Raw genomic sequence first — 229699 nt, forward strand, 5'->3', positions numbered from 1 at the left:
GCTGCTCGCGCAACGCCTGCTGTGCGGCGGCGATGGACTTCGCCCGGCCGATCGCGATAGGCGCGATGGCACCGGGAAACAGCACCATTTCGCGCACGGGGATGATGATCAGTGCGTCTTCGGGAATCTTCACGCCAGGACCGTTTTGGGAATTCGTCGGTTCGTTGTTCATCTGTTCATTGGCCATGATCGACCTCAGGATTTGGCGAGGCGCAGTGCGACGCAGCCGTCCATGACGAAGCGGCTGATGGCATAGCGGCCAAGGGGCAACGCGATGCGGCGCTCAAAACGCCCCTGCGGCAGCTCGAGCCGGTGGATGCGGGCGTTGCGAAGCTCCGGCGGCAGCGTGCGCTGGCCGGAGATGATGAGCACGCCGTCCTGGATTACCGTCTCGACATTGTCAGGATTGACGCCGGGAAGCGCGACCAGGATCAGGAGCTCGTGCTCGGTCTCGAGCACGTCGATCGGCGGCTCCCAGCAGGCCTCCTGGCGGCCGAACTGCTGCCGCATGCGCTCGCCGCGGGTCAGCTGGTCCAGGGCCTCGGACAGCATCCAGTCGAAGGGATTTTTCGGTTGCATGGCAAAAACTCGGGGGAGGCGCTGCGGTTGGAAAACGGGGATATGGGGATGGTTCCCCGGAATTCCAGCATCGCGCGGATGGAGCATGCCTGGCCCTCGAAGCAGCGGAGGCCCTTGCGGTCAGACGTATCGACGCCGCGAAAGATATTCCGCGGCGTCGATGGCAATGATTGGGCGAGATGCGCGGGATCAGGCGGCCTCGCGGTACTCGGCCTCCGCTTCGAGGTTGATCACCGAAGTGGCGAGCTCCGACAGCGTGTGGTCGGTCGCCTCCTCCTCGTCCAGCGTATCCTGAAGCAGCCTTGCCGCCTCGGGCATGCCGAGCTCCTCGGCCCAGGTGCGCAGCGTGCCGTAGCGAGAAATCTCGTAATGCTCGACGGCCTGCGCCGCGGCGAGCAGTCCGGCGTCGAGAGCGGGAGCGTTCTTGAAGTCCTTCATGATCTCGGCGCCCTCGTCGGTGATGCCGTTGATCGCCTCGCACGGCTTGCCGCGCGCCGGCTTGTCCAGCATTCTGAAGATCTGTTCGAGCCGTTTGACCTGGCCCTGCGTCTCCCGCAGATGCTTGTTGAAGGCGGCCGCAAGGTCCTTGGAATGCGCGGCCTTGGCCATCTTGGGCAGCGTCTTGATGATCTTGTTCTCGGCGAAATAGATGTCCTTCAACGTTTCCAGAAACAGATCACTCAGCATCTTGGGCGCCTGACGCGGACGGCGCGATGCGGTCTTTTTCTTGGATGCGCGTTTCTTTGCTTTCTTAGCCATAAATCCTCCTCATGAGGTGACACGGGAAGGCACGCCCTTCCTCAATCCACACGCGATCAAGAGCCAACGTTTGCAAATGTTCCTCGCGAAGGCCCTCGCGAGCCGCTAGGGGCCGGCCGTTCACGGCCGCCGAGACGTCCCCCGATGCTCGATTTCGCCCTGTCCGCCTTCGTCTGGCAGGCGGCGCCGGCTATGGGGCCAAGTTGCGATCATCGTTGTGGTGGTGCTCTCGGTCTGCCTCGTCGGCACGCTTTGTTTCGTCTCGGCTCACCTGATCGCGCGGACGCTGGGGCGCACCGGGAATGCCGTGCTGTCGCGGGGTCATGCTGCTTGCGGCCTATTCGGTGCAGTTCGTGATCCTCGGGATCGCGGCGGTTCGGGCCAGCTTGTGATAGGCTGCGCGAACTTTTAATCCATTGATTTTACAATCAATTTCTCGGGTTTGCGGGCCTGCCGGCAAGCCGGCGCCCGAACCGGTCCGCTTTCGCTTGCGCTGCCATATTGCTTTGACGTACTTCGGGTCTAACAAACGCCCGTCGCAACAAGGCCGAGGTAAAATCGAGATGTCGATCACAGCGGACGAGCTCGACAAGAGACAGGCCATCATCGACGCCTGCCGCCGCATGAACGCGCTCGGCATCAACCAGGGCACCTCAGGCAACATCAGCGTGCGTTTCGGCGAGGGGCTCCTGATCACGCCCACCAGCCTGCCCTACGACGCCATGACGCCGGACCAGATCGTGTTCATGGCGATGGACGGCTCGCACGCCCCCGATCAGAAACCGTCCAGCGAGTGGCGCTTCCATCTCGACATCCTGAAGGCGCGCGCCGACGTCGACGCCGTCGTCCACGCTCATCCGACCTATTGCACCATCCTGGCGATCATGGGCATGGAGATTCCGCCGGTGCACTACATGATCGCAGCCGCCGGCGGCGACAGCATCCGCTGCGCGCCCTATGCCACTTTCGGGACAGTGGAACTGTCCCGGCATGCGGTGCACGCGCTGGAGGGCCGGCTCGCCTGCCTGCTCGACCATCACGGCATGATCGCGCTCGGCAAGACGCTCGACAAGGCGATGTGGCTTGCCGTCGAGGTCGAGACGCTGGCCCGGCAATACCACGGCTGCCTGCAGATCGGCAAACCGCCGCTGCTCTCGAGCGCCGAGATCGAGCGGGTCCGCCAGCGCATGGCCGGCTACGGCCTGTCGGAAGGGTAGGGCGGACAGACGGTGTTTGCGCGGATCAGATATTTCGTCGACCGCAAGGGGACCAACCGCACCATGGTTCGGCTGCGCGCCCTCCTGCGCAGCAACGAGTTCTATCTGATCCCGCTGGCGCTCGTGATCGGTACGCTGGCCGGCGCGATCGTGACGCTGATGGCCGAGATCGCGCAGATCGCCCATGTCGTGATCTACGGCATCCCGATCGACGTGCGCCTCTCGGCCAACGCCTATGTCAGTCCCTGGGCGGCGATGATCGCGCCCGCGCTGGGGGGCCTCGTGCTCGGCGTGATGGAATGGTGGCGGCGACGGCTGAAGCTGTCGAGCGCCGTCGACCCGATCGAGGCCAATGCGCTGCGCGGCGGCAATCTGTCGATGCGCGACAGCGTGGTGGTGTCGAGCCAGACCCTGATCTCGAACGGCTGCGGCGCCTCCGTCGGTCTCGAGGCCGGTTACACCCAGATCGGCTCGGGCATCGCCTCGCTGTTCGGGAAGTTCTTCAACCTCCGCCGCAACGACCTCCGCCTCATCGTCGGCTGCGGCGCGGCGGCGGCGATCGCGGCGGCCTTCGGCGCGCCGATCACCGGCGCGTTCTACGCCTGCGAGCTGATCGTCGGCGTCTATTCGGTCGGCAGCGCCGCGCCGATCCTGGCGGCATCGCTGGCCGGCGCGCTCACGGCGCAGTGGCTCGGCGGCGCGCCGTACTCCCTCGAAATTCCCAAGGTCAGCGCCGTCGGCGTCGAGCAATATCTGGCGCTGATCGGGCTCGCTCTCGTCACCAGCGGCGTCGGCATCGCCGTGATGCGCTCGTCCTCGATGTTCGAGCGCCTGTTCAAATGGCTGCCGGTATGGCTGCGCCCGGTCATCGGTGGCCTCATGGTCGGCAGCTTCGCCCTGGTCACGCCGCAGGTGCTCGCGGCTGGCCACGGCGCCATGGTGCTCGATCTCTTTCACGACATGACGATCGGCCTGGTCGCGACCATCATCGCGCTGAAGGTGACGGCCTGCCTGATCTCGCTGGCCTCAGGCTTCCGCGGCGGCCTGTTTTTCGCCTCGCTGTTCGTCGGCAGCCTGATCGGGAAGTTCTTCGCCGCGGTGCTGCTCCTGATCAGCCCGAACTTCGTGATCGATCCGCTGGTGGCGATGCTGACCGGCATGGCCACGCTCGGCGTCGCCATCGTCGGGGGTCCGCTGACGATGTCGTTCCTCGTGCTCGAGATGACCCGCAATGTCGACGTCACCGCGGTGGTGCTCGCCGGCTGCATCGTCACCTCGATCTGCGTCCGCTTCATGTTCGGCCATTCCTTCTCGACCTGGCGCCTGCATCTGCGCGGCGAAACCATCCGCAGCGCCAACGACGTCGGCTGGCTGCGCAACCTCACCGTCGAGCGCCTGATGCGCTCGGACGTCGGCAAGGTGCCGTCGAGCACCACGATCGCGGCGACACGGCGGGAATTCGCGCTGGGGTCACGGCCCGGCATCGTCATCGTCAACAATGCTGACGAATATGTCGGTCTCGTCCTGCTGCCCGATCTGTTCTCCAGCGACCTCGACACCATCGCCGACGACATCCAGGTCATCGAGCTCGCGCGTCTGACGGACATCGTGCTGATCCCGGAAATGAACGTGAAGAGCGCGATGGCCGTGTTCGACGAAGCTGAGGCCGAAATGCTGGCGGTGGTCGATTCCACCGACAGCCGCAAGGTGGTCGGCTTCCTGACCGAGACCTTTGCCCGCCGCCGCTATGTCGAGGAAATCGACAAGGCCACGCGCGGCGTGCTGGGGGCGCTGTCTTGAGACGGCCCTGGGCAAGTTGACGCGGACACGCCAAGCGGACTTGATGCGACGGGCTACCATCCATAATGACGGCTGCCGTAGCTGGCTGCGAGGGCGGTGCCCTGTGTCGCCTCCGTCAACGCCTGCCGGGAAAAATATTCCACTTCACCGAAATTCGGAAATGGCTTCTGTGTTGCCCATCCCGGCTCATCCTTGAGGGGCGATCGTACGTCGTCACGAATTGCGGGCCGGGGATGCGGTGGACGCGGCAGCGTCGGCACGAGGGGTGCGGGCAGGGCCGGTAGTCCCTGTGAGCGTCCGTCGGCGGAGAGCCTTCGCTTCGTTCCGCTCGCAATGCCGACGACAGTGCCGGCCAAATATTCGGCAACCGCGCCTCGAACGCGCCGGTGGACTTGCCCGCTCCAATCCGGTTGAATGGGCTAACCGAGTTTCAGGCGCGACAACGATGTCGAAATATCTGCTGATCCTGCTTTTGATCGCCGCGCCGGCTGCGGCGCAGGTGAAACCCGCTGCCAAAACCTCGGCCGTGCGTCCCGACCCCTGCGCTCCGATCGGGCGCACCGCGGACGGCAAGCTGGTCTATTCCATGAAATGCGAGAACCTGCCGGCCCCGCCGCCGGCCCCGGCACAGGCGGAACTAAAGGAGGCTCCCGCACCGGCGGCCGCCCCCGAGCCGGAGACGCAGCGGAGCGGTATATTCGGCTGGTCTTACGACCGCAGGTAATGAGTTCTGCGCCACTTGCGCGAAGCCCGCCGGAATGCTCTTTGCTTGCGAGCTCCCGCGGGGGCATGCCCCCGTTCCTGAGAAGATGAGATGAGCAAACTCGTTATCCGCGCCGGCGATTTCACGTTCGACGCCCGCTTCGAAGAGCAGGCGGCGCCCAAGACCGTTGCCGCGTTCCGCAAGGCGCTGCCGTTCGAGAGCCACATCATCCATGTGCGCTGGAGCGGCGAAGGCGTCTGGATGCCGCTCGGCGATCTCGACTTCGGCGTTGGCTATGAGAACCACACCAGCTATCCCGCGCCGGGCCAGATCATCCTCTATCCCGGCGGCATCAGCGAAACCGAGATCCTGCTCGCCTATGGCGGTGTCCGCTTCGCAAGCAGGATGGGCCAACTCGCCGGCAACCATTTCATCACGGTGACCTCCGGCCTGGAGAATCTGGTGACGTTGGGCAAGAGCGTGTTGTGGAATGGCGCGCTACCGATTCGTTTCGAGGAAGTCTGAGTGACCGATACAAGCTACCCCCGCGATCTTCGCGGCTACGGCCGTAATCCACCCCACCCGCAATGGCCCGGTAACGCGCGCGTTGCGGTGCAGTTCGTCGTCAATTTCGAGGAAGGCGGCGAGAACAACATCTTGCACGGCGACAGCGCCTCGGAAGCGTTCCTGTCGGACGTGCTGGGCGCGCAGCCGTGGCCGGGCCAGCGTCACGCCAATGTCGAATCCATGTTCGAATATGGCTCGCGCGCCGGCTTCTGGCGGCTGTGGCGGATGTTCGGCGAGCGCAAATGGCCGGCCACCGTGTTCGGTGTCGCCACCGCGCTGAAGCGCAATCCGGAGATCGTCGCAGCGATGAAAGAATCCGGCTGGGACATCGCGAGCCACGGCCTGAAATGGATCGAGCACAAGGACATGACGGAAGCGCAGGAGCGCGCCGAGATTGCCGAGTCGATCCGAGTCCATACCGAGGCCACCGGCTCGCGCCCGCTCGGCTGGTACACCGGGCGCTCCTCGATCAATACCAACAGGCTGTTGATGGAGGAGGGCAGCTTCCTCTATCTCTGCGATTCCTATGCCGACGATCTGCCCTATTGGGTCAAGGGTGCGAAGGGCAAGCAGCTCATCATTCCCTATACGTTGGACGCCAATGACATGCGGTTCATCAATCCGCAGGGCTTTGCCGAAGGCGAGCAGTTCTACACCTATCTGAAGGACGCCTTCGACGTGCTCTATGCCGAAGGGGAGACCGCGCCGAAGATGATGTCGGTGGGCTTGCACTGCCGCCTCGCCGGCAGGCCGGGCCGCGCCGCGGGCCTGATCCGCTTCCTCGACTACGTCGGCAAGCACGAGCGGGTCTGGGTGCCGACGCGGTTGGAGATCGCGCAGCATTGGCACGACAAGCACGCGCATCTTGCCACCGATGCATTCGAGATCGGGTGAGAGCGAGATGTCGCAGATCCGGCTCGCCGAGCTGAACGCCGCAAGTCGGGCGGATTTCGTCGCCGCCCTCGCCAATGTCGTCGAATATTCGCCTTGGATTGCGGCGCAGCTCGCGGCGCAGCGGCCGTTTGCCGGTATCAACCAGCTGCATGCCGCGCTGATGGCGGCGATCCAGGCTGCCGAACCTGACGTGCAGCTGGACCTGATCCGGGCGCATCCCGATCTCGCCAACAAGACGCAGCGCGCAGCGGGCCTGACGGCGGAATCGACCGACGAGCAGAACAGCGCGGGCCTCGATCGCCTGTCGGAGGCCGAATATTCGGCGTTCGAGCGCGTCAATAATGCCTACCGCGACAAGTTCGGCATCCCCTATATCGTTTGCGTGCGGCGTCACACCAAGGATTCCATTCTGCGCGATTTCGAGACGCGCTTGCGCAATATTGCCAAGACCGAGATGCGTCGCGCGATCGAGGAGATCGGCCGCATCTCGGCGCTGCGGCTCGATCAGCTCGTCATCGCCGACGACCACTTGAAAGTGCACGGCCGGCTCTCGACCCATGTGCTGGACAATCACGCCGGCAAGCCCGCGCTCGGGATTGCCGTCGAGTTGGTCGAGCTCGCCGCGCTCGGCGAGAGCCGCGTCATCGCGCGCGCGGTCACCAACGCGGATGGCCGCACCGACCAGCCCCTGATCGGCGGGCGTCCGCTGCCGATCGGCCGCTATGAGCTCCGCTTCAGCCTCGCCAAGTACTACGCCGAGCGTAACGTGCAGCTCCCCGATCCGCCCTTCCTCGACGAGATCCCGCTGCGGTTCGCGATCAGCGAACCCGAGGGACACTACCACGTGCCGCTGCTGGTCACGCCGTGGAGCTATTCGACCTATCGCGGGAGCTGATCGCCGAACTTGTCGTGCAGCGCCGGAAACAGCCGATCCGGCTTGAACGGCGGCGCGGTGAAGCGGATGCCGGTGGCATCCGTGATCGCGTTGCCGAGCGCGGCGGCCACGGGGTTATACGGGCTCTCGCTCATCGACTTGGCGCCCAACGGTCCGATCGTGTCCGAGGTCTCGGCGAACAACACTTCCGTGCGCGGCACGTCCGCGAAGGACGGCAGATGGTAGTCTCGGAATTTGGGATTGGCGACGCGGCCTTCTGCGTCGACCACCATCTCCTCATAGAGGGCCGCCCCGAGGGCTTGAGCAACGCCGCCCTCCACCTGACCACGACACTGCATGGGATTGGCAACAACGCCGGCATCGGCGGCCTGCACGCTCTTGAGAATCCTGAGCTCGCCGGTGCCGGTGTTCACGGCGACGCGAAAGCCATGCACGTTGAAGCCGACGGAACGTGGCGTTCCCGCGGAATTGCCCTGCGCCGCGAGCGGACGACCGGCCTCGCGCGCGAGCTTCGCCAGCTCGGCAAACGACATTCGCCGCGCGCCGCTGACGACGAATTCGGCTTCGAGCGTGCAGCTCGCGGCATCGCAGAGCCACGCGCCGGCGGCCGCCGCCTTCAACTCTTCCGCAAGCTGCATGGCCGCGGCCTGGGTCGCCTTGCCGGCCACGAACGTGCCGGTGCTGCCGTAAGCGCCGGTGTCGTGGCCGCCATGGGCAGTGTCGGACTGGCGCAGGCGGATCCTGTCGACGGTGGTCGCCAGCACGGTCGCAGCGATCTGCCGGTGCACGGTGCTGGTGCCGTTGCCGAACTCGGCGGTGCCGACGGTGAGATCGAAGCCGCCGTCGTCGTTGAGCGCGACCGTCGCATCGGCGATGTGCCCGGCGGGCGGCACGGTGTCGATCATGCTCAGCGCAATGCCATCGCCGGTCAGCCATTCCGGCGACAATTCGGGCTGCTGCGTATCCGCCTGCATCGCGCGCTCGACGAGGTCGATGCACTGGTCGAGACCGTAGGAACCATAGAGCACATCGTGATCGTCGGACGCCGGTGGCGACAGCATGGGATCGCCGGGCCTGACGATATTGCGGCGGCGCATGTCATAGGGGCTGATGCCGAGCTGCTTCGCCAGTTCGTCGATGGCGGCCTCGACCGCGATCAGGGCTTGCGGCAGGCCATAGCCGCGAAACGCGCCTGCGGGCACCGTGTTGGTGTAGACGGCGAAGCCGTCGACGCGCTTGTTCGGGCAATTATAGACGGCGATGGATTCGGCCACCGCGTGGAACATCACGGAGGGGCCGTGATTGCCGTAGGCGCCCGTGTTGGAGAGCACGTCGAGCTGCAATGCCGTGAGCTTCCCGTCGGCATTGGCGCCGGCCTGGATGTGGACCCGCATCGGATGTCGCGTCGAGGTCGCGATGAACTGCTCCTCGCGCGTGAGCTCGAGCTTGACGGGACGCCGGGTCTTCAGCGCCGCCAGCGCCAGGATATCCTCGACGAACATCTCCTGCTTGCCGCCAAAACCACCGCCGACGCGCTCGCAGAACACGCGGACCTTGTCCAAGGGAAGCTCAAAGATGTTCGAGAGCGCGCGCCGGGTCAGGAACGGGACCTGTGTCGAGGTGCGGACGTTGAGCACGCCAGCGTCGTCGAGCCAGGCAAGTCCGCCATGGGTCTCCAGCGCCGCATGCTGTACGCGGTGGCTGTGGAAGGTCGCATCGAAGGTGACGGCGGATGCAGACAGCGCCGAAGCGACGTCGCCAAACTCGCCATGTATCTCCGCGACGAGATTGCGCCGCGCATCGGCGACGCGGTTCGCGCTGGTTCTGTCAGGATGGACGAGCGGCGCGCCCGGCATCACCGCCTGCTCCGGATCGATCAACGCGGGCAAGATCTCGTAGACGACCTTCAGCAGGCGGCAGGCCTCCTCGGCGGCGCCTTCGCTGTCAGCGACGACAGCCGCGACCTTCTGGCCGACGAAGCGGACGACATCGTCGAGGATGCGGGTGTCCTCGGGGTCCATCCAGTCCTTCTCGTGCCGCGCCGTCGAGAACAGCACCGCAGGCGCATCTTCATGCGTCAGGATGGCGTGCACGCCTGCTACAGCCATCGCCGCGGATCTGTCGATCGAAACGATCCTGGCGTGCGCGTGCGGCGAGCGCAGCAGCTTGATATGCAGAAGGTCGCCGATCGCAGTGTCGAACGTATAGCGCGCAGTGCCGCGGACGATTTCGGGGCCCGCGGGCGCGGGCAGGCTGCGGCCGAACGCGTCGCCGGCTTCGACGCGCTCCGCGATGTTGGTCTTGCCCTGGATCGCGTCCTCGATCGAACGATAGCCGGTGCAGCGACAGATGTTGCCCTTCAGCGCGGCGCCGAGATCGGTGCGCTGGGCCTGGTTCAGCGCGGCACAGGTGAGGATCATGCCGGCGGTGCAGAAGCCGCATTGGAAGCCCTGCGCCTCGAGGAAGGCCCGCTGCATCGGGTGCGCACCGTCGTCGCCACCGAGACCTTCGATCGTGGTGATGGCGCGTCCCTCCGCACGAAACGCGGGGATCAGGCAGCTATGCACGGGCTCGCCGTCGATCAGCACGGTGCAGGCCCCGCAATCGCCGGCGTCGCAGCCCTTCTTCACCCCGAAATGGCCGAGTTCGCGCAAAAACGTGCGCAGGCATTGGCCGGCGCGCGGCGCTTGCGGGAATGTCGTGCCGTTGATCTCGAAGCTCATGGCGGCGTTGATCCCAGGAGCTCGGCACGGATCTCCTCGGCGAGCCGCAGCGTCATGTGCTTGCGCCAGAGCGGCTTGCCATGAATGTCGGTATGATAGAGATCGTCGGTGATCTCCGCCGAGATCGCGGCGCGAAGCGCGCTGGCATCGGTCGACCCAGGAAACGAGATCTGGATCGGGCGGACGGTCGACGCGGTTACGGTCAGCTTCAGCGCGCCCTTGCTGTCGAGGCTTCCGATCAGAAGGGCCGCGGAGCGGCCGGCCGGCGCCAGCGAGATCTGGCGAAAGGCGGAGCGGCGCTTCAGCGCTGCGATCGGAACATCGATTTGTCGCAGCAGGTCGCCCGCCGACAGGCGATTGCGCTGATTGCCCGTGACGAACTCGGCGACCGGAATCCGCTGCTCGCCGCCGCTGGCCTTCCAGATGGTGCAGACGCCATCGAGCGCCGTGGTGAGCGAGATCATCGGCCCTGCTGGCAGCGACATGCAGAGATTGCCGCCGACCGTCGCCGTCTTCCAGATCTTGAAGGAGGCGAGAAAGGCGCGGCAGCATTGGCCGATCAGCGGGGCCGCGAGCCACTCTGCCGGGCAAGCGAGCGCATCGAGTTGCGAGATCGTGCAGGTGGCGGCGATGCTGAGGTGGCTGCTCGTGATCGCCAGCGCCGGCCATTTCAGATCGGTGAGATCGACGAGCCGCGTGAGGTGGGTCTGCGGTTCCGAGAACAACCAGGTGCCGCCGGCGAGCCAGGCATCACCCGGCGTCCAAATGGGCAGTTCGGTGCGCGTTTGCGGATGGGAGACCGCTGTGATGGTATTCAAGTCCATGGCCGCGATAATGCCTGCGCCGGTGATTTGACTGAAGGGAAAGTCTTGCAAGACCAGCGCCAAGTGGCAACAAGAAGTGGCACAACAGCTCGCGGTAATCGCGCTCTCGGGCTGGCCCCTGCGTTGCAGGCGCCTCAGCGAATGTCAGGAGAAGCAGGCGCATGAGTGACCCAAAGCCGATCTGGATCAGGGATCCCCTGGCGATCCTCGCCGATGGTGCAGGGCGCGGGATCGTCGTGAGGGATGGCCGTATCGTTGAACTCGTGCCCACAGGCGGCACGCCTGCAACCGCAGACGTCACCGTGTTCGATGCGGGCGGACACGTCGTGCTGCCGGGTCTCATCAACACCCACCATCATTTTTACCAGACGCTGACGCGGGCGCTGCCGGCGGCGATGGACCGCGAGCTGTTTCCCTGGCTTCAGGCGCTCTATCCGGTGTGGGCCAAGCTGACGCCCGAATCGCTGGAGCTGGGCGTGACCGTCGCGATGTCGGAGCTGCTGCTCTCGGGCTGCACCACGACGACAGATCATCACTATGTCTTCCCGGTGGGACTCGAAGAGTCCGTCGATATCGAGGTCGGCGTCGCAAAGCGGCTTGGCATGCGGGTGCTGCTGACGCGCGGCTCGATGAACCTGTCGCAGCGCGACGGCGGCCTGCCGCCTGACAGCGTCGTGCAGGACGAGGACACCATCCTCTTCGACAGTGCTCGCGTGGTGGCGAAGCACCACCAGCGCGGCCCGGATGCGATGGTGCAGATTGCGCTCGCCCCTTGCTCGCCGTTCTCGGTGACGACGTCGCTGATGCGCGCCACCGCCGCTCTCGCCGACAAGCTCGATGTCCGGCTGCACACCCATCTCGCCGAGACCGAGGACGAGACCAGATTCTGCCAGCAGATGTACGGCTGCCGCCCGCTCGACTATCTCGAACAATGCGGCTGGCTCAATGCGCGGACCTGGCTTGCCCACGGCATCTTTTTCAACGCTGGGGAGATGAAGCGGCTCGGCAAAGCCAGGACCACCATCAGCCATTGCGCGTGCAGCAATCAGCTGCTGGCCTCCGGCTGCTGCCCGGTGTGCGAGATGGAAGAGGCTGGCGTCGGCATTGGCATCGGTGTCGACGGCTCGGCCTCCAATGACGGATCGAACCTGATTCAGGAGGTGCGCGCCGCCTTCCTGCTGCAGCGGGCCCGCTATGGCGTGAGCAAGGTCAGCCACAAGGATGCGCTGCGCTGGGCCACCAAGGGCTCGGCGGCTTGCGTCGGCCGTCCGGAACTCGGCGAGATCGCGATTGGCAAGGCGGCCGACCTGGCGCTGTTCAAGCTCGACGAGCTGCGCTTCTCCGGTCATGGCGATCCCCTGGCCGCACTGGTGTTGTGCGGGGCGCATCGCGCCGATCGGGTGATGGTGGCGGGGAAATGGGCCGTGATCGACGGCGCGCTTCCGGGACTGGACGTCGCGGATCTGATCCGCCGGCATAGCGCCGCGGCGCGCTCGATGCAGGCGGGATAGTCTAGGAAAATAGTAGGAGGGGGCGACCACAAGTGCCGGGTGCTTCTGACCACCCCCTCCGAACCTCCTCCGGGAGGAGCAGGTCATCTGGTGAAAGCAAGAAGCGTGCTACTTGCCCGGAAGCTTGTCGTCGATGCCCTTGACGTAGAAGTTCATGCCGAGGATCTGGCCGTCGGCGAGATTGGCGCCGCCCTTGCACTCGATCTCCTTGCCATCTTGCCCAACTACGCGGGCACTTGAACGGATGCAGAGTGCCGGCAGTGATGGCCGCCTGGGCATCCTCGGCGATCTTTTTCACGTCGTCAGGCATGTTGGTATAGGGGGCCATCGCGAACATGTGGCTGTCGAGGCCGCCCCAGGTGTCCTCGGACTTCCACGTGCCGTCGAGCTCGGCCTTGACGCGTTCGATATAATAGGGACCCCAGGTGTCGAGGATCGACGTCAGCTGCGTCTTGGGCCCGAACTTGATCATCTCCGAGTCCTGACCGAAAGCGAGCTTGCCGCGCTCGCTGGCGATCTGCATGGCGGCCGGCGAATCCGTGTGCTGCATGATCACGTCGGCGCCCTGGTCGATGAGCGCCTTGGCGGCGTCGGCCTCCTTGCCCGGGTCGAACCAGGTGTTGGCCCAGATGATCTTGACCTTGATGTTCGGGTTGATGGTCTGCGCCGCGATCATCGTCGCGTTGATGCCGGAGACGACCTCCGGAATCGGGAATGAGCCGATATAGCCCAGCACGCCCGATTTCGACATCTTGGCCGCGATCAGGCCTTGAATGTAGCGGCCCTGATACCATTTCGACGAATACGTCGACATGTTCTTGTCGCGCTTGTAGCCGGTCGCGTGCTCGAAATGCACGTTCGGGTATTTTTTGGCGACCTTCAGTGTCGGGTCCATGTAGCCGAACGAGGTCGTGAAGATCAGCTTGTTGCCGGCACGGACGAGCTGCTCGATGGCGCGTTCGGCGTCGGGACCTTCGGGGACGTTTTCGAGATAGGTGGTCTCGATCTTGTCGCCCAGCTCCTTCACCAGCGCCTGGCGGGCCAGCTCATGCTGGTAGGTCCAGCCGAGGTCGCCGATCGGGCCAAGGTAAATGAATCCGACTTTCAGCTTGTCGGCGGCGGACGCTGCGCTGAGGCTTCCGGCAAGCAGAAGGCCGGCAGCGAGCGCAAGAAGTGATTTCCTCATCATCAATCTCCAAGCATCAGGGGAAAGCTACAATCCGCAACATGCGCGCCCCATCGCGCACGCTGCGAAAACGAAATCAGCGGTCAGGCACGAACACGGTGCCGAGCGCGGCCGGGGCGGTCGAGCCGCCGGTGCGCGCACGGGAGAGCAGGACCAGCACGATGACGGTCGCGAGGTACGGCAGCGCCGACATGAATTGCGAGGGAATGCCGACGCCAAAACCTTGCGCATGCAGTTGCAGGATCGTCACCGCGCCGAACAGATAGGCGCCGACCACGAGGCGGCCCGGCCGCCAGGACGCGAACACGACCAGTGCCAGCGCGATCCAGCCGCGGCCGGCGGTCATGCCCGGAATGAAGAACGGTGTGTAGGCGAGCGGCAGATAAGCGCCAGCCAGCCCGGCGCAGGCGCCACCGAACATCACGGCGAAGGTGCGAATGCGCAGCACGCGATAGCCGAGCGCATGTGCGGAGACGTGGTTGTCGCCGCAGGCGCGAAGGATCAATCCCGCGCGTGTTCGATACAGGAACCACCAGGCGCCGATGATGAGCGCGATGGAGAAATAGACGAAGCCGTCTTCGCCGAACAGCACATGGCCGATCAGCGGAATCTCGGTGAGGCCGGGAATGTTGAGATGCTCCGCCGGCGAGATGCGTTCGCCGACGAAGCCTGCGCCAATCAGTCCGGACAGTCCGACGCCGAAGATCGTGAGTGCGAGCCCGGTCGCGACCTGGTTGACGGCAAGCCCGAGCGCCATCAGCGCGAAGATCAGCGACATCAGTATTCCGGCGACGATGCCGAACAGCGCGCCGATGAAAATTGATCCGGTGAGCCACGCGCCACCAAAGCCGCAGGCGGCGCCGACGATCATCATGCCCTCGACGCCGAGGTTGAGCACGCCTGAGCGCTCGGTCACGAGCTCGCCGGTTGCCGCGATCAGGAGCGGCGTCGATGCGGCGAGCACCGACAGGATGATGGCTTCAACCAGCTCCACGGGCCACCTGATGGTTCGGGAAGACGAGCTTGAAGCGGTAGAGGATAAGGGAATCGCAGGCGAGCACGTAGAACAGCAAAATGCCCTGGAATACCTTGGTGACGTCCAGCGGAATCTTCATTGCGATCTGCGCCTGCTCACCGCCGATAAAGGTCAGTGCGAGAAAAAGGCCTGCAATTAATATTCCAAGCGGATTCAACCGGCCGAGGAAGGCGACGATGATCGCGGTGAAACCGTAGCCCGGCGAGATGCCCGGCTGGAGATGTCCGACCGGGCCCGCGACCTCGATGATGCCGGCAAGGCCGGCCAGCGCGCCCGATACCGCGAAGGTCAGGATGACCAGCTGGTTGGCATTGAAGCCGCCGAACCGCGCGGCGCGCGGGGCGGCGCCCACCACGCGTATCTCGAAGCCCTTGATGGTGCGCCCGAGCAGGATCGCGGCCGCGGCGACCACCAGCAGCGCGATGATCGCGCCGAGGTGCAGTCGGCCCCCCTCGATCAGCACCGGCACCGTTGCGACCGGATCGAAATCGGCCGTGGTCGGGAAGTTGAAGCCGTTCGGATCGCGCCAGGGACCGCGGACGAGATAGTCCAGCAGAAGGTCGGCGACATAGACCAGCATCAGGCTGGTCAGGATCTCGCTGGCGCCGAACTTCACCTTGCAGACCGCCGGGATCAGCGCATAGAGCGCGCCTGCGGCAGCCGCGAGCACGAGCATCACAGGTAGAACCCAGGCGCCGGCGTCGGTGCCTTGAGTCTTCACCGCAATCCAGCTTCCGGCAACCGCTCCGATCAGGAATTGGCCTTCCGCGCCGATGTTCCAGGCGTTCGCGAGATAGCAGAGCGACAGTCCGATCGCGATCATCACCAGCGGCGTCGCCTTCACCGCGATCTCCTGGAGCGAATAGCCGTCGGTCAAGGGCGCGACGAAATAGGCCTGCAACGCCAGCAGCGGATTCTTGCCGAGGATCGCGAACAGGATGGTCATGGTCACGATCGTCAGGCCGATCGCTATCAACGGCGAGACCAGCGCGATCGTGTTGGAGCGCTCAGTGCGCTTCTCAAGCACCAAGTGCATGCGCGGCCTCCCTCGGCTCGAGGCTGCTGCCGCCCATGAGCAGGCCGAGCTTCTCGCGCGTCGCTTCGCTTGCCGCGAGCGGAGCCGATAGCCGGCCGTGGAACATCACGGCGATGCGGTCGGCGATCTCGGCGAGCTCGTCGAGATCCTGGCTGGTCACCAGCACCGCGGCGCCTGCGGTCGCGAGATCAAGCAGGGCCTGGCGGATGACGGCGGCAGCACCGGCATCGACGCCCCAGGTGGGCTGGCTGACCACCAGCACGGCCGGACTGCGCAGGATCTCGCGGCCGACGATGAATTTTTGCAGATTACCGCCGGAGAGGGATGCCGCTTCCGGATCGCGCTTGGCCTTGCGAACGTCAAACGTCTCGGTCGCCTTGTCCACGGTCTGCAGCGTCGCTGCCGTGTCGATGAAGCCGTGATGGACCATGCCGCTGGCGGCGTGGCCGGTGAGCAGCGCGTTCTCGGACAGCTTCATGCGGGGCGCGGTGCCGTGGCCGAGCCGCTCTTCGGGCACGAAGGCGGCACCGAGTTTGCGGCGCTTGGTGATCGAGAGGTGGCCGGCGGCGATCCCTTCGATCACCACCGTGCCGGGATCGTTCGACAGCCGCTCACCGGACAGTGCTGCGAACAATTCATCCTGGCCGTTACCGGCGACGCCGGCGATGCCGAGGATCTCGCCGCCCTTCAGCTCGAACGAGATATGCTCGAGCCGAACCCCGTGTGCCTGGTCGGGCGGGAGCGAGAGGTCGTTCACGACCAGCCGCGGGATCGTGGTCTGACGGCCGGCGGCCGCCTTCACTTCCCTGATCTCGCCGCCGACCATCATGCGTGCGAGCGAGGCGGCGGTCTCGCGCTTGGGATTGCAGGTCTGGATCTTCCTACCGCCACGCAGGATCGTCGCGGTGTCGCAGAGCCGCTTCACCTCTTCGAGCTTGTGGCTGATGTAGAGGATGGCGCGGCCTTCGGCCTTGAGGCGCTCCAGCACGACGAAGAGCTGGTCGGCCTCCTGCGGCGTCAGTACCGCGGTGGGCTCGTCCAGGATCAGGAATTTCGGGTCCTGCATCAGCGCCCGGACGATCTCGATACGCTGGCGCTCGCCGACCGACAGTTGCCAGACCTGGCGCTTGGGATCGAGCGGCAGGCCGTAGGTCTTCGACACCTGCTCAAGCCGCGCCGACATGTCCCTGAAGGATTCGCTGCCGTCGAGGCCGAGCGCAACATTCTCCGCGACGGTGAGATTGTCGAACAGCGAGAAGTGCTGGAACACCATGCCGATGCCGCGGCTGCGTGCCTCCGAGGGGCCGGACAGCACGATTCGTTCGCCCCGCCAGCGGATCTCCCCGGCAGAGGGCTGGATCAGCCCATAGATCGCCTTCACCAACGTCGATTTGCCGGCCCCGTTCTCGCCCAGCAGCGCATGGATTTCGTTCGGCCAGACGTCGATGTCGATCGAATCGTTGGCGAGGAAGTCTCCATACCGCTTGGTGAGCCCGACCGTCGTGAGCAACGGGGACTCGCCGGAATGCGGGCCGTTAGGGGTCGGATCTAACATTCGCTGATACGCTGGCATGGGACGAATTGCCTCAATAGTGGGCTAGTTTAAACCGCCGCGTAAGGTGTGAAAAAGCGTCATCCCTTGCTTAACGCTTCGGCACGGCCGGTAGCCGCGAGTCGCGGTCGTCGTCGGACCAAAATTCCTTCCTGGTGACGGGCCGGAGACCGTTGCGGCGTAGCCTGCAGGCGAGGCCTGTTGCAAATTTGTGACGGTTTAGAGCAAATCGGAACCCACTGGGCAGGCTTGACGTGATGTTGAGCAAGATCGCGCCAGCTTGCGTATGCAAGGCGGGTTCTCCACGACAGCCGTTGCCAGCATTGGCATTTGCGTCGCTCGGTCGGGATAAAACGCAAACGAAATCAACCGGGAATGTTTGGCATTGCGTTGCCGATCCTGCGCGGCATCGACACGCAAGAACCCTGAGATTCCCGCGCTGAATCGTCACTCATTGCCGAAACATGCGGCATGCCTTGAAAAAAGTTGAGGCTTCTCACTCCGGGACATCGGCGCAAGTGTCGCACCCAAGGGACGTTGATTTTTACGTGTCCAAACTTGGGGGTATTCAGGATGTCGTTTCGTTTCAAGGCAATGGCAGCAACGGTGCTGTCACTTGCTACGCTGGCCAACGGTGGCTGGGCTCTCGCGGCGGATTTGCCGGTCAAGGCCGCCAAGAAAGCGCCTGACCTTCCGTTCTTCCTGGTGATCGACGACCGCGTGTCGTTCTCCTGGATGCCGAAGGGCACCGACCCCGGCATGTGGAGCACCCGCCCGGATGGCAGCATCAACGGCACCACCGCAAAACAGGTCTATTCCTTCACCCATTTCGATGCCTGGGCCTACGGCACCAACTTCTTCACGATCTCGATGTTCAAGTCGGGTCATAATGATCCCGCCTCGCCCTGCACCGCACCGGGCGTGACGATCACCGGCGGCGCCGCCGACTGCGCTGGCGCGACCGAGATCTACGGCCTGTTCCGCTCGACCTTTGGCTGGAATGAGTTGTTCAACACCAAGACCTTCACCGCGGGCCCACTGCACAACGTCTCGTTTGAAGTCGGGATGGACGCCAATACCGAGAACAACTTCCTGGCGCCCGCCAAGCGCGACGTCGTCGCCGGTCTGCAGTTCGCCTTCGACCTTCCGTACAAGGGCTACATCGACGTCGCGCCCTTGGTGTACTGGGAGTTCCTGAATCACAACGCGTTCACGCAATGCGGATTGTTCGGTGCGGGTGTTGCCGGCGTGACCTGTAATTCGGATGGCAATGTCAGCTATCGTCCGACCTGGGCGGTCGAAATCAACTACTACATGGACCTCGGCTTCCTGCCGCCGAACATGCAGTTCTGGTCGATCAGCGGGCGCGCCGGCTGGTACGGCCCGAAGGGCGATTCGAACGGTCTTCCCGCGCTCTCGGGCATCGGCCGGTTCTCAACCGCCTCCAAGACCGAGCTGAACAGCGAGCCGATCCGTCTGACGTTCGACGCGTCGAAGGCCGCCTGGGGTGACAAGTACTCGCACTTCGTCGACCTCTGGGTCGCCTACCGCTACTGGCAGAACAAGTTCGGCCTCGACCACAACGCCATGGCTGGTGTCTGCACCGTCGCCGCGACCGGCCAGAGCACCAACAGCTGCACCGAGTCCACGGTCTATGGCGGCGTCACCGTGAAGTTCTGATCGAGCCGACACTTCAGGATCGAGTGGCGCCGCGCAGGGATGCGTGGCGCCATTCGTGTTCGGGAGAGCCGCCGCCGGGAGGGGCGTGCCCACCACTTTTACTCCCATTGCACGAGACGGTGTGGCCGGTACGAGAACGCCTTGGCCGACCTAAACGCCACGCGCTCGTGTCGACCGGCCTCGACTTCAACCGCGCGCTGCGAAGCTTGCGCGGCTTGTGTCGGGTTGTCTTCATCGAGCCGATACGGCGCTTGGCAGCATAGCCCGAGGGCAACGTAGCCGTAGGATGGGTTGAGCCCTTGCGAAACCCATCGCTACTCTATCTCCGCTCTCCGTAGTCGCAGTCATCATCCGACAAATCGCCCGCTCAATCGGTCGGATAATTGCCCAGCTCCACGTGACGATGAAACGACGACGCAGCCCAGTCGCACACCCGGTCGACGAGCCCATGCTTGACGGGGTTGACGTGAACGTAATCGACATGCCGCACGAAATCGTTTTCGTCGCGAATGGTGTGCTCACAATATCTGCGTTGCCAGATGCCGCGTTCACCCTTGGCCGAGCGGCTTTGGGATATCCGTTCGTTTGACGGCAGGCGGCGTGAGAAAGCGGACTTGATCAACCGCCAACGCATGGCAAAATCGGCGTCACCTTCGGGCAGCGTCCAGACGGTGTGAAGGTGATCGGGCAAGATCACGATTGCCTCGATCGTGAATGGATGACGCCGGTGCGTCTCCCGAAACGCCGCACGCAGCAACTCGACATGTTCCGTCAGCAACGATAGCTTTCGCTCCGCCAGATTGGCGGTGAAGAAAAAGCATCCACCCTGAACGAAGTTGCGGCGGTACGCGGTCATGGCGCGACGTTACCACGAAACAAGTGCGATGGGTTTCGCAAGGGCTCAACCCATCCTACGGGCTGGACTGCACCCTGATATTGGACTTTACCACAGCGCCAGTCGGGACGTTGAGAGTCAGGGTCAACGTCTGATTTGATATGGGCGAGTTGGAGTAATCCGTAGTCGTCGTCGCCCAAACGAAATCATCCCCGGTTTGCGTGAACGCCACCCATTGCCCCGAACCATTCGTCTTCATCGAGCCGATACGGCGCTTGGCAGCATAGCCCGAGGGCAACGTAGCCGTAGGATGGGTTGAGCCCTTGCGAAACCCATCGCTACTCTATCTCCGCTCTCCGTAGCCCGTAGGATGGGTTGAGCCCTTGCGATACCCATCGCTACTCTATCTCCGCTCTCCGTAGTCGCGGACATCATCCGAGAAATCGCCCGCCCAATCGGCCGGATAATTGCCAAGCTCCACGTGACGATGAAACGACGACGCAGCCCAGTCGCACACCCGGTCGACGAGCCCATGCTTGACGGGGTTGATGTGAACGTAATCGACATGCCGCACGAAATCGTTTTCGTCGCGAATGGTGTGCTCCCAATATCTGCGTTGCCAGATGCCGCGTTCACCCTTGGCCGAGCGGCTTTGGGATATCCGTTCGATTGACGGCAGGCGGCGTGAGAAAGCGGACTTGATCAACTGCCAGCGCGTCGCGAAATCGGCGTCACCTTCGGGCAGCGTCCAGACGGTGTGAAGGTGATCGGGCAAGATCACGATTGCCTCGATCGTGAATGGATGACGCCGGTGCGTCTCCCGAAACGCCGCACGCAGCAACTCGACATGTTCCGTCAGCAACGATAGCTTTCGCTCCGCCAGATTGGCGGTGAAGAAAAAGCATCCACCCTGAACGAAGTTACGACGGTACGCGGTCATGGCGCGACGTTACCACGAAACAAGCGCGATGGGTTTCGCAAGGGCTCAACCCATCCTACGGGCTGAAATGAGATCGTGATGAATCCGGCCTTACTGGTCAAGGCGGCTTTGGCCTATTTCAGTTTGGCGCTTTCGCTATACTGGACTTGGCGTTTCTTCAAAATCAGCTACCCGCATCTTATCACGTCTGATGCATATTCGATCGGTGTTTACGGACGTGTGGGTTTGGCGTCCTGGGCGCTTTGTATTATTTGTCTGACAATGTGCTATTTCAGTGTCGGCGCTATCGCGAGTCCGATGTCAAGGCTGCTCATCGTGGCAGTGGTCGGGGCGGTATGGGGAGCAATTTTGTTTGTCAATTTGTACTTTGGATGGCTGGGAATAACGGGGTACTCGGGATCGTTGTTCTGGTAGCAGCGTGGGCGCCGGGGCGGAACCGGCCCACGCCAATTTCGTAGGATGGGTTGAGCCCTTGCGAAACCCATCGCTACTCTATCTCCGCTCTCCGTAGTCGCGGACATCATCCGAGAAATCGCCCGCCCAATCGGCCGGATAATTGCCCAGCTCCACGTGACGATGAAACGACGACGCGGCCCAGTCGCGCACCCGGTCGACGAGCCCATGCTTGACGGGGTTGATGTGAACGTAATCGACGTGCCGCACGAAATCGTTTTCGTCGCGAATGGTGTGCTCCCAATATCTGCGTTGCCAGATGCCGCGTTCACCCTTGGCCGAGCGGCTTTGGGATATCCGTTCGATTGACGGCAGGCGGCGTGAGAAAGCGGACTTGATCAACTGCCAGCGCGTCGCGAAATCGGCGTCACAGCATCCACCCGGAACGAAGTTGCGACGGTACGCGGTCATGGCGCGACGTTACCACGAAACAGGTGCGATGGGTTTCGCAAGGGCTCAACCCATCCTACGGGCATCGCCTTCGGCGACTGGCTAGCCGCGTTTTCAAATGTGCGATCATGGCATCATGCCACTGTTTTGCCCGACGCATCAAGCGATATTCGAAAAATACGAAGAAATTCCGCAGCGGCCTCGTGCCGGCGAGCTGTCGCGCTTCTACTGTGTATGGGGTTGTTTTCGATTTTTTGGAGAACCTACTTCGCCCACACGCCGTCGTGCAGCGCCGCGGCCTCGTCTTCGAGCAACGGCCCCACCACTTCGGTCGGCCGTTGGCCACTGGCAAAGACATCGCGGCAGGGCAGGTCGAGCGTCGGGTTCTCCGGATGATTGCCGGTGATGCCGCGCAGGCGGTGCTCGCCGAGGCCGTAGACCACGCGGCCGATGCCGGCCCAGTAGATAGCGCCCGAACACATCGCGCAGGGTTCGGCGGAGGAATAGAGTGAGGCTGATGCCAGCACCTCGCGCCTCAGCGTGCGGCAGGCTTGGGTTGCCGCGAGGCGCTCGGCATGTGCTGTGCCGTCATGGTCAGGCATGTACCCGTTCTCGGCTTCGATCAGCACCTTGCCGTCGGCATCGACGACGATGCAGCCGAATGGATGATTGCCGTGGGTGAAGGAGCGGCGGGCGACCGCGAAGGACAGACGCAGGAAGTGTTCGTCGCTCACGCCGTCCATGGCGCCTCCGCTCTCAGTGTCCCGCCATGTGCCGCCCGACCTCGGTGAGATCGGCTTCGCTGGTACGGGCTTCATACACGAATTCACCGTGGAACATCACCACCAGTCGATCAGACAGCTCAAGCAATTCGTCGAGATCCTCGCTGACGAGCAAGACTGCGGCGCCGCGGTTGCGTGCGGCCATGACTTCTGCGTGGATCTGCGCCACGGCTGCGAAGTCGAGGCCGAAGCAGGGATTGGCCGCGATCAGGACCTCGACGTCACCAGCGAGTTCGCGTGCGAGCACGGCGCGCTGGACGTTGCCGCCCGAAAGTGCCGAGATCGGCGTGTCCGGCGTGCGGGTCTTGATCTTGTACTGGCCGATCTTCTTCCTGGCATCGTCGCGAAAGGCGCCACGGTTGAGCCACCAGCCGCCGCTGGCAAAGGGCGCGCGGTCGAACTCGCGGAAGGCGATGTTGTCGGCAACGCTCATGCCGCCGACGCAGGCGTTCTTCAGCGGCTCCTCCGGCAGCAGCGACATCTTGTGACGCCGCATCTCCTCGCGGCTGGCGTGATAGGGATCGCCGGCGACGCGGATTTCGCCGCCCTCCGCCTCGCGCTGGCCGGCCAAGACCTCGACGAGCTGGCGCTGGCCGTTTCCGGAGACGCCGGCGATGCCGACGATCTCACCGGCGCGCACGGTGAGTGTAACGTCATGCACAGCAATCGCGCCGGCATCATCGAGTGCGCGGAGCTTCTCCAGCGCCAGCCTGACCGTCCCCGTTTCGCCGGTCCGCGGCGGCTGGACCGTCAGCTCCTCGGCGCCGATCATGGTGCGCGCCATCGCATCGGGCGTGAGCTCGGAGACCTTGCCGGCACCGGCGAGCTTGCCGCGGCGCAGGATCGTCACCTCATCGGCGAACGCCATGACCTCGCGGAACTTGTGCGTGATCATCAGGATGGTCAGCTCGCCCTTGACGACCATGTCGCGGAGCATGCCGAGCACCTCGTCGGCCTCTGCTGGCGTCAGCACCGAGGTCGGCTCGTCCAGGATCAGGAAGCGGCGCTTCAGATAGAGCTGCTTGAGGATCTCGCATTTCTGCCGTTCGCCAGCGGAGATGTCGGAGACCTTTGCCGAGAGCGGCACCTTGAAAGGCATGCGCGCCAGGAAAGCCTCGAGCTCCTTCATCTCCTTTGGCCAGTTCACCACGGCCGGCACGTGGTCGCGCGCCAGCACGAGGTTTTCGGCAACGGTCATGGCCGGCACCAGCGTGAAATGCTGGTAGACCATGCCGAGGCCAAGCGCGTGGGCGTCCTTCGGATTGGTGATGGCCTGCTCGCGGCCGCCGACGAGAATGTCGCCCTTGGTCGCGTGATAGTAGCCCATGATGCATTTAACCAGCGTCGATTTGCCGGCCCCGTTTTCGCCGAGCAGCGCGTGGAACGACCCTGGTCGTACCTTCAGCTCGACATTGTCGAGCGCCAGGAAGTCACCGAAGCGCATGGTCATGGCGACGGCGTCGACACCGAAGGCGCCCGAGGGCGGAGGCTGCTCGCCGATGATCACGAAATCGCTCCGATGAAAGCGTCCGACGTCGAGACCGCGCCGAACACGCCGCCCTGCATCTTGATCATCTTGAGTGCATGATCGTGGTTGCTCTTGTCGGTCGCGCCGCAACAATCGTGCAGCAGCACGCATTCGAAGCCGCGATCGTTGGCCTCGCGCATGGTGGTGTGGACGCAGACGTCGGTGGTGATGCCTGTGAGAACGATGTTCTCGATGCCTCGCACGCGCAGAATCAATTCGAGATCGGTCGCGCAGAACGAGCCCTTGCCGGGCTTGTCGATGATGGGCTCGCCCGGCAGAGGCGCGAGCTCCTCGATGATGTCCCAGCCGGGCTCGCCGCGCACCAGGATGCGGCCGCAGGGGCCGGGATCGCCGATGCCGGCGCCGATCTGGCGGGAGCGCCAGCGCTTGTTGGCGGGAAGATCAGAGAGATCCGGGCGATGACCTTCGCGGGTATGGATGATGTGAAAGCCTTGGGCGCGCATGACCGCGAGCAGCTTCTTGATCGGCTCGATCGGCGCCCGCGTCAACGAGAGATCATAGCCCATCTTGTCGACATAGCCGCCAATGCCGCAGAAGTCCGTCTGCATGTCGATGATGACGAGCGCGGTGTTCTGCGGGCGGAGATCGCCGTTGTAGGGCCAGGCATAAGGCTCGGACTTGATGGTGCGCTCGGGCATGATGGGCTCTCTAGCGGGTGATCGACAGTTCGGCCGGGGCTCCGGTCAGCGTGCGTTTCGGCGAGCAGGTGATGATCATGATCGCCAGCGTCAGGACGTAAGGAGCCGCGTTGAAGAGGTGATAGCCTGAAGTCACGCCGACGGATTGCAGCGCCGGCCCGAGTGCTGCGGCGCCACCGAAGGCGAGCGAAGCCCACAGGCAGAGCAGCGGATCCCAGCGGGCGAAGATCACGAGCGCCACGGCGGTGATGCCTTGGCCCGATGACAGGCCCTCGTTCCAGCTGCCGGGATAGAACAACGACAGGAACGAGCCGCCGATGCCGGCAAGGAAGCCGCCGACCATCGTCGCACGCAGGCGGATCAGGAGAACGGAGTGGCCCATCGCGCGCGCCGCATCCGAACTTTCGCCGGCGGTCCGGATCAGCAGGCCCCAGCGCGTGATGCGGAAGGCCCAATAGAGGGTGGGTGCGAGCGCGACACCGATCAGGAACAGGACGTTCACGCGCAGGGCGGCGCGGACTTGCGGGATGTCGCTCCACCAGCCGAAATCGATGGCGGGCAGGCGTGGCGCGGTGGGCTCTATCAGCGGCTTGCCGAGATAGAACGCAAGGCCTGTGCCGAACAGCATCAACGCGATGCCGACCGCGACGTCGTTGACGCGCGGCAACGAGCAGATGCCGGCATGTAGCGCGCCCAGCAGTGCACCCGTGATGCCGGCGGCGAGCACGCCGAGCCAAGGCGATCCCGTGAGATAGGAAATGCCATAGGCGCTCATCGCGCCCATCACAAGCGTGCCTTCCAGGCCAAGATTGATGCGACCCGAGCGCTCGGTGATGCATTCGCCAAGGCTGACGAACAGGAAGGGCGTGGAAACGCGAATGGCGCCGCCGAGCACGGCGAGGGGGACAGTCCAGAGTCCGATCGATCCATCTGCCATCTCAGGACTTTCCCTTCAGGAAACCGATGCGGCCGTAGAGCGCGTCGCTGGCGAGCACGAAGACGAAGATGATGCCCTGCAGCACCAGCCCGGAGGCATCGGGCAGCCCGAGGCGGCGCTGCAGCAGGCCGCCGCTGGCGCTGATACCGCCGAGCAGGATGGCGACGGGAATGATGGCGAGCGGATTTTGCCGCGCCAGGAAAGCAACGAGGATGCCAGTGAAGCCGTAGCCCGCCGCAAGATTGGCGTTGGTGCGGCCCTGCACGGCGGCGACCTCGACCATGCCGGCAAGCCCGGCGGCGCCACCTGCGAGGAAGCAGATGGTCAGGATCAGCTTGCTGACGCCGAGGCCGACGATCTTGGCAGCGCGGATGTTGCCGCCGGCAACCCGCGCGGCGAAGCCGAACACGGTGTGATAGATCAGGATGTAGGCGGCGACCGCGGCGCCGAGGCCGAACACCAGGCCCCAATGCACGTCGGTGCCGGGAATGGAGCCGATCATGTTGGCGGCGCCGATCTCGCGGGTCGACGGTTTGTTGAGGCTGGCGGGATCCCGCATCATGCCTTCGACGAGATGATTCAGGATTGCGAGCGCGATGTAGACGAGCAGCAGGCTCGAGATCGTCTCGTTGACGCCGCGATATTGCCGCAGCGCGCCAGCGAGCGTGATCCACAACCCGCCACCGATGACGCCGGCAATGACCATGGCGATCTGCACGACAAGCGGCGGCATGCCCTGAAGCAACAGTGCGGCGCTCGTTGCCGACAACGCGCCGATCAGCAGCGCGCCTTCGCCACCGATGATGACCATGCCGAGCTGCGCCGGCAGCGCGGTGCAAAGCGCGGTCAGGATGAGGGGTGCCGCACGCGTCAGCGTGTTCTGCCACGAGAACCAGGTGCCGAACGCGCCGTAGTACATGTAGAAATAGAGGTCGAGCGGATTCTTGCCGAACAGCATGACGAAGATGCCGAAGATCGCAAGTGCGGCGGCGACCGCCGCGCCCGGGATCAGGACATACTCGATTGTGCCGCCGTGACGCTGGAGAAAGCCGGGGTCTGCGGTCGGGGCAATTTCCCCGACCGCATCGGCCGAATCCGCCGCCTCTGTCGTCACGAAGTCGCTCCGATCACGCCTTCGACGAGATAGTCCATCTTTTCGAGCTCGGGATCCTTCTGGCCGCGATCGGTGCCGGCCGCAATGACCGTTTTGCCCTTGTTGTCGACCAGCCCGCCCTTGAAGATCGCGTAGCCTTCGGCCGAGAGGAATTTTGCCTTGATCTCGTCGGCGTGCTTGCGCGCCTCGGCGGAGACGGCTTCGCCATAGGGCGAGGTCTTGACGATCTCCTCCTTGAGGCCGCCGCGGTAGAAGTTCGGGATGCTCTCGCCGGCGGCGATCATCTTCACGAACTTCGGGTAGAGCGCTTCCCAGTTCCACTCGGCACCCGTGAGATAGGCCTTCGGCGCGAGTGGCGACTGATCGACATGATAGCCGCACACCATGGCGCCGCGGCGCGCCGCGTTCTCGACCATGGTCTTCGGACCGTCGACATGGCAGGTGAGGACATCCACCCCCTGATCGATCAGGCTGTTGGTGGCTTCGGCTTCCTTGACTGGCATGGACCAGTCACCGGTGAAAATCACCTGCGTGGTAGCTTTGGGATTGGCGAGCTTCGCGCCGAGCGCGAAGGCGTTGATGTTGCGCAACACCTGCGGGATCGGCTTGGCCGCGACGAATCCGAGCTTGCCGGTCTTCGAGGTGTAGCCTGCAACGATGCCCGAGATGTACTGGGCTTCGTCGATATAACCGAAATAGCTGCCGGCGTTCTTCGGGTCCTTGTCGGTCCAGAGGCCGCCGCAGTGCTCGAAGTGAAGCTTCGGGTACTTGGCCGCCATCTTGACGATGTGTGGATTGTAGTAACCGAACGAGGTCGGGAAGAGCAGGCTCGCGCCGTCGAGATTGATCATGGACTCGATCGTCTTCTCGACCGCGTCAGTCTCCGGCACCTTCTCTTCCTCGACGACCTTGAGGCCGGGAATCTTCTTCAGCGCCGCCGCCCCCTGCGCATGTGCCTGGTTGTAACCGTAGTCGTCACGCGAGCCGACATAGATGAAGCCGATGGTGGTCTCGGCCGCGAAGGCCGGGCGGGCGCCCGCCGCTGCGCCGAGGGTGAGGGCCGCGCCCGCCTGCAATACATGACGTCGTGAAATCCTGCCAAAATCCATTGTTTGCTCCCCTTGGCGGCTGAACCGCCTCAATCTCGCGGCTGCGCCGGTCTGGCGGAGCCCGGGATAGGATGTCGCAAGCTTCATGCCAGAGAGGAAAGAAGCGCCACTTTCGTATAAGCTATTGAAATACAATACATATATGAAGTGTTTGAATCTTGGTCACAAATGGTATTGATCGAAAATTAGGCGAAATATCTGCGTTGTATGCAATCGAGTTGGGCAGGCCTGTCCGGTGCTGCGCCGTGTCATCGGGGTGAGACATGAATCAATCATGTTCGCGTATCAGCGGCCGGCCGGCGGCGGGATCACGAGCTACCCGGCCCATGGAGCAGCGATATTGCCTTGCGGTCACATCGCGGAAATCGGTTTTACCAGGGCGCAGCCGCGACCTTCATGGCCAATGCCCTTCAGGCGGTTAATTTTCTCGGTGATCGGTTCCTGAGACAGTCGCATCACTCATCGTCAGCGATCGAGGACCTCTACCGGCATTCGATGGACAGCGCCTTTTCGGTGACCGAGGCGTTCCTCGTTACGGGCGCACCGCATGCCTCCGCCTATTACCCGCGCGACTTCGCCTGGTTCTATCCTGATGTCCTCGACGCCGAGACCATCATGAATGCACAGGACGCGGTGCGCCGGGCTCGTCTGCTCGAAAAGAGCGTGCGCTTGCTGCTGGAGGCGGTCCGCGCCGGCGTCGTCACGACCACCATCGTTCCGGCGGGGCAGGACCGGTATCTCGGCGTGAACTATTTCTCGCCTCCTTCGGATACGCTGCTCGGCATTCTTGCCGGTCTCCAGCAGATGCTCTCGGCCGAGGAGCGGGCATCGCCCTATCCGGCAATGTCGCATTGCGCGAGTGCGGGGCGTCTGCTGCTGGCCGAATACGGCGGCGATTTGAAGCGCGCGGTCCTGAAGCTGGCAAGCGAGCTCGAGCCTTTCGACGCCGACGGCATCAGATGCTTGCTCTGCGATGCCAGGGGGCCTCGCTCCGCGGCAACGGACACCCGCGCCGAGCGCCGGCGTTTCGTCACCAATGCCTGCGTTTACACGACCTTCGTGTGGGGCGTGCAGCTTGGCCTCGTCGATGAGAACGAGTTGAAGCGGCTGCTCGGTCGCGACCTCGCGGAGTACAAGAAAGGGCTGCTCAGCCTATTCGGCAAGGACGGTTATGTCAGGCATTCGCTGGATGGTCCGATAGGCACGCCGGCGTCCCTGGTCGCGCTGGATTTCGTCGGCGTGCATCGCGGCTTCTGGGATATGAACGATGCACGCGAGCGCGCGCTGTTTGCGGCCACGACCGATCTGATCATCGCCGAACCGCGCTTCCGCATCCCCAGCACGTTCCACTTCCTGATGTCGGCCGACAATCCGCGGAACAAGATGATCCACAGGATTGCGGCGCCAGCCTACCAGGGTCGCTCGTCCTGGCCGACATTCAACGTCGAGTTCGCGGATCGCATGATGGACTTCGACGAGTTCTCGGAAAGCAATACATACCGCGCCTGCGCGCAAGCAATCTTGAAGGACATTCGCACCTCGACCGAGGTCCATGGTGGATATCAGGAGCTGATCTCCGAGCAGGGACTGAAATATCGCACGTGGGCCTATAAGGGCGCCGTGGCACATTCCTGGTTTCCGCGCTTCCTGTCGGTTTGGAAGAGGGCGTACGGAACGCCGCTCCTCCAGTGGAATGACTGATCCACGGGCACTATCCCGCGGTCACGTCCACCAGTTCTCCGCCCTCGAGAACCTTGGCGGCCTTGGCGCGGTCGAGGTCACCTTCCCAGGCCGCCACGACGACCGTCGCCACGCAATTGCCGATGAGGTTGCCGACTGCGCGAGCCATGCCGATGAACCAGTCGACCGACAGCACCAGCACGAGTCCGATCGCGGGAATGCTCGGCACCGCGTTCAGCGTCGCAGCCAGGATCACGATCGCCGAGCCCGGCACGCCGTGCGCGCCCTTTGACGTGATCAGGGAGACGCCCAGCACCAGCAGGAGATCGCCGAACGACAGCGGCGTGTTGGTGGCCTGCGCGATGAAGACCACCGCGAGCGTGAGATAAATCGAGAAGGCATCGAGGTTGAAGGAATAGCCGGTCGGAATGACGAGGCCGACCACGGAATCCTTGACCCCCATCCGCTCCAGCTTCTTCATGATCTGCGGCAGCACCGCGTCGGAAGAGGCGGTCGCGAGCACGATCGTCAGCTCTTCGCGCAGGTAGGCGAGAAACTTGAGAATGTTGATTCCTGCAAGCGCCATCACGCCGCCGAGCACGCCCAGCACGAAGATACCGACCGAGACGTAAAACAGCATCACCAGCGAGACGAGCTGCTTCAGCGAGCCGACGCCGTATTTGCCGACGGTATAGGCCACCGCGCCGAGCACGCCGAGTGGGGCCACCCGAACGACGAGGCCCATGACACGGAACAGCACGGTGGACGCCGCATCGATGATCGAGGTGACGAGCGCGCCCTTCTCGCCGCCGACCAGCGCGAGGCCGACGCCGAACAGCACGGCGAAGAACAGCACCTGGAGCACGTCGTTGCGCGACAGCGCATCAAACGAGGTGGACGGGATGACGTTGAGCAGGAACGCGCCGATGCCTGCGCCCTGCAGCTTGTGGGCATTGTCAGCGTAGGTATTGAGCGCCTTGGCATCGAGCGTCGAAGGATCGATGTTCATGCCATGGCCGGGACCGAAAGCGTAGGCCAGGATGAGTCCGAGCAGGAGCGCGACTGTGGTCATCGCCTCGAAATAGACCAGTGCCTTGACGCCGACCCGGCCGACCTTCTTGAGGTCGCCGGCGCCGGCAATGCCGTGAACGACGACGCAGAACACGATCGGGGCCACGATCATCGAGATCAGCTTCAGGAAGGCATCGCTGAGGATCTTGAGGCTGATGGCGAAGTCCGGGGCGACCACACCAAGGATGATCCCCAGGATCAGCGCCACCAGCACCTGGACGAACAGCGAGGCGTAAAGCGGCTTGGGCTCGGCGGCCGGGGCCGCGGCAATGGTCGACATGATAACTCCCCGTTGTGACGACGTGCTGATGACCAAAGCTAGCAACTACCGTGCCAGATTATCGCGGTTTTGGAGGGGCCGGACGCTTTTTTCCACCGCCTGAGGTCCAGTCCGAACGATTGAGGGATTGGGCCAACATCATTTTCAGGAGCGGGCCACAGTCGGCCCGTGCGAGGATCGCCAACCGCCGCAGCCCCTTGTTACGGCGCGGCCTGCCTCAAGTCTCGGCTTGACCCTTAATCTGCGCGATGTCAGCTTTATGACATGAGTACAGCAAAGCGACAGATCGCCAGCCTTCGCGACGAATATGCCGAGATGACGCGGCAGCGCATCGTTGCGGCGTTTGTCGAAACTCTGGAGGATGAAGCGGCCGCCGACATCTCCATGGCGGCGGTGGCCAAGCGTGCGAAGGTGGCCGAGCGAACCATTTACCGGCACTTCAAGACCCGCGCGGAGCTGTTCGCGGCGGCCGGCGAATGGATCGAGGACAACGTCTTCAGCTACATTCCCTTCACCTCGCCCGACGAACTGCCCGATATATTCCGCAAGCTGTGCAAGCGGTTCGATCGCCATCCGCATCTCGCGCGCGCCATTGCGATGACGCGGGCGGGTCGCCGGGTGCGCGCCGGCTTCAGGCGGCACCTGATTGACCAGCATCGCAAGGCGATGGCGCCGCTGGTGCAACATCTTCCCGCAAAGGACGCCCGCCAAGCCGAGGCGCTCGCGTCCTATCTCAACAACGTGCTTGCCTGGAACGCGATGCGCGAGGATTTCGGCATGACGAGCAGCGAGATCGCCGATGCCATCGAGTGGGCCCTCGTGACTCTCCTGAAGGATGTCCGCCAACGCGATGGCGCTGCCGCGCGTGGCGGCAAGACCGGAAAGCCGTCGCGGAAGCGGACTGTGGGTCGCGAAAATGCCGGCATAGAACGAGGCAGACAATGAATGCGATACCCGACGATCTCCTGATCAACGCGCCCGACGAGGTTCGGATTCGCCAGGACCTGGTGCTGACGGCGCTCGGTCGCCGTCCGGCCGATCGCGCCTTGCGGGTGGGTAAGTTACTCGACGTGCACAGCCGCACCTGGAGCGAGAACCAGGAAATCGTCTTCAAGGGCCGGCGTATCGCGTGGGTCGGGCCGGCGGGAAGCTATCCCGGCGAGGTCCGCGAGCGAGTGCATCGGCCGGATGTTGCGGCCGTACCCGGCTTCGGCGAGGTACACAAGCATATCGAGAGTTCGCATCTGACGCCGGAATGGGAGGCGGCGCTGGTGCTGCCGCATGGCAATACCTGGACCTGCGAGGCGAGCCACGAATTCTCCAACGTCAACGGTGCACGCAATCTCGAATTCTGGTTCGAGGCACGCCGACGCGGCTCGCCGCTCAAGATATTTCCTCAGCCCGGCTCCGCGGTACCGCCGACGGCTTACGAATGGGGTGGCGGCTGGTATGGCCGCGACGAGCAGGCGCGCTTCATGCGCGAGAGCCTGATGGTCACCGGACTCGACGAAGTCATGGACTGGCCGGCCGTTTGGAATCCAGATAATCCCTCCTACAAGCGGCTCTGGGGCATGATCGAGGCGACGTTCGCGGCGCGCGGCGTCGTCGAGGGACACGCGTCAGGCTTGCGGGATCTGCCCTCCATCAACGCCTTCGCCGCGGCCGGGCTCGCCTCCGACCATGAAGTGCAGACGCCGGAGGAGACTTGGGACAAGCTCACGCGCGGCTTGTTCGTCGAGCTGCGCGTCTACGCCATGGACGAGATCGTCAAATGGCTGCTCGAGAAGGGTTTGCAAGACTGGTCGCAGATCGCGTTCACCACGGATGATCGCAGTGCCAGCCATACGCTGGAGCTCGGCGCCAGCGATCACAATGCGCGGGTAGCGATCGAGGCCGGCCTTGCGCCGGAAATCGCGATCCAGTGCCTCACCATCAATCCGGCGCGGCACATGCGGCTCACGCCCTTCGTCGGCAGTCTGGCGCCGGGGCGCTTCGGGGACGTCGTGCTGTTGTCGGATGTTGCCAAGCTCGAGATTGCTGAGGTGTGGGCCGACGGTGCGCAAGTCGCCGACGGCGGGCGTTATCTCGCCGAAGTGCCTAAGATCGAATGGCCAGACTGGGCGACCAACACGGTCAACATCAAGCGCACGATCCAGCCCGAAGATTTCGAGCTGCGGGCGGAGCCCGGGCGGACCACGATGAAGGCCGCGGTGATCCGCCCCTTCCATTGGCATCCTGAGTTCTACACGCTCGAACTGCCGGTGCGCGACGGAGCCGTGCAGCGCGATGAGAGCGAGGCCATCACGAAATTTGCCATCGTCGACCGCTTTTCCGGCGACGGGCGCGTCGCAAAGATGTTTTGGCGGGGATGCGGACCGCGCACGCCGGAAACGGCGCTCGCCTGCTCGGTGGCGCATGACAAGCACAACATCTGGGTGGTCGGTTCGTCCGACGCGGCGATGGCAAAGGCGGTGAACGCCCTGATCGAGCTTCAGGGTGGATGGGCGCTGGTGCGTGAGGGCGAGCTCGTCACCGTGCGCTTCGAGGTCGGCGGGCTGATGACCTGTCGTTCGGCGCAAGCGCTCGATGCCGAGATGCAGGGGCTTTACGCCGAAGGCCGCAAGGTCGACTGGATGTACGAGCCGACATACCGGCCGCGCTGGTATCCGGGATTCCCGGAGCGGCTGATGTTTGCAACGCTGACCTGCGCGCCCTGGAGCTGGGTGCTGGTGGCGCCATGCGAGCAGGCGCCGCTCGGCTTCGTCAACGTGCAGACCGGCGAAACCCACCCGGTGGTCTGGTAGGGGAGGACTGGGATGAACGAGATGACGAAGGCGGAGCCCGCTTCCGCAGAGCCGGCGCCGGTCCCCGTTGCAGGGCTGCTCGATCGGGCCTTTCGTCTCACCGAGCGCGGCACGAGCATCGGCCGCGAGGTGATGGCCGGAGCAACGACCTTCGCGGCGATGGCCTATATCATCGCCGTGAATCCCGCGATCATGTCCAATGCCGGGATGGATCGTGCCGATCTCGTCAGCGCCACGGCGCTGGCTGCGATCTTCGGCTCGGTGATGATGGGGCTTTGGGCCAATCTGCCGCTCGCGGTTGCGCCCGCGATGGGTTCGAACGTCATCTTTACCTATGTCATCGTCAAGCAGATGGGCATGCCCTGGCAGGGCGCGCTCGCCATGGTTGCCTTCACCGGCGTGCTGTTCCTGATCCTCAGCCTGTCGAAGCTGCGCGAGAAGGTCGCGAAGGATGTGCCGGAAGCGCTGAAGATCGGCATCCAGGCGGCGGTCGGGACTCTCATCGTCTTCATTGCGCTGCGCGGGGCCGGATTCGTCGTTCAGAACCCGTCGACCTATATTGCGATGGGATCGCTGCGCAGTCCGCCGGTGCTGCTGACGCTGTTCGGCCTCCTGCTCACGCCGGTGCTGGTGGTTCGCCGGGTGCCGGCGGCGCTGATCCTGTCGATCGTGTTGCTGACCGTGATCGGCTTCTTCGTTCCGGGCGCCAACGGCAAGATGGTGACGTCGATGCCATCGGCCTTGCTGTCCTGGCCACGCTGGCCGGCCAGCACTTTCATGGCGCTCGACGTCGGCTATCTTTTCAGCCATTTCGTCGTGGCGCTGCCGCTGCTGTTCTATTTCCTGTGTGCCGAATTCTTTTCGACGCTGGGCACGCTGATCGGCGTCACCGGCGCTGCCAATTTGCGCAAGCCCGACGGCTCGATCCCGAATGCCACCGCTGCGTTTGCGACCGATGCGACGGCATCTATCGTCGGTCCGTTGTTCGGCACGTCGGTGGTGACGGCCTATATCGAGTCGATCACCGGCGTGCAGGCCGGCGGCCGCACCGGCTTGACGTCGCTGACCGTTGCGGGGTTCTTCTTCCTCGCGCTGTTCTTCTGGCCGATCTTCGTCATTGTCCCGGCGCAAGCGACCGCGCCTGCGCTGGTGCTCGTTGGCGTGCTGATGATGCAGGGTCTCGCTCGCATCGACATGAGCGAACTCGGCAACGCGATTCCGATCGTGCTGACGCTGCTGGTCACCGTGCTGACCAACAACCTCATCAACGGAATGGCGTTGGGCACTCTCAGCTACATTGCCCTGGAAGTCACGGTCGGCCGGCGGTCAAAGATCCCAGCGATGGTGTGGGGACTGGGCGTCGTGTTCATCGCTTACGCGATCGTGACAGCCCAGATTTTCTGACGCGCGCGCTACGCTGCCAGATCCAGCAATCTACACGATCCGCGCACCAGAACCTTCCGGCCGGTGTCGGTTATCGCAGGTCCGCCGTCGCTGAACATAACAAGGCCGAGCCTGACGAGACCTTCGAGCAGATGACCCTTCGAGAGGCGACCGTTCGGCACCGGGCTGCGAAGCGTCTTCAGGGCTTCCCACTGGTCCGGTGAAAGGTCGAAATCGAAATCGGTGTTCATGTTGCCTCGATCGACAGTACCGTTCGCGCGCCCCTGTTAGCGGCGCTGCATGAAGACCATGCGACGACAATGAGTCGGGAATTCGATGCGCTGCTTGGAAACTCTCTTCACGAATTGCCGCTCGTCGTTGCGTCACAATGGTTAAGATCGTTTGGGCGCAAAGATCATCCCGCTCACTGATCACGAATTGATGATTTCTATTTGATGTTGCGTTGCGACAGCTGCAGGTGCAGGGGAAGCGTTACTGCCTCATTCTGCGACGCGATATGCTCAGAAGCCGAGGAATCGAAACAGCGCGCTCGATGAATTTCCCATCACTTCGCGACTGCAACGCCGGACCCGCGGAACTTCTGACGTCCGCGGACAGGCCTACCGGTAAATCGCAACGATGTCGGAGACGGCTCGCTCCAGCTGCTGAGCAGTGGCGCATTGCCGCACCACGCTGCAAAATGTCGCGTAACGCGGCATCTCGGAATCGCCAAAGCCCCAGGCAAGCCGTCCTTCGGGATTGAGCCAGACCAGCCGCTTCGAGCGTTCGGAGACGCGGCGCAAGATGTCGGCGCGCGGATCGAGATTGTTGCTGCGGGCATCGCCGAGCACGATCACCGTGGTCTGCGGCGTCAGCGTGCTCATGAAGTCCTTCTCGAAATCGACCAGTGACGAGCCGTAATCGGACGACCCGAAGCCGACTTTGGACATGATCTCGGCCATCGCTTCTTCCGGCGACTTCTTCTGCAGGATGTCGCTGACCTCGATCAGGTGGGAGGAGAATGCGAAGGAACGGACGTCGTCCACCACCTCGTGCAGCGAGTGGATCAGGAGCAGGAAGAAGTCCGAGACCTGCGCAACCGAGCCGGAGACGTCGCACAGCGCCACGATCTTCGGCCGCTCGCGGTGCTTGCGCTTCCATGCGGTGAGAAAGGGGACACCGCCCCAGGCAGCGTTGCGGCGAAGTGTGCGGCGGACGTCGAGATGTCCACGGCGTTGGCGCTTGCGCGGTTTCGAATAGCGCTCGCGCAGGCGACGCGCGATCTGGCGGATGAGAGCCCGCATTTCCGCGACCTGGCGCCGCTCGATGCGGGCCAGAGGCGCATTGCGCAGGATCTCGTTGCGGAGGTTTTCGGCCTCTTCGCGAGCATAGAGCGCAAGCCCTTGCGAGACGGTGTCGCGGACGGCCTCGCGCAGGGCGTCCAGTGCCGCGCGCAAGCGCTCGGCGAGTGCCGGGTTGCTTGCGGTCAACTCGTCGAGATCGTCGCGCAGGCGCTGAAGGCCCATCGCGTCGAGGATGCGGCTGGAGAAGATGCCGCGTTGGGTGGAGTAACGGATGTCGGAGAGTGAGGCTGCACCGGACGCGCTGGCGATCGCGGCAGAGATCGCATTGCGATCCTGCGACAGCAGCATCCGTGCGAGAGGACCTAATTCTTCGGGAGGCTGACCTTCGGCCGCTTCGCCGGTCGAACTCGATGAGGACGATTGATCGGAGTCCTGTGAGGCTTCGTCATCGTCGTTGGCTCCGGCTTGATCCTGAGGCGGCTCGGGTTGACTGAAGAACAGATCGAAACAGTCGCCGAGCGCGAGCTTCTCGTCCTGCGACTTGGCGAGCGTCAGAAGCAGCGCGTCGCGCAAAATGGCGCGGTCGGTGAGGCCGACCTGCGCCACTGCGCGCATCGCATCGATGCTTTCCGCGGGCGAGACATGGACGCCGGCGCCCCGCGCCGCCCGAAAGAAACGATGAAGATTTTCGCGCATCGGCGTCAACCGAAGACGTTGGACCGTGCCGCCTTGGCAATGAAGGTCGTAATCTGCGGCGACGCAGCCTCGATGTCGGCCTCGTACTTCAGGAGCACGTTGAGCGTGTCCTTGACGATCTCGGTATCAAGCTCGGACGCCTGAAGCAGCACCAGCACGCGCGCCCAGTCGATCGTCTCGCTGACCGAGGGCAGCTTCTTCAGGTCGAGCGAGCGGATCTCGTGGATGAAGCCCACCATCTGCCGGCGCAGCGTCCGGGAGATGCCGGGGACGCGGCTTTCAACGATGCGCTCTTCGAGCCGCTGCTCGGGGAAGCCGATATGCAGGTGCAGGCAGCGTCGCTTCAGGGCGTCGCCGAGATCGCGCTCGCTGTTGGAGGTGAGGATCACGGTCGGTGGCGTCATCGCCGAGACCGTGCCGAGCTCCGGGATCGTGACCTGGAAGTCCGAGAGGATTTCCAGCAGCAGCGACTCGAATTCGGCATCCGACTTGTCGATCTCGTCGATCAGCAGCACGCAGCCGCCCGGCTGCTCCAGCGCCTGCAGCAGCGGCCGCGGCTCGACGAATTCCTTGGAGAAGAACACGTCGCCGAAATCATGGAGCTGGTCGAGGGCAGCGTGCAGCGTTTGCGCGCCGCCGAGGACTTCGCCGAGCTTGTCCTTGAGGATCTGGGTGTAGAGCAGCTGTTTGGCGTATTTCCACTCGTAGAGCGCCTTGGCCTCGTCGAGGCCTTCGTAGCATTGCAGGCGGATCATCTTCTTGCCGCGCCAGGCCGCGATCGCCTTGGCAAGCTCGGTCTTGCCGACGCCCGCAGGGCCCTCGACAAGGATCGGCTTCTCGATCTGTTGCGACAAATAGACGGCGGTCGCGATCTGCCGGCTCGCGATATAGCCCTGCGCGGCGAGGCCGCTCTCCACTGCCTCGATCGCGGTCGAGGCCTTCTGTTCAGCCACGAAAGGGCGCTCCCAAAGGTCTTGCTTGAAGCTTGTTCTGCCTGCGTTCCCGGCAAAGAACAAGCCTCGTCTGGGACGGGCCTGATCCGCGCTGATGGCCACTTATTCCGTTCAGCGCAAATACTTGATGAGCGGCTGACGCCGCGATCAGTGTCGCAGCTGCCCCGGCTTGCGAATGGTCTGCCTGACCTCGGCGCCGCAATCGGCGCATTCATAGACGAAGTCGATCTTGGCCAGGCTCCAGTGCGGTTCGACCCCACGCACATGCATCGGCAGGAACCCGATGCACGTCGGACAAATCACAGGCGCGATTTCGATATCCTGACGATGCTGTACATAAGCTGGCATCTCGGCTCTCCTTCGCAGGCGACCACCAATCCCCGCGCAAAGGGTACTGCCGGTCGCCGCAGGACCGTCATCAACTCTTCCGAACAGAGGCGGAACGGCGCGGGTTTGTCGGTAGCTGTGACATTCTTGTTACGTCTTCTATACTGTAACGGGGCGGACGAAATGCCTATTTCACCGGCCGATCCGGTTTTCGGACCATCACATCACAACGATAAGGGAGCACGCCCATGACCCATGCCATTCGCTTTCACAAAACCGGCGGTCCGGACGTTCTGGTTTGGGAGGAGGTCAATGTCGGCAAGCCGGGACCAGGCGAGGCGCGCATTCGCCATACCGCTGTTGGCCTCAACTTCGTCGACATCTACAACCGCTCGGGCGTGTATCCGGCCCAATTGCCGAGTGGGCTCGGCAGCGAGGCCGCGGGCGTTGTCGAAGAAGTCGGGCCAGGCGTCACTGATCTGAAGCCGGGTGACCGTGTCGCATACGGCGCTTCGCCGCTTGGCGCCTATTCCGAGGCGCGGCTGATCCCTGCCGATCGGCTTCTGAAGCTGCCTGACGGGGTCGACGACATGACCGCGGCTGCAATGATGCTGAAGGGGCTGACCACGCAGTACCTGATCCGGCAGACCTATCGTGTGAAGGCTGGCGACACCATTCTGCTGCATGCCGCGGCGGGCGGCGTTGGCCTGATCCTGAGCCAATGGGCCAAGCATCTCGGCGCAACCGTGATCGGTACCGTCGGCAGCGATGAGAAGGCCAAGCTCGCCAAGGCGCATGGTTGCGATCACGTCATCATTTATTCGCGCGAGGATTTCGTGAAGCGCGTCGACGAGATCACTGGCGGCAAGAAGGTGCCGGTGGTGTATGATTCCGTCGGCAAGGACACGTTCCTGAGGTCGCTGGACTGCCTCGCGCCGCTCGGCGTCGCCGCGCTGTTCGGTGCGTCTTCCGGTGCGGTCGAGCCGCTCAATCTTCGGCCTGCTCGCGCAGAAGGGTTCGCTTTACGTCACCCGGCCGACGCTGTTCACCTACGCCGCCAAGCGCGAGAACCTGGTCGCGATGGCGAACGAGCTGTTCGATGTCGTGAAATCCGGCGCGGTCAAGATCGAGGTGCACCAGACCTATCCGCTGAAGGACGCCGCCAAGGCGCATGCCGATCTCGCCGCGCGCAAGACCACGGGATCGACCGTTCTCACGGTGTGATTTCGGGTGGAGCAGTGGCGCAGGTGGCCTGGGCGCGCGTCATATTTTGTCGTGCCTGTGCAGGTCGCGGACGTGATCGAGACGGTTCGCCTGGAGATCGATATCCTCAGGCGGAATTTCGGGGACGGCGGCCTCAGCCAGAATGGCTTCGGTCACGTCCTCGACGGAATCCCCCGCGATTTCGTGGACGAACGAGATGTTCTGGTATTCGCCGGAGCTGACTCGGGAGATGACTTCGCGCCTGGTGATTTCAGGGTCGACAATCGCCTCGCGACCGCGGCGCCCGTAATCGATCATCACGACGAAATACTGCATCAAACGATCCTGCCGCGCCCCGATGATCGGTGCGCGGCAGGAGTATTTCCGAAAAAAAGAATTAAGTCAAGGTGGATTTCCAAAAATCGGAAATCGCGCCTTACCGGCCTTTCTTGCGCGGGCGGGCGGACTTGGCGCGCAGCCGCTCGAGTTGGCCCTTCGGCATCGAGAGGCAGATCTCTCCGACCCAGTCGAGCTTGACGCCGACGATCGGCTTGGCGTTGAAGCTGGTGAGGTTGACGACGGAAGGTGATTTGCCCCGCTCGATGGTCTTGAGATAGCGCTCGCCGGTCTTGAGCCGGACCACGGCCTCTTCGCCGTAGAAGCTGGACAGCGGATGACGCTGGTCCTTGTAGACCACGATCACGTCGCCGCTTTCATATTTGGGCAGCATCGAATCGCCGACGATCTCGAATGCGACGGTTTCTTCCATGATCGGGAAGGGCAGCGTGACGTCCCCGAGCCCCTCCGGCGGAACCTGCTCGACGTCAGGCTCGATGACGGCGCCGGCGCCGACGCGGCCCATGATCGGCGCGAGGTTGAGCTCCAGATATTCCATGATCGGAATGATTTCCGAGGCCTTCACCAGGCGTTCGCCACCAAGGATTTCCGACACTGCTCCAGGACGCACGCCCATCGCCGCGGCCAGCCCGCCCTTGCTCTTGCCCGTCTTTTCCAGGCCCCGCTCGATCATTGCAGCGTCCAACATGATGTTTCCCTCGATTGCCGTGGCACGTGGCTCTTGTAATCCGAAATTCGGAATTGATGCAATTATGAATATCAGAATTCCGGCTTGACTTTGTATTCGGAATAACGGAATGTATGTGTCCGCCGCCGGATCGAACGGTCGGGGCGCATCACAGGACAGCAGCATGGAACCGGGCTATTGGCCGTCGGAGCATTCCGACGCGCTTCGAGACTATTTTTTCAAGGGGTGGTCGTATGCGGAGATCGGAAGGAAGATTAACGCAAGGTTTGGAACGGTTTACACGCGCAATGCGGTGGCCGGCCGGGCCAGGCGGCTGGGGCTCGGGCTCGCAGCGCCCGAACGGGTGATGAGTCCGTCGATCGTGCCGTCCTTGTCGGGCGAGCCCTCCCAGGTCGCGCCGTATCGTGCCGCGTCAGCCAGCCTGAACCTGCCGCCGCCGTCGGCATTGAAGCCGGTCAATCCGGTCAAATTGCGCTGTGTTGGTATCCGGCCGCGCCTGATCGCGCTGGTCGAGCTCGAGCAAGGCGACTGCCGCTATCCCTATGGGGGTGACAGGGAGGGAGAGGAGATCCGTTTCTGCGGCCATCCGCGTCAGCCTGGTTCGGGCTACTGCGCGCCGCATGCTCACCTGACTCGCGGTCCTGGAGCAACGTCCGGCTGTACGGCCGGTGCCGTCGTACTGAGGCTGGTTTCCGCCGCCTGACCGGCACCGCCGTCCCGTCTCATGTCAATTCGAAAGGAGCTTCCGAGTGACACGTGCCAAACGCAATATGTCCTACAAGTTGACCGGACTTCACGACCGGCGGTCGCGCGATCTGCCGTTCAACGCCGAGGTCGTGGAGATCGAGGTCGATAATCCACTGGCACTGGATAGGGACGAGAAGATCCTGGTGATGCGGTCGATCAGGAACGATCCGCTCGGCCGGCTGCACTCGCACCACCAGATCGACGAGGCGCAATATCGGGGTGGTCGGGCCTATCAGAACGACTGGGAGAGGGCGGAGCGAGGCCCACAGGCCATGGATCCGACCCGCGAATATGTCGACGGCGCACGCCTCCGCGAGCCCATGAGCGACAGCCAGCGCCAGGCTGTGCTGCGGCTGAATCGGATCGAGCACGAGCTCGGCACCGACGGTGCGGCTCTGGTGCACGACGTGCTGGTGCACGGCCTGACCATGGACCAGATCGGGCAGCGGCGCGCGGTCCGCACCCAGCGCTGGAACGACTATTTCGCCCGGCGATTTCGCGAATGCCTCGATCGGCTGGCGCTCGTCTACGGCTTCGCGACCGACACAACAGCCCGGCGCGGTTGAGCGAAAGTGCCGGCGGCTTTCGCCGCCGGCACTTGGCCTCGCGGCTCCGCTTCCGACACTCTCGGCACAGGGCGCATGGGCGCAGGAGACCAAAATGAATCTGGGCAAGATCGTCACCGTTAATGATGAGATCATCATCGGCTTGTCGCGACAGCGAAATCTCCGGTCCGGTCCATTTGCCTGCGTGAAGCCGCAATACAAGGTGACCGACTACGCTCCCGACATGGTTTTTCAGGACGCGTGCGACGAGCACGCTGAAGAAGGTCCAGCCCCTGTGTTTGCCAGTTTCCGAGCATGCCGGAAGCAACCCGAAACGTTGGTCGAATTGACAGCGATCGGGGCCATGTGGTGACTGATGCTGCTTCTTGACGCAGGTGGGTGACGACGACGCCCTATGCCTGTCATTCGGAATTGCCGTGGCGCGGTGTCGGCGAAGCATCGCTAAGTGGCTTGCACGATGAGTTGTTTCTTGTCATGGTTGCAACTTCTCGGGTCGAGCCGAGTCTGTCGAAATCTGCAGCTCGGCGTGATGGTCTGCTGAGATGGCCCTACCGAGAGTCGGTCGTCGCAATGGCGTTCGGTGACGGCATTTGGTCCTTTAGGGCTGCTGATGTACAACCCGAAGGGCCGATCCTGTCATAGGTGCGAGATGAAAAACCTCAATTTCGCGGCTGAACTGCATCTCAAGCTCGGCGCCCCCGCGACCGGTACGGTCGAGAGTCTCCGCCTGCTGCGCGCCTTTCTCAAGCTCGCTCCCCGCCAGCGTTTCGAGGTGATCAGGCTTGTCGAAGACCTCGTCACTGACGAAACGCTCCCCGAACATCCCGTGTCCTAGCAGGACCGAAAGCGCCCCGACGTTCCGCTTTGTCCATCTTCCGGACCGGGTAGACCGCCAAGCTGCAGCCCTGGCGCGCGACTGACCGCTGGAATGCGGTGCCACAAATGTGATAATCAGTCAGGAAAAAGAGGGAGGAGTGCGACCATGATCGAACCGAAGCTCGAAGTTCCCGCTGAACTGCGCGACCTGGCCGAGAAAACCATCGACCAGGCTGAGAAGGCATTCGGGATGTTTTTCGATGCCGCCACCAAGTCGATGACCTCCGTTCCGGGAGCGGGGGCAGACGTCTCCAAGCAGGCGCTCGCCTTTACTGAGCAGAACATGAAGGCAGCGTTCGAGCACGCTCGCAAGCTGGTTCACGCAACCGACCTTCAGGAGGCGATGCGGATCCAGTCCGAGTTCCTGCGCAGCCAATTTACCAATGCCGGCGATCACATGCGCCAGATGACCGGCAACTTCATGCAGCCGGGCAAGGGCAAGTCCTGATCTGGCGCGTCGCTCATGCTGATCCCTTGTCGGTTCAACCGGCAGGGATTTGCATTTTCGGAGCTCGTTCGCTCGGGCGCAAAGCTTCTTGGTCAGTAGTCGCCGGGATTCATGATCATCGGCGCGGTCGTATCGGCCGGAGCGAGTGCGCTGCTGGCGCTGTCGCGCAGGAAACGGTCAAGTGTCGCCTGAATCTTCTCCTTGACCGAGTCGGGTCCACGATCGCTCATCTCGGTGTGTTGCGCACCGGTGTGGATGATGTCGATACCACGCGCCTTCGCCTCTTCGGGCGTCGGCAGCACACCGGGATCGGTCACGAAGTGCGGATCCTTGGAGCGGAACGACAGAATCTTCATGTGGTCGTTGAGGACGAACGGCACCCTGAGATTATCGAGCGTAATGACCTTCGACACGAGCTCGGGATGCTGCCGGGCGACATACATGGAGACATCGCCGCCGTTGGAATGACCGACCAGCGTGATGTGGTCGTAATCGGCGTTTTGTTGCCGCCCCTTCAGCGTGTTCAGCACGAATAGGATGTTGGCCTCGCAACGCATATAGACCTCGCGCCGGCCGACATATGGCTGGCCGACGTGGGTCATTAAGGGGGGGTCGCTCGGCAGATCCTGCTGGATGCTGGCGACGAGATAGCCACGCGATGCCAGAACATTGGCGAGGAAGGAATATTCGGTCGCCTTGACCGTGTTGCCATTGCTGATGATGGCTACTGGAAGTTTCCAGAGGCCGAGATTGGCCTTCGTCTCATAGTCGCGGCGCACCGCGATATCCACCGAGATCGGCCGCTGACGCGAGGCGTCGAACAACGACAGCGTCTCGTGCCGGATCGCGAGCTTGCTGACGACGACATATTCGCCGGCTGCAAGGACGCAGAGAAAAGCCAGAATTCCAAAAACCCTCTTCATGGTTCCGTCTCAATCACTTTTGACTGAACATGGCTATTGGAAACGGCCCGATCGAGCGATCGTGAGCACCTCACAGGATTAAATTTAGGCAAGTCTCCGAGTGTGGCCCCAAAAGGGCCGCGTCGCGATCCCGCGGGGCTAGAGACAGCCGTTTCGTTCAGGGCGCAGCCGGAACGCGCTCGACAGGGTGAACAGGAAGCGAGGGCTGCGGCGCTCATTGTCCGGCGCCCGATAGCTCAAGGGCACGGCCACGCCAAAATCTGCCTGGAGATCGTGGGACAGAAACAACCGCACGCCGGCACCGGCCGATGTCAGCGAGAGGCCGTCGCTCAGCCGGTAACCGTCGTTCCAGACCGCACCGGCATCGCCGAAGGCGTAGAGCTGGTAGCCGCTCCAGTAACGGAAATTGAGGTTCTGGTCGAAGCGGAGTTCGAAGGAGCCGGCAAGCCCGTTGTCGCCACTGATCTCGGCCGCACCATAACCGCGGCCGAATGCTGCGCCGCCGAGATAGAATTGCTGCGAGGTGAACAGTGGCCGTGACGCGGTCTGGCTCGCTGCAGACAGCTTGAGCGACCAGGTGTCGGTCAGTGACTGGTAGCGAGTGAACCAGAAGTTCAGCACCGAGAAATTCGAGGAGGCGCCGTCGCGCGACAACAGATCATCGTCGAAATGCGAGGCACCGAAGACGTCGAGGCCCTGGCGAAAGGTCATCGTCGCAAAGTTGGTGCCGCCGAGGCCGTCCTGGAGCCGATAGTCGGCGGTGAGGCTCGCGGCCCTGATATGGTCATTGTACCAGGGCCCGTACAGATCGTGCTCCGATACATTGCTGAAGGTCGTGGCCGCAGTCAGGGTCAACGTGGAAGATCGCGATTGTAGCGGGACGACGCTGGCGCGCAGCTCGAACGCTTCGGTCGTGGTGATGTCGCTGGCGAGCCGACGCACATCGCCGGGCCTGACCGCGCTGTACAGCACTGATCCGCCGAGCCGTACGCCGTCGACGCCGACTGGAGCATCATAGGACAGCCGCGAGAAGCCGAGCTCGCGCGGGTCGTTGGCGACCGTCGACAGATTGACCGCGAGGGTGTCCCCCGGCGTTAGATAGGAGTTGAACGCGCCGGTCGCATAGGTCTGCCACGGGCCAACCGACGATGAGCCGAGATTGTCGAGCCCGAACGAGGTGAAGACGTGCCAGGACTTCAAACAGACGGTGAGGCGGAAACGGCCGGTCGCGCCGCCGATCTCCTCCAGCGCGGTATCGGTGATCCGGACTCCCGGCCAGCCGTTGATGAGGTAGAGCTGACGTTCGAGTGTTGCCAGGCGCGACGGCTGCTCTGCCAGGATCGGCCCGAGCATCGGCCTGATACCGAATTGCTCGGCGCCATCGCCTTTCAGTTCGGTCTCTACAATGGCGCCTTCGATGATTTGGATCCGGACACGGCCGTCTGCGATATCCTGCGCCGGCACGATTGCTCGGCTCAGATGGAAGCCCTGGGCACGGTAGAGATCGCTGATCGCGCCGGCAATCGCGACAAGGTCGGCCTGCGAGACGCTTTTGCCGAGATAAGGCTGGTAGGCCGCGGCGATGCGATCGGGGGAGATGGCGTGGGCGCCGCTGATATTGATTCCGCGCAGCACAAATTGCGCCTTGCTGTCCCCCGCGGCATTGGATTGGCCGGCCGAAGGGAGCTTCAGCGGGGGCCGGCTCAGGGATTCCCGCTCGCTTTGGTTTTCAAAATATTTCTCCGGCTGCCGCGGATCGAAGCCCGGGGCATGCGCCTGCTGCGCGAAACTCTGCGGAACTCCCGCGAAGATCGATGCCGCCAGCACCAGCGCGGTGAGGAGATGGCGCTTCTCAATGCGCGCAACGAACAGTTCTCCGTAGTTTGACGGAGGAGTGCCGATGAGCCGGTAAGACTTCGTTAGCTGCATGATTTTTCATATTTTTTTATGGTCAATGAATCGTTAATGCGACCGCTCTGCTGACCGTTTCCGGCTAAGTCTATGTTGAATGATTTCGGATACGCCTCGCGGCTGGCTGTCATGCGGACCGAGGATCATCATGCTGGGTAGAGTTGGAATGCGGTGTGCCCTAATCGCCGCGTTGATCATGGGAGCCGCGTCCGGTGCATCCGCTGCGGATGACGGCGTCTGGTCGGTCAGCAAGTCATCGGGGGAGGTCTGGCTTTCCACCAGTGGCGCCCAACAGGTCTCGTTAAACCAGGAAGAAACGCTGAAGCCGGGCGACACCATCCGAACCGGGCGGAACGGGCGCGTGCTGCTGGTTCGCGGCGAGGAGACGATTTTGATCTCGCCCAACTCGGTGGTCGGGGTGCCGGCCGAGAAGAAGGAGGGTCTTTCGACCACTATCATCCAGCAGGCGGGGTCGATCCTGCTCGAGGTCGAGAAGCGTAACGTCAAGCATTTCGAGGTCGAGACGCCCTATCTCGCCGCCGTGGTCAAGGGAACCCATTTCAGCGTTACAGTAGGCGCAGGCAGCACCAAGGTCGGCGTGCTCCGTGGTCAGGTCGAGGTCTCCGATTTCAAGACCGGGCAGATTGCCCAGGTCATGCCGGGCCAGGTCGCCACCGCCTTCGAGCACGGCAAGCCTGGTCTCAGCCTGAGAGGCTCCGGCACGCTCAATCCGATCGAGCAAGGCAAGCCGCGTGCCTCGACGATCGAACGCGTCCCAGTGCCGAAGTCAGGCCTGTCGGCGCCGCGCAACGCCGGGAATGGTGGTGCGATCCGCGCTCTCGGCACGGCCGACAAGAGCACCAAGGTGGCTGGCGCGCCGATGCACTCGCATCAGACAGCCAGCGCTCACGCGCCCAAGATCGGCGCCGTGCACATCTCGGGCTCGCTCGGTGAGGTCAAGCTGAACTTCCACAAGGTCACGCACGGGCTCGCCCACAACACCATCGCACCAGGACAGGTGCGAAATGCAAACGCCAGCACCGACACGGTGTGGAGCGGTAGCAAGTCGAGCACGACGACCACTGCCACCAACAGTTCCGCGATCACGGCGGTCACTGTCAGCGGCAGTGGCTCGAGTGCCGGCGCTGCGTCGACGTCGTCAAGTACAGGAGCAAGCAATGTTGCGACCAGCGCCGGTTCGAGCGCCGACGCGGCCGCCGGACCGTCGGATGGCAACGGCAATTCCGGCACCAGGAATGACAACAGCAAAACCGACGGTGATGACAGGGGCGATCAAGGCAAAGGTCACGGCGGCGCCACCGGTAACGGCAAAGGCAACAACGGTAACGGCAATGGGAATGGTGGTGGTAACGGCAACGGGAATGGGAACGGGAACGGCCATCACCACTGAGGCGATTTCCTAGAAGACGAGGGGGCGCGCCCGTTGATGCGGGTGTGTGGGGAGGATCGGGTGAAACGCTATCGGCCGCATATCCTTGTCGTGATCGCTCTGGCGGTCGTGCTGTCCACCGGGTGGCATGGCCCGCTTCGCAACGTGCTCACGGATCTCCGTTTCGCCTGGCAGTCGCGTTCCGCGACCGGCAAGGTCGTCGTGGTCGCTATCGACGCCCCTTCGATCGATCAGATCGGCGTATGGCCCTGGCCACGCAGTCTGCACGCCGATCTCCTGCACCGGCTTGAGGCCGCCGGAGTGCAGGAGGTGGCTTTCGACATCGATTTCAGCACACCGTCTGATCCGGTTGCCGATGAAGCCTTCCTCACCGCGCTTCGCGAGGTGGGCGGCTCGACGATCCTGCCCTCGTTCAAGCAGCCGACGCCAAATGGTGGCGCGGCTCACATCAATCGTCCCCTGAAGCCGTTCGGCAACCAGTCGTGGCCGGCCGTCGTCAATGTCGCGGTTGAATCCGATGGGCTCGTTCGCCGCTATCCCGTCGGAGAGAAACTCGGCGATGCGCAGATTCCGTCGATGGCGGTGGTTTTGGCCGGACAGGACGCCAATCGACGGCCGCCTTTTCTGATCGACTTCAGCATCCGGGCGGCTTCGATTCCCGTCGTTTCCTATGTCGACGTGTTACGCGGCGATGCCGCAGCGCTCGACAAACTGCAGGACAAGAAGGTCATTGTTGGTGCCACGGCACTCGAACTGGGCGACCGCTTCAGCGTTCCGAACGGCCGCATCCTCGCCGGACCCGTTCTGCAGGCGATGGCAGCGGAATCTGTCCTTCAGAACCGGATGCTGGGCTGGACGTCCGATGCCGGCACGATTCTGAGTCTCGGCCTGATCTGCCTCATCATGTTGTATACTTGGCGCCGTGTCGCACCGGGGGCTCGCGTTGCGATCCTGGTCGCAGCGGGAGCAGGCATCGAACTCGCAGCCGTCCTTGTCCAGGAACGCTGGCCGGTTGTCGTTGATACGTCGCTGTTCCACATCGCGATCGTCGCCTATCTGGCGGCGATCGCGCTGGACGAGATCGACTTCCGCAGCCTGCTGGGGCGCATCGCCGAAAGCCGCTTTCACCGCATCGCGATGTCGCTGGGCGACGGTCTGGTCTGCACCGACGAAGATCATCGGATCACGGTCTGGAATCCCGGCGCGAGCGCGATCTTCGGCTATATGCCGACCGAGATGATCGGGCGCCCGTTTGAAACGCTTTGCGCGATCGCGGCCGATGGCGGCGGCAAGACTTTCGCCATGCGCGATGCAGCGCGCCAGGCCCTGTTGGTTCCCGGCGGGGCCGTCGTCGTCGAGTTCGAGGGCCGACGCAAGAATGGCGAAACTTTCCCCGTCGAGGCGAGCCTCTCGGGCTGGCAGGGAACGGACGGCTTCCAGTATGGCGCGATCATGCGGGACATTTCCGTGCGCAAGCGCGCGGCCGAGCGCGTCAGATATCTGGCCGAATATGACGCGCTGACGGGGCTCGCCAACCGCAACACGTTGCACGCGGGACTCATCGGTCTGATCGCTGCTGCGGACGGGCCTTCGGAGGTCGCGTTGCTCGTGCTCGGGCTCGATGGCTTTCAGCAGATCAACGACATGCTTGGACACGCGGCCGGCGACCTCGTGCTGCGCGCGGTGGCTGAGCGCCTGCGGACCCAAGCCGATAGCAAGGCACTCGTCGCCCGGCTCGGCGGCGACGAGTTTGCAATTGCGCTGGATTGCGCCGGTCTCGGTGAACCGATTGCTTCGTTGGCCGAGCGGATTGCGCGCGCGTTCGAGGCTCCGCTCGCAACGGGTACGCGCCAGCATCGGGTTAGGATCAGCATGGGTGTCGCCGTCTATCCCGACGGTGGACAAAGCGCGGACGATCTCCTCAGCAACGGCCATCTTGCGCTGAGCAAGGCCAAGCTGACGCGACGCGGCGGCCATGTGATCTTCGAGAGCGCGATCAGGCAGGAGCTGGAAAGCCGGCTGACGCTGGAGAGCGAACTGGCGCTTGCCGCAGACCGGGGCGAGTTCGAGCTGTTCTACCAGCCCCAGGTTCGCCTGGTCGATGGCGGCCTGGTCGGAGCCGAAGCGCTGATCCGCTGGCGGCATCCGGCGCGTGGCTACGTCTCGCCCGGCGAGTTCATGCCGGTCGTCAATACCTCGGCACTGTCCGAGCGGATCGCGAACTGGGTGATGGAGACCGCGGCCCGGCAGGCGCGCGCGTGGGAATTGTCGGGCAATGCTGTCCGCGTCGCCATCAATCTCTCGCCCTCGCAGCTCCAATCAGGCGAGCTCGCGCATTCGGTTGCGCAGTTGCTGAAAACGACGGGGCTCAGCCCGTCGCTGCTCGAGATCGAAGTCACCGAGGACATCCTGCTGCACGACGAGGATCGGGTCCTCGACATGTTCAAGCGTATCCAGCAGCTCGGTGTCCGCATTCTGTTCGATGATTTCGGAACGGGCTATGCAAGCCTGAGCTATCTGAAGAAGTTTCCGCTCGACGGCCTCAAGATCGACCGCTCCTTCGTGCTCGACCTGCTTTCGGATTCCGACGATGCTGCGATCGTCGGCTCGACCATCGGTCTCAGCAAGCAGCTTGGCCTGACGGTGGTTGCCGAAGGCATCGAGAATCGCGCGACGGCCGACTTCCTGGTCAGTATGGGCTGCGAGGAAGGGCAGGGCTATTTCTTCGGCCGTCCGATGCCTGCCGAGGCGTTCGGAAAGCAGTTCCTGGCGGCTGAGCCTGAAGCTGTCAGCGCGGCCTGAGCTGGCTCGATCGTCAGCGCCGGCGCGCAACCGCCACGCCGAAGAGGAACGCGACGAAGAGGCTGGCCAGGGGGGCTTCGCGCGTGATCGCCGCGACTGTGGCGAGCGGCCGGCCCGGCTTTCGTGCTTCATCAATGGCGTAAGTGAGGCGATCGACGGCGGCACGCAACCCACCGGCGACCTCGCCGAAGGTACGGGACACCTCGGTCGCTGCATCGATGGCGCGCTCGGCCATGCCGGGCTCGGGATTAGGCTGCGGTATGTCCATGCTCAAGCTCGCGACCTCCAGACCCGACGACGCAATTGAGGCCGGCACCTTTGGCTATCCGCGCGTGCGCTCGTTTTGAACAGCGGGCCCGAAGGCCTTTGGCTATCCGCGACATGCGCCGTCTTGAACGGCGGGTACCGGCCTTGGGGAGAAAATGCGGCGCGCGGGAATTTGTTCCGGCACCCCGTGAAACGGCGGGTGCGAATCTCTGTTACGCTGGTGCAGCCTTGCTGATCTCAGGAGATTGCCGTGACCGATCGAACCATCACGGATCGAGCCCGGCGCATCGCATTGCTGGGCGCGCCGATCGATATGGGCGCTTCGCAGCGCGGTACCCTGATGGGCCCTGCGGCGCTGCGGACCGCCGGCCTCGCAACAGTGCTCGAAAGCTTGGATTTCGAAGTCGTCGACTTCGGCGATCTCTCAATAGCCGAAGTCGGGGATCTCACCGACAGGCCGCCGCAGCAGGCCAATCATTACCGCGAAATCCAGCGCTGGACCCGCGTACTCAGTCGGCGCGGCTATGAGGTCGCGCAAACCGGTGCCCTGCCGATCTTCCTTGGCGGCGATCACACGTTGTCCATGGGGTCCGTCAATGCGATGTCGCGCCATTGGCAGGAGCGCGGCCGCGACCTGTTCGTGCTCTGGCTCGACGCGCATGCCGATTACAACACGCCGGAGACGACGATCACGGCCAATATGCACGGCATGTCGGCCGCGTTCCTTTGTGGCGAGGCCGGTCTCGATGGCCTGTTGGGAGATGTTCCACGCGCCTCGATCGATCCGGACAGGCTCGATCTGTTCGGCGCGCGCTCAATCGACAAGCTCGAGAAGGAGTTGATGCGCGCGCGTCGGATCAGGGTCGTCGACATGCGCCAGATCGACGAGTTCGGCGTCGCTGTGCTGATCCGGCGCGTTATCGAGCGCGTCAAAGCAAGCAACGGCGTGCTGCATGTCAGCTTCGACGTCGATTTTCTCGACCCGTGCGTCGCGCCGGGCGTCGGCACCACGGTACCCGGAGGGGCGACCTATCGGGAGGCACATCTGGTCATGGAGTTGCTGCACGATTCCGGCGTGGTGGGATCGGTCGACATCGTCGAGCTCAATCCGTTCCTGGATGAGCGCGGCCGCACCGCGCGCGCCGTCGTCGAACTGATCGGCAGCCTGTTCGGTCAGCAGATCACCGATCGGCCCACGCCCAGCAACGCGATCGCGCCGGGCGAGTGACGCAACTCATCGTGCGTTGCAAGAAATGGAGGAGGCCGGCCTGAAGCCAGAGGCCCGCATTGGCCGGGAACTCGCTTGAGCCGGAGCGGAACTCGCGGGCCGCGGTTGAATTAACTCACGAGAGGAAAAATAGGGGTTATTCGATGAGGACCGACCGCTTCGCGAACTCCATCTCCTCAGCGCTTCGCCACCCCGGCGTGATCGCGTTGGTTGTGGCCGGCCTGACGATTGCTGCGATGCTGGTCGTCGATCACGGTCCCTGGAGCCGAGCCAAGACACAGCCGGCCCATGTCGCAATGTATGCGACCACTGGCGAGGCCGCCCGAGCGGCGGGCGCCAAGGTGCTTCCGACCGACCCAAAATCTCCGATTGAGCCGGAGCGGCCCGGGCCAAAGACGTCTCCGACGGTCAATCCGGTGACGCCCTAACGTTGAGCTCTTGCGGCCGCAGCTGAGGAAGCCGTTGCCGCCTTTGGCGGATGGCGCTTTCTCGACCGGTCAGATACCGCCATAACCACCTGTCGTCATGAAGTCTAGCCCATCACGGACGAGCCGAGCATGGCGAGGACGGCCAGCGCCATCAGCGCGGTGCCGAGCCATCCCAGCACGACGAGCCACGACCGCGCCTTGAAACGCCCCATGATCGCCTTGTTCGAGACGATGAGCATCATCATCGCCATGATCGGGACGGCCACGATACCGTTGAGAACGGCGCTCCACACCAGCATGTGAATCGAGTCGATTCCCGTGAAACCGAGACAGAAGCCGATCACGGTCGCGGCTGCGATGATGGTGTAGAAGCCGACCGCCTTCTCTGGCTTTGCTTCCAGCGTCGCGCGCCAGCCAAAGATTTCAGCAACGCCATAAGCCGCCGAGCCCGCCAGCACCGGGATCGCCAAAAGACCCGTGCCGATGATGCCGAGCGCGAACAGCGCGAAAGTGAAATCGCCGGCGAGCGGCCGTAGCGCCTCGGCCGCTTCGGTCGCGGAGTTGATGTTGGTGACGCCGTTTGCGTTCAGCACCGAGGCCGTGGTCAGGATGATGAAGAACGCGATGCAATTCGACAGCAGCATGCCAACGGAGGTGTCGGCCCTGATGCGTGCGATTTCGGGATCGCCGCCGCTCGGCAGATCGCGCAACGGCTTGTCGCGCTGGCCCTGATTCATCTCCTCGACCTCCTGGGAAGCCTGCCAGAAGAACAGATAGGGGCTGATCGTGGTGCCGAGCACTGCGACGACCATCATGAAATAGTCGCTGTTGACCGTCGCCTTCGGCCATACTGTGGCCAGCAGCGCCGTACCCCAGGGGATGTTCACCGTGAAGGCGGTGGCGACATAGGCGAACAGCGCCAACGTTAGGAATTTCAGCACCGGCGAGTAGCGGCGATAGGGCACGAACACCTGGAGCAGGGTCGAGCCTGCCGCGAAGATCAGCGCGTGCTCGTGGTTGAGCCCGCCGATGACCAGCGAGAGCGCTTCGGCCATCGCAGCGATGTCGGCGGCGATATTGAAGGTGTTGGCCACGACGAGCAGCGTCACGAGCCCCATCACGATCCAGCGCGGGGCGAGCTGCAGGACGTTGGCGGCTAGCCCCTTGCCCGTGACCCGGCCGATCCGCGCGCTGACGAGCTGGATCGCGATCATGAACGGCAGAGTCAGAAATACCGTCCAGAGCAGCCCGTAGCCGAATTGCGCGCCCGCTTGCGAATAGGTGGCGATGCCCGACGGGTCGTCGTCGGCGGCGCCCGTGATCAGGCCGGGTCCGAGCCGCTGCAGCAGCATCGGTGCCGACTTTGTCGGTGCGACGACGCTGTCGCTTTTGGAAGCTGGACGTTTGGACCGGTTCGACAGGGCTCACCTTCCGGAATTGCGAATTCAGCTATCAATCGCGATCGTAGCCGCAAAGTTCCATCGTCGCACGGCTTACGAGACGGAGCGTTGCGTGATTCCCTTGCTAGCACGTTGAGACTTTGGGGGGTACGAGCCTTGCCCCGCTTCCGCATGGACATGAGCGAGGTGTTCGTTCGCTGAACGACCCGCTCAGGACGATGGCGACAAATGCAGATAGCGGCCGTCGAACTGGGCGAGCTCCTGGAGCTTGTATTCGTTGAGTATCTTCACGGTGCCGCGCTGAAGCTCCAGAACGCCGTCGATGCGCAGCTCGCGCAGGATGCGGTTGGTATGAACGCTGGTCACGCCCATGGCTTCGCCGAACTGCTCTTGCGTCAGCGGAGCTTCAAACGTGTTGTCGATCACACGGCCGATCAGGCGCAGCCGCTCGCGCAACTCCACGATCAGATGGGCAAGCCGGTTGTAGGTCGAGCGCTGGCCGACATTGACGATCCACTCCCGGGATACAGCGGCATCCACCAGCGTGTCGCGCCAGAACATATCGCCGACACCAGGCTGCTGGCGGATGAGGTCGTTGAGCGCCCTGTTGGCCATGAAGGCCAACGTGCAGTCGGACAGCGCGATCAGGTCATGGTCGGCGGTCGCGAAATGCAGGTTTTGCAGATTGGGCAGATCGCCGGGAATGTGGATCGACAGGATCTGGCGCCTGCCGTCTGCGATCGTCTTGGAGCGAACGCAGAAGCCGTCCACGATCAGGCAACATTCGCTCGGCTGCTCGCCGTCGCGCAGCACGGTCTGGTTTTCGCGAAAGTTGCGGAGTGTGAACGGCAGCGCCGCGAGAGCTCGGAGGTCCCGGTCATCGGCACCGGTCGTCGTCTTCAGGCGCTGGAACAGCGGCGCCCAGATCATGTCGCTTGTCACGTCTCTCATTCCCCCACGCGCCTTAACGCGTGAGGCCAAAAAGCACAGACGCCGGCTCGCTGCGGACAACAAAGGTTAAGTGACGCGCGCCCGGCTTCTCTACATTGTGGATGATGGGTTAGCGAATGAGTCAAATACAACAAATGTTAAGTGACGCGGGTCTCGATAGGCCGCCGTTCGCTTTCGGAACCGCCGGTGGCCAGTGACGTTCTTTTGGGAGGAGGACGTCGGGATGGACCATCTGACGAAGCGCGAACAGCCGGACCGCAGCAAGATCAACATGCACGAGGCCTGGGAGGTCAAGTACTGGAGCCATGCACTCGGCGTCTCCAGGGAAGAGCTGCAACGGGCTGTCGACAAGGTCGGCAATTCAGCGGCGGCCGTCCGCAAGGAGCTGGCGCTGTGAGCCGGCCGGCGCGATCTACTTGATGCTGACGAACATGCCCCAGGCGGCCGCGAGCGCGGCGCCGGTGAAGACCACCAGCGGCCTGTCGCAGAACGCCCCGCCGTAGCTGCAGACGTCAGCGCCGAACGAACCAAGTTCGTGGCGGCCTGCCGAATAGAACAATCCCGAAAGTGCAAGCAACACGCCGGCGACGTAGTACATCGGCTCCCTCCTGAGCACGGACATGTGCCAGCGTGACGCGAACAGATTTCCTTCCGCCGAATCCGGCCGCGTGCATTCGATTAAAGCTTGACCCATCGGGAAAATGCAGGTCCTGCACCAGCGACGAAGCCGTTTTGAAACACGGCTGAAACCAGATCGTCCTGAACTCCGCCGGTGCTGGCCCCGACCAACTGAGCGAAAAGGAGATCACGATGATCCAGATTGGTTCGAAGGAAGAAGTCGCGTTGCTGCTCGCGCTGTTCGGGACGCATGCCCAGCCGGTCAGGAAGCCCAGGCCGAAGCCGCAGCAAGGCTGAGATGCGAAGCCATGCCGGGTCTGGCCGATAGCCTGAGCTTTTTGCGTTTGCTGATTGCCAGGGGTGACCCGAAAGGCATTCCGCTGGCCATGGGCACGATCGACGACTATCTCGCGATGGCACCGGCCAGCGCACGCAGACGCGGTCTGCGCGTGCTGCAGCAGGATGCGATCGAGCTGCATGTCACGTCGGTCGGCGTGCAGCGCTCATTCGCCGAGACTGTGGACGCCTATATCGAGCGGAAGCTGGCGGAGGAGTGAGGCCTTCGGGTTTCCTGCTTCGGCTCCATCCTGAAGATCTGGCATCTCTCTTGCTGCATGATGTCTCCATACCGGCCCGGCCAGTCGGGCCGTTTCAGATTGAGGCGACCACATGCAAGCAACGTCCCGTTTCGAAGCGACCGCGTCCCTGCAGCTCCACGCTCTAATCTCCGACCTGCGCTGGCGGGTTCGGATGCTCGAGGGCGACATTGCCGAGGAGGAGCGCAACGCAGGGACGACCGATCCCGGCAGTCCGACCTATTCCATGCTTGCCCAGGCGTTACGTGCCCGCCGCGACAATTTGCGGACCTCGATCGCCCTGCTGGAGGCGCGGATCGAGCGGACGACGGGGCTGCAGCGAGCCGCCTAGCGGAGAGCTCCGTGTTCCCGGATCCTGCGTCCTGGGTCCTGTGCCAAGGTTCTTCGCCTGAAGCGATCCTTTCAGCAAGCCGATCTTGCGGCTGAGTTGCCAGACCTCGACCCCGCCGCGGCGCGCAAACCGCCGCGCATAAGCGAGCGCGGATGTATCGGACGGAGCCTCGAACGCCTCCGCGTTGCGGAAGAGGCCGTCTTCGCCGACCAGACAGGCACGATATTGCGCGCTCATGTCGGTGTCCTCAGGCCGGGCGAATGCAGCCAGGCATCGATCTGCATGGCCGTCTCGTCTTGCCGCGCGCGGCGCAACAGCGTCTCGCGGCGGCGTCCCGGCGCAAGCGTGCGGGCTTCCTCGCGCAATTGCGCCGCTTCTTCTGCTAGCCTCTCGTGAAGTGTCTTGGTTTGCTTGAAACGACGCCGCTTCAACATGGCGCTGCTCCCAAGTTCGAGGAAGACGGAGCGCGACCGGACGCTCTTATCACCGATGAACGTAAGTGGCCTTGTGGTGATGGTTAACTGTACGGCGCGTACTGAAGAGGAGTCCGTATCATTTGATAAATGGCCAAAAAGAATCCGTGATGATTGGATGGTGCAGTTTCGGCGTTTTGAGCCGCTTACTCATGCCGCGCCTTTGCGGGTCTAAAGTTCACTATTGAACAAAGGCAGCGTCGGGTCGTTTGCTCGGCCGAGGCTCTGCCAGTAGGAGCCGGCGGGTGAGAGACCGAGCGTGCTCCCGCCGGCCAAGCCAGCAGCATCGCCATACGGTCGCTCTCCGATCCGCCGCGTCCACAACGAGGCGTCCGCAATCTCGGCGCAGGACGCCCGATCCATTTCCGAGTGAAGCTGGCGAGGGGCCGCAGCGCTGACCGCAAGCGGTGCCGCTTGCGCCTTTTAGGAACTTCCGCTTTCCGGCCGGACTTTGTTACGCGGCCGGTCTGCCGCCGATTGACCGGTCTGGAATGGCGGCTCCGGCGCCCAAGCCCCCCGTCAGCGCCGGGGCCGTCCTCCGTCGCGCAACGAGCTACGAGATGCGCGGCAGCGCTAATCGTCGCGGGAGAGATCGCCGGGCTTGGTCGGAATGCCGATGGTGCCGCCATCGCCGTGAACGAGATCGCGGTTCTTGTCGTCCGTCTTCGGTGCATCTTCGATCACAGCCTCTCGGGTATCGCGGGTCTTGTCGATGCGCGGCTCCGGAGTGTGTCGCGAAATTGGCGATGTTGTCGAACCGATCTTCGATGTCATGGCCGATCCTCCTGATCGACCAACGCGCGCGTGCGCCCGATCGTTCGTTTGACACGTCGGGCAAAACACGGGCATGATGGCACCATAGAGAGACTTTGGTTTAGCCCGCGCGGAGGGATCCGTAGCGGGCTTTTTCGTTCTCGAATGGAGTTGCTCATCTCCCGTGTGGATTGCCGGCAGGTCGTCAGCGGAGCTTGCACAATGAACTTCCTGGTTCGCTCCCGCTCCAGCGGTTCGCAAAAGCCTAAGTGTCCGAAATTACGACCTAGACAATGTTCCCGTTTTGTTCTACATCAGTTCCCTCAACCTGTGAGCGAGCCTCGATCGACGTTGGCCCGTTCGCTCTTGGGAGGCGACGATGAGGAATTCATTTCTTGCTTTTGTATTGCTGGAACGTCCTGCAGCGCCTGTCATGGCGGCGCTCGCCGCTGCGCTTCGCACCCGGCACCCTGAGCTGGCCGCGGGGATCCATCCAAGCGATGCGGGTATCCGCCAGGATTCGGCGGGTGCGTCTGTCCTCCGCTGTGGCGATCAACTCATTACGGTGAAGTCGATGCCGACGCCCATTCCAGGGGATCCCGGGCTATGGTCGCGCGCAACTACGGCCTGGCCGGAGGCGAGCACAGTCGCGGCGCGGCACAGCGGTCATTTGATGGTCTCGGTGCTCGGACAAAACCAACAATTGTTGCCCACGGCTCGCCTGATGACCGCTGCTGTTGGTGCCTTGATAGCGACGATGCCGGAATGCTGCGCTGTGGTCTGGGATGGCAAGGCTGCACGACCTGCTGATCTTTGGCTGCATCTTTCCATGCAATCCTATGCACCGTCCCCTGTCTATCCGTTCCAGCTCTGGGTCGATGTTCTGCCTTTCCGCTCGCAGAAAGGCATTGGCTCAGTGACGATGGGACTGACCGCTTTTGCCGGCCGTGAGGTTGAGTTCGAGACGTCCAGGCGGGCGTTAGGGGCCTTGATCGAAAAGGTGGCGGGCCTTGTTGTCTATCTCATCGAACACGGACAAGTGCTCAGAGACGGCGACACATTCGGGGGCGATGCGAAGGAGCGTATCGTCGTTCGTTACAAGAATTCCGATCGGTTCAATGGCATGCCCGTGTTTCACTGTACCGATGGCTCGTTGGAGTAGTGCCACACGGGATGCCCATGCATCCTCTATCGAGAAGCGTTTGCGCAAGCCAAAGCCGAAAAAATTCTATCACGTCGGGCCCGACTTCAGGTTTCAGACGACGCCAGGATGGCAGATGGAAAATATCCCTGTTCACGAGCGCAAAGCCTGTGTCGATCGTTCGTCGATTGGTTGACAGATAGTTCGCTATCGAGACTCTTTCTCGAAATCAACACAAGAGAGCAGCTGCCGGTTTGCGGCAGAGCGGAGCGCTGACGCCATGCCGTCGGCTTAAGAGGCGACGTCGCAAACACGTGATCGCAGAGTGGCGATATCCGCGGCACGGCTGCATCTGCATGCCGTGCGCGAATTTAGCGGTCAGCTCTTGGCCCGCCGTTTCACCAATCACGGCCAGTCGGCGCATTCGCGGATGAACCGAGCTATCTCATTCCGCCGCCGATCTGGGGATCGGAAGCCTCAGCCAATCCGCGAGATGCTGCAGCAGAATGGTTCTCCCGCCGGATACAGCCGCTCCGTCGCCGGGATTGAAGCTCGGCTGCGATTTTGAGTTGGCGCAACGCGTTTGACACGTCGGGCAAAACACTGGCATGATGGCATCATCGAGAGAGTTTGGTTCAGCCCGCACGGAGCAATCCGGAGCGGTTTTTTTCATGGTATTGCGCTGGCCGCGAGATTGCAGCGCGTGCTATTGCAATTCGAGGTTTGACACGTCGGGCAAAACACCGGCATAATGGCATCATCGAAACGAGTTTATGAGGCCCGCGCGGAAAGCATCCGTTGCGGGCTTTTTCGTTTCGATTTCGAGATCGGACGGCGTGCCGCGCATCGCGGCCTCGCCCTCGTTGAAACGCGTTCATGGAGCGCCGATCAGCGCGCCGCCGTCCGAACCGGTTATTGGCCGTGCACGCGCGAACGTGCCGGCCCGCGGCGCGAGCCTTTGCTTGCGCCGCCGCGGTCCCCGCAAGACGGGGATAAGGTTCGCGCCGAAACGATCGCGCCTCGTGCCGCGATCTGCCGCACTCTTGTTTTCTCGTGTTCGTCTTGGAGAAACGATGACGGTCTATCTGATATCGCTCGCGCTTGCGGGGCTGGTCGCAATTGTCGTGTGGGAGATTTCTGCTTGAGTGACGGTCTTGAATACGAGCCAAAAATCGCGGACGTTTACCGGCCTGTCGCGAAGAAGCCATCGAAGGCGCGAACGCTGACCGAGATCCGGTCGATCGCGCGCAGTCACACCAGGACGGCGGTCAACGTGCTCGTCGGCATCATGCGCAGCAGCGATGCGACTCCGGCCGCCCGCGTCTCCGCCGCCAACGCGATCCTCGATCGCGGCTGGGGCAAGGTGGCGCAGCCGATCGCGAATGGTGAAGACGGCGTGCTCGAGTTGATCCACCGGATCGAACGCATCATCGTGCATCCGGAGAGTGCCGGTGTCAGTGAGACTGACGCCGATACTTGAGCCGTCAGAAAGCTCGATTGAGAATCCGCTCGATTGATCGTTTGACACGTCGGGCAAAACAGCGGCATAATGGCATCATCGAAACATGCAGGTTCAACCCGCGCCGGGCAAACGGTCGCGGGTTTTTCATTTCGGTGATGCTTCCAGGACCTTACTTGTTCCTGGTCTGCTTGCTGGCCTTGCGCTGCGCAGCATAGGCGCGCTGAACCTGGTCGCTGCAATAGGACAGCTTTCGGCCATCGCCGGTGAAATGTCCGTTGTTGATGATCCAGAGTATGACGGTCTTGTCGTCGATCTTCTTGAACATCAGGTTCTCGAGGCGAATGCGGTCAGCATCAGCGCCAACATCGCATGATTCAGAATCCTGAAGACCGGTAACATTCTCACACGAGTCTCCCGTGTCGATCAGATCGAGTGGGAACGGCCTCCTTCATCAGATCCTCCACACCAATGCCCGGCATGTGAAGATCGGCGACCCAGTGGCCGCAGGCCAGCTCATCGGGACCATGGGGAATACAGGCGTCTTTCGCCGCGATGGGAAGCCGGGGGATGCACATGTTCACTATCAAATCAAGGATACTGATGGACGTCTCATGGATCCAAGCGCCTTTGCCGATGCGTTGGGGCCATTCGATCCGAATCCGGCATCGCCAGCTCATGTCCCAGAGCATCGCCGATGCTTGCGGGATGCCCGCGTGGTCCCTGCAGCGGCTCCGGAAGATGTACGGATACTGACGAGAGTGCCTGCCGGAAGCCCGAACAAAACGCGGTTTCTCCTGATCTGGGCCAGGCTGCGGCACGCCGAACAACGAAGACTGGTCCGCGATATGGCGCAGGCGCACCGGCCTGCCCCGGGGCGAGAGCGAGCGCATCCATTGTCGATCCTCAAAATTCCCACCGCCAAGATATTCGAGTCACTGCTCAAGCCCGCACGCTACAAGGGCGTCTACGGTGGGCGTGGCTCGGGCAAATCGCATTTCTTCGGCGAGCTCATGGTCGAGACCTGCCAGGCCGAGCGCGGCACGCTCGCGGTCTGCATCCGCGAGGCGCAGCGGACGCTGGCGCAATCGTCGAAGCGGCTGATCGAGGGCAAGATCGCGAGCCTCGGTCTTGGTCATGGTTTCAAGCTGTTCAGCGACAAGATCGAGACACCAGGCGACGGGCTGATCATCTTTCGCGGACTTCAGGTCTTGCAGCGGCATTGGGGAAGGGGACTTCAGCTGAGGTTGATGCGGGCCGTCGAAGCACGGGGCCGTCGCATCGGATGGGACAGTATCGTTTCGGATACAACGGACAATCGTTTCTCTGCGAACAACTTCATCAAGGCGGGTTACCGTCTCTTTGAACCTGAGATGCCCTGGGCTTGGTCCCATACGCTCTATTGGCAAAGGTCGCTTCGCTGAGTCGGGTTTCCGTGATGCGGAACGGGGCCTTGCACCGTCAAATTGCACAGCGCCTATATAGCCGGCCCTGTTCACCTGGAATGCCCTTTTGGGTTTGAAACGTCGTGGCTGAAGCACTTGCGCAGTCGGCTCAGCCGGGCTTTAAGTGCGCTAGCAGGAAATTCGGCGGGCACAAGCCGATGTAAGGGAGCGCCAAGGATGTCCACCAAGCCTCAATTGCCGGAACGTCCGTTGCGGGCGGCGGGAAAGCCAACTGCACTTGATGGTCTGCTAGTCATTGATTTCACGCGCGTGGTCGCGGGCCCCGCCTGCACGCAAACGCTCGCCGATTTCGGTGCGCGCGTCATCAAGATCGAAAACCCTGAGGGTGGCGACGACACGCGTGCTTATGAGCATGCCGAGATCGGCGGGGAGAGCGCGGCCTATCTCAGCCTGAATCGCAACAAAAATGGCATTGCGCTGGATCTCTCGGTGCCGGAGGCGCGCGAGGTCGCGCTGGATCTGATCCGCAAGGCGGATGTGGTGGTGGAAAATTTTTCCAGCGGGGTCATGAAGAAGTTCGGCCTCGACTACGAGGCTGTCGCTCCGCTCAACCCGCGGCTGATTTATTGCTCGATTTCGGCTTACGGACGTACCGGACCGTTCGCTTCACGCCCAGGTTTTGATCCCATCACGCAAGCCGAGAGCGGCTTCATGTCGCTCAACGGATTTGCGGATGGTCCGGCGGTTCGCACTGGACCGCCTGTTGTCGACATGGCGACGGGCATGTCCGCCTGCAATGCCATTCTGCTGGCGCTGCTGGCGCGGGATCGACTCGGCCGCGGCCAGCATGTGGAGGTCGCGTTGTTCGACGTCGCCATGGGCATGACTGGCTTCTACGGAATGGCCTATCTGATCAACGGTGAGAATCCCGGCCGGTTTGGCAATTCGCCGAGCGGGTCTCCGACAGTCGGCGTCTACGAAGCCTCCAACGGTCCGCTTTACATGGCTTGCGCCAATGACCGGTTGTATCGCCGGCTGGTCGTGGAGGTGCTGAACCGCCCGGATCTCATCAACAATCCGCAATTCGCTACGCGGAAGGCGCGCTCCGAGAACAAGGAGTTGCTGCGCACTGCCATCGCGGAAGTGTTCGCGAGCGACACACTCGAGAACTGGATGGCGAAGATGAAGCTGGCCAATATTCCGGTTGGCTATCTCCGGACCGTGGAGGAGGGATTCAATGCGCCCGAGGCGCGCGAGCGCGCGCGCCTGAGCCGGATCCCGCATCGCACGGCGCAGTGGGTGCCGAATATCGAGCCGCCGATCAGCATGAGCCTCACAGCGGCAGTTGATCCCGTGGCCGCGCCGCTGTTAGGTGAGCATACCGAGGGCGTTATGCGCGAGACGCTTGGTTACGATGCCGACCGGATTGCCACTTTGACCCAAAAAGGGGCATTTGGCCTGCGCAAGGCCGCGACGTCGGACTGAGCACTGCGCCAGCTTGATTTGAAGTGGTTCCCGCCGCATAAATGCATGAGAGCGAGGGACGCGAATGGTGCCTGGTCAAGACCCGAGCATGGGGCAGTCGGTAGAGGCCGGCGAAAGAGCCTATGTAACGATGATTGCCAAGGCCCGCTCGCTCGTGCCGCAATTGCGTGAACGCGCAGCTCGCACCGAGGAGCTGCGGCATCTGCCACCGGAAACCGAACAGGACCTGCATGATGCCGGCCTGTTCCGGATGCTTCAGCCGCAGCGCGTCGGCGGCGCCGAGCTCGACTATGTCGCCCTGATCGATTGCGCGGAGTTGCTCGGACAAGCCGATGCATCGGTGGCCTGGAACCTTGCCAATCTGGCAAGCCATCATTGGATGCTCGGCATGTTCGAAGAACGTGCACAGGATCTGGTCTGGGGCAAGACCCCGGACGTGCTGATCGCGTCATCGTTCATTTTCCCCGCCGGCCGCGCCAGCAAGGTTGCGGGCGGATACCGGCTGCGCGGAAGCTGGCCGTTCTCGTCGGGCGTCGGGTCTTGCGCGTGGAACATGCTCGCAAGCGTCGTCGCATCCGACGACGAGGCCGATGGCATCGAATATCGCATCTTTTTGTTGCCGAAGGCCGACTACAAGATACTCGATACCTGGAACGTCGCGGGACTGCGCGGGACCGGGTCGTCGGATGTCGAAGTCAGGGATGCCTTTGTACCCGATTATATGACGGTCGCGGTGGGGGACCTTGCGGGAGGTCCGACGCCCGGAAGCAAGGTGAACCCCAGTCCGCTGTATGCGCTGCCGGTGTTCTCGTTGTTTCCTTATGTTCTTTCCGGCGTCGCGCTCGGGAATGCACAGGCGTGTCTGGACGATTATGCGGAGGTCGCGCGTCGCCGCATTTCGACGTACAACCGCGCCAAGCTGAGCGATTTCCAGAGTACGCAAATCAAGATCGCCGAAGCTTCCGCCAAGATCGATGCTGCGCGCCTCATCATGCGCTCGGCCTGCACCGAGGCGATGGAGAACGCACGGCGCAGCCACACGCCCGATATGGTCACCAAAACCAGATATCGCCGTGACGGGGCGTTCTCGGTCAATCTGTGTACGGACGCCGTCTCGATGCTGTTTGCCGCGAGCGGGGCGCGCGGCCTGTTCACGACGGGGGGGTTGCAGCGGCAATTTCGCGATGCGCATGCGATCAATTCGCACCTCGCATTCAATTTCGATGCGGCTGGAACCAATTATGGACGCGTGGTCCTCGGCCTGCCGTCCGAGAATCTCACCTTGTGAGGCCGGCCGATGAATGATCTGCCGAAGCAGCCGGCCGCTCCTGATCCAGCCAACGAGTTCGCGAGCGACAACTCGCAGATTGATCCACGTGATTTTCGCAACGCTCTCGGCACTTACGGAACTGGGGTAACGATCATCACGGCTACGGCTTCCGATGGAAAGCCGTATGGCATCACCTGCAATTCATTCGCCTCGGTCTCCTTGAACCCCCCGTTGGTTCTCTGGAGCCTCGGAGTTTACTCATCGAGCCTGACCGTTTTCCAGAATGCCACCCACTTCACGGTCCACGTGCTGGACACCTCGCAGCAGGCGCTGGCGAACAAATTCGCAAAATCGTCCGAAGACAAGTTTGCCGGCGTGGAGTGGGCGCCTGGCCTCGGCAATGCGCCGGTGCTTGCAGAGAGTGTGGCGAGTTTTCAGTGCAGATCCGTCAATCGCTATTACGGCGGCGATCACGTGATCTTTCTCGGTGCGGTCGAGGCCTATGCCTATAGCGCGAAAGAGCCGCTGCTGTTTGCGCGGGGGACGTATGGCCGGTTTCTGGCCGACGATGAACGCAAGAAGTCTCCTTAAGAGCGTTCAGCGGTCTGTGGCGGAGAGCTTGTAGATTTCCAGAGCGTCCGCGTCCGGGCCGCGTGCAGCCTTGGCCAGCCTGAAGATCTGGCCCGCGAGGGTCGCCATCGGCACCGGCGTTGATGTCGCCTGGGCCACATCGGCGACCGTATCGAGGTCCTTGAGCATTGTCGCTATGTGCCCGAGCGGCGGCGAGTGGATGCCCTGGACCATGCGCGGCACGAAGAGCTGAAGCGGGATCGAATCCGCAAAGCCGCCGGCGAGCGCCTCGGGCAGACGGCTTGCTTCAATTCCAGCGTTCGAGGCGAGGCGCGTTGCCTCCGCAAGGACAGCCATTGCGCATCCGACGATCACCTGATTGCAGAGTTTGGTGGTCTGGCCAGCCCCAGTCGGACCCATGTGGGTGAACCTACGTGCCATAGCCAGCACGTAAGGCCGCACTTTCTCGATATCGTCAGCCGCTCCGCCAGCCATGATGGCGAGCGTGCCTTCTTCTGCCCCCTTGGTGCCGCCGGACACCGGTGCATCGATCAAGCCGGCGCCGTTCGCCGCTTTCAATCGCGCTGCGAGCTCGCGCGCAGCATCCGGATGGATCGATGAGAAGTCGACCACGAGCTTGCCTGCGCCCGGAGCTGCTGCAAGACCCTCCGGCCCGAAGATAACCGCTTCGACGGCGGCTGCATCTGTCACGCACATAAAGACGATATCGGAGTTCGCCAGCAGGTCGCGAGGTGTGCCGGCGCGCTTGGCACCTGCGGCGACGAGGGGAGCGACTTTACCCTCCGAGCGGTTCCAGACACTGACGTCATGGCCGGCCTTGAGCAGGCGTCGGGTCATGGGCGTCCCCATCAGTCCAAGGCCGAGATAGCCAAGCCTCTCGACGCCTTGCGGGTTTGCCCTGCTCTCATCAGCCACAGGTTGCCTCCTTCTGTCGCAGCGCAACGGTGCGCGAGCGCCGCCGCAACATCATAACGCATCTGGCAGCGAAACCGGACCGGTATGCATGGCTTGCCTGACTGTTTGAACCATGAAACATTTGGGGTTGGTCGGGTTTGGGTGGCGTCGATTGGCGCCGGAGCAGCGGAGTGGGCACGATGCGGGCAGTTTCGAAGTGGATCCTGGCAACCGGGGCTGTGGCGGCCATGATCGCGGTCGCAAGCCCCTCACGCGCGCAGCAGACGATCCGCGTGGGCTGGACCATCCCGGCCGAGGAATCCAAATACTGGATGATGCGCCGGCCTGCCGAATTTCCCGATATCGGCAAGACGTACAACATCGAGTGGACCCAGTTTCAAGGTACTGCGCCGATGACGCAGGCATTAGCGGCCGGCGCACTAGATTGCGCGACGCAGGCGCCGCTGTCGCTTGCCAACGGTGTGGTCGGTGGCAACCTCAAGGCTTACATCGTGGCGCAGCACGTCTTCGAGAAGCCCGGCGGTTTCTCGGTCTATTGGGCGGTCAAGGACGACTCGCCGATCAAGACGATCGCCGATCTCAAGGGCAAGACGGTTGGCATTTCGGTGATCGGCGGCGGCACGCAGGGTCCATTCAATCTGCTCTTGAAGCAGAACGGCGTCGATCCCGCCAAGGACATAAAGCTGGTCGAAGTCGGTTTTGCCGTCTCTGAGGATGCGCTGCGCCAGGGGCGGGTCGATGCGGTTAACATGAACCAGCCGTTTGCGGCACGCGCGGAGGCGAAGGGCGGCATCAGAAAACTGTTCTCGCTGTCGCAGGCGATGCCGAACATCGTGCACATTCTGGAAGCCTGTCGTGCCGATTTCGTCGACAAGAACCCGGACCTGGTCAAGGCCTATGTCCGCGACATCACGTCGGGCATGAAGAAGGCACTCGCAAACCGCGAAGAGACCCTGAAGGTGGTGTCCGAGGTGCTGAAGGCGCCCGTTCCGGTGCTCGATACCTATCTGCTCAAGGACAATGATTTCGGTCGCGATCCCGGTGCGGCGCCGAATTTCCCTGCAATCCAGAAGATGCTCGATATCTATGCGGACACGGGGATGCTGCCGAAGCTGGACGTGGCCCAGTTCAAGCATCCGACAATCGTCGCACCGCTGCAATAGCGACGGACGGTTTCCCGGATCAATGAGGTCGCAAATGTCCCCGCAGCGGGACATTGCATGAAGATGATGCAGGCATGAAGAAGCTGCGATCACGAATCACAACTGACGGCCTCGACCGGGCCCCCCATCGCGCTTTCATGCGCGCGATGGGCCTGGACGACGCGGCGATCGCCAAGCCGATGGTGGGCATCGTCAGCATGAAGGGCGAACAGACGCCCTGCAACATGACCCATGATTTCCAGGTGGCTGCCGCCAAGCTCGGTATAGAGGAAGCCGGCGGAACGCCCCGGGAGTTCTCGACTGTTTCGGTGTCCGACGGCATCAGCATGAATCATGAGGGGATGAAGTTTTCCCTGTTTTCGCGTGAGCTGATCGCCGACTCCATCGAGGCCGTCGTTCATGGTCTCGCCTATGATGCGCTGATCGGGTACGGCGGATGCGACAAGACGCTCCCGGGCGTGATGATGGGCATGGTTCGCTGCAACGTGCCTTCCATCTTCATCTATGGCGGGAGCTCGCTGCCCGGCCGCGTGGACGGACGGACGCTGACCGTTCTCGATTCCTACGAGGCCGTCGGCAGCTTCATGACCGGAGAGATCGACGCGGCGACGCTTGAGCGGATCGAGCGCGCCTGCTTGCCGACCGTGGGTGCCTGCGCCGGCCAATTCACCGCGAACACGATGGGGATGGTATCGGAAGCGATGGGACTGACGATTGCCAACGTCTCGATGGTGCCCGGAGTCTATGCCGAGCGCGCGCAGATCTCGCGCCGAGCCGGGCGTCTGATCATTGAGATGCTCGAGCGAGGCGGGCCGCTGCCGCGCGACATCGTGACTCGGAAATCCCTGGAAAACGGCGCGGCGATCGTTGCCGCGACGGGCGGATCGACGAATGCCGCACTGCATCTGCCGGCGATCGCGAACGAGGCGGGCATTGCATTCACGATCGATGATGTCGGCCAAGTCTTTGCAAGGACGCCGCTGATCGGGAACCTGCGGCCGGGCGGGAAGTACACGGCCAAGGATGTCTACGACATCGGTGGCGCTGCCGTTGTGATCCGCGAGTTGATCCAAAGCGACCATATCGATGGCGGCTGCCTGACCATCACCGGCCGTACGCTCGCCGAAGAATATGGCGCGGCCAATGCGCCCGATGGTGAAGTGGTTTATGCCGCCCGCGCGCCGATCATGCCCGATGGGGGTGTTGCTGTGCTGAAGGGCAATCTCTGTCCCGACGGCGCGGTCATCAAGGTTGCGGGTTTGAAGAGCCTGCTTTTCGAGGGGGTGGCGAGAGTCTTCGAGGATGAGGAGGCCTGTGTGGCGGCTGTTCGGGACCGCAGCTACAAGGCCGGCGAAGTGCTGGTGATCCGCAATGAAGGGCCGGTCGGTGGTCCCGGCATGCGTGAGATGCTCGGCGTCACCGCGCTCATTTACGGTCAAGGCATGGGTGAGAAGGTTGCCCTCATCACTGACGGCCGGTTTTCGGGCGCCACCCGCGGTATGTGTATCGGCTACGTATCCCCGGAAGCATTTGTCGGCGGTCCGCTGGCGCTCGTTCGCGACGGCGACAGAATCCGGATCGATGCTTGCCGGTCGCCGCATGGACCTGCTGATCAATGAGCAGGAACTCGCTGGACGCCGACGCGATTGGAAGCAACGGCCGCCGCGTCATCGTGCAGGTGCGCTCGCAAAGTATGCGCGCCTGGTCGGCCAGGCACCCGGCGGAGCAGTCACGCACGAGGGGCCGGCCCAGTGGCCGTGGTTCGATTGAGCGTTGCGCGCGTGAGTGAAGCGAGAGGCGGGATGAAGATAATGCCTTCGAGCGGATGGGTGAGACCGGCGACATCACAAAAGCCGGCTTCTGCGATCCTCGAGATCGACCGCGTCTCGCAGGTTTTCCAGACCTCGGCGCGGAAGGAGCATTTGGCACTATCGGAGATCTCCTTGACGATCGAGGAGGGCGCGTTCGTTTCCATTCTCGGTCCGTCCGGCTGCGGTAAGTCGACATTGCTTTACATCGTCGGTGGCTTTGTCAGTCCAACCAGAGGCGCGGCAAGGATGAAGGGACAGGCGATCACGGGCCCTGGTCCGGATCGAGGCCCGGTATTCCAGGAGTTCGCGCTGTTTCCGTGGAAGACCGTGCTCGGCAACGTCATGTATGGCCCGCGCCAGCGAGGCGTGCGAGCCACCGAAGCGGAAGCGGAGAGCCGCGCGCTGATCGAGATGGTCGGCCTCAAGGGTTATGAGAACTTCTATCCGAAGGAGCTGTCGGGGGGCATGAAGCAGCGCGTCGCCCTGGCCCGGACGCTCGCCTACCATCCCGAAGTCTTGTTGATGGACGAGCCGTTCGGTGCACTCGATGCTCACACCCGGACGCGTCTCCAGAACGATCTCTTGAACATCTGGGAGCGTGACCGCAAGACGGTCCTGTTCGTCACCCATTCGGTCGATGAAGCCGTCTTCCTTTCAGACAAGGTCGTGATGATGTCGAACTCTCCCGGCCGTATCAGGGAGGTCATCGATATCGACCTGCCGCGACCGCGGCGCCGCAACGAGCTTTTGCTCGATCCGGGCTACCAGAAATACGTCGTCGACATCGAGCGCATGTTCGACGAAAGCGACGAAGCCGGGTCGCCCGTATGATCTCGCCGGCTGCCCTGGTGAAGCGAACTGCTCCCGTGCTGGCCTGCATCGGATTGCTGGCAATTTGGCAGGTTGCATCGCTTGCGCTGAAGAGCGACAGCTTTCCAACTGCGACCGATGCGCTCCGCGCAATCCCGGATATCCTTGGGGACAAGGAATCTTTGATCAACGTCGTCGCTTCGCTCCGTCGCATGACGGTCGGGTTCGGTATAGCGGTGCTGGTCTCGATTCCGCTGGGCTTGTTGATGGGGCGTAGCCGCGCGGTTGCGGCCTTCTTCAACCCTCTTCTGATGGTGATCTATCCGGTGCCAAAAGCGGCGCTGATGCCGATCATCATGCTATGGCTCGGTGTCGGTGACATCACAAAGACGCTGGTGATCTTCCTGGGCGTCAGTCTTCCCGTGATCTATCACAGTTTCGAGGGCGCCAAAGCCGTCGAAGAGAAGATGCTATGGTCGGGCGCGGCGATGGGACTCTCGCCCCTGCAACGCCTCATCAGGATCGTGCTGCCTGCGGCGCTTCCGGAGATCCTGACCGGTTGCCGCACTGGCTTGGTGCTGGCGCTCATCACCATGATCACCAGCGAGATGATCGCACGCCAATCAGGAGCAGGGAACATCCTGTTCAATGCGCTTGATATGGGCCAATACGACACGGTCTACGCGATGATTATCATCGTCGGTGCGATGGGCATCTGCCTCGATGCGGTTTTTGAACGCGTCCGCGCGAGGCTCGTGCGCTGGTCCGAGCCTCAGTTCGACATGCCGATGAGCTTCTCATGATGCCCCGTTATCTCTCAGCAAACGTCATCTTTGGGCTTGCGCCGATCGTGCTGGTGATTGCGCTGTGGCAAGGCTTGGTGTCGTTCGGTGTCGCGCCGATGGTTTTGCTGCCTCCGCCGGGCCTCGTCTTCAGCCGGCTGCTGCAGCAGCTCGTGACATGGACGTTTCAGGAGGAAATCGTAGCCACGCTGATCCGGCTGTTTGCCGGTTTTGCAATCGCAGTCATCGTTGGTGTCAGCATCGGCCTTGCGGCCGCGGCCAGTCCCGTAATCAATGCGGTGGTCCGGCCGATCGTGCGTGTGCTGGCACCATTACCGAAGGTCGCGCTCTATCCGGCACTGCTGCTGTTGCTTGGATTCGGCCACGGATCGAAGATCACGCTGGTGGCCGCGGACGCGCTCTTTCCCATTTTGTTATCCACTTATTACGGGGCCTCGACGGTGGAGCAAAAGCTGGTCTGGTCTGCCATGGCGGCGGGAACGCCGCGCTATGAGATCCTGTTCAAGGTCGTATTGCCGGCGGCGATGCCGTCGATCCTGACCGGTTGCCGGATTGGCCTTGTCATTTCCTGCATCGTGGTGTTTCTGGCCGAGATGATCACGTCGACGGACGGGTTGGGACATGCGCTGGTAACAGCGGCTCGGACCTTCCAGGCCGTCGACATGTTCGTGCCGCTGATTGCGATCTCGCTGCTGGGGTTGATTCTGAATGGCCTGTTGGGCGCCGTGCGGTCGTACCTGCTACGAGGTTTCCCCGACGCGTGACCTGAAAAAAACCAGAAGACCAGGAGTGAATCATGCTGGCTGATCGCATCGAGGCAAAATGGATTGACGCGTTTTGCGAGATATTTGAGCGTTGCGCCGTCAGGGCCGGCGATACCGCGGCCATCCTCTCGGAGACGCAGTCGCGTGCGTTGAATGTGCATCTCGCAGAGCTGGCCCTGCTGCGAATGGGCGCGAAACCGTTTCACGTCGTCATGCCAACGCCGCGCAACCGCAACATCGTTCCAATCCGCTCAACCGGGGCCAGCGAAGCGATCCAAAGAGTCGGCCCGGTGATAAGCGCGCTTCAGCAGGCTGGGTTCGTGGTGGACTGCACGATTGAGGGCCTGATGCATGCGGTGGAGACGCCCGAGATTTTGAAGGCCGGTGCGCGCATCCTCGTGATCTCCAACGAGCATCCAGAAGCGCTGGAGCGGATGGTGCCGGATCCCGCGCTCGAGAAGCGCGTTCGTGCGGCTGCGAAGATGCTGCGCGGCACCAAGCGGATGCGGGTTACCTCGAAGGCTGGCACGGCGCTCGACGTCGACATGGTCGGCGCTTCGACGGTGGGCGTGTGGGGGTGGACGGACAAGCCCGGCACGCTGGCGCATTGGCCGGGCGGCATCGTCGTCAGCTTCCCGAAGAGCGGGACGATCAACGGCACGCTGGTGATGGCGCCAGGCGATATCAATCTCACCTTCAAGCGCTATCTGACCTCGCCGGTGAAGATGACCTTGAAGAATGACTATGTTGCCGAGCTCGAAGGCGAGGGGGCGGATGCCGCGATGATGCGTGCCTATCTCGCCGCCTGGGGCGACCGGGAGGCCTATGCCGTGTCACATGTCGGCTTTGGCATGAATCCGGGCGCGCGCTACGAGGCGTTGTCGATGTACGACCAGCGCGACACCAACGGCACGGAGATCCGAGCCGTCTCCGGCAATTTCCTGTTCTCGACCGGAGCCAACGAATTCGCTGGTCGCTATACAGCTGGCCACTTCGATCTGCCGATGATGGGGACAACCATCGAGCTCGATGGGGTTGCCGTGGTTCGAGACGGTGTGCTCCAGGATGTTTTCGGCTAGTTGCGGTCGAGCACCGGCGGACGAACGAGGTCGAAGTGCCGAAGCAGGTCGACCATGGCCTGGAGGCGCTTTACACGATAGGCGTCGACGTCGAGGCCTGAATAGTCGAGAAACCCGGCCCCCGTGCGCAGGCCGATCCGGCCTTCGTGCATGTTGCGGGAGATCACCTCCGGCGCGCGATAGCGATCGCTCCCGAGTGCGCCCTCCAGATACCTACTAGCGTAGTAGAGGATATCCCCGCCGCCCCAATCGATGAACTCGAGCAGCCCCAGCACGGCGTAGCGGAAGCCGAAGCCGTAGCGGATCGCCTTGTCGATCTCTTCCGCACTGGCGACGCCTTCCTCGACCATGCGCGCGGCTTCGTTCATCGCCAGCGCCTGGATGCGTGGAACGATGAAGCCGGGCGTTGCCGCGCAGACCACCGGCACCTTGCCGATGTCTTCGAGCAGCGCCTTGACCTCGTCGACCATGGTAGGGTCGGTGAGCTTGCCGGGCGACACCTCCACGAGCGGGATCAGATAGGCCGGGTTGAGCCAGTGCACATTGAGGAAGCGGCGAGGGTTTACGATTGCGTCGGAGAGATCGTCGACGAGGATGGTCGACGTGGTCGATGCAATGATCGTGTCGGGGCCGATCTGTTCAGAAGCCGCCCCAAGCACCTCGCGCTTGAGTTCGACCACCTCAGGAACGCCCTCGAAGACTATTCCAGCTTCGGTCAGGGCAGCGCCGCTTTGGCCGGCCGAAACCACCGAAACCCGCGCGATCAGGGGATCAACATCGGTCGCGGTCAGCAGTCCCAGCTTGGACAGGCTGGCGAAGGTCCTTCTGACTTCGCCGAGTGCGTCAGCTTCCAGCCTTGCAAAATCCTCTGCTGAACGGGGCTTGATATCAATCATGGTGACCGCGTGCCCTGCATAGGCGAACGCGACGGCGATGCCGCGGCCCATGCGACCGGCCCCGAGACAGGCGATGTTGGCGCGGCGGGTCATCGATCAGAATCCCACCCGAAGCAGCGTCTGCAATTCGGCCTTTTGAAGCTTGCCAAGCCCCAGCGTCTCCAACGTGCGGCCGCCTTGCGCAAAATCATCGCCGCAGATTGCGCCACCGATGGCCAGGAAAGCATTGGCCAGCGGCGTGGCCACGCCCGCTAGCCTGGCGACGGACACCAGCAGCGACAACCCAAGTCGCAGATCCTCGAGCATGTAGCGGTGCTCGGTCAGCACGAGCCGCTCCCGCCAGTCGCCGGAGTCGGTCAGGCGATCATGCGAGCCGCGACCATACATCCAGATCTCGCCTTCCGTCGCGTAGTGATGGGCGAGTGGAAAATGCGGTGCGCCGTAGCCGAGCGCTGTGCGTACGGCGATCCGTTCGGCATCGAGCGCGTCCGTAACCCGGCGGATCGAAGCCTGCGTGCCCTCCTTGTGAATGTCCCACCTTTCGAAATGCTCGATCGGGCCCGCGTTCATCACGATCAGCGGTGGATGGATGATGCAGCCCGCATTCATTAGCGCGCCGGACAGCGCGTCACCGCATGGCTCGATCACTTCAGGAAAAGCACGTCCGATCACCTCAAGCGCATGTGCTGCCTGATCGAGCGGGAACACGCCGACCGGCAGCCGCTTGGCCCGGATGGTGATTGCGACCTCGAATGGCCCGTGTTTCCGGGTGAGCCAGGGCAGCGTCCCGGTTTCAGCGAAGCTCACTTTTGCGCGATTGCCGGCGTCCCGCGCGGCTTGCGCGAAGATGAGCGAGCCGAATGTGGCCGGCGGTAGGAAAACGACCTGTCCGTCCTGCAGATGGGGGGCGAGGAGGCGGGCGATGTCCGATTGAGCGAACGCGGGGGCCGGGCACAGGATGAGTTCGACCCCGTTGACCGCTTCCGCGATGTCGGTTGTCACCAACCTCAGCTTCACGTCGTGGCGACCATTGTGATCCTTCACCAAGATGCGCGAGCCGGCTGCACGGTGTGCTTCGACCTGCTCAGCGTCACGGCGCCAAAGCCGGACTTCATGCCCTGACAGCGCAAAATCGCCCGCTGCCGCGAATGATCCGTTTCCTCCACCCAGGACCGCAATCTTCAAGATGCTTCTCCTTGCGCGCGCGATTGCGAGTCAAGTTGCTTCAGCAGGAAATGCTGGACCTTGCCCAGCGCAGTGCGTGGCAGGTCGGTGACGAAGATGATATCCCGTGGAACCTTGTACCGGGCGAGCTGCGCCTGAAGGTGCGCTCTCAGTTCGTCGGCTTCGAGACGGCAGCCGGATCGCCGGATGACATAGGCGATCGGGACCTCGTCCCAGCGCGGATCTGGCCGGCCGATGACGGCGCATTCGCTGACGTCGGGATGTTCGAGCAGGACGCGCTCGACCTCGGCCGGATAGACGTTCTCGCCGCCGGAAATGATCATATTCTTCTTGCGGTCCCGGACCCAGAAATAGCCATCCGCGTCGCACAGGCCGATATCACCGGTGCGATACCAGCCGTCGTGCAGCGCATCGCGCGTTGCATCCGCGTTGCCCCAATATTCGAAGAAGACATTGGGCCCTCGCACTGCAATCTCGCCAGGCGTGCCCGCCGGCAGTTCGTTGCCCTCCTGATCTATCACCTTCGCTTCGCAGCAGAGACCGGCAAGTCCAGTCGATCCCGACGGTGAGAGGTCGGTGCCGAGGCGAGTATAGATGGCGATCGGGCAGGTTTCCGTCGAGCCATAAACCTGCAATACCGGCACGTCGCGCGCGACGCAACGGTCGATCAGGTGCAGCGGTACGATGGTCGAACCGGTGGTCACCGCTTTGACCGAGGAGAGATCCGTCGCTGGCCAGGCGGGATGCTCGCTGACCGCCTGGATCATTGCCGGCACCATGACCGTCAAGGTTGGCCGTTCCCGCTCGATGGCGGCGAGCGCCGTATCAGGCGTAAAACGGGCGTGGATCGTGACGGTCGCGCCAAGCTGGAGTGCGGCGGTCGTCTGGATGTTGAGCCCGCCGACATGGAAGAACGGCAACACCGTCAGCACATGATCGTCGGACGTCATGTTGTGCATGTGCTGGCTCATGACGCCGTTCCAGAACAGCGCCTCCTGGCGCAGCACCGCGCCTTTCGGCCGTCCCGTCGTGCCGGACGTGTAGACGATCAGCAGTGGACAGGAGAGATCGGTGTGCGGATTGCGTCCGCTGCTTCCCTTGCGCGCCAGCAGGCTTTCGAAGGTTATGCCGCGCGGTGGTGCGAAATCCAGGCCGATGACGACAGTCCCTGGCGCGAGTTCGGGAAGAACTCCCTCAAAGGCCTGCTCCAGCAGCAGTACCTTGGCGCTGGCATCAGTGAGGATGAAGAGCTGCTCGGGGACCGCCAACCGCCAATTCAGTGGCACCAGCATTGCGCCGAGCCGCGCACACGCGTAGAGCAGGACCAGGTAGTCCGGCCGATTCAGGCTCAGGATCGCGACGCGGTCACCGCGTCCGACACCAAACTCCTGCTTCAAGGCTGTTGCAGTGCGTTTGATGCGATCGGCGAACGCGGCGTAGCTCAGCCGTTCCCCCTCGAAGGCAATGGCCGTCTTGTCTGGCGAAAACGCCGCATTGCGATCGATCAGACTGCAGAGATCCACCGTCAGTCGTCCGTTTCGCCGGCGTCGTACAGCGCCTCCCGACCGATGCGGTCGAGGCAGAGCTCGGCCGTCCAGGGCAGCATCAGCGAGCCACACCGGCTGTCGCGATAGATGCGTTCCAGCGGCAGCGACCGCAGCATGGCCTGCCCCCCGCAGGTGCGGATCGCAAGCGCGGCAAGCTCGTTGGCGCCCTCCATCACCGAATATTGCGCGGCATAGGCGCGCAGCACCTGCTCCTTGCTTGGATTGGCCCGCGCCTCCGTGACGGCCTGGAACCAGATCGCCTTGATCTGCTCAAGCTTGATCTGCATCTGGGCGACCGCGATCTGCTTGGTGGGGTACATCCGCCGCTTGACCGGCGGCATGCCCGGCACCTCGCCACGCAGATAGCTTACCGTGAAATCGTAAGAAGCTTGCGCTAGCCCCATATAGGTGGGCGACAGCGTCAGGAACATATGTGGCCAGCGCATCGCCGCCTGAAAGTAGACGCCGCGCGGCATCAGCGCAGAATCATCCGGAACAAACACATCCTTGAACAGCAGCGTGCGTGAGACTGTTCCGCGCATCCCTAGCGGGTCCCAATCACCGATGACCGAGACGCCCTGCGACTTCGCGGGAATGGCGAGGTAAAGCGTGTTGCGGCGCGAGGCTTTCTCGCCCTCCTCGATCTCCGTGCAGAGAACGCCGTAATAATCCGCGTGGCCGGACAGTGACGCAAAAATTTTCTTGCCGTTGACGATCCAGCCGCCTTCCACGGGCTTTGCTTCCGTGCCGAAAGCAACGCCGCCGGCGGCTGCCGCACCGCCTTCGGAGAACGGCTGCGAGTAGATCGCTCCGTCTTCGACGATATGTCTGTAGTGGACGGCCCGCCGCTTTTCGTGTTCCGCGCGCGTCTCCGCGTCCATGTCGAGATCATCAGCCAACGGCCCCGACCACAGTGTCGAGCAGACATGCATGTTCCAGGTCAGCGCAGTCGCGCCGCAGTAACGGCCGATCTCCGCAGCCGCGAGAGCGTAGGTCTGGTAGTTCGCTCCCAGTCCGCCGTGCTTTTTGGGTATGGCGATGCCGAGCAGGCCGACGCGATGCAGGTCGCGATAATTCTCGGTCGGAAAGATCGCCTCGCGATCGTATACCGCCGCGCGGCCGGCGAACACGCGCTGGCCGATCTCCCGCGCTCGCGCGATGATGCCGGCTTGCTCGTCGCTCAGGCGGAACGCCACGGGATCGAAGATCGGCGCATCAAGCGGGACCTTGTCGGCTGCGCCGATGTTCTTGCGGACTTGCATGGTCATTGCGCGGTCACCCGTGTTTTGCAGCGACAGAGTCCAGGAACCGATCGAGAGCTCGGCCGAAGGCATCGGGTCGCTCTAAATTGGCAAGATGACCGACGCCGGGGAGTTCCACATATTCGGCCGCTGGAATGTAAGTCGCGGTCTTGGCCATCATCGACGCAGGCGCATTGTTGTCCTTCGAGCCGGACACTAGCAGCGTCGGGACGGAAATATCCTTGAGCGTGCTGCGCTGGTCGAACCCGATCAGGGCGAGCATCATGGCGCGATAACTGGCTTCGGGCACGCTTTCCATGCACTCGCGCGCAAGCTCCATCCCGTTTGGGTCCGGATCGTCACCGACAAGCTCTTTCACAAGCGATGGAGCCAGCGACTTCATGGTCTCGCCGCGATCGAGCGGGCCTAGCCGCGCCGCGATGAACGATTTCTGCCAGTCGCCGTCGGCTTTGCCGAAGGCCGGGCTGGTCTGTGCGAGGACGATCGCGCGCGCCAGCTTAGGTGATTGCACCAGCCATTTCTGGACGATCATGCCGCCGATCGAATGACCGACCAGAATGGGTTTTACCGCGCCGATCTGCGCGATGAATTGCTGAAGCGCATCTGCCAGGGTAGCGATGCTGACGCTGACGAGCGGTGCCGAACCGCCATAGCCAGGCATGTCCCAGGCGATGGTGCGGAAGCGGTTGCCGAACGTGGCAAGCTGCTGCCGCCAGGCCCGCGCCGCGCCGCCGATGCCATGCAGAAAAATCAGGGGCGTCGCACCCGGCTCGCCCGCGGCTTCATAGGCGAAACGTCCATCCCTTGTTATCATTGGCGCAGGCTGCGACACGCGACATCCTTTTGCTTGGTCCAGCAATGCTAACAGGCCTGTGGGGGATGGGAAGAGATAATTTTATACTTAAAGCAATTTTCGGGCCGCTCCGCGGTGGCAGGCGCTCGCGGCGTCGATCTGCGCTTTCGTTGCAAAAGCTTGAAGGTTAAAATATATCGGAACGACGATCAGCAGATCACAGGAGCAAGCGCATGTCCGGATTGCCGCTTTCGCCGCACGCGCTGGTGACCGGTGGCGGTCGCGGCATCGGCCGCGCGATTGCTGCGGCTCTCGTCGGCGCGGGCGCTACCGTAACGGTCCTTGGCCGGAATGCCGCTACACTCGAACAGGCGGTGAGCGCAGGTGCTGCGCATTTTGCGGCCATCGCCGACGTCTCGGACGAAGCTGCGCTAAAGGCGGCGATCGCGGCCGCGCATGCGCGAAAGCCGATCGATATCCTGATCGCCAACGCGGGCAGTGCTGAATCTGCGCCGTTCGCGAAATCGGACAGTGCTCTTTTTGCACGCATGATGGACGTCAATTTCATGGGGGTGGTCCATGCCGTCCAGGCGGTGCTTCCAGGGATGAAGAATCGGCCCTATGGGCGCGTCATTGCGGTTGCATCGACGGCCGGGCTCAAAGGTTATGCTTATGTTAGCGCGTATGCGGCGGCCAAGCACGCCGTTGTCGGTCTGGTGCGTTCGCTTGCCCTGGAGCTGGCTGGCAGCAACGTGACCGTCAACGCGGTGTGTCCAGGCTTCACTGACACCGACCTGGTTGCCGGTAGCATCGACAACATCATGAAGAAGACCGGGCGAACCCGGGAACAGGCGATCGCCGAGCTCGCCAAGCACAATCCGCAGGGGCGCCTGATTGCGCCGCAGGAAGTCGCGAATGCCGTTCTTTGGTTGTGTAGTGAGAACGCCAGTGCGATCACAGGGCAGGCGATTGCGGTGGCCGGTGGCGAAATCTAGCGTGCGTGGCGCAGGCGGATAGGAAGCTAAGGAGATCGCATGAGTAGACCAGCTAATCCCGTAACCGTGCCGCTCGCGGACTATTCCCCACAGCACTTCCTGCTGGCCGTGGTCGGCGGCGTTGCCACCGTGACGCTCAACCGTCCGGAACGAAAGAATCCGCTGACGTTCGAGAGCTATCGCGAACTGACGGATTTCTTCCGCGCTTGTGCGTTTGACGACGCGGTCAAATCGATCGTCATCACCGGGGCCGGCGGCAATTTCTCGTCCGGCGGTGACGTTTTTGAGATCATCGGCCCGCTGGTGAAGATGGACACCAAGGGGTTGACCGCGTTCACGCGGATGACAGGTGACCTCGTCAAAGCGATGCGGGCCTGCCCACAGCCGATCGTGGCTGCGGTCGAGGGCATTTGCGCCGGCGCCGGCGCGATCATCGCCATGGCATCCGACATGCGGCTTGCGGCGTCCGGCGCTAAGGTGGCGTTTCTGTTCAACAAGGTGGGTCTTGGCGGCTGTGACATGGGCGCCTGCGCGATCCTGCCGCGGATCATCGGTCAGTCCCGTGCCTCGGAGCTTCTTTACACCGGCCGGTTCATGACCACGGACGAGGGCGAGCGCTGGGGCTTCTTCAGCCGGATCGTCACACCGGAGCAGGTGCTGCTCCAGGCGCAGCTGCTGGCCAAGCAAGTGGCGGAGGGGCCGACCTTCGGCAATACCATGACCAAGCGGATGCTGGCGATGGAATGGGCGATGTCGGTGGAAGAGGCGATCGAAGCAGAGGCGGTTGCCCAGGCCCTGTGCATGACGACGGCCGATTTCGAGCGCGCTTTTGAGGCTTTCGCCAACAAGGTCAAGCCGGTCTTCAGGGGCGACTGAGCAGCCTTTTCCCGCCGAAAGGCCTCGAACGGGGGCTTGCCAGGAATTATTTTAGGCTTAAAATAGTTTCGTGGCCGGTTGAATTGGCGAGGCTCCCATGAAAGTCGCGATCATCGGTGGCGGACCTGCGGGTCTCTATTCTGCGATCCTGCTGAAGAAGCAGCGCCCGAGCGCCGACATCACAGTATATGAGCGCAATCGCGCCGACGACACTTTCGGCTTCGGCGTGGTGTTCTCGGATGCCACGTTGGACAACTTTGAAAAGCACGATCTTCCGAGCTATCGCCGGATCACCCAGGAGTTCGCCTATTGGGATGATATCGCCGTGCATTTTCGCGGCACGGTGCATCGGGTCGGCGGCAACGGTTTTTGCGGTTGCTCGCGGCAAAAACTGCTGCTGATCCTGCAGGAGCGAGCCCGCGAACTCGGCGTCAGCCTCCATTTCGAAGTGGATATCGACGACGAATCGCGCTTTGCCGATGCCGATCTCATACTGCTGGCCGATGGCGTCAACAGCCGATTCCGCGAGAAGCATGCTGATCAGTTTCAGCCGGAGGTCGACCTTCGGACCAACAAGTTCGCATGGATGGGCTCGACCAGGCCACTCGATGCCTTCACCTTCATCTTCCAGGAGACGAAGTGGGGGCCATTCATCGCCCACGCCTATCAGTATGAAGCCGGTCACTCGACCTGGATCTTCGAGACCGATCCGGAGACGTTCGAGCGCGCGGGCCTGACGGGCCTCAACGAAACCCAGTCCGCGGCACGGATGGCCGAGATCTTCGGCTGGTTCCTCGATGGGCATAAGCTGCTCACCAACCGCTCGATGTGGCGCAACTTCCCCATGATCCGCAGCAAACGCTGGGTCAAGGACAATATGGTGCTGCTCGGTGACGCCAAGGCGAGCGCGCATTTCTCGATCGGTTCGGGTACCAAGCTGGCAATGGAAGATGCGATTGCACTGGCTGAGGCCATGGCGAAGGCGCCCAACATCAAGGCCGCGCTGGATGTTTATGAGCACGGCCGCCGCGAGGAAGTCGAGAAGACGCAGCACGCCGCCGACGTCTCGTTGGTCTGGTTCGAGCATGTCGATCGCTTCTGGGATTTCGATCCCGTGCAATTCGCGTTCGGCGTGATGACGCGCTCGAAGGCGATCACCTATGACAATCTAAAACTCCGCGCGCCCGATTTCGTGGCCGAAGTCGAGAAATCCTTCGCCAAGCAGGTGCGCAGCAATGGCTTCGATGTCAGCATCGACAAGCCCATGGTGCCGCTGTTCCAGCCCTTTCGCTTGCGCGATATGGAGATCGCCAACCGCGCTGTGATGTCGCCGATGTGCATGTATTCGGCGAAGGAGGGCGTCCCGGGTGATTTTCACCTCGTGCACTACGGTTCGCGCGCGATCGGCGGCGCCGGCCTGATCTTCACGGAGATGACCTGCGTCAACCGCGAGGCCCGTATCACGCCCGGCTGCGCGGGCCTCTGGAATGATGAGCAGGAGACCGCGTGGCGGCGTATCGTTGATTTCGTTCATGGCAACTCGGCCGCAAGAATTTGCCTGCAGCTCGGTCACGCCGGCCGCAAGGGCGCGACCAAGCTGATGTGGGACGGTATCGACCGCCCACTGGACGAAGGTGGCTGGGACGTGGTTTCAGCATCGCCGCTGCCCTATTTCCCCGACAGCCAGGTCCCCCGAGAGCTCGATCGCGCGGGTATGAATGCAGTAAGAGAGTCGTTCGTCTCTGCTGCCGCGCGCGGCGAGCGTTGCGGCTTTGACATGCTCGAGCTGCACTGTGCCCATGGGTATCTGCTCGCGAGCTTTATCTCGCCGCTGACAAACACCCGTACCGACGAATATGGCGGCTCGCTTCAAAATCGCCTGCGCTTCCCGCTCGAGATCTTTGAAGCATTGCGGGCCGCCTGGCCGAAGCACAAGCCGATGTCCGTGCGTATTTCCGCGACTGACTGGGCAGATGGCGGCATTACCGGCGACGATGCCGTGGCCATCGCACGGGCCTTCGCCGAGGCCGGTGTCGACCTGATCGACGTCTCGACGGGTCAGACGGTTCGCGACGCCCAGCCGGTCTACGGCCGCATGTTCCAGACGCCATTCTCTGACCAGGTCCGCAACGAAGCGCGCGTGGCCACCATGTGCGTCGGCAACATCACGACGGCGGACCAGGCCAACACCATTTTGGCCGCCGGCCGGGCGGACCTTGTCGCGCTCGGGCGGCCGCATCTGGTCGACCCCTTCTTTACCATGAAGGCGGCGGCCTGGTATGGCGCAACCGACGCGTTCTGCCCGCCGCAATATCTGCCCGGGAAGGACCAGATTTTCCGCAATAGCGTACGCGATCGGCAGGATCTCGAGGAGCTTCGAATTAAGGCTAAGCCCAAGACCCGGGCCGAGCTCAAAGCGGAGGCGACAAAGCCGCTTGCGGCGGAGTGAGCGCCCGTGCCACGTTAACCCCCGTTGCCTGTGTATTGAGTGGAGTTGAGGGCGATGAAGGCGATTATCGTCGGTGGCGGTATCGGTGGTCTCACCACGGCGTTGATGCTGCGGGCCCGCGGCATCGGCTGCGAGATTTTCGAGCAGTCGGATACGATCCGCGAGCTTGGCGTCGGTATCAACACGCTGCCGCACGCCATGCGTGAGCTTGCCAGTCTTGGTCTGCTGCAAAAGCTCGACGACGTCGCAATCCGCACCGATCAGCTCTACTATCTCAATCGCCTCGGCCAGGAGGTCTGGCGCGAAGCCCGCGGCGTGGACGCGGGCCACGACGTGCCGCAATTCTCGATTCACCGCGGCCGTCTTCAGGGTGTGATTCATCGCGCCGTCGAGGAGCGGCTCGGCGCAGATGCCATCCACACGGGCTGCCGGCTCGGCGCGTTCACGCAGGACGAAGCCGGTGTCACGGCCTACTTCTTCGATCGGGTCGGCTCGCACATCCACACCGCGCGCGGCGATATCCTGATTGGCGCCGACGGCATCCACTCACGTGTCCGCGACACTCTGTTCCCGAACGAGGGGCCGCCGTGCTGGAACGGCCTGATGCTATGGCGCGGTGCGCGCGACTGGCCGCTGTTCCTGACCGGCAAATCGATGATCGTCGCCGGTGGTCTCAATGCCAAGGTGGTGATCTATCCGATCGCCGAGGGTTCGAGCACGGCGAGCCGTCTGACCAACTGGGCGGTGCTGGTGAAAGTGGGAGAGGGCAATGCCCCGCCGCCACGGAAGGAAGACTGGTCGCGGCCGGGCCGGCGCGAGGAGTTGATGCCGCATGTCGCACGCTTCTCGGTGCCCTACATCGATGTAAGAAGCCTGATCTCGGCAACGCCCGAATTTTATGAATATCCGACCTGCGACCGCGATCCCTTGCCCTATTGGTCGTCCGGCCGCGTTACGCTGCTTGGCGATGCCGCACATCCCATGTATCCGGTTGGCTCCAACGGCGCCTCGCAGGCGATCCTCGATGCGCGCTGTCTTGCGGATACGCTGGTGCGTGCCGAGCATCCGCGGCAGGCCTTGGTCGAGTATGAGAAGAAGCGCCTGCCGATGACTGCGGATATCGTCCGCTCCAACCGCCGTGGCGGCCCCGAAGGCGTCATTGACGCCGTCGAGCAACTTGCGCCCGACGGCTTTGACAACATCGACAACGTCTTGAGCTATTCCCAGCGCGAGGCGATCGTGCGTGGCTATGCCACGAAGGCTGGGTTCGCTGCGGTGCCGGGCCTAGCCGCGGTGCGGGCCTAAAGCATCCGCTAGCCGGCGCCGGGAGGCGGCGGCAGGAAGTGGATGTTGAACTCGGCGGCCATCGCCACCACGTCCTCCGGCTTCTGCTCCTTCATGTTATGAAGGCCCCAGAACAGGTCGAACAGTTTTTTGGTCGGCGATACCCAGAACAGCACTTTCGCGGTCTGGTCTGATTTGTTGAAGATGCCGTGCGGCACGCCCATGCCGAGCCGGATCAAATCGCCAGGCGTGGCCTGCGCCTCCGAATTGCCGAGCACGAAGTCGAGCTTCCCCTCCAGCATGTAGAGATATTCGTCCTGGTCGGGATGGATGTGCGGGGGCACGAACGTGCCCGGCGGCAATGTCGCGTGCCAGGAGAAGCTGTTCTCGGTGTTGCTCTTTGGAACATAAGTCTGGCCGAGAATGTTCCAGGAAATGCCCTGGATCCCCTCATTGGCCCGGGTGATGCCGGTGATCTCGCTCTTCATTGCCGTCCTCCCTTCACGCGACGCGCAGCTTTAGTTTGCCTTACAGTCCTTGGCATAGCGGTCGCCGTAGTTCTCGAAAACTTTTTGCACGATCTCGGTCTGGAATTTGCCATCCGGACGCTTGGCGACCTTGGTCAGATAGAAATCCTGGATCGGATAGCCGTTGGTGTTGAACTTGAACGACCCGCGCAGCGATGTGAAGTCCGCCTTCTTCAGGGCAGCCGCAACGGCGTCCTTGTTGGAGAAGTCGCCCTTCACAGCCCTGACCGCGCTGTCGATCAGCATCGCGGCGTCATAGGCCTGGAACGCGTAGGTGCCGGGCACAGTGTTGTAGGCGGCCTCGTAGGCGGCGACGAACTTCTTGTTCTGGAGGTTGTCGAGGTTGGGCGCCCAGTTCGCGCCGCCGAACATCCCAACGGCGGCATCCTGCTGCGCGGGCAGAGTCGATTCATCCACGGTGAAAGCCGAAAGCACCGGAATGCTGTCGGCAAGGCCAGCCTGCTTGTATTGCTTGACGAGGTTGACGCCGAGACCGCCCGGCATGAACGTGAACAGCGCATCGGGCTTCTGCGCGGAGATCTTCGACAGCTCCGGTTGGAAATCCAGCGTGTTCAGCGGCATATAGGATTCTTCGACGATCTCACCCTTATAGTCGAGCTTGAAGCCGGCAACCGAATCCTTGCCGGCCTGATAGTTCGGCACCATCAGGTACATCCGCTTGTAGCCGCGATCCTGCGCCACTTTGCCAAGGATCTCGTGCACCTGATCGTTCTGGTACGATGTCACATAGAAGAACGGGTTGCAGTCCTTGCCGGCATAGGTCGACGGGCCGGCATTCGGGCTGATCAGAAAGGTCTTCGCCTCGGTCACGGGCCGGTGGATGGCCTGAAGGACGTTGGAGAACACTGGTCCGACCACGAAGTCGACCTTGTCGCGTTCGAGCAGACCCTTGACCTTGGTTACCGCCGCGTCAGGCTTCAGTTCGTCATCGACCACGACAACCTCGACATCGCGACCATCCATCTTATTGCCGAGATCCTTCATCGCGAGCGCAAAGCCGTCGCGAACCTGCTGGCCCAGCGCGGCGGCCGGCCCCGACAGGGTCACGATCACGCCCAGCTTGATCTTTTCCTGCGCCAGGGCAGGGCCCATCGCGGCACCGAGCAGCAAGGCGGCCGCAGCCAAGGTCCGTTGCATTTTCATGATTTCTCCACCGTGACATCAGAGCTGCGTTGCAAGCCGCGTACTCCGATCGAAGATTATGCCGATGACGGCGCACGCGGCAAGCCAAGCTCACGGCGTCACCTTGATGCGGGCAGCGGAGCATGCAAGCGGCGCGCCAATTGCTTCAACCTTAAAGAGATCGCTGTGCGATCGATTGTTACAGCTTTAGGCTTGCGGCCGGCGCGGATTTACTTGAAGCTCAAAACATTAGGGAATCCGGGGCGGCGCCAATGCCGGCCGTGAGTGATTGCACCAAGATGCTCGATTCCGAGACCAAGGCCGTCGAAACGCCTGAGGACCACGCCGAAGAACTTCGGCTGTGGTTGCGCCTGCTCACCTGCACGACCCTGATCGAGGGTGAGGTCCGCGGTCGCCTGCGGCAGCGCTTTGATGTCACGCTCCCTCGTTTCGACCTGATGGCGCAGCTCGACAAGGCGCCCGACGGCATGACGCTATCGGATGTCTCCAAGCGCATGATGGTGTCCAACGGCAACGTCACCGGCCTCGTCGAGCGCCTAGTGGAATCCGGCCATCTCGACCGCCGTACCTCGGAGACCGACCGTCGGGTCCAGGTGATCCGCCTCACAAAGGTCGGCCGCGCGGAGTTCCGCCGAATGGCCGCAGAGCACGAGACCTGGATCGCCGATCTCTTCGCCGATTTGACCCCGAAGGACGTGCGCGAGCTGATGCGGCTCCTGGCCAAGACCAAGGGGTCTGCGCAGAAATCCGCCGCACGGCGCCGCCCCTGACGTTGCGGGTTCCCCGGCCGCCAATTCCACCTTGCCGGACGAAAATGCATAGGATGCCCAAATCCGCTATTGCGCCGAATTGTTTTAAGCCTAAAATGTTTTCCGTTGAGTGCTGCCGGGTGCTTTCCATGCTGAAAGGAGCGTGCGATGGCCAACGCTGCCAAGGTGCAAGTCTCAGGCTCGCATGACGGCGACGCCGCGACGGCCCATGTCGATACATTTGCGCGGCAACATCTGCCGCCGCCCGAGCTCTGGCCGGAGTTCATCTTCACGCGGCCGGAACTCCGCTATCCGCCGCGACTGAACTGTGTGACCTATTTCCTCGACCGTTGGATCGAGCAGGGCCACGGCGACGCGCCTTGCGTCATCAGTCCCGCCGTGAGCTACACCTATCGCGAACTACAAGAGCTCGTGAATCGCATTGCCAATGTGCTCGTTGGCAAGCTCGGTCTCGTCACGGGTGGACGCGTGATGCTGCGCTCCGCCAATAGCGCCATGATGGTTGCGACGTATTTAGCGGTGATCAAGGCCGGTGGTATCTGCGTGGCGACGATGCCGCTGCTGCGCGCCAAGGAGCTGTCCTATCCAATTCAGAAGGCGGAGATCACGCTCGCGCTCTGCGACGGAAAACTCTCCGATGAGATGGAAAGAGCGAAGCTGGCGGCGCCCGGTCTCAAGCACGTGGTGTATTGGGGCAATGGCGCTTCCGATTCGCTCGAGGCGCTGATCGCGGATGCAAGTCCGGAGTTTACCGCGGTCGATACCGCCGCGGACGATGTCTGCCTGATCGCGTTCACGTCGGGCACGACGGGCGATCCAAAGGGCACCATGCATTTCCACCGGGACATGCTGGCGGTGTGCGACGGTTATGCGCGCAATATTCTGCGAGCCGAGCAGAAGGATCGATTCATTGGCTCCGCGCCCCTGGCCTTCACCTTCGGCTTTGGCGGCGTGCTGTTTCCGTTGCACATCGGCGCTTCCTTCGTGGTGCTGGAGAAGACGACCCCGGACGATATGCTGTCCGCTATCGAGCGATACAGGACCACAGTCTGCTTCACGGCACCGACTGCATATCGCGCGTTGATAAGCAAACTCGCGGGCCGCGACATCTCCTCGCTTCGCAAATGCGTATCCGCGGGCGAGACGTTGCCTAAGCCGACATTCGATGCCTGGCTGAAGGCAACCGGCATCAAGTTGATGGACGGGATCGGCTCGACAGAGTTGTTGCACATCTTCATCAGCGCGACTGAAGACGAAATACGTCCGGGCGCGACCGGCAAGCCGGTGCCCGGCTATGAGGCGAAGATCGTCGATGATGAGGGCAATGATTTGCCGCCGGGGACGATGGGGAAGCTCGCGGTGCGCGGGCCGACCGGCTGCCGCTATCTTGCCGACGAACGCCAGCGGAAATATGTTCAGAACGGCTGGAATATCACCGGCGACACCTATCTGATGGATGGCGATGGCTATTTCTGGTACCAGTCGCGCTCTGACGACATGATTGTATCATCCGGATACAATATCGCGGGCACGGATGTGGAAGCAGCCCTGCTCACGCATCCGTCGGTCGCCGAGTGCGGCGTCGTCGGTGCGCCGGACGAGGCGCGCGGGATGATCGTGAAGGCTTACGTCATCGTCGCGGCCGGCGTGATGCCGGACGCAAAGCTCGCAGCCGAGTTGCAAGAGCACGTCAAACGTGAGATTGCGCCGTATAAATATCCGCGCGCGATCGAGTTCGTGACGCAGCTGCCGAAGACCGAGACCGGAAAATTGAAGCGCTTCGCCTTGCGGCAATTGGCGCAGGCGGCGGTGACGTCCTCAGGCGTCGCGGCGGAATGAGATGAGGATCGAGAATTGTCCGTGACGACGCCGAAAGGCCCCCAGCTCGCTGTGCTGCAGACCGCTGCCGAGGATGACGCCCGTCCCAGGGCGCAAGTGCTCCAGCCATCCGGTTGGCCGATGCCGAAGGGCTATGCCAATGGAATGGCTGCCGAGGGACGCATTGTCGTCACCGGCGGCGTGATCGGCTGGGATGCCCAGGAACGTCTTGCGGACGGTTTTGTTGCGCAGGTGCATCAGGCCTTGAGCAATATCGCCGAGATTCTTGGCGAGGCCGGTGCGCGGCCCGAGCATCTCGTGCGGCTGACCTGGTATGTCGTCGACATGGAGGAGTATCTGACGAACCTGAAGGAGCTCGGCAGGATCTACCGCGTCGTCTTCGGCGCGCACTATCCCGCGATGGCGCTGGTCCAGGTCGTTCGTCTCGTCGAGAAAGCGGCGCGCGTCGAGATCGAAGCCACCGCTGTCATTCCCCGCTAGGCCGCGCTCAGCTCGCCCTGGAGAGATTCTCGTCCTCGGGTGAGTTCAGATAAACGCCCGACATCGTGTCGACCCAGCACAGATGGTCGTGCACCTTCTTGACACCTTCGACGTTCTCAGCGGCAACAATCGCGGCCTGCCGCGCCCGTTCCTCGGTGATGACACCGTTCAAATGAACGATGCCGTCGCGTACGATCACGTTCAGCCCGAAGGGACACCAGTCGTATGTCTCCATTGCATTGATGATGCGGCTGCGGATGTGATCGTCGTCGGCCGTCGGATCCGGCACGTCGCGGGCGAGACCCGCTACCGCCTGTAGAAGGTTGGTGCGCGACACGAGACCGACGATCTTCTCGCCGCGAACCACCGGCAGGCGTTTCACGTTGTTCCGCTCCATGAGATCGACGATCTCGGGAAGCGCGGTATCCTCGGTGATGGTCACAGGTGAGACAGTCATGACTTCCGCGACTTTGCGGCCATGCTCGTGGACGAAATCGCTGGCTGATTTTCCGGACCCGAGAATGAAGCGCAGCCAGCGGCCATGCTTGCGACCGGTACCGATTTCGCTGCGCCGGATGAAATCACCTTCCGAGACCACTCCGATCAGCTTGCCGCTGTTGTCGACAACGGTGAGCCCGCTGACGTGGCGCTTCAGCATGATGTTCGCAGCCTCGACGATGCTGGTGTCCGGCGTGACCGAGATGACCGATCGCGTCATGATCTGGTGAGCGCGCATGGGAGAACTCCGCAGGTTCGCATGAATATCGATGTCCGAGGTCTAGATCAGCGGCGAAGGTGGAAGTTGACCCAGGTCAAGCCGCGCTTGCGAATGCCTAATCCTCTGCTCGCGCATCCGGTGTCAGGTCGGAGGCGCGGAACGGCTTGCTCTTCTCGACCTTGCGATAGGCCGTCGAAGCCGTTCGCAATAGCTTCTTTTCCTGCTTGCGGTCGAGGAAGCGAATCCCGGCTCCGGGAACTGCCTCGTTCAGTGAAGCGGCCAGCGTCTGACCGCGCACATCGTCGTTCAGCTGTCCAAGGGATTTTTGTGCCCTGCGCAATTGCTTGAGGATCGATTTTTGTTTCGTCAGCGACTTGTCGGCGAATAAATCCTCTAGCGACTCGATCGAATAGGTCAGCCGCTTGTTGAGAATCCGCAACTTGTGCCGTTTCCCGACGTCGAGCTTGCGCAGTTTCCGGGCCTTTCTGAGCAGCGTCTTTTCCCAATCGGTCAACTGCGCCGTCGCGTGCTCGGCGAGGGGACAGCGGCGCAGTCTGATGGCCTCCTTGCTACGCCTTGTCGACCAGGGGCCGCTCTCGATCCAGCTCGAGGTCTGTTCGACCAGGCGGCGATAGCGCGCCGATTGCAGAGCGCGAGCCAACAGGCGATGGCTTTCGGCGCGTTTGTCGTCCCAGTGCTGCAGTTCGGCAACCACGGCGAGCTCGTCACCTGTTTCGGCCACCACGCGTTCAATCGCGACGTCGAGATCCCGCACCATGCCGAGCTGGCTGTTCAGCCATTTCAGCTCGGCCCAGACTTTGGGGCGCAGCGCATCGTCGAGCATTGGGAAAAAGAAGCGGATCGCGGTCCGCAGATGGGTTAGTGCGATGCGGATCTGATGCAGCGCTTCGGGATCGCCTCGGCAGGTGCCCGCATGCTGGGCGAGGACGGCGGCGAGGTGACGGCGGGCGATGATTCGGAAGGCGGTGTCGCAAGCCATGCCCGAGCTGAGGCGGCCGGGCAGCATATTGCGGCTCGCCGCCGTCTTGGTGCGGGCGGTCGCCGTCGAACTCCTGGTGGGTCGCGCCATCCTTGTCCGCGCCAATCAGATTGCCTTACCTGCCCTTGGCGATTGCGTCCGGGCAGCTCTGGAGCGTCTGCGCTTGTGTCCCGGATGCATCGATGGTCGCCCAGCCGATATGGCCGATATCATAGCGCTCTTGCAACGCGGCAACCTCTTGCGTGGCATCCGAAGCGTCGCCGCGGCGGCCGCCGATGCGAGCCTGCCGGGTTGCCAGATCGGCGACCAGGAAGAGTCCGGTGAGAGGCACGTTGCAGTCGCGGGCGAGGGCGGCGAAGGCATCCCGCTCAAAATCACGAGCGAACACACCCTCGGCAACAGCCGAATGGCCCTGGGCCAGCACGCGCCGGGCGCGTTCGGCCAAAGTCGCGTAGACCCGCTCGGCAAGCTCGGGCGTGTATGCAGTCGGCGGCAACCGCTCTGTGTCGGGGACCCCGAACAACTGCTTGCGAATGACGTCGCTGCGCAACACGACGGCGCCTGGCTCTGGTGCTACGGTCGGCGCGAGCGCCCGTGCCAAGACGGTCTTGCCGCTACCCGACAGGCCGCCCACCGCGACAAGATGGGGCCGGGGAGGTTGGATCAGCGCCCGGGCAAGGTCGAAATAGCGACGCGCTTGGTCAAGACCGCCGACATCTTGGGAATGCGTTGGCTTCAGCCGTGCCAAGGCCACCTGGGCGCGAACGGCCGCGCGAATGGACATGAAAAGTGGCAGCGCGCGGAGCGCATCGAGATTGTCGACTGACGTCGTGGCAAGGTATCGGTTGAACATGCTGTTTGCGGCCAGCGGCTGATCGTGGCGCAACAGGTCCATCAGCGTGAAAGCGAAGTCGTACAGCACGTCGACCGTCGCCATCTCTGCGTCGAACTCGATGGCATCGAACAGCACGGGCTGCTGCTCGATCAACACGATATTCGCAAGATGCAAATCGCCATGGCAACGGCGCACGAAACCCCGGCGGGCGCGCTCTTCAAGCAAAGGTCGAACACGCAGGAACGCTGCATGCGAGGCCTGCCCAAGCTGCTCGATCGCCGCAGTCGGGAGATGATTGCCCTTTCTCAGGCCATTGCTGTTGCCGTCGATCAGGGCGGGGATCGAAGCAACCCATCTTTTGCCGTCGATGGGAAACGCTGCCGCGTGTGAAGCCACGATCGCGTCGGCGACCGCCGATGCAAGGTCCGCGTCGAACCGTCCCGCCTTGGCCAGATGATCGAGCGTCCGGTTCTCATCGAAACGCGACATATCCACTGCATATTCGATAGGCCGGCCGTTGCCGTCGATCGTCACGGACCCGTCGGGTTCTTCCGTGACGGCGACGACGCCACGATAGATCTCCGGCGCGTGTGGCCTGTTGATCCTGACTTCCTCCTCGCAGGCCGCCTTGCGTTTATCGGGGGTCGAATAGTCAAGAAATGGATACTTCACCGCGCGCTTGATCTTCAGCGCGCGCCTTCCGTCGAGGAAGACCGAAGCCGCGTGCGTGTCGATCCGCTTCACGCCGGCGTGCGCGGTCAGAGCCGCGAAGATCCGTTCCTGGGTCGCAGAACTGTCCGTCATCCCTGCCGGCATGTTGCAGATGGTAGCACCAAGCGGTCCGGCCGCAAGCCAGGGTAACCTCTAAGTCGTGACCGCCGCTTGACTTCCATCAAATGCTGTCGTGGGCTGGCGAGGCGGAGTTTTCCCGGCTTGAGGAGGATCAAGCATCCGGACCGGAGGTCGCCTATTCTGGCGTGCGAGGAGAATCCGATGCCCATCAAGGACGTCTTTCTGCCGCTCGTTGGCGAGCCGCGTGCGCCCACGCTAGCCGCAATTGAGAAGTGCGTCGCAGTCGCCGCCGACCTCGGCGCCCGGATCACGGGGCTCGCGCTCGAAGACGATGCCTTCGTGCGGCCGACGGTCGTGTTTCCCGATGACCCCAAGCCTGCCGAACTCAGCAATATGGGCGAAGCGGGAGATATGCAGCAACTCCTGAATGCATTCACCAACGCGACCTCCCGTGCCGGCATTCGTGCCCAAGGCCGATCGGGCAAGGTGCCGGCGGATCAGATCGCGTCGACCCTGGCGGAGCAGGCACGCGTCAGCGATCTCAGTTTGATCCCCGTGAGGCCACACGACAGCAGAACCGAAAACATCGTTGAAACGTTCCTGTTCCAGTCCGGCCGGCCGCTGTTGCTATGTCCAGAGCAGCATGTGGAGAGGCTGCGGCCGGAGTTCGAGAATGTCGTGATTGCCTGGGACCATTCGGCGCGCGCCGCACGCGCGGTCGGGGACGCGCTGCCGATCCTGCAGGCCGCCGCCATGGTGCGGGTGATCACGGTGGCCGGTGACGAGGGCGACGCAATCACGCAATCGGGCGACAGCCTCGTCCATCACTTGAGGGAACACGGGGTCTATGCGTCCTTCGAAACCGTGAAGGACAGCGGGAGCTCGATCGGCAAGGTACTGGGGAGTTGGGCAGAGGCCCACGCCGTCGACGCCATCGTCATGGGCGCTTACCGACATTCGCGCCTGAACGAGACCGTCTGGGGCGGCGTGACCAAGACCGTCATCGGTCAGCCACCATGCTGGGTGATGATGTCGCACTAGGTGCGTTTCAATCCCGGTCTGGGTTAGCTTTTGTCGCCCGGTGCCCGATCGGACTGGTGTGATCATGTCGACCTACCGCCTGAAAACCCTGCTGTCGCCCCGGTCGGTCGCACTGGTCGGCGCAAGCGCTCGCCCGGTGTCCGTCGGACGGGCGGTCCTGGAGAACATTCGTAAGGCGGAGTTCAAGGGGCCGTTCGGTTTGGTCAACCCGCGCCATGCCGAGATCGGCGGTATCGCGGCAGTGAGCAGCCTGGACAACCTGCCGTTCGTGCCCGAGCTGATCGTCATTACTGCGCCGGCGCGTGAGGTCCCTGCGATCATCGACCAGGCTGGTCGCGTTGGCTCGGCCGGGGCCCTGATCGTTTCGTCGGGACTCGGCCATGGATCGGGATCGCTCCAGGAGACCGCCGTTGCGACCGCCCGCAAATACGGCATGCGGCTGATCGGCCCGAATTGCCTCGGCATCATGATGCCCGGCGCAAGCCTCAACGCGAGTTTCGCCGCGCACATGCCGAGGGCCGGAAACCTCGCTCTGATCTCGCAATCGGGCGCGATCGCGGCCGGCATGGTGGATTGGGCTGCGCAGCGTGGCGTCGGCTTCTCCGGCATCGTCACGATCGGCGATCAGATCGACGTCGATATCGCTGATTTGCTCGACTATTTCGCGATGGACCAAAAAACGCGTGCGATTCTGCTCTATATCGAGGCCATCAAGGACGCACGGAAGTTCATGTCGGCAGCGCGTGCCGCGGCGCGTGTGAAGCCCGTTGTCGTGGTGAAGTCGGGGCGCATGACGCAGGGGGCGACGGTGGCTGCCACGCATACGGGCGCGCTCGCCGGTGCGGATGCGGTCTATGACGCGGCCTTCCGCCGCGCCGGTGTTCTTCGGGTGTCCGATCTGCGCGAGCTGTTTGATTGTGCCGAGACGCTCGGCAGGATCGGGGCGCCGGCGGGAAAACGACTCGCGATTCTGACAAATGGCGGTGGCATCGGCGTCCTGGCGGTCGACCGGCTGGCCGAGCTCGGCGGAATTCCCGCGCCGATGATGCCGGAGACGCGCGAGAAGCTCGCTGCGGTGCTGCCGCCGACCTGGTCCGGCACCAATCCAGTCGACATCGTCGGCGACGCAGATGCCTCGCGCTATGCTGCGGCACTGGAGGTCCTGCTCGACGATCCTGGCAATGATGCGATCCTCGTGCTCAACGTGCAGACCGCGATTGCATCGGCCAACGCGATCGCGGCGACCGTTACCGAGCTCGTTGTCAAATATCGTGAGAAACATCGCAGTTGGGCCAAGCCGGTGCTTGCGGCCTGGGTCGGCGCGGATCAGGACATCATCGCGACGCTGTCCGCCGCTGGCATCCCGAACTATCCGACTGAAGACGACGCGGTGCGCGGCTTCATGCATATGGTCCGGCATCGCGAGGTGGTCGACGAGCTGAGCCAGGTGCCGCCGGCGATACCGGATAGGTTCGTGCCTGATGTGGCGGCTGCAAGACAGGTCGTTGCGACGGCCATGGCCGACGGACGTAAATGGCTTGAGCCCGTCGAGATCAAGCATCTGCTCGGGTGCTATGACATCACGATGGTGCCGACCTTTGCGGCTGATGATGTCGATCAGGCGGTCGCCTACGCGGACGGGATATTCGCCCAAGGTGCCACCGTCGTGCTCAAGATCCTGTCGCGCGATATCGCGCACAAATCCGATGTCGGCGGTGTCGTGCTCAATCTGACCACGCCGGCCGCGGTGCGCGCAGCCGCGGTCGATATACTTGCGCGAATGAGAAAGTTAAGGCCCGAAGCCCGTATTGACGGTATCATCGTTCAAGCGATGGTCGTCAAAGCGAAGGCGCGCGAGTTGATCCTGGGCCTCGCCGACGATCCGACCTTCGGCACCGTCGTGGTGTTCGGCCGCGGCGGCACGGCGGTGGACATCATCAACGACAAGGCTCTGGCGCTGCCGCCGCTCGATTTGCAGCTCGCCCGTGACCTGATCGAGCGTACACGTGTGTCCCGGTTGTTGCCTGCGTACCGGGATGTGCCGGCAGTCAAGCATGACGCGGTCGCACTGGTGCTCGTCAAGCTGGCGCAGATGGCAACCGACATCCCTGAGATACGCGAGCTCGACATCAATCCGCTGCTGGCCGACGAAACCGGCGTGACCGCCGTCGATGCCCGCGTCGCGGTGCGGCCGCCGCAGCGCAAATTTGCGGGCTCAGGCCCGGCCAATTTCGCTGTCCGCGCCTATCCCTCGCAATGGGAGCGCCGGCTCGCACTCAAGGACGGCTGGCGCATTTTCGCGCGGCCGCTTCGCCCCGAAGACGAACCGACCATCCACGAATTCCTGCGTCACGTCACGCCTGAGGATCTCCGCCTGCGCTTCTTCGCGCCGATGAAGGAGTTCACGCATGAGTTTATCGCGCGCTTGACGCAGCTCGATTATGCGCGCGCCATGGCTTTCATCGCCTTCGATGAGAAGAACGAGATGGTCGGCGTGGTGCGACTCCACTCGGATTCGGTCTACGAGAGCGGCGAGTACGCGATCCTGCTGCGGTCCGACCTCAAGGGCAGGGGGCTCGGCTGGGCCCTGATGCAGCTGATGATCGACTACGCGAAGTCGGAAGGGCTCAAGACGATCTCGGGCGACGTGCTCAAGGAGAACGTCGTGATGCTGGAGATGTGCCGGCAGTTCGGTTTCGAGATCAAGCCGGATCCGGCCGAGCCTGATATCTGCGACGTCTGCATGAAGCTCTGATCCGCCCAGTTGTGGGGACGATTCGGGCGTGTTTGCCGCGGAGTAGGGCGGGTGTGTGGCCAAGATTGATCCGGCTCGACAGGCATTCCCCAGCGCATTCTTGCCCTTCCGGCGTGCGCAGGGGCCTCTTTTGGCTTGCATCCCTGCAACTGTGCATGGGCTGAAGCGCATCAGCGCACCCTGCAGGTGCGGCTCCGGGGCGCAATCGCGGCATTTTGGCAGCCTTTCTCTCGAGGTCTGTCCGTGCTTTCCGGTTGAAAAGCCCGCTAACGTTGACTACGGAGGAACTCCAGTGCCTCGCAGTCTCAGGAGTCCCGGCGTGCCTCAGGACAAGACCGGCGACCCCCGGCAGTTGTCGGGTAACAAACTGTCGGTCCTGCGCAAGCATCCGATCTTCGCAGATCTGGATCCGGAAGCGCTGGATCAGCTGTGCCGCTACGCCAAGCACACCACCGTCAAGCGTGGTTCGACCATCGCCGCCAAGGGCGATCCCGGCAATAATCTGTTCGCGGTGATCACGGGAACGGTGAAGATCTCTAGTTCGTCGCCCGACGGGCGGAACGCTATTCTCAATCTGATCGGCCCGGGCGAAATCTTCGGCGAGATCGCCGTACTCGATGGTGCGCCGCGGTCGGCGGATGCGACCGCAAACACCAACTGCGAACTCTACATCATCGACCGCCGCGACTTCCTGCCGTTCGTGAAGAGCCAGCCGGCGCTCGCGATGAAATTCATCGAGCTGCTCTGCGCGCGGCTGCGCTGGACCAGCCAGCAGGTCGAACAGGTGATCTTGCAGAATCTGCCGGGCCGGCTTGCAAGCGCGCTGCTTGGTCTCACCGAGGAACGCAAGCTCGATTCCGGCAGCGGCACGCTCGCGATCACCCAACAGGAGATCAGCGAGATGGTTGGGATGACGCGCGAGAGCATCAACAAGCAATTGCGCGCCTGGGCCGCACGAAGCTGGGTGCGCCTCGAGCATGGCGCCATCGTCGTGCTCGACATCGATGCGCTGCGTGAGCTTGCCGAAAGCGGCCTCGACGGCGAGTGAGAGCCTAGCCGTCGAGGTTTGTGCAGCTTCTCGAGATGGCAGGAGCCGACGTGCCGCCCCGCCTTGTGACCCTCGAGCCGCTGGCGACGTCAAACCGGCGCGACCTGATTCAGTGCAGGATGTGACGCGGCAGCCAGAGCGAAATCTCCGGCAGGAAGGTGACGAGCATCAGCACGAACAGCATGACGCCGTAGAACGGCCAGATCTTGCGCATGACGTCTTCGAGCGAGACCTTGCCGACGGCGCAGCCGACGAACAGGATCGCACCGACCGGCGGATGGCACAAGCCGATGCCGAGGTTGAGCAGCATGATCATGCCGAAGTGCACCGGATCGACGCCGAAATTCTGCATCACGGGAAGGAGGATTGGCGTTGCGATCAGGATCGACGGCGCCATGTCGAGCAGCGTGCCGAGCAGCAGCAGCAGGACGTTGAGCAGCAACAGGATGACGTATTTGTTGCTGGAGATCGACAGGAAGAACGCCGTCATTTTCGCCGGCATCTGCGTCAGCGCCATGATGTAGCCGACGGCGGAGGCGCAGGCGATCAGCGTCATCACCATCGCAACGGTGCGCAAGGTCCGGTGCAGCAGCACCGGCAGGTCGCGCCATCTGTAGTCGCGGTAGACGAACATGGTGACGAAGAATGCCCAGATGCAGGCGACCGCGCCGGCTTCGATCGCGGTGAAAATGCCGCCCAGAATGCCGCCGAGGATGATGACGAGCGTGATCAGGCCCCAGGCCGCGTCGATCGTGATCTTGACGGCTTCCTTGGCCGGCACGGTACGGCCCTGCGGGTGACCTTCGCGATAGGCAATCACCAGGCACAGCATGATCAGTGAGAATCCGATCAGCAGCCCTGGGAAAACGCCAGCCATGAACAGCGCGCTGATCGAGATGGTACCGCCGGTGGCGAGCGAATAGAGCACGGCGTTGTGGCTCGGCGGCACCAGCAGCGCCTGAACCGACGAGGAGATGGTGAGGTTGGTCGCAAACACCCGCGGATAGCCGTTCTTCTCCATCTGGGGGATCATCACCGAGCCGATCGCCGACGTGTCGGCAACGGCAGAGCCGGAGATGCCGCTGAGGAAGGTCGTCGCCAGCACGTTGACGATCGAGAGGCCGCCGCGCAGTCGCGTCAAGCCGACCAGAACGTCGGCAAAGGCGACAAGCCGCCGCGCCATGCCGCCTTCGGCCATGATGGCGCCGGCGAGCACGAAGAACGGAATCGTCAGCATCGCAACTTTGCTGACGCCGTCCGAGATCTTCAGCATCAAGGCTTCGAGCGGAATGCCGACCGACAATGCGCCGGCGATCGCCGCCATTGCCAGCGAATAGGCGATCGGCATGCCGATCAGGAAGCAGACGATCATCGTGCCGAGGAGGATAAAGATGTCCATTGCGAGAACTCCCGGCTCACTCGAAGGGGGCGGTTTCGGAGTGCCTGCCGATCGGGTCGGGCGGCACGCCGAGGAAAATTCGCTCGATCACGAAGAGCAGAAGGCAGAGTCCGCCGATCGGAATCGGCAGATAGGTGACGCCGACCGACAGCGAGGGGAAATCAGGGATCGTGTTGTACCAGGTGACCTGGACCAGACGTTCGCCCCAGATCACCATGAACAGGGCGATCAGCGCCATCAGCAGCTGCACCAGGATGTCGGTTGCCTTTTGCAGCGGCGGCGGCAGTTTCTTGGCAAAATAGCCAACGCTCATATGGAGGTTGAGCCGGTAGCCGGCGGCTGCGCCGATGAAAGTCAGCACGATCGTCAGCAGAACCGCCGTCGGCTCTGGCCATGAAGCCGCACTGTTGAGCACGTAGCGCGTGAACACCGCCCACGGAATCACCGCGGAGATCGCGACCAGCGCGGTGCAGCCGACGATCACGCATAACAGGTAGAGATAGTCCATCGCTCGGCGAAACAGTGCGGCCATCCGCGTTTCCTGCTCTGTCAGTGGTTCAGATTGTCGAGGCCGAAGCGCGATGAGTGATTGTCGCGCTTCGGCTTTGGTTCGAGAACGTTCAGAGCGTCTGGATGCGCTGGATCATGGCCTGGTATTTCGGACCATACTTGTCCCACACCGGCTTGACCGCATCCTGGAATGGCTTCTTGTCGGCAATCTCCACGATCTCGCAGCCAGCGGCCTTGGCCTTCTCCATCGCGGTCGTTTCGTACTTCTTCCAGAGCTCGCGCTCCTCGAGCTGCGCCTCGCGGGCGAACTTCTTGATCAGCGCCTGGTCGTCGGCGGACAGCGCGGTCCAGGACCGCTTGGAGAAGCAGAGAATCTCGGGGATGATCAGATGCTCCGTCAGCGAGTAGTATTTCGCCACGGTGTAGTGGTTGCTGAAAACGTAGCTCGGCGGGTTGTTCTCGGCGCCGTCGATCACGCCGGTCTGCAGCGAGGAGAATACCTGGTCATAGCCCATCGCGATGCCGTTGCCGCCAAGCGCATTGACCATGTCGATGAAGATCGGGTTGCCGATCACGCGAAGCTTCAGGCCGTGAACGTCGGCGACCGATTTGATGGGGTGCTTGGTGTTGTAGAAGCTGCGTGCACCGGAATCCATCCAGCACAGGCCGACCAGATTGGCGTTGGGGCTCGCGGTGATCTTGTCGAGCAGCTCCTGGCCGACCTCGCCGTCCATCATCTTCCAGGATTGCGCCACGTTCTTGAACAGGAACGGCATGTTGACGACGTTGATGTCGTCGACGATCGGACCGACGGCGCCGGCGCTGACGCGCAGCATCTGGATCGCGCCGATCTGGGTTTGCTCGATCGTTTCCTTCTCGGCGCCAAGTTGCGCGGAGGGATAGGTCTGGATCGAGAGGCGGCCCTGGGTTGCCTCGGCGAGCTTCTTGCCCATGTTCTCGACGGCGGCGACTGTCGGATAGCCGACCGGCTGCACGTCAGCGGCCTTGAAGACGGCCTTGGTCTGGGCGTGGCCCGACGAGATCGGAGCCAGCGTGGCAGCTCCCAGTCCGGCGCTCAATTTGATGAAGTCACGGCGTAGCATGGTCGTCTCCCTCATTAGTTCTTTGTGTCGTCTTGTTGACCGGAAAGCCGGTCACTCTGTGCTGGCGAAAAACTCCGGATTGGTATGTTGCGTCTCCGAGATGTCGCGAAGCAGCCGGTCGAGATGGCGCTCCATCGCAATCCCTGCACGTTGCGGATCGTGCGCCTCGATCGCCGCGAGGATCGGTTCGTGCTCTGCGATGACCTGCGTCATGCGTCCGGCGACCGGCAGCGTCAGTTGGCGATAACGATCGACATGCATCTTTACATGCAGGATCAGCGTCCAGATCCCGGGATGTCTGGCGACATCGGCGATGGTGGCGTGGAACAGCTCATCGGCCTGATGAAACGCGGTGCGGTCTCCAGCTTCATCGGCCTCCCGCTGGCGTTCCACGATCGACCGCAATTGCAGGATCTGACTCGTCGTGGCGCGTTCGGCCGCGAAGCGCGCGGTGGTCTCCTCCAGCGCCTTGCGGATGATGATGGCCTCGGGCAGGGCGGCGAGCGGGATGCGGGACACGAAGATGCCGGACTGCGGAAAAACGTCCAGCAGGCCTTCGTCGGAAAGCTTGAGAATCGCTTCGCGCACCGGCGTGCGGCTGACGCCGAAGCTGAGCGCGATCTCGGATTCCGAGATCACCTCGCCCGGCCTGCGACGCATCGAGACCAGCTCGCCGCGCAGCTCGCTGTAGATACGCGCCGAAGCCGTCGCTCGCTGGGGTGGCTTACCGCGGCGAGGACTGGTCATGGCTGAAGCCGCGGCTTCCGTTGTCTTCGTCGAGCGGACGGGCATGCGTGCTCTGTAAATTGATATATTAGTATATGAAGCGGTTTGCGAGAAGATCAACTAGGAGATTAGGAGGGGGTGTCCCTGTTGCGCTGCAGCAAGCGGCAGCGGTTCTCGCGCCGAAAGCCCAGCGCGAGATTTCTCTGGCGACGATGACGGATAATTCCGCGCTCAAGCGCCCCTCCCTGGATCCATTTCCCCGTTCGCCTTCCTAAGGGCGCGCCGAGCAAGGAGTCCAAGTTGAAGCGAGTATCGATCGATGCCGTTTTTAGATTGATGAGGCGATCGCCGGGGACGCGAACGTTGTATTTGAACCTCTCGTATCCCGGCCGCTTGGTTCGCAACAAGCGACCTGACCGCAACAAGAAAAGGATGTAACCGTGACTGAATATCGCAAGCTCTTCGATCTCACCGGCAAGACGGCCGTGGTGCTCGGGGCCGCATCGGGCATCGGCAAATCGTCCGCCGAGGCGCTGGCCGGACTTGGTGCGCAGGTCGTTTGCGCCGATCACGCGCTTGACGCCGCGGAGGCGACAGCTGCGGGCATTCGGGAGAAGGGCGGCTGGGCCGAGGCCGCAGGGTGCGACGCTGCTGGCGCCGCCGATGTCAACGCGCTCGCCAAAACCGTGATGCACAAATTTCCGCGGCTTGACATCGCCGTGACGACGCCCGGGCTCAACATCCGCAAGACGATTCTCGACTACACCGAGGAGGACCTCGATCGCGTCCTGAACCTCAACGTCAAGGGCACCGTCTGGTTCTTCCAGGCCTTCGGCCGCATCATGGTCGAGCAGAAGGGCGGCAGCATCATCGCGTGCTCCTCGGTGCGCGCGGTGACCATCGAGCCGGGCCTCGGTGTCTACGGCTCGACCAAGGCTGCGATCGGCCTTCTGGTGAAGGGCTTTGCCTCCGAGGTCGGGCATGCCGGCGTGCGCGTCAACGCGATCGCGCCGAGCATCGTGGAGACTGCGCTGACCAGCCCGTTCAAGCAGCGGCCCGACATCTACAATCTGTATGCGGGCCACACGGTGTTCAATCGTTGGAGCAGTGCCGACGAGGTCGCGACAGCCGTCGCCTATCTCGCTTCGGATGCTGCGAGCTATGTCAGCGGCAGCACGCTGTTCGTCGACGGCGGCTGGACCGGGGTCGACGGCCCGCCGACCGGTCTCACGCAGCTGCACAAATGAGGTTCGCATCTAGCCTGCAAAGCCGACGCGCTGGCGCAGCTCCCTCTGGTCAGCCCCGGTCAGCAGTGCGATCAGCGCCGCCGCTTGCTTCGGATGCGCGGCCTGCATGGCGATGCCGGTCGTATACATCGTCACCAGCTCGCACCCCGGTGGCAGTGAGCCCGACAGCACAACGCCTGCGGTCGCGATGATCTCGGTCGCCTGGGTGCATCCGATCGGCCGCGTCGCGGCGCATGCCGCCAGTTCGCGCATGGCCGCTGCGCCGTTCGGAAAGATCTTCACGCGCGATGTGACCTCATAGGAGATGCCGAGCTGATCCAGCAGCTTTGCGACGTGCTGGCCCGCGGTCGAGGCCTGGGTATCAGGGACGTAGATGGCGTCCGCGGAGCGCAGGACCTCGCGCAGGTCGGCTTCGGTCCTGACGATCGCCTTGGCATCGCGACTGCGGACGGCGAGGGCAGTCTCCACGCGCCCGAGATCGGCGATCGAGGAGGGGACAACAAGCTTCTCCGCAGCGAGTTTTGCAAGCAGGGCCTGCGTCAGGATCACGACATCTGCCGGGGTGCTCGCACGCAGCTTGTCCGCCATCACGCCGACCGCGCCGAACGCGCCGTCGATGTCAAAGCCGGTCTGCGCCTTGAAGGCGTTGCCGAGGCCACGCACCAGGCCCTGCGCCGCGCCGCCGCTCAAAATGTTCACTGTGGTCACGGTGCACGCTCCATGGCTGCGATGATTTTGTCCCGCGTGATCGGCAGGTCGCGGATGCGTATTCCGAGGCAATCCTGGACCGCATTGGCGATGGCCGCCGTCACCGGGCCATGCGCGGCTTCGCCGGCACCGACCGGCTCGATCTCCGATCGCTGGATGATTTCCACATCCACTGCCGGGACCTCGCTGAAGGTCAGGATCGGATAGTCCGTCCAGGATGTCGAGGTGATGTGCGTGCGGTCGAAGCGAACGCGCTCTTTCAGCACCCAGCTCGTTGCCTGGATGGCGCCGCCCTCGATCTGGTTGATGACGCCGTCCGGGTTGATGGCTTCGCCGACATCGACCGCAAGGGTCAGCCGTCTGACGCGGATATCCTCGGCGCTTTCGATCTCAGCGATTGCAGCGCAATAGGCGCCGCTGTTCTTGTACCGGGCAAAGCCCACGCCATGTCCGATGCCGGATCGTCTCTCAGGCTTCCAGCCGGCGCGTCGCGCCGCCGCGCGGACGACGTCGCGTGCGCGCTCATCCCTGAGGTGCCGCAGACGGAACGAGATCGGATCTTCGCCGCGCAAGGCGGCGATCTCGTCGAGTAAGGATTCGATCGCGAACACGTTGCCCTGCGCGCCGAGGGTCCGCAGCGACGAGGTGCGCACCGGCATGGTCAGCAGGCGATGGCTCGTGATGGTCCAGGCCGGGAGATCGTAGAGCGGAACGGCGTTGCGGTCACTGCCGCCACCGTTGGCAACGGGTGGATTTGTCGAGGTCATGCGCGGATAGGGATTTGTGATCTCGCTTGCAGCCAGCAGTGCGGGCTGCGCGGCACGCCCAGGCCGTGCGGTATGTCCATTGCTCCAGATCGCATGGCGCCAGCCGACGATTTCGTCGTCGGCATCCAGATCGGCCTCGATCTCGATCGCCATCGCCGCACCAAACGGTGCGTGGGACATCTCGTCGCGGCGCGACCATTGCACCCGGACCGGGTGGCCGCCAGCGGCTTTCGCCAGCAGCACGGCGTCGAGCGCGACATCGTCGGCCGCATTATGCCCGTAGCAGCCCGCGCCCTCCATGTGCTCGACGACGATGTTTTCGGTCGGCAGCTTGAGCACGATGGCGAGGTCGGCGCGGAGCGGATAAACGCCCTGGCTGTGCGTCCAGACATGCACCCGGTCACCATCCCATTGCGCCATGGCACATGACGGCGCGAGCGAGGCGTGCGCGATATAGGGGCGGGTGTACTGCCGGCGGAGCGTGCGGGTCGCCATTCCCGCAGCCGCTGCCCTGGTGTCGATGACCGTGGTCTCGACCGGCTGACTTCGTAGGAAACCAGCCGGATCATTCTCATCGGGCAGTGCCTCGCCGGCCGACCACGTCGCGCCCTTGCGTAAGGCTTTCAGCGCAGCTTCCGCGGCGGCCTCGCTGTCGGCGGCGACGCCCGCAAAGCCGCCGTCGCGGACGATCGTGGCCGGTGCGGACACGGCGCGTGCGGCCGCTTCGTCGAGCGCGACCAGCCTCGCGCCGGCGACGTCCGGCCGCAGCACGCGTCCGTGCAACATCCCCGGCCGCGCATGATCGTGGATGAAGCGCGGCCGCGCGAACACCTTGTCGGGAATGTCGACGCGCTGGACCGAATGTCCGGCGACGGCGCGTTTGGCAATGGTCTTTGCCACAGTGCCCGCAACGGCATCGTGGTCGAGCGACACCTCTCCCGACAGCTCCCAATAGCTGGTCCTGATGTTGCCGGGGCCCGAGATCGTGCCGTCGTCGATACCAAGCAGCGCCGCGTCGACGCCGAGACGCTCCGCTGCTGCTGCGAGGAAGCGCCGGCGCACCTCGGCGCAAACGTGGCGTAGCGCGCGGCCGGATTGCTGGATCGACAGGCTGCCGGAGGTGACTCCCTCATTTGGGCTCGCAGCCGTCGAGGTGCGGATCATCTCGATGCGGCTGACGCCGACGTCGAGCTCATCAGCGGCAATCTGCGCCAGTGCCGTGACGATGCCCTGGCCGATCTCGACCTTGCCAGGCGAAATCGCCACGCGGCCTTCGCTGGCGAACCGCACCCATGACGACAGCCTTGGATTGGCCGCCAGGCTGACCGGCAGTTTCGGAGCAGGGGGCGGCGCGGTCATGATGCCGCCATCTCCGATGCCGCCCGCAGCACCGCGCGGACCATGCGGTTATGCGACCCGCAGCGGCACAGATTGCGATCGAGTGCAGCCCTGACCTCGGCCTCCGCCGGCGACGGATTACGTTCGAGCAGCGCCGCAGCGCTGATCAGGATGCCCGAGACGCAATAGCCGCATTGCATCGCCTGTTCGGCGATGAAGGCGCGTTGCAACGGGTGCGGTCGCTCCATCGTCCCGAGGCCTTCCACCGTGACGATGTCCTTGTCCGCCGCCGACCACATCGGCATATCGCAGGAGGCCATCGCATGGCCGCCGACCAGGACGTGACATGCCCCGCATTCACCGGCGCCGCAGCCGAAATGCGGACTGGTGATTCCGAGCCGGCTGCGCAGCACGTCGAGCAGCGTCTGATCCGGATCGACATCAACGGAGACTGCAGCTCCGTTAAGCTTGAACTGAATATCGGGCATGATCGGCATGGCTCATGACTTCTCGAACTTCTTGACGACATCGGCCCATTTCGCGATGTCGCCTCGCAGGAACTTCTCGAATTCCTCTGGTGTCATCGACATGGGCACGGCACCCTGCTCGGTCCAGAGCTTGATGATGTCTGGTCGCTTCACCAGCGCGTTGACGGCTGAATTGAGCTTGTCGATGACAGGCTTTGGCGTACCCGCCGGCGCCATCAGGCCGAGCCAGATTGTCGCCTCGTAACCGGGAACGCCTGCTTCGCCAGCGATCGGCACGTTCGGGAGCACCGCCGAGCGCTGCTGGCCGGTGGTCGCGAGCGCACGGACCTGGTTCTCGCCGATATTGGGCGCCATCGCCGGCAGCGCGTCGATCATCATCTGCACCTGGCCTCCTATCACGCCGCTGCGCGCCTCGCCGCTGTTGCGGTAGGGCACATGAACGACATCGATGCCGGCCATAGCTTTGAACAGCTCGCCGGCCATGTGGTACGGGGTGCCCTGACCGGAGGACGCGTAGTTCAATTTACCCGGCTGCGACTTGGCGAGCGCGATGAATTCCTGGAGCGTCTTCGCCGGGACTTGCGGATTCACCACGATGACGAGATCGGAATAGCTCACCGGCGCGATCGGCGCGAGGTCGCGCATCAGGTCGTATTTGCGCTGCTCCGGCGTCAGCAGCGATTCATTCGCCGTCTGCGTGTTGGACATCATGAGCAACGTGTAGCCGTCGGCCGGCGATTTCGCCGCCTCGACGGTGCCGATGACGCCGCCCGCGCCGGTGCGGTTCTCGATCACGAACGGCTGGCCAAAGCGCTGCTGGAGCCCCTGGCCGATCAGCCGCGCAGAAACGTCGGCCGGTCCGCCGGCGCCGAAGGGCACGACAATGCGGACAGGGTGCGCAGGATAATCCTGTGCCAAGCACCGGCTTGCGGAGAAGGCAGCGAGCAGGCCGGCGACGAGCACCGAAATTAGATGTCGAGCAGTCACGCCCACCTCCCTGACCTCGCTCTTGTTGGCTGCCACTGTAACGGCTGCGGGCGCGAACTGTCGACGTCTCACAAAGTCGATTGTATCGGCGACATCGGACCAATTTCGGTGTGGCCGCAGGGCATTTTGCGGACGCGGCAAGCACATGAGGCGCGTGCGGTTTGAGCATTTTGCATGGGCGTTGCCGGATAAATGCCCTCGGCTCGCAGGTATTTTGATGTTACGAAATCGGACATGAACCAGCACGCCAAGATCGAGATTCGCCACTCCACCTGTCCGCACGATTGCCCATCGGCCTGCGCGCTCGATGTCGAGGTGGTCGAAGGCCGTAGCATCGGCCGTGTCCGCGGTTCGAAAAAGCAGACCTATACGGCCGGCGTGGTCTGCGCCAAGGTCGCACGCTACGCCGAGCGCATCCATCATCCCGAACGGGTGATGTATCCGATGCGCCGCACCGGGCCGAAGGGCTCCGGCCAGTTTGCGCGCATCAGCTGGGACGAGGCGCTCGACGAGATCGCCGATCGCTTCAACCAGGCCGAGCGCGATTTCGGCGCGGAATCGATCTGGCCGTACTATTACGCCGGCACGATGGGGCTGGTGATGCGTGACGGTCTCAACCGTCTCACGCATGTGAAAAAATACTCGCGCTTCTACCAGACCATCTGCGCCAATGTCGGCCGCATCGGCTTTGCCGTCGGCACCGGCAAGATCGCCGGCGTCGATCCGCGCGAGATGGCGCTGTCCGATCTCGTCGTGATCTGGGGCACCAATCCCGTCAACACCCAGGTCAACGTGATGACGCATGCCGCGCGGGCCCGCAAGGAGCGCGGCGCGAAAATCGCAGCGGTCGACATCTACGACAACGAAACCATGAAGCAGGCCGACATCAAGATCCTGCTGCGGCCCGGCACCGACGGCGCGTTCGCCTGCGGCGTCATGCATGTTCTGTTCCGCGACGGCTATGCCGATCGTGCCTACATGGACAAGTACACCGACTGTCCCGCCGAACTCGAGGCGCATCTGAAGACACGCAATCCCGTATGGGCGTCGGGAATCTGCGGCGTGCCGGTGGCGGAGATCGAGGCCTTTGCCAAGGCGGTCGGCGAGACCAAGCGGACCTTTTTCCGCCTCGGCTATGGCTTCACGCGTTCGCGCAATGGCGCGATGCAGATGCACGCCGCGAACTGCATTCCCGCCGTGACCGGCGCCTGGCAGTACGAAGGCGGCGGCGCGTTCTTCAACAATTACGCGTTGTGGCACTTCAACGAATCCGTCATCGAAGGCCACGACGCGCTCGACAGGTCGGTCCGCGCCCTCGACCAATCGCAGGTCGGCCGGATCCTCACCGGCGATGCCGAGGCCCTGCTCGGCAAGGGCCCGGTCAAGGCGATGCTGATCCAGAACACCAACCCGATGACGGTGGCGCCGGAGCAGGCGCTGGTGCGCCAGGGCTTTGCGCGCGAGGATCTGTTCGTCGCCGTGCACGAGCAGTTCATGACCGAGACGGCTGAGATGGCCGACATCGTGCTGCCGGCGACCATGTTCATGGAGCATGACGATCTCTATTACGGCGGCGGCCACCAGCATATCTCGGTCGGTCCCAAGCTGATCGATCCGCCCGGCGAATGCCGCTCCAATCATCAGCTGTTGCAGGCGCTGGCGCCGCGGCTTGGCGCCAAGCATCCCGGCTTCGAGCTCACGGCGCGCGAGTTGATCGACACGACGCTGAAGCTCAGCGATCACGGCGACATCGCCGGTCTCGAAGCCGACATCTGGCGCGATCTGCAGCCGGACTTCCGCACTTCGCATTATCTCGATGGCTTCGCTCATCCCGACAAGAAATTCCACTTTAGGGCAGATTGGGCGCATCCGCCGTTCGGCCAGGCCATGGGTGATTTCGACAAGATGCCTGGCCTGCCGGATCATTGGGCCGTGATCGAGCACACCGATCTGGCTCATCCATTCCGCCTTGCGACCAGCCCGTCGCGCAGCTTCCTCAACACCACCTTCAACGAGACCCCGTCCTCGCAGGCGCGCGAAGGCAGAGCGAGCGTGATGATCCATCCGCTCGATGCCGCCGCACTCGACATCGCCGGTGGCGATGCCGTGACGCTCGGCAATAACAGAGGGGAGACCACGCTGATTGCCGTGCTGTTCGACGGCGTGCGCCGCGGCGTGCTGATCGCGGAGTCCGTGCATCCCAACAAGAATCATATCGGCGGCCTCGGCATCAACATGCTGACCGGTGCGGACACCATTGCCCCGATCGGTGGCGCTGCGTTCCACGACAACAAGGTCTGGATCAGGAAAGCGGCTGCGACCTGAGCCGCAGATTTGCGTCGAGGCGCTAAAACGCCGCTGCCCTTCAGATTGCCCTTGCACCTCGCTCCGGAGCTGCCGCAAATGGCTGCAGACCTGGAGCGAGGATCAAGCGTCATGACCGACATCACAGCCGTCATCACCGAGAAGCGCGGGCAGGCGTTCTGGATCACCATCAACCGGCCGGAGAAGCGCAACGCGCTCAACGGCGACGTCATCGCCGGCATCGCACGCGGCTATCGCGACGCGCATGAGAACAAGGACGTCCGTGTCATCGTGCTGACGGGCGCGGGCGACAAGGCGTTTTGCGCCGGCGCCGACTTGCAGAATTCCGGTGCGGCTTTCGCGATGGATCATTCCAGGCCAAATGTCGACTATGCCGATCTGTTGCGCCTGGCGCAGAACGCGACCAAGCCCGCGATCGCGCGTGTGGGCGGCGTCTGCATGGCCGGCGGCATGGGGCTTCTTTGCATGACCGACATGGCGGTTGCAGCCGATCATGTGATCTTCGGCCTGCCGGAAGTGAAAGTCGGCGTGTTTCCGATGCAGGTGTTGAGCCTGTTGCAGGAGATCGCACCGCGGCGCCTGATCAATGAATGGGCGCTGACCGGCGAGCCGTTCGACGCGGGGGCCGCAAAGGATGCGGGCCTGTTGAATTACGTCGTGCCCACGGCCGAGCTCGACGCCAAGGTCGACTGGCTGATCGGGCGCATCGTCGACAAATCCCCGACCGCGATCCGCCGCGGCAAATACGCCATGCGCGCCATCGCCTCGATGTCGTTCGACGAGAGCATTGCCTATACCGAAAGCCAGATCGCATTGCTCGCGATGACCGAGGATGCCAAGGAGGGCCTGAAAGCGTTCAGCGAGAAGCGCAAGCCGGTCTGGACGGGGAGGTGAGGGGGCGGCGCTCGCTGCTGTCTCCTCGTCATTGCGAGCGCAGCGAAGCAATCCAGAATCCCTCCGAGGTGACAGTCTGGATTGCTTCGCTGCGCTTGCAATGACGGAGTATGAGGCAGCAGCCTCGCCCTTCCAGTTCGCACCTTGACTTGCAGACACACTTTCGCCGCCTCGCGGCCCGATCCGCCCGAGGTTTGCGCTTCGCTTCACGCCCTCTGAAAACGAAGGGCGCAGGGAAGGCCGGGTGCTGACCTCGCACCCGCGGTCCGCTGCGCGAGGTGTAGCGCAGAAGGAGCCGCACAGCAGCATACAGGTGTAGCCGAACACACGGCCTTCCCTGCGCAGTGGTTGGACGGCTTATGCCGTGCTCTCCCGGGAGCCGAATTCCTTCTGGCCTCCCTCGCCCGACGGAAGTTACCGGCACCGCGCCGGTTGGCGCTATGCCGCATCCGCAAGACTTGGCCGTAGCGACGACGGCCAGGACCACACGGTTTTGCCGTACGCGAGCTTCCCGCTCAGCCCAGGGCGTCTTCGCCCGAGGGCCTCACCAGCATCGAGCGCCGTTCGTACAACGCGGCTTGCGAGGTGCTCACGGGGTTCGGCTCAATCCATCGCCCCGCCCTGCAACTCGCATCCGCGACGGCGCTGCTCGCGTCCACCGCAGCCCGATCCGCGGTTCGTGACGACGTACGACCGCCCTTTTCGCCGGATCAGGATGGGAAATGTGTACGACAAAACCGAAATTCGGTAAAGTGGAATATTTTGCGGCGAGGTGGTTGACCGAGGGATCGGGCGTTTTGCCCGTCGGGTAGCGCAAGGGATGGTGCGTAGGGTGGGTTACCCCGCGTTGGCTTTCAGGCCCGCGGCCTGGATGCCGGCGACCGCGCAAGCCTCGTCATTGTCCGAGGTGTCACCGGATACGCCCACCGCGCCAAGCAGCGTCGCGCCGTCCATGATCAGCACGCCGCCGGGGACCGGCACCAGCGCACCCTTGACGATGGTGTTCACGGCGTCGATGAAATAGGCCTGCTCCTGCGCCCGCTGGTACAGCGCGCGCGAGCCCATGCCCATCGCGAGGGCGCCATAGGCCTTGCCGTGGGCGATCTCGGCGCGCATCAGGCTGGTGCCGTCCTGCGCGGCGGCGATCTTGAGCACGCCGCGCGCGTCCAGGATCGAGACGACCAGCGGCTTCAGCTTCAGCTCGGTGGACTTTGCGAAAGCGGCGTCGAGGATTTTTCGGGCGGTGTCGAGGGTGAGGTCAGCCATGGCTGGGGTCCTTTGCAGCTGGAGAAGTTGAATTGGTGTCTGCGCGATCGAGGCTCATCGCTAGCACGCGCGCGACGTGCAGCGCCTCGCGTTGAGCACCATCCTTGATCTGGTGCCGGCAGGACGTGCCGTCGGCAACGACCAACGTGGTCTGGTCGGCGCGGCGCACGGCAGGCAGCAGCGACAGCTCGGCCATCGCGATCGAGGCGTCATATGTGTCGGCGCCATAACCGAACGCGCCGGCCATGCCGCAGCAGCTCGAATCGATGGTCTCGACCGCAAGGCCGGGGACGAGCCGCAGCACCTGCTCGACCGGCCTGAGGGCCCCGAAGGATTTTTGATGGCAATGGCCGTGCACGACGGCGTTGTCGGCGATCGCGCCGAGCGGCAACTGCAGCTGGCCGGCTTCGGCCTCGCGCACCAGAAACTCCTCGAAAGTGAGTGCGTGCGCAACGACCGCCCTGGCGTCGTTGTCCTGGCGCAGCGCCGCCAGCTCGTCGCGCAGCGTCAGGAGGCAGCTCGGCTCCAGGCCGACGATCGGCACGCCGCGTGCGGCGAAGGGCGCGAAGGTGGCGACGAGACGGTCGAGCTCGGAGCTGGCTTCATCGACGAGACCAGCGGACAGGAACGTGCGGCCGCAGCAGAGCGCGCGGTTTCCACGCGCAGGTTTTGGCATGTGCACGCGATAGCCGCCTGCGACGAGCACCCGCAGAGCGGCATCGAGGTTTTCCCGCTCATAGATTCGATTGAACGTATCGGCGAACAGCACGAGCTCGCGCCCATCCACGGGTCCGACCGCTTCCGCAGGCGGGGCGAACGGATCGCTGCGGAAGGCAGGCAAGGCGCGGCGCGCGCTGATGCCCGCACAACGCTCGAACAGCTTTCGCAGCAGGACGCTGCGGTTGCGCAAATTCGCCAGCGGCGCGAAGCGCGAGGCGATACCCGCATAGCGCGGCAGATAGCCGACCAGCCGGTCGCGCAGCGTCAAGCCGTGAGACGCGACCCGCGCCGCCAGCACCTCGATCTTCATCTTGGCCATGTCGACGCCAACAGGGCATTCGTGGCGGCAGGCCTTGCAGGAGACGCAGAGTTTCAGCGTCTCCATCATTCCATCGGAGGACAGCGCGTCAGGGCCGAGCTGGCCGGAGATCGCGAGCCGCAAGGTGTTGGCGCGCCCTCGGGTGACATCCTTCTCGTTGCGCGTGGCGCGGTAGGACGGGCACATCACGCCCCCCTCGAGCTTGCGGCAGGCGCCGTTGTTGTTGCACATCTCGACCGCGCCCTGGAAGCCGCCGCCGGCGCCGGGCCAGGCAGACCAGTCGAGCTTCGTCTTCAGCTCGCCAACGCGATAGTCTGGCTTGAAGCGGAACAGCGAGCGGTCGTCCATCCTGGGCGCATCGACGATCTTGCCCGGGTTGAGCACGCCAGCGGGATCGAAGCGCCTCTTTACCTCCCGGAAGTCAGCGACAAGCCGCTCACCGAACATGCTCTCGTGGAATTCCGAGCGCACCAGGCCGTCGCCATGCTCGCCGGAATGCGATCCCTTGTATTCGCGCACCAATGCAAACGCCTCCTCGGCGATCGCGCGCATCGCCTTGACGTCTTTTTCCAGCTTGAGATTAAGTACCGGGCGCACATGCAGGCAGCCTTCGGAGGCGTGCGCATACATCGTGCCGCTGGTGCCGTGTTTCGCAAACACCTCGTTCAGGCGCGCCGTGTAGTCGGCGAGATGCGGCAGCGGCACCGCGCAGTCCTCGACGAAGGAGACCGGCTTGCCCTCCTGCTTCATCGACATCATCACGTTGAGGCCGGCGGCGCGAAAATCGGCGATGCCGCTCTGCAGGGCGGGTTCCGATATCTCGACCACGCCGCCCCATTTGCGGGTATCGTTGGTCCAGCCGAACCCGAGGTCGCCCATGAGCTCGCCGAGCTGCTTCAGGCGTAGCAGATTGTCGGCCTGATCCTCCTCGGCGAACTCGACCACCAGCACGGCGTCGGGATCGCCCTTGATCGCGGCGGAGATGATCGGCTTGAACATCGCGATGTCGCGGCCGAGCGCGATCATGGTGCGGTCGACCAGCTCGACCGCGATCGGCTTCAGCTTGACCAGATGCTGGGCCGCATCCATCGCCTCGTAAAAGCTGCCGAAATGGCAGACGCCCAGCGCCTTGTTGCGGATCACGGGCCACAGCTTCAACTCGACCTTGGTGGTGAAGGCGAGGGTGCCTTCGGAGCCGACCAGCAGATGCGCCATGTTGTTGCGCGCGTTGCGCGGGGTGAGCGCGTCGAGATTGTAGCCGCCGACGCGGCGCTGGACTTTTGGAAAGCGCGCCGCGATCTCGTCGGCCTCGCGCGCGCCGAGATCGAGCATGTCGCGGAACAGCGCGCGCGTGCTCTCGCCGGCGTCGACATCCGAGAGATCGCGCGAGACCTCGCCGAAACGGCTCAACGTGCCGTCAGCGAGTGCGGCCTCCAGAGACAGCGTGTTGTCGCGCATGGTGCCGTAGCGAAGCGAGCGGCCGCCGCAGGAATTGTTGCCGGCCATGCCGCCGATGGTGGCACGGGAGGCGGTCGAGACATCGACCGGAAACCACAGGCCGTGCTTTTTGAGCTGGCGGTTGAGGTCGTCGAGCACGATGCCGGGCTCGACTACGCAGGTGCGGCCGGCGACGTCGAGCGACAGGATCTTGTTGAGGTGCTTCGAGAGGTCGACCACGAGGCCGTCATTGACGGTCTGGCCGCATTGCGAGGTGCCACCGCCGCGCGGGGTGACCCTCACGCCCTCATCGCGGGCAATTGCCAGCGCCCGCAGCGCCTCGTCCATGGTTTTGGGGACGACCACGCCCGTGGGCATGATCTGGTAGAACGAGGCGTCCGTGGCATAGCGGCCGCGGCTGAAGCCGTCGAACAGGACGTCGCCGCTGGTTTCGCGGGCCAGACGCGCCGCCAGGCCGTCCTTTGGGGCCAATTTCAGTGATTTTCCGGCCACTTCCGCCGCCATGATCCGCTCTCGTCTGTTTGCCAGCCCGTCTTGCCTACGGTGGCCGCCCTTGGCAAGGCGAGCCCTGCTTCTTGTGCATTGACGGCCTCGCGCGGGCGAGGGACAAGCCCGGCGAATAGTGATATGCGAGCGGCGCGCCGGACCCGTGGATCGGGCCGCCAGACGCAAAGCCAAGACAGACTTCAAGACCGGGAAGGACGCCTATGACCGTGCACACTGGAAGGCATTTTCTCCAGATTCCAGGGCCGACCAACGTGCCCGACCGCGTGCTGCGGGCGATGGACATGCCGACGCTGGACCATCGCGGCGCGGAATTCGCCGAGCTCGGTTTTGCCGCGATGGCCGCGATGCAGCGGGTGTTCCGCACCAAGCAGCCCGTAATCATCTTCCCGTCGTCCGGGACCGGCGCCTGGGAAGCGGCGATGGTCAACGTGCTCAAGCCCGGCGACAAGGTGTTGATGTGCGAGACCGGCCAGTTCGCCGTGCTGTGGCGCGGCATCGCCGATAAGTTCAAGCTCGCCGTCGACTTCATCCCGAGCGACTGGCGCCATGGCGCCGACCTCGCCGAGATCGAGAAGCGCCTCGCCGCCGACAAGCAGCACGCGATCAAGGCGGTCTGCGTCGTCCATAACGAGACCTCGACCGGCTGCGTGACACCGCCGCTTGAGGTGCGCAAGCTGCTCGACCGCGTCAAGCATCCGGCGCTCTTGATGGTCGATACCATCTCCGGCCTCGGCTCGATGGAGTACGAGCACGACGCCTGGGGTATCGACGTCTCGGTCGCGGGCTCCCAGAAGGGCCTGATGTTGCCGCCGGGCCTCGGCTTCAACGCCGTCTCGGAGAAGGCGCTCAGCGTTGCCAAAGCCAACGAGAGCATGCGCTCCTATTGGGACTGGCAGGAGGTCATCAACTTCAACAAGCTCGGGACTTTTCCCTATACGCCCGCCACCAATCTGCTGATGGGCCTGCGTGAAGCGGTCAGGATGCTCGAGGAGGAAGGGCTCGAGAACGTCTGGTCACGCCACAAGCGCCACAGCGCCGCGACCCGTGCGGCGGTGAAGGTCTGGGGCCTGGAGACGCAGTGCGCCGATCCTGCCGCGCACTCGCCGGCGTTGACCGGCGTGCGCGTGCCTGACGGACACGACGCCGACGCCTTCCGCAAGGTGGTGCTCGAGAACTTCGACATGTCGCTCGGCACCGGCCTGAACAAGGTCAAGGGCAAGGTGTTCCGCATCGGCCATATCGGCCATTTCAACGATCTGATGCTGATGGGCACACTCGCCGGTGTCGAGATGGGCCTGGATCTCGCAAAGATTCCGCACCGGAGCGGCGGCGTGCTGGCAGCTATGGACGTCCTGAAGGGGCGCGACGCAACGCCGATGACGCAGGTGGCCTGATCTATCTGACTGAAGAGGAATGAGCGCGCGATGAACGCACCGACTGCCAACGAAGACCTGCTCTACTCCGTCACGGACGGCATCGCGCGGATCACCTTCAACCGCCCGCAGGCCCGCAACGCCATGACCTTCGCCATGTATGACCGCATGGCGGAGATATGCCAGGAGATCAACGCCGACCGCGCGATCAAGGCGCTGATCCTCACCGGCGCCGGCGACAAGGCGTTTGCCTCCGGGACCGACATTTCGCAGTTTCGCGCCTTCAAGACGGCGCAGGATGCGCTTGACTACGAGGCACGCATCGATCGCGTGCTTGGCACGCTCGAGCAGTGCCGCGTACCCGTGATCGCGGCCATCGCCGGTGCCTGCACCGGCGGCGGCGCCGGCATCGCTGCGTGCTGCGACCTGCGCATCGGCACCGCGACCACGCGCATGGGTTTCCCGATCGCGCGGACGCTCGGCAACTGTCTGTCGATGTCGAACATCAGCCGCGTCGTCGCGCTGGTCGGACCTGCCCGCACCAAGGATCTGATCTTCAGGGCGCGTCTCGTTGAAGCGCAGGAAGCGCTGTCGCTTGGCCTGCTTACCGAAATCGTGCCTGATGTCGAGACGCTGCAGCGCCGCGCCGATGAGACTGCGAAGCTCGTTGCGAGCCACGCGCCGCTGACCCTGGAGACGACCAAGGAAGCGGTGCGCCGCATCCGTCCGACGCTGTCGCGCGAACAGGGCGAGGACCTGATCCTCAAGGCCTATATGAGCGAAGACTTCCGGGAGGGCATGGACGCCTTCCTCAACAAGCGCACGCCGAACTGGAAGGGTCGGTAGCTCCGGCATCGCGGCTTCTACGCAAGGGCTCCCGTTTTTCTGCGGGGCCGCCGCGGTTGCAACCAATCTCATTCCAAAGTCATAAGCGGTGCGTCGCCGGGCGGCTTGAACCGGCCGGCGTTCGCCAGCACAATGCAGTTCGACTTTCGCTTCCGCGAATTGCCAATCCGAACAAGAACATAGAGAATAATCTGGAGAAGACACGCGTGGGACATGGAATGAAGGCCGCAATGACCGTGGCGGCCGCTCTTTGGGTTGCGCCGGCACTTGCCGGCTGGGAACCGACCAAACCCGTCGAGATCGTGGTGGCGGCGGGTGCGGGCGGCGCTTCCGACCAGATGGCGCGGATGATGCAGGCCGCGATTCAGAAGAACAATCTGATGAAGCAGCCCATGGTGGTCTCGCTCAAGGGCGGTGCGTCCGGCGCTGAAGCGCTGATGTACATGAAGTCGAGCGAGGGCGATCCGAACAAGGTGCTGATCGCCTATTCGTTGATCTACATGCTGCCGCTCTCGGCCAAGATTCCGTTCAACTGGCGCGAGCTGACCCCGGTCTCGGTGATCGCGCTCGACCAGTTCGTGCTGTGGGACAACAGTGCCGGCCCGAAGACGGTGAAGGAATTCGTCGAGGCCGCGAAGGCGGCGAGCTCGCCGTTCAAGATGGGCGGCACCGGCTCCAAGCGCGAGGACCACGTGTTGACCGTTTTCCTCGAGCAGAAGACCGGCGCAAAGTTCTCCTATCTGCCCTACAAGTCCGGCGGCGAGGCCGCGACCCAGCTGGTCGGCAACCACATCGAGTCCAACGTCAACAACCCGAGCGAAAATCTGGAAGTCTGGCGCGCCGGCCAGGTGCGTCCGCTGTGCGTGTTCGACAAGGAGCGCATCTCCTACACAGCTAAGGTCACGGACACGCAGTCCTGGGCGGACATCCCCACCTGCAAGGAAGAGGGCGTCGACGTCCAGTATCTGATGCTGCGCGCGATGTTCCTGCCCGGCAAGGTCACGCCGGAGCAGCAGGCCTTCTATGTCGAGCTGTTCCACAAGGTGACGCAGACGGCCGAGTACAAGGACTACATGGAAAAGCAGGCGCTGAAGCCGATCTTCCTCACCGGCAAGGACATGGTGCAATTCCTCGAGGAGGACGACGCTACCAACAAGTCGCTGATGACGGAAGCCGGTTTCGTCGCGAAGTAACTGCTCTTCTTTCTTCTCCCTCTCCCCGTTCTTACGGGGAGAGGGAGAATTGGCCGCACTCCGTCCCTGACAAAGCATGTCCCAAACCGATCTCGAAATCGTCGTCGACGATCCGGCCGCGCCCGAAGAAAATTCGCCGTCCGTCGCGAGCTCGGGCACGGTCGAAATCATCACCTGTATCCTGCTGCTCGCGCTCGCCGCCATCCTCGGCTATGACAATTGGCGCACCGGTGCGTCCTGGGATTCGACCGGGCCCGAGCCCGGCTATTTCCCGTTCTATCTCTCCCTCATTCTCGGCGGTGGCAGCCTCTACGGCCTGATCGCCGCGTTCCTCGCGCGCCGCGGGGCAAGCGAGACCTTCGTCACGCGCGCGCAGGCGCGCCGCGTCATGGCGGTATTCGTGCCGACGCTGCTGTTCTGCGTCGTGACGCAGTTCCTGGGCCTTTATGTCGCGAGCTTCCTGCTGATTGCGGGCTTCATGCGCCTCGTCGGCAAGATCGCGATGTGGAAATCGCTGCTCACGGCTTTCCTGTTCACGGCGATCATGTTCGTCACCTTCGACATCGCCTTCGACGTCATCATGCCGAAAGGGCCGCTCGAAGCGGCGTTCGGCTACTAGGCGGACCCGCGATGGAAGCTTTCGGTCTCCTGCTTCATGGCTTTGCCGTCCTGCTGGCGTGGAAAACGCTCGTGCTGATGATGGTCGGGCTGGTGCTCGGCATCTTCGTCGGCGTGCTGCCCGGGCTCGGCGGCCCCAACGGCGTCGCCATTCTGCTGCCGCTCACCTTCACGATGGATCCGACCTCGGCGATCGTGATGTTGTCCTGCATCTATTGGGGCGCGCTGTTCGGCGGCGCCATCACCTCGATCCTGTTCAACATCCCGGGCGAGGCCTGGTCGGTCGCCACCACCTTCGACGGCTATCCGATGGCGCAGCAGGGCAGGGCGGCCGAGGCGCTGACCGCGGCGTTCACCTCCTCCTTCATCGGCTCGCTGGTTGCGGTGCTTCTCATCACCTTCCTCGCGCCGATGATCTCGTCGTTTGCGCTGAAGTTCGGCCCGCCCGAGTTCTTCGCGGTGTATCTTTTGACCTTCTGCTCCTTTGTCGGCCTCGGGCGCGAGGCCAAGCACAAGACCGTCATCTCGATGTCGCTCGGGCTTCTGCTCGCCGGCATCGGCATGGATACGGTCTCGGGCCAGCTGCGTATGACGTTCGGCTCGTCGGAGCTCTTGCGCGGCATCAACTTCCTCGTCGCCGTGATCGGCCTGTTCGGCATCAGCGAGATCCTGCTGACCATGGAGGAGCGGCTGGCGCTGCGCGGCCACGCCGCCAGCATTTCGCTCCGGGTCGTGCTTGGTGTGTGGAAGGACTTGCCGAAATACTGGGTGACGTTGCTGCGTTCCTCCTTCATCGGCTGCTGGCTCGGCATCACCCCCGGCGGCGCGATCGCGGCGTCCTTCATGGGCTACAATCTGGCGAAACGCTTCGCCAAGGATCCCGAGAGTTTTGGCAAGGGCCGTATCGAGGGCGTGTTCGCACCCGAAACCGCGGCGCACGCTTCCGGCACTTCGGCGCTGTTGCCGATGCTGGCGCTCGGCATTCCGGGCTCCGGCACCGCTGCGATCCTGCTCGGCGGGTTGATGGTGTGGGGCCTCAATCCGGGGCCATTGCTGTTCGTCGAGCACAAGGATTTCGTCTGGGGCCTGATCGCCTCGATGTATCTCGGCAATGTCGTCGGTCTCGTGCTGGTGTTGACGACGGTGCCGATCTTCGCCTCGATCCTGCGTGTGCCGTTCGCCGCAGTGGCGCCGATGATCGTGGTGTCCTGCGCGATCGGGGCCTATGCGATCCAGAACGCGATGTTCGACATCTGGCTGATGCTCGGCTTCGGTATCGTCGGCTACGTCTTCAAGAAGATCGGCATTCCCTTGGCGCCGTTCACGCTTGCACTCGTGCTCGGCAACCGCGCCGAGGATGCGTTCCGCCTGTCGATGATCGGCTCCGGCGGTGATCTCAAGGTGTTCTGGTCAAACGCTCTCGTTGGCTCGATTACGACGCTGGCGATCGTCCTGTTATTCTGGCCGGCGATCGGTGGGCTGGTCGCCCGGATCGGGTTGACGCAACGGACCAGAGCGACAACGCGCTGACGCTTTGCGGCGTGAGCGCCGGGCTTTTTCGTGGGCTATCTCAAGCGAGATGCTCAAACCACCTTGGCGGCTCTGAGCTGTGCGATCTCGTCGCCGCCGAAGCCGAATTCCTTCAGCACCTCGTCGGTCTGCTCGCCGAATTCCGGCGGGCGTGCCACCATCCGGCTCGGCGTGCGCGACAGTGTCACGGGCTGGCCCACCAGGCGGATGTGGCGGTCCTCGTCATTGGGCACGTCCTGCGCGATGCCGAGATGCTTGACCTGCGCGTCGTCGAACATCTGGTCGATGGCATAGATCGGGCCGCAGGGCACGCCGGCTTCGTTGAGCTCGCGCACCCAGGTCTCGGTCGGCTTCGTCACCGTGCGCTTCTCGATCTCGGCGTTGAGCGCGTCGCGGTTCTTGGAGCGGGCAGGGGCCGTCGCGTAGTCGGGATGATCGTAGAGTTCCGGCGCGCCGATCGCCTGCGCGCAGCGCTCCCAGATCCGTCCGCCCGTGGTTGCGATGTTGATGTAGCCGTCCGAGGTCTTGAACACGCCCGTCGGAATGCTGGTCGGATGGTTGTTGCCGGCCTGTTTGGCGACTTCCTTATCCATCAGCCAGCGCGCTGCCTGGAAGTCGAGCATGAAGATCTGGGCCTGGAGCAGTGAGGTCTGCACCCACTGGCCCTTGCCGGAGACCTCGCGCTCGAGCAACGCGGTGAGGATGCCGATGGCGCAGAACAGCCCCGCGGTGAGGTCGGCGACGGGGATGCCGACCCGCATCGGGCCTTGACCCGGCGCGCCGGTGATCGACATCAGTCCGCCCATGCCTTGCGCGATCTGATCGAAGCCCGGGCGCTTGTGATAGGGGCCGTCCTGGCCGAAGCCGGAGATGCTGCCATAGACGATGCGCGGGTTGATCGCTGCGACGCTCTCATAATCGATGCCGAGCTTCTTCTTCACGTCGGGGCGGAAGTTCTCGACCACGACGTCGGCCTTGGCGGCGAGGCGCTTGAACACGGCAAGCCCGCGCTCGTCCTTCAGGTTCAGCGTCATCGCCCGCTTGTTGCGGTGCAAATTCTGGAAGTCCGCCCCGCGCCGCGGGCCGCCCGGTTGCTCGCCGCCGGAATCCTCGGTCAACGCGTCGATCTTGATCACCGTGGCGCCCCAGTCGGCGAGTTGCCGCACGCAGGTCGGCCCGGAGCGGACTCGGGTCAGATCGAGCACGGTGAAGCGCGACAGGGCTTCCGAGGCATGCGGAAAGGGCATCTTGAATGGCTCCGGGAACAACTTGCGGGGCTACCATAGTGCCGAAAGATCGTGCGGCAAGCGTCGACTGCCGCGCCAATGCACCGACCGGAGAATATCTCGCGGAACCCACCTTGTGCTCGTGATCGCGCTCACGTCCAGCTGCGTGCGGTTGGTGGTGACGTCGTGCCAGCCATAGGCGAGCGCCCGCGATATGGGCCGGGCCGAAATTGCGCCGGCCGTAGGCGCTGGCCTGGAACAGGTCGGCGCAGCCCGTCGCGTCGCCGGTATGCTGTTTTGTCAACTGCTTTGCCCCGAGAAACGGAAAATTAACTTGGTAGCGTTGAACGTTCGGGTCTAATGGTGTGGTAACTTTGGGGCAAGCGTTCAGCTTCACTTTGCCCTCCCCTCGGAGCTGAACTCTAGTCGAGAGATAGCCGTTGAGATCGGACCCTACCCTGAATGAAGATCTGGTCTCCGACGATCCATTCTACACGGTCGTTGGTAATAGCATTCAGGGAAGTTACATCCCGGCGGGTTCGGCAGGCTCGGGATCTGGAGGGACGACGCCCGGCTCGGTCGTGTCGGTCACCACTGGCGGCATCACAATCAATCTCATTCTCGATGCCGCTGCGCAGGCTGCGCCGGCGAGCTTCAAGGACGGCCTGCAGCAGGCGGTCGCGATCCTGGCGGCCAACATTACCGACAAGATCACCGTTAACATCAATATCGACTACAGTGGCACAGGCGGTGGTGCAGCGGCCGGACCCGACAGCGGCTTCTACGAGAATTATTCGTGGGTCCACTCGCAGCTGGTGAACCACGCCAGCTCAGGCGACACCACCTTTAACAGCCTCCCGAGCGGGACTGCGATCCAGGGACAAACCAACGTCGCGGCCTGGAATGCGCAGCTGAAGCTTTGGGGTGTCATTGGTGCCAACGACACAACGACCGACGACGCCAGCGCGTATTTCTCAACCGACATCAATCCAAATCAATTAGTCGGTGTCGCGCTGCATGAACTGACCCACGCCATGGGCCGCGTGCCCTATGGCTCGGCGCCCGACGTGTTTGATTTCTTCCGTTTCACAAGCCAGAACGTCCGCCTTTTCCAGGGCGGCGCCACCGCGCCGGCGGCGTATTTCTCACTCGACAACGGCGCGACCAAGATCGCGGATTACGGCCAAAGCTCCGACCCGAGCGACTTCCTGAACAGCGGCGTGCAGGGGCCGAACGATCCCTTCAACGAGTACTACAGCGGCAGCACCACTCAAGGGCTGACATCGGTCGACCTGAAGCAGCTGGATGCTCTCGGATTTCACCTCGCCATCAACAATCCGATCGTGATCGAGTCGTTCGGCTCGACGAGTGTGGTGCAGATCGGAAACTACTATTACCTCGATCCCGTTGCCGGGGGGACCGGGCCGGAGTTGAAGTACGGCGGCAGCCCGTTGTCAGCCGCATCGTTGAATGGCTGGACGGTCATCGGCGCCGAGCAGACTTCCGGCGGCTATGAGGTGGCGCTGCATTCGCTGAGCGCCGATCAGTACACGGTCTGGACGACCGACAGCAGCGGCAATGTGGTCGGCAATGCAACCGGCGGGATCGTGTCGGGCGCAAGCTACGCGCTGGAGTCGCTCGAGCCTAGCTTTCACCAGGACCTCAATGGCGATGGGCAGATCGGTGCGTCCAGCACGGTGATCGAGTCGTATGGTTCGACCAGCCTCGTGAAACTCGGCGACAATTTCTTCCTCAATCCTGTGTCGGGCGGCACCGGGCCGGAATTGAAGTTTGGCCCCAGCCCGTTGTCAGCCGCATCGTTGAATGGCTGGGCGGTTATCGGCGCCGAGCAGACCTCCGGCGGCTATGAGGTGGCACTGCATTCGCTGACCGCTGATCAGTACACGGTCTGGACGACCGACGGCAGCGGCAATGTGGTCGGCAATGGGACTGGCGGGGTCGTGTCGGGCACGAGCTACGCGCTGGAGTCGCTCGAGCCCAGCTTCCATCAGGACCTCAATGGCGATGGGCAGACCGGCGCGCCCAGCACGGTGATCGAGTCGTATGGTTCGACCAGCCTCGTGAAACTCGGCGACAACTTCTTCCTCAATCCTGTCTCGGGCGGCACCGGGCCGGAATTGAAGTTTGGCCCCAGCCCGTTGTCAGCGGCATCGCTGAATGGCTGGGCGGTTATCGGCGCCGAGCAGACTTCCGGCGGCTATGAGGTGGCGCTGCATTCGCTGAGCGCCGATCAGTACACGGTCTGGACGACCGATAGCGGCGGCAATGTGGTCGGCAATGGGACCGGCGGGGTCGTGTCGGGCGCAAGCTACGCGCTGGAGTCGCTCGAGCCGAGTTTTCACCAGGACCTCAATGGCGATGGGCAGACCGGCGTGCCCAGCACGGTGATCGAGTCGTATGGTTCGACCAGCCTCGTGAAACTCGGCGACAACTTCTTCCTCAATCCTGTTTCGGGCGGCACCGGGCCGGAATTGAAGTATGGCGCCAGCCCGTTGTCAGCCGCATCGTTGAACGGCTGGACGGTTATCGGCGCCGAGCAGACCTCCGGCGGCTATGAGGTGGCGCTGCATTCGCTGAGCGCCGATCAGTACACGGTCTGGACGACCGACAGCAGCGGCAATGTGGTCGGCAATGCAACTGGCGGGATCGTGTCGGGCGCAAGCTACGCGCTGGAGTCGCTCGAGCCCAGTTTTCACCAGGACCTCAATGGCGATGGCCAGACCGGCGCGCCCAGCACGGTGATCGAGTCGTATGGTTCGACCAGCCTGGTGAAGCTTGGCGACAACTTCTTCTTCAATCCTGTTTCGGGCGGCACCGGGCCGGAATTGAAGTACGGCGGCAGCCCGTTGTCAGCGGCATCGTTGAATGGCTGGACGGTTATCGGCGCCGAGCAGACCTCCGGCGGCTATGAGGCGGCACTGCATTCGCTGACCGCCGATCAGTACACCGTCTGGACGACCGACAGCAGCGGCAATGTGGTCGGCAATGCAACTGGCGGGATCGTGTCGGGCGCAAGCTACGCGCTGGAGTCCCTCGAGCCCAGCTTCCATCAGGATCTCAACGGCGATGGAGCGACGGGCGTTGCTACGGCACCGGCACCTCAAACAACTCCGGCGACGCAGGTCAATGTTGTCTTGGCCCATCTATTGGCTAGCCATGACCTGATCCAATAGTTCCAACACGGCCGGCTGCGTCGTCTGCGCGATCCGGCCCTTCTGGCCGAGCCGGCTGCGTCCTTTTGTTGGAAGTCGACGCAATCACTACCGAGCGGTGCCGGCGAGAGGCCGGAATCCTGCCGCCTATCTCCCCGGGAAAGAGGTTTCAAATTTCCCGTTTTGATTTGATCGGGGTTGAAGGCACAGGGCATCGGAACTAGTTTGCCGGCTTGGTGCTTCCGCGGCGCCGGTGGCGGATGGTCTTTGAGCTTGTCGTACCAGGATCAACGGCTCTTGGGCCAGGAAGGTTCTGGGTTTGACCGACGCGCAGAGTGATGTGGCAGGCAACACAGGAGAGACTGTCGGGCCAGGCGGTGGCCGCCTGCGTCGCCTTGTCTGGGGCTGGTCTGCAAATCTTATCCAGATGGGGCTGGGGCTGACGCAGCAATTGCTGTTGATCCCGGCTTTCCTGCATGTCTGGAGCGGGGACGTGCTCGCGGCGTGGCTCGCCATCTATGCCGCAGGCGGGCTCGTGGTCGTGGCGGATGCGGGGTTGCAGCTTCGTGCGATCAACCGGTTTCTCGGCTTCAGGTCCTGTGCCGCCGCCGACGGGCGCACCGCGTATTTCTATCGGGCCACGCTGCGGATCTATCTCACCCTCGTCGCAGGTCTCGGCGTGCTCCTGTGCGCGGCCGTCCGTCTCGCGCCACCTTCCGTGGTGCTCGGTTTTCAGGCGACGCCGACCTTCGATGCCGCGATGCTGGTGATGACGCTGGGCATGATCCTGGGCTTGCCCGCCAACCTCGCCTCCGGCCTGTATCGTGTGCGCGGGCAGTATGGTCGCATCGTCTGGCTGCAAAACGCCGCCCTGCTGCTCGGCCAGCTCGCGCAGCTTGTCGCGCTATTCATGTTCGGAAGCCTGCTCGCGGTGGCGATCGCCTTCGTGTCGATGCAGCTGCTGTTCACGATCTTCGTCGTCGCCTTCGATGCGCCGCGTCTGTTTCCGTTCCTCCGGCGGACCGCGAAGCCGGGTCACGTCGCGCCGTCGTGGCGCTGGGGCATTGGTCAGCTCGGCCGTGCGCTGCCCTTTGCAGTCGCCAGCTTCACCGAGCTCGCGCTCGTCAACGTTCCGGTCCTGCTCGTCTCCGCGCTCGTCGCCGACCGCGTCGCGGTGGCGCAATGGGGGCTGACACGCGTGATCGCGAGCCTGGTGCGCGGGCTGTGTCTTCAGCTGACTTTGCCGTTCGGCGCCGAGCTCGGCCATGATTATGCGATCGGCGACAACGAGCGGCTGCGCCGCCACTATGCCTATGGTTCGGTTTTCGTGACGGGGCTCGCCTGCCTGGTCGTTGCCGGCATGCTGCCGTTCTGGCCCGACTTCTTCGCGCTGTGGACCCATGGCAGCATTCCCTATGATGGTCCGCTGGCGGTGACGCTGCTGCTCGGCTCGGCTGCGGTCGCGCCCTCGCTGCTGGCGCTGGTTTTTGCCAGTCACAGCAATCGCGGTGAGCTTTTGATCCGGACCAAGGGCCTCCAGCTCGTCGTCTTCCTGGCGCTGTCGTTCGCGCTGATCCCTCGGCTCGGACCGCTCGGTGCCGCGTTTGCCGTGGTCGCGAGCGACATCCTCATCCAGTTCGGCCTGCTCGGCCTGGTGATCATGCGTCAGACGCTGCATGGGCCATTCAGGCACATTGCATTCCTGCTGCTCATGGCGGTCGCCATCGTGGCGTCGGGCTGGCTGATCGGGACGACGATCACCGCGCTCGTGCCGGGGAGCGGGCTTGCACACTTCCTCGCCGAATGCGCGGCCTGGCTGATCGTGTTTGGCGTGCTTGCAAGCCCGCTTGCGAGCACGACGGTGCGTGAGCGGCTGATGGCGCTGGTTCCGGCGTAGAGTGGACTAGACTAACGCGGCGTCAGCGCCAACCGGTGCTTCAGCCGTTCCAGACGGCGGGCGAATTCCGCCTGGCCAGCCTTGGTCTCCTCGGCAAATTGTGCGAGCCGCCGGTGACCGGCCTCGCTCAGACGCGCGCGCGTGCCTTCGGTGCGGAGATTGACGATGGCGTCCGCGAGCGAGTTCGGGTCGTCATAGTCGAACAGGATCGCGGCGTCTCCGGCCTGCACCTTGAAGGCCTCGGGATAGATCACGGGCGTGCCCACCGCCCATGCTTCGAGCGGCGGAAGGTTGGTCGGGCCAAAAAAGCTGGGCATCGCCAGTGCCGCGGCGCCACGGTACAACGCGCCCAGTTCGGAGGATTCGACGAAACCGATGATCGAGACTTGCTCCGACAGTCCATACGCCTTGATCGCCGCAACGATCTTGTCGCGACCGCCGCGATCCGAGCCGCACAGCACCACTCGTTCGGTGATGCCCCGTTCGCGCAACAAAGCGAGCGCGGCGAGCAGCGTGATGTGGTTCTTGTGCGGCCAGAATTGCGCCGGATAGAACAGATAGCCCGGCTCAAGCCGGTATTTTGCCAGCACGGCCGCATCCGCGGCGGCATCGGGCACGGACTTGCTCACATAGGTCGACGGCGAGAACGGAATGCAGATCGCGCGCTCCCGCTCCATGCCGTAGCGGCGATAGAGAGCCTCGGTCAATTCCGGCGTGTTGATGATGACCATCGCCGCCTTGATGCTCGCGAGGCCGAACAGAAGTTCACGCCGTTCAAATTCGCCAAACGTCCTGACCTCCGGAAATTCGGGCGTGTCGCGATGCGAGCCGTCGAAGATCGTGATGATGAATGGCAGTTGATAAAGCAGCAGATGGCGTTTCGATGTCGAGGTGAAATGCACGACATCGATCCCGTCGCGGATCAGGGCTCGCTCGAAAGCCGACCGGAGCTCCAGCCCGATCTGGACCAGGTCGAACGGCCGGCAATATTTCAGGAACAGGAAGACGTAGTCCAGTACGCCGAATTTCAGCAGGCGCGCCTCGACCCCGAACTCCCTGACGATCTCCAGAGTTCGCGGGTAGGGCGAATAGACCACGATCTCGTTGCCGGAGCCGGCAGCCCAGTCGCGCAGCCATAGCAGGTCGTTCAGAGGCTGCTGGAATCCGCCGCCGACCTCGAGCGCCTGCTCCAACATGACGGCAAGTCGCAACGGTCTCATGATGGGACGCTTCTCTTCGCGATCCGAGGGCGGGCCATGGTCTTCCGGAGATGATCCATCGCGTCGTCGGTCACGACAGAATCTCCTTCAGCGCCTCTGCGGAGCGCGCGATCTCGTGGTCGGTCAGGGCAAGCCCGCTCGGCAGGTAAAAACCGCGCCGGGCGATGGTTTCCGCATTCGGATGGGATTCATCGAGCATCAGCCCCATCCGGCGCAGCACCGGCTGCTCGTGCATGCACCAGAAGAACGGCCGCGTGCCGATGCCCTTGTCGCCGAGGCGGCGCATCGCCTCCCTGGCGTCGAACGGGACCTCCTCGCTCAGCACGACGCCGTAGACCCAGTAGATGTTGTCGGCGTAGTTGGTGCGGGCGACCGGGCGGCGGATGCGATCGATGCCGGCGAGGTGCTCGTCGTAGAGCCGGCCGATCCGGCGCTTGAGCTCGACCGTGCGCGGCAACCGCTCGACCTGGGCGACGCCGAGCGCGGCCTGCAAATTGGTCATCCGCGCGTTCCAGCCGAGCTCCTCGTGCACGAAGCGCTGCTGCGGCTGGAAGCAGAGGTTGCGATAGCCTTGCAGCCGATCGGCGAGCGCGTCGTCGTCGGTGAGGATCATGCCGCCTTCACCGGTGGTGACGTGCTTGTTGGGATAAAAGCTGAAGGTCGAGACATCGCCGAAGCTGCCGCAGGGTGCACCGCGATAGGTCTGGCCGTGCATCTCGGCGGCGTCCTCGATCACCTTCAGATCGTGCTTGCGGGCAAGCGTCAGGATCGGTTCGAGATCGACCGGCAGGCCGTAGATGTGGACCAGCATGATCGCGCGCGTGCGCGGCGTGATCGCAGCTTCCACGCCCTCGGCCGTCATGTTCCAGGTCGCAGCATCGCAGTCGACCCCGACGGGAACGAGGCCGGCGCGCACGATCGCCGCGGCGCAGCTGATGATCGTGAAGGTCGGCATGATGACCTCGGAGCCTTCCTCGATCCCGAGGGCATGGACGGCGATGTCGAGCGCGACAGAGCCGTTGGTCACCGCGATGCCGTGGCGCCGCCCTGCGGCCTCCGCCATCGCCTGCTCGAAGCGCTTGATGAAGGGACCCTCCGACGAGATCCAGCCGGTCCGAATGCATTCGGCGAGATAGTCGGCTTCGTTGCCGTCGAGCAGTGGCGTGTTGACGGGAATGAACGGCGCGGTCACGGATTGGGGCCCTTGATCCGGATTTCGGAGGGCGCGGCCTCGGGAAACCGGGTCTTGTCGTTCTCGCCGGAATAGGGGCCCTGCTTGATCTCGAACATTTCGAGCGGCTCGAGCACGTGGAAGCCGTGGGCGCCGCTGCACAGCAGGATGATGTCGCCCGCGCCGAGCACGCGGCTCTCCAGGTAGTTTTCGTCCGTCGTGTAGAAGTCGACCTGGAGCTTGCCCTTCTGGATCAGCAATACTTCCTGGGTGTAGTGCACCTCGCGCGTCACCTTGTTGTGGCGATGCGGCTCGATGCTCTTGCCCTTGGGATGGCTCATGAAGGCCAGCTGTTGCGACAATTCCGGCGTCGAAAAGAAGTGGATACCCGGCTCGCGAAACGAGGCGCGCACGATGATCGCGTAGAGCTGGTCGCCGAATCGAACATGTTCGACGTGTTCCATCCTGAGCCTCGACAAAAAGTGCTGTAATTAGAGTGACATAGCGTCAGTGCCGGGCACTTTGGCCATTTTGGCCGGGACCGTCAAGGGTTGAGCGGAAATACGACCGAGGCGGACGTAGCCGCCTGGATTTACGCGACGAATGCCAGGATATCTTCGACGCGGCTGCGAAACGTGTGGGCGGCAAATGTTCTGGCCTGTCCCGCCCGGGCGATGGACAGGCGTGCCGCGTCGTCGGCGAGATAGCGCTCGATCATCGCAAGGCAGTCCTCGACACTGCGCCACGCCACCACCTCGTTTTCGGAGAACAGGGTGTGGAGGTTGTCCTTGAAGTCGGTGAGCAGGAACGCGCCGACGCCGGTCGCCTCGAACAGCCGGGCATTGCCGGCCTCGCGGCCCGCCATGTCGATGTGCGAATTGAGCGTGACGCGCGAGGCGCGCAGCGCCTGGTACATCTCCACGCCCCACACTTCGCCCTGATAGCAGCGGTGCAGGGGCGAGGAGGCAGGGAGGGTGTGCAGGCCGCTGCCGAACAGTTTCAGATCGTAGCGACGCGCCACGGCCTCGAGCTGCGCGACGCGGATCTGGTGGTCCGCCGACACGGCGCCGACGAAGGTGACGTCGAAGCTTTGCGAGGGCGGCGGCGGCAGGACGTCGAGGATCTCGGGTTCGAAGGCGAGGTGGACCACTTCGGCGCGCGCGCCGTGCCTGCGGAAGAACTCCACCACATGGACCATCTGGGAGATCATGAGATCGTAGACCGACCAATCCTCACCGTGCGAGGGCGAGATGCCCACCTGGCCGATCATGACCGGGCGGCCGATTCCCTTGATCCGTCGCGCCAGACGGGTGTCGATATGAAATAGATCCTGGTTGAGCACGAGATCGGGCTTGAAATCCTCGATCTGCGCCAACAGGACATTTTCCGCCTCCGCATCGAGGCGCGGGCTCAGGCCAACCTTGCGCGCGAGCGGTCTCAGCATCGGTTTGAACGGGGCGACGGCGCGGTGCAGCCAGGATGGAATGGCATCGCGCGCGACCGTGCCCGGTGGCGGCGGCGGCGTGACCGCGAGGCCGTGCTCGCGCGCCCAGGCCGCCTGCATCCAGACATTGTTGACGTGGATGTCGGCCGCGACGTATCCGAGCCTGGCGAAGTTGCGGGAATAAAAGTCGGCAACGCCGAACATGCTGGCGTTCCGGGCCGTCATCTGCGCGCCGTAGCCGGCGTTCCCTAGCCCCGCATGACGCCGGTAGAGCCAGGAGAGAAAGCGCGGATAGTCGGCGTTGAGAATCAGGATGCGCATGTCGTCACGGCTTCGGTTCGAACAGGCTGCGGGGCATCACGTACCAGAGCAGGAACAACAGGATAAGGCCGTGGGTGAGCAGGGCGACCGAGAGCGGCACATTGAGCAGGATGTGCGGCAGCACGCCTGACGACATCAGGATGAAACGGGGCGGCAGGCCCGCCGCGGCCCTGTTGCCGAGCGCCAGCACCAGGCCTGATGCCAGCGCGCTCACGGGAGCGAGCCAGAGACCGACGGAAGCGACGCCTTCGGTCGCAAACAACGAGGCGTTCAGGTTACCCAAGCCGTAGGTGTTCTGCATCACGACGGCAATTGGCTCCTGGTAGGGGCAGTGCATCAGCGGCTTGAGGACGGATATCTGACAGAACCAGGTCAGCGGGTGGCCGGCGAAGAAATGGTTGTAGATGTCGAGCGCGCTGGATGGGGTCGCGATCATCCTGATGTTGATGAGGTCGAACATCCGTATGCGGGCTGCGTCCGCTATCGGATAGAAGGCGGTATGATAGACGGATGCCAAGCTGATCGATGTCAGGATGACGCCGGCGAGCATCGGAAGGAAAAGCGTCAGAAGTATCGAGGTCCGCGCTGCGAAGATACGAGAAAGGACGGCTAACCCGATGATCCAGACCGGCGTGAAGAAAGCGAATTTGGTCAGGGTGATGGGGTAGAGCAGCAGAAGCAGGACCAGGATCAGCGCCGCTCGCCAGCGATATCCAAGCAGCCAGTAGCAGGCGAACGCAAAGGGCAGCAATGTGCTGGAGACCCAGCCCAACAGGTATCGCAGCGCGCCCGGAAATTCGAGTGAATCGCGGTAGTCGTAGATCTGCGCGATCGAAACCGTGCGGAAATTGTAGGTCGAGGCGACCACGATGGTGCCGATGGAGACCACCAGGATCAAGGTGAGCAGATGCTCGAATTGGGCGCGCGTCGGCGTGACGATTTGCCGAAATGGCGCCTGGGTGAACAGCGCGGGCAGCAGAAACAGCACGAGCGACAATGCTGCCGAAAGCCCTGCGAGCAAACGCGGGTAGCTGTAGTCGGAGAACACGACGATCCAGAGGAAGCCCAGGATCATCGTGTAGAAATAGAACCCGGCGAAATAGCCGAAGCTGAAGCGCGCAACGGCGAACAGCAGCGATACCACGGAGAAGGCGAGTGCGACGGCGACCGCGATCCAGAGACGCTCGTCGCTGAAATGGATGTAGGACTGGACGGTCGCGACCTTGATCAGCGACAGGCAGGTGACGGCGCTGTGCAACAGCAACAGGATCGTCAATGCACTCTTCGAATCCAGCCGGGATCGGATATCTCCTGTGAAGCCGGACATTGCCTTCATGGCCGACGGCGCGCTGCGGTCATGGGCGTAGCGAGCCGGCTCAGGCGATTTCAAGCGCATGCTTGAAATAAGCGATCGTCTCCTTCAGGCCGTCCTCGAGTGCAACCTTCGGCTGCCAGTTCAGCGCCGCCTTCGCCTTGGCCAGGTCGGGCTGGCGCTGACGCGGGTCGTCCTGCGGCAGCGGCTTGAACACCAGCTTGGAGCGCGAGCCCGTGAGCTTGATGACTTTCTCGGCGAGCTCGCGGATGGTGAACTCGGAATTGTTGCCGAGATTGATCGGGCCGGTCACGTCCTCGTCCGTCGCCATCAACCGCATGATGGCCTCGACGAGATCGTCGACGTAGCAGAAGGAACGGGTCTGGCCGCCGTCGCCGAACACGGTGATGGGCTCGCCCTTGAGGGCCTGGACGATGAAGGACGATACCACGCGTCCATCATTGGGCTGCATGCGCGGACCATAGGTATTGAAGATGCGCGCCACCTTGATTGGCAGGCCGTGCTGGCGCCAATAGTCGAAGAACAGCGTCTCGGCGCAGCGCTTGCCTTCGTCGTAGCAGGAGCGGATCCCGATCGGGTTGACGTTGCCCCAATAATCCTCGGTCTGGGGATGGATCAGGGGATCGCCGTAGACCTCGCTGGTTGATGCCTGGAAGATTCGCGCCTTGAGCCGCTTGGCGAGACCCAGCATGTTGATCGCGCCGTGCACCGACGTCTTGGTGGTCTGTACGGGGTCGCGCTGGTAGTGGATCGGGGAAGCCGGGCAGGCCAGGTTGAAGATCGCGTCGACCTCGATGTAGAGCGGGAAGGTGACGTCGTGCCTGACAGCCTCGAACAGCGGGTTTGCGATCAGATGGGCGATGTTGCGGCGGCTGCCCGTGAAGTAATTGTCGGCCGAAACAACTTCGGCCCCGGTCGCGAGCAGCCGCTCGCACAGATGCGAACCGATGAAGCCGGCGCCACCGGTCACGAGGATGCGGCTCGTCTTGTAGCTTTCAAACGGCATGTATCGGTTCCAACTAAGTCTCGGGACGGCCTTGTGCGATGGGGCCGCCAGAGTGGTATCGGCAACGGCCGGAGTAGCCAATAGCCAAGTCGCCAGCGGGGATGAGGTATTTTAATACCTGAATCTCGCGGATCGCCCGGGATGGGCAGCCCGGGGCTAGAATTCCCGCCTCTTTAGCCACGCGCGCGCGCCCCAATGGCCGAAGCACCAGGCCGATTTGACGAGCGGCAGCTTCTCGACGTTCCGGTAGATGTTCCAGACCCATTTGGCTGACCGCATCGGCCGGCTGGAGACCGAGGAGCCCCTGACGCGGTAGCGCGCCAGATCCTCGTTGAGGCCGTGGGCGAGGTGGCCGCGCCTGAGGATCGAGAGCCACAGGCAGAAATCGTCATAGCCCTCGTCCGTCATCGCGACGGGCCCCGAAATCTCGCGGTCGACCAGAGCCGTCAACGTCGCAATCGAGGTGTTTTTCAGCAGCTGGTCATAGCTCAACTGCGGCGGCACCTCGATCAGCCGGCCGGACATGGTGTTGGCCTCGTCGATGCGGCGGAACGCGGTGTAGCTGAGCGCGGCGCGCTTTTCGCGCGCGAAGGCGAGCTGGCGTTCGAGCTTGGCGGGGAGCCAGAGATCGTCGCTGTCGAGGAAGGCGAGATAGCGGCCCTGAGCCTGGTCGATCGAGGCCTGGCGCGCCAGTGCGGGGCCGCCGTTCTTCGCCTGCCGGATCAGCTTGACCCGAGGGTCGCGCGTGCCGATGGCGGCGATGATCTCGGGCGTCCGGTCGGTCGAGCAATCGTCCGTGATCAACAATTCCCAGTCGTCGAAGGTCTGTGCCTGCACCGAATGAATGGTTTCCTCGATGAAGCGCTCGACGTTCCAGGACGGCATGATGATGGAGACGAGGGGCATCGCGTGATCCGTTCAGTCCGCAGCCGCGGTGTCGAGGACGGCGCTGCGCAGCGAGGCCGCGAAAGTGTCGAGCAGCTTGGGATCGCTGATATAGAGCTCGCCCGGATACGACCGTCGCCAGGCCGCCTCGAAATAGGGCGCGGTCGCAGCCGGATCGAACGCCCCGGCGGCAAGCGCCTCGCGCAGGCGTGCCGGCACGTCACGCAGGCGGTCGGCGGTGGTGATCAGCGGGCACGAACCGTAGAAGGCATCGCCCATCACCACGACCGGCTTGCCGAGCAGCAGCGCTTCGGCGCCGGACTTGCTGTTGACGGAGATCACTGCATCGGCGCGGTTCAGCACAGTGTAGTTGTTGGTGTGCGGCGGCAGCAGCACGAAATTGTCGAAGCGGCGCGCCAGTTCGAGCAGGCGATCGGCCGCAATCGCGCCGATCTGGGCGGGATGCTCTTTCGCGACCAGCACATGCGAATCCGGAATCGTCCGCAGCAGGAAGTCGACGGTCGCGATCTGGTCCAAATAGTCAGGCGAGCGCAGCGTCAGCGCCATGTCGGCCGGCACGTGGAAGGGATAGTACACGAAGCGGTTTTCCGGAATCGGGCGGTACACCTTCTTCAGCCGCGTCGCGTTGACGGCCATCACGGCGTGCACGCGGGCATGGCGCAGATTGTGGCCGAACTCCTGATGCTTGCCGAGCGCGAACTGGTCCCAGAGCTTTTCGGCAAGACGGCGCGAGTTGCGCAGACTGAGGACCTTCTTGAAGGCCGCCGAATAGTGATGCTGGTCCTTCTTCGGGATGACGATGGCCTGCTGCTTGAGGGTATCGTCGAGATAGGCGCGCACCTCAGGCGAAACCGCTTCGGCAGGCCGAGCCATCACCTGCGGCGCGGCGAGGCTGTCCGGCGTGAAATACATCCGTCCGCGGAAGAACGACGGTTCGATGAACCAGTTTCGTATGCCACGGCGCTTGGCGGCATAGAAGCTCGAGATCACCGACAGGAAGCCGCCCAGTTCCTGGACCAGCACCGCACGTTTGCCTTCTGCTTCAAGCCGGTCGAGCAGCGCTTCCATGGCATTGGCGTAGATCATGAAGCGGCGGCGCAACGCGGCGGTGTCGCGGATGCCGAAGGTGAAGCGCTCGTGGCTGAACAGGAGATTGCTGCCGTCGAGGCCGTAACTTGCAATGCGTGCATCGAAGGCCTTGGCGTCGCCGTTCGATGCGCCGGTCCGTTGACCCTCGCGGTACATGTTCGTGACCGGCACGCCCGCGGCCTCCGACATCTCGGCGCTGCGATCGTCGAAGGCGAGCAGTTCGACCTCGTTGCCGGCCGCGCGCAGGCGCTGCGCCACCGGAATCCAGAACCGGGTCTGGTATTCGGCGAGGGTCGTGATCAGGATTGTCTTGCCGGCTTGCATCGGTGGCGAGAGCGCTTTGTGTGGGGAGGGCGAGCGTTTCAATCGGTGCGGGGGCGCACGCATCGGAACAAGCGGGCCAATATCGCAACTTGGCCCAGCTCACAACCTTCACGATGGAGCGATTCTGCGCGCAACGAAGGGCGGCAAGACAGCGCGGGTTCCGCGCGCGCCGCCAGGCCGGTCGGAAGCGCGGTCATGCTGCACCCGGTCGTTTTTCGACCGCGATGCTGGCGAGCGGCAAGCCCGTAGTCGCGCAGCGCGCCCGCGCCGCAACGATGCGCACCGACGCGGCATGATCGTGCCGCGCGATGCGCTCCAGCAGGCCCGCGACGGCGGCGGGCGCGATGCGCTTGTCGCGGCGGGCCGGATTGACCCGGGCCCGCAGGTTCTCCGTCACGGCGGAGCCCAGTACCAGGCTGGCAGCACCCTTGGCGATCTGTCCGAGGCTCGGATTCGAGCGGGCGCCGTTGAGGGCGCTCGCGAGTGACACGTAGCGTCGGTTGGGGCGCTCGCTGGTGAGAACCTCGGCCACGCGGTCGGCCGCGAGGCCGTCATTGCGGTGGAAGAACGCCTCGACATTCTCGGCGTGGACGCGGGCGAAGTCGAAGGCCCTGGTTTCCCTCTCGATATCGTCGACCACCGCCAGCAACGCATCGAAGGAATCCACCGCACGGCTGACGCGGGCCGGCAGCGAGGCGTGTCCTGCCGTCACCGGCGTGTTGAGGTATTCCAGCTGGATCGGCAGCTTGCCCAGCAGCACGGACTCGACCGCCGTACCGCAGTTGAGATGGATGATGGCTGCGGCATTGCGAATGCGGTCGAGCACGCTGCCGCTGCCGTCGACGACGACGTTGGCGTGACCGGCGACCGCGTCGCGGTAAACCTGCTCGCTCTCGAAGGGATGGGGCCGGATCAGGATCGTTTGATCCGGCCGCGCTGAGGCGAGCTTGCGGACGGCTTCGAGATAATTCGCGAACACCATCTTCAAGTCGGCCAGGAAGCGGTCGATATAATCCGCGTCCCAGCCGGCGCGGACCATAGTGTCGCGCTCGGCGCCCGGCTTGTTGCTGAAGCGCGAATTGACCAGCGGGAAATTGGCGTTCACCAGCAGATAGCCGCGTGGCTCGCCGTCGAGCAGCGCGCGCCAGCGCGGCGCGGCAAAGTCGAAGCGCGGGCAGCCGGTGAGATGCAGTTGCTGCGGCTTCATGGTGGCGGCATCGTTGAACGCCGCGTACAACCGGCTGCCCCAGAAGAAGTAGCCCGACAGGATCTCGGCATAACCGCTGCTGCGGACATAGGCGGCCATCGCCGGCGGCGAATTGCCGCCGGTGTCGGCGAGCACGCCGCCTTCGGTGTCGAGCACGTAAAGCGGAAGCCCGGCCTTGGCGAAGTTGCGCATCAGGTCGAGATTGGCGTCGCGCGCATAGTTGACGACGAGCGCATCGAGCCCGAGCCGGGGCACGTCGACCGCCTGCTCGTACATCGGGACGATGACGACGGACGCGCCGCGCAAGGCGAGCTGATAGGCGAGCAGCACGGCCCCCGGCAAATCGCGCTTGGGGTGGTCGACCACCAGTCCGACACGCATGATCGGGTTCCTGTCTGGATCGATCAGAGCCGCATCACCGCGCGCTCGAGGTCCGAGAGCGGGCCGGCGGCGCGGAAGCGCGGCGCCGGTTCGGGATACATCCGCGGCGGCTGGATGAAGGTCGCGGTGTAGAGCAAGCGCGTGCGGTCCGAGTGGATTCGGCTGCCCATGTGGAGGCAGCGCGCGGTGTTGACAATGAACGACGTCAGTCGCGGCGCAACCAGCTCCTTCACCGCCGAGCGGTCGACCTTGGCGAACACCTTGTCGTCGCTCATGTGGCTCTTGATGGTGTTGCGGAACGGCTTTGATGACGGCGCCGGGATAAAGGTCAGAGGTCCGTCGGCGGTGTCGCGCACGTCAGTCAGGTAGATGAAGAGTTTGCAGACGCGCTTGTCGTCGTGATCGAGATGCCAGAGCTGCGAATAGCTCAGAGGCTTGTCCGGCGTCGGCTGCGACAGGGTCAGCAGGACATCGGAGAGCTGGGGCAGATCATGCATGAAGTCGCCGATGATGCGCAACGCTGCTGGTTGCAACGCGTAGCGAACGAAGGCATGGTCGACCGGGAACGATCCGTTGACGAGATCTTCGTCCAAAAGACTCACCCAGAACGATTTGTGTCCGAGCTGCTGCTTGCCAGAAAGTTCGTTGAGGCGGCTCACCTTGTCGTCGGCGACTGCGGCCACGGCTTCTGCACGGCTGCGGTCCACCAGCGAGGAGACGTCGACATAGCCGTCCCTGTCGAGCTTGCGGCTCGCCTCGCTCCATTCAGCCTTCGTGGGAAGTTGCTTCAGGAGTTCGAGGCGCCGCGCGCGCGCGCCCGGCTGTAGCGAGGTGAGGGCCGCCTTGGTGACCCAGCCGAGATCGGTCCGGTTGATGTGCCACAACAGGCGGCGAAACTGGCTGATCTTCTGCTTCTTCGAAGTTTTCACGCCGGCATCGATGGTCGTCATAAGGGGTCGCCTGATCGCAGGAAAGAAGGACTCTTTAACCTCATGGCGCAGCCTTTTGCTACCCTAAAGTGTTGCCGGCGAGACACCTTTTCGGCCGAAATAGGACCGCCCGAGACCGGCAACCACGCTGCGCTGTTCCTGGCTCAAGACCAGGAAATACTGTGCTCCCCATATGGCGGCGCAAAACGCGACCATCAGCGTCGCCAGGGTCCCGATTCCCGCGCTGGGCGCAAAATGCAGGACGACGGCGAGAAGAAGTGCACCGATCAGGAGGATCGCCCAATGGGTCAGGATCGCGAACCAGAACCGCCGCGGGTCGATTTCGAGTTCCCTGACGAAAATCATCAGCTGCCAAGGGACGATCGCGGCGGTTCCGATCGTCTGTCCGAGAATGAAAGCACGCTCGGCCAAAAAATGCACGGCCGCAAGCGTGACCGCCGCAAAGATCATCAGATGGATCAACATCAGCATGTTCAGCCGTGCCTGAACCTTGGTACGGGTCATAAAGAGCGTGTTGCCAAAGATCACGTATTGAAAACACATCGTGACGACGAACATCAGGCCCATCCAGTGGGCGAAAGGAACGATCTGTGGCCCGATCCAGATCTGCATGATGGCGGGTGACATCACCGCGGCCGCGACAAAGGGCGGTACGGTCACGATCGGCAGCATCATGATGCCGGCTTCGCCAAATCGATTGAATTGCCGGTGGTCGTTGCGCTGATCGAGCCGGCTCACGACCGGAAGCAGCGCGGACGTGAGTAGACTCGCGACCACCTTGGCGAGGCGCGGGATTCTCACGAGCGTATCGTAAATGCCCACGCTTTGCGGACCGAGGTAGATACCGATCAGAAAAGGCTGAATCGGCGCGATAATGCCGCCGATCAACTTGCCCTGCATGACGAGGATGCAGCGCGTCATCACCTCTCGGCTGACCGTGGATGCGGGCATGGAGAGCCTGATCCGCGTGCGGCTGAGCGCGGCAATCGAGGCGCAAAGCAGGATCACCGCGCGCAACAGCGCGGCGAGGAGGAAACAATAGGTCACTGCCTCGTAGGGTTGTCCCGATCGTGCGGCATAGATAGTGGCGCCGACGTAGAGAAGGGTGGTCAGGAACTCGCAGATCCGCAACAGCCCATAGCGTTCGAAACCCTTGACGATGCCTTCCCACACCAAGGCGGGGAAAAGCAGGAGATTGCTGGCAGCCGTCGCCAACAGCATATTGGCGAAGCTCCCGGCGTGAGCCGTTTCGACCTTGAATTGGGCGACGATCAGCGGCACGGCCAGCCAAATCGCAAGGCTCAGCACAATCCCCAGGAGCAAGGAAACCAGCGTCAAAAACAGGATCTGGCTGCCGCCCAGTCGCCAGTCGCGATGTTCCCTGGCACGCGCCACGACTTGCGTGGTCACTTCAGGCAGCCCGAAATCGATGATGCCGATCAGGCCCGAGGGCAGGAAAAGGCGGGTGAGGACGATCAATCCAAACTCCGCAACGCCCCAGGTGCGGATGATGATGGGAATGACGACGACGCCCAGGACCGCGACAAGCCCGAAGACGATCGCGGACACGACGGTATTCTGAACCAGGCGCTTCAGCATGGCATTGGCCAGGTCACCACGCGCTCAGCCCGCCATCGACGGCGATGTTCTGGCCGGTCACGTATGACGCCGCATCGGACACCAGGAACAGCATTGCGCCCACCATCTCGTCGGCGCGCGCCATGCGGCCGAGCGGGATACGGGCGCCATAGCGCTGCCTGAAGGCTTCGTTCTGTCCGCTCTCGACCCCGCCAGGGGTGAGGGTGTTGACACGAACGCCCTTGGCCGCCCAGTAGGTCGCCAGGTGCTTGGTCAGGCCGATCACGCCAGCCTTCGAGGCCGTGTACGCCGCGGGGGTATTGATGGCACGTCCGAGATATTCGGAGCCTTCGTAGATGCGCTGGTCGGGCGCCATCAGCCCGTAGATCGACGCGGTCTGCACAATCGCGCCGTATCCGCGTTCGGCCATCAGCCCGCCGAATACCTGCGCGACGTTGAACATGCCCTCGAGATTGACCGACATGATTTCTCGCCAGGTTTCCTGCGAGAATTTCTCGACGGGCGCGAAGAAAGCGTCGACGTCGCGGGACTTGCTGGCGGCATTGTTGAGCAGGATCGAAACCGGTCCAAGATCGGTTACAATGGCGCTCGCAACGTTGCGCACCGCGTCCGGTCGGGTAATGTCGCAGGCATAGCCCCTGGCGCGGCTGGAATGGCGTGATGCGATCTCGGCGGCGGCACTTTCCGTCGCCGTCTGGTCGAGATCGACGAGCGCGACATCGGCGCCAAATTCCGCGAGTCCATCGGCGAAACGGCGTCCGAGAATGCCGCAGCCGCCGGTGATGACCGCCGTGCGGCCGGTGAGGTCGAACAAGGCCTTGAAGCTCGTTGCCATCGCTTTGTCCTCAAGCCTTGAGCCGTTGACGGAGCAAGAGCTCCACCAACGCGAAATCGAGATCGGAATCGATGTCGACCGAACGTTCTTCCGGCATTTCGAATAGCTGGGTGTCCGAATAGAACACCGCCGGATGTTTCAGGAACGGCTCGACACGCCAGACGTAGATTGACGCATTCATGTCGAAGCAGCGCGGCGCGTCCTGGCGTCGGACAATCGGATGATCGGCGGATTTCGACAAGCCGACGCTGCCGTCGGCGCGCTGCTCGACCAAATTGAAATAGGGCGAACGGCGCGCCGGCGCGCCGGTGATGACGTTGCGCGCTCCGGACCGTTGCAGCAGATTCACGGCGCCGGTGATGTCGGAGGCAAGGCGCAGCGGCGAGGTGACGTCGAGGTCGACGAAGATTTCCGGCATCTTGCCGGTGCGAGCGATCGCCTGTTCGAGGCAGTGGCGGATCGCGGGTAGCTTCGGGGCGGTGTCGGTCGCCATCTCGTCGGGACGCCTGATTGCGATGTCGGCGCCGGCCGTCAGCGCAGCCTCGAGCAGCGCGTCGGAATCGCTGCTGAAGGCGATCGTATCGAACAGCGCAGTCTCGCGTGCCTGTGCGATGCTCCAGGCGAGCACTGGCCTGCCCATCAGATCGCGGGAATTTTTGCCCACGACCCCCTTCGAGCCGCCGCGCGCGCAGATCGTGCAGATTAGACTCATGGCGAGATCCAGCTCTCCGAGTGCAGCGCGCGTTCGCTGGCATCGATCAGGTGCATGACGCTGCGAGCTTCCGGCAGAGAGCAAGCCGGGCTCGCGCCACGCATGGCGGCTGCGTGCATGTCGCGATAGCTCTGGTCCCGCTCGCTGGCGATGTCCATTGCCTTGCCGTTGACCGTCAGGCGGCTGCTCACGAAGTCGGCCTCGATGGTGTCGTTGTCGAGATTGACTCGGATGCGGCGGATGCCCTGGCGGTCCAAATAGTCCATGTGGACGTGAACCGATTCTGCTCGCTGCATGTCGAGCAGGAGATCGAGGTGATCGTCGACGTCGATGCCGCGTGCCCCCGACGCGCCGCCAAGCGCCGCGACGCGGTGCCATGGGCCGAACAGCCACAACAGATAATCGAGCTCGTGACTTAAATCCCTGAGCACGCCGCCGCCGGCATCGGCGGTTGCGGAGGCCGTTGTGCGATGATCGCGGCCGGGCCGCCAATCTCTGATGTCCTGTCCGACATAGGCCGCGACGGTGATCGCCTCGCGCCCTGCGAGATTTTCGACGAGCGCAGTCATTACCGGGTGGAAGCGAAGATTGTAGCCGACGCTGACATGGGCAAACGGGTAATCGGGCACGGGCGCGGCTTTTGCGAACAACGGCTTCTCGACCAGCACAGATCCGCGAAAGCCAACCTGTGCAAGCGCCAGCAAATCGCCCGCGTGTCGCGCGGTCTCGGTGGCGACGACCGCGTAGTCGGGGCGCATCTCGGTGACTGCGGTCTCGATGGACTTGTAGTCGCCGCCGTCGCGGCGGCTCACGGTTGCCACTTGCAGACCGAGTTTACGCAGCACCCCGGCGTGGCGGAGTCCGATCGAGCCCAGGCCAATCACGACGGCGGTCCCGGAGGTCACAGGAAGACCTCGTGAAACTCCGCATGCGCCTGTTCGAAATCCTCCATGCGGCCAATATCGAGCCAGTATTCGCGGATCGGATAGACTGCGACACGTCCCTTGCTGGCCATCACACGCTCCAACACGGCGGGCATGTCCACCCGGACGCCGGGTTCGACATGGCGAAACACCGAGCGGCCGATCACATAGATGCCGGCGCTGACGAACCAGCTCTCCGTCGGCTTCTCGCGGATGGTTTGTAGATAGCCTTCCGACGTCGATACCACACCGTAGGGCACGTGCACCTTGTGCTCGCGTACCGCCATTGTCGCTTCGGCCGGCGTTCCGTTGTGAAAGTCGAGAAGCGCGCCGTAATTGATGGTGGTGAGGATGTCGCCATTTGTGACGACCATCGGCAGGTCCGGCGGCGCCGGCAACAGCCCGAGAGCGCCGGCGGTCCCCAAGCGCTCAGTTTCATGGACATACTGGATGTTCGCGCCGAAAGCGGCGCCGTCGGCAAAATGGTCCCTGATCAGGTCGGCCTTGTAATTGACCGAGATGAGGATGTTGCCGAAGCCCTGCTGCACGATGTTGCGCACGATGGTTTCGAGCAGCGGCCGGCCGCCCACATTGAGCATCGGCTTCGGTACGTCCCGCGTCAGCGCACCGAGACGCTCGCCGAGTCCGCCGGCCATGATCAAAACCGGGTTCGGATAGTGGCGCGCCTCGAGCAGATCATCGAGCGTCTCGACCAGGACCAGGTGGCCGCCGTCGTCCACGAGGGGGAGTTGCTTGATCGATTTTTGCCGCATCAGATGCAAACGGTCGTCGCGCGACAGCGTCGAGGGCGCCGATACGGGCGCGCGGTTCATCACGTCGGTCGCAAGTCCCGTGAGCGAAATGCCGCGAAGCAGGCCCCGCCGGACATCGCCGTCCGTGACCACGCCAAGCAGGCGATTCTGGTCGTCGAGCACGAGCGCAATCTGAATGCTGCCGCTTTCGATCGCAGCAATGGCCTCGCCCACAGTCGCCTGCGTTCCAACGATGGCTCTGCGCCAGGATTTCATGGCAATCTGCCTCGTATACGCCGGATTTTTTGGGGGCGACCCGCGGGTGATTGAGCTATATCGCGGCTGGGCGGGGCGGCGTCAACCCCAAGCGGCCCTACCTCGGATTGTCGATGTTGGACGACGCGACCTCCGGTCCGGATCGGGGGTTTGAAGACCCGGAACCCGGGCGGTGGGGTGACGGCGCAGGAGAGTGTAATGGACGATCTCATCATCATCGGCGGCGGCGAGCACGCCGTCATGGTTTACGAGGCGGCGCTGCTGTCCGGTCAGTTCAATATCGTCGGGTTCGTCGATCGCCAACCGGTCACGCTCGGCGAGCTTCCTTATCTCGGAACAGATGAGGACGTGCCGAACTACCCGGACGCCGCCTCCGTGCTTGGAATCGGGACGCTGCAGGCCGGGCCGGCGCGCGCGCAGATGATCGGCCGTGTGCCGGTCAAGCGCTGGGCTTCCGTCATTCATCCACGCGCATTCGTCTCGCCATCGGCCAGGATCGGAGTGGGCACTGTCGTCATGCCGGGTGCCATCGTCAATGCGAGAGGCGTGATCGGCGATCATTGCATCATCAATTCCGGGGTCATCGTCGAGCACCACGTGCGTATCGGCGACTGCACCCATCTGTCGCCCGGAACTGTTGTCGGTGGTGGCGCAGAGATCGGTGAGAACTGCTTCGTTGGTCTCGGAAGCCGTGTGCGGGATCACATCACCATCGGCAAGGACTCGTTTATTGCGATGGGCTCGGTGGTCACGGCCTCCTGTCCCGACGGATCGGCGCTCAGCGGGATTCCTGCAAAGCCTCGCCGCTAGACAAGATCGTCCGGTTCGAGCGCGCGCGACGCTGCCGTCCCGATCAGCGACCAATATTCGATTGGAGAACGGCCGGATCCCGGACGCTTGGCAGTGATGTCATCCGGGCCGATGATTTCGCCTGCCTTTAGCGACCGCGCCGCAACGAGGCTCTTGCGCGCGACCGGCACATTGCCGATCTCCGAGTTTTTGGGCGCCTTTACGCCATCGCCGAGTGAGCTCTCAACATTGCGTATCGCCATCACCATTCGCTTGAATTCTTCCGGCTCTATCGATGCAGCATGATCGGGACCTTCGGCCTTTCGATCGAGCGTCAGGTGCTTCTCGATGATGCTCGCGCCGAGCGCGACCGCGGCGAGCGAAATCTCGAATCCGTCGGTATGATCGGAATAGCCGACCGGCAGCTGGAATGCAGCCCGCATCGTCGCAATTGCAGCGAGATTCACATCGGCCGTCGGGCAGGGATATTCGGTGGTACAATGAAGCAGGCTGACGTGCCGCCCGAGTGTGGCGCGCGCGGTCGGGTCGCGCCATGCCGCGCGGAAGGCGGCAATGCCCGGCGGATCGCTGTGGCTGTAGCCGTGTGCCAGCACGCCCAGCGCCTCCTCGATCTCTCCCAACGTGGCCATGCCGGTCGAAAGGATCAGCGTCGCGCCGGCCCTCGAGACTGCGTGCAGCAGCGGTGCATTGGTGAGATCGCCGGAGCCGAGCTTGATACGCTTCAGCTTCAACGACAAAAGAAAGGCGAGCGAGGCATGGTCGAACGGGGTCGACAGGAACTCGATGTTGCGGGCGGCAGCGCGTGCGATCAGGGCCTGATGTGCGGCCTGCGGCAGTTCGAGCCGCGTCAGCATGGCCAGCTGGCTCTCCGCAGCGTCCGTCGTACGTTGTTGATAGCCGGCCTTTTTCGCAGCGCTGGCCGCGAGCGACTTGGCGTTGAACGTCTGGAACTTGACGACGTCGGCACCGGCGTCTGCTGCAGCATCAACCAGCGCCAGCGCCTTCTCCAGGCTGCCGTCGTGGTTGACTCCCGCTTCCGCGATGATGAGCGTACGGCTTGCCGTCATGGGCGCACTCCAGGCTCATAAAATCCCTTCTTCAGGAGTGGCCTGAAATCGGGGATGCCGGCGATGATCTCCACAAATCGCCGACTGGATTCGCCGTCACCGTAGGGATTGACCGTATCCTGGCGCCCGCGCGCCAGAGCCTGCGCAATGGCGGAGGCGATCGCGGCGCGCCCGGGTGGTGTATGAAACACCGACGCAGCGCGCTCGCGGCCCTGCTGACGCTCGCCGATGTCGACGGTTGGAATGCCGAGCGAGGGTGCTTCGAGGATGCCGCTCGAGGAATTGCCGATCACGACATCCACCTGGTTCATGAGGCTGAGATAGCGAAGCTGGCCGAGCGATGCGACCGCGACACTGTTGGGGCGTCCGGCTACGAATGCCTCGATCCGCTCGTTCAGTGCGCGCCCCTCGGCATCGGCGTTGGCGAGCGTGAAGACCAGGCCGAAGCCAGGATCGAGCGTTGAGAGCGCTGCGAGCAGCTCCTCCAGTTCAGCGACCGATCGTCCCGCTTCGACCGTGACGGGATGGAACGTCACCAGCGCATTGCGAGTCGCGAGCGCCAACCCCGCCGCGCGACCCGTTCCGTCGCGATCCAGCAACGCCAGGCGCTTGATCGCGTCGATCCCCACCGAGCCGATCGTGTGAATTCGCGATGGGTGCTCGCCGAGCTGGATCAGCCGCCGCGTCGAGCTCTCGTTGCTGGTGAAATGGAGATGCGACATCTTGGAGATGGCGTGACGGATGGCTTCGTCGATCGCGCCTTCAGTGACGTCGCCGCCGAACAGATGCGCCATCGGCAGTCGCATGAACATCGCGGCCTGGGCGGCGGCAAAGGTCTCGTAGCGGTCGCCAAGCACGACGACGAGGTCCGGCTTGAGACGGGCGAAGGCATCGGCAAATCCGATCACGCCGAGGCCGACCGACTTGGAGACGCCGATGCCGGAATCACTCGACAGCAGCGATTCGACGCTCTCGTCGACGTCGAAGCCTTCGGCGCGAATATTGTCTATGGTATAGCCGAACTCGGGGGACAGGTGCATGCCGGTGGCAACGAGCTGGAGCTTGAGCCCCGGCGTTTCACGAATCGTGCGCATCGGCCAGATGATCAGGCCGAAATCGGCGCGGCTGCCGGTGACGAAACAGATTTTTCGGCTTGGTTCACTCATCGCGGGGCCGGATGCTGGCGCTGGAGGGAAGATTGATCAGGCGCCGCTCGATGGATTCGGCGTTCGCGAGATCGCCGCGCGGGCTCTGCGCGAACATTGGCAGGCGGTGCATCAGGGTCCAGGCCGGCCGCGCGCCGAAACCGGCTTCGTTCAGCTCCGTGAGCACTTCGTCGCGGCGCGCCGCGCAGGCCTCGTCGAGCAAGATCGCATTCAGCCAGTAATTGCTGGTGGTGCCTTCGGGCTCGCGCGAGAAGCGCACGCCGGGCACTTCCGCGAAGACACGCTCATAGGCGGCCGCCAGGCGGCGCTTGCTCGCCAGGAAACCGTCGAGTTGTTCGAGTTGCGCGCAGCCGAGCGCGGCGTTCAGGTTGGGCAGGCGGTAGTTGAATCCGATCTCGTCATGCACGAAGGCCCATTTGTGCGGCAGCTTCGCGGTCGTCGTCAGATGCTTGGCGCGGCGTCCCAGTTCCTCGTCATTGGTGAGGACGGCGCCGCCGCCGCCGGTGGTGACGATCTTGTTGCCGTTGAAGCTCAGCGCGGCGAGGCGCGCCTGGGATCCGACGGCATGACCCTTGTAGGTCGATCCCAGCGATTCCGCGGCGTCCTCGACCAGGGCGATGCCCCAGTCTCGCGCGATTGCGGCGATCTCGTCGAGCGCGACCGGATGCCCAAATGTGTGCATCGGCGAGATCGCGGCGATGCGGCGACCGGTCTCGCGATTGATCGTGCCCTTCTGCGTGCGCTCGGCAATCGCTTCGAGCCGCGTGGCGAGGGCGTGCGCGTCCATGCCGAGCGTCATGAGCGAACTGTCGACGAAATGCGGCACCGCCCCACAATAGGCAATCGCATTGGTCGTCGCGATGAAGGTCAGTGCCGGCGACATGACCTCGTCGCCGGGCTCGACGCCGGCGAGCTTGAAACAGACGTGCAGAGCCGCAGTACCGTTGACGACGGCGACGGCCCGTCTGGCGCCCGTGACTTCTTCGAGCATGCGCTCGAAGCGGTCGACGAACGGGCCGACCGAGGAGACGAAGGTGCTCTTGATGCACTCTTCGAGATAGCGGACTTCGTTGCCGGCAAAGATGGGCTCGTGCAGGCCGAGGATGCCGTTGGGCGTGCCCGCGGCACGACGGACGGCATCGACCACGGCCTTTGGCTCGAAGGCGGATTTGGTCACGGCCACTCCCAGACTTGCCTCAGACATTGTAGACGTCCGCCTTGTAGCGGCTCAGATTGGCGGGATTGGTGAACCAGCCCACCGTCTGCTCGATGCCGCGGCGCATGCCGTCGAGCCCGCCGAATTCCGGCGCCCAGCCAAGCTGCTGGCGCGCCTTGGAATTGTCGGCCCAGAGCCGCTCGACCTCGCTGTTGGCGGGGCGCAGGCGCGCCTCGTCGGTCTCGATCTCGATCCTGACGCCCATCACGTCGGCAATCATCTCGACGGTTGCTCCGACCGAGATCTCGAAACCGCTGCCGAGATTGATGGTCTGGCCGACGGTCTGCTCGGCGGGCGCGGTGAGCCCGGCGATCAGGCCGCGTGCGGTGTCGGTGGCGTAGGAGAAATCGCGTGTCGGGCTGATGGCGCCGAGCCGGATCTTGCGCTTGCCCGTGGCGATCTGACTGATGATGGTCGGGATGACCGCGCGCGCGGATTGTCGCGGTCCGTAGGTGTTGAACGGTCTGATGACGACCACCGGCATGTCGAACGAGGCCTGGAACGACAGCGCCATCTGATCGGAGGCGATCTTCGAGGCCGAGTAGGGCGATTGTCCGACGAGCGGGTGATTCTCCTTGATCGGCACGACCTGCGCGGTGCCGTAAACCTCACTGGTCGAAGTCTGCACGAAACGCCGCACACCGGCCATGCGGGCGGCCTGGAGCACGTTCACCGTTCCGCGCACGTTGGTTTCGACATAGGAATCGGGCGCGACATAGGAGAATGGAATTGCGATCAGCGCGGCCAGATGCAGCACGTCGGTGCAGCCGCTGGCGGCCGCGATCATGAAATGCGGATCGCGGATGTCCCCGGCCACGACCTCCACCGATTTCATGACGTCGGTCGGAACCGTGTCCAGCCAGCCCCAGGAGTTGAAGGAATTGTAGTAGACGACCGCTTTGACCCGGGCCCCGGCTTTCACCAGCTCCTCGACGACATGCGAACCGATGAAGCCGTCGCTGCCGGTAACGAGGACGCGGGCGTCCTTCAGATCTGCCATGTCGGACCCCAAACGCGATTAAACCAGTCTTCCCAATAAGATGGCGCTATAGCACACTGGCGGTTGTGCGCAACAGAGCAGCCTTTTCGCCATGCGCCAAGTGCGCGCTTATGCTGCACTTTTTGATGGCGCGTCGAATCGGGCGCGCCCGCCTAGGCATTGCCGGTCGAACCTAGCCGTTCCCTGACGAACGCCTCGAGGTTGCCGCCCTCGAACAAATGGCCTGCTATGCCAGCGGCCTCAGCGGCCTCCAAGTCGCTCGCCTTGTCACCGATCACCAGGCTGCGCGACATGTCGACCGGGAAGCGCGCGACGAGGTCGGTAATCATGCCGGGTGCCGGCTTGCGGCGATCGCTGGCACGACAATAGCGCGCAATGGTGCCGTCCGGGTGATCCGGGCAATACTCGAACGCGTCGACATGGGCGCCGATCATCGCCATCTGGTCCGCCATCCAGCGATGCAGCGCCACGACGTGCTGCTCCTCGTAATAGCCGCGCGCGATGCCGGACTGGTTGGTGATGACAAAGGCGAAGTATCCGGCATCGTTGACGGCTTTCACGGCTTCGCGCGCGCCATCGATCCATTCGAGCTTGTCTGCCTCGTAGGCATACCCGGAATCATGGTTGAGCACACCGTCGCGATCGAAGAACACGGCCGGACGCCGCAGCTTCTCGCGCAGTTCGCGGTCGGCGCGTGCGAGATCCTCAGGGATCCCGATGTCGATGAAATAGCCCCGATAGGCCGTGCCGTGCAGCGCGTCCCGTGCAACGAGGGATGGGAACACGTTCTGCTCGAGCGAGGCAGGAAGCGTTGTGATGCCTGCGACGACGGATTTGTTGACGACGTAGACGCCAGCGTTCACAGGTCCCGTAGCGCCCGCACCCGGCGCGACAAACGCCCGCACGACGTCCCCTTCCAGTACGACGCGGCCGTAGCGGTCGCCCTCGACGCCGGCGCGCAGCGCCATGTGGACGCCGACAGGGCGCGCGTGCGCGATCAGGTCCAGCAGATTGAAGTCGAACAGCGAGTCGCCATTGAGCAGCAAAAAGCGGTCATGGAGGAGAGGGCTCGCATGAACCAGCGCGCCCGCAGTGCCGAGCGGCTCCGTTTCCCGCGACACGATGATTCGTGTGCGGCCCCGGCTTGCCCCGGCATACCGCGTCTCGACGAGTTCGGCCTTGTGGCCCGCGAGGAGCAGGATCTCGTCGAACAGATCATAACGGGCGAGTTCATCGATCAACGTGTCCAGGAACGGTTGCCCGCCGACCTCGAGCATCGGCTTGGGCACGGCCCTGGTTCGCTCGCCGAGCCGCGTGCCGAGCCCGCCGACGAGAATGGCGGCCTGTCTCAGCATGCGGGATGGCCGTTACATCGCAACGCGATTGCCAGCGCGAAGCATCTCGGGCGGGTTGAGATCATCTTCAACTATCGTGTTGCCCTAGGTTGGAAGTGTTGTCCGATGAACCCGAGCCTGGTTGCAAGCCAGCGGGGGCGGATCATGGCAATGGCCCATGGTACGACTGGTAATCCGGCACGAGCAAGTCCGGATTCCAGAATCAGAGCGATCGCCAGTGCTGCGATCTTGAGCCAGTAGCTTTCCACGATAGCGAAATTGAGCATGCCGCCGATGTACATCACGTGGAACCCGTACAGCACATAGAGGGCCAGAAATGCGGATGAATATCGTCCGAGCATCGCGCCTTTCACGATCAGGGCGGTCAATAACGCGGCAGTGAACCCGCAGCCGAAAAGAAATGGCCAGGCGTAGATCGGACCGAACAATTCAAAGAATATCTCCGGAAATCCGCCGGCAAACTGGAACCCCCGGAATATGTGTTCGGACGTGCGGGGCTCGCCGATTGTTTCGAGCATCAGATATTGCGGAGTTGTATTCTTGTTCGGGTCCAGCGGGCGCTGAAATAGGAAATCGTAGACAGAATCGGGCTGCCAGTGGTTATGGACGAACACGCGCTCGTAGGAAATCCAACCCATTTCGCTCGGCTGGATGAGCAGGCGCTCCCAGAATTGGGACGCGACCTCAGAGCCTTCATAACCGCGGACACTGACCAGATTGTTATAGATCGCCGTGGCGGCCAAGAGGACGGCGAGCGAAATGCCCGCGCCGATGATTGCAATCTCGCGCGTGCCAAAGGTTTGCCTAATCCAGCCAAACGGCACCTTCGATCGCTCGGCGGCACTCTGTGCAACGATTGCAGATGACGGAATGACGAAGAAGCTCAGAAGGCTGTAGAATGCCGAAAAGCGATTGCCGGTAAGGAACATGTAGGCGAGCAGGATCGCGAGCAGTCCCAGATAGCGGACATCGGTCCTGCGATTTCGCAACCATTCCGCGGCAAACATGATGCCCCACCAGAATGTGAGGAAATTGCCGTACCTAACCAGCCACCGGTGCGCCGCGCCGGCCATCTCCGCCGTGTAAGCATAGCGCTCAACATGCGCAAACAGCGGAATGGAGCCGTGACGCAGCATGTCAAGAAACACGTAGCCGAGGAACAGGGCTGACAGCACGATCGTCAGATCCGAGAGCGTCAGCATGCCCTGCTGCGCTCGGCGGCGGTCGATCGCCTCACGCCAGGCGCTGATCACGCTCGGCCGCAGCACCATGACAAAGGGTACGAGTGTCATGAAATAGGCCAGCACGTGCAGCGGCGTTACAAGGCCGGGGCCGATGTAGCGAAGGGTCTGGGATGACCATACCGGACCAGCCAAGTCGATGAAGGTGATCGATGCGGTGCGCCAGACAAAGGTGAACAGGATGAAGAAGAACCCCAGAAAGATCACAGGCCGGTAGGCTGCCAGGAAAAGAACAAACAAGCAGAATGCGCTCGTCGAAAACGCGACTACGACCTGGTCTGGGAGGGCCGGCATCTTCTTGAAATCAACACGACTTGGATAGACGTATCTTTATGCTTTTCACGCTCCGGATCCTCTCCGCGGGCCCACGGCCAGAGCGAGAATGCTCATCGCCGCAATCATAACAAGGCCGGCCAAAATGGACGCCCTCAGCGTTCCGATCGAGCGAGAGGCCATGGGTGAAATAGCGGCGCTCAGCTGCACAACCGTAGGCTCGCTCATCTCTGCCAGATTCTCGCCGGTCTGAATACGATCCTTCAACTGGTTCCAGGCTGGAATCGCCGCGGGTACCGTGGGCACGATCGGCGCGCGAATATTGTCGGCGGGCTCTGGCGACAGGAGACGGGCGTTGACACTGTCGTTTGATTTCTCGATTTGAGCCACCCGTGCTTTGGCATCCTCGATTTGGGCCCGCAGGGGTTGCAGGCGCTGCTTGAGGAGGGCGCCGTGCGCCTCGCTGATTTCCGCAGCCAGGGCGGCGAGCGCCGCCTGAACATCGGCGGAAGAGCCTGCCGAAAGCTCGACTGCGATGTCACGTTCGCTGTCCAGAACTATGCCGCGCAGGCTGGACGCGACCATCATCTTGGAAAAGCTCGAGGTCTTGGGATCAAGGGCCGCACGGTTGGCGACCTTTTCCCTGAATGCCTGATCCGAAATCCGTGCGACGAGGCTCCGGGGAGGTTCGAGCGGAGCCAGCGGAGGGCCAGACAGCTGCAAGACAAAAGCCGCCGGCGGGGCGATTCCGATCGTCACGGTTGCCTTGCCGGTCCAGGCTTGTATGGGTTTCGGCTCGTACAGGGCAAATGTCAGCACGACCGCGGCCAGGGCCGCGCCTGCGATCGGGAGTTTGAATTTCCAGAGCCGCGCTCCGATGAACTTCAAAACGCTCCTCGCATCCGGTGCTGTGTCCGAATTGTACTGATCCACGATTGCCCTGACAAAAGTCGTAGCGCCCCCGCCACGCGGATTTCTAGCTGTGGTTCTCCTCCAGGGCAACCCCGCCAAGCACTCTTATTGAGCCGGCCTCTATTGAGCAGGGCATCGTCCTTGCCGTCCCTGCGAGGGGACGAGCCGAAAAACGATGATCAAGGCGTTACGCCAAGGTCTTGGTGGGCGAGCACCACCGTGGACTTCTTATAAAAACGTGCAATGCAGTCGTTTGGCAGCTGCAGTGGGGTTTCCTTGAGTTCATCACCCGCCAAGAGCCGCGGCATCGCGGTGCGGCGGGAGACAGTGACGTCTGCGTCGCTGGTTGTGGAGAGAAGCGAGTTTCTGGCGAGGCTCTCACGCCAGTAGACGACAAGCTGCGGCCATTCATCCCTCAGCTGTACATACGTAGGGGCGCCGGTTACCGGCAGGATCTGCCATGTTCCGAACGCGACGACGAGAAGGGCGGCGACGCCTGCCGTTCGCGGCATTTCCCTCTTCTGGAACTGAAGCAATGAGCCCAAGATGGCTTGGACCCAGATGACAATGCAGGTCGTCAGGAGCATGACCTCAGCGGCAACAAGTTCGTTTCTCGCTCTGAGCGCAAGCACCTCGCCGGTGCTATAGGCGCCGATGAAGTAGGACGAGAATGCCCACACCGCACCGAGGCAGAGCAGGCCGACGGCAAACAGCATGTTCTGAGCGGCCGTCCTGAACGATATGCGAGTGGTGGTGGCGATGCCGAAGCAGACGGCCAGAATTCCGAACGACTGAACAGCCTCCAGCTTGCCCAGAAAGATCGCGTAATCGGCGAGGTAGATGAGCGCAGTATCGAACGAAGCGCCGATGTCGCCGCTTCGCTGATACGCTCCGAGCCGAATGGCATTGCTGGGTGAAAAAAACACGACGCAATAGCTCAGGAGGATGGTCGCGATGATGGCCACGTGGTACCCGCCCTGAGCCTCCCGCCGCATGACCAACACCCTGAACAGCAGCGACAATAGCGCAGCGCCGAGGAGGAAGAATGCCGTGAATTCATTGAACATGGCGGTGAACGCGCAGACGAGAATGGCAAGGCATAACGAAGAAATGCCGATGCGATTGCGGTTCAGCGCGACGCCGGTTGCCCAGGCCGCAAAGAGCGATGCGCCGACAGCGGCGGTCAAATAGCAGGCTTCGCCGGTCACCCAGTAGACGAACTCGCTGATGTTGGGGACAAGGCTCAAAATCAGAGTGCTCGACAGCAAGCCAAGTAGGCCACCGAGGAGATAATCGTCCGTCCGCAACAGCCATGTTGCCGAAACCATCATGGCGCCGGCGAACAAGACAATGACGACGACGTTGAAGACCGGATAGACGGCAAAAAGATCGAGGCCGGTGGCGCTTGCCAGCAGGGAAGGCATGGTGATGATCGCCAGCGCGGGCAATCGTCCAGTCACCGACACGTAATATTGGTGGACAGCCCCGACTGCCTGCCCGAGGGTGCTCGAAGCCAGGCAGAAATCATCGGTCGATGGGCTGCTGTAGAGCGCGGCTGAGGCGAAGGGCAGAAGATACCACAGGGGAATGAACCACAGCAGGACGTATCCGAACCGTGTGACGATTGAAATTGCGCGGGGGCCTTTTGTACCAACGGGCATTGCAGCTGATCGATCCGCTTCGGTGCCGGCCTGCAGCGAGTTCATGCCCGGAACGCTTTCTTCAAGGGGCCGCCTTTCCGTCGAGCGGAACGATGTCAGGGATCGGGCCGATACGGACCGAGGTGCTTGCCTCTGCGTCGAGGAATTCCTGCCGGTCGCAAAAGCGGATCAGGCAGCCATAATAGCGGGTGGATAATTCATAGTTGTTCAGGACCGGCGCCTTTGGAACAAACTCGATCGTCGCCTGCGGACCGCGCAAATCCATGTTGCGAAACGCTGACCCGTCCATCCGCATGGCCTGGTCTATTTCCTGAAGAACCGTCGGTCGCTCGTTTCTCCCGGTGAAGCCGAACAGGGGGCGGTTGTCCCAGGCGACGTGCAAGGCGCCAGTTATCTCGCTGATCCCGTAATAGGTATTGCCGGGATAGTCGAGGAAGCCATCGACCAGATTGAACACCGCCGCAGGCGGCTCGCGATAGCTGCGCTGCAGCTGTTCGATCATAGCTGACTGCCGAATCCATCTGGCCTGTTGAAAGAAATAGCTGTTCCAGAGCGAGCAAAGATTGGCCGAGAGAACCAGTGCGCAGACGGCGTAACTGACGAATTTACTGGAAGCATGCTGCACGACACGAAGGATCGAGACGAGAATGAAGCCGAGAGGAATACCAAAAAGGATCAAGTGCCTTGATTCGTAAAAATGACCGGTTGGGGATATGCCGACGCTGATATAGGGCAGCGCGCAGACGACGAAGAGCATGATCCCCGCGACCGCTGGCCAGATCAGGTCGCGTGGCGACGTCCGCGAACGGCTTGCGGCAATCCTGCTCTGCCACAAAGCCAGGGACACAAACGCGACGCCGGCAACGAGCGACAGGATGGCGGGCAAGCGGGATTGCGCGGCGAGTTCGATCGCGTTGAGGAAGGGTTCGTAGGTGCCCCATCGTACGAATTGCCGCAGCTGAACAAGCGTGTCGTCGAGCGCGGGGACCCGGATCAAATAGTAGTCACGGTAGGGACCGATCTTGGGAAAGAAATAGTTGGTCGAGACCCAGTAAACGAAGGGAACCGCAAGGTAGTCTGCAAAGCGCTTTGCCGATTGAGCGAGGCGGTTCGCTATCGGCTGCTTGCGGCCTTCGTCGGATTTGATCAGCCAAATGCCGGCCAGCAAGCCTACGAAGTAGACGACGATCATCGAGTTGATCGCGAAGCTGCAGAAGATTGCAACGAGGCTCACGAGCCGTAAACCGACGCTTGGACGGCGTGAATTTGCGATGCCGGCAAAGAGATTGAGCCCAAGGCAGAGCAGAGCGAAGCTGAAGATGTATGGGGCGGTGATCTTGGTCGCCCAGTCACGGAAGCCAGCGTAGGTCCACACGAGGAAGACAACGCAGGACGTCTCGAATTCGGAAAGAATCCGCAGGTGAATCAGAAAAGATCGCAGGCTCAGGGCGCCGATCGCGATCCCCGCCAGCGCGAGCCCGTTCATGAAGAGCATGGGATAGCCGGTCAAGTTGGCCATCGCGCAGTAGAGGTAGGTGATCGGATGCCCAGCGCCGTGAAGCAGGAAGGAAATCAGTGTTTGGTATCCTGGCTTGACCTCGAACATCAGCCAATCGTCGCCGAACAGTCCATTGTTGAAGGCCAGGGGGACGTGCACGATCAGCAGGAAGCCGACCAGAAGGCAGCTCGTTCGGTCCAGCAAGGCGGCGCGCGGCAGGTCGCTGTGTGCGTCGGCGCGGGACGGATTCGGCGTCAACATGTTGCCCCTAGACGATTGTGCCGGCACGGCCCCAGTTTGTTGTCAGGTCGACACAGCGCCCGACCGCCGGAGAACAGCTCAGTCAAAATTGATTCGTTCGCGTTCCACCACAATCGGCCGCCGCCGCACCTGATTGAAGATCGCAACGATGTATTCGCCGAGTACACCAAGGAAGAAGAGCTGCACGCCGCCGAAGAAGAACAGGCCGATGACGATCGTGGGAATGCCGCGCGGGCCGATGTCGAAGCCCGCGATCTTGAGCAGCAATACGACGAACGCATAGGCGAAGCTCAGCGATGAAATGATCAGTCCGAAGAAGAACGCCGAGCGCAGCGGCACCGTCGAGAAGCTGATGGCGCCGAGCAGCCCCTGGTCGATCAGGCTCGACAGCCGGTTGCGCGATATGCCGTGCTTTCGCGCGAGCCACGTATAGGGCACTCCGATGGAGCGGAAACCGCATTCGAACGGCATCATGCGCATGAAGGGCTGCACGTCCTCGAATTGCTCCATGGCGTCGAGCACCTTGCGGTCGACCAGCTGGTAGTCGCCGACGTCGGCGGGATAGTCGACATAGGACATGCGGCTGATCATCTTGTAGTAGAGATGTCGCCCCGTGCGGCTCAGGAACGGCTCCTCGCGCCGCGCCCGGATGCCGAACACGATCTCATAACCTTGCTCCCAATGCTTGACGAAGGTCGGGATCAGCGCCGGCGGATCCTGCAAATCGGCGGGCATGAACAGCACCGTGGCGTCGCCGGTCGAGGCCAGCACGCCGTTGTAGGTGTTCCTCAGCACGCCGAAATTCCGGGCGTTGACGATGACCTTGACCGAAGGATCCTGCGCCGCGATCTCCTTCAGGATCTCCACGGTCCGGTCGGTCGAGGCGTTGTCGCAGAAGATGTGCTCGCGCTCATAGCCCGGTAGCTCCCGATCGAAGATGTCCTTGACCGCTGCGTAGCATTCACGGATTCCCGCTTCCTCGTTGTAGCAGGGGGTCACAAGGCTGATCTTCTTCGGCATCAATCCTCCAGGGCGTCCATTCAGTCACCCGCGGGTCGGTATCAGGCGGATGGCAGCCGGCCCGGGGCGGTTGATGCGCTGGTGGTGGGGTTGCCATCTTTCAATCCTTTCTTTAGCAGGTAAGCGGACAACTTCAACCGCTCCCAAAGCGGGTAATAAATGCCTGATCTCGTTGACAAGACTGGGCTGATCGTTCTGATGTGATATTCCTGCTGGATGGGTGTGAGCATGAAGGCTGTGATTTTGGCGGGTGGGTTCGGCACCCGCATCACCGAAGAAAGCCACGTCAAGCCGAAACCCATGATCGAGATCGGCGGCAAGCCGATCCTGTGGCACATCATGAAGATCTTCTCGTCGCATGGCATCGACGAGTTCGTCATCTGCTGCGGCTACAAATCGTACGTCATCAAGGAATACTTTGCGAATTACTTCCTGCATATGGCTGACGTGACGTTCGACCTCGCCAACAATTCGATGGAAGTGCACAACAAATTCGCCGAGCACTGGAAGGTGACGCTGGTCGACACCGGCCTCAACACCATGACCGGCGGGCGGCTCAAGCGTGTCAGGGATTACGTCGGCAACGGGACCTTCTGCATGACCTATGGCGACGGCCTCGCGGACGTCGACATTGGCGCACTGCGGGATTTCCATCGCGCCCACGGGCGCCACGCGACGGTCACGGCGATCCAGCCGCCGGCCCGTTTCGGCGCGCTCGATATCGATGACGATGTCGTCCAGCATTTCGAGGAAAAGCCGCGCGGCGACGGCCGCTGGATCAACGGCGGCTTCTTCGTGCTCGAGCCTGCGATCTTCGACTATCTCGGCGACGACGCCACGATCTGGGAGCAGGAGCCGCTCAAGCGCTTGTCACAGAATGGACAGCTCGCAGCCTACCGCCACGCCGGCTTCTGGGAGGCGATGGACACGCTGCGGGACAAGCTGCATCTGGAGCAGCTCTGGGACAGCGGGCGGGCGCCCTGGAAGCGTTGGCCATGAATGCCGGTTTCTGGACAGGCAAGCGCGTTCTCGTCACCGGCCACACCGGGTTCAAGGGCGGTTGGCTGGTCACGTGGCTTCGTCATCTCGGCGCCGAGGTCGCAGGCCTTGCGCTGGCGCCGTCGACGACCCCCAATTTGTACGACCTGGCGCAGGTCGGGCAGGACGTCGTATCGGTCTTCGCCGACATCCGCGATCCCGCTGCGGTCAAGTCCGCGTTCGAGCGGTTCCAACCCGAGATCGTGTTCCACATGGCGGCGCAGGCCATCGTGCGCGCCTCCTATGAGGACCCGGTTGGTACCTACGCGACCAACGTCATGGGCACCGTCCATGTATTCGAGGCGGTGCGGACTTCAGGCGTGCGCGTGCTCGTCAACATCACGAGCGACAAATGCTACGACAACAAGGAATGGGTGTGGGGATATCGCGAGGTCGATCCGCTCGGAGGCAAGGATCCCTATTCCAACAGCAAGGCCTGCGCGGAACTGGTGACGTCGGCCTATCGCTCGTCGTTCTTCAGCGGGGCTAACCGGATCGGGTTTGCCAGCGCCCGCGCCGGAAACGTGATCGGCGGCGGCGACTGGGCGCAGGACCGTCTGATCCCCGATGTGATTGCGGCGATCCGCAATAGCCAACCGGTGCCGGTTCGGAATCCCGAGGCGGTGCGGCCCTGGCAGCACGTGCTTGAGCCGCTGTCGGGCTATATTCTCCTTGCCGAGCATCTGTGGAGCGACCCGGCCGCTTTCTCGAGCGAATGGAATTTCGGCCCCGACGCCGACAGTGTGCGCACCGTGCGCTGGCTGGTCGACCACCTGGCCGTCCTGTGGGGTGTTCCGCCGCAGCAGATGCCGCAGCCGGGCGAGCACCCACATGAGGCGCGGCTATTGTCGCTCGACAGTTCCAAGGCGCGGGCCCAGCTCGGCTGGATGCCGCGCTGGGGCCTCGACCGTGCCGCATCCGCCGTCGTGGAATGGTACAAGGCATTCGAGCAGGGCGCCGAGGTCAGACCGGTGATGGTTGACCAGATCGACGCTTTCATGAACACAACACGCGGCTAGCTCAATTTTCTCCGGCCCTGGCGGGCCTCAAACCGGATCAAATACAATGGCGACCACGTCGACGAGACCGATCACTGAGATCAAGGGCTGCGAAGTCTGTGGCAACGACAAGCTCGTGCCGGTGCTCGACCTCGGCCTGCACCCGCTGTGCGACGATCTGGTGAAGGTCGGTGATTCGCGCCAGTGTCAGGAATATCCGATTTTGATCGATTTCTGTCCGACCTGCGCCACTGGGCACCAGCGCTTCCAGGTTCCGAAGGAAGATCTCTTCCCCAGGGATTATCACTACCGCTCGCGCTTCACCGCCGACGTGCTCTCCGGCATGAAGAGTCTCGTCGCGACATGTGCCGAGCAGATGGGCTCACTGGCGGGCAAGGTTGTGCTGGACATCGGCTGCAATGACGGCAGCCTGCTCGACTTCTTCCGAGAGGCCGGCGCGAAGACGGCCGGCATCGAGCCGACCGGCGCGGCCCAGGATGCCGCGGCCAAGGGCCATTTCGTGGTGCAGAACTATCTCAGCACCGAGACCGCAGCCGAGATCCTTCGCGGCGTCGGCACGCCCGACATCATCACCTTCACCAACGTGTTCGCGCATATCGAGGACCTGAAGGGCGTGCTGGGAGCGCTGAAGGCGCTGCTGGGACCCAACACGGTCATCGTGATCGAGAACCACTATCTGGGCGCGGTGCTGGACCGGCATCAGTTCGACACTTTCTATCACGAGCATCCGCGCACCTATTCCTACAAATCGTTCAGCTTCATCGCGAAGTCTCTCGGCCTCGAGATCGACAATGTCGAATTTCCGGCGCGCTATGGCGGCAACATCCGCGTCATCCTGGGCCGCGCTGCGAAGAGCGATACGGCCGCGGCCGACGTGGTGGCACGCGAAAACAGCTTCCAGACCGAGTTCGCTCGGCTCGCGCGCGACGTCGAGCTCTGGAAGGCGCACAAGGGCGAGGAGCTGAAGAAGATCTTTGCAGCGCATGGTCCGATCCGCGCAAAAGCCTTTCCGGGCAGAGCGGCCATTCTGGTGAAGCTGCTCGGCCTGACCGAAAAGGAGATCGTCGCGGTCCACGAAAAGCCCGGCTCGATCAAGATCGGCCACTATGTACCGGGCACCCGCATTCCGATCGTGTCGGACGACGAGTTGTTCGCGCGTGGCGACCAGGGCAAGCCGCTGCTCAATCTCGCCTGGCACATCTCGCGCGAGATCCGGCAATATCTCTCCGACAACGGATACAAGGGTCCGGTGATCGACGTTCTCAGCTCCGACGACTTCCATGGCTGAGGCGCCCGTATTCACGATCCTCGGATCGGGTTTCGGGATGTATGGATATTTGCCCGCGCTCATCGAGTGCGGGATGAGGGTGGCGTTGCCTGAGCGCTATCAATCTACCGTCGGTGGGCGGCCGGAGCTGGTTCAGTACATGTCGCAGGTCGCGTGGTGCGCAACCACGGAGCAGGCGCTGGCGCAAGCCAACGGCGCAGTGGTTGCGCTCCGCCCGGCCGACCAGGCCGACTGGATTCCGCGGCTCGCCCGTATGACTGATATCCGCGACCTGATCCTGGAAAAGCCGGTCGCGCCCACGCCACAGCACGCCGCCTCCCTGCTCGACGAGTTGGAGAAGGCCGGGAAGCGCTACCGTGTCGGTTACACTTTCCGGTTCCTGCCCTGGGCAGAGCGGCTCCGCGTAGCCCTCGCTTCAGGTGTCGACGGCATTTCTCTCGACTGGATGTTCCTTGCGCACCATTACCGGGCCAATCTCGACAATTGGAAGCGGTTCGACGCCAGCGGTGGCGGCGCACTTCGCTTCTACGGCATCCACCTGATCGCGCTCTTGGCCGAGTGTGGGTACGATGAGGTAGCGGAGTCAGCACTGTCCGGCCCCTCGGACGCCGAGACGGTTGCCTGGGAAGCGACTTTCACCGGACAGGCTGTGAGCCCCTTCTTGCTGAAGATCGACACCCGCGCGGGGGAAACGCGCTTCAGGATCAACGCGCGACAGAGTGCTGACGGCGACAGGATCATCGCAGAGCAGGCCGATCCATTCTCCTCGGTGCAGCAAACGACCGTGCACGTCCGCGACCCGCGCGTCGAAGTGCTGAACCGGCTATGCCGATCACTGGATAAGGCGGACGGCGGCTACACGCAGCGTCAGCGCGCCATTGTTCGGCTCTGGACGCGTGTGGAGGAGCAGTCGCGGCGCCGCTAGAGCATGATCCGGAAAAGTGTGAAGCGGTTTTCCGAAAAATCATGCTCGAACAAAGACCTAAAGCGGGATGACGATCCCAATTTCATCGCGCTTCAGGTTTCTGGGCTATTGAGGTGCCAGCTCCAGCGCCTGCCGGCGCGCGGCCATCCAGATGTCGCCGTCCACCCTTGGATTCTGGACCTCGGGATAAGGTCGATAGCTTTTCTCCACGACCTCGAGCGAAGAGGCGGGAAGCAGGATGGCGGACCTGTAGGCCTCATACGACCACGCCAGCCACAGCCCGAAAATGATGGATGTCGTCGCCAGGCGTGACCGCATCGACTGCCCGAGTTCGCAACAAGAAACGACCAGGAGGATACCGTAAGCCAACGCGGGAAGCGCAAGGTGACGGTCACGCGCGTAAGAGTATGAAAACAACGTACCGCCGACAATCGTAAGCACCAAGATCACCAGCCACACCGGAACATCCCGTCTTTTGATCCGCATAGCCAGTCCGATGGCGATCAGGACAGTTGATGCGCCATGCAACAGCAGGTGATAGGTCACATGCGAGATGATGATGCCCCATTGGGTTGCGCGAAACAGCAGCGCCGCGAGCTGCGCAATCACATTATAGACGTAGAGCCTGTAGATGGCATGCCCGGGAAACAGGCTCATTCGCTGCTCGTGAGTCAGATAGTCGAAGAAGTATCCGACCGACTCGTTGACCCCGCCGGCCCCGATGGATGGGCCGAGCACGAGGGCGCGCAAGAGCAGATAGCCCGCCGTGATGCCGCCAAACACAAGCGCCGCCCTGATCGGCGCGGTGCGCAGGAAATAGAGATAGAAGATCGCGAGTGCGAGACCGTTCTCTTTCGATAGCACTGCAACCGCAAAGGCCAGCCCGCAGAGCACGAGCTTGGTGTTGATGGACTGCTCGGACAAAATCGTGGTCAGGGCGGCCGCAAAGCAGATCAAGATGATGACGTGCGGCAGCTCGCTGATCCAAATGAGGGAGCCGGGCAGGAAGGGAGATCCAAGCGTAAAGGTTACCAGCAGGAGGGAAGATTCCCAGGGCAGGCGAAGTTGCCGAACAACGACAAAGCCGAGCCACATCAGCAAGAGAAACGCGGCGAATTGCACCCAACGATAGGGTGCGAGGTCCATGCCGAACAGAAGGTACAGACTCTTCAGACAGATTTCCGCCACCGGCCGGTAGAAGGGACTCTGCAGGATCCAGGCGGGCGAAAGCGGGAGTTCCCAAAAACTCTGCTTTCGCAGCTTGGTGAACCAAATGAGATCGTCGTTCGGCTCGAAGGGCTGCTTGAGCATGACGTAAAAGAGCAACCCGGCGAGCAAGACGGTTCCGATCGCCATGACCGTGAGCAGGGCTGCGCGAGGTTCGATCCGCCCAGTCCAGCCTTGCAGCTCGATCCTCTCATCCACGGTCTTTTCACTCATTGTTTCGACCTAAGGGCATGGAGGTATCCTCGGGATGCGGCATCGGCAGCGGGGGGCGCCACTGCATTACCAAAGGTGATCGGTGCGGTCGATTTGTTTTCGGCTGCGGCGACGCCGCCATCATTGATTGCTGCAGCATGGCGCCCGACAGACACCCCCGATCGGCGCAGTCTCTCGCTCCACTCGAATGGCACCGTCGCCCGATGCGCCAAGCCACTGGCCGATGCTCCGAAAAAAGCCCGGCGGCTCTCCGACGGCAACCAGTCTTGCCGTTTCGATCTGGCCGTTTGAGGTGAAGCCGCCGAACCCGTATTGCGGATCGGCGCGGTGGCTCTCGCAAAGTGCGGCGAGGGCGGTGATCACGGGTGGAACGGCGGATTTGGCATAGTCGTTCGTCGCGGGATCAAGAACTTCCCGGTTCGAGATCGCAAGGTTCGGGCCGCTCTTTCCTCCGTTGACCAGGAAGGAAAGTTCGTAGAACGGGAAGAAGCGGCCGAACGCGCGGTACTTCCTGTCCGCCTCCATGACCAGCATCATCGTCCCCGGGGGCGAGGGATTCTGCGCGAACTCTTCGAGCAGCATGTGGGTCTCGCGCGCGTCCGCGAGCAGCCGCTGCGTGAAGGACAAGTCGAGCAGCAGAAACACCGCCGCGATTGCCGCGGCTGCCCGCCACAAGTACCGCGGGGGCACGATCAACCGCAATACTGCAACGATGACGAATCCGCTCACCATCAACAGCGTCGTCTGGTGGCGCGTTTCCCACAATCCGGTAAAGCGAGGCGGCTGACCGACCATCACGTAGGGGAATAGCGCGCCGATGATGAGCGCTCCTGCGGCGGCGAGCGTCACGGCCGTGACGAGCCAGCGCGGCCTGTCCAGATGATCGCCCTTTGTCGCCAGGGGGAGCCGCCAGAGCCACGCCAATGCGGCGAAGGCCGTGATTGCCATTGCAGCCGCGACGACAAGCTCCGGCAGGTCGCCCCGCGTGGGCAGAAGCGTGCCGGCATCCCTGAACTGGTCGATGAAGGCGACGGCTGTTTGCTTGAGCGCGGCCGGAATGCTCATCCTGAACTTGTTGTAGTTCGCGTAGAGACCGCTCGTCGGCTCGAGCAGCTGCTTTGCCGGCCAATAGACAAGGGGCAGCAAGAGGAGTTCGCCCCTGTTGGCCACGCCCCACAACATCGCGCTGATGCGCTGATCAAGAGGAGAGGAATGCTTCGTTTCCCGCCAGGCGGCGAGTGCGACGATCGCAGGGGCAACCCATGCCAGCACAAGAAACGAGTTGGTCGAAAAGGCCATCGTCAGAAGAATGACGGTCCCGACTCGTTGCGGGATCGAGGAGCGGTTCAGATCGCGCAGCAAAAGTAAGAGTCCCAGCGCGAAGAAGAGGCTCGAGAACGTGTATGGGATGGTCGACAGAATGAAGCGGGCCTGGTTGAGCGGCGCGAGGGCGGTCAATAGCGCAGCCCAGAATGCACTTGCTGCCGACCATTGGGTGACCCGTCTGATGATGTTGTATATCAATGGCGGCATGGCGCACCACAGTACCATCGCTGCGATGATCCAGACGCGCGGTTGTGCCAGGTCCGCAAAGGGGGCAGCCAACACAAACTGCTCCCGGCGCCCCATCTGCTTGAAGAACTCCCAGAACGAGCCGAGTTCGGAATACGCCAGCAGGACCCAATCATCCCAGAGCGCCTGGTTGATCAGGATGATCGGTCCCCAGGCGGCAAGGACGGCAAGGACCAGCAAAGCCTGGTATTTGACGTCATAATCTGCAGCTTTCATGCTCATGGGGTCAGTCACGCTGGCTTTCGGCGCTCGCGGGTAGTCGGACGCGGCGGCTTCTACCACACGCTCCTGCCGCCATCCATGACCAGGTTCTGTCCCGTCATATAGCTCGATGCATCCGAGCACAGGAACTGGACGGCGGCACGATATTCCTCGACGTCGGCCATGCGTCCCATCGGGATCAAGCGCGTCAGCCGCTCGACGAAGGCTGGATCCTGGTTGTTGAAGACGCCGCCCGGCGAGATCGCGTTGACGCGCACGCCATGGTCGGCCCAGTAGGTCGCCAGATATTTCGTTAATCCGATCAGGCCGTGTTTGATTACTGAATAGGTCACCGGCTTCACCGGCTGCTCCTCCTCGCGCGCGACATTCGGTTGCCGGTAGATGCGCTGATCCGGTGCGATCACGCCGAGGTCGGATGCGATGTTGAGAATCACGCCGTGGCGCCGTGCCGCCATTGCGCCGCCGAACACCTGGGCGCACAGCATCGCACCGGTGAGGCCGACGGCGATCTCGGTCTGCCATTGCGGCACCGGAAAGGCCTCGAAACGCGAGGAGTGCATCACGCCTGGCGCGGACGTCACTTTCGGATCGATGGCGGCATTGTTGACGAGGATGTCGATTGTGATGCCGCGGGCGGCAAGCTGCTCGCTCGCCGCGCGCACGGAGTCGGGCGAGGTGACGTTGATCTCGAGTGCAATCAGGTCTGCCGCAGGCGTGGATTGCTTCAGCGCCGCCACGGCCGACTCTGATTGTGCCAGGCCGACATCGGTCACGACCACGCGCGCGCCGGCTTCGGCGAGAGCCGCAACATGCTGCTTGCCCAACAGGCCGCCTGCTCCGGTCACAAGCGCGGTGCGTCCGGTCAGGTCATAGCGGGAAGAGGGGTTTGGCATCCAAAGCTCCTGTTCAACTTCTGAGCTGTCCGCCATCTGCCACCATCACGCTGCCGGTGATGAAGGCTGCGCGCGGCGAAACGAGGAAAGCAACGAGGTCGGCGATCTCTTCCGGCTTGCCGAGCCGCCGTAGCGCCACCTCGCGCTGAAGCATGTCGTCGACCGCCTGCTTGTTTTCTGCGATCTTGCGCGCCCAGGTGCCGTCGGAACTCAGGATATTCCCTGGGGCTACGGCATTGATACGGATCCCCTCCTGGGCCAGCGGCCGTGCCAGCCCGCGGACCGTCGCGTTCAGGGCAGCCTTCGCGGCATAATAGGTCACCGGCGCACCGAGTGCGGCCATGCCCGCAATCGAGGAGATGCAGACGATGGCGCGGTCGCCGCTACCGCGCGCCATCAGCGGTCGTGCGGCCTCGATCATGTTGGTGGTGGCGAAGAAGTTCAGGTCCATGACCCGCGACCATTCCGGCGCGGTCTCCTTGCCGGGCGGCACGGATGCACCGCTGCCGACATTGCAAACGAGAATATCGAGGCGTCCCCACTGCTTTTGGACGTCCTGCACCAGCGCGGCGGCGGCGGTCGGATCGGTGACGTCGGCGACGTGAACCGAATTGTGCGCGCCGACCGCGGCACCCGCCGCGTTCAGGGCGTCGGCGCCGCGTGCCGCGAGCGCGACCCTGGCGCCCTCCGCGGCGAGGCCAGCGGCAATGGCAAGACCAATGCCGCGGCTCGCGCCGGTGACGAGGGCCACGCGGTCGTCGAGCTCGAGCTTCATCGCGCGGCGTCCTCGATCCAGCCCGCCGTCATGTCGCGGTATTTGGCCAGCGCGCCGGAATGGTCACCGTCCGCGGCGCGCGCGGTTTGCAGGATGTACTGCCCCTTGTAGCCGGACTGCTCGATCAGCCGGATCGTCTTGGCGAGATCCGCATTGCCGGTGCCGAGCGGCACCGTGGTGCCGCCGCGAATACGATCCTTGATGTGCACGTTGAGGATCCGCGGCGCGTAGGCCGCGATCTCCTCGGCGCTGTCATAGCCGAGCGAAGCGCTGTTGCCGCTGTCGTAATTGATGCCGAATACTTCGGCCGGAAAGGCCTCCATGAAGCGGGCAAGTTCGCGCGGCGGCAGGTCGGATTCAAACACGATCTTGACGTTCCGCTTTGCCAGCTGGTCGCGGCGCGCGATCAGCACTTGCTTGAGCGTATCGCTCTCGCTCTCGCGTTCGATCTTGCCGTTGTCGACCAGCGGGATCACGACGAATTCGATGCCGATCCGGCTGCAGGCCGCGACCAGGAGATCGAGATCGTCGACCAGCGCGTCGCGCACGGCGCCCTCGACCTTCCAGAACGGCGCCTGCATGAAGCAATCGCCAGTCAGGCTTGGAATGCGCAGGCCGTTCTCGCGCGCCAGGATTGCGATCTCGCTCTGGCCGGCTTCAGTCGCGAGCGGATTCTCCCGCAGCCGGTCCTGATCGATGGTCCATTCCATCCGTGTCAGGCCGAGCGCTTTCGCGCGGGGGAATTCCTCGCGCCATTCGGTCCAGGGGAAGGCCTGAATCCTGCCGTCGACGAGAGCCGACAGGCGTCCCTGCATGAAGCCGATGCGTTGCAGCGTTGAGGTCACGATTTGCTATCCGAGCTGATGGCGAGGCCCTTGGTCGTCCAGCCGCCATCGACGAAGATCTCCTGGCCGGTCACATAGGCAGAGGCCTCCGACGCCAGGAAGATGGCGGCTCCGACCATGTCGGCCGGCTGTCCCCAGCGGCCGAGCATGGTGTGTCGGCGCCGCTCCTCGTGCATGACGGGATCGGCAAAACTTTTCGCGGTCATCTCGGTCGCGACATAGCCCGGCGCCAGCGCGTTGACGCGGATGCCCTCGGGCGCGTAGTCGCCGGCGAGCGCGCGCGTCAGGCCCGCGAGGCCCGCCTTCGCTGCGACGTACCCGGGATTGCCGGGAAAGCCGCGGGTCGAGTTGATGCTGGTGACGTTGATGATGGCAGCCGCGCTCGCGTTCTTCAGCAGCGGATAGGCGGCGAGGATGGTGGCGTAGACGCCGGTGAGGTCGGTCGAGATCGTGGCGCGGAAGCGCGCGAGCTCGCCGTCAGCGCTTTGGGCCGGGAGGCTGACGCCGGCTGCGTTGACCAGCGCGTCGATTCGCCCGGCTTCTCCGGCGATCACGGCGAATGCACGCGTGATTGCGGCATCGTCGGAGAGATCGCAGGCGATGGCCCTTACGCCCTGCGGCGCGGTTCCCGAGCGGCTGAGGCCGAACACGGTCGCGCCGGCATTCTTCAGGCCGTCAGCGATCGCAGCGCCAATGCCGCGCGAGGCGCCGGTCACGACGGCGATCTTATCCGCGAGAGAGAAGGCGCCGAGATCAGGCATAGCCGTAACTGCGCATGATGGCGGCACAGAGCTTGACGTCCTCGGGGCGGTCGATCTGGAACATCTTGTGACGCTCCATCAGGTGAAAGCCGATCTTGCCGCCGAGGCGATTGCTCTGCTCGCGCAGGAGTGAAGGGACGAGGACGTAGAACGAGCCGTTCTCGAGGTAGCGCTTCTCGATCTGCTGCCGCATGCGGCGGTTGCGATAGTCGTAGTTGATCGGCTCCGGACCGCTTTGGCCGATGCGCCAGTTGAAATAGTCCTCCACCTCGCAAACGGAGAGCAGGCTGTCGAGATGATCGCGATCGAACGTGTCGAGCGCCTGTTCGATGTCACTTGGCTCGCGGATCGGCGAGGTCGCCTGCAGCGCGACGATGCGTTCGAACCGGCCCATCTTCCCGTCGATGGCATCGAGCGCGTTCAGCCAGGCGGATTCGGAGGAGGCGAGGTCTCCCGAAATGTCGTCCGGACGCCGCACGCCGACTGCGCCGGCAGCTTCGGCCGCTTGCAGAATCCTGTCGCTGTCGGAGGACACCGCCACCACGTCGACGCCACGCGCCGCGCGCGCCTGTTCGACGGTCCAGGCGATCAGCGGCTTGCCGCAGAGATCGAGCAGGTTCTTGTGCGGGATGCCCTTGGAGCCGCCGCGTGCGGCGATCACGGCCAGCGTCTTGCGCGCCATCAGATGTGTCCCTCGAGACGTTCGAGCGCAGTCCAGAAGCCCTCGCCCATGTTCTTGTGGCCCTGCCAGATCTCGGGAATGAAGGATGCTGTGGGGGCGTGCTTGCGCAGCACCTGTCCGATCTCGTCGAAGTCGATCTCGCCTTCGCCGACCTGGAGGCCTTCGCCGTCCAGTCCCTTGGCGTCGCCGAAGTGCAGATGCGCGGTGTGGGGGCCGAGCTGGGCGAGGCCTTGCGCGAAATCGAAGCCGAAATGGTTGGCCGCAAGTTTCGTGTGCGAGATGTCGACGCACATCCGCAAATCATGGCTGGCGCAGAAGGCTGCGGATTCCTCAGGGAAAATGAAGATGTTCTGGTGGCGCTGACCGCCGAAATGCCAGGGGAACGGTGCCATGGTCTGCGGCGTCAGCTCGACACCGTCCATGTCGAGTTCCTTCAGGCTTTGCGCGAAAATGCGATAGCGTTCGGCCTTCTCGTCCGGCGGCAACGGCTCGTCCATGGTGAAGCCGCCGATATTGGCGACGATCGGCGGACGCTTTGTCTTGGGGAAGAATTTCTTCAGGCCCCGGGTGATGTCGATCACGGCCTGGGTCTGCTCCAACGAATAGCGGCGCAGCGCCTCGTCCGGCGTTGCAAGGTCCATCAGCTTGGAGCCGGCGAACAGTTCCGGCGCGTGCACGACGAAGCCGAGATCGTAGGTGCCGGAGAGATAGGCGCCGGGATCGCGCTCCATGTCGCTGTAGCTGAGATGGAACTCGACGATGTCAGGCTCGCAGATTTCCAGGAAGCGCTCGGCGTCGTGATAGCGCACCGGCACGCCCCAGGGGCGGTCGAAGCGATAGCGCCGGGCCTTGGCGGCACCCGCGTCGAGGTCGCTCTGGAAGAAGTAGTCGTCGACCGCCATCCTGCGCTTGAGGGTTCTGCCGATCAGCGCCGGCATTTTCAGCGGCGAGAGGCCCTGGCCCGGACTCTTGACCGCAATGTCGTCGTCGGAAATGACCGTGCCGGCTTCGATGTCGCGTGCGGCGACCAGGCTCTTGGCCAGGTTCTCGCGATTGATGAGCTCGCCCTGGCTGAGCGCGCGCTCGGCAAGCTTCTCGCCGCGCGCCGCCTCGACCTCGCGGATGCCGGTGACGAGCGCCTTGAATTCCTCCGGCTCCAGGCTCGCGGCATGGTCGGGGCCTTCCATCTCGCGGTCGAGCGTGATGTGGCGCTCGATCACGGCGGCGCCGAGGGCGACGGCCGCCGTCGACACCGCGGTGCCGCGCTCATGGCCGGAATAGCCGACGAGCGGGTGGATCTCCCGAAGCGTTTCCATGAAACGCAGGTGGATGTTGTGAAGCGCGGCCGGATAGGTGCTCTGGCAATGCAGGAGCACGTAGTTGCCGTTGCGCTCGTCGAGGAATTTCGCAGCGGTCTTGATTTCCTCGGTCGTGCTCATGCCGGTCGAGACGATCAATGTCTTGCCCGTCGCGGCGAGCTTGGCGAGCAGAGGAAGGTTGGTGAGGTCGGCGGAGGCGACTTTGTAGGCGGTCACGCCAAAACCCTCGAGCACCGCGACGCTTTTGGCGTCCCAGGGCGTGCAGAGATATTCGATGCCCTTCGAGGCGCAATAATCGGCGATCCTTTTCTGCTGCTCGGTCGTAAGCTCGAAACGGCGCAGCAGGTCGAGCGTGTACTCGACGGCAAGGTCGTCGTCCTTTCCGGAGAGCGAGGAGGCGCGGTAGACCTCGTCGAGTTTGCGCATCTGGAATTTGGCGCAATCCGCGCCGGCCGCGATCGCTGCATCGACCAGCGCGATCGCGCGATCGAAGTCGCCATTGTGGTTGTTGCCGACCTCGGCGATCACGTAGCAGGGCTGGCCGTCCCCCAGAAGGCGGTTGCCGATGCGGATCGGGGCGATCTTATGGGACGAAGTCATCGATAATCTCTTCTCACTCGTCGGCCGGCTGGGCCGGGAAGCGCGATTTCCAGGTCCTGAGGCCGTTCTCCTCGAACATGATGCGGGCACAGCGCAGGCCCTTCTGCTCCAGCGCGGAGATCAGCGGGTAGCGCTCGAACGGCCGCACGAAAAACAGAAAATAGCCGCCGCCGCCGGCGCCCAGCAGTTTTCCGCCGACCGCGCCGTGCGACTTGGCGAAGTCATAGATATGGTCGAGCTCGCTCGAGGAGATCTTGGAGCTCAGCTTGCGCTTGGCGTGCCAGGCCTCGTCGATCAGTCGGCCGCATTCGAGCAGCCGGCCGCGCAGAAGGTGCTTGCGAATCTCGCGTGTCACCTCCTTCTGCTTGGCGGCGGCGGCGACTGCATCTGAGGTTTCGTGTTGTGCCTTCTGGTCGCGGTGGATCGCGCCGGAGTCATGACCCGAGCCGGTATAGCAGAGCACCAGGCTCTCCTCGAGCTCGGCGATGATGTTGGGGTCGAGGCGCAGCGGCACGATGGTGTTCTGGTCTGACGAGAACTCCATGTGATTGAAGCCGCCGAACACGGTGGCATATTGATCCTGCCAGCCGCCGGGGATATTGAGCATCAGCCGCTCGGCCTGGAATGCCATCTCCGCGATCTCGTGGCGGTCCCACTGATCGCCGCGGAATTCGTTGAAGCAACCGATGATGGCCGAGGACACCACGGCCGAGCCGCCGAGCCCGGAGCCGACCGGGAAGTCGGCGGAGACCTCGAGCTCGAATCCGTAAGTGGGCTTGATCAGGCGGATCACCGATCTGATCAAGGCGAGATCGCCGCCCGCGCCGAGCTCTGCGAGACTGCTTGCCTCGACCGTGCAGCGGAAGTCGTGCGAGTAGATTCGGATCCGGGGGTCGCTGCGTCGCCTGAGCGTTGCATGGGCGTACATCTTGATCGTGGCGTTGATGACTGCGCCGCCGTCGTTCTCCACGAAGTAATGCGTCAGGTCGGTGCCGCCGCCGGAGAAGCTGATCCGCACCGGAGAGCGGCCGCGCGCAAACACCTCGCTCTCTTCCGAGAGGTTGAACAGCTCGCGGCTGAAAACGTCGACCAGCCGTCCCTCGCCGTCGAGGATGGGCACGACGTGAACACGCTGATCGAGCAGCTTGAGAATTTGCTCGCGCGGTCCGCCGGCGCGCGCCCACACGAACTTGCGATTGACGCACGCTGCGACGCTGTCGTGGATGGTGATGCCGGTCAACATCCGCCTACGGATGTCGCCATCTGTCACCGCGCCGACGATCCGCCCGCCGGCATCCTGCGCAAAGAGGATGCCGAGCATATTGGCATTGAGGCGCCGGAAGGCTTCCTCAATCGTCTCGGTCTCGGCGATGGTGACGATTGTTCGCTCAAGCACGCTTTTGGGTCCGGAAGAAGGCTGATTGCATGGGCCGCGATCAATGGCGCAGGCCCCAGCTAATACGGTAGCAGTCGGTGCGATGCAAGGTTCCAGGTCCCACCGGACCCCGTCATTCGGCCGGTCTGCGGCGATCCCAGGTCACTTCCGGAGGCAACGATCGAATGCGGGCGTGGCGTCGCGCAGAAAGGCCTCGGACCATCGTTCGGCGCTCGCCGCGTTCAGATGGCTCTCGTCGAGGGTCGCAAGGTGATCGAGATGTGGCACGATCACCGGCAGCTGGAACTGCTTGCCGATGCGATCGGCGATGGGCTCATCCGTCAATATGCTGTTGGGAACGGCGGTGAGAATGATGCAGTGACGCGGCAACCGAAGCCCGCGCAGCAAGATGTCCGCAGCCTTCTCGAATTCCAGCAGTGTTGCCTCGTCGGGGGCGGGCGGACGGGTGGCGGGGTCTATTGGAATAGACTTGTTCAACTCGGCAAACGTGCCCTGCCAAAGCCAGTCGCCCGTGTCGCGCCGGCGCCACAGCGTCTGGAGCTTCTCGGTGCATGCGAAGGCAAGTGTCGCACAGATAGGTCTCACCACGCGGGTGAAGGTAGCCTTGAGCAGATACGCGTACAGCGTTGTCCAGTACAGTGATTTTCTCTTGGAGCCGAACATCTCGGCCGGTGTCGACAGCAATTTCTCGCTGAAGAATGTTGCGTCGGAATTGATGACGACGATGTCCGGATTCAGGTCGTACTCCTCCATCAGCCGTTGGATGAACACCATGTTCTCGTAATAAGTGAAGCCTGCGAGGTAGTACGGCAGGCGCTTCTGCTCGAAATAGCGTCGGGTGGCTCCGGTCGAGAAGCCGAACTGCAAACGGCTGTTGCCGAGGAACAGGATTTTGGCATTGCGGAGCGACTTCGTCGCCTCGGGTTCGAGATTCCAATAGAACGCGCCGTGTTCGTAGTCGCCGTAGTCGTTGCTGTTGCAGTAGGTGAGGAAGGCTGAGGGATCGGCGTTGGTCCTGCACGAAAGTGCTTTGGGAAACCAATAGACGAGCGGAAAAATCGCGGTGGAGATTGCGGCGGTCGCGACAAAAACCGTGATGAGGACGAGATTGCGCATGGGTCAGAAGCGGAAATACAAGAAGGCGGTCGGCTGGCCGCCGAGAATGGCGGCGAGGCTCGCACCGAAGGCGACGCCGCCGAGCGCGGACCAGCGCAGTGATGGCTTCCAAAGCTGCTGCTCGTCGGCAACGAGATAGCCCTTGGGCGTGAAAATCTCGATCGTGTTGGGAAGCAGGAGCGCGATCGCCGCAAGTGCCATGACCCAGGCCCAGCCGAGCGGGCTTGCGGCCGTCTCACCGCCGCCAAGACCGAGCATCGCTTTCCAGAGGGCGGTCGCTGAGGCGAGGTTCGAGGCGCGAAACGGCACCCAGGCGAGAATGACGAACATCAGCGTCAGCGCCCAAGAAAGCAGAGCGGGAAGCTGAATTCGTGTCGAGCGCCAGGCGTGATTGACCAGCAGGCCGAGGCCATGAAGCGCGCCCCATGCGACGAAGGTCCAGGCTGCGCCGTGCCAAAGACCGCCGAGCAGCATGGTGACAAAGAGGTTGAGATAGCGGCGAAGGGGGCCATGCCGGTTTCCGCCCAGCGCGATGTAGAGATAATCGCGCAGGAAACGCGAGAGGGTCATGTGCCAGCGCCGCCAGAAATCGATCAGCGATCGCGCCTTGTAGGGGCTCATGAAATTCGGCGGGAAGACGATGCCGAGCATCAGGGCGAGGCCAATCGCCATGTCGGAATAGCCGGAGAAGTCGAAATAAAGTTGCAGCGTGTAGGCGAGCGCGCCGAGCCATGCTTGTCCGAAGGCGAGCGTCTGCCCCTGGTCGACGGCGCCGAATACGGCGCTGGCATGAGGCTCGATACCGTCGGCGAGGACGACTTTCTTGAACAGGCCGGCCGCGAACCAGCACAGGCCGGTCAGCAGCGTGGTGGTATTGAGCGCGTAAGTTTGCGCCCTCGCGAATTGCGGCATCATCTCCTTGTGATGCAGGATCGGGCCTGCGATCAAATGCGGAAAGTACGAGACGAACAGCCCGTAGTGGATCGGATTATATTCTTCGGCTTCGTCGCGATAGCAGTCCACCAAGAACGCGATCTGCGTGAAAGTGAAGAAAGAGATGCCGATCGGAAGTGTAACGTGGAGCGAGAGAGCACCCAGAAACGCGAAATTCCCGGCAATGAAATTGGCATATTTGAAGTAGGCCAGCAGGCCGAGGTCGATCGCGATACCGAGTGCGAGGATCGATCGGTTGTGCATCGCTGAAATCCTCCGGCCCATGACGTAGTTGAAGACGATCGATGCCGAGATGAGCGGGATCAGGAAAGCAGGATCGTCCCAGCCGTAAAACACCAGGGAAGCGACGAACAGAAAGGCCGATGCCATTCCGCGCCCGATCCTGCCAAGTGCGAAGAAGACCAGGAAGACGATGGGAAAAAAGGCGAAAAGAAAATTCGAAGAATTGAACAGCATCAGCAATTGCCCGTGTCGGCCACAAAATACGGGAGGCGAGACGGAAGATCAACCTCCCGTAGCATTGAAGCAAAACAAGCGCTGTGTTAGCATTCGTCGGCTATCATCTGCCGTCGTTCGGCAGCGCGCCCGGGCTCACCAGCTCGACATTGCCACCAAGCTTCATCACCGCGCGCAACGTGGCGGCGATCTCCTCGCGGAACGCCGCGTCCAATCCCGCCGTTGGCGATCAACGTCATCGCAACCATCTCGTGCTCGCGGGGGATGACGAGGCGCAGGCGCCCGAGCGCGGGATGGCGCTTGCCGATCTCGGCGATCTGCCCGGGGCGGACGAACATGCCATTGACCTTGGTAGTCTGGTCGGCGCGACCCTCCAGCCCTCGATACGCATGTTGGGACGGGAGACGCCCGGCGCGCGGGAACGCCGCGTCGCGAAATCGCCTCGATTGGCCGGCCGGAATGCCGGTCCGCAGGCGGAATCCCGTTTGATTGCACGATTTACATTGCCCTCAGTTCCTTTAGAAGGCCTCCCCGGAGGTATGCACGAATGTATGTGATCGGGATCAGCTCTGGCATCAAGCACGGCCACCACGACGGCGCGGCTATCCTGTTGCGCGACGGTGAGCTGATCGCTGCGGCCGAGGAGGAGCGCTTCACGCTGGCCAAGCATGCGCGCGGCGAGCTGCCGCGCGGCGCGATCGGATTCTGCCTGAAGCAGGCCGGCATCACCATGCGCGAGGTCGACTGGATCTGCTCGCCGCTGAAGACCTACACGAATTACGCGCAGCGCCTCACCGAATATTTCAGATACCAGTTTGGCCACAGCCCCAGGATCGAACTCTACGATCATCACCTCTGTCACGCCGCGAGCTCGTTCTACGGCTCCGGTTTTTCCGAGGCGACCGTTGCCTGCTTCGACTTCTCCGGCGATTCCAGCTCGGGCCTCGTCGCCCATGCGCGCGGCAACGACTTTCGCGTATTGACGCGTTTCGGCCGCAATAACAGCCTCGGACTCTATTACGGGATGCTGACCCAGTATCTCGGCTATCAGATGACCAATGACGAGTACAAGGTCATGGGCCTGTCCTCGTATGGCAGCCCCGAATATCTCGACAAGTTCGCCAGGCTGTTGCGCCCGGCCGGCATCAATTACGAGCTCGATCCCGAGCTCGACAAGCGCCGGCGCGACGCGGAGATTTTCACGAGCGATTTCTCGACGCGGCAGGAACGCATCTTCACCGAGAAGATGGAGGAGGTCCTGGGGCCGCGTCGCCTGCGCGGAGCGCCGCTCGACCAGCGCATGACCAACATCGCGGCGAGCGGCCAGAAGCAGCTCGAGATCGTCGCTACCGAAGTGATCCGTTCCGCGATCGCCGAAACCGGTTGCGGCGATGTCTGCATCGCCGGTGGCGTCGGGCTGAACTGCAAGATGAACATGGAGATCGCGGCGGAGCCGTCCGTGAAGCGCCTCTACGTTCCGCCCGTGCCGCACGATGCCGGCGTGGCGCTGGGAGCCGCGATGATGAAATGCGCGGAGGCAGGCCACGCGATCTCGCCGCTGTCCCACGCCTATTGGGGACCGGAATACTCCAACGACACGATCCGCGAGACGCTCGACAAGATCGGTGCGCGCTTCGAGCTGCTCGACGACCCCGTGGCGCGCTGCGTCACCGATCTCGCCGAACAGAAGACGGTGGGCTGGTTCCAGGGGCGGATGGAGTACGGACCGCGCGCGCTCGGCAACCGCTCGATCCTGGCCGATCCGCGTCAGGCCAGCATGAAGGACCGGATCAACCTCACGATCAAATATCGCGAGGAATTCCGCCCGTTCTGTCCGTCGGTGCTGTACGAGCGCCAGGCCGAGTATTTCGAGGATACGTTCGATGCGCCCTTCATGGTGGTGACGTTCCCGGTCAACGAAAAGGTGGCCGACACGATGCCGGCGGTCGTCCATGTCGACAACACCGCGCGCATCCAGAGCGTCCATGCGGACAGCAATCCGCTTTACAGCCGCCTCATCGGCGAGTTCGCGAAGGCGACCTCGCTGCCGGTCCTGATCAACACCAGCCTCAACATCAACGAGCAGCCGACCGTGAACGCGCCGCTGGAGGCGCTCCACACCTATTTCTGCTCGGGGCTGGACGTGCTCTATCTCGGCAATTACCGGCTCTCGAAAGCGGCCTGAGGTCAGCGCTCGTCTGCGATCACCTTGCCGTCGTTCGGCAGCGCGCCCGGGCTGACCAGCTCGACGCCGCCGCCGAGCTTCGTCACCGCGCGCAAGGTGGCGGCAATGTCCTCCCGCAGAGCATCGCTTGCCTCGGCGCATTCCGCCTTCAGCGTCATCGCGTCGGCCTCGCCCTGGCGGACGACGACGAGCCGCAGCCGCCCGAGCGCGGGATGGCGCTTGCCAATCTCGGCCACTTGCTCGGGGCGGATGAACATGCCCTTGACCTTGGTGGTCTGGTCGGCGCGGCCCATCCAGCCCTTGATGCGCATATTGGTCCGGCCGCATTTGCTTGGGCCCGCTAGCTCTGCGGTGAGGTCGCCTAGCGCCAGGCGGATCCAGGGATGGTGCGGATCGAGCGAGGTCACCACGATCTCGCCGACGTCGCCCGGCGTCACGGGATCACCGGTGCCGGGCTTGACGATCTCCATGATCAGGTCCTCGTTCACGACCATGCCGTCGCGCGCCGCGGTCTCAAACGCGATAAGGCCGAGATCGGCGGTGCCGAAGGCCTGGTAGGCGTCGATGCCCCGCGCCTTGATCTCGGCCTGGAGCGAGGGCGGGAACGCCGCGCCCGAGACCAGTGCCCGCTTGATCGAGGAAACGTCGCGGCCCGCGGTCGTCGCGGCGTCGAGCAGGATCTTCAGGAAGTCGGGCGTGCCGCTGTAGCCGACCGGACGATAGGCCTCGATCAGCTCGAATTGCTGCTCGGTATTGCCCGGACCGGCAGGGATCACGGCGCAGCCGAGCGCGCGTGCCGACGAGTCAAAAATGAACCCGCCGGGCGTCAGGTGGTAGCTGAAGGTGTTGAGCACGATGTCCTCGGTGCGGAACCCGGCCGCGAACAGCGCCCGTGCGCCGCGCCAGGGATCGGCCTGCCGTCCCTCCGGCTCGAAGATCGGCCCCGGCGAAGTGAATAGCCGGGCGAACGACCCCGGCGCCGCCGCCACCAAGCCGCCGAAGGGCTGGGAGGCCTTGTGCAGGGCGGGCAGTTCCGACTTGTGCAGCACCGGCAGGGCCGCCAGCGCGGCCCTCGAGGTCACCGAGGCGGGATCGATGCCCTTGAGCCGCTCGACATGGGCCGGCGCGGCCATGGCGCCGCGCAGCACGTCCGGCAGGCGGGCGAACAGGTCGGCCTCGCGCGCCGCATGATCGCGCGTCTCGAGGGCGTCGTAATAAGCGGTCATGGCGGGTCTTTCCGGGTTGGCATCCGTTGCGCGCCGCCCCCTGCATGGGTATCAGACGGCCTTTGGCAGGGCGTGGAGAGGACGCGATGGCGGACGAAAGCATCATTCCAGCGGACGAGACGGCGGGCGTCGTCGCGCGCCTGAAGCGCCGCATGATCGAGGATGCGATCCCGCTGTGGTCGACCGTCGGCTGGGACCAGGCGACAGGCGGCTTCATCGACCGGCTGCACCGCGACGGTACGGCCGACGTGGCTGCGCCCCGGCGCGTGTTCGTGCAGGCGCGGCAAATCTATTGCTACGCCAAGGCGGCGCAGATGGGCTGGTATCCGCAAGGTCGCGCCATTGCGCTGAAGGGGCTCGAGCACATGCTGGCCAAAGCGAAAGCGCCGGACGGCAAGCCCGGCTATGTGCACCGGCTGACGCCTGATGGCTCGGTGCTGGATGCGCGGCGCGATGCGTACGACCATGCGTTCATCCTGTTTGCGCTCGCCACGGTCTACTCGCTCGACCAGGACGCGCAAATTCGCGCCGAGATCGATGCGCTGCTCGCCTTTCTCGACGGCCATCTGCGCTCGCCCCATGGGGGCGTCCATGAAGGCCTGCCGCTGTCGCTGCCGCGCCGGCAGAACCCGCAGATGCATTTGTTCGAGGCGATGATCGCGTGTTTCGACGCGACCCACGATTTGTCGTTCCAGAACAGAGCCGGCGAGTTTTTCGCGCTGTTCCTCGCCAATCTCTACGACAAGCGGACATGTGCGCTCGGGGAATATTTCGAGGAGGACTGGTCCAAAATCGAGCCTGTCAGCGTCGAGGCCGGCCATCAGGCGGAATGGGTCTGGCTGCTGAAGGGATTTGAACGCATCACGGGCTGTCCGACCGCCCAGCGGCGCGCCGAGCTGCTCGCGACCGCGCAGCGCTATCGCGACGCGGCCACCGGCTGTCTCGTCGACGAGGGCGACGACGCCGGCAACATCCGCCGCTCGACGCGCCGGCTGTGGCCGCAGACCGAGATCGCGAAGGCCTGGATGGCGCAGGCCGAGTCCGGCGAGGCAGGTGCGGCTGAGGAAGCGCGTGCGGCGCTGGTGCGGCTCGAACGGCATTACCTCAGCCATCCCGTGCGAGGCGGCTGGTACGACCAGTTCGACAGCGACGGCACATCGCTGATCGACACCATTCCTGCGTCGTCGTTCTATCATGTTCTCTGCGCGGTCGCGGAAGCGGAGCAGGTGCTTGAATAAGACGCTTGTGTTTTGACGCGTTTTCTTCACGCGAACCGGTTCCCGCTTCGCTTGAAAACGCTTTGTTAAAGCCACCTTTTGCGCCGCTTGAAACTCTTGAGGTTCTTGAAACTCTTGCGCTGGTCGCCGGCGCCGCCGAGATAGAATTCCTTGACGTCCTCGTTGTCGCGCAGCTCGTCGGCGGTGCCGTCGAGCACGACCTTGCCCTGCTCCATGATGTAGCCGTGGCTCGCCACCGACAGCGCGGCGCGCGCGTTCTGCTCGACCAGCAGGATGGTGACGCCGAGCTCGCGGTTGATCTTCTGGATGATCGCGAACACCTCTTTCACCAGCAGCGGCGACAGGCCCATCGACGGCTCGTCCATCAGGATCATCTTCGGACGCGCCATCAGTGCGCGACCGATCGCGAGCATTTGTTGCTCGCCACCCGAGAGATAGCCGGCGAGGCCCGTGCGCTCCTTCAGGCGCGGGAAATAGTTGAAGACCATGTCGAGATCGGCGTCGATCGCGCGATCGCTACGGGTGAAAGCGCCGAGCTTGAGGTTTTCCAGCGACGTCATGTCGGCGACGATGCGCCGACCCTCCATCACCTGGAAGATGCCGCGGCGGACGATCTTGTCGGGATCGATTCCGGCGATCGGCTCGCCCTCGAACAGGATCTCGCCGCGCGTGACCTCGCCGTCCTCGGTCTTGAGGAGCCCCGAGATCGCCTTCAGCGTCGTCGACTTGCCGGCACCGTTGGCGCCCAGCAGCGCCACGATCGCGCCCTTGGGCACGTCGAGGCTGAGACCGCGCAGCACCAGGATGACGTCGTCATAGACGACCTCGATGTTGCGCACGGCAAGGAGGGGCGGCGCCGGGACGACACTTGGGGAGGGACGAGCGGCTTCTGCGGTTTCGGTCATGCTTAACTACTCCGCTGTCGTCGCCCGGCTTGACCGGGCGACCCGGTATTCCAGAGACGCCTGACGTTCCCCGAGGGCCGCGGCGTACTGGATCCCCCGCCTTCGCGGGGGATCACAGTTGTGGGTGTGGTGAAAGCTGCGCTCACCAGCCCAGCAGCTCTGCCTTGCGCGGCAGCTCGACGGTCTTGACCTTCTCGAGCTTGATCGTGCCCTTGGCCATGAGGTCGTTGAGATCGCCGTCGGTCGCGCCTGTGATGCTGGTGCGATAGAGATCGACCTTCAGCGTGCCGCGATGGTCCTTGTCGGTCCAGGTCGAGGGATTGCAGACGCCTTCCATGCCTGCCGGGACCCAGTCCTTCTTCTGGTAAAAGCCCTTCGCGACGTTCTCGCCGGTGGCGCCGCCGTTCTTGGCAGCCCAGTCGAGCGCCTCTTTCATGTACAGCGCCGAGCAGACGGCGGCGATGTAATGGACAGGACGATAAACCTTGCCTGACGGGTCGGACATCTTGGAGATCTCCATCACCGTCTTCATGCCGGGCGCATCGCCGCCCCAGCTCACCGCGGTGCGCAGCGGGAAGATCACGCCATTGGCGGCATCTCCGGCAGTCTTGGCGGCGTTCTCGTCCATGCCCCAGACATTGCCGAGGAACTGGATCTCGACGCCGGCGGTCTTGCAGGCCTTCATCACCGAGATGTTGGAGGCCGCAGTGTTGCCGAGATAGGCGTAGTTGGCGCCCGAGGATTTCAAGCTCAGGCACTGTGCGCTGTAGTCACCCGGCGCCAGCGCGAACACCAGCGGCGGCAGCACCTCGAAGCCGAGCTCCTGCGCCATGGCTTCTCCGGCGGCCTTCGGCGCGTTCGGGTAGGGGTGATTGGCGCCCATGTGCACGAATTTCGGCTTGCCTGATTTGCCCTTGGCCTTCCAGTCCTCGGCCGCCCAGATCAGCATCGCGCGGAGCGAATCCGAATAGCTCGGGCCGTAGAAGAAATTGTAAGGAGCGGGCTTGGCCTTGCCGCTGGTGCCTTCGGGATCGGTGAGAGCGGCGGCGTAGGAGCCGGAGAGGTCTGGAATCTTGTCCTGGGCGAGGAAGCCGGTCAGCGCTTCGGTGTCCGCGGTGCCCCAGCCCATGATCGCGGCGACCTTGCTGTCCGGTGCCGACCACTTCTTGTAGAGCGCGATCGCCTTCGGCACCTGGTAGCCGTAATCGTTGGTGTCGACGGTGAGCTGCTTGCCGCCGACGCCGCCGTTCTTGTTGACCCAGGCAAAGGTGTCGGCGACCGCCTGGCCATAGGGCGTACCGACGTCGGAGGTGCCGCCGGAATAATCGGCGAGATGGCCGATCGCGATCTGCGCCTGCGCGCTGGCCGAAAAAGCCGCGATCACCAGGGCGAGCGATGCGGTGCTCAAAAGGGATTTCGTCTTCATTGGTTGCCTCCTCCTGTTATTCGTTGGTTAGAGCGTTGCCCGAGCTCAATGCGAGAACGGGTAGAGTTTCCAGTATGCCTTGATCTGCCGCCAGCGATGCGCGAGGCCGTCAGGCTCGAACATCAGGAACACGATGATGATCACACCGATCGCGATCTCGCGCAGGAAGGTGATGTTGTTGTTGAGTGACAGCGCCTTGTCGATCGCTCCGCCCTTCAGATAAAGGCTGATCAACTCCATCGTCTCAGGCAGAAGCACCACGAAGGTGGTGCCCATCAGCGTGCCCATGATCGATCCGGTGCCTCCGATGATGATCATGGCCAGGAACAGGATCGAGCGTTCGATGCCGAAACCCTCCTGCGACACCACGAGCTGGTAGTGCGCATAGAGCGCGCCGGCGATGCCGGCGAAAAAAGCGGCGAGGCCGAACGACAGCGTACGGTACTTGGTCAGGTTGATGCCCATGATCTCGGCGGAGAGATAATGGTCGCGTATCGCCACCAGCGCGCGGCCGTCGCGCGTTCGCATCAGATTGGTGACGAGGATGTAGCTTGCCAGCACATAGGCCAGCACGACGTAGAAATATTGCCGGTCGCCGCGCAATGTGTAGCCGAAGATCGAGAACGGCTCGGCGCTTGCCGGCACCGAGCCGCCCGAAAACCACTCGGCGCGAGAGAAGAAGTCGAGCAGGATGTATTGCGCCGCAAGCGTCGCGATGACGAGATAGAGGCCCTTCAGCCGCGCCGCGGGAATGCCGAAGATCAGTCCCACCAGCGCGGTGACCACGCCGGCGAGTGGGATCGCGAAGAACACCGGGATCGGCGCATTGTTGGATATGTAGGCGGACGTGAACGCGCCGAGCAGGAAGAAGGCGGCGTGGCCGATCGAGATCTGCCCGGTGAATCCGACCAGGATGTTCAGCCCCAGCGCTGCGATCGAGAAGATGCCGATCTGGATCAGCATGCTGAGCCAGTATCCGCCGAGGAATTGCGGCACGAGGCAGAGCAGCAGCACGCCCAGAATCGCAAAGTTGCGGCTGGTCCTGGTCGGGAAGATCGTGGTGTCGGCCGCGTAGGAGGTGCGGAAATCACCAGCGGGAATGAGGGCAGGGCCGGCCATGGATCAGATCCGCTCGATGTCGTGGGTGCCGAACAGGCCGTAGGGCTTGATCATCAGCACGATGATGAGGACGTAGAACGGCGCGATCTCGTAGAGATTGCCCCAGTGCAGATATTCGCTGTCGACATATTGCGCGACGTTCTCGAGCAGGCCGATGATGATGCCGCCGAGCACGGCGCCGCCGACCGAATCGAGTCCGCCGAGAATTGCCGCGGGAAACACCTTGATGCCGTAGGCGGCAAGGCCCGAGGATACGCCGTTGACCACTGCGACGACGACGCCTGCGACCGCTGACACTGTCGCCGAGATCGCCCAGGCCATCGCGAACACGCTTTTGACGGAAATGCCGAGCGACTGCGCCACCTGCTGGTTGAACGCGGTCGCGCGCATCGCGAGGCCGTATTTCGAGGCTCGGAAGAACCAGGCCATGCCGATCATCATTGCGACCGACACGACCAGGCTCATGACGTAAACGGTCTGGATCTGCAGCCCGAACAGGCCGACCGATTGGCTCTCGAACACCCGCGGGAAGGGCTGCGGGTTGACGCCGAACATCCATTTCAGCGTCGCCTGCAGCACGGTGGAGAGGCCGATCGTCACCATGATGACGGAAATGATGGGCTCGCCGATCATCGGCCTGAGGATCAGGACCTGGATCGCGATGCCGAACACGAACATGAACACCAGCGTCATCGGCATGCCGATCCAGAACGGCACCTGGTACTTCGCCAGCAGCGCCCAGCACACCCAGGCGCCGACCAGCAGCAATTCCCCTTGCGCGAAATTGACGACCTGCGTCGCCTTGTAGATCAACACGAACGACATCGCGACCACGCCATAGAGCGTGCCGACGACGAGACCGTTGACCAGGAGCTGAACGAGGAAGGCGGTGTTCATGTATGGTTTCCTGACGCACCCACAGCGTCATTGCGAGCGAAGCGAAGCAATCCAGCATCTTTCCGCGGAGACGGTCTGGATTGCTTGGCTTCGCTCGTCATGACGGAGTGCATATGAGATACGGCTGCCGCAGGCGGGGAGAGGCGAAGGGCAGCAGCATTCTCGGATGAAAGCGTCATCACTCCGCCGCCTCCGCCATGTGCCCGCCCCCGCCAAGATCCACCACGCGCAGCGTGGTTCGTACCCGCTGTGTGGTGCCGTCCTGGAAGCGGATCACGGTGTCGACGGGGATTTCGGAGGCGCCGCGGTAGATCGCGTCGATGATGGCTTCGTACTTCTCGTTGATGACGCCGCGGCGCACTTTTCGTGTGCGGGTGAGCTCGCCGTCGTCGGCATCCAACTCCTTGTAGAGCAGCAGGAAGCGCGAGATGCGTTGGGCCGGCGGCAGCGTGGCGTTGACGGTCTCGACCTCTTTCTGGAGCAGCTTGTAGACCTCGGGTCGCGAGGCGAGGTCGCTATAGGTCGTGAACGAGAGCCGGTTCTTCTCCGCCCATTTCGAGATGATGGAGTAGCGGATGCAGATCATCGCCGCGAGCGCGTCGCGGCCCGCGCCGAGAACCACGGCTTCGGCGATATAGGGCGAGAATTTCAGCTTGTTCTCGATGAACTGCGGCGAGAAGCGCTCGCCGCGCGAGGTCTCGGCGAGATCCTTGATGCGGTCGATGACGACGAGCTGGCGGTTGGCGTTGAAATAGCCGGCGTCGCCCGACAGCATCCAGCCGTCCCTGATATCGGCGACGCTCGCCTCCGGGTTCTTGTAATAGCCGAGGAACATGTTGGGATGCCGCACCACGATCTCGCCGACGCCGTGGACGTCGGCATTGTCGATGCGGATCTCGACGCTGTCGGCCATCGGCACGCCTGTCGTATCAGGATCGACCTTGCCCTCGGGATGCAGCGTGTAGGCGCCCAGCAGCTCGGTCTGGCCGTAGAGCGTGCGCAACGGCACGCCCATGGCCTGAAAGAACTTGAAGGTGTCAGGCCCGAGCGCGGCACCGCCGGTGGCGGCCGAGCGCAGGCGGGTGAAGCCGAGACGGTCGCGCAGCGCGCGGAACAGGACCGCATCGGCAAAGCCGGAGCGCCTGGCTTGGTCGAGCGCAGCAAGCCCCGACTTCATGCCGATGTCGAACAGGCGCTGCTTGAACGGCGTTGCGTCCATCACCTTGGCGCGGACATCGGCGGCGATCGACTCCCAGACGCGTGGGGCAAAGAGCACGAAGGTCGGCGCGATTTCGCGCAGATCGTTCATCATCGTATCGGGCTCTTCGACGAAGTTGATCTTCATCCGGCAGAGCAGGCCTTTGCCGAGGACGTAGACCTGCTCCATGATCCACGGCAGCGGCAGCACCGAGACGTACTCGTCATCAGGGCCTTTGGGGTCGAAAGCGAGGTAGGTCGCGCAATGGCCGAGCACGCGGCCGGCGGCGAGCATCGCAAGCTTCGGATGCGAGGTGGTGCCCGACGTGGTGCAGAGGATCGCCACGTCCTCGCCCTTGGTTGCGTCGACGAGGCGGTCGTAGAGCTCCGGCTCGCGGGCGGCGCGGGCGCGGCCGAGCTCGGCGAGGGTCTCCGCCGGCATCAGCCTGGGGTCGTCGTATTTCCGCATGCCGCGCGGATCGGAATAGATGATGTGCTTCAGATCGGGCACGCGCTCGGCCAGCGCCAGCAGCTTGTCGACCTGCTCCTCGTCCTCGGCGAAGACGAGCTGGGCTTCGCCGTAATTGAGAAGATAGGAGGCCTCTTCGTCCAGCACGTCGCGGTAGAGCCCGAGGCTCAATCCACCAATCGCGTGGGTCGCGATTTCCGCAGCAACCCAGTCCGGCCTGTTGTCGCCGATGATGCCGATGACGTCGCCGCGGCCAAGGCCGAGCTCGATCAGGCCGAGCGCGAACTCGCGCACACGGGTCTGGTATTCGTTCCAGGTGAAGGGACGCCAGAGGCCGAGATCCTTTTCGCGCAACGCGATCTCGTTGCCGTGCTCCCTTGCGTTGAGCCGGAGCATCTTCGGATAGGTGTCGGCCTTCGCGATGCGCCCTGCATAATCCATCATGCCGCGGTCTCCTGCGCCGGCGGGGCGTCGTCAGGATCGACCAGCGCCTCGTCCTCTTCGCCGAGATAAGCGCGTCGGACGTGGGGATCGGCGAGCACGGCGGCGGGATCGCCATCGGCGATCTTGCGGCCAAAATCCAGCACCATGACGCGGTGGGAGATGTCCATCACCACGCCCATGTCGTGCTCGATCATGACGACGGTCATGCCGAACTCCTCGTTGAGGTCGACGATGTAGCGGGCCATGTCCTCCTTCTCTTCGAAATTCATGCCGGCCATCGGCTCGTCGAGCAGGATGAGGCGCGGCTCCAGCGCCATGGCGCGGGCGAGTTCGACGCGCTTGCGCAGGCCGTAGGAGAGGGTGCCGGCTTGCGCTTTGCGCACCGACTGGAGATCGAGGAAGTCGATGATTTCCTCGACCTTGCGGCGGTGCACGAGTTCTTCCTTGCGTGCGCCGGTGAGCCAGTACAGCGAGCCCGTGAGGAAGTTGTTGTTCAGCAGGTGATGGCGGCCGACCATGATGTTGTCGAGCACGCTCATGTGGTGGAACAGCGCCAGGTTCTGGAAGGTGCGGCCGATGCCGAGCTTGGGACGCGCATTCGGCGTCAGGCCCGTGATGTCCCGGCCCTGATAGAACAGCTGACCTTCGGTCGGCTTGTAGCGGCCGGAAATACAGTTGACGATCGAGGTCTTGCCGGCACCGTTGGGGCCGATGATCGAGAACAGCTCGCCCTCGTTGATGGCGAAGCTGATGTCGGTCAGCGCGCGAACGCCGCCGAATCGCAAGGACACGCCGCGCACTTCGAGACTGGTAGCCACCAAGCAAATCCCTCCGGTGATGGCGCATTCAGGGGCGCTCTTCGTCCGTTCCTCCGTACGGCCGTGCCGGCGAGGCCATGCAGCACATGGTCCCGGCCGGAGCCGCGCCACTTTCGTCCCCGTTGGGATCAAAAGCCGCATCACCCGAAGTGGCTCTCAATAGGGGAAAGCGCTATTTTGAAATGTCTCCGGCCTGACAATTCTGCGACAAAGTTTTTCTGGGCGGCCGCGGCCCATCTTTCGTCCGATGGTGGGCCGGGGCGATCATGCTGCAATGCAATAATGGATGGAGTGACGAAACGGTGCGGCTGGCCTCTCGATCATGATTTCAGAGGATCAACTGAAGCGCGTCGCCGCCTGGTCGCGCGAACTGACGCCGGCGGAGATCGAGGTGGCCCGCGCCGGCATTACGGAGCGATCCTACGGCACCGGCGAGACCGTGTTCATGCGCGGGGATAAATTCGAGTATTGGGCCGGTATGGTAAGCGGCTTGGCCCGCATGGGCGGCGTTTCACGGGACGGCAAGGAGACCAGCCTTGCGGGGCTGACCGCGGGCGCCTGGTTCGGCGAGGGGAGCGTGCTCAAGAACGAGCCGCGCCGCTACGACGTGGTCGCGCTGCGCGTCAGCCGTGTCGCGTTGATGGAGCGCCCGGCCTTCATGTGGCTGTTCGAGAACAGCGTCGGCTTCAACCGCTTCCTGGTGCGCCAGCTCAACGAGCGGCTCGGCCAGTTCATCGGCATGCTCGAGGTCAACCGCACGCTCGATGCGACCTCCCGGCTTGCCCGGAGCATCGCCTCGCTGTTCAATCCGATCCTCTATCCGGAATCGACCGCACATCTGGAGATCACCCAGGAGGAGATCGGGGCGCTCTCCGGCATGTCCAGGCAGAACGCCAATCGCGCGCTGAACCGGTTGGAGAAGGAGGGGCTGCTGCGGCTGGAGTACGGCGGCGTCACCATCCTCAATGTCGAGCGGCTGCGCGGATATGGCGACTAGCGTGCATTGGCGGGGGCGTGCACCGGCCAGAGGTCGGCGCGCCAGCGGACGGCGATGGCCAGCATTGCGATGAAGCCGGCGGCGGCGTAGAGCGACCCCGTCGCGGAATAGCCGATGATGTCGATCAGGCTGCCGGCCGCGAGCAATCCGATCGGCAAGCCGTAGATCACCATCATCCGCACCCCCATCACACGACCGCGCAGATGCGCGGTGGCCGTCCGCATCAGAATCACGGCGGCAGAAATCATCGATATGCTCTGGGCGACGCCCGCCAGCACCAGGCAAGCCATCGCGACCGGCATGGCCCTGATTTCGACGAACACCAGCAGCAGCGTGTACCAGGCCAGCGTGGCGCCGATCAGGAGCCGGGCGATGCGCAGGCCGCTGACCAGACTGAGCGTGACGGAGCCAATCAGCGAACCCAAGGCGAAGCTCGCCGAGAGATAGCCGAGACCGGTCTGGTCGGTATGAAAGATGTCGCGTGCGATGTAGGGCAGCAAGCCGTTCGTCAGCGGGAACGCGGTGAGATTGACAAGGAACGCGACGCAAAGCGCGGCCAGCATCGCCGGCCCGTTCCAGGAATACACGATGCCTTCCTTGAGATCGCGCAGCAGCCGCGAGCCCGAATGAGCCTCGACCGCACGATGCTCGGCGGATTTCGCCGGTCGGGCCAGGCACAGCATCAGACCAGCGGCCACAAAATAAAGGCAGGCGATCACCATATAGACCTTGCCGATGCCTAAAGTCGCGAACAGTCCGGCTCCCGTGAGCGCCCCGGCGATGCGCGCGCTGTCCTGGGTCGTGCGTGACAGGCTGATCGCACCCACCAGCAGCTCGGCCGGCATGATGTCGGCGAGAAGCGCGCTGCGAAGGCCGAGATCCGAGGAGCGGATCAGGCCCATGATCGTCACGATGATCATCACCTTGAGCGGCGCCAGGTGACCGGTCAGCGCCAGCACCATGATGGTCGAGGCGAGCACCGTATAGGCGAGGCGCAGCACCACGAGAAGATCGCGGTGACCCATGCGATCGCCGACCATCCCGAGCACCGGAGCGATCAGCGTCCCGATATATTGCAGCGACGCGAGAATGGTGAGCAGCAGCACCGAGCCTGTCTGGACCAGGATGTACCAGCCGAGCACCAGAGTCTCGATCTCGAACGCCCAGGAGGTGAGCAGGTCCGAGGGCCATTGGAAACGGTAGTTGCGGATGCGGAACGGCGCGAGCGCGGAAGGTCTCGGGGGTATGCTCAAGATGCGTTAACGGGTTTCACGACGATTCCCGGCCCTTGTTATTTGTTCTTCTGTTCGGCAACGTAGCGGTGATGGTGCTCGTGTCAATTGACGCTGTCGCATGCCGATATGCGGCGGCTTGCGTGCGGGTTGGCGAGCCGCGGCGATCCATCAGTTGCCAGTGCAGCCGCAGCATTGCTGCCCGCTGAGCCCGGGCCGGGGAGGGGTTACACCGGACGCGCGCTTGCTCTTCTGGCGCGTCAAGCCCATGCTGGTCCGGTCTCGGGCCACGAAAGGTCTTGGGCATGGCGTGCGCGGGTTGCGGTTCTGAGGTTCAGAGCGGCTTTGCCTTCTGCCCGAAGTGCGGCACGAAGCAGCCGAAAGCATGCCCCGGCTGCGGCTATGACTGCGCACCGGATTTCGCGTATTGCCCGAAATGTGGCGCCGTCGTCAGCGAGGCCCTTCAATCGGGGGGCCAGGCGGGGGCGAACCGGCCGATAGCGCCGATCAGGGCGTCCTCACCGCCGCTGGCGCCGACAACGGACCCTGAACAGCACTTTCGAACGCAGCCGGACAGGATCGACAGCGAAGCCAATCGCCGCACCATCACCGTGCTGTTTGCCGACCTTAGCGGCTTCACTGCGATGAGCGAACGCCTCGACCCCGAGGTCATGCAGACGCTTCAGAACGAACTGTTCGCGGAACTGACGGCGGCCGTGCAAGACTTCGGCGGCTTTGTGGACAAGTTCATCGGCGATGCGCTGTTGGCGCTGTTCGGTGCGCCGGCCGCGCACGAGGACGATCCGGAGCGGGCGGTCCGGGCTGCCATCGACATGATCAAACGGACGGAGCGGCTCAGCGAACGGGTGAGGGCGTTCGCCGGTTCACAGCTGCTGCTCCATGTCGGTATCAATACCGGGCATGTGGTTGCGGGTGGATTGGGTGTGGGCGTTGCCAAATCCTACTCGGTGACCGGGGACACCGTGAATACCGCTCAGCGATTACAGTCGATGGCGCCGCCGGACCAGGTGCTGGTCGGGCCGTTGACCTATCGTCTGACCCGGCATGCATTTGCGTATGAATCGCTCGGCGAGGTCTCGCTCAAGGGCAAGATGGGCAGCGTCCTCGTCCATCGTCTCAAGGGGCTGCTCGAGATGCCGCGCGCGGCACGAGGCCTGGACACGCTGGGTCTCAGTGCGCCCTTGATCGGCCGCGATGCCGAGCTTGCCCGCGTGATCGGCAGCCTCGATCGCGCCTGCGGCGGGGCGGCGCAACTGGTGCGGCTGGTCGGCGAAGCGGGCATCGGCAAAACGCGCCTCGTGAACGAGTTCGTCGCTCGTATTCGCGACGAACAGCGCTTCGAGGCTGTGGCGATCCGGCAGGCCGTCTGCTCGCCGCTCGGCGAGCAATCCTACGGTACCCTCGCAGCCGTGCTCCGCAGCGCCTACGGCATCGCGCAGAAGGCCAGTGCCGCCGAGGCTGAGGCGCGGCTCGCCGAAGCTCTGTCCGAGCTTGGCCTTGCGCCTGCGGAAGCAGAGCGATTGATGCCGCTCTATGTCCATGTTCTCGGTCTCGGCGGTGCGGACGTCGTATTGCAGCATGTCGAGCCCGAACAGCTCCGGCGGCAGATATTCTTTGCGATCCGGACCGTCTTCGAACGGCGTCTGGCCTTGTCGCCGCTTCTGATCATTGTCGAGGATCTGCACTGGGCCGATGCCGTGTCGCTCGAAGCGCTCCGGTTCCTGATGGACCGGTTGGAGCGTACGCGGCTGATGCTGTTGTTTACGCATCGGCCAATGCTGGAGCTGGATCAGTTCAGTTCGGGCCGGATCAGCCACACAACCATCCGATTGCCTCCGCTCGGTGATGCCGACGGACAAAAGCTGCTCGCGGCTTTTTTCAGTCACGGTTGGCGGGAGCCGCCGGGAAATCTGTTTGGTCGCATCCTGGAGCGCGCGAGCGGCAATCCGCTTTTCCTCGAGGAGATCATCCGCGGTCTCATCGAAGCCGGCGCGCTGGAACGCGACGGTTCGCAGTGGCGGATCAAGTCGGATGAAGCCGCCGCCGATATCCCGGCGAGCATCCAGGCACTGTTGTTGGCGCGGCTCGATCGGCTGCCGCATGAGGTGCGGCGGCTGGCGCAGGAGGCTGCGGTGATCGGCCCGCGCTTCGATGCGACCCTGCTCGAGGCAGTAGCGACAGGGCAGGCGAAGGTCGAAATGGGAGTAGAGCTTCTGTGCGACGCCGAGATTGTCGAGGAAGTCGCGGGCGCCAATTCGATTTCGCTGCGGTGCTACCGTTTCACGCAGACGATGCTTCAGGACGTGATCTATCAAAACCTGTTGTTGCAGCGGCGGATCGAGCTTCATGGACGCATTGGTGCCGCGCTGGAGCAGCTCTACGGCGACGAGCCCGAGCGGCTCGAGGACCTCATTCTGCTCGGACATCACTTCAGCCTCAGCGCGCGCAAGCCAAAGGGCGCGCGTTATCTGCGCGCCGCCGGCGATCGAGCACGTGCAACCTACGCCAATGACGATGCCATCCGTCTCTATCAACAGGCCTTGTCAGTGCTGTTGACCAACGGCGAATGCGATCCGGAGCGGGTTGTCCTGTACGAGCGGATCGCGGATCTCTGTGGCGCGACCGGTCGTCGCAGCACGGCCGAGGAGCACTATCAGAGAGCGCTGGAAGGGAACCGCGCTGCAGCGGATCGCGTCGGCGAAGCGCGCATTCTTCGCAAGCTTGGCCGACTGTTGTGGGACGCCGGCAAGCGGATCAAGGCAGAGTCGCATTACGCCGCGGCGGCTGAACGCCTTGGCGGAACAGAAGCGCCCATCGAATGGGCACACCTCTCCCAGGAGCGCGGCCGTCTCGCCTTTCGGATGGGCGATCATGTGGCCGCCGCGAGATGGGCGGACGAGGCACTTGGCTACGCCCGATCCGCGCCAGCGGCCGCGGACGAACAGGGCGCACTCGAGGCGGCCCGCGCCGTTGCCGAGGCCCTCAACACCAAGGCGGTTGCGCTGGCGCGGCTTGGACGACACCAGGATGCGGTGCGCGAGGTGGAGCAAAGTGTCGCAGCAGCCGAGGCCGCCGGCCTTCTCAACGTGGCCTGCCGCGGCTACACCAATCTCGCGGTGCTCTACACGATTGTCGACCCGGCCCAGGCCATCAAGGTTTGTCGACGTGGGCTCGATGTCGCGCATCGCATTGGCGATCTCGGGTTCCAGGCGCGCCTTCTTGCCAATTTTGCCGTCGCTTGTTGCACCTTCACGGATAGATGCACCGACGAAGGCGTGCCCGCCGCCGAAAAGGCGATCGAGATCGACCGGGCGCTCGATCAGCGCGAGCATCTCCCCGTACCTCTGATCGTACTCGGGCAAATCCATCAGTGCCACTTCCGGCCCGATCAGGCTGCCCGGTGCTACAATGAGGCGATCGAGGTCGCGAGCGAAACCAGCGAGCCGCAGCAGCTCTTTCCATGCTATGATGGTCTTGCGACACTGAATCTTGATCGCGGCGACATGCCCGAAGCCGAGCGCTATTTCGCGCTGGCCGATGATGTCTGCACCAGGCACGGGCTCGATCCCGCCGGACTGATTGTACTGCCATTTCTTGACTAGGTCATGTGAGGGAGTTCAGCCATGTCAGAACGTCGTTTCGATGGACCGCTTCAACCAGGCGATCGCGCACCCAACATCGTGCTGGACGCAATTACGCGCGAAGGAAAAATCGCGCTTGACGATTTCCGCGGGCAAAGTCCGATATTGGTCGGCCTGTTTCGAGGCCTGCATTGCCCGTTCTGCCGCCGCCATATCGCGGCACAGGCGCAGCTCGACACGGCCCTGCGCGACAAGGGCGTTGAAAGTCTCACTGTCGTCAACACGCCGATCGAGCGCGCGCGGCTCTACTTCAGATATCATCCATTGCCCAATCTGCTCGCTGCGTCCGATCCCGAGCGGGTCTCGCACCGCGCGTTCGGACTGCCCAATCTCGAGTTTACCGAGAGCGAGACTGAATGGCCGCACAAGGTGGGCATGAACGTCGTGATGGGCATGCGGATGGATCTGCCGGGCGAATTGCCGGAGCCGATGAATCCGGTTGCGGCGTCTGACATCCTCAACAACAAGGACGGCTACGAAATAACGGAGGCTGATCAGCGCATGCTGGCTGCCGGCCACGGCCAGTTGTTCGGCCAATTCCTGCTCGATCGGGAAGGGGTCGTACGCTGGAGCTTTACTGAAGTGCCCGAAGGCGGCCAGCGCATGTTCGGGATGCCGAACCCGCAGGAGTTGATGTCGGCTGCCGCGCAGGTCGCGGGCTAGGTGTCGACGGCTGCTTGGCGCGCTGCCCTTGGCCGCAGAGGGCATGAGCCTTCGCGCTCGAGGTGCAGCCGCGACCAGGCGTTTGCGTGACGAAGGCAAAGACCCGGGCGTGCAATGACCCAGATTCAGGAACGGCTCCTCGAAAGCAAGATGACCGAGATCGAGCAGGCCCGGCCCTGGAGCCCCCGCGTGATCTCCAAATTCGAAACGCTGATCCGGAGCGGTGACGATTTATCGCTCTACCGCGTCAATCCTCTGGCATTCGCGCGCGACCGCGCCGTAGCGGAGCCGGAAAGCATCGACCTGTTTCTCTACGCAACGAGAAGCGGGCTGTTCGAGATGAGGTGGGACGTTGTTTGTCCCCAATCCGGCATGGTGCTCGATAGCTTCGGTGCCTTGCGGACGCTCAAGACCCACTATGTCTGTGGCTTGTGCGACGTCACAGGCGAAACCGATCTCGACGACTTCATCGAGGTCACGTTTACGGTGTCGCCGCAACTGCGGCGGCTTCCGTTCCATGAGCCCGAATCCCTTTCGGTCGAGGATTTCCATTGGAAGCTTCGATTTCTGAAGGACGCGCGGATACCGGGCCAGCAAATCCGCTTTCTCGACCATTTGCATGCTTTCGTTCGTGGCCTTTCATTCTTGCCGCCGGACTCAACCACGACCATTCGCTGCGAGCTCGGTCCCGGTGCTCTGGCGGGGGTCAATATCCAAACCCAGGCTGCGTTCGTCGTTGCGGTGGCTGGCGAGCCGGCACCCACGCCGACAATCCTGCGAATTGGATACGATGGGCAGCGCTTTTCGTCTTCGCTGGCCGCGGTCCCGCCGGGACTCGTCATTGTCGAGACCGAGAACTCCGGAGCGATGCGAGGCTCCTTGCTGCTGATCAATTGGCCGCCTGAGGTTCTGGCTCAAGCGACCAAGCCGCCGCTTGATTTCGATCCCTACATGTCCGGCGGGATGTTGCTTGCCAGGCAGACGTTTCGCCGGCTGTTCAGATCAGAACGCGTGGACGAAAGAGAGGGACTGGGTATCCGGCAGGTGACGTTGCTGTTCACCGATCTCAAGGGTTCGACCGCCATGTACGAGCGGTTCGGCGATCTCAACGCCTATGCGCTGGTCCGGGAACATTTTGCCTTGCTCGGCGCGACCATCCAGGAGCATTGCGGGGCCGTCGTCAAGACGATCGGGGACGCGGTCATGGCGGTTTTCTCTCGTCCAACGGACGCGGTTGCGGCGGCGCTCCACATGTTGGGCGAAATCGAACGCCACAACGCAGAGCATGGCGATCCCAGCATCATTCTGAAGATTGGCGCCCATTGCGGCCCTTCCATCGCCGTTACCCTGAACGACAATCTCGATTATTTCGGTCAGACCGTGAATGTTGCTGCGCGTGTGCAGTCGCTGGCGGATGCCGGCGAGATTTGTATCTCGGAAGCGCTGTTTTCCGCGCCGGGAGTGAGCGATCTCCTTTCCGGGCACGCAATCGCGGTGTTTGATGCGCCTCTCCGCGGCGTTGAAGGAAACGCCAGCGTGTATCGCGTCACGCGCGGGTAGGGCACTTAGGTCCCCTCGACCTGCTTCTTCGCGAGCGCTGCCGCTATCGCCGAGATCAACGGGCGCATGAAATAGTGGTCTTCCACCGGCGAGACGTCCGTGCGCAGGCCGTGCGCGGCGAGTTCGCCCGAAACTGCGGGTCCCACCGACGCGATCAGCGTCCGCTCCAAGCCCGTGCGCAACTTCGCCTCCCTGCCACCCGCCTTCGCGGCATCGATCAGGCGGCGGACCTGGCCGAGATTGGTCAGAGCGATGCAATCGATCCGCCCTTCCGCCATCTCGTCGATGGCCGTGATGATGTTGGCGTCCGCAGCCTGGGCGTCATAGGCATAAGGCAACACGGTATCGACCTCTGCACCTTGCGCGGCCAGCGCGCCGGTCAGCGCGCTGTGGTCCTTGTCGGGATAAAGCTGCAGGCCGAGGCGATGCGCGTTTAGATCGAGCTTGCCCAGCATCTCGATCACGCCTTCGGTGGTCGGCTTCTCCGTGGTCTGCTGCGCATCGAGACCGATTTCGCGCAGCGCCTTGCCCGGTTTCGGGCCGCGGGTGAATTTCCGCGACTTGGCGAGCGCCGCGATCAGGGCCTGGTCGAGGGCGCGCGCGCGGGCGAGCTTCATGATCCGCCGCAGGCCTTCGCCGGTCATCAGCACGAGGTCGTCGAATGGCTTATCGATGGCGCGGCGAATCCAGGCGTCGACCGGAGCCGGGTCCGGCGCATCCTGGATGGTGAACATCGGACATTGCACGACCTCGGCGCCTTGCTCGGCCAGGAGCTTTGAGAACTGCGCCTCCTCGCGGCTTTCCAGGATCAGGATGCGGGTGCCGCTCAAACGGTCGGCCATGGGCGTGCTCCGGTCAGTCAAACAAATTGCAATCGTCGATTCATCCTGACTCCGTCGTCGGGATTGGCGCAAGGGTCGCCCTGGTGCTAGAGCAGGGCGCAAATCGCGGGTCGTTCCGCGAAGCCTGCCCAAATCGTCATCACGAGCGGTTTCTTCAGAAGTCATGACCGATCATCAATACGTTCTGACCCTGTCCTGTCCGGATCGTCCCGGCATCGTCTCGGCGGTGTCGACCTTCCTGGCGAATTCCGGACAGAACATTCTCGATGCCCAGCAGTTCGACGACATCGAGACCGGGAAGTTCTTCATGCGCGTGGTGTTCACCGCGGCCGATCTCGCAGTGGAACTGTCCGCGCTGCAGACCGGCTTCGCTGCGATCGCCGAACGCTTCGGCATGGAGTGGCAGATGCGTGACCGTGCCGCGCATCGCAAGGTGATGCTGCTGGTGTCGAAGTCCGACCACTGCCTGGTCGACATCCTCTATCGCTGGCGCACCGGCGAATTGCCGATGACCTTGGCCGCGATCGTCTCCAACCACCCGCGCGAGGTCTATGAAGGGCTCGATTTCGGCGGTATCCCGTTCCATTATCTGCCTGTCACCAAGGAGACCAAGCGCGAGCAGGAGGCGCAGATCCTCGATCTCGTCACCAGTACCGGGACCGATCTCGTCGTGCTCGCTCGCTACATGCAGATCCTGTCGGATGATCTGTCGGCCAATCTGTCCGGCCGTTGCATCAACATCCATCACTCGTTCCTGCCGGGCTTCAAGGGCGCAAAGCCCTATCACCAGGCTCATGAGCGCGGCGTGAAGCTGATCGGCGCGACAGCCCATTACGTGACCCGCGATCTCGACGAGGGCCCGATCATCGACCAGGACGTCGAGCGCATCAGCCACCGCGATACGCCGGAAGACCTCGTCCGCAAGGGTCGCGACATCGAGCGCCGAGTGCTGGCGCGTGCGATCCGATATCACCTCGATGACCGCGTCATCCTCAACGGCCGCAAGACTGTGGTGTTCGTGGACTAGCGAATTGTGAGTGGCGAACTGAAAACGGGGCATGCTCGCCAATGCCTATCGCCATTCGCCCCGCTCAGCGTACCGCATCGCTCGAAGTGGTGCCCGTCGCGCCCTTCTGCGCCTGCTCTTCCTTCTCGCGATCCGCCGCAGGCATCAGCCGCTTGCGCTCGCGTTCCTTCATGTAGGCATCGTATTGCGGCGTGCCCGGGCGCGGCGGGGCGTCCGCCGGCAGGCCGCCGGCCCATTGCGGGACGTAGTCGCCCATGCCGGCCGAGAGCTTCTCGTTGACGGTGCCGCAGCCCGCAAGGCTCAGGGCCAGCAGGACGACTGCGGCAGCTATCGAAAACAGACGGAAGCGCATGAGCATTTTCTAGAGTGCGCGGTCGGGCGCAGGTGATGAGACGCGGGACAGAGCCCCGCGGCGGGACTCCCTTCAAGTGGTAAAATGGGCCAATTTCGAGGAGCGATTCAGGTGTATACAACCGAGGTATTATAATAGGACATTTTTGTCCTTGAGACGGCGATTGAATCGATTCTAGTATACATTGCGTATTCAGCCTCGGAGATTGGAGACGTGGGTATCTCGGACGCCGGAGCGGCCAAGCGTCTCGCGTGTTCAAATTCTGCAAGTGAGAGGCTGGAAACTCCATCCACATCGCGATGGGGATTCTTAGGATGCCAATAGGGTCGCGATCGGCTGGGGCGCGCATCTAGTTGGTTTTTCGTTGACAGGTCCATTTTATTTGTACAAGCGTACAAACCTCTGAGAGAGAATAAGATTCGGTAATTCAATACCGCAGATCATCTCCCCCTCTGCTGTCGTCGGTCCAGTCACGCGCTTGCGCCGAATGGTCGCCGAACGTCCGATTGACAGCGGGGTTGCAGAGGACGCCATGTGGCCGCGCTACATGGCTTGGTTGTGAGCTAGGGTGAGGCAAGAGCCGGGCACTCGGTTCAAGGCGAAAGAAAAAGGGGAGGGACATCTGATGTTCGAACGCAGGATTTTCTCACGGACCGCAGCAGCGGCCGCCATCGCGAGCCTGGCGGCCGTCGCGCCGGCCAAGGCGGAAGACACTGTCAAGGTCGGCATGATCCTGCCGATGACCGGGGGTCAGGCCTCGACCGGCAAGCAGATCGAGAACGCGATCAAGCTCTACATGCAGCAGAACGGCGACACCGTCGCCGGCAAGAAGATCGAGATCATCGTCAAGGACGACGCGGCGATCCCGGACAAGACCAAGACCGCGGCGCAGGAACTGATCGTCAACGACAAGGTCAATTTCATCGGCGGTTTCGGCGTGACGCCGGCGGCGCTCGCCGCCGCGCCCCTCGCGACGCAGGCCAAGATTCCGGAAGTCGTAATGGCGGCCGGTACCTCCATCATCACCGAGCGCTCCCCCTATATCGTTCGCACGAGCTTCACGCTGGCGCAGTCCTCGACCATCATCGGCGACTGGGCGGTGAAGAACGGCATCAAGAAGGTGGCGACGCTGACCTCGGACTACGCGCCGGGCAACGACGCGCTCAACTTCTTCAAGGAGCATTTCACCGCCGGTGGCGGCGAAGTGGTCGAAGAGGTCAAGACGCCGCTTGCCAACCCCGACTTCGCGCCGTTCCTGCAGCGCATGAAGGATGCCAAGCCTGACGCGATCTTCGTGTTCGTCCCGGCGGGCCAGGGCGGCAACTTCATGAAGCAATATGCCGAGCGCGGCCTCGACAAGGCCGGCATCAAGGTGATTGGCCCCGGCGACGTCACCGACGACGACCTGCTCAACAACATGGGCGATGCCGTGCTCGGCACCGTGACCGCGCATATCTACTCGGCCGCGCATCCCTCGCAGCTGAACAAGGACTTCGTCGCCGCCTACAAGAAGGCGTTCGGCAGCCGTCCGGGCTTCATGGCGGTGAGCGGCTATGACGGCATTCACCTGATCTACGCGGCGCTGAAAAAGACCAATGGCGACACGGATGGCACCAAGCTTGTCGAAGCCATGAAGGGTCAGAAGTGGGAGAGCCCGCGCGGTCCGATCTCGATCGATCCGGAGACGCGCGACATCATCCAGAACGTCTACATCCGCAAGGTCGAGAAGGTCGACGGCGAACTCTACAATGTCGAGTTCCAGACCTTCGAAGCCGTCAAGGATCTCGGCAAGACCAAGAAGTGACGCGCTCTTCCGACCTCTCCCGCTTGCGGGAGAGGTCGGCGCGAAGCGCCGGGTGAGGGCTTCCTCCTCTGGGAGTCTTCGTTGTTGAAGCGCCCTCTGCGCGGCCAGCGGGGAGGGGGTGCAGGACGGCAACAGGCCACACTTGAGATGATATTCGACGACCGATGACCTCAATCCTCACCAACCTGTTCGATGGCGTTGCCTACGGCATGCTGCTGTTCGTGCTCGCTTGCGGGCTTGCGGTCACGCTCGGCCTGATGAACTTCGTCAATCTCGCCCACGGCGCCTTCGCCATGGCCGGGGGGTATGTCTGCATGCTGCTGGTGAATCAGCACGGCTGGCCCTTCTTCGCGGCCTTGCCGCTTGCCTTCGTCTCGGCCGCGGCGATCGGCATCGTGCTCGAGCGCACGCTCTACCGGCACCTCTATGCGCGCAGCCATCTCGACCAGGTGCTGTTCACCATCGGCTTGACGTTCATGTCGGTCGCGGCCGTGGACTACATCCAGGGTTCATCGCGCGTGTTCATCAACCTGCCGGCCGCGCTGCAGGGGCAGTTCGACGTGTTCGGCGTCGGCATCGGCCGCTACAGGCTGATGATCATCGTGATCTGCGGCCTGCTCACCGTCGGCCTCCAGATGGTGCTGGCCAAGACCCGCTTCGGCAGCCGCCTTCGCGCCGCGGTCGATGATCCCCGTGCCGCGAGCGGCCTCGGCATCAACGTGCCGCAGGTGTTCGCCTTCACCTTTGCTTTCGGCTGCGGCCTTGCAGGCCTCGGCGGCGCGCTCAGCGCCGAAATCCTCGGCCTCGATCCGTATTTCCCGCTGAAGTTCATGATCTACTTCCTGATCGTGGTCACGGTCGGCGGCTCTTCCTCGATCACTGGACCATTTTTGGCCTCGCTCCTGCTCGGCATCGGCGACGTCGCCGGCAAATATTACGTTCCCAAGATGGGGCCCTTCGTGATCTACACCATGATGATCGTGATCCTGATCTGGCGCCCGAACGGCCTGTTCGGCCGCGCGGCCGCGCGTTGAGTCCGCCGATGAGCGCTTCGTCCGACGTCGCTTTCCACGCCCAGCGGCAGGCGCGCTGGCACTATGGCGAGGCGGCCTTCTGGCTTGTCGTGCTCGCCTGCGGCTTTCTGTTTCCCTCGCGCTATCTGATCATGACCGACATCCTGCGGCTGGCGCTGTTTGCGATGTCGCTCGATCTCATCCTCGGCTATGCCGGCATCGTTTCGCTCGGCCACGCCGCCTTCTTCGGCGTCGGCGCCTATGCGGCGGGATTGCTGGCGTTGCACGGCATCATCAATGAGCCTGTGCTGGCGCTGATCGCGGCGGGCCTCGCCGCAACGGTGCTCGGATTCGCGGCCAGCTTCCTGGTGATCCGCGGCGTCGACCTGACCCGCCTGATGGTGACGCTCGGCATCGCGCTGCTGCTGGAGGCGCTCGCTGAACGGTTCTCGAACATCACCGGCGGCACCGATGGTCTGCAGGGCATCGACATGCAGCCGATCCTCGGCCAGATCCCGTTCGACATGTTCGGCAAGGCCGGCTTCTTCTATTCGCTGGCTGTGCTGTTCGTGCTGTTCCTGCTCGCCCGCCGCATTGTGCACTCGCCGTTCGGCCTGTCGCTGCGCGCGATCAAGAACAATCCACTGCGTGCCGCCGCCATCGGCATCCCCGTCAACCGCCGCCTGATCGCGATCTATACGCTGGCCGCGTTCTATGCCGGCATCGCGGGCGCGCTCTTCACCCAGACCACGGCCATCGCCTCGCTCGACGTGTTCGCCTTCGAGCGCTCGGCCGATCTGATGCTGGTGCTCGTCATCGGCGGCACCGGCTATCTCTACGGCGGGCTGATCGGCGCGGTGATCTTCCGCATCCTTCAGGAAGTGTTCTCCACCATCACTCCGCAATATTGGCAATTCTGGATCGGCGTCGTGCTGGTCGTGATCGTGCTGGTCGGTCGCCAGCGCCTGCATTATGGCGCGTTGTACCTTCCTAACCTCCTGATCAAGCAGATTGGGGGCCGCAAGGCGATCGTGACCGTGCCGGAGAGCGACGCATGACGATTGCGCTGGAAACCCGAAATCTTGAAAAGACCTTTGGCGGCCTGCGCGTCACCCGGGACTTGTCGCTCAGGATCGAGCAGGGCGCCCGCCATGCACTGATCGGACCGAACGGCGCCGGCAAGACCACCGTCATCAACCAGCTCACCGGCGTGCTCAAGCCGAATTCCGGCCGCATCCTGCTCGAAGGCCAGGACATCACCGATCTGCCTGTGCACAGGCGCGTGCTGCGCGGTCTGTCCCGCACCTTCCAGATCAATCAGCTCTATGCTGATTTGACCCCGCTCGAGACCATCGGCCTCGCCGTTTCCGAACGCCACGGCCACGGCGGCGACTGGTGGCGGCGGATGGGGACGCGCAGCGACGTCAACGGCGAGATCGCCGACCTCCTGACGCGCTTCCACCTGCTCGACGTCATGAACGAGCAGACCGTGACGTTGCCCTACGGCAAGCAGCGCCTGCTCGAGATCGCGGTCGCCATTGCCGCCAAGCCGCGCGTGCTGCTGCTGGACGAGCCCGCCGCCGGCGTACCCGAGAGCGAGCGGCACGACATTCTCGCGGTGGTGGGCAGCCTGCCGCGCGACGTCACCGTGTTGCTGATCGAGCACGACATGGATCTCGTGTTCTCGTTTGCCGACCGCATTTCGGTACTGGTCTCCGGCGCCCTGCTGACGGAGGGGCCGCCCGACCAGGTCGCGCGTGATCCGCAAGTGAAGGCGGTCTATCTCGGCGAGGAGGCAGTCAATGTCTGACTTGCTCGCGATCGAGTCCCTGCGTGCCGGCTACGGAGAGGCCGTGGTGCTGCCCAACATGTCCTTGCGCCTTGCCGAAGGACAGGTACTGGCGCTGCTGGGACGCAACGGCACCGGCAAGACCACGCTGATCAACTCCGTCGTCGGCGTCACCCGCCGTTTCTCCGGCTCGGTCACGCTCGCCGGCACTGACGTCACGAGCTTGCGGCCCGACCAGCGGGCGCGTGCCGGAATCGGCTGGGTGCCGCAGGAGCGCAACATTTTCCGGTCGCTGACGGTGGAAGAGAACATGACCGCGGTGGCGCAGCCCGGTCCCTGGACCGTCGAAAAGGTCTATGAGATGTTCCCTCGGCTGAAGGAACGCCGCAGCAATTTCGGCAACCAGCTCTCCGGCGGCGAGCAGCAGATGCTGGCGATCGGCCGCGCGCTCACCCTCAATCCGAAGGTCCTGCTGCTGGACGAGCCGACCGAGGGCCTCGCCCCCATCATCGTCGAGGAGCTTCTGAAGGCAATCGGGGCCATCACCCGCGCGGGCGGCATTTGCTCGATCATCGTCGAGCAGAACGCGCAAAAGATTCTGGGGCTCGCCGACCGTGTTGTGATATTGGAGCGCGGAACGATCGTCCACGACGCCCCGAGCGCCGCGCTGAAAACCGACCCGTCGGTCCTGGAGCGCCATCTCGGCGTTGCAGGAGCGGCGGCCCATTAAGAAGCATCTTGGGAGTTAAGAAATGCTGCGAACCAAAGCCCCCTTCCGCGCCGACGAAGTCGGCAGCCTCCTGCGTCCCGCCAAGATCAAGGAAGCCCGCAGTCGGCTTGAGAAGGGCGAGATCTCGGCCGAGGATCTGCGCAAGATCGAGGACATGGAGATCGAGAAGGTCGTGCACAAGCAGGCCTCGGTGGGCCTGAAGCTCGCGACCGACGGCGAATTCCGCCGCTCCTGGTGGCATTTCGACTTCCTGGCCAAGCTCACCGGCTGCGAGCTATTCCACCCCGACACGGGCATCCAGTTCGCGGGCGTGCAGACCCGTCACGACGCGGTGCGGGTGATCGACAAGCTCGATTTCCCCGACGATCACCCGATGCTCGACCACTTCCGCTTCTTGAAGAAGGTCGCCGACCAGGCCCACGTCACCGCCAAGATGACGATCCCGTCGCCGGCGGTGCTGCACTTCCGTGGCGGCCGCAAGTCGATCTCCAAGGATGTCTATCCGGATCTCGACGCCTTTTATGAAGACCTCGGCAAGACCTACCGCAAGGCGGTCAAGGCGTTCTACGACGCCGGCTGCCGCTATCTGCAGTTCGACGACACCGTATGGGCATATCTCTGCTCGCCCGACGAGTTGCAGAAGGCCCGCGAGCGCGGCGACAATCCGGACGGTCTCCAGCAGATCTACGCCCGTATCATCAACTACGCGCTGGCCGAGAAACCTGCCGACATGGTGGTGACCACGCATGTCTGCCGCGGCAATTTCCGTTCGACCTGGATTTCCTCGGGCGGCTATGAGCCGGTGGCAGAGACCATGCTCGCGGGCACCAATTACGACGGCTACTTCCTCGAATACGACAGCGACCGCGCCGGCGGCTTCGAGCCGCTGCGCTTCCTGCCCAGGGGCAACAAGGTCGTCGTGGTCGGCGTCATCACCTCGAAGTTCGGCGAGCTCGAGAAGAAGGACGACATCAAGCGTCGTCTCGAAGAGGCTTCCAAGTTCGCGCCGCTGGAGCAGCTCGCGCTGTCGCCACAGTGCGGCTTTGCCTCCACGGAAGAGGGCAATATCCTCTCCGAGGAAGAGCAGTGGGCCAAGCTAAGCCTCGCGGTCGAGATAGCGAAGGAAGTTTGGGGCAATTAAGCTGCCTCGTGCTGCCGTCATGCCCCGCGAAAGGCGGGGCGTGACCGACGTATACCCATACGGGCGGCGTGACGTGAACGACGCCCGCTTTGCTCTCTATTGCCGTGCGGCAGCACAATTTGGCGCGACCGCTAACGGCTGTCATTCTCCACCATTAGTCTCCACGATTAGTCGGTAGGCCGCGGCGTCGTGTTATTCCGCGGCAGCGCGCGCGGGCTCGGCGGCATGTCGGGTCAGGGCGCTCACCACGATCAGCACGATGAAATTCACGATCAGCGCGACAATGCCGATGTTGAGGTCCTGGATCTCCGGCGGCAGCCACGGCAGCTTGTGGAAGTTCACGCCAGTCAAGCTGACGACGGCGACCGTGGCAACGCCGGCGATAATGCCCGCCATCGCGCCTTCGCGCGTCGCGGCGTTGCGTTGCGCGAGGCTGAGCACCAGCGATGGAAACAGCTGGGTGACCAGGCTGTACCCCATCAGCAGCAACGCCACGATGGTCTCTCCGCCCTTCAATGTGAAGAACACCGCAACCAGCGCCACCACCGGCACCAGCAGTTTTGCGAGCAGAGACACTCTTCGATCGTCAGCCGACGGGTCGAGGGCGCGGTAAAGATTGTTGGCGATCAAGGTCGCTGCAGTCATCAGGATCATCGATCCAGGTACCAGCGCAGTGAGCACACCGGTCGCACCGATCACCCCGACAAACCAGGGGTCGAATGTCTTCACCGAGAGCTTGAACAGCGCCAAATCGATGTTCGGGCCAGTGAGCCCCGGAACCTGAAGGATCGCTGCGAAGCCGACGAAGAACACGAACAACAGGATGAGCTGATATAGCGGCAGCACGATCGCGTTCTTGCGAATGACCCTGGCGCTCCTCGCCGTATAGATCGAGCCGAAGCTGTGCGGCCACATGTAGAACCCAAGCGCCGTGAGCAGCACGGTCGAGGAGAACCACCACAGGCTTTCACCGTGCGGCGGCAGCACGGCGAATCCGGGCTTCGCCTGCTCGATCGCCGAGAACATCGACGCGAGCCCGCCGTAGTAGTGATGGGGCAGGTAAATCCCGAGGAAGATGACGACGACGAGGATCAAGAGATCTTTGGCGACGGCAGTCCAGGCCGATCCGTGCACGCCCGAGACCATCACATAGGCTGCCACGACTATTGCGCCGGTCCAGATCGCGACGGTGGAGGAGATCGCCCCATAGCCGGCGACCTCGACGATGATACCGAGCCCCTTGAACTGAAGAACAAGGTAGGGGATCAGCGCCACGATATCGACGATCGCGACGATGACACCCAGAGTCGGGCTATCATATTTGCGCACGAAGAAGTCCGACTGGGAGTAGAGCCGGTGCTCCTTGGCATAGCGCCAGATCGGCGGCAGCATGAAATAGGACAGCACGTAGGCCAGCGTGCCATAAGCGAGAATGTAATAGGCTGGCGCACCCTTGCCATAGGCGTAGCCGCTGCCCCCGAGGAAGGTGAAGGTGGTGTAGATCTCTCCGGCGAGCAGCAGGAACACGAAAATCGCGCCGAAGCCGCGCCCGCCAACGGTCCACTCTTCCAGGTTCATGTTCTTGCCGCGACGGGCGAGAAAGCCCAGCGCGAGCGCCAACAGCGCGGCGGCGGCGATGAAGGGTAGCGCACCGTTCACGTCTCATCCCCCCGGTTGGCCGGATCAGCGGCGTAGATCACGGCCATGATGACTGACGTGATCAGGATCCACAGCACGATCCAGGCCAGCAGGAACGGCAGGCCGAGGATCAGCGGATCCACCCGGTTGACGAAGAACGGGCCGACAATCAGCGCGAGGAACGGGATAATGGCAATCCAGCGGATGTTGCGCATGGACAAAAGACTCTTGTTCCCGGTGAGAACAGATGCCTTTTGTGAAAGTTCCTGCCCGCTACCAATGGCTAAGAAAGCGTTCAGGCGGCTCTCGACCGGTCTCGCGCCGAATTGCTGGTGCCTCCTTGCTTGCCCTGACTCGGCAATTGGACGCGAGGTGCACGCTCACTTCTCCGCCAGATAGACCTCTCCCAGCAGCGACGAATTCGACCACGGCACCTGCTTGCTCTTCGTGGTCGACACCACCTCCGCCCGCACCCGCGTCAGCATCTGCTGGACTTCGAGGCCGGGCGTGCCGAGATGGCGGGAGAGCGCCGCGGAGAACGGTGAATTCGCGCCTTCGCCGTCGAGCGCCACCTGGCCTGGCGCCGTTGCGAATGCGATCAGCGTGCCGGCCCCTAACGTCGCGCCGGAGCCGAGGCTCGACGGCGCGGCAAGGCCAGGTGCGGCTTCGAGGCCGCGGCTGTTGCCGCTTGCCGTCTGCTGCGCCATTGGATTGTTACGGCAGGCATCGAAGATCAGGATGTTGGTGCGGACCTGGTCGTCGAGGCCGGCCAGGATCGTGTCCATGTCGATCATCGCATCCGTCATGCTCGTGCCGGGCTTCAGCTCGACGTCGACGGGAATGAGATAGTTGCGGGCATCGACCTGCACGCCGTGGCCGGCATAATAGACCAGGGCTACTTGCGCCCGCGACGCCTCACGCAAGAAATCGCGCGTCATCTTCTGCATCGCTGCGCGGTCGAGGTCGATGCCCTCCGAGACGGTGAAGCCGACGTCGCGCAGGCTTTTCGCAACGGCGCGTGCGTCGTTGGGCGGATTGGGCAACGCCTTCACATGGGCGTAGGCGCCGTTGCCGATGACAAGTGCCATGCGGATGCCGCGAGCGGCAGGCGAAGGCGAGGACGCAGGCGAGAGTGGAGGCTTTGCCTCCGTCTGCTGTGGAGGAGGAGCCGCCGTCGGCGAGGGCGCCTCCTGCGGGATCGGCGCGGCGGCGTCCGTCACCAGCGACAGCCTCACTCTTGCGGTGGCCTGGTTGGCCTTGCTGCCGGCATCGGAGGCCACGATCGCAAGCGTGGCGTTGTAGTCGTCTTTTGCGTGCGCGTAGTCGCCCTTGGCTTCGTAGGCCAGGGCGCGATTTGTATAGGCGGAGATCAGCACGCTGTTCGGCGGCGTCATGACGTTGACCGGCGGCTTGTCCTTGGCGAGCCGGATCGCAGCGCTGCCGTCGGCAATGGCGCGATCGAGATCGCCTCTGGCGCGCCAGATCGCGGTACGGTTGATCAGCGGCTGCGGCAGCGTCGGATCGAGCCGGATCGCCTGGTTGATGTCGGTGAGCGCTCCGTCGAGGTCGCCGAGCGCCTCCTTTGCGATGCCACGGTTCTGGAACGAGAACGCCGATCTCGGATCTGATTTGATCGACATATCGTAATCGGCGATCGCCTTGGCGTAGTCGCCTTTGCCGCGCCAGGCATTACCGCGGTTGTGGAAGATGATGCCGCTTGGCGGCCCGATCTTCAGCGCATCGTCGAAATCCGCGATCGCGATGTCGTAGTCGCCCTTGTCGTAATAGGCCGAGCCCCTGAGATTGTAGACCGCCTGGCCCGGCTGAAGCCGGATCGCTTCCGTGGTGTCGGCAATGACCTTGGCGTAGTCGCCTTTCTTGTTCCAGGCTACGGCGCGCCAGAAATAGACGGTCGCGAGCTGCGCGCCCTTGAAAACCTTCAGCGCGATGATTTTGCTGCAGGCGTCGACCATCTGGTCGGCTGGCGTGGTCTCGGTGGTGCAGAGCGGGCCCAACTGGCCGCGCGACTGAGCTGATGCAGGTGCGGACCAAAGGGGTGCGGCGAGCAAGGCGAGCGCGATGAGCTGGCGGCGCATGGGCGGTGATTCCCGAGGAGAAGTGCATGTTTGTTGCCCGGTGACCCACTGGGGTTCACGCCCGCGTCGTAGGACCTGGGGTGAAGCAGCCAACGGTATTCCCTGAGTGGGCAGAAGCTGCTAGGAAGCGGGTCCCAACTTTTCTGCCCACTCTTGTCCCATCCATGAAAAACGACGAAATCCTGAGCCAAATCACCGAGTTCTGCCGCAAGGCGGACATGGCGGAATCGACGTTTGGCCGGCGTGCGGTGAACGATGGGAAGCTCGTGCACCGGCTGCGCGAGGGCAAGCGCATCACGATCGATACGCTGGAGCGGATCCAGGCCTATATGGCGGCCTCCATGACCGGCGGCATGCCGCCGCCGCGGGGACTGCAGGTACCCCCGGAAAAGCGCGATCCACGCGGCAATTTCCGCTTCTTCGAGAACCGGCAGAAATACCTGCTGTTCGTCCACACCTGCAGCGAGAAGCGGGTGATCGCAGACCGGGTGGCACTCGAGCTATCCACCATCCATCCGCGCCCGCCGGCGCTGCGCATTTTCGACGCGGGCGTCGGAGACGGCACGGTGCTGGCGCGGGTGCTGCGCGCCACGCATCAGCGTTACCCGCACATGCCGTTCTATGTCGCCGGCAAGGAGCTCAGTCTCGAGGATCTGCGCCTGACGCTGGAGAAGGTCCCGGACCGCATTTTCGAGCATCCGGCATCGGTTTTCGTCTTCACAAACATGTTCTACTCGGAGGCGCCGTGGCTGACGCCGGCGTCGCCGGCAGCAGCAGCTGCCACCGTCTGGCACGAGGTCCCGCTGCGCGGCGCGTCGTCAGGCGAATTCGAGCAGCAGATCGCGGAGCTCAGGCCATTCCTGGAGCAGAACTGGCGCGCAGCCATCAGCCCGCGCACGGCCATGCCGCTCTATGAGCGGCCCGTCGTGCTCGTGCTCTACCGCGACGACCACAGGTTTTTGCTCGATTCGACGATTCCGCGGCCGGGCCAGACCGAGGCCAATTTCGACCTGGTGATCGCATCGCAGCCATACCGGGCTCTTTCATCAGTCAATTTCCGGGCCAAGCGGATCATTGCACCACTGGCCAAGGCCTTGCGGCCGGGTGGCCGCCTGATCGGTATTCACTCCCATGGTCACGATCCAGGAATGGAAATGATCCAGGCGATCTGGCCCGGAGAAAATCCTTTCTCGGTCAGCCGCCATGAGCTATTGCGCGCCGTTAAGTATGAGCTTGGGTCGTTGGGCCGCGACTTAAATTTTAATGCCTACGCGGATAACCGTTCGATCTTCAGGTATGATATGGAAGCGCTGCCCAACGAGGTAACGGGTACTATCGGAACCTCGACAGCCTTTGCAGCGTGGAATGCGGCGGTGTATGTCGCTCAGATTGAGGACGACCGGTTGACAGATATGACTCAAAACGGCCGCACTCTGGATGCCGCCAGGGATGTGCTGCGAAAGTACAACGGGCTCTGGTTTCTCGACGAATCCTACGTCATCTCGCGCCGGCGTGATTGACATAATCCAACGGTAAACATCGCAAACGAACCGCCGAGAGCGGCGGGACAAGGGGTTACTGATGCGCGCGTCCTATCTCTTCACCAGCGAGTCCGTGTCCGAAGGCCATCCGGACAAGGTCTGCGACCGGATTTCCGACGAAATCGTCGACCTGTTCTACCGCGAAGGGCCGAAAGCCGGCATTGACCCGTGGCAGATCCGCGCCGCCTGCGAGACGCTCGCGACCACCAACAAGGTCGTGATCGCGGGCGAGACCCGTGGCCCGAAGTCGGTCAGCAATGAGCAGATCGAGAGCGTCGTGCGCGACGCCATCAAGGACATCGGCTACGAGCAGGACGGCTTCCACTGGGAAAAGGCCGACATCGAGATCCTGCTGCATCCGCAGTCAGCCGACATTGCCCAGGGCGTCGACGCGCTCCAGCCGGGCGAAGTCAAGGAGGAGGGCGCTGGCGACCAGGGCATCATGTTCGGTTACGCCACCAATGAGACGCCCGACCTGATGCCGGCGCCGATCTTCTATGCCCACAAGATCCTCCGCCTCATCTCGGAAGCCCGTCACTCCGGCAAGGAGAAGGTGCTCGGTCCTGATTCCAAGAGCCAGGTCACCGTGCAGTACGAGAACGGCAAGCCCGTCGGCGTGCGCGAGATCGTGGTGTCGCACCAGCATCTGGTCGAGGACATCTCGTCCAAGCAGATCCGCGACATCGTCGAGCCCTATGTGCGGGAGGCGCTGCCGAAGGACTGGATCACGCCGAAGACCATCTGGCACATCAACCCGACCGGCAAGTTCTTCATCGGCGGCCCCGACGGCGACTCCGGTCTGACCGGCCGCAAGATCATCGTCGACACTTACGGTGGCGCGGCTCCGCACGGCGGCGGCGCGTTCTCCGGCAAGGATCCGACCAAGGTCGACCGTTCGGCGGCCTATGCTGCGCGTTACGTCGCCAAGAACATCGTTGCGGCTGGTCTCGCCGACCGCTGCACGCTGCAGCTGGCTTATGCCATCGGCGTGGCGCGTCCCCTGTCGATCTACATCGACACCCACGGCACCGGTAAAGTGTCCGAGGATCAGCTCGAGAAGGCCGCCGCGAAGGCGATGGACCTCACCCCGCGCGGCATCCGCAGCCATCTCGATCTCAACCGCCCGATCTACGCGCGCACGTCGGCTTATGGCCATTTCGGCCGCACGCCCGACAACGAGGGCGGCTTCTCCTGGGAGAAGACCGATCTCGTCGAAGCGCTCAAGCGCGCTGTCTGATTTTGTGCGTCCTCCCGGGTTCGCTCGCGACAGGCAAACGAACCCGGGATTCCCATCATCAAATCGAGAATCTCAGGTGCGCAACTGCGCACCGTAGTTCGCCTCGTCGAGGCGCCCGGAATGACCAATACAACAACAGGACACTCGCAATGAACGCGAAGCCCGGCTTTACCGATTACATCGTCAAGGACATTTCGCTCGCCGATTTCGGCCGCAAGGAACTCTCGCTCGCCGAGACCGAGATGCCCGGCCTGATGGCCACCCGCGAGGAGTACGGCCCGAAGCAGCCGCTGAAGGGGGCGCGCATCGCAGGCTCCCTGCACATGACCATTCAGACCGGCGTGCTGATCGAGACGCTGGCAGCGCTCGGCGCCGACATCCGCTGGGTCTCATGCAACATCTATTCGACACAGGACCACGCTGCTGCCGCGATCGCGGCCGCCGGCATTCCGGTGTTCGCCGTCAAGGGTGAGACGCTGAAGGATTACTGGGACTACACCGCCAAGCTGTTCGACTGGCACGGCGGCGGTCACCCGAACATGATCCTCGACGACGGCGGCGACGCCACCATGTACGTCCATCTCGGTCTGCGCGCCGAGAAGGGCGACACGGCGTTCCTGGACAAGCCGGGCTCGGAAGAAGAGGAAGTCTTCTTCGCGCTGCTGAAGAAGCAGCTCAAGGAAAAGCCGAAGGGCTACTTCGCGGGAATCGCCGAGAGCATCAAGGGCGTTTCCGAAGAGACCACCACGGGCGTGCATCGGCTTTATGACATGCAGAAGGCCGGCACGCTGCTGTGGCCGGCGATCAACGTCAACGACAGCGTGACCAAGTCGAAGTTCGACAATCTCTATGGCTGCCGTGAATCGCTGGTCGACGGCATCCGCCGCGGCACCGACGTGATGATGTCGGGCAAGATCGCGATGGTCGCGGGCTTCGGCGACGTCGGCAAGGGCTCGGCGGCTTCGCTGCGCCAGGCCGGCTGTCGCGTCATGGTGTCAGAAGTCGATCCGATCTGCGCGCTGCAGGCTTCGATGGAGGGCTATGAGGTCACGACCATGGAAGATGCCGCGCCCCGCGCCGACATCTTCGTCACCGCGACCGGCAACAAGGACATCATCACCATCGAGCACATGCGCGCGATGAAGGATCGCGCCATCGTCTGCAACATCGGTCACTTCGACAACGAGATCCAGATCGCGTCCCTGCGCAATCTGAAGTGGACCAACATCAAGCCTCAGGTCGACGAGATCGAATTCCCCGACAAGCACCGCATCATCCTGCTGTCGGAGGGGCGTCTGGTGAACCTCGGCAATGCGATGGGCCATCCGTCCTTCGTGATGTCGGCCTCCTTCACCAACCAGACGCTGGCGCAGATCGAGCTGTTCGCCAACAACAAGGACGGCAAGTACAAGAAGGAAGTCTATGTGCTGCCGAAGACGCTCGACGAGAAGGTCGCGCGCCTGCATCTCGCCAAGATCGGCGTCAAGCTGACCGAGCTGCGCAAGGACCAGGCGGACTACATCGGCGTCAAGCAGGAAGGCCCGTACAAGAGCGATCACTATCGCTACTGAGCCGATCGCCTCAAGACATCAGAAGCCCCGGAGCGATCCGGGGCTTTTCTGTTTGTGGGCTGGAGACGACGGGCGCTGCCCCCGGTGGTGCCGGCGGCCGATTGCCGATTGACGGGCGTCAGCGATGGTCTGACAATCCACGTCCGGCGGAGGAAACCATGCAGCAAGAACATTTCGACGTGCTCATCGTCGGTGCCGGGCTATCAGGCATCGGCGCGGGCTATCATCTCCAGACCAGGTGCCCGGGCAAGAGCTACGTCATCCTGGAGGGGCGCGACCGCATCGGCGGCACGTGGGACCTGTTTCGCTATCCCGGCATCCGCTCCGACAGCGACATGTTCACGCTCGGCTATTCCTTCAAGCCGTGGACCGATCCGAAGGCGATCGCCGACGGACCGCAGATCCTGAATTACGTCCGCGAGACGGCAGTGGAGAACGGCATCGAGAAGCACGTTCGCTTCCGTCATCGCGTCAAGCGTGCGGCATGGTCCACGGCTGAGGCGCGATGGACCGTGGAGGTCGAGCGCCCGGCAGGCGAGGGAGCGATGGAGCTTGTGCGCTTCACCTGCAATTTCCTGTTCATGTGTGCGGGCTACTATAAATACGAGGCAGGTTACACACCGGAGTTTGCGGGCGTTGCGGATTTCGCCGGCCGCATCGTGCATCCGCAGAAATGGACGGAGGATATCGACTACGCCGGAAAGCGCGTTGTCGTGATCGGCTCGGGTGCGACCGCGGTGACCCTGGTGCCGGAGCTCGCCAAGAAAGCCGCACAGGTCACCATGCTCCAGCGTTCGCCCACCTACGTCGTGTCGCGCCCCGCGCAGGATCCGATCGCCAACAAATTGCGCCGCAACCTGCCGACGCGGCTTGCCTATCATGTGATCCGCTGGCGCAACGTCTTGTGGGGGATGTTCTTCTTCCAGCTCAGCCGGCGGCGACCGGACAAGGTGAAGAACCTGATCCTCGGCGGGGTGCGCGCTGCGCTCGGGCCGGATTACGACATCGCCACGCATTTCACGCCGCGCTACAATCCCTGGGACCAGCGGCTCTGTCTCGTGCCCGACGGCGACCTCTTCAAGGCGATCAGAGAAAAGCGCGCCACCGTCGTCACCTGCGAGATCGACACTTTTACGCACGACGGCATCCGTCTGAAGGACGGCAGCGAACTCCGCGCCGACATCATCGTGACGGCGACGGGCCTGGTGCTTCAGGTCGTCGGCGGCCTCGAGGTGAGCGTCGACGGCCGCGCCGTCGATTTCGCCAACACACTGACCTACAAGGGCATGATGTATGCCGACGTGCCGAACATCGCGTCCGCCTTCGGCTACACCAACGCCTCCTGGACGCTGAAATGCGATCTCACCTGCGAATATGTCTGCCGGCTCATCAACTACATGGACCGGCATAATTTCCGCCAGTGCATGCCGCACAATGCCGACCCGGATATTACCGCGCAGCCGTCGCTCGATTTTACCTCGGGCTATGTGCAGCGTTCGGTCGCGAAGATGCCCAAGCAGGGCTCCAAGCAGCCGTGGCGGCTGTACCAGAACTACGCCCTCGACATCGTTTCCTTGCGCTTCGGCCGAATCGACGACGGCGTGATGCAGTATTCCTGATCCCGCTCCGCATGTTACCGGCGAGGCCTCGCGATCTCTTGAGACGAATCGCGACCTCCGGTAGTGTTGCTGCGTCGCAATGCAATTTATTTCCGACAACGCATGAGTTCCGGTTCGTTGCCGTCTTAGGGAGAGCGCGCGACATGCACGTCCTTGCTGTGGTCACGCAAAAAGGCGGAAGCGGTAAGAGCACCCTGTCCGTTGGCCTGGCGATGGCAGCGATGCGGCGCTCTGAGCGCGTCGCTCTCATCGAGGCGGACGCGCAAGGTACGATCTCGAAATGGAGAGAACGCCGCGAGAATCCCTATCCTCGCGTCGAGCGCGTTGCGGATGCCGCCGAAATCGAGCCGGTGATATCTCGTCTGCAGGCTGACGGGATTTGGCTCGCAATCATCGACACCGCTGCCACGAACAACGTTTTGGCGACGCGCGCCATCGCCTGTGCCGATCTTTGTCTCATCCCGGCGCGTCCGAGTCCGGCCGATATCGAAGCCGCAATACCTACGCTAATCGCTATTCGCAGGCTCGATCGCCGGTTTGCCTTCGTCCTCAATCAAACGCCCACACGGGGGTCTCGGCTGAGCGAAGCTGCCGCGTCGCTCAACTCGCTCGGCGTGCTTGCGCTCCCTTTCATCGGGCAGCGTAACGACCACCAGGATGCGCTCGGGGCTGGGCTGGGCGTGACCGAGTTCGCGCCGGAGGGAAAAGCCTCGGAGGAAATTGTGGCGCTATGGGGGTGGATCTCGGAGCGTCTTACCGTGGAGTCGAATGATCATGGGCAAGCCGCGCTCAAGACAGCCTGCTGACATTGCACGCACCGGGCGTCGCTCACTGCTGGAACTGGCGGCCGAAGTGAGCCGCGCCGTCGACGAGGGCTTGGCGATGGCGCCGGGCTCGGTCACCGCAACCGTTCAAGATGCGCCGCAGATCGCGCCTCCGATGCCTGTTCCGGCACAAGAAGCGGTCAGCGTTATCGCTGCAAGATCGGAACCTCCGGACAGCACTAGCACTGATCTCATCGTGGACTTGGCCAAGGAGTGCCAGGCCCGCGCTCTGGACGGCATGAAAACTGGTGCTCACGCTGCGCTGGATTTCGCCAAGAACCTCGCAAAGGACCTCGCAAAGCCGCGGCTTGACGGTACGACATCGGATGCCAACGCAACCGGCGCCACGGAAAGTCACCTCATCGAGGCGATTGGAACGGCAGCTGAGTGTCGTCTGGTCGTGCTCGAACTGATGAAAATCAATGCGGGTGCGACCTTGGAGTATGCGCGGGAATTGGGCCGGGCGAGAACGCTGGCGGAGTTGGTCGAGCTGTCGAGCACGCATGCGCGAAAGCAATGTGAGTTGGTCCTGAAGCAAGCCGAGTTGCTGAAATCGGTTGCTCAGAACATGATGAATCCCGGGCCCAGATAGCACCGCGCGCCTGGCGTCATGGCGCTCGGGATCTGCGCGGGACAATGAGGGCGAGGCCAATGTCGATCGCGAGCGCCAGCACCACGGCGCCGCCACCGGGGCGAACAAGACGAGATAGTCGCCGCCGGTCTGCCGCGTAAATCCCGGAGAAGCCGCAGGCGGCGGCCGCCTGGAGCAACGCAAGGCTTGTCGTGGCGTGGCTCCAAGTCGCGCGTTGCTGTTCAGCCGAGTGCGGGACAACCTCGTGGATGCGCCCGAGCACCAGCGGCTCAGGAATGCAGCGCTGTTTTGCGTATAGGGCCACCGGGGGGAATCGGGCATCCTCGCGGAACGGTTAACGCCTGATTAACGGATGTGTCCTAGCCTGTTTCGGCCGGGTTACTCGCAAGGCCGAGGTGAGCCCAATGGAAGCCCAGAAGATTGCGGTCGACGCCGTCGTCGCGCTGACCGATTGCGACCGCGACGCCGTCATCGCCTTTATTCGCCAACTCTATCTCGCTGGCGTTACGGACCCCAAGCGCCTGACTTTCAAGGGTCTCCAGGCACTGTCCCGTGCGTGACCGAACACGCGCAATCGAATCTACTTGGTCTCGACGGTCGGGCCGGTGATCCCGGTCGAGCAGTTCCCGAGCTCAAGCCGCTCAGCCAGAATTGGGAGACCATCCGCGACGAAGCCGTTGGCCTGTTCGACGGAGGTTTTATCCGCGGCCGCCAAGAACAACGATTGGGGCTTCTACTCGTTGTTCAAAAATGGCTGGAAGGACCGGATAAACCGCGGCACGACATCCGAGACATCCGTGTCGTGTTTTGACGCAGTCTGTGCGGCAGACCGAATCTTGCTGCACGCGTCGGTCCATGGCAACAAGGTTGCCGCGATTTAGCCGCCAAACCTGGAGCAGGCAATGGGCCCGTTGCCAATTGCGAACACCGAGATTGTCCAATTCTTCCGCGAGTGGTTGGATGTCTTTGCTCGCTATGTCCGCGAGGTCGACTATGCTTCGGCGCGGCCACTCTTCCATCCGGATGTGCTGGCCTTCGGTACGCATAATGACGTCATCCCGGGCCTGGACCAATGGGTCACCACGCAATGGGACAACGTCTGGCCCAAGACGACCGACTTCCGCTTCGTGCTTGATCAGATCTCGGTTCTGGCATCGCCTGACGGCGCGATGGCGACAGTGATCGCGCCCTGGACGAGCACTGGCTATCATCCCGACGGCAGCGTATTTCCCCGCCCGGGCCGGGCGACCATGATCTTTTCGAGGAATGCCGTTGGTTGGCTGTGCGTGCACTCGCACATGTCGCTCAACCGCGGTGTGCCGCAGGCGAGCTACGCCAATCGAGCGGTGAAGGCCCGGTAGTACAGCAGCCATTGCCGGATTTATCGGCCGACTAAAGTGTTAGCTGCTCATTCCGCCCCGGCTGGAACCCTTGGAACCCGATATCGTTGGTTCCGCAACGAATAACCGATGAAACGCGCAACCGGGGGCCTGTCCGGGAGAACATTCCCATGGCAACACTCGGCTTCGACGCCACCCGACTCACTGCATCCGAGCATCAGCTCCAGCTTCGTCGCGCCGTGATCGCCTCCACGATCGGGACTGCGATCGAGTGGTACGATTTTTTTCTCTATAGCACCGTCACGGGTCTGGTTTTCGCAAAGCTGTTCTTTCCGCACTCCGATCCCTGGGTTGGTACGCTAGAGGCGTTTGCGATCTATGCGGTCGGCTTCGTCGCGCGCCCAATCGGCGCGGCAATCTTTGGGCACTATGGCGACCGCATCGGACGTAAATCGACGCTGATCGCGACGCTGCTCCTGATGGGACTGGCGACCGCCGCAGTGGCCGTGGTGCCGACCTATGCCAGTATCGGCATCTGGGGCGCGGTGATCCTGACCGTGCTGCGATTCATTCAGGGCGTCGGCGTCGGCGGCGAGTGGGGTGGCTCGGTGCTGATGTCGATGGAGTGGGCCCGCAACGACCATTCCCGGGGATTGGTCGCATCATGGCCGCAATTCGGCGTGCCCTGCGGCCTGTTCCTGGCCAATCTCGCCGTGCTGGCGTTCAGCCAGATGGCGGGCGATCAGTTCCTGGCGTGGGGCTGGCGCATTCCGTTTGCGCTCAGCATCATCCTGGTCGGTGTCGGCCTCTACATCCGGCTCGGCATTCTCGAAACGCCTGTATTCTCGAAGCTCGTGGCTGAACGTCAGGTCGACCGCACGCCGATGCTGACCGTCATCCGGGAATACCCGAAGGAAATTCTTCTGTCGGCCTTCGCCCGCATGTCCGAGCAGGCGCCGTTCTACATCTTCACCGCCTTCGTGTTCTCCTATGGCATCGGTACCCTGCACGTTTCACGCGACTTCCTGCTGACCGCGGTGCTCTCGGCGTCGGTGCTGTCGTTCGTCTCGATCCCGCTGTGCGGGCACATCTCCGATCAGATCGGCCGCAAGAACATGTATATGCTCGGCGCTGCCGCGACGGGCATCTTCGGCTTCATCTATTTCGCGATGCTCAATACCGGCTCGCTGAGCATCATCTTCCTGGCAATCATTCTGTCGCTGATTCCGCACGACATGCAGTACGGGCCGCAAGCCGCCTTGATTGCCGAGAGCTTTACCGGACGCCTGCGCTACAGCGGCTCCTCGCTCGGCTATCAACTCGCATCGGTGATCGCCGGCGGTCCCGCGCCGCTGATCGCCACCTGGCTGTTCGGCAAGTTCCAGTCGGCGACCGCCATTGCCGTCTACATCGCGATTTGCGCAGTCATGACGCTGGTCGCGACCGCGATGATGACCGATTACACCGGGAAGGACATCAACGCAGCGGGCGCGCACGAGCGGCGAACTTGAGAGCACAAAAGCCCCGGACGCGATGTCCGGGGCTCTGCTTTTCCCGTGATATCGAGATCAGCCTTACTCCGGCTGCCCGATCGAGACCTTCAGCGTGCCGACGCCGTCGACGCCGCATTCGAGCTTGTCGCCGGGCTGGAGCTGCGACACCCCAGCCGGCGTGCCCGTCATGATGATGTCTCCGGCGGCAAGCTTCACCTGTTGCGAGAGCTGCCAGATGATCTCGGGCACGTTCCAGATCAGCTCGGTCAGATCGCCTTTCTGAGCTTCCTTGCCGTTGACCGTGAGCCAGATCTTGCCCTTGGCGGGATGGCCGATCTTCGAAGCCGGCTGCACCGCGGAGCACGGCGCGGAGCCGTCGAACGACTTGCCGACCTCCCAGGGACGCTCCTTCTTGCGCGAGGCGATCTGGAGGTCGCGGCGGGTCAGGTCGATGCCGACGGCATAGCCGTAGACGTGGTCGAGCGCCTTGTCGGCGGGGATGTTCAGCCCGCCGCTCTTCATCGCCACGATCAGCTCGACCTCATGATGCAGATCCTTGGTCAGCGGCGGATAGGGAATGGTCGCGCCGTCAGGCACCAGCATGTCGGCGTGCTTGGCGAAGAAGAACGGCGGCGCGCGCTCGTCATTGCCCATCTCGCGGATATGTTCGAGATAATTGCGACCGACGCACCAGATGCGGCGCACCGGATAACGGCCGGTCTCGCCGACGACGGGGAGCGAAGCCTGAGGGGGAAGCGGGATGACGTAGGAGGCGGCGTTCATGAAGAAGTCTCGCTGCTCTTGGGGTGGAGGGAATTCTATGCGGTTGCGCTGATCGGCGCCAGCGCGCCGGCATCGTAATGCTGCAGGCGGAAGAACGACGCGTAGCGGCCTCCGCGGCGCAGCAACTCGTCATGCCGACCCTGCTCGACAATCTCGCCGCCCTCGACCACCACGATCGCGTCGGCGTGCATGATGGTGTGCAGGCGGTGCGCGATCACGAGGGTGGTGCGGTTCTGGCAGAGATGCTCGATCGCCTCCTGCACCTGCCGCTCGGACTCCGAGTCGAGCGCGGCGGTGGCTTCGTCCAGCAGGATGATCGGTGCGTTCTTGATCAGCGCGCGGGCGACCGCAATTCGCTGGCGCTGCCCGCCGGAGAGCTGCGTGCCGTGCTCACCGACCGGCGTGTCGTAGCCGAGCGGGAAGCCCATGATGAAATCATGCGCGCAAGCGGCCTTCGCCGCCTCGATGATCTCGTCCTCGCTCGCGCCCGGTTTGCCGAAGGCGATGTTGTTGCGGATGGTGTCGCGGAACAGATAGACGTCCTGGCCGACATAGGCGGTCTGCGCCCGGAGCGATTTGCGCGAGATCGTGCCGATCGACTGGCCGTCGATCACGATGTCGCCTTGCGTCAGCTCGTAGAAGCGCAAGAGCAGCGCCAGCACGGTCGACTTGCCGCCGCCGGAGGGGCCGACCAGCGCCGTGACCTTGCCGGGTTCGGCAACGAAGCTCATGCGGTTGAGCACGGTCTCGTTGGTGCGGTAGGCGAAGCTGACGTCGCGGAACTCGATCCGCGCGTCGGACAGCTTCAGTGCGGGCTTGTCGTCGTCGGAATGCTCGCTCGCCGGGCTGTCGACCACTTCGAGCAGCATACGCGCGCCGACCAGCTGGCTGTTGAGATCGATGTTGAGCCGCGCCAGCCGCTTGGCCGGCTCGGTCGCCATCAGGAAAGCGGTCATGAAGGAGAAGAACGCGCCGGGCGTGGCGTTGAGCGCGACAACGCTGTAGCCGCCATAGAGCAGGCAGCCGGCAACGGCGAAGCCGCCGAGCATTTCCATCAGCGGGTTGGAGCGGTTGGCGACGCGGGCCATCTTGTTGGCGTTGCGCTCGACGATCGCGATGTTCTCGTCGATGCGGCTCTGCATGGTGTCTTCGAGCGTGAACGCCTTCACCGTGCGGATACCCTGGAGAGACTCCTGCATCGTCTCAAGGATGTCGGCGGTGCCGGTGAACTGATTGTGGGCGAGACCCTTGATGCGCTTGACCAGCTTGCGCAGCACCAGCATCGCCGGCGGCACCGCGACGAGGCCGATCAGCGACATCAGCGGATCCTGCCACACCATGACGCCGATCATGGCGAGCAGCATCATGAGGTCGCGCCCGACGGCGTTGACCAGCATATTGAGGACGTCGGTGATGGATTTCGCACCAGCAGTCAGCCGCGCCAGAAATTCGGACGAATGCCGCTCGGAAAAGAAGCCGACGCTCTCGCGCATCAGCTTGGCGAACAGCTGGCGCTGGTTGGTGGCGAGGATGGCGTTGCTGATCTTGGTCATGATCACCATGTGGCCGTAGGTCGCCACGCCCTTGATGAAGAGCAGGATCACCGTGATGCCGGAGAACATCGCGATGCCCGGGATGTTCTTGTCGACATAGGCCTGGTTGATGACCTGGCCGAGCACGTAGGTCGCGCCGGCGGTTGAGCCTGCGGCAGCCGCCATCAGCGCAAAGGCAACGAGGTAGCGCCGCCAGTAGACGACTCCCTGTTCCAGGATCAGGCGGCGAATCAGAATCGCTGCCGCATAGGGATCGTCGGTGATTTTCTTTGGAAACTGGGCCATCCGGGGTCCATTGACGGCCAAGGCGAAAAGCCTGCCCGCGCGTCAGGGATCGAAGGGCCTCTGTGCCCGCTAAAGCTGCGGTTTTCAAGCCCAATTAAGGGCTTGCGCCCGGACGGATTCTAGGCCGAGGCGGCGCGGCGGAGCTCGCCGTGGCGCTCGCGGAACAGCTTGTCCTCCCAGGCCAGGGCGTGGGCGGCGATGGTCTCCAGATCCTCGTATTGCGGCTTCCAGTCGAGCAGGCCGCGGATGCGGCTGGTGTCGGCGACCATGGTCATGATGTCGCCGGGCCGGCGCGGGGCGTATTGCACGGCGAAGCTGCGACCGGACACCCTGCGGACGGCATCGATGGTTTCGAGCACGGAATAGCCGCGGCCGTAGCCGCAATTCAGCGTGGTCGAGGCGCCGCCATCGCGCAGATAAGCCAGCGCCGAGCGATGCGCCTGTGACAGGTCCGTGACGTGGATGAAGTCGCGAATGCAGCTGCCGTCCGGGGTCGGATAGTCGGTGCCGAAGACGTCGATCTTGGCGCGCTGGCCGGTCGCGGCCTCCACTGCGATCTTGAGCAGATGCGTGGCGCCGACGGTGGCGAGCCCTATACGCGCCTGCGGGTCGGCACCTGCGACGTTGAAATAGCGCAGCGCCACGTACTGCATGCCGTAGGCGGCGGCGACGTCGTGCAGCATGATCTCGGTCATCAGCTTGGACGAACCATAGGGCGAGAGCGGCCGGGTGGGCGCGTGCTCGGGCACCGGCACCTGGTCCGGGTTGCCATAGACGGCAGCGGTCGAGGAGAAGATGAAGCGGCTGATGCCGCGCTTGACGGCGACGTTGAGCAGGTTGCGCGCGGTCGTGAAATTGTTGTGGTAGTAGCCGAGCGGATCGCGCATCGAATCCGGCACGACCACGGAGCCCGCAAAATGGATGATGCTCTCGATGTCGTGCTGGGCGATCACGCCTTCGAGCAGGTTCTCGTCGCCGGCATCGCCGATGAACAGCGGCACGCCTTCGGGCAGATACGCGGAGAAACCCGTGGAGAGATCGTCGATCACGACGACGTCCTCGCCGGCTTCCGCCAGCGTCAGGACCGTGTGACTTCCGATATAGCCGGCGCCGCCGGTGACTAGCACAGTCATGATCTCACCCGTCCTCGATCAACGTGCCAAGTTAACGTTTGCGCGGTGAAGAGGGGGTTTCGGCGCCGCTGAACTGGTCACTATGCTTAATGTTGCGTATAGGGGCTCACCGAACGGAGCATGACGTGGCAAATTTCCCAGCCGATCTGCAAGTGATCGTGCCAAATCTGCACAGGCGCTATTCCGGGGTCACCGCGACCAACCGGATGGTGGCGCCGCGGCTGGCGAAACTCTATCGCTCGGCCTGGTTTGGCTCGGACGCTCCGGAGGGGATTGCGCGATTGAGCGTCGCCGATCTCCTGAAACTATGGGGGCGCAAGATGCCGTTGATCTGGCACGCGCGCCGCAACAACGAGATGATCGCGGGCGTCCTGCTGCGGACCCTGGGCTGGCCGCTGAAACTGGTCTTCACCTCGGCAGGGCAGCGGCGTCACACCTGGATCACGCGCTGGCTGATCCGCCGCATGGACGCGATCATCGCGACATCGGACGTCTCGGCCTCGTTCCTCAAAGTCGAAGCGAAGGTGATCCCGCATGGCGTCGACACCGACGTCTATGCGCCGCCATCGGATCGCGCAGCCGCCTTCGCGGAAAGCGGCTTGCCCGGCCGTTACGCCATCGGCTGTTTCGGCCGCGTGCGCGCGCAGAAGGGCACCGATGTGTTCGTCGAGGCGATGTGCCGCCTCTTGCCGCGCCATCCCGAATTTACGGCCGTGATCGTCGGCCAGGTCACGGCCGAACAGGCGCCCTTTGCGAACGACCTGAAGAAGCGCATCGAAGCGGCTGGCCTGCAATCGCGCATCGTCATCACCGGCGAGCTTGCGATCGAAGACGTGCAGCGCTGGTATCAGCGGCTGACGATCTACGCCTTCACCTCGCGCAACGAAGGATTCGGCCTGACGCTGATCGAGGCGATGGCATCAGGCAGCGCGCTGGTCGCCGCGCGTGCCGGTGCTGCCGAGCTCGTGGTCGAGGATGGGTTAAGCGGCGTGCTGATCCCGACCGGCGACGCCGATGCGCTGGTCGCCGCGCTCGAACCGCTGATGCGTGACGTGGCTGCCGCGACCGCGATGGGCGAGCGCGGGCGGGCGCGGGTGCTGGAAAAGTTCAGCCTCGATGCCGAGGCGGCCCGGATCGGCGAGGTCTATCGGCCGTTGCTTTGAGCCGCTTTTCCCAAGCGTGAAAACAACCCCATGCACAGTAGCCGGTGCAAGCAAAACCAATGGCTTGTCGGGCGCGTGCGGCCGGAATGCGGATTTTGCGAATTTCGCTTGTTCCGTCGGGCAAAACAGGTGTAGATTGGCATCTTCCAAGAATAGCGGACGAGCTTCCGCTGGCGCTCTCGCGCTCCTTCCCCTCGGGCATGCCTAGTGCTTGATCTGCGTCTGCGAATGCCGAGCTGCAAGTCTTGGCGCGGCATGCGGCGCCGGGCGAAGCCTGCGCTCGTAAGTGTCGGCAAGATCGAGCAGGCGCTTTCGGGTGAACGGGTCCGCCTTCGCCGCAAGCTCGCGAATGTCTTGAGCGCGTTCCTTGATGAAGTCTTCGTCCATTGGCTTTTCCCCCGAAGGTGAGAGAATGCCAATTCTTCCGATGCGTGTATCCAACATAAGTTGGGTTGGAACGGGGCACGGCTGGGGGATGTCTGCTCACACTCCAGTAGCGGCGCAAAACCGGACATCGCCGGACTTCGCCTGTGGGCCACTTTGAGCCATTCCGGTCGACGGACATTTCGTTGCGGTTGGGATCACAGCCGACATTCACTGGCCGTCAGGACCGAAGTGCCCGAGCGGAAGAGGCGCATCAGCTTTGAGGGATTGAATGGCGATGTTGCTGCGCGCGTCGCGAACGATTGGCAACTCCAGAAGTTTGCCGACAAGAAATTGCTGATAGCGCTCCATGTCGGGCACCACGACTTCCAAGACATAGTCAGCCTCGCCTGCCACGAGATGGCATCCGACCACCTCGGGCATAGCGGTTACGGCGTGCTCGAAGTCGAGGGCACGATCGTTGGCGTGGCGATCGATCTTCACGGCGAGGAAGACCGTGAGGCCAAGACCGACGCGGTTGCGATGTAGCACGGCGCGATATCCGGCGATGACACCTTCGTCAGCCAATCGTCGCACCCGGCGCAGGCACGGAGACGCGGAAAGTCCGACGCGGTTAGCCAACTCAATGTTGGTCAGTCGCGCATCCGCCTGCAGTTCGGCAATAATGCGGCGATCGATCTCGTCCAGCTCTGGATTTGGCATAGGTGCTCACTTCTTCGATCCTGTGGGGCGATTTATTGCGCGATCTGGCCCTCTCATAGCCTAATTCGCAAAGACGTGCCCGGGGATCATGAGACATAGTTTGTGCAGTCAATGAATGGAGCTGCCTCATGCCAACCGACGCCGCCGTTGTTCGCTACCTGAACCCGCCCGCTCTCGAACGGCCGCCTGGCTACTCCCACGTGGTCGACGTGCGCGGCGGCCGTCTGATCTTCATTGCCGGACAGGCCGGTGTTGACGCTACCGGCGCGATTGTTGGAGGTGACGACATAGAGGCACAGGCTGAGCAGGCATTCCGCAATCTCTCGGCTGCGCTGGAGAGCGCTGGTTGCGCCGCCTCGAATTTGGTGAAGCTGACGGTCTTCGTCCGCGACATGGACAGGTTGGCGGACTACAGGCGGGCACGCGATCGCTTCTTCAACTCGGTGACGCCGGCCGTCGCACCCGCGGTCACCCTGGTTGAGGTTTCGCACCTCTATTTGGAGAGCTTGCTGATTGAGATCGAAGCAGTGGCGGCCGCATAGGTTCAAGGAAGGCGGTCGCGAACGGAACAACTGCGGACGACATCGCGGCCTTGCAGGTCTTCAGCAGGCTGTGGCTCCGCCCTGATGAGTCCGCGTCCTGGTCAGCCCGCCACCTCAGCCAGCACCCTCTCCGCAATCGCCGCCACCTCTTCGGCCGCGATGTCCCGCATACACCTGTGGTCGTTCATTTTGCAGATCGTGCTCTGGCAGGGCTGGCACGAGAGCACGCTCTTGTCCTGCACCACGGTTGCGGCGAGGCCGTTGAGGGGAGCCCAGAGGTAGGGGCTGGTCGGGCCGAAGATGCCCATGGTGGGCGTGCCCAGCGCGGCCGCGATGTGCATCAGGCCTGAGTCGTTCGAGATCGCGACGCCGGCCGCGGCCATGGCCAGCACGCCGTTGCGCAAATCATTGCCGGTGAGGTCCCGCACCCCTGGGCCGCCAGCGGCCCCGGGGCCTCCCGCCGCGACGATTTCCTGCGCGAGGCCTTTTTCCGCGGGGCCGCCGACCACCCAGACCTCCAGTCCGCGCTCGATCAGCAACCGGGCGGCCTCCGGATAGTAGGTCCAGCGTTTGGAGACCCCGACGGAGCCGGGGGCGAGCGCGACGGCGGCGCCCGCGCTGAGGCCGTTGGCCTGGCGCCAGCGGGCGATCTCCTCGGGCGAGACCCGCAATTGCGGCACCGGCCATTCCGGCGGCAACGGGGCGCCGTCCGGCAGGGCGAGGGCGGCATTCTCGTCGATGAAACGGGGAAGCTTGCTCTCGCCCCAGCGCCATTGGTTGATCAGCCCGAACCTGATCTCGCCGACCCAGCCGACCCTTTCGGGAATACCGGCCAGCGTCGGCGCAATGGCTGCCTTCCAGGTGCGGGGCAGCACCAGGGCCGTGCCGTAGTTCCGCTCGCGCAGGAGCTTTGCCAGGCCGAACTGGCGGCGTACCGCCAGGCGACTGCGGGGCAAGTCCCAAACGATGCCTTGGCGCACGCCGGGCATGTAGTCGACCAGAGGGGCGCAAAGCGTCGTGGTGAGCAGATCGACCGGCCGGTTCGGCCAGCGCTCTTTCAGCACCCGTACCACGGTGTGATTCCGGACGAAATCGCCGATCCACATATAGGGGACGATGAGAATCGGGCGGGTGTCGCTCCGCTCGTCGTTCCTGCCAAATTGCGAATCAATATTCATCAGTTAATGGGGCCGCAAACGCTCTTGCTGTGGTGGTTCGGTTAGCCGCTCCGGGCCGGCAGGTAAAGCCGGCAGAAGCGAGTCCAAAGCGTCTGCCCAAAATGCTTACACTTTGGCGGATGATGCGCTACGGCAGGTATCGGGCCGTCAAAATCAGGCAGGGATGTTGGAATGTTGCTGGTGACCGGCGGGGCCGGTTTTATCGGATCGAATGTCGTCGCCGCGCTGAACCTGGCGGGGCGCAGCGATGTCGTGGTCTGCGACCTCCTGGGCAGCGACGGCAAATGGCGCAATCTCGCCAAGCGCCAGCTTGTGGATATCGTTCCGCCGGCGGAACTGCCAGGATGGTTGAAGGGCCGCAAGCTCGATGCCGTGATCCATCTCGGGGCGATTTCCGAGACCACCGCGACCGACGGCGATCTCGTGATAGAGACCAATTTTCGCTTTTCGACGCGCCTGCTCGACTGGTGTACGGCGAACAAGGTGCCGCTGATCTACGCCTCGTCGGCTGCGACCTATGGCGACGGCGCCGAGGGTTTTGACGATGATGCATCGCTACCGGCGCTGAAGAGGCTGCGGCCGATGAATCTCTACGGCTGGAGCAAGCAGCTGTTCGATCTCGCGGTCGCCGAGCGCGTCGCGAACGGCGCTTCGATGCCGCCGCAATGGGCCGGACTGAAATTCTTCAACGTGTTCGGTCCGAACGAATACCACAAGGGCACGATGATGAGCGTGCTGGCGCGCCGCTTCGATGACGTCAAGGCGGGCCGCGTCGTGCAGCTGTTCAAGTCGCATCGCGACGGCATCGCCGACGGCGATCAGCGCCGCGATTTCATCTATGTCGACGATGTCGTGCGCGTCATCATGTGGCTGCTCGCGACGCCTGCGGTGTCGGGGCTGTTCAACGTCGGCACCGGCAAGGCGCGCAGCTTCAGGGATCTGATGCTCGCGACCTACGCCGCGCTCGGGACCCGGCCGAACATCGACTATATCGACATGCCCGAGCAGATTCGCGGCAGCTATCAGTATTTCACCGAGAGCAAGGTCGATCGGCTCTGCCGTGCCGGCTATAACGGCGGCTTCACCCCGCTCGAAGACGCGGTGAAGGCCTATGTCGGGGATTATCTCGACCGGCCCGACCGTTTCCGCTGAGGCCCATCACCATGCCGACGCCCATCCTCGATTTTGATGCCCTGGCGCACGATATTGCGCGCCGCACGGTGCTCTGCATCGGCGACATCATGCTGGACGAGTTCGTCTACGGCGAGGTGTCGCGGATCTCGCCGGAAGCGCCGACACCCGTCATCGCGGCCCAGCGCAGCGAGATCCACATCGGCGGCGCCGGCAATGTCGCGCGCAACGTCGCTGCGCTTGGCGCGCGCTGCATCTTCGTCGGCCTCGTCGGCGAGGATGAGGCCGGCAAGCGGCTCGCCGCCGCGCTGGCAGACCATGCCGGCATCGAAAGCGCGCTGGTGCGCGATCCGTCGCGGCCGACCACGCGAAAAGTCCGTTTCGTCTCCGAGCATTTTTCCACGCATATGCTGCGCGCGGATTGGGAGCAGGCGGTCGCCGCCTCCGAAGAGGTCGAGACCAGGCTGATCGAAGCGATCCTGCCGCAGATCGCCCGCGCCGATATCGTGCTGCTCTCCGACTACGCCAAGGGCGTGCTCACCGCACGCGTGATCCGCCACACCATCGACGCCGCGCGCAAGCTCGGCAAGCGCGTGATCGTCGATCCCAAGAGCCTGAACTGGGCGATCTATCGCGGCGCCACACTGCTCACGCCCAACCGCAAGGAATTCTCGGAGGCCACCCGCAGCCGCGCCGACACGCCGCAGAGCATCGTCGATGCCAGCGAGGACGTGATGCGGCTTGCCGATTGCGAAGCGATCCTGGTGACGCAGGGCGAGCACGGCATGACGTTGGTCCCGCGCAGCAACGAGGCCGTTCACGTGCCGGCTTTCCCGGTGAAGGTGCGCGACGTATCCGGCGCCGGGGACACCGTGGCCGCCGCGCTCGCGGTTTCGCTCGCGGCGGAGGCGGACTGGGACACGGCGCTGCGCGTGGCGAGCGCGGCCGCTGCGGTCGCGGTCGGCAAGCAGGGCACCGCCAGCGTGAGCGCCGACGAACTGCGGCGAAAGATCCTGCCGCATGCCACGCTCGCAGCCGAGGAGAAGGTGGTGAGCGCGCCCGACACGCTGGACGCCCGGCTCGCCGAATGGAAGGGGCAGGGGCTGCGCGTCGGCTTCACCAACGGCTGCTTCGACATCCTGCATCCCGGCCACGTCAAGGTGCTGACCGCGGCGCGCGCCGCCTGCGACCGCCTGATCGTGGGGCTGAACAGCGACGCCTCGGTGCGGCGGCTCAAGGGCGAGGAGCGTCCGGTGCAAGACGAGCGCGCGCGTGCAGAGGTGCTGGCGGCGCTCGAAGCGGTCGATCTCGTGGTCATCTTCGAACAGGACACGCCGATCGACCTGATCAGGCGGATCGCACCAAGCGTGCTGGTGAAGGGCGGCGACTACACCCGCGAGCAGGTGGTCGGCCACGAGGTCGTCGAGGCCGCCGGCGGAACCGTCGTGCTGGTCGACATCCTCCAGGGTTTCAGCACCACCGCGCTGGTGCATCGTGCGCGGGGAGGCGCCAAGTGATCGCGCTGACGGAAAAAACGACCGCCCCGATGCTGTGGCGGCGTCTCCGCAGTCCGGCAGCGTGGAGCGAGACGGCCGACCTGTTCGCGATTCTGACGGTGGTCTCGCTGCCGTGGTCGACGTCGCTCACGGCGATCTTCAACGTGCTGTTCCTGGTCTGCCTGGTGCCGTTTCTCGACTGGACGGCATTCCTGCGATCGCTGACACGCCCGATCTGCGCGGCGCCGATCGCGCTGGTTCTGCTGGCGCTGGTGGGAACGCTGTGGTCGGACGCGGCGTGGGGGGCGCGTCTCTATGCGCTCAATCCGACGGTCAAGCTGCTGGTGCTGCCGGTGCTGCTCTATCATTTCGAGCGTTCGCCGCGCGGGCGCTGGATCTTCATCGCCTTCCTGGTCTCCTGTGCCCTGCTGTCGGTGATGTCGTGGCTGGTCGCCTTCTATCCCGATTTGACGCTCCGGCACGACCAACTCGAGCGCGGCATCTTCGTCAAGAACTACATCGACCAGAGCCAGGAATTCACGCTTTGCGCGGTCGCGCTCGCTTATCCGATCGTGCTGCTGCTGCGCCAGAAGCGCCACTGGCTTGCCGGATTGCTGACCGCACTGGCCCTGAGCTTCTTCGTCAACATGGCCTTCGTGGTGGTATCGCGCACCGCGCTGGTCACCATTCCGATCATGTTCGGCGTGTTCGCGCTGCTTCATTTGAGGTGGCGCAGCATCGCGCTGATCTCGATCGCCCTGGTCGCCGGGGCGGCGGTCGCCTGGCAGGCCTCGCCGCAATTGCGCAGGACCGCTGACACCTTTGTCAGCGACTACACCCGCTACAAGGAGAAGGGCGAGCCGACCTCGATTGGCCTGAGGCTCGAATTCTGGCGAAAATCCCTCGGCTTCTTCGCGGAGGCCCCGATCAAGGGGCACGGGACCGGTTCGACGCGCGGCCTGTTCGAGCAGGTCGCAACCCCGAGCGGCCAATACCTGGCGTCCGCCGAGGTGATCGGGAATCCGCACAACCAGACGCTGAACGTCGCCGTGCAATGGGGCGTCATCGGCATCGTCGTTCTCTACGCGATCTGGATCCTGCATTTGTTGTTGTTCCGCGGCGACGGACTGGCCTATTGGATCGGGCTGCTGGTCGTGGTGCAGAACATCTTCACCTCGCTGTTCAACTCCCATCTGTTCGATTTCCACGAGGGCTGGATGTACGTCATCGGCGTCGGGGTCGCCGGCGGCATGGTGATCCGGGCACAAGGAAAGGCGGCGAAGGTGGGGCAAGCCGGTTCCTGAACGGTCGCGCGGCCGGCAACCTCCGACTGGCAACTCTTGTTGCTAGAAAGTCTTGCCGAGATGGGCTATCAGCGCGGTCAGGTTGCACCCATCGGGATATTCATCGGTCGTCGGATGACGCGTCTTTCGCATCTCACATTGCGCAATTTTCTGATTGCACTCCACGACCTGCTGGCGACCACGGCGGCGCTGTTTGCGGCTTTCTACCTGCGTTTCGAGGGCGGCGAGGGTTTCTACGACCGTTTGCCGCTGCTGTTTCAGATCCTGCCCTATTTCCTCGCCTTCAGCGTGGTCGTGTTCTTCATCTTCAACCTGACCACGACGAAATGGCGGTTCATATCGCTGCCCGACGCGCTGAACATCATCCGCGTCGCGAGCGTGCTGACGGTTGCGCTGCTGGTGCTCGACTACGTCTTCGTCGCTCCCAACGTTCGCGGCGCCTTTTTCCTCGGCAAGGTGACGATCGTCCTCTACTGGTTCCTGGAGATCACCTCTCTCAGCGCGTTGCGTATGGCCTACCGCTATTTCCGCTACACGCGGGTGCGGCGCCATGCCCGCACCCAGGATGCCGCGCCGACGCTGCTGATCGGCCGCGCGGCCGATGCCGAGGTGCTTCTGCGCGGCATCGAGAGTGGCGCCATCAAGCGAATCTGGCCGGTCGGCGTGCTGTCGCCGTCGGGTTCCGATCGCGGCCAGTTCATCCGCAACGTGCCGGTGCTGGGCGACATTGACGACATCGAGGACATCGTCGCCGACTTCGCCAAGCGCAGCAAGCCGATCGCGCGCGTGGTGATGACGCCGTCGGCGTTCGAGCCGGAGGCCCATCCGGAATCGATCCTGATGCGCGCGCGCAAACTGGGTGTGATCGTCAACCGCATGCCCTCGCTGGAGAGCGGCGACGCGCCGCGGCTGACCGCGGTCGCGGTCGAGGATCTGCTGCTGCGGCCCAGCGAAAAGATCGACTATGCGCGCCTCGAGGGCTTGATCCGGGGCAAGGCCGTGATCGTCACCGGTGGCGGCGGATCGATCGGCTCGGAGATCTGCGAGCGCGTGGTCGCCTTCGGCGCCGCGCGCCTGCTGATCCTGGAGAATTCGGAGCCGGCGCTCTACGCGGTCACCGAGGCACTCGCTGCGCAGGACGCGGGGGCCACGATCGAAGGGCGGATCGCCGACATTCGCGATCGCGAGCGCGTCATGCGCCTGATGGCCGAGTTCAAGCCTGATATCGTGTTCCACGCGGCCGCGCTGAAGCACGTGCCGATCCTCGAGCGCGACTGGAGCGAGGGCGTCAAGACCAACATCTTCGGCTCGATCAACGTGGCCGACGCGGCGCTTGCCGCCGGCGCCGAAGCCATGGTGATGATCTCGACCGACAAGGCGATCGAGCCGGTGTCGATGCTCGGCCTCACCAAGCGTTTTGCCGAAATGTACTGCCAGGCGCTCGACCATGATCTTGCGACGGGCGGCGGCGCCAAGCCGCCGATGCGCCTGATCTCGGTCCGGTTCGGCAATGTGCTGGCCTCGAACGGCTCGGTGGTGCCGAAGTTCAAGGCCCAGATCGAGGCCGGCGGCCCGGTGACGGTGACCCATCCCGACATGGTCCGCTACTTCATGACCATCCGCGAGGCCTGCGACCTCGTCATCACCGCGGCAACGCATGCGCTCGGCACAGCGCGCGCGGACGTGTCGGTCTACGTCCTCAACATGGGGCAGCCGGTGAAGATCGTCGATCTCGCCGAACGCATGATCCGTCTCTCCGGCCTGCAGCCCGGCTACGACATCGAGATCGTGTTCACCGGCATGCGGCCGGGCGAGCGCCTGCACGAGATCCTGTTCGCCTCCGAAGAGCCGACCCGCGAGATCGGTGTCGCCGGCATCATGGCCGCACAGCCGAACGAGCCGCCGATGCAGACCCTGCGCAAGTGGATCGCGGCGCTCGACCAGGCGATCGCACGCGACGATCGGGCAACGATCAAGACCATCCTGAAGGATGCGGTCCCCGAATTCGGGTCGACCGCGGCCTGACGATGCAGCCGCAGGACAAGATCGCTGGCAAGATCGTCGTCGCGAGTCAGCACTATCCGCCGGATCCGAGCACGACCGCGGCCATCATGGCCGAGATCGCCTGCCGCCTTGTCACCGAGCACGATGTCGTCGTGCTCTCGGGCTCGCCCGGCGCGCTGCCGGGCTCACAGACCGGCCCGGGCAAGCCGCGCGTCATCACCATCAGGAACCGGATGGCGGGGAAGGCGGCGCTGGTCCGGCGCGGCCTGTCCGAGCTGCTGTTCGTGCTGCGCATCTTCATCGCGCTGTTGCGGCAGTTGCGGCGTGGCGACGTCGTCGTCACCGTCACCGCGCCGTTCATGCTGCCTTATGTGGTCGCGGCGGCTGCGTGGCTCAAAGGCGCGCGCTCGGCGCTGATCCTGCACGACCTCTTTCCCGACGTGCTGGTGATGGCCGGCCTGTTGAAGCCGCACTCGATCGTGACGGGCGCGATGCGCGCCGCCAACGGCCTGATGTTCCGCGCGCTCAATGCCGTCATCACCATCGGCCGCGATGCGGAAGCGCCGCTGCTCGGCTATTCCGGCATGACGCGGAGCAAGATCCGCTTCATCCCGAACTGGGCGACGCTCGTGCCCGCGGCGCGGCCGGTGACATCGGACAATCCGTTCCGCGAGCGGCTTAGGGCGCGCTTCATCGTCGGGCTATCAGGCAATCTCGGCTTCACCCATGATCCCGACATCGTGTTCGAGGCGGCGCGCCTGCTGAGGGATGAACCGAATATCGGCTTCCTGCTCTCCGGCTGGGGCATCGGCTTCGAACGGCTGAAGCAATTGCAGGCCGAAGCCAACCTGCCCAACGTCGCCTTCGTGGCGCGGGTCGAGGATGCGGAGCTCGAGGCATTCCTGGCTGCGGCCGACCTCTGGATTATTCCCTACCGGAAGGACGTGGCGGGGGTGTCGGTGCCCAGCCGTTTCTATAATCTGCTGGCGGTCGGCCGCCCGGTCGTGCTGGTTTCGGAGCCTGAGGCCGAGGCCGCCCTGACGGTGGTCGAGAGCGGGCTCGGCTGGGTGGTGACACCGGGCCGGGCCGATCAGCTCGCAGACGCGATCCGGGCGGCGTCCCGTTCCGATGACGACGCCATGGCCGCGCGGGCGGTGAAGGCGGCCTCGAGGTTCGATCGCAGCGTTGCGATGAATGCCTATGCGGGCGTGATCAACGAGCTGTTGCGCAACCCTGTTCTTTCGGAGCAACCATGAGCGCGCGAAAACCGGTCGTGTTGGTAACGGGGGCGAGCGGCTTCGTCGGCCGCCACGTTGCGCCGACGCTCGCGGGCGAAGGTTGGTCGGTCCGGCGCGCGGTCCGCAGGCCG

The 229699-nt window shown here is 63.3% G+C and carries 199 protein-coding genes and 11 pseudogenes (2 of these 210 running past the window's edge); 97 read left to right on the forward strand and 113 right to left on the reverse strand.

The features are described 5' to 3' along the window. From lon to ACVWZ4_RS22690, 3 genes are all read right to left on the reverse strand, one after another. Nucleotides 1-187: the 5' portion of an endopeptidase La gene (gene lon, locus ACVWZ4_RS22680; RefSeq protein ID WP_456741237.1), read on the reverse strand. The gene continues 2207 nt to the left of window position 1, outside the view; only the first 187 of its 2394 coding nucleotides appear in the window; its start codon is at nt 185-187; its stop codon lies beyond the left edge, outside the window. 8 nt (nt 188-195) lie between these two features. Beyond that, on the reverse strand, nt 196-579 hold the full coding sequence (locus tag ACVWZ4_RS22685; RefSeq protein ID WP_092228842.1) for an Hsp20/alpha crystallin family protein: 384 nt from the start codon (nt 577-579) through the stop codon (nt 196-198). Nucleotides 580-768: 189 nt separating this feature from the next. Next, nucleotides 769-1338, reverse strand: a complete 570-nt coding sequence (locus tag ACVWZ4_RS22690; protein ID WP_456704796.1) for a YciE/YciF ferroxidase family protein — start codon at nt 1336-1338, stop codon at nt 769-771. A gap of 167 nt (nt 1339-1505) precedes the next feature. Here ACVWZ4_RS22690 and ACVWZ4_RS22695 point away from each other — a divergent pair. The 7 genes and pseudogenes from ACVWZ4_RS22695 to uraD form a co-directional block, all read left to right on the forward strand. Then, a pseudogene (locus tag ACVWZ4_RS22695) lies at nt 1506-1730 on the forward strand (MarC family protein); the annotation flags it as partial. 171 nt (nt 1731-1901) lie between these two features. Beyond that, nucleotides 1902-2555: a class II aldolase/adducin family protein gene (locus tag ACVWZ4_RS22700; protein ID WP_456735852.1), complete on the forward strand. Its 654-nt coding sequence runs from the start codon at nt 1902-1904 to the stop codon at nt 2553-2555. A gap of 12 nt (nt 2556-2567) precedes the next feature. Beyond that, the gene (locus tag ACVWZ4_RS22705; RefSeq protein WP_456704794.1) at nt 2568-4355 is read left to right on the forward strand and encodes a chloride channel protein; all 1788 of its coding nucleotides are present in this window, start codon (nt 2568-2570) and stop codon (nt 4353-4355) included. 445 nt (nt 4356-4800) lie between these two features. Further along, nucleotides 4801-5079: a hypothetical protein gene (locus tag ACVWZ4_RS22710; protein WP_456704793.1), complete on the forward strand. Its 279-nt coding sequence runs from the start codon at nt 4801-4803 to the stop codon at nt 5077-5079. 90 nt (nt 5080-5169) lie between these two features. Continuing rightward, nucleotides 5170-5583, forward strand: coding sequence for a DUF3830 family protein (locus ACVWZ4_RS22715; protein ID WP_456741238.1), 414 nt, complete (start codon nt 5170-5172; stop codon nt 5581-5583). Next, nucleotides 5584-6519 carry an allantoinase PuuE gene (puuE, locus tag ACVWZ4_RS22720; protein WP_456704791.1) on the forward strand — a complete coding sequence of 312 codons (936 nt, stop codon included), beginning with the start codon at nt 5584-5586 and terminating at the stop codon, nt 6517-6519. 7 nt (nt 6520-6526) lie between these two features. Next, complete coding sequence (gene uraD / locus ACVWZ4_RS22725; protein WP_456741239.1) at nt 6527-7414, forward strand: 2-oxo-4-hydroxy-4-carboxy-5-ureidoimidazoline decarboxylase; 888 nt, start codon at nt 6527-6529, stop codon at nt 7412-7414. Here the strand turns inward: uraD and ACVWZ4_RS22730 are convergent. After that, the gene (locus ACVWZ4_RS22730) at nt 7399-10137 is read right to left on the reverse strand and encodes a molybdopterin-dependent oxidoreductase (RefSeq protein WP_456741240.1); all 2739 of its coding nucleotides are present in this window, start codon (nt 10135-10137) and stop codon (nt 7399-7401) included. The two genes, uraD and ACVWZ4_RS22730, sit on opposite strands and share 16 nt — an antisense overlap. Further along, the gene (locus tag ACVWZ4_RS22735) at nt 10134-10961 is read right to left on the reverse strand and encodes an FAD binding domain-containing protein (protein WP_456741241.1); all 828 of its coding nucleotides are present in this window, start codon (nt 10959-10961) and stop codon (nt 10134-10136) included. The genes ACVWZ4_RS22730 and ACVWZ4_RS22735 overlap by 4 nt, the downstream gene beginning before the upstream one ends. Before the next feature lie 161 nt (nt 10962-11122). Here ACVWZ4_RS22735 and ACVWZ4_RS22740 point away from each other — a divergent pair, with 161 nt between their 5' ends. Beyond that, entirely contained in the window at nt 11123-12472 is a 1350-nt protein-coding gene (locus ACVWZ4_RS22740; RefSeq protein WP_456741242.1) for an 8-oxoguanine deaminase, read from the forward strand. A 108-nt stretch (nt 12473-12580) separates the two neighbouring features. On the opposite strand, the pseudogene ACVWZ4_RS22745 reads toward ACVWZ4_RS22740, so the two are convergent. From ACVWZ4_RS22745 to ACVWZ4_RS22760, 4 genes and pseudogenes are all read right to left on the reverse strand, one after another. Continuing rightward, a pseudogene (locus ACVWZ4_RS22745) lies at nt 12581-13658 on the reverse strand (BMP family ABC transporter substrate-binding protein). Between the two features lie 76 nt (nt 13659-13734). Then, nucleotides 13735-14652 (reverse strand): ABC transporter permease, encoded by a 918-nt coding sequence (locus ACVWZ4_RS22750; RefSeq protein ID WP_456704786.1) that lies wholly within the window; start codon nt 14650-14652, stop codon nt 13735-13737. Then, nucleotides 14639-15730 carry an ABC transporter permease gene (locus ACVWZ4_RS22755; RefSeq protein WP_456735847.1) on the reverse strand — a complete coding sequence of 364 codons (1092 nt, stop codon included), beginning with the start codon at nt 15728-15730 and terminating at the stop codon, nt 14639-14641. The genes ACVWZ4_RS22750 and ACVWZ4_RS22755 overlap by 14 nt, the downstream gene beginning before the upstream one ends. Continuing rightward, entirely contained in the window at nt 15714-17285 is a 1572-nt protein-coding gene (locus ACVWZ4_RS22760; protein ID WP_456741243.1) for an ABC transporter ATP-binding protein, read from the reverse strand. Before ACVWZ4_RS22760 ends, ACVWZ4_RS22755 begins: the two co-directional genes overlap by 17 nt. Nucleotides 17286-17855: 570 nt before the next feature. Here ACVWZ4_RS22760 and ACVWZ4_RS22765 point away from each other — a divergent pair. Continuing rightward, nucleotides 17856-18962 carry a hypothetical protein gene (locus ACVWZ4_RS22765; RefSeq protein WP_456704783.1) on the forward strand — a complete coding sequence of 369 codons (1107 nt, stop codon included), beginning with the start codon at nt 17856-17858 and terminating at the stop codon, nt 18960-18962. Between the two features lie 367 nt (nt 18963-19329). On the opposite strand, the gene ACVWZ4_RS22770 is transcribed toward ACVWZ4_RS22765, so the two are convergent. After that, a complete protein-coding gene (locus tag ACVWZ4_RS22770) occupies nt 19330-19818 on the reverse strand; it encodes an REP-associated tyrosine transposase (RefSeq protein ID WP_456741244.1) in 489 nt (162 codons plus the stop codon). A 382-nt stretch (nt 19819-20200) separates the two neighbouring features. Then, the gene (locus tag ACVWZ4_RS22775) at nt 20201-20737 is read right to left on the reverse strand and encodes an REP-associated tyrosine transposase (RefSeq protein ID WP_456741245.1); all 537 of its coding nucleotides are present in this window, start codon (nt 20735-20737) and stop codon (nt 20201-20203) included. 78 nt (nt 20738-20815) lie between these two features. Here ACVWZ4_RS22775 and ACVWZ4_RS22780 point away from each other — a divergent pair, with 78 nt between their 5' ends. Next, the gene (locus ACVWZ4_RS22780; protein WP_456741246.1) at nt 20816-21151 is read left to right on the forward strand and encodes a hypothetical protein; all 336 of its coding nucleotides are present in this window, start codon (nt 20816-20818) and stop codon (nt 21149-21151) included. A 78-nt stretch (nt 21152-21229) separates the two neighbouring features. On the opposite strand, the pseudogene ACVWZ4_RS22785 reads toward ACVWZ4_RS22780, so the two are convergent. From ACVWZ4_RS22785 to ACVWZ4_RS22815, 7 genes and pseudogenes are all read right to left on the reverse strand, one after another. Then, a pseudogene (locus ACVWZ4_RS22785) lies at nt 21230-21559 on the reverse strand (REP-associated tyrosine transposase); the annotation flags it as partial. A gap of 284 nt (nt 21560-21843) precedes the next feature. Next, the gene (locus tag ACVWZ4_RS22790) at nt 21844-22323 is read right to left on the reverse strand and encodes a nucleoside deaminase (RefSeq protein WP_456741247.1); all 480 of its coding nucleotides are present in this window, start codon (nt 22321-22323) and stop codon (nt 21844-21846) included. 13 nt (nt 22324-22336) lie between these two features. Beyond that, nucleotides 22337-23869 (reverse strand): ABC transporter ATP-binding protein, encoded by a 1533-nt coding sequence (locus tag ACVWZ4_RS22795; protein ID WP_456741248.1) that lies wholly within the window; start codon nt 23867-23869, stop codon nt 22337-22339. After that, entirely contained in the window at nt 23866-24549 is a 684-nt protein-coding gene (biuH, locus tag ACVWZ4_RS22800) for a biuret amidohydrolase (RefSeq protein ID WP_456704778.1), read from the reverse strand. Before biuH ends, ACVWZ4_RS22795 begins: the two co-directional genes overlap by 4 nt. 10 nt (nt 24550-24559) lie before the next feature. Beyond that, nucleotides 24560-25486: an ABC transporter permease gene (locus tag ACVWZ4_RS22805; RefSeq protein WP_456735844.1), complete on the reverse strand. Its 927-nt coding sequence runs from the start codon at nt 25484-25486 to the stop codon at nt 24560-24562. Between the two features lies 1 nt (nt 25487). Then, nucleotides 25488-26600 (reverse strand): ABC transporter permease, encoded by a 1113-nt coding sequence (locus ACVWZ4_RS22810; RefSeq protein WP_456735843.1) that lies wholly within the window; start codon nt 26598-26600, stop codon nt 25488-25490. Further along, a complete protein-coding gene (locus ACVWZ4_RS22815; protein ID WP_456704775.1) occupies nt 26597-27709 on the reverse strand; it encodes a BMP family ABC transporter substrate-binding protein in 1113 nt (370 codons plus the stop codon). The genes ACVWZ4_RS22810 and ACVWZ4_RS22815 overlap by 4 nt, the downstream gene beginning before the upstream one ends. Nucleotides 27710-28105: 396 nt before the next feature. Here ACVWZ4_RS22815 and ACVWZ4_RS22820 point away from each other — a divergent pair, with 396 nt between their 5' ends. Then, a complete protein-coding gene (locus tag ACVWZ4_RS22820; protein WP_456742254.1) occupies nt 28106-29410 on the forward strand; it encodes a hypothetical protein in 1305 nt (434 codons plus the stop codon). 10 nt (nt 29411-29420) lie between these two features. Here ACVWZ4_RS22820 and ACVWZ4_RS22825 read toward each other — a convergent pair whose 3' ends face one another. Further along, nucleotides 29421-30740, reverse strand: a complete 1320-nt coding sequence (locus ACVWZ4_RS22825) for a dicarboxylate/amino acid:cation symporter (protein WP_456704774.1) — start codon at nt 30738-30740, stop codon at nt 29421-29423. Nucleotides 30741-31004: 264 nt separating this feature from the next. Here ACVWZ4_RS22825 and ACVWZ4_RS22830 point away from each other — a divergent pair, with 264 nt between their 5' ends. The 3 genes from ACVWZ4_RS22830 to ACVWZ4_RS22840 are packed head-to-tail and all read left to right on the forward strand — an operon-like array spanning nt 31005 to nt 34948. Further along, a complete protein-coding gene (locus tag ACVWZ4_RS22830; RefSeq protein WP_456741249.1) occupies nt 31005-31685 on the forward strand; it encodes a TetR/AcrR family transcriptional regulator in 681 nt (226 codons plus the stop codon). Continuing rightward, nucleotides 31682-33544: an adenine deaminase gene (locus ACVWZ4_RS22835; RefSeq protein WP_456741250.1), complete on the forward strand. Its 1863-nt coding sequence runs from the start codon at nt 31682-31684 to the stop codon at nt 33542-33544. Before ACVWZ4_RS22830 ends, ACVWZ4_RS22835 begins: the two co-directional genes overlap by 4 nt. Before the next feature lie 12 nt (nt 33545-33556). Then, nucleotides 33557-34948, forward strand: a complete 1392-nt coding sequence (locus ACVWZ4_RS22840; RefSeq protein ID WP_456741251.1) for an NCS2 family permease — start codon at nt 33557-33559, stop codon at nt 34946-34948. Between the two features lie 8 nt (nt 34949-34956). On the opposite strand, the gene ACVWZ4_RS22845 is transcribed toward ACVWZ4_RS22840, so the two are convergent. The 4 genes from ACVWZ4_RS22845 to ACVWZ4_RS22860 form a co-directional block, all read right to left on the reverse strand. After that, complete coding sequence (locus tag ACVWZ4_RS22845) at nt 34957-35178, reverse strand: hypothetical protein (protein ID WP_456704770.1); 222 nt, start codon at nt 35176-35178, stop codon at nt 34957-34959. Nucleotides 35179-35547: 369 nt separating this feature from the next. Continuing rightward, entirely contained in the window at nt 35548-36927 is a 1380-nt protein-coding gene (locus tag ACVWZ4_RS22850; protein WP_456741252.1) for a vWA domain-containing protein, read from the reverse strand. A gap of 5 nt (nt 36928-36932) precedes the next feature. After that, nucleotides 36933-37880: an AAA family ATPase gene (locus ACVWZ4_RS22855; protein WP_456738769.1), complete on the reverse strand. Its 948-nt coding sequence runs from the start codon at nt 37878-37880 to the stop codon at nt 36933-36935. Nucleotides 37881-38027: 147 nt separating this feature from the next. Beyond that, on the reverse strand, nt 38028-38228 hold the full coding sequence (locus tag ACVWZ4_RS22860) for a hypothetical protein (protein ID WP_456704767.1): 201 nt from the start codon (nt 38226-38228) through the stop codon (nt 38028-38030). A 227-nt stretch (nt 38229-38455) separates the two neighbouring features. Between ACVWZ4_RS22860 and ACVWZ4_RS22865 the strand changes: the two are divergent. Beyond that, nucleotides 38456-39431 (forward strand): annotated as a pseudogene (locus ACVWZ4_RS22865) (quinone oxidoreductase family protein). 39 nt (nt 39432-39470) lie between these two features. On the opposite strand, the gene ACVWZ4_RS22870 reads toward ACVWZ4_RS22865, so the two are convergent. Together ACVWZ4_RS22870 and ACVWZ4_RS22875 are read right to left on the reverse strand one after the other, a co-directional pair. Continuing rightward, a complete protein-coding gene (locus ACVWZ4_RS22870) occupies nt 39471-39746 on the reverse strand; it encodes a hypothetical protein (RefSeq protein ID WP_456704765.1) in 276 nt (91 codons plus the stop codon). Between the two features lie 100 nt (nt 39747-39846). After that, nucleotides 39847-40455: a S24 family peptidase gene (locus tag ACVWZ4_RS22875; RefSeq protein WP_456735835.1), complete on the reverse strand. Its 609-nt coding sequence runs from the start codon at nt 40453-40455 to the stop codon at nt 39847-39849. 163 nt (nt 40456-40618) lie between these two features. Between ACVWZ4_RS22875 and ACVWZ4_RS22880 the strand changes: the two genes are divergently transcribed. The 5 genes from ACVWZ4_RS22880 to ACVWZ4_RS22900 all read left to right on the forward strand — a co-directional run bounded on the left by ACVWZ4_RS22880 (nt 40619) and on the right by ACVWZ4_RS22900 (nt 43092). Then, nucleotides 40619-41158, forward strand: a complete 540-nt coding sequence (locus ACVWZ4_RS22880) for a GcrA family cell cycle regulator (protein WP_456741254.1) — start codon at nt 40619-40621, stop codon at nt 41156-41158. A gap of 46 nt (nt 41159-41204) precedes the next feature. Then, on the forward strand, nt 41205-41768 hold the full coding sequence (locus ACVWZ4_RS22885) for a hypothetical protein (RefSeq protein ID WP_456741255.1): 564 nt from the start codon (nt 41205-41207) through the stop codon (nt 41766-41768). Nucleotides 41769-41862: 94 nt separating this feature from the next. Continuing rightward, complete coding sequence (locus ACVWZ4_RS22890) at nt 41863-42120, forward strand: hypothetical protein (RefSeq protein ID WP_456735833.1); 258 nt, start codon at nt 41863-41865, stop codon at nt 42118-42120. A 297-nt stretch (nt 42121-42417) separates the two neighbouring features. Continuing rightward, nucleotides 42418-42603 (forward strand): hypothetical protein, encoded by a 186-nt coding sequence (locus ACVWZ4_RS22895; protein WP_456704760.1) that lies wholly within the window; start codon nt 42418-42420, stop codon nt 42601-42603. A gap of 147 nt (nt 42604-42750) precedes the next feature. Continuing rightward, a complete protein-coding gene (locus ACVWZ4_RS22900) occupies nt 42751-43092 on the forward strand; it encodes a phasin (RefSeq protein ID WP_092228872.1) in 342 nt (113 codons plus the stop codon). A gap of 92 nt (nt 43093-43184) precedes the next feature. Here ACVWZ4_RS22900 and ACVWZ4_RS22905 read toward each other — a convergent pair whose 3' ends face one another. Together ACVWZ4_RS22905 and ACVWZ4_RS22910 are read right to left on the reverse strand one after the other, a co-directional pair. Further along, a complete protein-coding gene (locus tag ACVWZ4_RS22905; protein ID WP_456704759.1) occupies nt 43185-44015 on the reverse strand; it encodes an alpha/beta fold hydrolase in 831 nt (276 codons plus the stop codon). 138 nt (nt 44016-44153) lie between these two features. Beyond that, on the reverse strand, nt 44154-45944 hold the full coding sequence (locus ACVWZ4_RS22910; protein WP_456735832.1) for a ShlB/FhaC/HecB family hemolysin secretion/activation protein: 1791 nt from the start codon (nt 45942-45944) through the stop codon (nt 44154-44156). Nucleotides 45945-46074: 130 nt separating this feature from the next. Here ACVWZ4_RS22910 and ACVWZ4_RS22915 point away from each other — a divergent pair, with 130 nt between their 5' ends. Continuing rightward, nucleotides 46075-47337, forward strand: coding sequence for a FecR family protein (locus tag ACVWZ4_RS22915; RefSeq protein WP_456741257.1), 1263 nt, complete (start codon nt 46075-46077; stop codon nt 47335-47337). A gap of 60 nt (nt 47338-47397) precedes the next feature. Beyond that, nucleotides 47398-50139 (forward strand): EAL domain-containing protein, encoded by a 2742-nt coding sequence (locus ACVWZ4_RS22920; RefSeq protein WP_456790337.1) that lies wholly within the window; start codon nt 47398-47400, stop codon nt 50137-50139. A gap of 13 nt (nt 50140-50152) precedes the next feature. Here ACVWZ4_RS22920 and ACVWZ4_RS22925 read toward each other — a convergent pair whose 3' ends face one another. After that, nucleotides 50153-50407 (reverse strand): hypothetical protein, encoded by a 255-nt coding sequence (locus ACVWZ4_RS22925; protein WP_456735829.1) that lies wholly within the window; start codon nt 50405-50407, stop codon nt 50153-50155. A gap of 249 nt (nt 50408-50656) precedes the next feature. Between ACVWZ4_RS22925 and rocF the strand changes: the two genes are divergently transcribed. Beyond that, nucleotides 50657-51634, forward strand: coding sequence for an arginase (rocF, locus tag ACVWZ4_RS22930; RefSeq protein ID WP_456704755.1), 978 nt, complete (start codon nt 50657-50659; stop codon nt 51632-51634). Nucleotides 51635-51777: 143 nt separating this feature from the next. After that, nucleotides 51778-52062 carry a hypothetical protein gene (locus ACVWZ4_RS22935; RefSeq protein WP_456704754.1) on the forward strand — a complete coding sequence of 95 codons (285 nt, stop codon included), beginning with the start codon at nt 51778-51780 and terminating at the stop codon, nt 52060-52062. A 104-nt stretch (nt 52063-52166) separates the two neighbouring features. On the opposite strand, the gene ACVWZ4_RS22940 is transcribed toward ACVWZ4_RS22935, so the two are convergent. Beyond that, the gene (locus ACVWZ4_RS22940) at nt 52167-53414 is read right to left on the reverse strand and encodes an NRAMP family divalent metal transporter (protein WP_456704753.1); all 1248 of its coding nucleotides are present in this window, start codon (nt 53412-53414) and stop codon (nt 52167-52169) included. Between the two features lie 258 nt (nt 53415-53672). Beyond that, the gene (locus ACVWZ4_RS22945) at nt 53673-54413 is read right to left on the reverse strand and encodes a Crp/Fnr family transcriptional regulator (RefSeq protein WP_456704752.1); all 741 of its coding nucleotides are present in this window, start codon (nt 54411-54413) and stop codon (nt 53673-53675) included. 223 nt (nt 54414-54636) lie between these two features. Here ACVWZ4_RS22945 and ACVWZ4_RS22950 point away from each other — a divergent pair, with 223 nt between their 5' ends. Continuing rightward, on the forward strand, nt 54637-54810 hold the full coding sequence (locus ACVWZ4_RS22950; RefSeq protein ID WP_456704751.1) for a DUF3606 domain-containing protein: 174 nt from the start codon (nt 54637-54639) through the stop codon (nt 54808-54810). 15 nt (nt 54811-54825) lie between these two features. On the opposite strand, the gene ACVWZ4_RS22955 is transcribed toward ACVWZ4_RS22950, so the two are convergent. Further along, a complete protein-coding gene (locus ACVWZ4_RS22955) occupies nt 54826-55011 on the reverse strand; it encodes a hypothetical protein (protein ID WP_456704750.1) in 186 nt (61 codons plus the stop codon). Between the two features lie 328 nt (nt 55012-55339). Between ACVWZ4_RS22955 and ACVWZ4_RS22960 the strand changes: the two genes are divergently transcribed. Together ACVWZ4_RS22960 and ACVWZ4_RS22965 are read left to right on the forward strand one after the other, a co-directional pair. Then, a complete protein-coding gene (locus ACVWZ4_RS22960; protein WP_456704749.1) occupies nt 55340-55588 on the forward strand; it encodes a hypothetical protein in 249 nt (82 codons plus the stop codon). 112 nt (nt 55589-55700) lie between these two features. Continuing rightward, entirely contained in the window at nt 55701-55958 is a 258-nt protein-coding gene (locus tag ACVWZ4_RS22965) for a hypothetical protein (RefSeq protein WP_456704748.1), read from the forward strand. A 233-nt stretch (nt 55959-56191) separates the two neighbouring features. On the opposite strand, the gene ACVWZ4_RS22970 is transcribed toward ACVWZ4_RS22965, so the two are convergent. Together ACVWZ4_RS22970 and ACVWZ4_RS22975 are read right to left on the reverse strand one after the other, a co-directional pair. Next, nucleotides 56192-56392 (reverse strand): hypothetical protein, encoded by a 201-nt coding sequence (locus ACVWZ4_RS22970; protein WP_456704747.1) that lies wholly within the window; start codon nt 56390-56392, stop codon nt 56192-56194. Between the two features lie 612 nt (nt 56393-57004). Beyond that, nucleotides 57005-57205 (reverse strand): hypothetical protein, encoded by a 201-nt coding sequence (locus tag ACVWZ4_RS22975; protein ID WP_456741258.1) that lies wholly within the window; start codon nt 57203-57205, stop codon nt 57005-57007. A gap of 358 nt (nt 57206-57563) precedes the next feature. Between ACVWZ4_RS22975 and ACVWZ4_RS22980 the strand changes: the two genes are divergently transcribed. Further along, a complete protein-coding gene (locus tag ACVWZ4_RS22980; RefSeq protein WP_456741259.1) occupies nt 57564-58346 on the forward strand; it encodes a DUF4261 domain-containing protein in 783 nt (260 codons plus the stop codon). A gap of 1150 nt (nt 58347-59496) precedes the next feature. Then, nucleotides 59497-59805 carry a hypothetical protein gene (locus ACVWZ4_RS22985; protein WP_456742255.1) on the forward strand — a complete coding sequence of 103 codons (309 nt, stop codon included), beginning with the start codon at nt 59497-59499 and terminating at the stop codon, nt 59803-59805. A 151-nt stretch (nt 59806-59956) separates the two neighbouring features. Here ACVWZ4_RS22985 and ACVWZ4_RS22990 read toward each other — a convergent pair whose 3' ends face one another. Next, nucleotides 59957-60112 carry a hypothetical protein gene (locus ACVWZ4_RS22990; RefSeq protein ID WP_456741260.1) on the reverse strand — a complete coding sequence of 52 codons (156 nt, stop codon included), beginning with the start codon at nt 60110-60112 and terminating at the stop codon, nt 59957-59959. 91 nt (nt 60113-60203) lie between these two features. On the opposite strand from ACVWZ4_RS22990, the pseudogene ACVWZ4_RS22995 reads away from it, so the two are divergent. From ACVWZ4_RS22995 to ACVWZ4_RS23020, 6 genes and pseudogenes are all read left to right on the forward strand, one after another. Then, nucleotides 60204-60395: pseudogene (locus tag ACVWZ4_RS22995) on the forward strand (M23 family metallopeptidase); the annotation flags it as partial. Between the two features lie 285 nt (nt 60396-60680). After that, nucleotides 60681-60992, forward strand: a pseudogene (locus tag ACVWZ4_RS23000) (phage terminase large subunit); the annotation flags it as partial. Further along, nucleotides 60978-61208: pseudogene (locus ACVWZ4_RS23005) on the forward strand (GNAT family N-acetyltransferase); the annotation flags it as partial. The pseudogenes ACVWZ4_RS23000 and ACVWZ4_RS23005, both read left to right, overlap by 15 nt. A gap of 198 nt (nt 61209-61406) precedes the next feature. After that, nucleotides 61407-62675 (forward strand): CaiB/BaiF CoA transferase family protein, encoded by a 1269-nt coding sequence (locus tag ACVWZ4_RS23010; RefSeq protein ID WP_456738200.1) that lies wholly within the window; start codon nt 61407-61409, stop codon nt 62673-62675. 88 nt (nt 62676-62763) lie between these two features. Continuing rightward, complete coding sequence (locus tag ACVWZ4_RS23015) at nt 62764-63963, forward strand: acyl-CoA dehydrogenase family protein (protein WP_456735817.1); 1200 nt, start codon at nt 62764-62766, stop codon at nt 63961-63963. A 9-nt stretch (nt 63964-63972) separates the two neighbouring features. Further along, complete coding sequence (locus tag ACVWZ4_RS23020) at nt 63973-64536, forward strand: flavin reductase family protein (protein WP_456704743.1); 564 nt, start codon at nt 63973-63975, stop codon at nt 64534-64536. 6 nt (nt 64537-64542) lie between these two features. On the opposite strand, the gene ACVWZ4_RS23025 is transcribed toward ACVWZ4_RS23020, so the two are convergent. Then, nucleotides 64543-65451: an NAD(P)-dependent oxidoreductase gene (locus ACVWZ4_RS23025; protein WP_456704742.1), complete on the reverse strand. Its 909-nt coding sequence runs from the start codon at nt 65449-65451 to the stop codon at nt 64543-64545. A gap of 179 nt (nt 65452-65630) precedes the next feature. Here ACVWZ4_RS23025 and ACVWZ4_RS23030 point away from each other — a divergent pair, with 179 nt between their 5' ends. The 6 genes and pseudogenes from ACVWZ4_RS23030 (at nt 65631) to ACVWZ4_RS23055 (ending at nt 71881) form a co-directional block, all read left to right on the forward strand. Further along, complete coding sequence (locus ACVWZ4_RS23030; protein ID WP_456735816.1) at nt 65631-66614, forward strand: ABC transporter substrate-binding protein; 984 nt, start codon at nt 65631-65633, stop codon at nt 66612-66614. A 74-nt stretch (nt 66615-66688) separates the two neighbouring features. Continuing rightward, nucleotides 66689-68384 (forward strand): annotated as a pseudogene (gene ilvD / locus ACVWZ4_RS23035) (dihydroxy-acid dehydratase). A 32-nt stretch (nt 68385-68416) separates the two neighbouring features. Continuing rightward, nucleotides 68417-69256 carry an ABC transporter ATP-binding protein gene (locus tag ACVWZ4_RS23040; RefSeq protein WP_456704739.1) on the forward strand — a complete coding sequence of 280 codons (840 nt, stop codon included), beginning with the start codon at nt 68417-68419 and terminating at the stop codon, nt 69254-69256. Beyond that, nucleotides 69253-70038: an ABC transporter permease gene (locus ACVWZ4_RS23045; protein WP_456741261.1), complete on the forward strand. Its 786-nt coding sequence runs from the start codon at nt 69253-69255 to the stop codon at nt 70036-70038. The genes ACVWZ4_RS23040 and ACVWZ4_RS23045 overlap by 4 nt, the downstream gene beginning before the upstream one ends. Continuing rightward, nucleotides 70035-70802, forward strand: coding sequence for an ABC transporter permease (locus ACVWZ4_RS23050; protein WP_456735814.1), 768 nt, complete (start codon nt 70035-70037; stop codon nt 70800-70802). Before ACVWZ4_RS23045 ends, ACVWZ4_RS23050 begins: the two co-directional genes overlap by 4 nt. Before the next feature lie 32 nt (nt 70803-70834). Continuing rightward, nucleotides 70835-71881, forward strand: a complete 1047-nt coding sequence (locus tag ACVWZ4_RS23055) for a peptidase M29 (RefSeq protein ID WP_456704737.1) — start codon at nt 70835-70837, stop codon at nt 71879-71881. Here the strand turns inward: ACVWZ4_RS23055 and ACVWZ4_RS23060 are convergent. The 5 genes from ACVWZ4_RS23060 to ACVWZ4_RS23080 are packed head-to-tail and all read right to left on the reverse strand — an operon-like array spanning nt 71878 to nt 77603. Beyond that, nucleotides 71878-72870 carry a 3-hydroxybutyryl-CoA dehydrogenase gene (locus ACVWZ4_RS23060; protein ID WP_456741262.1) on the reverse strand — a complete coding sequence of 331 codons (993 nt, stop codon included), beginning with the start codon at nt 72868-72870 and terminating at the stop codon, nt 71878-71880. The genes ACVWZ4_RS23055 and ACVWZ4_RS23060 overlap by 4 nt on opposite strands. Nucleotides 72871-72873: 3 nt before the next feature. Continuing rightward, nucleotides 72874-73962, reverse strand: a complete 1089-nt coding sequence (locus ACVWZ4_RS23065; protein ID WP_456741263.1) for an NAD/NADP octopine/nopaline dehydrogenase family protein — start codon at nt 73960-73962, stop codon at nt 72874-72876. Continuing rightward, nucleotides 73959-75485 (reverse strand): class I adenylate-forming enzyme family protein, encoded by a 1527-nt coding sequence (locus ACVWZ4_RS23070; RefSeq protein WP_456741264.1) that lies wholly within the window; start codon nt 75483-75485, stop codon nt 73959-73961. The genes ACVWZ4_RS23065 and ACVWZ4_RS23070 overlap by 4 nt, the downstream gene beginning before the upstream one ends. Nucleotides 75486-75487: 2 nt before the next feature. Beyond that, complete coding sequence (locus tag ACVWZ4_RS23075) at nt 75488-76777, reverse strand: acyl-CoA dehydrogenase family protein (protein ID WP_456741265.1); 1290 nt, start codon at nt 76775-76777, stop codon at nt 75488-75490. A 7-nt stretch (nt 76778-76784) separates the two neighbouring features. Continuing rightward, nucleotides 76785-77603: an alpha/beta fold hydrolase gene (locus ACVWZ4_RS23080; RefSeq protein WP_456741266.1), complete on the reverse strand. Its 819-nt coding sequence runs from the start codon at nt 77601-77603 to the stop codon at nt 76785-76787. Nucleotides 77604-77797: 194 nt separating this feature from the next. Between ACVWZ4_RS23080 and ACVWZ4_RS23085 the strand changes: the two genes are divergently transcribed. The 4 genes from ACVWZ4_RS23085 to ACVWZ4_RS23100 all read left to right on the forward strand — a co-directional run bounded on the left by ACVWZ4_RS23085 (nt 77798) and on the right by ACVWZ4_RS23100 (nt 83189). Continuing rightward, nucleotides 77798-78559: an SDR family NAD(P)-dependent oxidoreductase gene (locus ACVWZ4_RS23085; RefSeq protein WP_456741267.1), complete on the forward strand. Its 762-nt coding sequence runs from the start codon at nt 77798-77800 to the stop codon at nt 78557-78559. A 39-nt stretch (nt 78560-78598) separates the two neighbouring features. Then, nucleotides 78599-79435 (forward strand): enoyl-CoA hydratase family protein, encoded by an 837-nt coding sequence (locus tag ACVWZ4_RS23090; RefSeq protein WP_456704730.1) that lies wholly within the window; start codon nt 78599-78601, stop codon nt 79433-79435. A 97-nt stretch (nt 79436-79532) separates the two neighbouring features. Continuing rightward, on the forward strand, nt 79533-81884 hold the full coding sequence (locus ACVWZ4_RS23095; protein WP_456704729.1) for a bifunctional salicylyl-CoA 5-hydroxylase/oxidoreductase: 2352 nt from the start codon (nt 79533-79535) through the stop codon (nt 81882-81884). 54 nt (nt 81885-81938) lie between these two features. Next, the gene (locus ACVWZ4_RS23100) at nt 81939-83189 is read left to right on the forward strand and encodes a flavin-dependent oxidoreductase (RefSeq protein ID WP_456704728.1); all 1251 of its coding nucleotides are present in this window, start codon (nt 81939-81941) and stop codon (nt 83187-83189) included. An 8-nt stretch (nt 83190-83197) separates the two neighbouring features. Here ACVWZ4_RS23100 and ACVWZ4_RS23105 read toward each other — a convergent pair whose 3' ends face one another. Both ACVWZ4_RS23105 and ACVWZ4_RS23110 read right to left on the reverse strand, forming a co-directional pair. Next, the gene (locus tag ACVWZ4_RS23105) at nt 83198-83656 is read right to left on the reverse strand and encodes a cupin domain-containing protein (RefSeq protein ID WP_194481488.1); all 459 of its coding nucleotides are present in this window, start codon (nt 83654-83656) and stop codon (nt 83198-83200) included. A gap of 30 nt (nt 83657-83686) precedes the next feature. Next, a complete protein-coding gene (locus tag ACVWZ4_RS23110; RefSeq protein WP_456704727.1) occupies nt 83687-84859 on the reverse strand; it encodes an ABC transporter substrate-binding protein in 1173 nt (390 codons plus the stop codon). Nucleotides 84860-85110: 251 nt separating this feature from the next. Between ACVWZ4_RS23110 and ACVWZ4_RS23115 the strand changes: the two genes are divergently transcribed. The 3 genes from ACVWZ4_RS23115 to ACVWZ4_RS23125 all read left to right on the forward strand — a co-directional run bounded on the left by ACVWZ4_RS23115 (nt 85111) and on the right by ACVWZ4_RS23125 (nt 87948). Then, entirely contained in the window at nt 85111-85629 is a 519-nt protein-coding gene (locus ACVWZ4_RS23115; protein ID WP_456704726.1) for a MarR family winged helix-turn-helix transcriptional regulator, read from the forward strand. Between the two features lie 147 nt (nt 85630-85776). After that, a complete protein-coding gene (locus ACVWZ4_RS23120; protein ID WP_456741268.1) occupies nt 85777-87468 on the forward strand; it encodes a benzoate-CoA ligase family protein in 1692 nt (563 codons plus the stop codon). A 21-nt stretch (nt 87469-87489) separates the two neighbouring features. Next, nucleotides 87490-87948, forward strand: a complete 459-nt coding sequence (locus ACVWZ4_RS23125) for a RidA family protein (RefSeq protein ID WP_456704724.1) — start codon at nt 87490-87492, stop codon at nt 87946-87948. Nucleotides 87949-87955: 7 nt separating this feature from the next. On the opposite strand, the gene ACVWZ4_RS23130 is transcribed toward ACVWZ4_RS23125, so the two are convergent. From ACVWZ4_RS23130 to ACVWZ4_RS23140, 3 genes are all read right to left on the reverse strand, one after another. Beyond that, a complete protein-coding gene (locus ACVWZ4_RS23130) occupies nt 87956-88684 on the reverse strand; it encodes a CBS domain-containing protein (RefSeq protein WP_456741269.1) in 729 nt (242 codons plus the stop codon). Nucleotides 88685-88781: 97 nt separating this feature from the next. Next, the gene (locus ACVWZ4_RS23135; RefSeq protein WP_456741270.1) at nt 88782-89756 is read right to left on the reverse strand and encodes a CHAD domain-containing protein; all 975 of its coding nucleotides are present in this window, start codon (nt 89754-89756) and stop codon (nt 88782-88784) included. Between the two features lie 25 nt (nt 89757-89781). Next, nucleotides 89782-91305, reverse strand: a complete 1524-nt coding sequence (locus ACVWZ4_RS23140; RefSeq protein ID WP_456742256.1) for a bifunctional aminoglycoside phosphotransferase/ATP-binding protein — start codon at nt 91303-91305, stop codon at nt 89782-89784. 189 nt (nt 91306-91494) lie between these two features. On the opposite strand from ACVWZ4_RS23140, the gene ACVWZ4_RS23145 reads away from it, so the two are divergent. The 3 genes from ACVWZ4_RS23145 (at nt 91495) to ACVWZ4_RS23155 (ending at nt 96137) form a co-directional block, all read left to right on the forward strand. Continuing rightward, nucleotides 91495-92334, forward strand: coding sequence for a universal stress protein (locus ACVWZ4_RS23145; protein WP_456741271.1), 840 nt, complete (start codon nt 91495-91497; stop codon nt 92332-92334). Between the two features lie 64 nt (nt 92335-92398). Beyond that, nucleotides 92399-95089, forward strand: coding sequence for a bifunctional acetate--CoA ligase family protein/GNAT family N-acetyltransferase (locus ACVWZ4_RS23150; RefSeq protein WP_456790340.1), 2691 nt, complete (start codon nt 92399-92401; stop codon nt 95087-95089). A 319-nt stretch (nt 95090-95408) separates the two neighbouring features. Continuing rightward, nucleotides 95409-96137: a Crp/Fnr family transcriptional regulator gene (locus ACVWZ4_RS23155; protein WP_456704719.1), complete on the forward strand. Its 729-nt coding sequence runs from the start codon at nt 95409-95411 to the stop codon at nt 96135-96137. 109 nt (nt 96138-96246) lie between these two features. On the opposite strand, the gene ACVWZ4_RS23160 is transcribed toward ACVWZ4_RS23155, so the two are convergent. The 4 genes from ACVWZ4_RS23160 to ACVWZ4_RS23175 all read right to left on the reverse strand — a co-directional run bounded on the left by ACVWZ4_RS23160 (nt 96247) and on the right by ACVWZ4_RS23175 (nt 99896). Next, complete coding sequence (locus tag ACVWZ4_RS23160) at nt 96247-97536, reverse strand: TRAP transporter large permease (RefSeq protein ID WP_456735801.1); 1290 nt, start codon at nt 97534-97536, stop codon at nt 96247-96249. 16 nt (nt 97537-97552) lie between these two features. Then, nucleotides 97553-98068, reverse strand: coding sequence for a TRAP transporter small permease (locus ACVWZ4_RS23165; RefSeq protein WP_456735800.1), 516 nt, complete (start codon nt 98066-98068; stop codon nt 97553-97555). An 88-nt stretch (nt 98069-98156) separates the two neighbouring features. After that, complete coding sequence (gene dctP / locus ACVWZ4_RS23170; protein ID WP_092228979.1) at nt 98157-99149, reverse strand: TRAP transporter substrate-binding protein; 993 nt, start codon at nt 99147-99149, stop codon at nt 98157-98159. Between the two features lie 51 nt (nt 99150-99200). Next, nucleotides 99201-99896 carry a GntR family transcriptional regulator gene (locus ACVWZ4_RS23175; protein WP_456704715.1) on the reverse strand — a complete coding sequence of 232 codons (696 nt, stop codon included), beginning with the start codon at nt 99894-99896 and terminating at the stop codon, nt 99201-99203. A gap of 419 nt (nt 99897-100315) precedes the next feature. On the opposite strand from ACVWZ4_RS23175, the gene ACVWZ4_RS23180 reads away from it, so the two are divergent. Then, nucleotides 100316-101122, forward strand: coding sequence for an SDR family NAD(P)-dependent oxidoreductase (locus ACVWZ4_RS23180; protein WP_456741272.1), 807 nt, complete (start codon nt 100316-100318; stop codon nt 101120-101122). Between the two features lie 9 nt (nt 101123-101131). Here the strand turns inward: ACVWZ4_RS23180 and ACVWZ4_RS23185 are convergent, their stop codons facing one another. Genes ACVWZ4_RS23185 through ACVWZ4_RS23200 form a run of 4 tightly spaced genes read right to left on the reverse strand, consistent with a single transcriptional unit; the run spans nt 101132 to nt 105416 of the window. After that, nucleotides 101132-101830, reverse strand: coding sequence for a molybdate ABC transporter substrate-binding protein (locus tag ACVWZ4_RS23185; protein WP_456741273.1), 699 nt, complete (start codon nt 101828-101830; stop codon nt 101132-101134). Next, the gene (locus tag ACVWZ4_RS23190) at nt 101827-103956 is read right to left on the reverse strand and encodes a molybdopterin cofactor-binding domain-containing protein (RefSeq protein ID WP_456741274.1); all 2130 of its coding nucleotides are present in this window, start codon (nt 103954-103956) and stop codon (nt 101827-101829) included. Before ACVWZ4_RS23190 ends, ACVWZ4_RS23185 begins: the two co-directional genes overlap by 4 nt. After that, complete coding sequence (locus tag ACVWZ4_RS23195; protein ID WP_456705333.1) at nt 103953-104423, reverse strand: (2Fe-2S)-binding protein; 471 nt, start codon at nt 104421-104423, stop codon at nt 103953-103955. Before ACVWZ4_RS23195 ends, ACVWZ4_RS23190 begins: the two co-directional genes overlap by 4 nt. Nucleotides 104424-104435: 12 nt before the next feature. Beyond that, a complete protein-coding gene (locus ACVWZ4_RS23200; protein ID WP_456738199.1) occupies nt 104436-105416 on the reverse strand; it encodes a Bug family tripartite tricarboxylate transporter substrate binding protein in 981 nt (326 codons plus the stop codon). A 228-nt stretch (nt 105417-105644) separates the two neighbouring features. Here ACVWZ4_RS23200 and ACVWZ4_RS23205 point away from each other — a divergent pair, with 228 nt between their 5' ends. Together ACVWZ4_RS23205 and ACVWZ4_RS23210 are read left to right on the forward strand one after the other, a co-directional pair. Continuing rightward, nucleotides 105645-107735, forward strand: coding sequence for a molybdopterin-dependent oxidoreductase (locus ACVWZ4_RS23205; protein WP_456735796.1), 2091 nt, complete (start codon nt 105645-105647; stop codon nt 107733-107735). Between the two features lie 111 nt (nt 107736-107846). After that, nucleotides 107847-108629 (forward strand): enoyl-CoA hydratase/isomerase family protein, encoded by a 783-nt coding sequence (locus tag ACVWZ4_RS23210; RefSeq protein ID WP_456704709.1) that lies wholly within the window; start codon nt 107847-107849, stop codon nt 108627-108629. Between the two features lie 837 nt (nt 108630-109466). Here ACVWZ4_RS23210 and ACVWZ4_RS23215 read toward each other — a convergent pair. Next, nucleotides 109467-109895, reverse strand: a complete 429-nt coding sequence (locus ACVWZ4_RS23215; RefSeq protein ID WP_456735795.1) for a GlcG/HbpS family heme-binding protein — start codon at nt 109893-109895, stop codon at nt 109467-109469. Further along, on the reverse strand, nt 109888-112896 hold the full coding sequence (locus ACVWZ4_RS23220; protein ID WP_456735794.1) for an FAD-binding and (Fe-S)-binding domain-containing protein: 3009 nt from the start codon (nt 112894-112896) through the stop codon (nt 109888-109890). Before ACVWZ4_RS23220 ends, ACVWZ4_RS23215 begins: the two co-directional genes overlap by 8 nt. A gap of 203 nt (nt 112897-113099) precedes the next feature. Here ACVWZ4_RS23220 and ACVWZ4_RS23225 point away from each other — a divergent pair, with 203 nt between their 5' ends. From ACVWZ4_RS23225 to ACVWZ4_RS23245, 5 genes are all read left to right on the forward strand, one after another. Beyond that, a complete protein-coding gene (locus tag ACVWZ4_RS23225; RefSeq protein ID WP_456741275.1) occupies nt 113100-114293 on the forward strand; it encodes a pyridoxal-phosphate-dependent aminotransferase family protein in 1194 nt (397 codons plus the stop codon). A 30-nt stretch (nt 114294-114323) separates the two neighbouring features. After that, nucleotides 114324-115118 carry an enoyl-CoA hydratase/isomerase family protein gene (locus ACVWZ4_RS23230; protein ID WP_456704705.1) on the forward strand — a complete coding sequence of 265 codons (795 nt, stop codon included), beginning with the start codon at nt 114324-114326 and terminating at the stop codon, nt 115116-115118. Nucleotides 115119-115336: 218 nt separating this feature from the next. Further along, on the forward strand, nt 115337-116311 hold the full coding sequence (locus tag ACVWZ4_RS23235) for a Bug family tripartite tricarboxylate transporter substrate binding protein (protein ID WP_456735793.1): 975 nt from the start codon (nt 115337-115339) through the stop codon (nt 116309-116311). A gap of 76 nt (nt 116312-116387) precedes the next feature. Then, nucleotides 116388-116930: a tripartite tricarboxylate transporter TctB family protein gene (locus ACVWZ4_RS23240; RefSeq protein ID WP_456704703.1), complete on the forward strand. Its 543-nt coding sequence runs from the start codon at nt 116388-116390 to the stop codon at nt 116928-116930. An 11-nt stretch (nt 116931-116941) separates the two neighbouring features. Then, entirely contained in the window at nt 116942-118459 is a 1518-nt protein-coding gene (locus ACVWZ4_RS23245; protein WP_456790341.1) for a tripartite tricarboxylate transporter permease, read from the forward strand. A 53-nt stretch (nt 118460-118512) separates the two neighbouring features. On the opposite strand, the gene ACVWZ4_RS23250 is transcribed toward ACVWZ4_RS23245, so the two are convergent. Further along, complete coding sequence (locus tag ACVWZ4_RS23250) at nt 118513-119706, reverse strand: CaiB/BaiF CoA transferase family protein (protein ID WP_456790342.1); 1194 nt, start codon at nt 119704-119706, stop codon at nt 118513-118515. A gap of 419 nt (nt 119707-120125) precedes the next feature. On the opposite strand from ACVWZ4_RS23250, the gene ACVWZ4_RS23255 reads away from it, so the two are divergent. Beyond that, nucleotides 120126-122879 carry an NF038122 family metalloprotease gene (locus ACVWZ4_RS23255; protein ID WP_456790343.1) on the forward strand — a complete coding sequence of 918 codons (2754 nt, stop codon included), beginning with the start codon at nt 120126-120128 and terminating at the stop codon, nt 122877-122879. 298 nt (nt 122880-123177) lie between these two features. Next, nucleotides 123178-124755: a lipopolysaccharide biosynthesis protein gene (locus tag ACVWZ4_RS23260; RefSeq protein WP_456790344.1), complete on the forward strand. Its 1578-nt coding sequence runs from the start codon at nt 123178-123180 to the stop codon at nt 124753-124755. Nucleotides 124756-124766: 11 nt separating this feature from the next. Here ACVWZ4_RS23260 and ACVWZ4_RS23265 read toward each other — a convergent pair whose 3' ends face one another. From ACVWZ4_RS23265 to ACVWZ4_RS23335, 15 genes are all read right to left on the reverse strand, one after another. Further along, the gene (locus tag ACVWZ4_RS23265; protein ID WP_456790345.1) at nt 124767-125975 is read right to left on the reverse strand and encodes a glycosyltransferase; all 1209 of its coding nucleotides are present in this window, start codon (nt 125973-125975) and stop codon (nt 124767-124769) included. Nucleotides 125976-126045: 70 nt separating this feature from the next. Continuing rightward, on the reverse strand, nt 126046-127167 hold the full coding sequence (locus ACVWZ4_RS23270; RefSeq protein WP_456790347.1) for a DegT/DnrJ/EryC1/StrS family aminotransferase: 1122 nt from the start codon (nt 127165-127167) through the stop codon (nt 126046-126048). Beyond that, nucleotides 127164-127610, reverse strand: a complete 447-nt coding sequence (locus ACVWZ4_RS23275; protein ID WP_456790348.1) for a hypothetical protein — start codon at nt 127608-127610, stop codon at nt 127164-127166. The genes ACVWZ4_RS23270 and ACVWZ4_RS23275 overlap by 4 nt, the downstream gene beginning before the upstream one ends. Before the next feature lie 128 nt (nt 127611-127738). Beyond that, the gene (locus ACVWZ4_RS23280; RefSeq protein ID WP_456790349.1) at nt 127739-128911 is read right to left on the reverse strand and encodes a CgeB family protein; all 1173 of its coding nucleotides are present in this window, start codon (nt 128909-128911) and stop codon (nt 127739-127741) included. Between the two features lie 4 nt (nt 128912-128915). After that, nucleotides 128916-130247: a hypothetical protein gene (locus tag ACVWZ4_RS23285; protein WP_456739076.1), complete on the reverse strand. Its 1332-nt coding sequence runs from the start codon at nt 130245-130247 to the stop codon at nt 128916-128918. 40 nt (nt 130248-130287) lie between these two features. Next, nucleotides 130288-131250, reverse strand: a complete 963-nt coding sequence (locus ACVWZ4_RS23290) for a UDP-glucuronic acid decarboxylase family protein (RefSeq protein WP_456738758.1) — start codon at nt 131248-131250, stop codon at nt 130288-130290. Between the two features lie 156 nt (nt 131251-131406). Further along, on the reverse strand, nt 131407-132156 hold the full coding sequence (locus ACVWZ4_RS23295; RefSeq protein ID WP_456738757.1) for a glycosyltransferase family 2 protein: 750 nt from the start codon (nt 132154-132156) through the stop codon (nt 131407-131409). A 12-nt stretch (nt 132157-132168) separates the two neighbouring features. After that, complete coding sequence (locus tag ACVWZ4_RS23300; RefSeq protein ID WP_456790350.1) at nt 132169-133569, reverse strand: capsular polysaccharide export protein, LipB/KpsS family; 1401 nt, start codon at nt 133567-133569, stop codon at nt 132169-132171. 193 nt (nt 133570-133762) lie between these two features. Then, nucleotides 133763-135157, reverse strand: coding sequence for a surface carbohydrate biosynthesis protein (locus tag ACVWZ4_RS23305; RefSeq protein ID WP_456790351.1), 1395 nt, complete (start codon nt 135155-135157; stop codon nt 133763-133765). A 23-nt stretch (nt 135158-135180) separates the two neighbouring features. Beyond that, on the reverse strand, nt 135181-136107 hold the full coding sequence (locus ACVWZ4_RS23310; RefSeq protein ID WP_456738754.1) for a hypothetical protein: 927 nt from the start codon (nt 136105-136107) through the stop codon (nt 135181-135183). A gap of 63 nt (nt 136108-136170) precedes the next feature. Then, nucleotides 136171-137706, reverse strand: a complete 1536-nt coding sequence (locus ACVWZ4_RS23315; protein WP_456790352.1) for an oligosaccharide flippase family protein — start codon at nt 137704-137706, stop codon at nt 136171-136173. Nucleotides 137707-137719: 13 nt separating this feature from the next. Continuing rightward, nucleotides 137720-138541 carry an SDR family oxidoreductase gene (locus ACVWZ4_RS23320; RefSeq protein ID WP_456738752.1) on the reverse strand — a complete coding sequence of 274 codons (822 nt, stop codon included), beginning with the start codon at nt 138539-138541 and terminating at the stop codon, nt 137720-137722. 10 nt (nt 138542-138551) lie between these two features. Beyond that, a complete protein-coding gene (locus ACVWZ4_RS23325) occupies nt 138552-139253 on the reverse strand; it encodes an acylneuraminate cytidylyltransferase family protein (protein WP_456738751.1) in 702 nt (233 codons plus the stop codon). Then, nucleotides 139250-140158, reverse strand: a complete 909-nt coding sequence (locus ACVWZ4_RS23330) for a Gfo/Idh/MocA family protein (protein ID WP_456790353.1) — start codon at nt 140156-140158, stop codon at nt 139250-139252. Before ACVWZ4_RS23330 ends, ACVWZ4_RS23325 begins: the two co-directional genes overlap by 4 nt. Further along, entirely contained in the window at nt 140155-141204 is a 1050-nt protein-coding gene (locus ACVWZ4_RS23335) for a nucleotidyltransferase family protein (RefSeq protein WP_456790354.1), read from the reverse strand. The genes ACVWZ4_RS23330 and ACVWZ4_RS23335 overlap by 4 nt, the downstream gene beginning before the upstream one ends. A 198-nt stretch (nt 141205-141402) precedes the next feature. Here ACVWZ4_RS23335 and ACVWZ4_RS23340 point away from each other — a divergent pair, with 198 nt between their 5' ends. Next, on the forward strand, nt 141403-142014 hold the full coding sequence (locus tag ACVWZ4_RS23340) for an acetyltransferase (RefSeq protein WP_456790355.1): 612 nt from the start codon (nt 141403-141405) through the stop codon (nt 142012-142014). Here ACVWZ4_RS23340 and neuB read toward each other — a convergent pair. The 10 genes from neuB to ACVWZ4_RS23390 all read right to left on the reverse strand — a co-directional run bounded on the left by neuB (nt 142011) and on the right by ACVWZ4_RS23390 (nt 154684). Then, the gene (gene neuB, locus ACVWZ4_RS23345; RefSeq protein ID WP_456738747.1) at nt 142011-143081 is read right to left on the reverse strand and encodes an N-acetylneuraminate synthase; all 1071 of its coding nucleotides are present in this window, start codon (nt 143079-143081) and stop codon (nt 142011-142013) included. The two genes, ACVWZ4_RS23340 and neuB, sit on opposite strands and share 4 nt — an antisense overlap. Beyond that, nucleotides 143078-144247 carry a UDP-N-acetylglucosamine 2-epimerase gene (gene neuC / locus ACVWZ4_RS23350; protein WP_456790356.1) on the reverse strand — a complete coding sequence of 390 codons (1170 nt, stop codon included), beginning with the start codon at nt 144245-144247 and terminating at the stop codon, nt 143078-143080. The genes neuB and neuC overlap by 4 nt, the downstream gene beginning before the upstream one ends. Beyond that, nucleotides 144240-145424, reverse strand: coding sequence for a LegC family aminotransferase (locus ACVWZ4_RS23355; protein ID WP_456790357.1), 1185 nt, complete (start codon nt 145422-145424; stop codon nt 144240-144242). Before ACVWZ4_RS23355 ends, neuC begins: the two co-directional genes overlap by 8 nt. A gap of 19 nt (nt 145425-145443) precedes the next feature. Further along, nucleotides 145444-146463: an NAD-dependent 4,6-dehydratase LegB gene (locus ACVWZ4_RS23360; RefSeq protein ID WP_456790358.1), complete on the reverse strand. Its 1020-nt coding sequence runs from the start codon at nt 146461-146463 to the stop codon at nt 145444-145446. Nucleotides 146464-146615: 152 nt separating this feature from the next. Further along, nucleotides 146616-147818, reverse strand: coding sequence for an HAD-IIIA family hydrolase (locus tag ACVWZ4_RS23365; protein ID WP_456790359.1), 1203 nt, complete (start codon nt 147816-147818; stop codon nt 146616-146618). 71 nt (nt 147819-147889) lie between these two features. Further along, a complete protein-coding gene (locus ACVWZ4_RS23370; protein WP_456790360.1) occupies nt 147890-149299 on the reverse strand; it encodes a DUF6418 domain-containing protein in 1410 nt (469 codons plus the stop codon). Between the two features lie 99 nt (nt 149300-149398). Continuing rightward, the gene (locus tag ACVWZ4_RS23375; protein ID WP_456738741.1) at nt 149399-150220 is read right to left on the reverse strand and encodes a hypothetical protein; all 822 of its coding nucleotides are present in this window, start codon (nt 150218-150220) and stop codon (nt 149399-149401) included. Nucleotides 150221-150423: 203 nt separating this feature from the next. Then, nucleotides 150424-151950: a hypothetical protein gene (locus tag ACVWZ4_RS23380; RefSeq protein WP_456790361.1), complete on the reverse strand. Its 1527-nt coding sequence runs from the start codon at nt 151948-151950 to the stop codon at nt 150424-150426. 16 nt (nt 151951-151966) lie between these two features. After that, the gene (locus ACVWZ4_RS23385; RefSeq protein ID WP_456790362.1) at nt 151967-153664 is read right to left on the reverse strand and encodes a hypothetical protein; all 1698 of its coding nucleotides are present in this window, start codon (nt 153662-153664) and stop codon (nt 151967-151969) included. 78 nt (nt 153665-153742) lie between these two features. Continuing rightward, a complete protein-coding gene (locus ACVWZ4_RS23390; protein ID WP_456790363.1) occupies nt 153743-154684 on the reverse strand; it encodes a glycosyltransferase family 2 protein in 942 nt (313 codons plus the stop codon). A gap of 228 nt (nt 154685-154912) precedes the next feature. Between ACVWZ4_RS23390 and rfbF the strand changes: the two genes are divergently transcribed. From rfbF to ACVWZ4_RS23410, 4 genes are read left to right on the forward strand one after another with little or no spacing between them, the layout of a single operon-like run. Next, nucleotides 154913-155683, forward strand: coding sequence for a glucose-1-phosphate cytidylyltransferase (gene rfbF, locus ACVWZ4_RS23395; protein ID WP_456738737.1), 771 nt, complete (start codon nt 154913-154915; stop codon nt 155681-155683). Next, a complete protein-coding gene (gene rfbG / locus ACVWZ4_RS23400; protein ID WP_456790364.1) occupies nt 155680-156741 on the forward strand; it encodes a CDP-glucose 4,6-dehydratase in 1062 nt (353 codons plus the stop codon). The genes rfbF and rfbG overlap by 4 nt, the downstream gene beginning before the upstream one ends. 46 nt (nt 156742-156787) lie before the next feature. After that, nucleotides 156788-158029, forward strand: a complete 1242-nt coding sequence (locus ACVWZ4_RS23405) for a class I SAM-dependent methyltransferase (RefSeq protein ID WP_456738735.1) — start codon at nt 156788-156790, stop codon at nt 158027-158029. Continuing rightward, a complete protein-coding gene (locus ACVWZ4_RS23410; protein ID WP_456790365.1) occupies nt 158022-158954 on the forward strand; it encodes a hypothetical protein in 933 nt (310 codons plus the stop codon). The genes ACVWZ4_RS23405 and ACVWZ4_RS23410 overlap by 8 nt, the downstream gene beginning before the upstream one ends. Before the next feature lie 105 nt (nt 158955-159059). On the opposite strand, the gene ACVWZ4_RS23415 is transcribed toward ACVWZ4_RS23410, so the two are convergent. From ACVWZ4_RS23415 to ACVWZ4_RS23470, 12 genes and pseudogenes are all read right to left on the reverse strand, one after another. After that, nucleotides 159060-160394 carry a hypothetical protein gene (locus ACVWZ4_RS23415; protein WP_456790366.1) on the reverse strand — a complete coding sequence of 445 codons (1335 nt, stop codon included), beginning with the start codon at nt 160392-160394 and terminating at the stop codon, nt 159060-159062. 120 nt (nt 160395-160514) lie between these two features. Next, nucleotides 160515-162248 carry a hypothetical protein gene (locus ACVWZ4_RS23420; protein ID WP_456738732.1) on the reverse strand — a complete coding sequence of 578 codons (1734 nt, stop codon included), beginning with the start codon at nt 162246-162248 and terminating at the stop codon, nt 160515-160517. Beyond that, complete coding sequence (locus ACVWZ4_RS23425) at nt 162242-163081, reverse strand: SDR family oxidoreductase (protein ID WP_456738731.1); 840 nt, start codon at nt 163079-163081, stop codon at nt 162242-162244. Before ACVWZ4_RS23425 ends, ACVWZ4_RS23420 begins: the two co-directional genes overlap by 7 nt. Before the next feature lie 13 nt (nt 163082-163094). Further along, entirely contained in the window at nt 163095-163856 is a 762-nt protein-coding gene (locus ACVWZ4_RS23430; RefSeq protein ID WP_456770129.1) for an SDR family NAD(P)-dependent oxidoreductase, read from the reverse strand. Beyond that, nucleotides 163853-164701, reverse strand: coding sequence for a sugar phosphate isomerase/epimerase family protein (locus tag ACVWZ4_RS23435; RefSeq protein WP_456738729.1), 849 nt, complete (start codon nt 164699-164701; stop codon nt 163853-163855). Before ACVWZ4_RS23435 ends, ACVWZ4_RS23430 begins: the two co-directional genes overlap by 4 nt. After that, a complete protein-coding gene (locus tag ACVWZ4_RS23440) occupies nt 164698-165462 on the reverse strand; it encodes an SDR family oxidoreductase (protein WP_456790367.1) in 765 nt (254 codons plus the stop codon). The genes ACVWZ4_RS23435 and ACVWZ4_RS23440 overlap by 4 nt, the downstream gene beginning before the upstream one ends. After that, a complete protein-coding gene (locus tag ACVWZ4_RS23445) occupies nt 165455-166144 on the reverse strand; it encodes an acylneuraminate cytidylyltransferase family protein (protein WP_456738727.1) in 690 nt (229 codons plus the stop codon). Before ACVWZ4_RS23445 ends, ACVWZ4_RS23440 begins: the two co-directional genes overlap by 8 nt. After that, nucleotides 166144-168063: an N-acetylneuraminate synthase family protein gene (locus ACVWZ4_RS23450; RefSeq protein WP_456790368.1), complete on the reverse strand. Its 1920-nt coding sequence runs from the start codon at nt 168061-168063 to the stop codon at nt 166144-166146. The genes ACVWZ4_RS23445 and ACVWZ4_RS23450 overlap by 1 nt, the downstream gene beginning before the upstream one ends. 13 nt (nt 168064-168076) lie before the next feature. Further along, entirely contained in the window at nt 168077-169459 is a 1383-nt protein-coding gene (locus ACVWZ4_RS23455; protein WP_456790369.1) for a GHMP family kinase ATP-binding protein, read from the reverse strand. 141 nt (nt 169460-169600) lie between these two features. Then, nucleotides 169601-170575 (reverse strand): hypothetical protein, encoded by a 975-nt coding sequence (locus tag ACVWZ4_RS23460; RefSeq protein WP_456790370.1) that lies wholly within the window; start codon nt 170573-170575, stop codon nt 169601-169603. Between the two features lie 3 nt (nt 170576-170578). After that, nucleotides 170579-171898 carry an MBOAT family O-acyltransferase gene (locus ACVWZ4_RS23465; protein ID WP_456790371.1) on the reverse strand — a complete coding sequence of 440 codons (1320 nt, stop codon included), beginning with the start codon at nt 171896-171898 and terminating at the stop codon, nt 170579-170581. A gap of 190 nt (nt 171899-172088) precedes the next feature. After that, nucleotides 172089-172385, reverse strand: a pseudogene (locus tag ACVWZ4_RS23470) (phenylacetate--CoA ligase family protein); the annotation flags it as partial. Nucleotides 172386-172532: 147 nt separating this feature from the next. Here ACVWZ4_RS23470 and ACVWZ4_RS23475 point away from each other — a divergent pair. Next, nucleotides 172533-174170, forward strand: coding sequence for a carbamoyltransferase family protein (locus tag ACVWZ4_RS23475; protein WP_456738720.1), 1638 nt, complete (start codon nt 172533-172535; stop codon nt 174168-174170). Between the two features lie 2 nt (nt 174171-174172). On the opposite strand, the gene ACVWZ4_RS23480 is transcribed toward ACVWZ4_RS23475, so the two are convergent. Further along, complete coding sequence (locus tag ACVWZ4_RS23480; protein ID WP_456790372.1) at nt 174173-175396, reverse strand: phenylacetate--CoA ligase family protein; 1224 nt, start codon at nt 175394-175396, stop codon at nt 174173-174175. An 86-nt stretch (nt 175397-175482) separates the two neighbouring features. On the opposite strand from ACVWZ4_RS23480, the gene ACVWZ4_RS23485 reads away from it, so the two are divergent. Beyond that, nucleotides 175483-176634 (forward strand): AGE family epimerase/isomerase, encoded by a 1152-nt coding sequence (locus ACVWZ4_RS23485; protein WP_456704636.1) that lies wholly within the window; start codon nt 175483-175485, stop codon nt 176632-176634. A 65-nt stretch (nt 176635-176699) separates the two neighbouring features. On the opposite strand, the gene ACVWZ4_RS23490 is transcribed toward ACVWZ4_RS23485, so the two are convergent. From ACVWZ4_RS23490 to ACVWZ4_RS23515, 6 genes are all read right to left on the reverse strand, one after another. Beyond that, entirely contained in the window at nt 176700-177539 is an 840-nt protein-coding gene (locus tag ACVWZ4_RS23490) for an ABC transporter ATP-binding protein (protein ID WP_456704635.1), read from the reverse strand. A gap of 142 nt (nt 177540-177681) precedes the next feature. Continuing rightward, nucleotides 177682-178965, reverse strand: coding sequence for an ABC transporter substrate-binding protein (locus tag ACVWZ4_RS23495; protein ID WP_456704634.1), 1284 nt, complete (start codon nt 178963-178965; stop codon nt 177682-177684). A 45-nt stretch (nt 178966-179010) separates the two neighbouring features. Continuing rightward, nucleotides 179011-180084, reverse strand: coding sequence for a branched-chain amino acid ABC transporter permease (locus ACVWZ4_RS23500; protein ID WP_456704633.1), 1074 nt, complete (start codon nt 180082-180084; stop codon nt 179011-179013). A gap of 3 nt (nt 180085-180087) precedes the next feature. Next, on the reverse strand, nt 180088-180981 hold the full coding sequence (locus tag ACVWZ4_RS23505; RefSeq protein ID WP_456704632.1) for a branched-chain amino acid ABC transporter permease: 894 nt from the start codon (nt 180979-180981) through the stop codon (nt 180088-180090). A 178-nt stretch (nt 180982-181159) separates the two neighbouring features. After that, nucleotides 181160-183091: an AMP-binding protein gene (locus tag ACVWZ4_RS23510; RefSeq protein WP_456741330.1), complete on the reverse strand. Its 1932-nt coding sequence runs from the start codon at nt 183089-183091 to the stop codon at nt 181160-181162. Further along, complete coding sequence (locus ACVWZ4_RS23515; RefSeq protein ID WP_456735732.1) at nt 183088-183909, reverse strand: ABC transporter ATP-binding protein; 822 nt, start codon at nt 183907-183909, stop codon at nt 183088-183090. The genes ACVWZ4_RS23510 and ACVWZ4_RS23515 overlap by 4 nt, the downstream gene beginning before the upstream one ends. 322 nt (nt 183910-184231) lie before the next feature. Between ACVWZ4_RS23515 and ACVWZ4_RS23520 the strand changes: the two genes are divergently transcribed. Next, entirely contained in the window at nt 184232-184906 is a 675-nt protein-coding gene (locus ACVWZ4_RS23520) for a Crp/Fnr family transcriptional regulator (RefSeq protein ID WP_456704629.1), read from the forward strand. Here ACVWZ4_RS23520 and ACVWZ4_RS23525 read toward each other — a convergent pair. Then, the gene (locus ACVWZ4_RS23525) at nt 184903-186159 is read right to left on the reverse strand and encodes an MFS transporter (RefSeq protein ID WP_456741331.1); all 1257 of its coding nucleotides are present in this window, start codon (nt 186157-186159) and stop codon (nt 184903-184905) included. The two genes, ACVWZ4_RS23520 and ACVWZ4_RS23525, sit on opposite strands and share 4 nt — an antisense overlap. A 284-nt stretch (nt 186160-186443) precedes the next feature. On the opposite strand from ACVWZ4_RS23525, the gene ACVWZ4_RS23530 reads away from it, so the two are divergent. The 3 genes from ACVWZ4_RS23530 (at nt 186444) to ACVWZ4_RS23540 (ending at nt 192023) form a co-directional block, all read left to right on the forward strand. Continuing rightward, complete coding sequence (locus ACVWZ4_RS23530) at nt 186444-189761, forward strand: adenylate/guanylate cyclase domain-containing protein (protein WP_456741332.1); 3318 nt, start codon at nt 186444-186446, stop codon at nt 189759-189761. A gap of 21 nt (nt 189762-189782) precedes the next feature. Further along, nucleotides 189783-190463, forward strand: a complete 681-nt coding sequence (locus ACVWZ4_RS23535; protein WP_456704626.1) for a peroxiredoxin-like family protein — start codon at nt 189783-189785, stop codon at nt 190461-190463. Nucleotides 190464-190577: 114 nt separating this feature from the next. Further along, the gene (locus ACVWZ4_RS23540; protein ID WP_456735729.1) at nt 190578-192023 is read left to right on the forward strand and encodes a DUF5939 domain-containing protein; all 1446 of its coding nucleotides are present in this window, start codon (nt 190578-190580) and stop codon (nt 192021-192023) included. 5 nt (nt 192024-192028) lie between these two features. Here ACVWZ4_RS23540 and ACVWZ4_RS23545 read toward each other — a convergent pair whose 3' ends face one another. Further along, the gene (locus tag ACVWZ4_RS23545; RefSeq protein ID WP_456704625.1) at nt 192029-192865 is read right to left on the reverse strand and encodes a uroporphyrinogen-III synthase; all 837 of its coding nucleotides are present in this window, start codon (nt 192863-192865) and stop codon (nt 192029-192031) included. 163 nt (nt 192866-193028) lie between these two features. Here ACVWZ4_RS23545 and purU point away from each other — a divergent pair, with 163 nt between their 5' ends. Next, nucleotides 193029-193892: a formyltetrahydrofolate deformylase gene (gene purU / locus ACVWZ4_RS23550; RefSeq protein ID WP_456704624.1), complete on the forward strand. Its 864-nt coding sequence runs from the start codon at nt 193029-193031 to the stop codon at nt 193890-193892. Between the two features lie 64 nt (nt 193893-193956). Here the strand turns inward: purU and ACVWZ4_RS23555 are convergent, their stop codons facing one another. Continuing rightward, a complete protein-coding gene (locus ACVWZ4_RS23555; protein WP_456704623.1) occupies nt 193957-194250 on the reverse strand; it encodes a hypothetical protein in 294 nt (97 codons plus the stop codon). 619 nt (nt 194251-194869) lie between these two features. Between ACVWZ4_RS23555 and ACVWZ4_RS23560 the strand changes: the two genes are divergently transcribed. The 6 genes from ACVWZ4_RS23560 to ACVWZ4_RS23585 all read left to right on the forward strand — a co-directional run bounded on the left by ACVWZ4_RS23560 (nt 194870) and on the right by ACVWZ4_RS23585 (nt 200721). Beyond that, nucleotides 194870-196048 (forward strand): ABC transporter substrate-binding protein, encoded by a 1179-nt coding sequence (locus ACVWZ4_RS23560; protein ID WP_456704622.1) that lies wholly within the window; start codon nt 194870-194872, stop codon nt 196046-196048. A gap of 164 nt (nt 196049-196212) precedes the next feature. Continuing rightward, on the forward strand, nt 196213-197082 hold the full coding sequence (locus ACVWZ4_RS23565; protein WP_456704621.1) for a branched-chain amino acid ABC transporter permease: 870 nt from the start codon (nt 196213-196215) through the stop codon (nt 197080-197082). An 8-nt stretch (nt 197083-197090) separates the two neighbouring features. Then, on the forward strand, nt 197091-198119 hold the full coding sequence (locus tag ACVWZ4_RS23570) for a branched-chain amino acid ABC transporter permease (protein ID WP_456704620.1): 1029 nt from the start codon (nt 197091-197093) through the stop codon (nt 198117-198119). Continuing rightward, the gene (locus ACVWZ4_RS23575; RefSeq protein ID WP_456741333.1) at nt 198116-198871 is read left to right on the forward strand and encodes an ABC transporter ATP-binding protein; all 756 of its coding nucleotides are present in this window, start codon (nt 198116-198118) and stop codon (nt 198869-198871) included. Before ACVWZ4_RS23570 ends, ACVWZ4_RS23575 begins: the two co-directional genes overlap by 4 nt. Beyond that, on the forward strand, nt 198864-199580 hold the full coding sequence (locus tag ACVWZ4_RS23580; protein ID WP_456741334.1) for an ABC transporter ATP-binding protein: 717 nt from the start codon (nt 198864-198866) through the stop codon (nt 199578-199580). The genes ACVWZ4_RS23575 and ACVWZ4_RS23580 overlap by 8 nt, the downstream gene beginning before the upstream one ends. Before the next feature lie 22 nt (nt 199581-199602). After that, nucleotides 199603-200721, forward strand: coding sequence for a cobalamin-independent methionine synthase II family protein (locus tag ACVWZ4_RS23585; protein WP_456704617.1), 1119 nt, complete (start codon nt 199603-199605; stop codon nt 200719-200721). A gap of 192 nt (nt 200722-200913) precedes the next feature. On the opposite strand, the gene ACVWZ4_RS23590 is transcribed toward ACVWZ4_RS23585, so the two are convergent. The 3 genes from ACVWZ4_RS23590 to ACVWZ4_RS23600 all read right to left on the reverse strand — a co-directional run bounded on the left by ACVWZ4_RS23590 (nt 200914) and on the right by ACVWZ4_RS23600 (nt 204455). After that, nucleotides 200914-202380 (reverse strand): sodium:solute symporter family protein, encoded by a 1467-nt coding sequence (locus tag ACVWZ4_RS23590; RefSeq protein ID WP_456763714.1) that lies wholly within the window; start codon nt 202378-202380, stop codon nt 200914-200916. Then, nucleotides 202377-202574 carry a DUF3311 domain-containing protein gene (locus ACVWZ4_RS23595; RefSeq protein WP_456704615.1) on the reverse strand — a complete coding sequence of 66 codons (198 nt, stop codon included), beginning with the start codon at nt 202572-202574 and terminating at the stop codon, nt 202377-202379. The genes ACVWZ4_RS23590 and ACVWZ4_RS23595 overlap by 4 nt, the downstream gene beginning before the upstream one ends. Nucleotides 202575-202739: 165 nt before the next feature. Next, a complete protein-coding gene (locus ACVWZ4_RS23600) occupies nt 202740-204455 on the reverse strand; it encodes a caspase family protein (RefSeq protein WP_456741335.1) in 1716 nt (571 codons plus the stop codon). 164 nt (nt 204456-204619) lie between these two features. Here ACVWZ4_RS23600 and ACVWZ4_RS23605 point away from each other — a divergent pair, with 164 nt between their 5' ends. From ACVWZ4_RS23605 to ACVWZ4_RS23630, 6 genes are all read left to right on the forward strand, one after another. Beyond that, a complete protein-coding gene (locus ACVWZ4_RS23605) occupies nt 204620-205975 on the forward strand; it encodes a hypothetical protein (RefSeq protein ID WP_456704613.1) in 1356 nt (451 codons plus the stop codon). Nucleotides 205976-206036: 61 nt separating this feature from the next. Beyond that, a complete protein-coding gene (gene metK, locus ACVWZ4_RS23610; protein ID WP_456735724.1) occupies nt 206037-207233 on the forward strand; it encodes a methionine adenosyltransferase in 1197 nt (398 codons plus the stop codon). Nucleotides 207234-207382: 149 nt separating this feature from the next. Beyond that, complete coding sequence (gene ahcY / locus ACVWZ4_RS23615) at nt 207383-208804, forward strand: adenosylhomocysteinase (protein ID WP_456738718.1); 1422 nt, start codon at nt 207383-207385, stop codon at nt 208802-208804. A 158-nt stretch (nt 208805-208962) separates the two neighbouring features. Beyond that, entirely contained in the window at nt 208963-210423 is a 1461-nt protein-coding gene (locus tag ACVWZ4_RS23620; RefSeq protein WP_456763713.1) for a flavin-containing monooxygenase, read from the forward strand. A 143-nt stretch (nt 210424-210566) separates the two neighbouring features. Next, nucleotides 210567-211229 (forward strand): nucleotide-binding protein, encoded by a 663-nt coding sequence (locus tag ACVWZ4_RS23625; RefSeq protein WP_456704609.1) that lies wholly within the window; start codon nt 210567-210569, stop codon nt 211227-211229. Beyond that, complete coding sequence (locus ACVWZ4_RS23630) at nt 211192-211839, forward strand: phasin family protein (RefSeq protein ID WP_456741336.1); 648 nt, start codon at nt 211192-211194, stop codon at nt 211837-211839. The genes ACVWZ4_RS23625 and ACVWZ4_RS23630 overlap by 38 nt, the downstream gene beginning before the upstream one ends. Nucleotides 211840-211855: 16 nt before the next feature. Here ACVWZ4_RS23630 and ACVWZ4_RS23635 read toward each other — a convergent pair. Then, nucleotides 211856-212107: pseudogene (locus tag ACVWZ4_RS23635) on the reverse strand (YbfB/YjiJ family MFS transporter); the annotation flags it as partial. A 136-nt stretch (nt 212108-212243) separates the two neighbouring features. On the opposite strand from ACVWZ4_RS23635, the gene ACVWZ4_RS23640 reads away from it, so the two are divergent. The 4 genes and pseudogenes from ACVWZ4_RS23640 (at nt 212244) to ACVWZ4_RS23655 (ending at nt 214690) form a co-directional block, all read left to right on the forward strand. After that, complete coding sequence (locus ACVWZ4_RS23640; protein ID WP_177243599.1) at nt 212244-212399, forward strand: hypothetical protein; 156 nt, start codon at nt 212244-212246, stop codon at nt 212397-212399. A 42-nt stretch (nt 212400-212441) separates the two neighbouring features. Next, nucleotides 212442-212600: pseudogene (locus ACVWZ4_RS23645) on the forward strand (lipid A hydroxylase LpxO); the annotation flags it as partial. A gap of 141 nt (nt 212601-212741) precedes the next feature. Continuing rightward, nucleotides 212742-213200 carry a YybH family protein gene (locus ACVWZ4_RS23650; RefSeq protein ID WP_456735720.1) on the forward strand — a complete coding sequence of 153 codons (459 nt, stop codon included), beginning with the start codon at nt 212742-212744 and terminating at the stop codon, nt 213198-213200. A gap of 149 nt (nt 213201-213349) precedes the next feature. Continuing rightward, entirely contained in the window at nt 213350-214690 is a 1341-nt protein-coding gene (locus ACVWZ4_RS23655; RefSeq protein WP_456704606.1) for an MFS transporter, read from the forward strand. Between the two features lie 63 nt (nt 214691-214753). On the opposite strand, the gene ACVWZ4_RS23660 is transcribed toward ACVWZ4_RS23655, so the two are convergent. The 3 genes from ACVWZ4_RS23660 to galE all read right to left on the reverse strand — a co-directional run bounded on the left by ACVWZ4_RS23660 (nt 214754) and on the right by galE (nt 218426). Then, nucleotides 214754-215455: a fumarylacetoacetate hydrolase family protein gene (locus tag ACVWZ4_RS23660; protein ID WP_456704605.1), complete on the reverse strand. Its 702-nt coding sequence runs from the start codon at nt 215453-215455 to the stop codon at nt 214754-214756. A 35-nt stretch (nt 215456-215490) separates the two neighbouring features. Next, on the reverse strand, nt 215491-217293 hold the full coding sequence (locus ACVWZ4_RS23665; RefSeq protein WP_456735718.1) for an ABC transporter ATP-binding protein: 1803 nt from the start codon (nt 217291-217293) through the stop codon (nt 215491-215493). A gap of 119 nt (nt 217294-217412) precedes the next feature. Further along, nucleotides 217413-218426 (reverse strand): UDP-glucose 4-epimerase GalE, encoded by a 1014-nt coding sequence (gene galE, locus ACVWZ4_RS23670; protein WP_456741337.1) that lies wholly within the window; start codon nt 218424-218426, stop codon nt 217413-217415. Between the two features lie 125 nt (nt 218427-218551). Here galE and ACVWZ4_RS23675 point away from each other — a divergent pair, with 125 nt between their 5' ends. Further along, nucleotides 218552-219589, forward strand: a complete 1038-nt coding sequence (locus tag ACVWZ4_RS23675) for a glycosyltransferase family 4 protein (protein WP_456741338.1) — start codon at nt 218552-218554, stop codon at nt 219587-219589. A gap of 204 nt (nt 219590-219793) precedes the next feature. On the opposite strand, the gene ACVWZ4_RS23680 is transcribed toward ACVWZ4_RS23675, so the two are convergent. Together ACVWZ4_RS23680 and ACVWZ4_RS23685 are read right to left on the reverse strand one after the other, a co-directional pair. After that, the gene (locus ACVWZ4_RS23680; RefSeq protein ID WP_456704601.1) at nt 219794-219976 is read right to left on the reverse strand and encodes a hypothetical protein; all 183 of its coding nucleotides are present in this window, start codon (nt 219974-219976) and stop codon (nt 219794-219796) included. 207 nt (nt 219977-220183) lie between these two features. Further along, the gene (locus ACVWZ4_RS23685) at nt 220184-220675 is read right to left on the reverse strand and encodes an Lrp/AsnC family transcriptional regulator (RefSeq protein ID WP_456704600.1); all 492 of its coding nucleotides are present in this window, start codon (nt 220673-220675) and stop codon (nt 220184-220186) included. Nucleotides 220676-220803: 128 nt separating this feature from the next. Between ACVWZ4_RS23685 and ACVWZ4_RS23690 the strand changes: the two genes are divergently transcribed. Next, nucleotides 220804-221217 (forward strand): RidA family protein, encoded by a 414-nt coding sequence (locus tag ACVWZ4_RS23690; RefSeq protein WP_456704599.1) that lies wholly within the window; start codon nt 220804-220806, stop codon nt 221215-221217. 101 nt (nt 221218-221318) lie between these two features. On the opposite strand, the gene waaF is transcribed toward ACVWZ4_RS23690, so the two are convergent. Further along, nucleotides 221319-222395: a lipopolysaccharide heptosyltransferase II gene (gene waaF, locus ACVWZ4_RS23695; RefSeq protein WP_456704598.1), complete on the reverse strand. Its 1077-nt coding sequence runs from the start codon at nt 222393-222395 to the stop codon at nt 221319-221321. 171 nt (nt 222396-222566) lie between these two features. Between waaF and rfaD the strand changes: the two genes are divergently transcribed. From rfaD to ACVWZ4_RS23725, 6 genes are all read left to right on the forward strand, one after another. Then, on the forward strand, nt 222567-223547 hold the full coding sequence (gene rfaD, locus ACVWZ4_RS23700) for an ADP-glyceromanno-heptose 6-epimerase (protein WP_456704597.1): 981 nt from the start codon (nt 222567-222569) through the stop codon (nt 223545-223547). A gap of 11 nt (nt 223548-223558) precedes the next feature. Continuing rightward, a complete protein-coding gene (gene rfaE1 / locus ACVWZ4_RS23705; protein WP_456741339.1) occupies nt 223559-225043 on the forward strand; it encodes a D-glycero-beta-D-manno-heptose-7-phosphate kinase in 1485 nt (494 codons plus the stop codon). Nucleotides 225044-225072: 29 nt separating this feature from the next. Beyond that, nucleotides 225073-226326 carry an O-antigen ligase family protein gene (locus tag ACVWZ4_RS23710; protein ID WP_456705332.1) on the forward strand — a complete coding sequence of 418 codons (1254 nt, stop codon included), beginning with the start codon at nt 225073-225075 and terminating at the stop codon, nt 226324-226326. A gap of 114 nt (nt 226327-226440) precedes the next feature. Then, a complete protein-coding gene (locus ACVWZ4_RS23715; protein ID WP_456704595.1) occupies nt 226441-228351 on the forward strand; it encodes an SDR family NAD(P)-dependent oxidoreductase in 1911 nt (636 codons plus the stop codon). Nucleotides 228352-228353: 2 nt separating this feature from the next. Further along, nucleotides 228354-229586, forward strand: a complete 1233-nt coding sequence (locus ACVWZ4_RS23720; RefSeq protein WP_456741340.1) for a glycosyltransferase family 4 protein — start codon at nt 228354-228356, stop codon at nt 229584-229586. Further along, nucleotides 229583-229699 carry the beginning of an NAD-dependent epimerase/dehydratase family protein gene (locus ACVWZ4_RS23725; protein WP_456741341.1) on the forward strand. Its footprint extends 831 nt past the window's final position, so 117 of the gene's 948 nt are visible here — the first part of the coding sequence; its start codon is at nt 229583-229585; the stop codon falls past the right edge of the window. Before ACVWZ4_RS23720 ends, ACVWZ4_RS23725 begins: the two co-directional genes overlap by 4 nt.

It is taken from the genome of Bradyrhizobium sp. USDA 4472 (genome assembly GCF_054058595.1).

Coding starts and splice junctions, on each gene's coding strand:
- ACVWZ4_RS23450 (WP_456790368.1), bottom strand. CDS start 168,063: ATGACTTCGTCCCATAAGATCGCCCCGATCCGCATCGGCAACCGCCTT.
- ACVWZ4_RS23290 (WP_456738758.1), bottom strand. CDS start 131,250: ATGCCGTTTGAAAGCTACAAGACGAGCCGCATCCTCGTGACCGGTGGC.
- ACVWZ4_RS22910 (WP_456735832.1), bottom strand. CDS start 45,944: ATGCAGCTAACGAAGTCTTACCGGCTCATCGGCACTCCTCCGTCAAAC.
- ACVWZ4_RS23205 (WP_456735796.1), top strand. CDS start 105,645: ATGAACCAGCACGCCAAGATCGAGATTCGCCACTCCACCTGTCCGCAC.
- ACVWZ4_RS23390 (WP_456790363.1), bottom strand. CDS start 154,684: ATGCCGAAGAAGATCAGCCTTGTGACCCCCTGCTACAACGAGGAAGCG.
- ACVWZ4_RS22840 (WP_456741251.1), top strand. CDS start 33,557: ATGAACGAGATGACGAAGGCGGAGCCCGCTTCCGCAGAGCCGGCGCCG.
- ACVWZ4_RS23235 (WP_456735793.1), top strand. CDS start 115,337: ATGAAGGCCGCAATGACCGTGGCGGCCGCTCTTTGGGTTGCGCCGGCA.
- ACVWZ4_RS23600 (WP_456741335.1), bottom strand. CDS start 204,455: ATGCGCCGCCAGCTCATCGCGCTCGCCTTGCTCGCCGCACCCCTTTGG.
- ACVWZ4_RS22715 (WP_456741238.1), top strand. CDS start 5,170: ATGAGCAAACTCGTTATCCGCGCCGGCGATTTCACGTTCGACGCCCGC.
- ACVWZ4_RS23130 (WP_456741269.1), bottom strand. CDS start 88,684: ATGCGCGCTCACCAGATCATGACGCGATCGGTCATCTCGGTCACGCCG.
- ACVWZ4_RS22970 (WP_456704747.1), bottom strand. CDS start 56,392: ATGTTGAAGCGGCGTCGTTTCAAGCAAACCAAGACACTTCACGAGAGG.
- ACVWZ4_RS22960 (WP_456704749.1), top strand. CDS start 55,340: ATGCCGGGTCTGGCCGATAGCCTGAGCTTTTTGCGTTTGCTGATTGCC.
- ACVWZ4_RS22830 (WP_456741249.1), top strand. CDS start 31,005: ATGAGTACAGCAAAGCGACAGATCGCCAGCCTTCGCGACGAATATGCC.
- ACVWZ4_RS23250 (WP_456790342.1), bottom strand. CDS start 119,706: ATGCCCTTTCCGCATGCCTCGGAAGCCCTGTCGCGCTTCACCGTGCTC.
- ACVWZ4_RS23305 (WP_456790351.1), bottom strand. CDS start 135,157: ATGCGTGTCGGACTGGTGGTCGACCACCCCAAGCGCGATTTGCCGGGG.
- ACVWZ4_RS23215 (WP_456735795.1), bottom strand. CDS start 109,895: ATGGCTGACCTCACCCTCGACACCGCCCGAAAAATCCTCGACGCCGCT.
- ACVWZ4_RS23300 (WP_456790350.1), bottom strand. CDS start 133,569: ATGCAAGCCGGCAAGACAATCCTGATCACGACCCTCGCCGAATACCAG.
- ACVWZ4_RS23595 (WP_456704615.1), bottom strand. CDS start 202,574: ATGCGCAACATCCGCTGGATTGCCATTATCCCGTTCCTCGCGCTGATT.
- ACVWZ4_RS23140 (WP_456742256.1), bottom strand. CDS start 91,305: ATGACGGACAGTTCTGCGACCCAGGAACGGATCTTCGCGGCTCTGACC.
- ACVWZ4_RS23495 (WP_456704634.1), bottom strand. CDS start 178,965: ATGAAGACGAAATCCCTTTTGAGCACCGCATCGCTCGCCCTGGTGATC.
- ACVWZ4_RS22975 (WP_456741258.1), bottom strand. CDS start 57,205: ATGACATCGAAGATCGGTTCGACAACATCGCCAATTTCGCGACACACT.
- ACVWZ4_RS23075 (WP_456741265.1), bottom strand. CDS start 76,777: ATGACCATGCAAGTCCGCAAGAACATCGGCGCAGCCGACAAGGTCCCG.
- rfbG (WP_456790364.1), top strand. CDS start 155,680: ATGAATGCCGGTTTCTGGACAGGCAAGCGCGTTCTCGTCACCGGCCAC.
- ACVWZ4_RS23605 (WP_456704613.1), top strand. CDS start 204,620: ATGAAAAACGACGAAATCCTGAGCCAAATCACCGAGTTCTGCCGCAAG.
- ACVWZ4_RS23405 (WP_456738735.1), top strand. CDS start 156,788: ATGGCGACCACGTCGACGAGACCGATCACTGAGATCAAGGGCTGCGAA.
- ACVWZ4_RS22700 (WP_456735852.1), top strand. CDS start 1,902: ATGTCGATCACAGCGGACGAGCTCGACAAGAGACAGGCCATCATCGAC.
- ACVWZ4_RS22775 (WP_456741245.1), bottom strand. CDS start 20,737: ATGACCGCGTACCGTCGTAACTTCGTTCAGGGTGGATGCTTTTTCTTC.
- ACVWZ4_RS22790 (WP_456741247.1), bottom strand. CDS start 22,323: ATGGACGGCGTGAGCGACGAACACTTCCTGCGTCTGTCCTTCGCGGTC.
- ACVWZ4_RS23385 (WP_456790362.1), bottom strand. CDS start 153,664: ATGTTGACGCCGAATCCGTCCCGCGCCGACGCACACAGCGACCTGCCG.
- ACVWZ4_RS23410 (WP_456790365.1), top strand. CDS start 158,022: ATGGCTGAGGCGCCCGTATTCACGATCCTCGGATCGGGTTTCGGGATG.
- ACVWZ4_RS23320 (WP_456738752.1), bottom strand. CDS start 138,541: ATGGCAACGAGCTTCAAGGCCTTGTTCGACCTCACCGGCCGCACGGCG.
- ACVWZ4_RS23310 (WP_456738754.1), bottom strand. CDS start 136,107: ATGACGACCATCGATGCCGGCGTGAAAACTTCGAAGAAGCAGAAGATC.
- neuB (WP_456738747.1), bottom strand. CDS start 143,081: ATGACGGCAAGCCGTACGCTCATCATCGCGGAAGCGGGAGTCAACCAC.
- ACVWZ4_RS23575 (WP_456741333.1), top strand. CDS start 198,116: ATGACGATTGCGCTGGAAACCCGAAATCTTGAAAAGACCTTTGGCGGC.
- ACVWZ4_RS23275 (WP_456790348.1), bottom strand. CDS start 127,610: ATGGAACACGTCGAACATGTTCGATTCGGCGACCAGCTCTACGCGATC.
- uraD (WP_456741239.1), top strand. CDS start 6,527: ATGTCGCAGATCCGGCTCGCCGAGCTGAACGCCGCAAGTCGGGCGGAT.
- ACVWZ4_RS23665 (WP_456735718.1), bottom strand. CDS start 217,293: ATGGCCCAGTTTCCAAAGAAAATCACCGACGATCCCTATGCGGCAGCG.
- ACVWZ4_RS23570 (WP_456704620.1), top strand. CDS start 197,091: ATGAGCGCTTCGTCCGACGTCGCTTTCCACGCCCAGCGGCAGGCGCGC.
- ACVWZ4_RS23150 (WP_456790340.1), top strand. CDS start 92,399: ATGTCGACCTACCGCCTGAAAACCCTGCTGTCGCCCCGGTCGGTCGCA.
- ACVWZ4_RS22900 (WP_092228872.1), top strand. CDS start 42,751: ATGATCGAACCGAAGCTCGAAGTTCCCGCTGAACTGCGCGACCTGGCC.
- ACVWZ4_RS23295 (WP_456738757.1), bottom strand. CDS start 132,156: ATGCCCCTCGTCTCCATCATCATGCCGTCCTGGAACGTCGAGCGCTTC.
- ACVWZ4_RS22905 (WP_456704759.1), bottom strand. CDS start 44,015: ATGAAGAGGGTTTTTGGAATTCTGGCTTTTCTCTGCGTCCTTGCAGCC.
- ACVWZ4_RS22940 (WP_456704753.1), bottom strand. CDS start 53,414: ATGCTGCTGCAGCGGCTCGGACCCGGCCTGATCACGGGCGCCGCCGAC.
- ACVWZ4_RS22805 (WP_456735844.1), bottom strand. CDS start 25,486: ATGGCAGATGGATCGATCGGACTCTGGACTGTCCCCCTCGCCGTGCTC.
- ACVWZ4_RS22875 (WP_456735835.1), bottom strand. CDS start 40,455: ATGTTGGACGCTGCAATGATCGAGCGGGGCCTGGAAAAGACGGGCAAG.
- ACVWZ4_RS23225 (WP_456741275.1), top strand. CDS start 113,100: ATGACCGTGCACACTGGAAGGCATTTTCTCCAGATTCCAGGGCCGACC.
- ACVWZ4_RS23100 (WP_456704728.1), top strand. CDS start 81,939: ATGAAGGCGATTATCGTCGGTGGCGGTATCGGTGGTCTCACCACGGCG.
- ACVWZ4_RS22815 (WP_456704775.1), bottom strand. CDS start 27,709: ATGGATTTTGGCAGGATTTCACGACGTCATGTATTGCAGGCGGGCGCG.
- ACVWZ4_RS23175 (WP_456704715.1), bottom strand. CDS start 99,896: ATGACCAGTCCTCGCCGCGGTAAGCCACCCCAGCGAGCGACGGCTTCG.
- ACVWZ4_RS22915 (WP_456741257.1), top strand. CDS start 46,075: ATGCTGGGTAGAGTTGGAATGCGGTGTGCCCTAATCGCCGCGTTGATC.
- ACVWZ4_RS23230 (WP_456704705.1), top strand. CDS start 114,324: ATGAACGCACCGACTGCCAACGAAGACCTGCTCTACTCCGTCACGGAC.
- ACVWZ4_RS23220 (WP_456735794.1), bottom strand. CDS start 112,896: ATGGCGGCGGAAGTGGCCGGAAAATCACTGAAATTGGCCCCAAAGGAC.
- ACVWZ4_RS23010 (WP_456738200.1), top strand. CDS start 61,407: ATGTCCACCAAGCCTCAATTGCCGGAACGTCCGTTGCGGGCGGCGGGA.
- ACVWZ4_RS23460 (WP_456790370.1), bottom strand. CDS start 170,575: ATGCGCAATCTCGTCCTCATCACGGTTTTTGTCGCGACCGCCGCAATC.
- ACVWZ4_RS23520 (WP_456704629.1), top strand. CDS start 184,232: ATGATTTCAGAGGATCAACTGAAGCGCGTCGCCGCCTGGTCGCGCGAA.
- ACVWZ4_RS23585 (WP_456704617.1), top strand. CDS start 199,603: ATGCTGCGAACCAAAGCCCCCTTCCGCGCCGACGAAGTCGGCAGCCTC.
- ACVWZ4_RS23040 (WP_456704739.1), top strand. CDS start 68,417: ATGAAGATAATGCCTTCGAGCGGATGGGTGAGACCGGCGACATCACAA.
- ACVWZ4_RS23060 (WP_456741262.1), bottom strand. CDS start 72,870: ATGACCCGCCGCGCCAACATCGCCTGTCTCGGGGCCGGTCGCATGGGC.
- ACVWZ4_RS23565 (WP_456704621.1), top strand. CDS start 196,213: ATGACCTCAATCCTCACCAACCTGTTCGATGGCGTTGCCTACGGCATG.
- ACVWZ4_RS22950 (WP_456704751.1), top strand. CDS start 54,637: ATGGACCATCTGACGAAGCGCGAACAGCCGGACCGCAGCAAGATCAAC.
- ACVWZ4_RS23115 (WP_456704726.1), top strand. CDS start 85,111: ATGCCGGCCGTGAGTGATTGCACCAAGATGCTCGATTCCGAGACCAAG.
- ACVWZ4_RS22685 (WP_092228842.1), bottom strand. CDS start 579: ATGCAACCGAAAAATCCCTTCGACTGGATGCTGTCCGAGGCCCTGGAC.
- dctP (WP_092228979.1), bottom strand. CDS start 99,149: ATGCTACGCCGTGACTTCATCAAATTGAGCGCCGGACTGGGAGCTGCC.
- ACVWZ4_RS22895 (WP_456704760.1), top strand. CDS start 42,418: ATGAAAAACCTCAATTTCGCGGCTGAACTGCATCTCAAGCTCGGCGCC.
- ACVWZ4_RS23465 (WP_456790371.1), bottom strand. CDS start 171,898: ATGGCATCGGCCTTTCTGTTCGTCGCTTCCCTGGTGTTTTACGGCTGG.
- galE (WP_456741337.1), bottom strand. CDS start 218,426: ATGACTGTGCTAGTCACCGGCGGCGCCGGCTATATCGGAAGTCACACG.
- ACVWZ4_RS22870 (WP_456704765.1), bottom strand. CDS start 39,746: ATGCAGTATTTCGTCGTGATGATCGATTACGGGCGCCGCGGTCGCGAG.
- ACVWZ4_RS23480 (WP_456790372.1), bottom strand. CDS start 175,396: ATGACCGCTTATTACGACGCCCTCGAGACGCGCGATCATGCGGCGCGC.
- ACVWZ4_RS23105 (WP_194481488.1), bottom strand. CDS start 83,656: ATGAAGAGCGAGATCACCGGCATCACCCGGGCCAATGAGGGGATCCAG.
- ACVWZ4_RS23535 (WP_456704626.1), top strand. CDS start 189,783: ATGTCAGAACGTCGTTTCGATGGACCGCTTCAACCAGGCGATCGCGCA.
- ACVWZ4_RS22780 (WP_456741246.1), top strand. CDS start 20,816: ATGAATCCGGCCTTACTGGTCAAGGCGGCTTTGGCCTATTTCAGTTTG.
- ACVWZ4_RS23715 (WP_456704595.1), top strand. CDS start 226,441: ATGACGCGTCTTTCGCATCTCACATTGCGCAATTTTCTGATTGCACTC.
- ACVWZ4_RS23045 (WP_456741261.1), top strand. CDS start 69,253: ATGATCTCGCCGGCTGCCCTGGTGAAGCGAACTGCTCCCGTGCTGGCC.
- ACVWZ4_RS22835 (WP_456741250.1), top strand. CDS start 31,682: ATGAATGCGATACCCGACGATCTCCTGATCAACGCGCCCGACGAGGTT.
- neuC (WP_456790356.1), bottom strand. CDS start 144,247: ATGAGTGAACCAAGCCGAAAAATCTGTTTCGTCACCGGCAGCCGCGCC.
- metK (WP_456735724.1), top strand. CDS start 206,037: ATGCGCGCGTCCTATCTCTTCACCAGCGAGTCCGTGTCCGAAGGCCAT.
- rfaE1 (WP_456741339.1), top strand. CDS start 223,559: ATGCCGACGCCCATCCTCGATTTTGATGCCCTGGCGCACGATATTGCG.
- ACVWZ4_RS23360 (WP_456790358.1), bottom strand. CDS start 146,463: ATGGCAGATCTGAAGGACGCCCGCGTCCTCGTTACCGGCAGCGACGGC.
- ACVWZ4_RS23280 (WP_456790349.1), bottom strand. CDS start 128,911: ATGCGCATCCTGATTCTCAACGCCGACTATCCGCGCTTTCTCTCCTGG.
- ACVWZ4_RS23265 (WP_456790345.1), bottom strand. CDS start 125,975: ATGAGACCGTTGCGACTTGCCGTCATGTTGGAGCAGGCGCTCGAGGTC.
- ACVWZ4_RS22880 (WP_456741254.1), top strand. CDS start 40,619: ATGGAACCGGGCTATTGGCCGTCGGAGCATTCCGACGCGCTTCGAGAC.
- ACVWZ4_RS23195 (WP_456705333.1), bottom strand. CDS start 104,423: ATGCCCGATATTCAGTTCAAGCTTAACGGAGCTGCAGTCTCCGTTGAT.
- ACVWZ4_RS23680 (WP_456704601.1), bottom strand. CDS start 219,976: ATGGACGAAGACTTCATCAAGGAACGCGCTCAAGACATTCGCGAGCTT.
- ACVWZ4_RS22890 (WP_456735833.1), top strand. CDS start 41,863: ATGAATCTGGGCAAGATCGTCACCGTTAATGATGAGATCATCATCGGC.
- ACVWZ4_RS23425 (WP_456738731.1), bottom strand. CDS start 163,081: ATGCCAAACCCCTCTTCCCGCTATGACCTGACCGGACGCACCGCGCTT.
- ACVWZ4_RS22955 (WP_456704750.1), bottom strand. CDS start 55,011: ATGTACTACGTCGCCGGCGTGTTGCTTGCACTTTCGGGATTGTTCTAT.
- ACVWZ4_RS23285 (WP_456739076.1), bottom strand. CDS start 130,247: ATGAAGGCAATGTCCGGCTTCACAGGAGATATCCGATCCCGGCTGGAT.
- ACVWZ4_RS22710 (WP_456704793.1), top strand. CDS start 4,801: ATGTCGAAATATCTGCTGATCCTGCTTTTGATCGCCGCGCCGGCTGCG.
- ACVWZ4_RS23135 (WP_456741270.1), bottom strand. CDS start 89,756: ATGGCGCGACCCACCAGGAGTTCGACGGCGACCGCCCGCACCAAGACG.
- ACVWZ4_RS23540 (WP_456735729.1), top strand. CDS start 190,578: ATGACCCAGATTCAGGAACGGCTCCTCGAAAGCAAGATGACCGAGATC.
- ACVWZ4_RS22820 (WP_456742254.1), top strand. CDS start 28,106: ATGGCCAATGCCCTTCAGGCGGTTAATTTTCTCGGTGATCGGTTCCTG.
- ACVWZ4_RS23095 (WP_456704729.1), top strand. CDS start 79,533: ATGAAAGTCGCGATCATCGGTGGCGGACCTGCGGGTCTCTATTCTGCG.
- ACVWZ4_RS23500 (WP_456704633.1), bottom strand. CDS start 180,084: ATGGCCGGCCCTGCCCTCATTCCCGCTGGTGATTTCCGCACCTCCTAC.
- ACVWZ4_RS23380 (WP_456790361.1), bottom strand. CDS start 151,950: ATGAACTCGCTGCAGGCCGGCACCGAAGCGGATCGATCAGCTGCAATG.
- ACVWZ4_RS23660 (WP_456704605.1), bottom strand. CDS start 215,455: ATGAACGCCGCCTCCTACGTCATCCCGCTTCCCCCTCAGGCTTCGCTC.
- ACVWZ4_RS23530 (WP_456741332.1), top strand. CDS start 186,444: ATGGCGTGCGCGGGTTGCGGTTCTGAGGTTCAGAGCGGCTTTGCCTTC.
- ACVWZ4_RS23490 (WP_456704635.1), bottom strand. CDS start 177,539: ATGACCGAAACCGCAGAAGCCGCTCGTCCCTCCCCAAGTGTCGTCCCG.
- ACVWZ4_RS23415 (WP_456790366.1), bottom strand. CDS start 160,394: ATGAGTGAAAAGACCGTGGATGAGAGGATCGAGCTGCAAGGCTGGACT.
- ACVWZ4_RS23335 (WP_456790354.1), bottom strand. CDS start 141,204: ATGAAATCCTGGCGCAGAGCCATCGTTGGAACGCAGGCGACTGTGGGC.
- ACVWZ4_RS22845 (WP_456704770.1), bottom strand. CDS start 35,178: ATGAACACCGATTTCGATTTCGACCTTTCACCGGACCAGTGGGAAGCC.
- ACVWZ4_RS22825 (WP_456704774.1), bottom strand. CDS start 30,740: ATGTCGACCATTGCCGCGGCCCCGGCCGCCGAGCCCAAGCCGCTTTAC.
- ACVWZ4_RS22765 (WP_456704783.1), top strand. CDS start 17,856: ATGTCGTTTCGTTTCAAGGCAATGGCAGCAACGGTGCTGTCACTTGCT.
- ACVWZ4_RS23580 (WP_456741334.1), top strand. CDS start 198,864: ATGTCTGACTTGCTCGCGATCGAGTCCCTGCGTGCCGGCTACGGAGAG.
- ACVWZ4_RS23050 (WP_456735814.1), top strand. CDS start 70,035: ATGATGCCCCGTTATCTCTCAGCAAACGTCATCTTTGGGCTTGCGCCG.
- ACVWZ4_RS23210 (WP_456704709.1), top strand. CDS start 107,847: ATGACCGACATCACAGCCGTCATCACCGAGAAGCGCGGGCAGGCGTTC.
- ACVWZ4_RS23625 (WP_456704609.1), top strand. CDS start 210,567: ATGCACGTCCTTGCTGTGGTCACGCAAAAAGGCGGAAGCGGTAAGAGC.
- ACVWZ4_RS23690 (WP_456704599.1), top strand. CDS start 220,804: ATGCCAACCGACGCCGCCGTTGTTCGCTACCTGAACCCGCCCGCTCTC.
- ACVWZ4_RS23720 (WP_456741340.1), top strand. CDS start 228,354: ATGCAGCCGCAGGACAAGATCGCTGGCAAGATCGTCGTCGCGAGTCAG.
- ACVWZ4_RS22965 (WP_456704748.1), top strand. CDS start 55,701: ATGCAAGCAACGTCCCGTTTCGAAGCGACCGCGTCCCTGCAGCTCCAC.
- ACVWZ4_RS22740 (WP_456741242.1), top strand. CDS start 11,123: ATGAGTGACCCAAAGCCGATCTGGATCAGGGATCCCCTGGCGATCCTC.
- ACVWZ4_RS23315 (WP_456790352.1), bottom strand. CDS start 137,706: ATGCTGAAGCGCCTGGTTCAGAATACCGTCGTGTCCGCGATCGTCTTC.
- ACVWZ4_RS23510 (WP_456741330.1), bottom strand. CDS start 183,091: ATGATGGATTATGCAGGGCGCATCGCGAAGGCCGACACCTATCCGAAG.
- ACVWZ4_RS23055 (WP_456704737.1), top strand. CDS start 70,835: ATGCTGGCTGATCGCATCGAGGCAAAATGGATTGACGCGTTTTGCGAG.
- ACVWZ4_RS23365 (WP_456790359.1), bottom strand. CDS start 147,818: ATGCTGAGACAGGCCGCCATTCTCGTCGGCGGGCTCGGCACGCGGCTC.
- ACVWZ4_RS23630 (WP_456741336.1), top strand. CDS start 211,192: ATGATCATGGGCAAGCCGCGCTCAAGACAGCCTGCTGACATTGCACGC.
- ACVWZ4_RS23245 (WP_456790341.1), top strand. CDS start 116,942: ATGGAAGCTTTCGGTCTCCTGCTTCATGGCTTTGCCGTCCTGCTGGCG.
- rfbF (WP_456738737.1), top strand. CDS start 154,913: ATGAAGGCTGTGATTTTGGCGGGTGGGTTCGGCACCCGCATCACCGAA.
- ACVWZ4_RS23110 (WP_456704727.1), bottom strand. CDS start 84,859: ATGAAAATGCAACGGACCTTGGCTGCGGCCGCCTTGCTGCTCGGTGCC.
- ACVWZ4_RS23340 (WP_456790355.1), top strand. CDS start 141,403: ATGGACGATCTCATCATCATCGGCGGCGGCGAGCACGCCGTCATGGTT.
- ACVWZ4_RS23710 (WP_456705332.1), top strand. CDS start 225,073: ATGCTGTGGCGGCGTCTCCGCAGTCCGGCAGCGTGGAGCGAGACGGCC.
- ACVWZ4_RS23485 (WP_456704636.1), top strand. CDS start 175,483: ATGGCGGACGAAAGCATCATTCCAGCGGACGAGACGGCGGGCGTCGTC.
- ACVWZ4_RS22735 (WP_456741241.1), bottom strand. CDS start 10,961: ATGGACTTGAATACCATCACAGCGGTCTCCCATCCGCAAACGCGCACC.
- ACVWZ4_RS23620 (WP_456763713.1), top strand. CDS start 208,963: ATGCAGCAAGAACATTTCGACGTGCTCATCGTCGGTGCCGGGCTATCA.
- ACVWZ4_RS23030 (WP_456735816.1), top strand. CDS start 65,631: ATGCGGGCAGTTTCGAAGTGGATCCTGGCAACCGGGGCTGTGGCGGCC.
- ACVWZ4_RS23240 (WP_456704703.1), top strand. CDS start 116,388: ATGTCCCAAACCGATCTCGAAATCGTCGTCGACGATCCGGCCGCGCCC.
- ACVWZ4_RS23165 (WP_456735800.1), bottom strand. CDS start 98,068: ATGGCCGCACTGTTTCGCCGAGCGATGGACTATCTCTACCTGTTATGC.
- ACVWZ4_RS22925 (WP_456735829.1), bottom strand. CDS start 50,407: ATGGACATACCGCAGCCTAATCCCGAGCCCGGCATGGCCGAGCGCGCC.
- ACVWZ4_RS22730 (WP_456741240.1), bottom strand. CDS start 10,137: ATGAGCTTCGAGATCAACGGCACGACATTCCCGCAAGCGCCGCGCGCC.
- ACVWZ4_RS23120 (WP_456741268.1), top strand. CDS start 85,777: ATGGCCAACGCTGCCAAGGTGCAAGTCTCAGGCTCGCATGACGGCGAC.
- ACVWZ4_RS23445 (WP_456738727.1), bottom strand. CDS start 166,144: ATGGCGCGCAAGACGCTGGCCGTGATCGCCGCACGCGGCGGCTCCAAG.
- ACVWZ4_RS23650 (WP_456735720.1), top strand. CDS start 212,742: ATGGGCCCGTTGCCAATTGCGAACACCGAGATTGTCCAATTCTTCCGC.
- ACVWZ4_RS23015 (WP_456735817.1), top strand. CDS start 62,764: ATGGGGCAGTCGGTAGAGGCCGGCGAAAGAGCCTATGTAACGATGATT.
- ACVWZ4_RS23020 (WP_456704743.1), top strand. CDS start 63,973: ATGAATGATCTGCCGAAGCAGCCGGCCGCTCCTGATCCAGCCAACGAG.
- ACVWZ4_RS23090 (WP_456704730.1), top strand. CDS start 78,599: ATGAGTAGACCAGCTAATCCCGTAACCGTGCCGCTCGCGGACTATTCC.
- ACVWZ4_RS22690 (WP_456704796.1), bottom strand. CDS start 1,338: ATGGCTAAGAAAGCAAAGAAACGCGCATCCAAGAAAAAGACCGCATCG.
- biuH (WP_456704778.1), bottom strand. CDS start 24,549: ATGCCCGAGCGCACCATCAAGTCCGAGCCTTATGCCTGGCCCTACAAC.
- ACVWZ4_RS22755 (WP_456735847.1), bottom strand. CDS start 15,730: ATGCACTTGGTGCTTGAGAAGCGCACTGAGCGCTCCAACACGATCGCG.
- ACVWZ4_RS23325 (WP_456738751.1), bottom strand. CDS start 139,253: ATGAGTCTAATCTGCACGATCTGCGCGCGCGGCGGCTCGAAGGGGGTC.
- ACVWZ4_RS22935 (WP_456704754.1), top strand. CDS start 51,778: ATGAGGACCGACCGCTTCGCGAACTCCATCTCCTCAGCGCTTCGCCAC.
- ACVWZ4_RS23545 (WP_456704625.1), bottom strand. CDS start 192,865: ATGGCCGACCGTTTGAGCGGCACCCGCATCCTGATCCTGGAAAGCCGC.
- ACVWZ4_RS23475 (WP_456738720.1), top strand. CDS start 172,533: ATGTATGTGATCGGGATCAGCTCTGGCATCAAGCACGGCCACCACGAC.
- ACVWZ4_RS22990 (WP_456741260.1), bottom strand. CDS start 60,112: ATGTTCAAGAAGATCGACGACAAGACCGTCATACTCTGGATCATCAAC.
- ACVWZ4_RS23145 (WP_456741271.1), top strand. CDS start 91,495: ATGCCCATCAAGGACGTCTTTCTGCCGCTCGTTGGCGAGCCGCGTGCG.
- ahcY (WP_456738718.1), top strand. CDS start 207,383: ATGAACGCGAAGCCCGGCTTTACCGATTACATCGTCAAGGACATTTCG.
- ACVWZ4_RS22850 (WP_456741252.1), bottom strand. CDS start 36,927: ATGCGCGAAAATCTTCATCGTTTCTTTCGGGCGGCGCGGGGCGCCGGC.
- ACVWZ4_RS22860 (WP_456704767.1), bottom strand. CDS start 38,228: ATGCCAGCTTATGTACAGCATCGTCAGGATATCGAAATCGCGCCTGTG.
- ACVWZ4_RS22760 (WP_456741243.1), bottom strand. CDS start 17,285: ATGTTAGATCCGACCCCTAACGGCCCGCATTCCGGCGAGTCCCCGTTG.
- ACVWZ4_RS23655 (WP_456704606.1), top strand. CDS start 213,350: ATGGCAACACTCGGCTTCGACGCCACCCGACTCACTGCATCCGAGCAT.
- ACVWZ4_RS22770 (WP_456741244.1), bottom strand. CDS start 19,818: ATGACCGCGTACCGCCGCAACTTCGTTCAGGGTGGATGCTTTTTCTTC.
- rfaD (WP_456704597.1), top strand. CDS start 222,567: ATGTTGCTGGTGACCGGCGGGGCCGGTTTTATCGGATCGAATGTCGTC.
- ACVWZ4_RS23085 (WP_456741267.1), top strand. CDS start 77,798: ATGTCCGGATTGCCGCTTTCGCCGCACGCGCTGGTGACCGGTGGCGGT.
- ACVWZ4_RS23430 (WP_456770129.1), bottom strand. CDS start 163,856: ATGAAGCTCGAGCTCGACGACCGCGTGGCCCTCGTCACCGGCGCGAGC.
- waaF (WP_456704598.1), bottom strand. CDS start 222,395: ATGAATATTGATTCGCAATTTGGCAGGAACGACGAGCGGAGCGACACC.
- ACVWZ4_RS23640 (WP_177243599.1), top strand. CDS start 212,244: ATGGAAGCCCAGAAGATTGCGGTCGACGCCGTCGTCGCGCTGACCGAT.
- ACVWZ4_RS23190 (WP_456741274.1), bottom strand. CDS start 103,956: ATGACCGCGCCGCCCCCTGCTCCGAAACTGCCGGTCAGCCTGGCGGCC.
- ACVWZ4_RS23505 (WP_456704632.1), bottom strand. CDS start 180,981: ATGAACACCGCCTTCCTCGTTCAGCTCCTGGTCAACGGTCTCGTCGTC.
- ACVWZ4_RS23685 (WP_456704600.1), bottom strand. CDS start 220,675: ATGCCAAATCCAGAGCTGGACGAGATCGATCGCCGCATTATTGCCGAA.
- ACVWZ4_RS23440 (WP_456790367.1), bottom strand. CDS start 165,462: ATGCCTGATCTCGGCGCCTTCTCTCTCGCGGATAAGATCGCCGTCGTG.
- ACVWZ4_RS23160 (WP_456735801.1), bottom strand. CDS start 97,536: ATGGACATCTTTATCCTCCTCGGCACGATGATCGTCTGCTTCCTGATC.
- ACVWZ4_RS22980 (WP_456741259.1), top strand. CDS start 57,564: ATGAGGAATTCATTTCTTGCTTTTGTATTGCTGGAACGTCCTGCAGCG.
- ACVWZ4_RS23560 (WP_456704622.1), top strand. CDS start 194,870: ATGTTCGAACGCAGGATTTTCTCACGGACCGCAGCAGCGGCCGCCATC.
- ACVWZ4_RS23555 (WP_456704623.1), bottom strand. CDS start 194,250: ATGCTCATGCGCTTCCGTCTGTTTTCGATAGCTGCCGCAGTCGTCCTG.
- ACVWZ4_RS22945 (WP_456704752.1), bottom strand. CDS start 54,413: ATGAGAGACGTGACAAGCGACATGATCTGGGCGCCGCTGTTCCAGCGC.
- purU (WP_456704624.1), top strand. CDS start 193,029: ATGACCGATCATCAATACGTTCTGACCCTGTCCTGTCCGGATCGTCCC.